216 protein-coding genes and 2 tRNA genes (2 of these 218 cut by a window edge) are annotated in these 230,686 nt (G+C 37.2%); 146 read left to right on the top strand and 72 right to left on the bottom strand.

Features of this window, described 5'->3' with window-relative positions; all coding sequences use genetic code 11:
* Positions 1-667, top strand: the 3' portion of a protein-coding gene (locus tag AACL18_RS05305; RefSeq protein WP_339049775.1) for a hypothetical protein. It extends 221 nt beyond the left edge of the window; only the last 667 of its 888 coding nucleotides appear in the window; its start codon lies off the left edge, out of view; it ends in the stop codon at positions 665-667.
* A gap of 3 nt (positions 668-670) precedes the next feature.
* Entirely contained in the window at positions 671-2,677 is a 2,007-nt protein-coding gene (locus AACL18_RS05300; protein ID WP_339049774.1) for an ATP-binding protein, read from the top strand.
* A gap of 229 nt (positions 2,678-2,906) precedes the next feature.
* On the opposite strand, the gene AACL18_RS05295 is transcribed toward AACL18_RS05300, so the two are convergent.
* From AACL18_RS05295 to metE, 5 genes are all read right to left on the bottom strand, one after another.
* Complete coding sequence (locus tag AACL18_RS05295) at positions 2,907-3,716, bottom strand: hypothetical protein (RefSeq protein ID WP_339049773.1); 810 nt, start codon at positions 3,714-3,716, stop codon at positions 2,907-2,909.
* A 2-nt stretch (positions 3,717-3,718) separates the two neighbouring features.
* The gene (locus tag AACL18_RS05290; protein ID WP_339049772.1) at positions 3,719-4,549 is read right to left on the bottom strand and encodes a hypothetical protein; all 831 of its coding nucleotides are present in this window, start codon (positions 4,547-4,549) and stop codon (positions 3,719-3,721) included.
* Between the two features lie 34 nt (positions 4,550-4,583).
* A complete protein-coding gene (locus AACL18_RS05285) occupies positions 4,584-4,970 on the bottom strand; it encodes an HBL/NHE enterotoxin family protein (RefSeq protein WP_339049771.1) in 387 nt (128 codons plus the stop codon).
* A gap of 337 nt (positions 4,971-5,307) precedes the next feature.
* A complete protein-coding gene (gene metF, locus AACL18_RS05280) occupies positions 5,308-6,150 on the bottom strand; it encodes a methylenetetrahydrofolate reductase [NAD(P)H] (RefSeq protein WP_339049770.1) in 843 nt (280 codons plus the stop codon).
* On the bottom strand, positions 6,128-8,467 hold the full coding sequence (gene metE / locus AACL18_RS05275) for a 5-methyltetrahydropteroyltriglutamate--homocysteine S-methyltransferase (protein ID WP_422395903.1): 2,340 nt from the start codon (positions 8,465-8,467) through the stop codon (positions 6,128-6,130). Before metE ends, metF begins: the two co-directional genes overlap by 23 nt.
* Before the next feature lie 701 nt (positions 8,468-9,168).
* Between metE and AACL18_RS05270 the strand changes: the two genes are divergently transcribed.
* Positions 9,169-9,708, top strand: coding sequence for a hypothetical protein (locus AACL18_RS05270; RefSeq protein WP_339049767.1), 540 nt, complete (start codon positions 9,169-9,171; stop codon positions 9,706-9,708).
* Between the two features lie 230 nt (positions 9,709-9,938).
* On the opposite strand, the gene AACL18_RS05265 is transcribed toward AACL18_RS05270, so the two are convergent.
* From AACL18_RS05265 to rodA, 13 genes are all read right to left on the bottom strand, one after another.
* Positions 9,939-11,276 carry a S41 family peptidase gene (locus AACL18_RS05265; protein ID WP_339049766.1) on the bottom strand — a complete coding sequence of 446 codons (1,338 nt, stop codon included), beginning with the start codon at positions 11,274-11,276 and terminating at the stop codon, positions 9,939-9,941.
* A 282-nt stretch (positions 11,277-11,558) separates the two neighbouring features.
* The gene (locus AACL18_RS05260; protein WP_339049765.1) at positions 11,559-15,314 is read right to left on the bottom strand and encodes a choice-of-anchor D domain-containing protein; all 3,756 of its coding nucleotides are present in this window, start codon (positions 15,312-15,314) and stop codon (positions 11,559-11,561) included.
* 675 nt (positions 15,315-15,989) lie between these two features.
* Positions 15,990-19,748: a choice-of-anchor D domain-containing protein gene (locus tag AACL18_RS05255; RefSeq protein WP_339049764.1), complete on the bottom strand. Its 3,759-nt coding sequence runs from the start codon at positions 19,746-19,748 to the stop codon at positions 15,990-15,992.
* 452 nt (positions 19,749-20,200) lie between these two features.
* Positions 20,201-23,509: a choice-of-anchor D domain-containing protein gene (locus tag AACL18_RS05250; protein ID WP_339049762.1), complete on the bottom strand. Its 3,309-nt coding sequence runs from the start codon at positions 23,507-23,509 to the stop codon at positions 20,201-20,203.
* On the bottom strand, positions 23,419-23,937 hold the full coding sequence (locus AACL18_RS05245; protein WP_339049761.1) for a hypothetical protein: 519 nt from the start codon (positions 23,935-23,937) through the stop codon (positions 23,419-23,421). The genes AACL18_RS05250 and AACL18_RS05245 overlap by 91 nt, the downstream gene beginning before the upstream one ends.
* A gap of 67 nt (positions 23,938-24,004) precedes the next feature.
* Positions 24,005-24,781, bottom strand: coding sequence for an outer membrane protein (locus tag AACL18_RS05240; RefSeq protein WP_339049760.1), 777 nt, complete (start codon positions 24,779-24,781; stop codon positions 24,005-24,007).
* A gap of 132 nt (positions 24,782-24,913) precedes the next feature.
* Positions 24,914-26,467 (bottom strand): 2,3-bisphosphoglycerate-independent phosphoglycerate mutase, encoded by a 1,554-nt coding sequence (gene gpmI, locus AACL18_RS05235; RefSeq protein WP_339049758.1) that lies wholly within the window; start codon positions 26,465-26,467, stop codon positions 24,914-24,916.
* A gap of 175 nt (positions 26,468-26,642) precedes the next feature.
* Positions 26,643-27,929 (bottom strand): MATE family efflux transporter, encoded by a 1,287-nt coding sequence (locus AACL18_RS05230; RefSeq protein WP_339049757.1) that lies wholly within the window; start codon positions 27,927-27,929, stop codon positions 26,643-26,645.
* Between the two features lie 278 nt (positions 27,930-28,207).
* Positions 28,208-28,990, bottom strand: a complete 783-nt coding sequence (lgt, locus tag AACL18_RS05225; RefSeq protein ID WP_339049756.1) for a prolipoprotein diacylglyceryl transferase — start codon at positions 28,988-28,990, stop codon at positions 28,208-28,210.
* A gap of 3 nt (positions 28,991-28,993) precedes the next feature.
* On the bottom strand, positions 28,994-30,577 hold the full coding sequence (locus AACL18_RS05220; protein WP_339049755.1) for a glycosyltransferase family 87 protein: 1,584 nt from the start codon (positions 30,575-30,577) through the stop codon (positions 28,994-28,996).
* A 7-nt stretch (positions 30,578-30,584) separates the two neighbouring features.
* The gene (locus AACL18_RS05215; RefSeq protein WP_339049753.1) at positions 30,585-31,469 is read right to left on the bottom strand and encodes a septal ring lytic transglycosylase RlpA family protein; all 885 of its coding nucleotides are present in this window, start codon (positions 31,467-31,469) and stop codon (positions 30,585-30,587) included.
* On the bottom strand, positions 31,453-32,469 hold the full coding sequence (gene mltB, locus AACL18_RS05210; protein ID WP_339049752.1) for a lytic murein transglycosylase B: 1,017 nt from the start codon (positions 32,467-32,469) through the stop codon (positions 31,453-31,455). Before mltB ends, AACL18_RS05215 begins: the two co-directional genes overlap by 17 nt.
* A 10-nt stretch (positions 32,470-32,479) precedes the next feature.
* Entirely contained in the window at positions 32,480-33,601 is a 1,122-nt protein-coding gene (gene rodA / locus AACL18_RS05205; RefSeq protein ID WP_339049751.1) for a rod shape-determining protein RodA, read from the bottom strand.
* A gap of 194 nt (positions 33,602-33,795) precedes the next feature.
* On the opposite strand from rodA, the gene AACL18_RS05200 reads away from it, so the two are divergent.
* The 3 genes from AACL18_RS05200 (at position 33,796) to AACL18_RS05190 (ending at position 36,207) form a co-directional block, all read left to right on the top strand.
* Positions 33,796-34,788, top strand: a complete 993-nt coding sequence (locus tag AACL18_RS05200; RefSeq protein WP_339049749.1) for a L,D-transpeptidase family protein — start codon at positions 33,796-33,798, stop codon at positions 34,786-34,788.
* Between the two features lie 93 nt (positions 34,789-34,881).
* Positions 34,882-35,685 carry an RMD1 family protein gene (locus AACL18_RS05195; protein ID WP_339049747.1) on the top strand — a complete coding sequence of 268 codons (804 nt, stop codon included), beginning with the start codon at positions 34,882-34,884 and terminating at the stop codon, positions 35,683-35,685.
* Positions 35,686-35,817: 132 nt separating this feature from the next.
* Positions 35,818-36,207 (top strand): HU family DNA-binding protein, encoded by a 390-nt coding sequence (locus AACL18_RS05190; protein ID WP_339049746.1) that lies wholly within the window; start codon positions 35,818-35,820, stop codon positions 36,205-36,207.
* A 178-nt stretch (positions 36,208-36,385) separates the two neighbouring features.
* On the opposite strand, the gene zapE is transcribed toward AACL18_RS05190, so the two are convergent.
* Entirely contained in the window at positions 36,386-37,405 is a 1,020-nt protein-coding gene (gene zapE, locus AACL18_RS05185; RefSeq protein WP_339049744.1) for a cell division protein ZapE, read from the bottom strand.
* Positions 37,402-38,055, bottom strand: a complete 654-nt coding sequence (locus AACL18_RS05180; RefSeq protein WP_339049742.1) for an alpha/beta hydrolase — start codon at positions 38,053-38,055, stop codon at positions 37,402-37,404. The genes zapE and AACL18_RS05180 overlap by 4 nt, the downstream gene beginning before the upstream one ends.
* 54 nt (positions 38,056-38,109) lie before the next feature.
* On the opposite strand from AACL18_RS05180, the gene AACL18_RS05175 reads away from it, so the two are divergent.
* The 5 genes from AACL18_RS05175 to AACL18_RS05155 all read left to right on the top strand — a co-directional run bounded on the left by AACL18_RS05175 (position 38,110) and on the right by AACL18_RS05155 (position 43,444).
* Positions 38,110-39,030 (top strand): ABC transporter ATP-binding protein, encoded by a 921-nt coding sequence (locus AACL18_RS05175; RefSeq protein WP_339049741.1) that lies wholly within the window; start codon positions 38,110-38,112, stop codon positions 39,028-39,030.
* Positions 39,031-39,097: 67 nt separating this feature from the next.
* Positions 39,098-39,871, top strand: a complete 774-nt coding sequence (locus AACL18_RS05170; protein ID WP_339049740.1) for an ABC transporter permease — start codon at positions 39,098-39,100, stop codon at positions 39,869-39,871.
* Entirely contained in the window at positions 39,868-40,815 is a 948-nt protein-coding gene (hemH, locus tag AACL18_RS05165; RefSeq protein ID WP_339049739.1) for a ferrochelatase, read from the top strand. Before AACL18_RS05170 ends, hemH begins: the two co-directional genes overlap by 4 nt.
* Positions 40,816-40,960: 145 nt before the next feature.
* A complete protein-coding gene (locus AACL18_RS05160; RefSeq protein ID WP_339049738.1) occupies positions 40,961-42,004 on the top strand; it encodes a hypothetical protein in 1,044 nt (347 codons plus the stop codon).
* Between the two features lie 114 nt (positions 42,005-42,118).
* Positions 42,119-43,444, top strand: a complete 1,326-nt coding sequence (locus tag AACL18_RS05155) for a flavohemoglobin expression-modulating QEGLA motif protein (RefSeq protein ID WP_339049736.1) — start codon at positions 42,119-42,121, stop codon at positions 43,442-43,444.
* 51 nt (positions 43,445-43,495) lie between these two features.
* Here the strand turns inward: AACL18_RS05155 and AACL18_RS05150 are convergent, their stop codons facing one another.
* On the bottom strand, positions 43,496-46,657 hold the full coding sequence (locus AACL18_RS05150; protein ID WP_339049734.1) for a hypothetical protein: 3,162 nt from the start codon (positions 46,655-46,657) through the stop codon (positions 43,496-43,498).
* Between the two features lie 560 nt (positions 46,658-47,217).
* On the opposite strand from AACL18_RS05150, the gene AACL18_RS05145 reads away from it, so the two are divergent.
* From AACL18_RS05145 to AACL18_RS05135, 3 genes are all read left to right on the top strand, one after another.
* The gene (locus AACL18_RS05145) at positions 47,218-50,715 is read left to right on the top strand and encodes a hypothetical protein (protein WP_339049733.1); all 3,498 of its coding nucleotides are present in this window, start codon (positions 47,218-47,220) and stop codon (positions 50,713-50,715) included.
* A gap of 78 nt (positions 50,716-50,793) precedes the next feature.
* Positions 50,794-51,459 carry an endonuclease gene (locus AACL18_RS05140; protein ID WP_339049732.1) on the top strand — a complete coding sequence of 222 codons (666 nt, stop codon included), beginning with the start codon at positions 50,794-50,796 and terminating at the stop codon, positions 51,457-51,459.
* Positions 51,460-51,553: 94 nt separating this feature from the next.
* Entirely contained in the window at positions 51,554-52,396 is an 843-nt protein-coding gene (locus AACL18_RS05135) for a hypothetical protein (protein ID WP_339049731.1), read from the top strand.
* Between the two features lie 51 nt (positions 52,397-52,447).
* On the opposite strand, the gene AACL18_RS05130 is transcribed toward AACL18_RS05135, so the two are convergent.
* From AACL18_RS05130 to rpoH, 4 genes are all read right to left on the bottom strand, one after another.
* On the bottom strand, positions 52,448-52,765 hold the full coding sequence (locus tag AACL18_RS05130) for a DUF3579 domain-containing protein (RefSeq protein ID WP_339049730.1): 318 nt from the start codon (positions 52,763-52,765) through the stop codon (positions 52,448-52,450).
* A 55-nt stretch (positions 52,766-52,820) separates the two neighbouring features.
* A complete protein-coding gene (locus tag AACL18_RS05125; RefSeq protein ID WP_339049729.1) occupies positions 52,821-53,459 on the bottom strand; it encodes a CYTH domain-containing protein in 639 nt (212 codons plus the stop codon).
* Positions 53,460-53,602: 143 nt separating this feature from the next.
* Positions 53,603-53,764, bottom strand: a complete 162-nt coding sequence (locus AACL18_RS05120) for a CBU_0585 family protein (protein ID WP_339049728.1) — start codon at positions 53,762-53,764, stop codon at positions 53,603-53,605.
* Positions 53,761-54,633 carry an RNA polymerase sigma factor RpoH gene (gene rpoH / locus AACL18_RS05115; RefSeq protein WP_339049726.1) on the bottom strand — a complete coding sequence of 291 codons (873 nt, stop codon included), beginning with the start codon at positions 54,631-54,633 and terminating at the stop codon, positions 53,761-53,763. The genes AACL18_RS05120 and rpoH overlap by 4 nt, the downstream gene beginning before the upstream one ends.
* A 123-nt stretch (positions 54,634-54,756) precedes the next feature.
* Here rpoH and ispG point away from each other — a divergent pair, with 123 nt between their 5' ends.
* The 3 genes from ispG (at position 54,757) to AACL18_RS05100 (ending at position 58,036) form a co-directional block, all read left to right on the top strand.
* Entirely contained in the window at positions 54,757-55,998 is a 1,242-nt protein-coding gene (gene ispG, locus AACL18_RS05110) for a flavodoxin-dependent (E)-4-hydroxy-3-methylbut-2-enyl-diphosphate synthase (RefSeq protein WP_339049724.1), read from the top strand.
* Positions 55,982-57,214 (top strand): L,D-transpeptidase family protein, encoded by a 1,233-nt coding sequence (locus tag AACL18_RS05105; protein ID WP_339049722.1) that lies wholly within the window; start codon positions 55,982-55,984, stop codon positions 57,212-57,214. The genes ispG and AACL18_RS05105 overlap by 17 nt, the downstream gene beginning before the upstream one ends.
* A gap of 363 nt (positions 57,215-57,577) precedes the next feature.
* Positions 57,578-58,036, top strand: a complete 459-nt coding sequence (locus tag AACL18_RS05100) for a hypothetical protein (protein WP_339049720.1) — start codon at positions 57,578-57,580, stop codon at positions 58,034-58,036.
* Positions 58,037-58,140: 104 nt separating this feature from the next.
* Here AACL18_RS05100 and AACL18_RS05095 read toward each other — a convergent pair whose 3' ends face one another.
* The gene (locus AACL18_RS05095) at positions 58,141-58,515 is read right to left on the bottom strand and encodes an Mth938-like domain-containing protein (protein ID WP_339049718.1); all 375 of its coding nucleotides are present in this window, start codon (positions 58,513-58,515) and stop codon (positions 58,141-58,143) included.
* Positions 58,516-58,558: 43 nt separating this feature from the next.
* Here AACL18_RS05095 and AACL18_RS05090 point away from each other — a divergent pair, with 43 nt between their 5' ends.
* Entirely contained in the window at positions 58,559-59,257 is a 699-nt protein-coding gene (locus AACL18_RS05090; protein ID WP_339049716.1) for a peptide deformylase, read from the top strand.
* A 69-nt stretch (positions 59,258-59,326) separates the two neighbouring features.
* Positions 59,327-61,057: a single-stranded-DNA-specific exonuclease RecJ gene (recJ, locus tag AACL18_RS05085; protein ID WP_339049715.1), complete on the top strand. Its 1,731-nt coding sequence runs from the start codon at positions 59,327-59,329 to the stop codon at positions 61,055-61,057.
* 145 nt (positions 61,058-61,202) lie between these two features.
* Here the strand turns inward: recJ and AACL18_RS05080 are convergent, their stop codons facing one another.
* Positions 61,203-61,508 carry a hypothetical protein gene (locus AACL18_RS05080; RefSeq protein ID WP_339049714.1) on the bottom strand — a complete coding sequence of 102 codons (306 nt, stop codon included), beginning with the start codon at positions 61,506-61,508 and terminating at the stop codon, positions 61,203-61,205.
* A gap of 112 nt (positions 61,509-61,620) precedes the next feature.
* Here AACL18_RS05080 and dusA point away from each other — a divergent pair, with 112 nt between their 5' ends.
* A complete protein-coding gene (dusA, locus tag AACL18_RS05075; RefSeq protein WP_339049713.1) occupies positions 61,621-62,616 on the top strand; it encodes a tRNA dihydrouridine(20/20a) synthase DusA in 996 nt (331 codons plus the stop codon).
* Position 62,617: 1 nt separating this feature from the next.
* Here the strand turns inward: dusA and AACL18_RS05070 are convergent, their stop codons facing one another.
* Genes AACL18_RS05070 through AACL18_RS05060 form a run of 3 tightly spaced genes read right to left on the bottom strand, consistent with a single transcriptional unit; the run spans position 62,618 to position 65,413 of the window.
* On the bottom strand, positions 62,618-62,869 hold the full coding sequence (locus tag AACL18_RS05070) for a FeoC-like transcriptional regulator (RefSeq protein ID WP_339049712.1): 252 nt from the start codon (positions 62,867-62,869) through the stop codon (positions 62,618-62,620).
* Entirely contained in the window at positions 62,862-65,153 is a 2,292-nt protein-coding gene (feoB, locus tag AACL18_RS05065) for a Fe(2+) transporter permease subunit FeoB (protein ID WP_339049711.1), read from the bottom strand. Before feoB ends, AACL18_RS05070 begins: the two co-directional genes overlap by 8 nt.
* Before the next feature lie 11 nt (positions 65,154-65,164).
* Positions 65,165-65,413 carry a FeoA family protein gene (locus AACL18_RS05060; protein WP_339049710.1) on the bottom strand — a complete coding sequence of 83 codons (249 nt, stop codon included), beginning with the start codon at positions 65,411-65,413 and terminating at the stop codon, positions 65,165-65,167.
* 94 nt (positions 65,414-65,507) lie between these two features.
* Here AACL18_RS05060 and AACL18_RS05055 point away from each other — a divergent pair, with 94 nt between their 5' ends.
* The 8 genes from AACL18_RS05055 to AACL18_RS05020 all read left to right on the top strand — a co-directional run bounded on the left by AACL18_RS05055 (position 65,508) and on the right by AACL18_RS05020 (position 73,028).
* Positions 65,508-66,989 carry a UDP-N-acetylmuramoyl-L-alanyl-D-glutamate--2,6-diaminopimelate ligase gene (locus tag AACL18_RS05055; protein ID WP_339049709.1) on the top strand — a complete coding sequence of 494 codons (1,482 nt, stop codon included), beginning with the start codon at positions 65,508-65,510 and terminating at the stop codon, positions 66,987-66,989.
* Between the two features lie 55 nt (positions 66,990-67,044).
* Complete coding sequence (locus AACL18_RS05050; protein ID WP_339049707.1) at positions 67,045-68,391, top strand: UDP-N-acetylmuramoyl-tripeptide--D-alanyl-D-alanine ligase; 1,347 nt, start codon at positions 67,045-67,047, stop codon at positions 68,389-68,391.
* Between the two features lie 59 nt (positions 68,392-68,450).
* On the top strand, positions 68,451-69,533 hold the full coding sequence (mraY, locus tag AACL18_RS05045) for a phospho-N-acetylmuramoyl-pentapeptide-transferase (RefSeq protein WP_339049706.1): 1,083 nt from the start codon (positions 68,451-68,453) through the stop codon (positions 69,531-69,533).
* A gap of 163 nt (positions 69,534-69,696) precedes the next feature.
* Positions 69,697-70,335 carry a high frequency lysogenization protein HflD gene (gene hflD / locus AACL18_RS05040; RefSeq protein ID WP_339049705.1) on the top strand — a complete coding sequence of 213 codons (639 nt, stop codon included), beginning with the start codon at positions 69,697-69,699 and terminating at the stop codon, positions 70,333-70,335.
* A 108-nt stretch (positions 70,336-70,443) separates the two neighbouring features.
* Complete coding sequence (locus tag AACL18_RS05035; RefSeq protein ID WP_339049704.1) at positions 70,444-71,130, top strand: hypothetical protein; 687 nt, start codon at positions 70,444-70,446, stop codon at positions 71,128-71,130.
* 166 nt (positions 71,131-71,296) lie between these two features.
* The gene (locus AACL18_RS05030) at positions 71,297-71,431 is read left to right on the top strand and encodes a hypothetical protein (protein ID WP_339049703.1); all 135 of its coding nucleotides are present in this window, start codon (positions 71,297-71,299) and stop codon (positions 71,429-71,431) included.
* Positions 71,432-71,565: 134 nt separating this feature from the next.
* Positions 71,566-71,847 (top strand): hypothetical protein, encoded by a 282-nt coding sequence (locus AACL18_RS05025; RefSeq protein WP_339049701.1) that lies wholly within the window; start codon positions 71,566-71,568, stop codon positions 71,845-71,847.
* Positions 71,848-71,897: 50 nt separating this feature from the next.
* The gene (locus AACL18_RS05020) at positions 71,898-73,028 is read left to right on the top strand and encodes a potassium transporter (protein WP_339049700.1); all 1,131 of its coding nucleotides are present in this window, start codon (positions 71,898-71,900) and stop codon (positions 73,026-73,028) included.
* Between the two features lie 173 nt (positions 73,029-73,201).
* Here AACL18_RS05020 and AACL18_RS05015 read toward each other — a convergent pair whose 3' ends face one another.
* Together AACL18_RS05015 and AACL18_RS05010 are read right to left on the bottom strand one after the other, a co-directional pair.
* Complete coding sequence (locus AACL18_RS05015) at positions 73,202-73,960, bottom strand: hypothetical protein (RefSeq protein WP_339049699.1); 759 nt, start codon at positions 73,958-73,960, stop codon at positions 73,202-73,204.
* Positions 73,961-74,095: 135 nt separating this feature from the next.
* Positions 74,096-76,240, bottom strand: coding sequence for a copper-translocating P-type ATPase (locus tag AACL18_RS05010; protein WP_339049698.1), 2,145 nt, complete (start codon positions 76,238-76,240; stop codon positions 74,096-74,098).
* Positions 76,241-76,539: 299 nt separating this feature from the next.
* Here AACL18_RS05010 and AACL18_RS05005 point away from each other — a divergent pair, with 299 nt between their 5' ends.
* Positions 76,540-78,777: a hypothetical protein gene (locus AACL18_RS05005; protein WP_339049697.1), complete on the top strand. Its 2,238-nt coding sequence runs from the start codon at positions 76,540-76,542 to the stop codon at positions 78,775-78,777.
* A gap of 47 nt (positions 78,778-78,824) precedes the next feature.
* Here the strand turns inward: AACL18_RS05005 and AACL18_RS05000 are convergent, their stop codons facing one another.
* Complete coding sequence (locus AACL18_RS05000) at positions 78,825-79,796, bottom strand: hypothetical protein (RefSeq protein WP_339049696.1); 972 nt, start codon at positions 79,794-79,796, stop codon at positions 78,825-78,827.
* A 243-nt stretch (positions 79,797-80,039) separates the two neighbouring features.
* Here AACL18_RS05000 and AACL18_RS04995 point away from each other — a divergent pair, with 243 nt between their 5' ends.
* The 5 genes from AACL18_RS04995 to AACL18_RS04975 all read left to right on the top strand — a co-directional run bounded on the left by AACL18_RS04995 (position 80,040) and on the right by AACL18_RS04975 (position 90,254).
* Entirely contained in the window at positions 80,040-81,299 is a 1,260-nt protein-coding gene (locus AACL18_RS04995) for an NAD(P)-dependent oxidoreductase (RefSeq protein WP_339049694.1), read from the top strand.
* 63 nt (positions 81,300-81,362) lie between these two features.
* On the top strand, positions 81,363-83,435 hold the full coding sequence (locus AACL18_RS04990; RefSeq protein ID WP_339049693.1) for an ATP-binding protein: 2,073 nt from the start codon (positions 81,363-81,365) through the stop codon (positions 83,433-83,435).
* A 326-nt stretch (positions 83,436-83,761) separates the two neighbouring features.
* Positions 83,762-88,591, top strand: coding sequence for a hypothetical protein (locus AACL18_RS04985; protein WP_339049692.1), 4,830 nt, complete (start codon positions 83,762-83,764; stop codon positions 88,589-88,591).
* Positions 88,592-89,076: 485 nt separating this feature from the next.
* On the top strand, positions 89,077-89,754 hold the full coding sequence (locus tag AACL18_RS04980) for a 4'-phosphopantetheinyl transferase family protein (protein ID WP_339049691.1): 678 nt from the start codon (positions 89,077-89,079) through the stop codon (positions 89,752-89,754).
* A complete protein-coding gene (locus AACL18_RS04975; protein ID WP_339051613.1) occupies positions 89,730-90,254 on the top strand; it encodes a tyrosine-type recombinase/integrase in 525 nt (174 codons plus the stop codon). The genes AACL18_RS04980 and AACL18_RS04975 overlap by 25 nt, the downstream gene beginning before the upstream one ends.
* 357 nt (positions 90,255-90,611) lie before the next feature.
* Here AACL18_RS04975 and AACL18_RS04970 read toward each other — a convergent pair whose 3' ends face one another.
* Positions 90,612-91,988 (bottom strand): amino acid permease, encoded by a 1,377-nt coding sequence (locus AACL18_RS04970; RefSeq protein ID WP_339049690.1) that lies wholly within the window; start codon positions 91,986-91,988, stop codon positions 90,612-90,614.
* A 76-nt stretch (positions 91,989-92,064) separates the two neighbouring features.
* Here AACL18_RS04970 and AACL18_RS04965 point away from each other — a divergent pair, with 76 nt between their 5' ends.
* From AACL18_RS04965 to AACL18_RS04795, 35 genes are all read left to right on the top strand, one after another.
* Positions 92,065-92,817, top strand: a complete 753-nt coding sequence (locus AACL18_RS04965; protein WP_339049689.1) for a GrpB family protein — start codon at positions 92,065-92,067, stop codon at positions 92,815-92,817.
* Between the two features lie 316 nt (positions 92,818-93,133).
* Positions 93,134-94,435, top strand: a complete 1,302-nt coding sequence (gene aroA / locus AACL18_RS04960; protein ID WP_339049688.1) for a 3-phosphoshikimate 1-carboxyvinyltransferase — start codon at positions 93,134-93,136, stop codon at positions 94,433-94,435.
* Positions 94,413-94,958 carry a shikimate kinase gene (locus AACL18_RS04955; protein WP_339049687.1) on the top strand — a complete coding sequence of 182 codons (546 nt, stop codon included), beginning with the start codon at positions 94,413-94,415 and terminating at the stop codon, positions 94,956-94,958. The genes aroA and AACL18_RS04955 overlap by 23 nt, the downstream gene beginning before the upstream one ends.
* Positions 94,945-95,412: a type II 3-dehydroquinate dehydratase gene (locus AACL18_RS04950; protein ID WP_339049686.1), complete on the top strand. Its 468-nt coding sequence runs from the start codon at positions 94,945-94,947 to the stop codon at positions 95,410-95,412. Before AACL18_RS04955 ends, AACL18_RS04950 begins: the two co-directional genes overlap by 14 nt.
* Complete coding sequence (aroE, locus tag AACL18_RS04945; protein ID WP_339049685.1) at positions 95,396-96,211, top strand: shikimate dehydrogenase; 816 nt, start codon at positions 95,396-95,398, stop codon at positions 96,209-96,211. The genes AACL18_RS04950 and aroE overlap by 17 nt, the downstream gene beginning before the upstream one ends.
* A 26-nt stretch (positions 96,212-96,237) precedes the next feature.
* On the top strand, positions 96,238-97,347 hold the full coding sequence (gene aroB, locus AACL18_RS04940) for a 3-dehydroquinate synthase (protein ID WP_339049684.1): 1,110 nt from the start codon (positions 96,238-96,240) through the stop codon (positions 97,345-97,347).
* A gap of 5 nt (positions 97,348-97,352) precedes the next feature.
* Entirely contained in the window at positions 97,353-98,450 is a 1,098-nt protein-coding gene (gene aroC, locus AACL18_RS04935; protein ID WP_339049683.1) for a chorismate synthase, read from the top strand.
* Between the two features lie 344 nt (positions 98,451-98,794).
* The gene (locus tag AACL18_RS04930; protein WP_339049682.1) at positions 98,795-100,261 is read left to right on the top strand and encodes an MFS transporter; all 1,467 of its coding nucleotides are present in this window, start codon (positions 98,795-98,797) and stop codon (positions 100,259-100,261) included.
* Complete coding sequence (locus AACL18_RS04925) at positions 100,248-101,087, top strand: class I SAM-dependent methyltransferase (protein ID WP_339049681.1); 840 nt, start codon at positions 100,248-100,250, stop codon at positions 101,085-101,087. The genes AACL18_RS04930 and AACL18_RS04925 overlap by 14 nt, the downstream gene beginning before the upstream one ends.
* A 12-nt stretch (positions 101,088-101,099) precedes the next feature.
* A complete protein-coding gene (locus AACL18_RS04920; protein ID WP_339049680.1) occupies positions 101,100-101,510 on the top strand; it encodes a hotdog fold thioesterase in 411 nt (136 codons plus the stop codon).
* 178 nt (positions 101,511-101,688) lie between these two features.
* On the top strand, positions 101,689-102,255 hold the full coding sequence (locus AACL18_RS04915) for a hypothetical protein (RefSeq protein WP_339049679.1): 567 nt from the start codon (positions 101,689-101,691) through the stop codon (positions 102,253-102,255).
* On the top strand, positions 102,239-102,865 hold the full coding sequence (locus AACL18_RS04910; protein WP_339049678.1) for a ferritin-like domain-containing protein: 627 nt from the start codon (positions 102,239-102,241) through the stop codon (positions 102,863-102,865). The genes AACL18_RS04915 and AACL18_RS04910 overlap by 17 nt, the downstream gene beginning before the upstream one ends.
* 55 nt (positions 102,866-102,920) lie before the next feature.
* The gene (gene pabB / locus AACL18_RS04905; protein WP_339049677.1) at positions 102,921-104,339 is read left to right on the top strand and encodes an aminodeoxychorismate synthase component I; all 1,419 of its coding nucleotides are present in this window, start codon (positions 102,921-102,923) and stop codon (positions 104,337-104,339) included.
* Positions 104,320-104,892: an aminodeoxychorismate/anthranilate synthase component II gene (locus AACL18_RS04900; protein ID WP_339049675.1), complete on the top strand. Its 573-nt coding sequence runs from the start codon at positions 104,320-104,322 to the stop codon at positions 104,890-104,892. Before pabB ends, AACL18_RS04900 begins: the two co-directional genes overlap by 20 nt.
* Before the next feature lies 1 nt (position 104,893).
* Positions 104,894-106,429, top strand: a complete 1,536-nt coding sequence (locus tag AACL18_RS04895) for an AMP-binding protein (protein ID WP_339049673.1) — start codon at positions 104,894-104,896, stop codon at positions 106,427-106,429.
* The gene (locus AACL18_RS04890; protein WP_339049671.1) at positions 106,419-107,201 is read left to right on the top strand and encodes a Phenylacetic acid catabolic protein; all 783 of its coding nucleotides are present in this window, start codon (positions 106,419-106,421) and stop codon (positions 107,199-107,201) included. Before AACL18_RS04895 ends, AACL18_RS04890 begins: the two co-directional genes overlap by 11 nt.
* Positions 107,202-107,211: 10 nt before the next feature.
* Positions 107,212-107,616 (top strand): YjdF family protein, encoded by a 405-nt coding sequence (locus AACL18_RS04885; RefSeq protein ID WP_006034762.1) that lies wholly within the window; start codon positions 107,212-107,214, stop codon positions 107,614-107,616.
* A gap of 24 nt (positions 107,617-107,640) precedes the next feature.
* Positions 107,641-108,918 (top strand): beta-ketoacyl-[acyl-carrier-protein] synthase family protein, encoded by a 1,278-nt coding sequence (locus AACL18_RS04880; RefSeq protein WP_339049668.1) that lies wholly within the window; start codon positions 107,641-107,643, stop codon positions 108,916-108,918.
* On the top strand, positions 108,915-110,126 hold the full coding sequence (locus AACL18_RS04875) for a beta-ketoacyl-[acyl-carrier-protein] synthase family protein (protein WP_339049667.1): 1,212 nt from the start codon (positions 108,915-108,917) through the stop codon (positions 110,124-110,126). Before AACL18_RS04880 ends, AACL18_RS04875 begins: the two co-directional genes overlap by 4 nt.
* Positions 110,127-110,150: 24 nt before the next feature.
* Entirely contained in the window at positions 110,151-110,390 is a 240-nt protein-coding gene (locus tag AACL18_RS04870) for an acyl carrier protein (RefSeq protein ID WP_339049666.1), read from the top strand.
* Positions 110,391-110,406: 16 nt separating this feature from the next.
* On the top strand, positions 110,407-111,030 hold the full coding sequence (locus AACL18_RS04865; RefSeq protein WP_339049665.1) for a class I SAM-dependent methyltransferase: 624 nt from the start codon (positions 110,407-110,409) through the stop codon (positions 111,028-111,030).
* On the top strand, positions 111,015-111,386 hold the full coding sequence (locus AACL18_RS04860; protein ID WP_339049664.1) for a holo-ACP synthase: 372 nt from the start codon (positions 111,015-111,017) through the stop codon (positions 111,384-111,386). Before AACL18_RS04865 ends, AACL18_RS04860 begins: the two co-directional genes overlap by 16 nt.
* Positions 111,376-112,947, top strand: coding sequence for an AMP-binding protein (locus AACL18_RS04855; protein ID WP_339049662.1), 1,572 nt, complete (start codon positions 111,376-111,378; stop codon positions 112,945-112,947). The genes AACL18_RS04860 and AACL18_RS04855 overlap by 11 nt, the downstream gene beginning before the upstream one ends.
* Entirely contained in the window at positions 112,944-113,315 is a 372-nt protein-coding gene (locus tag AACL18_RS04850; RefSeq protein ID WP_339049661.1) for a cupin domain-containing protein, read from the top strand. Before AACL18_RS04855 ends, AACL18_RS04850 begins: the two co-directional genes overlap by 4 nt.
* A gap of 23 nt (positions 113,316-113,338) precedes the next feature.
* On the top strand, positions 113,339-113,653 hold the full coding sequence (locus AACL18_RS04845) for a carboxymuconolactone decarboxylase family protein (protein ID WP_339049660.1): 315 nt from the start codon (positions 113,339-113,341) through the stop codon (positions 113,651-113,653).
* Positions 113,650-114,474 carry a cyclase family protein gene (locus AACL18_RS04840; RefSeq protein WP_339049659.1) on the top strand — a complete coding sequence of 275 codons (825 nt, stop codon included), beginning with the start codon at positions 113,650-113,652 and terminating at the stop codon, positions 114,472-114,474. The genes AACL18_RS04845 and AACL18_RS04840 overlap by 4 nt, the downstream gene beginning before the upstream one ends.
* 33 nt (positions 114,475-114,507) lie before the next feature.
* Positions 114,508-114,963, top strand: coding sequence for an SRPBCC family protein (locus AACL18_RS04835; protein ID WP_339049658.1), 456 nt, complete (start codon positions 114,508-114,510; stop codon positions 114,961-114,963).
* Between the two features lie 232 nt (positions 114,964-115,195).
* On the top strand, positions 115,196-115,912 hold the full coding sequence (locus tag AACL18_RS04830) for an alpha/beta hydrolase (RefSeq protein ID WP_339049657.1): 717 nt from the start codon (positions 115,196-115,198) through the stop codon (positions 115,910-115,912).
* On the top strand, positions 115,890-116,282 hold the full coding sequence (locus AACL18_RS04825) for a hypothetical protein (RefSeq protein WP_339049655.1): 393 nt from the start codon (positions 115,890-115,892) through the stop codon (positions 116,280-116,282). The genes AACL18_RS04830 and AACL18_RS04825 overlap by 23 nt, the downstream gene beginning before the upstream one ends.
* Positions 116,275-117,471, top strand: a complete 1,197-nt coding sequence (locus AACL18_RS04820; protein ID WP_339049654.1) for a 3-deoxy-7-phosphoheptulonate synthase — start codon at positions 116,275-116,277, stop codon at positions 117,469-117,471. Before AACL18_RS04825 ends, AACL18_RS04820 begins: the two co-directional genes overlap by 8 nt.
* 3 nt (positions 117,472-117,474) lie before the next feature.
* Positions 117,475-118,308, top strand: a complete 834-nt coding sequence (locus tag AACL18_RS04815) for an aminotransferase class IV (protein WP_339049653.1) — start codon at positions 117,475-117,477, stop codon at positions 118,306-118,308.
* Positions 118,309-118,319: 11 nt separating this feature from the next.
* A complete protein-coding gene (gene asnB, locus AACL18_RS04810; RefSeq protein ID WP_339049651.1) occupies positions 118,320-120,233 on the top strand; it encodes an asparagine synthase (glutamine-hydrolyzing) in 1,914 nt (637 codons plus the stop codon).
* 227 nt (positions 120,234-120,460) lie between these two features.
* On the top strand, positions 120,461-121,522 hold the full coding sequence (locus AACL18_RS04805; protein ID WP_339049650.1) for a methyltransferase: 1,062 nt from the start codon (positions 120,461-120,463) through the stop codon (positions 121,520-121,522).
* Between the two features lie 665 nt (positions 121,523-122,187).
* A complete protein-coding gene (locus AACL18_RS04800) occupies positions 122,188-122,712 on the top strand; it encodes a winged helix DNA-binding protein (protein WP_339049649.1) in 525 nt (174 codons plus the stop codon).
* The gene (locus AACL18_RS04795) at positions 122,702-123,064 is read left to right on the top strand and encodes a hypothetical protein (RefSeq protein WP_339049648.1); all 363 of its coding nucleotides are present in this window, start codon (positions 122,702-122,704) and stop codon (positions 123,062-123,064) included. Before AACL18_RS04800 ends, AACL18_RS04795 begins: the two co-directional genes overlap by 11 nt.
* Here the strand turns inward: AACL18_RS04795 and AACL18_RS04790 are convergent.
* The gene (locus AACL18_RS04790) at positions 123,061-123,705 is read right to left on the bottom strand and encodes a hypothetical protein (protein ID WP_339049647.1); all 645 of its coding nucleotides are present in this window, start codon (positions 123,703-123,705) and stop codon (positions 123,061-123,063) included. The two genes, AACL18_RS04795 and AACL18_RS04790, sit on opposite strands and share 4 nt — an antisense overlap.
* Before the next feature lie 27 nt (positions 123,706-123,732).
* Positions 123,733-124,926, bottom strand: a complete 1,194-nt coding sequence (locus AACL18_RS04785; protein ID WP_339049645.1) for a styrene monooxygenase/indole monooxygenase family protein — start codon at positions 124,924-124,926, stop codon at positions 123,733-123,735.
* A gap of 226 nt (positions 124,927-125,152) precedes the next feature.
* On the opposite strand from AACL18_RS04785, the gene AACL18_RS04780 reads away from it, so the two are divergent.
* Positions 125,153-125,785, top strand: coding sequence for a response regulator (locus AACL18_RS04780; protein WP_339049644.1), 633 nt, complete (start codon positions 125,153-125,155; stop codon positions 125,783-125,785).
* Between the two features lie 22 nt (positions 125,786-125,807).
* Positions 125,808-126,380, top strand: coding sequence for a hypothetical protein (locus AACL18_RS04775; RefSeq protein WP_339049642.1), 573 nt, complete (start codon positions 125,808-125,810; stop codon positions 126,378-126,380).
* Between the two features lie 42 nt (positions 126,381-126,422).
* On the opposite strand, the gene AACL18_RS04770 is transcribed toward AACL18_RS04775, so the two are convergent.
* Positions 126,423-126,944: a winged helix DNA-binding protein gene (locus tag AACL18_RS04770; RefSeq protein WP_339049640.1), complete on the bottom strand. Its 522-nt coding sequence runs from the start codon at positions 126,942-126,944 to the stop codon at positions 126,423-126,425.
* 274 nt (positions 126,945-127,218) lie between these two features.
* Here AACL18_RS04770 and AACL18_RS04765 point away from each other — a divergent pair, with 274 nt between their 5' ends.
* The 15 genes from AACL18_RS04765 to virB11 all read left to right on the top strand — a co-directional run bounded on the left by AACL18_RS04765 (position 127,219) and on the right by virB11 (position 140,654).
* Positions 127,219-128,331 (top strand): MFS transporter, encoded by a 1,113-nt coding sequence (locus tag AACL18_RS04765; protein WP_339049638.1) that lies wholly within the window; start codon positions 127,219-127,221, stop codon positions 128,329-128,331.
* 5 nt (positions 128,332-128,336) lie between these two features.
* Positions 128,337-128,879: a GNAT family N-acetyltransferase gene (locus tag AACL18_RS04760; protein WP_339049636.1), complete on the top strand. Its 543-nt coding sequence runs from the start codon at positions 128,337-128,339 to the stop codon at positions 128,877-128,879.
* Positions 128,880-129,437: 558 nt separating this feature from the next.
* Entirely contained in the window at positions 129,438-130,082 is a 645-nt protein-coding gene (locus AACL18_RS04755) for a hypothetical protein (RefSeq protein WP_339049635.1), read from the top strand.
* Positions 130,066-131,781, top strand: coding sequence for a type IV secretory system conjugative DNA transfer family protein (locus tag AACL18_RS04750; protein WP_339049633.1), 1,716 nt, complete (start codon positions 130,066-130,068; stop codon positions 131,779-131,781). The genes AACL18_RS04755 and AACL18_RS04750 overlap by 17 nt, the downstream gene beginning before the upstream one ends.
* 64 nt (positions 131,782-131,845) lie before the next feature.
* Positions 131,846-132,172, top strand: a complete 327-nt coding sequence (locus AACL18_RS04745) for a TrbC/VirB2 family protein (protein ID WP_339049631.1) — start codon at positions 131,846-131,848, stop codon at positions 132,170-132,172.
* A 46-nt stretch (positions 132,173-132,218) separates the two neighbouring features.
* Positions 132,219-132,515 (top strand): type IV secretion system protein VirB3, encoded by a 297-nt coding sequence (locus tag AACL18_RS04740; protein WP_339049629.1) that lies wholly within the window; start codon positions 132,219-132,221, stop codon positions 132,513-132,515.
* A gap of 5 nt (positions 132,516-132,520) precedes the next feature.
* Positions 132,521-134,947 carry a VirB4 family type IV secretion/conjugal transfer ATPase gene (locus tag AACL18_RS04735; protein ID WP_339049628.1) on the top strand — a complete coding sequence of 809 codons (2,427 nt, stop codon included), beginning with the start codon at positions 132,521-132,523 and terminating at the stop codon, positions 134,945-134,947.
* Positions 134,941-135,642 carry a type IV secretion system protein gene (locus AACL18_RS04730; RefSeq protein ID WP_339049627.1) on the top strand — a complete coding sequence of 234 codons (702 nt, stop codon included), beginning with the start codon at positions 134,941-134,943 and terminating at the stop codon, positions 135,640-135,642. The genes AACL18_RS04735 and AACL18_RS04730 overlap by 7 nt, the downstream gene beginning before the upstream one ends.
* A gap of 184 nt (positions 135,643-135,826) precedes the next feature.
* Positions 135,827-136,168 carry a hypothetical protein gene (locus tag AACL18_RS04725; protein WP_339049626.1) on the top strand — a complete coding sequence of 114 codons (342 nt, stop codon included), beginning with the start codon at positions 135,827-135,829 and terminating at the stop codon, positions 136,166-136,168.
* Between the two features lie 10 nt (positions 136,169-136,178).
* On the top strand, positions 136,179-137,174 hold the full coding sequence (locus tag AACL18_RS04720) for a type IV secretion system protein (protein WP_339049625.1): 996 nt from the start codon (positions 136,179-136,181) through the stop codon (positions 137,172-137,174).
* A complete protein-coding gene (locus tag AACL18_RS04715) occupies positions 137,171-137,863 on the top strand; it encodes a type IV secretion system protein (protein WP_339049624.1) in 693 nt (230 codons plus the stop codon). The genes AACL18_RS04720 and AACL18_RS04715 overlap by 4 nt, the downstream gene beginning before the upstream one ends.
* Positions 137,856-138,152 (top strand): TrbG/VirB9 family P-type conjugative transfer protein, encoded by a 297-nt coding sequence (locus AACL18_RS04710; protein WP_339049623.1) that lies wholly within the window; start codon positions 137,856-137,858, stop codon positions 138,150-138,152. The genes AACL18_RS04715 and AACL18_RS04710 overlap by 8 nt, the downstream gene beginning before the upstream one ends.
* Position 138,153: 1 nt before the next feature.
* Positions 138,154-138,585 carry a TrbG/VirB9 family P-type conjugative transfer protein gene (locus AACL18_RS04705; protein ID WP_339049622.1) on the top strand — a complete coding sequence of 144 codons (432 nt, stop codon included), beginning with the start codon at positions 138,154-138,156 and terminating at the stop codon, positions 138,583-138,585.
* 14 nt (positions 138,586-138,599) lie between these two features.
* Positions 138,600-139,667, top strand: coding sequence for a TrbI/VirB10 family protein (locus AACL18_RS04700; RefSeq protein WP_339049621.1), 1,068 nt, complete (start codon positions 138,600-138,602; stop codon positions 139,665-139,667).
* Positions 139,668-139,682: 15 nt separating this feature from the next.
* Entirely contained in the window at positions 139,683-140,654 is a 972-nt protein-coding gene (gene virB11, locus AACL18_RS04695) for a P-type DNA transfer ATPase VirB11 (protein WP_339049620.1), read from the top strand.
* 63 nt (positions 140,655-140,717) lie between these two features.
* Here virB11 and AACL18_RS04690 read toward each other — a convergent pair whose 3' ends face one another.
* The 6 genes from AACL18_RS04690 to AACL18_RS04665 all read right to left on the bottom strand — a co-directional run bounded on the left by AACL18_RS04690 (position 140,718) and on the right by AACL18_RS04665 (position 145,450).
* Positions 140,718-141,113: a response regulator gene (locus tag AACL18_RS04690; RefSeq protein ID WP_339049619.1), complete on the bottom strand. Its 396-nt coding sequence runs from the start codon at positions 141,111-141,113 to the stop codon at positions 140,718-140,720.
* A gap of 195 nt (positions 141,114-141,308) precedes the next feature.
* Positions 141,309-141,704 carry a LuxR C-terminal-related transcriptional regulator gene (locus AACL18_RS04685; RefSeq protein WP_339049618.1) on the bottom strand — a complete coding sequence of 132 codons (396 nt, stop codon included), beginning with the start codon at positions 141,702-141,704 and terminating at the stop codon, positions 141,309-141,311.
* 382 nt (positions 141,705-142,086) lie between these two features.
* Positions 142,087-142,959: a site-specific DNA-methyltransferase gene (locus AACL18_RS04680; protein ID WP_339049617.1), complete on the bottom strand. Its 873-nt coding sequence runs from the start codon at positions 142,957-142,959 to the stop codon at positions 142,087-142,089.
* Between the two features lie 9 nt (positions 142,960-142,968).
* The gene (locus AACL18_RS04675) at positions 142,969-143,637 is read right to left on the bottom strand and encodes a DUF6475 domain-containing protein (protein ID WP_339049616.1); all 669 of its coding nucleotides are present in this window, start codon (positions 143,635-143,637) and stop codon (positions 142,969-142,971) included.
* A 20-nt stretch (positions 143,638-143,657) separates the two neighbouring features.
* Positions 143,658-144,593, bottom strand: a complete 936-nt coding sequence (locus AACL18_RS04670) for a hypothetical protein (protein ID WP_339049615.1) — start codon at positions 144,591-144,593, stop codon at positions 143,658-143,660.
* A 2-nt stretch (positions 144,594-144,595) separates the two neighbouring features.
* A complete protein-coding gene (locus AACL18_RS04665; protein ID WP_339049614.1) occupies positions 144,596-145,450 on the bottom strand; it encodes a hypothetical protein in 855 nt (284 codons plus the stop codon).
* Between the two features lie 331 nt (positions 145,451-145,781).
* On the opposite strand from AACL18_RS04665, the gene AACL18_RS04660 reads away from it, so the two are divergent.
* Entirely contained in the window at positions 145,782-146,852 is a 1,071-nt protein-coding gene (locus AACL18_RS04660) for a site-specific integrase (protein WP_339049613.1), read from the top strand.
* A 75-nt stretch (positions 146,853-146,927) separates the two neighbouring features.
* Here the strand turns inward: AACL18_RS04660 and AACL18_RS04655 are convergent.
* Positions 146,928-147,003 (bottom strand) — tRNA-Phe (locus AACL18_RS04655).
* A gap of 277 nt (positions 147,004-147,280) precedes the next feature.
* On the opposite strand from AACL18_RS04655, the gene icmT reads away from it, so the two are divergent.
* The 11 genes from icmT to AACL18_RS04600 all read left to right on the top strand — a co-directional run bounded on the left by icmT (position 147,281) and on the right by AACL18_RS04600 (position 161,175).
* Positions 147,281-147,541 (top strand): IcmT/TraK family protein, encoded by a 261-nt coding sequence (gene icmT, locus AACL18_RS04650; protein ID WP_339049612.1) that lies wholly within the window; start codon positions 147,281-147,283, stop codon positions 147,539-147,541.
* Positions 147,542-147,547: 6 nt separating this feature from the next.
* A complete protein-coding gene (locus tag AACL18_RS04645) occupies positions 147,548-147,886 on the top strand; it encodes a type IV secretion IcmS family protein (RefSeq protein WP_339049611.1) in 339 nt (112 codons plus the stop codon).
* A gap of 218 nt (positions 147,887-148,104) precedes the next feature.
* Complete coding sequence (gene putA / locus AACL18_RS04640) at positions 148,105-151,242, top strand: bifunctional proline dehydrogenase/L-glutamate gamma-semialdehyde dehydrogenase PutA (protein ID WP_339049609.1); 3,138 nt, start codon at positions 148,105-148,107, stop codon at positions 151,240-151,242.
* A complete protein-coding gene (locus tag AACL18_RS04635; RefSeq protein ID WP_339049608.1) occupies positions 151,242-152,414 on the top strand; it encodes a cation:proton antiporter in 1,173 nt (390 codons plus the stop codon). The genes putA and AACL18_RS04635 overlap by 1 nt, the downstream gene beginning before the upstream one ends.
* A gap of 223 nt (positions 152,415-152,637) precedes the next feature.
* The gene (locus AACL18_RS04630) at positions 152,638-153,381 is read left to right on the top strand and encodes a hypothetical protein (RefSeq protein ID WP_339049607.1); all 744 of its coding nucleotides are present in this window, start codon (positions 152,638-152,640) and stop codon (positions 153,379-153,381) included.
* Between the two features lie 64 nt (positions 153,382-153,445).
* The gene (aceE, locus tag AACL18_RS04625) at positions 153,446-156,112 is read left to right on the top strand and encodes a pyruvate dehydrogenase (acetyl-transferring), homodimeric type (protein WP_339049606.1); all 2,667 of its coding nucleotides are present in this window, start codon (positions 153,446-153,448) and stop codon (positions 156,110-156,112) included.
* A 166-nt stretch (positions 156,113-156,278) separates the two neighbouring features.
* A complete protein-coding gene (locus AACL18_RS04620; RefSeq protein WP_339049605.1) occupies positions 156,279-157,586 on the top strand; it encodes a 2-oxo acid dehydrogenase subunit E2 in 1,308 nt (435 codons plus the stop codon).
* 43 nt (positions 157,587-157,629) lie between these two features.
* Complete coding sequence (lpdA, locus tag AACL18_RS04615) at positions 157,630-159,051, top strand: dihydrolipoyl dehydrogenase (RefSeq protein ID WP_339049604.1); 1,422 nt, start codon at positions 157,630-157,632, stop codon at positions 159,049-159,051.
* A 164-nt stretch (positions 159,052-159,215) separates the two neighbouring features.
* Positions 159,216-159,464 (top strand): hypothetical protein, encoded by a 249-nt coding sequence (locus AACL18_RS04610; RefSeq protein ID WP_339049603.1) that lies wholly within the window; start codon positions 159,216-159,218, stop codon positions 159,462-159,464.
* A gap of 54 nt (positions 159,465-159,518) precedes the next feature.
* Positions 159,519-160,292: a hypothetical protein gene (locus AACL18_RS04605; protein WP_339049602.1), complete on the top strand. Its 774-nt coding sequence runs from the start codon at positions 159,519-159,521 to the stop codon at positions 160,290-160,292.
* A gap of 40 nt (positions 160,293-160,332) precedes the next feature.
* On the top strand, positions 160,333-161,175 hold the full coding sequence (locus AACL18_RS04600; protein ID WP_339049601.1) for a phage holin family protein: 843 nt from the start codon (positions 160,333-160,335) through the stop codon (positions 161,173-161,175).
* Between the two features lie 10 nt (positions 161,176-161,185).
* On the opposite strand, the gene recG is transcribed toward AACL18_RS04600, so the two are convergent.
* A complete protein-coding gene (gene recG / locus AACL18_RS04595; protein WP_339049600.1) occupies positions 161,186-163,345 on the bottom strand; it encodes an ATP-dependent DNA helicase RecG in 2,160 nt (719 codons plus the stop codon).
* A gap of 186 nt (positions 163,346-163,531) precedes the next feature.
* Here recG and accB point away from each other — a divergent pair, with 186 nt between their 5' ends.
* From accB to hemA, 4 genes are all read left to right on the top strand, one after another.
* Complete coding sequence (gene accB / locus AACL18_RS04590; RefSeq protein WP_339049599.1) at positions 163,532-163,963, top strand: acetyl-CoA carboxylase biotin carboxyl carrier protein; 432 nt, start codon at positions 163,532-163,534, stop codon at positions 163,961-163,963.
* Positions 163,964-164,032: 69 nt separating this feature from the next.
* Complete coding sequence (accC, locus tag AACL18_RS04585; RefSeq protein WP_339049598.1) at positions 164,033-165,373, top strand: acetyl-CoA carboxylase biotin carboxylase subunit; 1,341 nt, start codon at positions 164,033-164,035, stop codon at positions 165,371-165,373.
* Positions 165,374-165,377: 4 nt separating this feature from the next.
* The gene (prmA, locus tag AACL18_RS04580; protein ID WP_339049597.1) at positions 165,378-166,265 is read left to right on the top strand and encodes a 50S ribosomal protein L11 methyltransferase; all 888 of its coding nucleotides are present in this window, start codon (positions 165,378-165,380) and stop codon (positions 166,263-166,265) included.
* A gap of 6 nt (positions 166,266-166,271) precedes the next feature.
* Entirely contained in the window at positions 166,272-167,510 is a 1,239-nt protein-coding gene (gene hemA / locus AACL18_RS04575) for a glutamyl-tRNA reductase (RefSeq protein WP_339049596.1), read from the top strand.
* A gap of 21 nt (positions 167,511-167,531) precedes the next feature.
* Here hemA and AACL18_RS04570 read toward each other — a convergent pair whose 3' ends face one another.
* Together AACL18_RS04570 and AACL18_RS04565 are read right to left on the bottom strand one after the other, a co-directional pair.
* Positions 167,532-168,473: a hypothetical protein gene (locus tag AACL18_RS04570; protein ID WP_339049595.1), complete on the bottom strand. Its 942-nt coding sequence runs from the start codon at positions 168,471-168,473 to the stop codon at positions 167,532-167,534.
* Positions 168,474-168,589: 116 nt separating this feature from the next.
* Entirely contained in the window at positions 168,590-169,714 is a 1,125-nt protein-coding gene (locus AACL18_RS04565; RefSeq protein ID WP_339049594.1) for an MFS transporter, read from the bottom strand.
* 779 nt (positions 169,715-170,493) lie between these two features.
* Here AACL18_RS04565 and AACL18_RS04560 point away from each other — a divergent pair.
* Both AACL18_RS04560 and AACL18_RS04555 read left to right on the top strand, forming a co-directional pair.
* Positions 170,494-170,799: a hypothetical protein gene (locus tag AACL18_RS04560; protein ID WP_339049593.1), complete on the top strand. Its 306-nt coding sequence runs from the start codon at positions 170,494-170,496 to the stop codon at positions 170,797-170,799.
* Positions 170,787-171,089, top strand: a complete 303-nt coding sequence (locus AACL18_RS04555; RefSeq protein WP_339049592.1) for an ankyrin repeat domain-containing protein — start codon at positions 170,787-170,789, stop codon at positions 171,087-171,089. The genes AACL18_RS04560 and AACL18_RS04555 overlap by 13 nt, the downstream gene beginning before the upstream one ends.
* Before the next feature lie 722 nt (positions 171,090-171,811).
* On the opposite strand, the gene AACL18_RS04550 is transcribed toward AACL18_RS04555, so the two are convergent.
* The 5 genes from AACL18_RS04550 to AACL18_RS04530 form a co-directional block, all read right to left on the bottom strand.
* The gene (locus AACL18_RS04550; RefSeq protein WP_339049591.1) at positions 171,812-172,459 is read right to left on the bottom strand and encodes an ABC-type transport auxiliary lipoprotein family protein; all 648 of its coding nucleotides are present in this window, start codon (positions 172,457-172,459) and stop codon (positions 171,812-171,814) included.
* 1 nt (position 172,460) lies between these two features.
* Positions 172,461-173,261: an MlaD family protein gene (locus AACL18_RS04545; RefSeq protein WP_339049590.1), complete on the bottom strand. Its 801-nt coding sequence runs from the start codon at positions 173,259-173,261 to the stop codon at positions 172,461-172,463.
* Positions 173,251-174,069 carry an ABC transporter ATP-binding protein gene (locus AACL18_RS04540; protein WP_339049589.1) on the bottom strand — a complete coding sequence of 273 codons (819 nt, stop codon included), beginning with the start codon at positions 174,067-174,069 and terminating at the stop codon, positions 173,251-173,253. The genes AACL18_RS04545 and AACL18_RS04540 overlap by 11 nt, the downstream gene beginning before the upstream one ends.
* Before the next feature lie 28 nt (positions 174,070-174,097).
* Complete coding sequence (locus tag AACL18_RS04535) at positions 174,098-175,228, bottom strand: ABC transporter permease (protein ID WP_339049588.1); 1,131 nt, start codon at positions 175,226-175,228, stop codon at positions 174,098-174,100.
* 141 nt (positions 175,229-175,369) lie between these two features.
* Entirely contained in the window at positions 175,370-175,693 is a 324-nt protein-coding gene (locus AACL18_RS04530; protein WP_339049587.1) for a hypothetical protein, read from the bottom strand.
* A gap of 252 nt (positions 175,694-175,945) precedes the next feature.
* Here AACL18_RS04530 and prfA point away from each other — a divergent pair, with 252 nt between their 5' ends.
* The 7 genes from prfA (at position 175,946) to AACL18_RS04495 (ending at position 182,901) form a co-directional block, all read left to right on the top strand.
* Complete coding sequence (gene prfA / locus AACL18_RS04525) at positions 175,946-177,028, top strand: peptide chain release factor 1 (protein ID WP_339049586.1); 1,083 nt, start codon at positions 175,946-175,948, stop codon at positions 177,026-177,028.
* 237 nt (positions 177,029-177,265) lie between these two features.
* Positions 177,266-177,595 carry a hypothetical protein gene (locus AACL18_RS04520; protein ID WP_339049585.1) on the top strand — a complete coding sequence of 110 codons (330 nt, stop codon included), beginning with the start codon at positions 177,266-177,268 and terminating at the stop codon, positions 177,593-177,595.
* Positions 177,596-177,751: 156 nt separating this feature from the next.
* Positions 177,752-178,594 carry a peptide chain release factor N(5)-glutamine methyltransferase gene (gene prmC, locus AACL18_RS04515; protein WP_339049584.1) on the top strand — a complete coding sequence of 281 codons (843 nt, stop codon included), beginning with the start codon at positions 177,752-177,754 and terminating at the stop codon, positions 178,592-178,594.
* A 624-nt stretch (positions 178,595-179,218) separates the two neighbouring features.
* The gene (gene dksA / locus AACL18_RS04510) at positions 179,219-179,719 is read left to right on the top strand and encodes an RNA polymerase-binding protein DksA (protein WP_339051611.1); all 501 of its coding nucleotides are present in this window, start codon (positions 179,219-179,221) and stop codon (positions 179,717-179,719) included.
* A 173-nt stretch (positions 179,720-179,892) separates the two neighbouring features.
* A complete protein-coding gene (locus AACL18_RS04505) occupies positions 179,893-181,383 on the top strand; it encodes a nicotinate phosphoribosyltransferase (protein ID WP_339049582.1) in 1,491 nt (496 codons plus the stop codon).
* Positions 181,384-181,642: 259 nt separating this feature from the next.
* Positions 181,643-182,260: a bifunctional nicotinamidase/pyrazinamidase gene (gene pncA / locus AACL18_RS04500; protein ID WP_339049581.1), complete on the top strand. Its 618-nt coding sequence runs from the start codon at positions 181,643-181,645 to the stop codon at positions 182,258-182,260.
* Positions 182,261-182,319: 59 nt separating this feature from the next.
* Positions 182,320-182,901 carry a glycoside hydrolase family 19 protein gene (locus AACL18_RS04495; protein ID WP_339049580.1) on the top strand — a complete coding sequence of 194 codons (582 nt, stop codon included), beginning with the start codon at positions 182,320-182,322 and terminating at the stop codon, positions 182,899-182,901.
* A gap of 16 nt (positions 182,902-182,917) precedes the next feature.
* On the opposite strand, the gene AACL18_RS04490 is transcribed toward AACL18_RS04495, so the two are convergent.
* The 6 genes from AACL18_RS04490 to rsmD all read right to left on the bottom strand — a co-directional run bounded on the left by AACL18_RS04490 (position 182,918) and on the right by rsmD (position 187,827).
* Entirely contained in the window at positions 182,918-183,289 is a 372-nt protein-coding gene (locus AACL18_RS04490) for a hypothetical protein (RefSeq protein ID WP_339049578.1), read from the bottom strand.
* Positions 183,290-183,371: 82 nt separating this feature from the next.
* On the bottom strand, positions 183,372-184,352 hold the full coding sequence (gene epmA, locus AACL18_RS04485) for an elongation factor P--(R)-beta-lysine ligase (RefSeq protein ID WP_339049576.1): 981 nt from the start codon (positions 184,350-184,352) through the stop codon (positions 183,372-183,374).
* Positions 184,339-185,484 (bottom strand): Dot/Icm type IV secretion system ATPase DotB, encoded by a 1,146-nt coding sequence (gene dotB, locus AACL18_RS04480; RefSeq protein WP_339051610.1) that lies wholly within the window; start codon positions 185,482-185,484, stop codon positions 184,339-184,341. The genes epmA and dotB overlap by 14 nt, the downstream gene beginning before the upstream one ends.
* The gene (locus AACL18_RS04475; protein ID WP_339049574.1) at positions 185,450-186,709 is read right to left on the bottom strand and encodes a type IV secretion system DotC family protein; all 1,260 of its coding nucleotides are present in this window, start codon (positions 186,707-186,709) and stop codon (positions 185,450-185,452) included. Before AACL18_RS04475 ends, dotB begins: the two co-directional genes overlap by 35 nt.
* Positions 186,696-187,175, bottom strand: coding sequence for a type IVB secretion system lipoprotein DotD (dotD, locus tag AACL18_RS04470; protein ID WP_339049572.1), 480 nt, complete (start codon positions 187,173-187,175; stop codon positions 186,696-186,698). Before dotD ends, AACL18_RS04475 begins: the two co-directional genes overlap by 14 nt.
* 79 nt (positions 187,176-187,254) lie before the next feature.
* Complete coding sequence (gene rsmD, locus AACL18_RS04465; protein ID WP_339049570.1) at positions 187,255-187,827, bottom strand: 16S rRNA (guanine(966)-N(2))-methyltransferase RsmD; 573 nt, start codon at positions 187,825-187,827, stop codon at positions 187,255-187,257.
* A gap of 104 nt (positions 187,828-187,931) precedes the next feature.
* On the opposite strand from rsmD, the gene ftsY reads away from it, so the two are divergent.
* Both ftsY and AACL18_RS04455 read left to right on the top strand, forming a co-directional pair.
* Positions 187,932-188,927: a signal recognition particle-docking protein FtsY gene (ftsY, locus tag AACL18_RS04460; RefSeq protein ID WP_339049568.1), complete on the top strand. Its 996-nt coding sequence runs from the start codon at positions 187,932-187,934 to the stop codon at positions 188,925-188,927.
* Positions 188,928-189,183: 256 nt separating this feature from the next.
* A complete protein-coding gene (locus AACL18_RS04455; RefSeq protein ID WP_339049567.1) occupies positions 189,184-189,369 on the top strand; it encodes a rubredoxin in 186 nt (61 codons plus the stop codon).
* Here AACL18_RS04455 and hemJ read toward each other — a convergent pair.
* Positions 189,364-189,792, bottom strand: coding sequence for a protoporphyrinogen oxidase HemJ (gene hemJ / locus AACL18_RS04450; protein WP_339049566.1), 429 nt, complete (start codon positions 189,790-189,792; stop codon positions 189,364-189,366). The genes AACL18_RS04455 and hemJ overlap by 6 nt on opposite strands.
* 52 nt (positions 189,793-189,844) lie before the next feature.
* Between hemJ and hemF the strand changes: the two genes are divergently transcribed.
* On the top strand, positions 189,845-190,762 hold the full coding sequence (gene hemF / locus AACL18_RS04445) for an oxygen-dependent coproporphyrinogen oxidase (RefSeq protein WP_339049565.1): 918 nt from the start codon (positions 189,845-189,847) through the stop codon (positions 190,760-190,762).
* A gap of 61 nt (positions 190,763-190,823) precedes the next feature.
* Here hemF and AACL18_RS04440 read toward each other — a convergent pair whose 3' ends face one another.
* Positions 190,824-192,062 (bottom strand): tyrosine-type recombinase/integrase, encoded by a 1,239-nt coding sequence (locus tag AACL18_RS04440; RefSeq protein ID WP_339049564.1) that lies wholly within the window; start codon positions 192,060-192,062, stop codon positions 190,824-190,826.
* A 144-nt stretch (positions 192,063-192,206) separates the two neighbouring features.
* Between AACL18_RS04440 and AACL18_RS04435 the strand changes: the two genes are divergently transcribed.
* The 3 genes from AACL18_RS04435 to AACL18_RS04425 all read left to right on the top strand — a co-directional run bounded on the left by AACL18_RS04435 (position 192,207) and on the right by AACL18_RS04425 (position 196,188).
* The gene (locus AACL18_RS04435; RefSeq protein ID WP_339049562.1) at positions 192,207-193,661 is read left to right on the top strand and encodes a hypothetical protein; all 1,455 of its coding nucleotides are present in this window, start codon (positions 192,207-192,209) and stop codon (positions 193,659-193,661) included.
* 119 nt (positions 193,662-193,780) lie between these two features.
* Positions 193,781-195,229, top strand: a complete 1,449-nt coding sequence (locus AACL18_RS04430) for a hypothetical protein (protein WP_339049561.1) — start codon at positions 193,781-193,783, stop codon at positions 195,227-195,229.
* A 44-nt stretch (positions 195,230-195,273) separates the two neighbouring features.
* Entirely contained in the window at positions 195,274-196,188 is a 915-nt protein-coding gene (locus AACL18_RS04425; protein WP_339049560.1) for an SPFH domain-containing protein, read from the top strand.
* Positions 196,189-196,241: 53 nt separating this feature from the next.
* Here AACL18_RS04425 and pdxT read toward each other — a convergent pair whose 3' ends face one another.
* The 10 genes from pdxT to AACL18_RS04375 all read right to left on the bottom strand — a co-directional run bounded on the left by pdxT (position 196,242) and on the right by AACL18_RS04375 (position 206,190).
* Complete coding sequence (gene pdxT / locus AACL18_RS04420; RefSeq protein ID WP_339049559.1) at positions 196,242-196,817, bottom strand: pyridoxal 5'-phosphate synthase glutaminase subunit PdxT; 576 nt, start codon at positions 196,815-196,817, stop codon at positions 196,242-196,244.
* 144 nt (positions 196,818-196,961) lie between these two features.
* Positions 196,962-197,840, bottom strand: coding sequence for a pyridoxal 5'-phosphate synthase lyase subunit PdxS (pdxS, locus tag AACL18_RS04415; protein ID WP_339049558.1), 879 nt, complete (start codon positions 197,838-197,840; stop codon positions 196,962-196,964).
* A gap of 126 nt (positions 197,841-197,966) precedes the next feature.
* On the bottom strand, positions 197,967-199,274 hold the full coding sequence (locus tag AACL18_RS04410; protein ID WP_339049556.1) for a DEAD/DEAH box helicase: 1,308 nt from the start codon (positions 199,272-199,274) through the stop codon (positions 197,967-197,969).
* Between the two features lie 377 nt (positions 199,275-199,651).
* Entirely contained in the window at positions 199,652-199,810 is a 159-nt protein-coding gene (locus tag AACL18_RS04405) for a hypothetical protein (RefSeq protein WP_339049555.1), read from the bottom strand.
* Between the two features lie 134 nt (positions 199,811-199,944).
* Positions 199,945-200,334 carry a hypothetical protein gene (locus AACL18_RS04400; protein WP_339049554.1) on the bottom strand — a complete coding sequence of 130 codons (390 nt, stop codon included), beginning with the start codon at positions 200,332-200,334 and terminating at the stop codon, positions 199,945-199,947.
* Positions 200,335-200,722: 388 nt separating this feature from the next.
* A complete protein-coding gene (locus tag AACL18_RS04395; protein WP_339049553.1) occupies positions 200,723-201,826 on the bottom strand; it encodes a tyrosine-type recombinase/integrase in 1,104 nt (367 codons plus the stop codon).
* A 315-nt stretch (positions 201,827-202,141) separates the two neighbouring features.
* Entirely contained in the window at positions 202,142-202,909 is a 768-nt protein-coding gene (locus AACL18_RS04390; RefSeq protein ID WP_339049552.1) for a hypothetical protein, read from the bottom strand.
* 46 nt (positions 202,910-202,955) lie between these two features.
* Positions 202,956-204,233: an HBL/NHE enterotoxin family protein gene (locus tag AACL18_RS04385; RefSeq protein WP_339049551.1), complete on the bottom strand. Its 1,278-nt coding sequence runs from the start codon at positions 204,231-204,233 to the stop codon at positions 202,956-202,958.
* A gap of 36 nt (positions 204,234-204,269) precedes the next feature.
* Positions 204,270-205,520: an HBL/NHE enterotoxin family protein gene (locus AACL18_RS04380; RefSeq protein ID WP_339049550.1), complete on the bottom strand. Its 1,251-nt coding sequence runs from the start codon at positions 205,518-205,520 to the stop codon at positions 204,270-204,272.
* 334 nt (positions 205,521-205,854) lie between these two features.
* The gene (locus AACL18_RS04375; protein ID WP_339049549.1) at positions 205,855-206,190 is read right to left on the bottom strand and encodes a hypothetical protein; all 336 of its coding nucleotides are present in this window, start codon (positions 206,188-206,190) and stop codon (positions 205,855-205,857) included.
* 124 nt (positions 206,191-206,314) lie between these two features.
* On the opposite strand from AACL18_RS04375, the gene AACL18_RS04370 reads away from it, so the two are divergent.
* The 12 genes from AACL18_RS04370 (at position 206,315) to cgtA (ending at position 213,366) form a co-directional block, all read left to right on the top strand.
* A complete protein-coding gene (locus AACL18_RS04370; RefSeq protein ID WP_339049548.1) occupies positions 206,315-207,163 on the top strand; it encodes a Cro/CI family transcriptional regulator in 849 nt (282 codons plus the stop codon).
* Positions 207,164-207,245: 82 nt separating this feature from the next.
* A complete protein-coding gene (locus tag AACL18_RS04365; RefSeq protein ID WP_339049547.1) occupies positions 207,246-208,220 on the top strand; it encodes a hypothetical protein in 975 nt (324 codons plus the stop codon).
* A complete protein-coding gene (locus AACL18_RS04360; RefSeq protein WP_339049546.1) occupies positions 208,217-208,801 on the top strand; it encodes a DUF6475 domain-containing protein in 585 nt (194 codons plus the stop codon). Before AACL18_RS04365 ends, AACL18_RS04360 begins: the two co-directional genes overlap by 4 nt.
* Before the next feature lie 56 nt (positions 208,802-208,857).
* Positions 208,858-209,055 (top strand): hypothetical protein, encoded by a 198-nt coding sequence (locus tag AACL18_RS04355; protein WP_339049545.1) that lies wholly within the window; start codon positions 208,858-208,860, stop codon positions 209,053-209,055.
* A gap of 165 nt (positions 209,056-209,220) precedes the next feature.
* On the top strand, positions 209,221-209,424 hold the full coding sequence (locus AACL18_RS04350; protein WP_339049544.1) for a hypothetical protein: 204 nt from the start codon (positions 209,221-209,223) through the stop codon (positions 209,422-209,424).
* A gap of 674 nt (positions 209,425-210,098) precedes the next feature.
* Positions 210,099-210,254 carry a hypothetical protein gene (locus tag AACL18_RS04345; RefSeq protein ID WP_339049543.1) on the top strand — a complete coding sequence of 52 codons (156 nt, stop codon included), beginning with the start codon at positions 210,099-210,101 and terminating at the stop codon, positions 210,252-210,254.
* Between the two features lie 65 nt (positions 210,255-210,319).
* Positions 210,320-210,760 (top strand): hypothetical protein, encoded by a 441-nt coding sequence (locus AACL18_RS04340; RefSeq protein WP_339049542.1) that lies wholly within the window; start codon positions 210,320-210,322, stop codon positions 210,758-210,760.
* Between the two features lie 447 nt (positions 210,761-211,207).
* Positions 211,208-211,477 (top strand): MepB family protein, encoded by a 270-nt coding sequence (locus AACL18_RS04335; RefSeq protein ID WP_339049541.1) that lies wholly within the window; start codon positions 211,208-211,210, stop codon positions 211,475-211,477.
* An 87-nt stretch (positions 211,478-211,564) separates the two neighbouring features.
* A tRNA-Asn gene (locus AACL18_RS04330) sits at positions 211,565-211,640 on the top strand.
* A gap of 57 nt (positions 211,641-211,697) precedes the next feature.
* Positions 211,698-212,003, top strand: coding sequence for a 50S ribosomal protein L21 (gene rplU, locus AACL18_RS04325; protein WP_339049540.1), 306 nt, complete (start codon positions 211,698-211,700; stop codon positions 212,001-212,003).
* A 12-nt stretch (positions 212,004-212,015) separates the two neighbouring features.
* The gene (gene rpmA, locus AACL18_RS04320; protein ID WP_339049539.1) at positions 212,016-212,297 is read left to right on the top strand and encodes a 50S ribosomal protein L27; all 282 of its coding nucleotides are present in this window, start codon (positions 212,016-212,018) and stop codon (positions 212,295-212,297) included.
* A gap of 55 nt (positions 212,298-212,352) precedes the next feature.
* Entirely contained in the window at positions 212,353-213,366 is a 1,014-nt protein-coding gene (gene cgtA / locus AACL18_RS04315) for an Obg family GTPase CgtA (protein ID WP_339049538.1), read from the top strand.
* Here cgtA and AACL18_RS04310 read toward each other — a convergent pair.
* On the bottom strand, positions 213,363-213,674 hold the full coding sequence (locus AACL18_RS04310; protein WP_339049537.1) for an HU family DNA-binding protein: 312 nt from the start codon (positions 213,672-213,674) through the stop codon (positions 213,363-213,365). The two genes, cgtA and AACL18_RS04310, sit on opposite strands and share 4 nt — an antisense overlap.
* A gap of 35 nt (positions 213,675-213,709) precedes the next feature.
* On the opposite strand from AACL18_RS04310, the gene AACL18_RS04305 reads away from it, so the two are divergent.
* The gene (locus AACL18_RS04305; protein ID WP_339049536.1) at positions 213,710-214,309 is read left to right on the top strand and encodes a CDP-alcohol phosphatidyltransferase family protein; all 600 of its coding nucleotides are present in this window, start codon (positions 213,710-213,712) and stop codon (positions 214,307-214,309) included.
* Entirely contained in the window at positions 214,303-214,998 is a 696-nt protein-coding gene (gene hda / locus AACL18_RS04300; protein WP_339049535.1) for a DnaA regulatory inactivator Hda, read from the top strand. Before AACL18_RS04305 ends, hda begins: the two co-directional genes overlap by 7 nt.
* A 22-nt stretch (positions 214,999-215,020) precedes the next feature.
* Here hda and wrbA read toward each other — a convergent pair whose 3' ends face one another.
* Positions 215,021-215,611 carry an NAD(P)H:quinone oxidoreductase gene (gene wrbA / locus AACL18_RS04295; RefSeq protein ID WP_339049534.1) on the bottom strand — a complete coding sequence of 197 codons (591 nt, stop codon included), beginning with the start codon at positions 215,609-215,611 and terminating at the stop codon, positions 215,021-215,023.
* A 320-nt stretch (positions 215,612-215,931) separates the two neighbouring features.
* Here wrbA and rpsB point away from each other — a divergent pair, with 320 nt between their 5' ends.
* From rpsB to lpxB, 15 genes are all read left to right on the top strand, one after another.
* Positions 215,932-216,720 (top strand): 30S ribosomal protein S2, encoded by a 789-nt coding sequence (gene rpsB / locus AACL18_RS04290; protein WP_339049533.1) that lies wholly within the window; start codon positions 215,932-215,934, stop codon positions 216,718-216,720.
* Between the two features lie 4 nt (positions 216,721-216,724).
* Positions 216,725-217,624 (top strand): translation elongation factor Ts, encoded by a 900-nt coding sequence (gene tsf, locus AACL18_RS04285; protein ID WP_339049532.1) that lies wholly within the window; start codon positions 216,725-216,727, stop codon positions 217,622-217,624.
* Positions 217,625-217,798: 174 nt separating this feature from the next.
* Positions 217,799-219,145, top strand: a complete 1,347-nt coding sequence (locus tag AACL18_RS04280) for a hypothetical protein (protein ID WP_339049530.1) — start codon at positions 217,799-217,801, stop codon at positions 219,143-219,145.
* A 257-nt stretch (positions 219,146-219,402) separates the two neighbouring features.
* Positions 219,403-220,647, top strand: a complete 1,245-nt coding sequence (locus AACL18_RS04275) for a hypothetical protein (protein WP_339049529.1) — start codon at positions 219,403-219,405, stop codon at positions 220,645-220,647.
* Positions 220,648-220,740: 93 nt separating this feature from the next.
* Positions 220,741-221,472, top strand: coding sequence for a UMP kinase (gene pyrH / locus AACL18_RS04270; protein WP_422395902.1), 732 nt, complete (start codon positions 220,741-220,743; stop codon positions 221,470-221,472).
* A complete protein-coding gene (gene frr / locus AACL18_RS04265; RefSeq protein ID WP_339049526.1) occupies positions 221,469-222,029 on the top strand; it encodes a ribosome recycling factor in 561 nt (186 codons plus the stop codon). The genes pyrH and frr overlap by 4 nt, the downstream gene beginning before the upstream one ends.
* 12 nt (positions 222,030-222,041) lie before the next feature.
* Positions 222,042-222,794 (top strand): isoprenyl transferase, encoded by a 753-nt coding sequence (locus AACL18_RS04260; RefSeq protein ID WP_339049525.1) that lies wholly within the window; start codon positions 222,042-222,044, stop codon positions 222,792-222,794.
* Positions 222,787-223,590, top strand: coding sequence for a phosphatidate cytidylyltransferase (locus tag AACL18_RS04255; protein WP_339049524.1), 804 nt, complete (start codon positions 222,787-222,789; stop codon positions 223,588-223,590). The genes AACL18_RS04260 and AACL18_RS04255 overlap by 8 nt, the downstream gene beginning before the upstream one ends.
* Complete coding sequence (gene ispC, locus AACL18_RS04250; protein ID WP_339049523.1) at positions 223,587-224,810, top strand: 1-deoxy-D-xylulose-5-phosphate reductoisomerase; 1,224 nt, start codon at positions 223,587-223,589, stop codon at positions 224,808-224,810. The genes AACL18_RS04255 and ispC overlap by 4 nt, the downstream gene beginning before the upstream one ends.
* Positions 224,811-225,008: 198 nt before the next feature.
* Complete coding sequence (bamA, locus tag AACL18_RS04245; protein ID WP_339049522.1) at positions 225,009-227,360, top strand: outer membrane protein assembly factor BamA; 2,352 nt, start codon at positions 225,009-225,011, stop codon at positions 227,358-227,360.
* A 25-nt stretch (positions 227,361-227,385) separates the two neighbouring features.
* Positions 227,386-227,895, top strand: a complete 510-nt coding sequence (locus AACL18_RS04240) for an OmpH family outer membrane protein (RefSeq protein WP_339049521.1) — start codon at positions 227,386-227,388, stop codon at positions 227,893-227,895.
* Between the two features lie 144 nt (positions 227,896-228,039).
* Positions 228,040-229,080 carry a UDP-3-O-(3-hydroxymyristoyl)glucosamine N-acyltransferase gene (gene lpxD / locus AACL18_RS04235; RefSeq protein WP_339049520.1) on the top strand — a complete coding sequence of 347 codons (1,041 nt, stop codon included), beginning with the start codon at positions 228,040-228,042 and terminating at the stop codon, positions 229,078-229,080.
* A gap of 40 nt (positions 229,081-229,120) precedes the next feature.
* A complete protein-coding gene (gene fabZ, locus AACL18_RS04230; protein WP_339049519.1) occupies positions 229,121-229,564 on the top strand; it encodes a 3-hydroxyacyl-ACP dehydratase FabZ in 444 nt (147 codons plus the stop codon).
* A gap of 1 nt (position 229,565) precedes the next feature.
* Positions 229,566-230,339, top strand: a complete 774-nt coding sequence (gene lpxA, locus AACL18_RS04225; protein WP_339049518.1) for an acyl-ACP--UDP-N-acetylglucosamine O-acyltransferase — start codon at positions 229,566-229,568, stop codon at positions 230,337-230,339.
* Positions 230,323-230,686, top strand: partial view of a lipid-A-disaccharide synthase gene (gene lpxB, locus AACL18_RS04220; protein WP_339049517.1) — the 5' end (the start) only. 800 nt of this gene lie beyond the right edge of the window; 364 of the gene's 1,164 nt are visible here — the first part of the coding sequence; it begins with the start codon at positions 230,323-230,325; its stop codon lies off the right edge, out of view. Before lpxA ends, lpxB begins: the two co-directional genes overlap by 17 nt.

Below are 230,686 nucleotides of genomic sequence, written 5' to 3'. Positions count from 1 at the left end.
TAATTTAATTATTGAAGAGGCGCTGGAAAAAGCTCAAAAAGCAGGTGAGGAATGGGTAAAAATGCATAAACCTTATCTCGATGAATTATCTATTCCTTATGAAATAAGAAGTTGGGAAGAGATTACAACCTGCACGTTGGGTGAGCAAAGCGATTCATTTTATGAGCAGGTAGATAAAATAAAAAATGATTATGAAAAAGAAGATGATCGGTTAAAAGACTTAGTTAATGCTTTATCCAGAAGTTATGCATTTAAATTAGTTGATGAATGGGATAGAAAAGGCATCAAACTAAAATTTGATGTTTGTTTTCAAGCAGCAAAAAATTATCTTATCGAGGAAGGCGCTATTATTTTTCAATTAATAAAATTAGGCGCTGATTTTATTACTTATCCAGATCGAAGTAATCCAGTCTTGAAGTATATTTATAAAAAATATTTAGCTGATATAGATCCTCTTCCGTGGAAAAGATACCAAGTTTTTAACGAAAGTGGAACTAAGGTTTTTGTAAATGAAAAAAATAAACTTAACTCAGTTCACTTTATAAAATTACAAGAAAGTATCAATATGACGCTCACGCACGTTTGTCATAATTGGGATGATGGCCAGATTAAAAAATTTTTTAAAGGGTTTATCACGCTTATTTCTGATATAGATAGAAAGGTATAATTTATGGAAAATAAGAAATCTGAATTTGAAAAAGATAAATTTACTCAACTTTTTAATATGGCTTGGCCAGAGCTAAGTAGTTTTTTACTAAACGTGTTACCTGTGAATATCAATTTGATTGATACGGAAGGATATGTTGCTTGGGGAAATAAAAGAATGTTAGATACGTTACATTTAACTTCTCTGGATCAATTTATAGGGAAACATATTTCTGAATGGAATGAGCCAAATGAAATTAGATGGAAATTTTGTAAAAAAGTGTTGGAAAGTGGGAAAGAAATAACGGTTGAAGAATCTTTTAAAGATACTTATTACTTAGCAATAAGAAAGCCTATTTTGTTTGATGGTAAAATAAAAGGTGTACTTGGAATTTCTATTGATATAACCGATAAAAAAAAGGCTGAACAGGAAATTATCTTAGCTAAAGAAGCCGCTGAAGCTGCTAGTCATGCTAAGACTGAATTTTTGGAGAACATGCGACATGATATTCGTACACCACTCAGTGGCATTGTGGGTTGTGCGAAGATTATTCAATCGCAGCCCAATGACCCAATAAGGGTATCAGAATACGCAGAAGATCTGGTGCAATCGAGTGAGTCTTTATTAAACTTTCTTAATCGGATTTTAGAAGGAATTAAAGTGGCTACCCGCGAAATGCCCGTTTTAAAAAAGAAGTTTGATTTTAAGAAAAATATTCAAGCGATTATTGATCTCAATAAATCACTGGCCGCTAAAAAAAATCTGGCATTAACTCTCAGCATTGATACGAAAATTCCAGCCTATTTAATAGGGGATCCGGTAAGATTACAACAAATTATATTGGAGCTAGTGACTAACGCGTTAAGATTTACACAACAAGGAAGTATTGATCTCGAAATAAAACTAAAGAAACGCGAAACGCAGCAAGATGTAATAGAAATAAAAGTTTGTGATACCGGGATGGGAATATCAAAAGATAAACAAGAAGAGATATTTATCCTGTTTACTCGTTTAACGCCTGCTCATCAAGGCATTTATGAAGGATTAGGCTTAGGATTAGCTATCGTAAAGCAACTGGTTGATGATCTGGGAGGCGAAATCTATGTCGATAGTCAACTAAAGCAAGGAACCATCTTTACCTGCCTCATTCCTTTTCAAGAACCTTTGGTAATGGATGATGTAGGGCTTGAAGACCTGCCAGTGTCCAATATAAGCGTATACTATAAAAATGCTTCAAACATTCTGCCTTTTACTAAGCGAGCCCCTAAAAATAACTGTATTGGTCAAAAAAAAATATTATTAGTGGAAGACGATAAGTTAGCAGCTAAAATTGCACAAAGTATTTTGACGGAATTAAACTGTGTGATCGATATAGCGCCGGATGCAAAAACAGCTTTACAACGAATTCAAGAACAAGAGTATCATCTTATTTTGACCGATATTGGTTTGCCTGATATGGATGGTATTGCATTAACACATCATATCCGATTACAACAATGGCAACGAACCGATACCATGCCTATTATTGGACTAACGGCTCACATTGATGGTGAAAATAGGCAGCATTGTTTAGATGCAGGTATGAACACCGTCATTTTAAAACCATTAAAAAAAACAATGGCTGTAGAGTTATTAAAAACCTTTGTTCCAGATACGCAAATTTCCTCTCCTACAGAAATACATCCAATTTCAGGAGCAGTATTAGATATCGATGCGATGAAAGTTATATTAAAAAATGATGAATTGATTAAAGACTGTATTCATTTAATGAAAATCGAATTAAAAAAAGACATTGCCGAATTATCGCGATTTCAACAATCAGCTGATTGGCAAGCCATCCGTGAGATTGCGCATAGAAGGCAAGGTGGAGCCAGCTATTGCGGAGCTAAACGTTTGGAACAAGCTTGTAAGCAGATTGATGATTACCTACGCGAACAGGGTCCTAATGGGCAAACCAATGGGCTTTATCAACAATTGATTCAAGAAATGCAGACTGCACAAACAGTCTGTGAAGACTATCTTAGCAAATAAGAAAATTTAGAAAAGATCAAAAAGGAAGCGTATGCGTTTTTAAACTCAGGTTTAAGGAGGAGAATATGTTTTATTAATAAAGATTTACTCAAACATATCGATCATATCTATAAATGCGCTAATTTATAGAAAAATAGAGGGTTGCCTGTCTCCATCAATTTAACCCTCCATCCTTATTATTAACCAAAAAAATGACTATAACTTCTCGTCGAGTGACGAAAAATCATTCTCAATCGGAACAATCTTCTATTAAATGTTTTTTATGGTTAATATCACTAATAAACGTCTTTAGGCTAGTCCAGTTATCTTTTGTAGCTCTTATCCTGAGTTTCAAAATAATACCCGAACTGCTATTTATTTCGGTTAATGTCTCCTGTATGCTCACAAGATTATTGCTAATCACTGCTAGTTCTTTTCCTCCATTTAAAGCGTATTGATGCTTATTTTCAATCACTACGCTCTGAAGTATTAAAGGCTGCATCGACGTATTGGGATCATTCCTACAAATAGATATCTTATACTCTGCCCATTCTTCTGCACTTGCATAGGCCATGAACTCCCTCATGGTTTCTTTCATCCCTTCTATATGATGCTCCCAAGAAGGAGGCATCCCTGCGGCTTCGCCTCTTTCACGAATTTCATCTTCTATTTTCTTGCGATAATCATCGAGTTCAGATTTAGTGCTTTTCGCTTCCTGATCTAAATGATTTAGTTTTCGTTTAAGCTCAGCTAAATTTTGCTGAAAAGATAGCAGAGCGGTTTCATCGCCTGCTACTACAGGATCAACTTTTTCCTCAAGCTTATTTATTTTTTCATAAAATTCAGTACTATAATTAATTATCGCATCAAGTAGCCTATCAAAACTGGGCACTCCGGATTTCTCGCTAATGAGTTTCTTAGTACATGTTTGACAATGATGATCATTTAATAACTCATTCAATAGGTACTTTACGCGGGATAGTTTTGATTGAGAGTGATTCGCTATGGATTTATGAGGCATATCATACTGCGTAGTGACATCTAAAATAGTTGTTTTCATGACTATTTCTCCCTATGATAGCATGGAACTAAAATTTGCTTATCCCGTGTCTGCCATCCTCGGCGACCTCTGTCATAAAATCCCAAACCTCTTCTAGAGTTAATGAACGATCGAAATACATTACCGTCTATAGGTTGGTTAATCCAAGAACGCGGTAAACGTAGAATACGTCCCATTTTTTCCTCAGTTTTTATCGGCAAAATACCATTACGTTCACACTCTTCAGCAAATTTTTTTAGACTTTGCACGTCTTTTAGTGTGCCATTTAATTTTGTTTTAATAACAAGCTTCGCCTCCGCTTCAACAACCCCTTGTGCTGATTCAGCAATGCCTTCAAAATTATTACCAATGGTGTGCCAGGCCTTAACCATATCCAACACCGCGGCAGCCGCTTCACTGTTAGACTTACCTAATGAGGTAAAATTATTGGAAAGTATTTGTAAAGCTGTACACTGGGTTTGTAAATGCTCAAACTCTACGACTGTTTCTTGATAGGTATGCTCTTTGTCCTTTTTCTCTTCAACAGATTGGCCCAATAACCCCCCTCCCGTAGCGGTAGTGGCTATACCTGCTATGAGCATTATTATTCCCCCAGGCGCATTCGTAAGTATCGCTAAGGCACTTATAAATATCATTAGAATACCTAGCCCTGTCATTGCAGCTAAGGCTGGAATAATTTGGTTGAGATAGTTTATCCGTTTTTCAAGGCTAATCATGTCTTGTTGGAGCATGTTTAATTTACCATTTTCACCCAAATATTTTGCATCCGCTTCTTGTTTAATGGACATAAAATTTCTTAAGTCGTTTCCTAAAACTTTATTAAAACTACTCAAGTTTCCAGAAAGGTCTCGTATTTTTGTTTGATTTTTATTGGCATCCCCTTTTAAACGTATTCATTAGCTCAAGAAAATCTTTTTTGCCCGTTACGGTGTTAATATTATCCACTATCTGCTCTATATCGGCTGGGGTAAGAGACCCATAAAAATTACAAAACTGTTTTACCTGGGTGTAAACTTTAATGACGAGTGGATTGAGATCATCTAACCAGTAATCCGAATTTTCTCGGGCAAGGTTTTGGCTATGAATGATGTTATCTATTCCGTCAAGACTGACATCAGGCTGCGTGTTCACTAGCGTACAATAATTTTGTATTGCCGCAGCATACCCTACATTATCCGACATGGCTGTTTTGGTTTCTTCTACAGGAATAATAGGATGCTCTTCCGCATAGCGATAGAGGTTCTCATGAGACATCCCCTTAATATGTTCTCTAAAATTAATAATCCGATTATTATCCATGATGTTCTGTCCTTGTATTTATTAATGATATGATCATCATAATTAAGCATAAAAAAATAAACAATCCATAAATATGGTAGGTAAAAACCTTTCAGAAAACCTATAAACCCAGCAATTAGCGTTCCAATCATTTGGTTTTTCTGCATAAATTCTCCTAGTAGATTTATTACGGTGCATAAACAACGAATTTATTTGATTTTGAAGTGGATTTCGACAAATTGTCAGCAATAACCGAAATACCGGTTAAAGAAATAGCTTAAATACAACGAATTTTGCTCCATAGGGGAGGCTTCTAATCGACTAGATTTTGAATAATACTCTGTGTCGGTTCAGCGCGATTTAAGGTATAAAAATGAAATTCTTTGACGCCGTTTTGCAATAAACTACGGCAAAGTTTGCTGACAAATTCAATGCCAATTTCTTGTAAGGAAATGGGGTCATCGCTGTAAGTTTTAAGATGTTTGTGTAACCATAAAGGAATTTCCGCGCCGCAAGCGGTAGAAAATTGCATGAGTTTTTGATAGTTCATAATCGGCGTAATGCCGGGAATAATCGGAATACGGATAGAAGATTTAGCGCAGGCTTCTATAAAACGAAAATAAGCATCACTATTAAAAAAAAATTGGGTAATGGCACTATTCGCACCGGCTTCAATTTTTCGTTTAAAATTTTCAATGTCCATCGCTGGACTAATGGCGCGTGGATGAAATTCAGGATAGGCGGCAACAATAATGTGAAAGTAATTACCCGTCATTCTGCGGATGGCAGCAATTAATTCAGTCGCATAATTAAACTCAATTTCTATCGGTGCAGCGTCACTAGGTAAATCACCTTGAATGACCAATAATTGTTTAATGCCTAATTGCTTATACGCACTAAGTAATTCTTCTAAGCGCTGACTCGTCATATTCACACACGAAATATGGGGAGTTGCAGCAATTCCATGAGCAACGAATTGTCGCACTACATCCAATGATTTTTGTTGCAAGGATCCACCTGCACCAAAAGTCACAGAAAAATATTTAGGTTTAAGTTGACATAATTCCTGTCGTGCCTGTTCCAGATCATCTGCAGCTTTTTTTGTTTTAGGAGGAAAAACCTCAAAACTAAAGTTAAATTTTCGAAAAAATGACATGTGAGGAATCCTTCCTAGCTAAGGGTTGGGTAAGAAGAGAGGTATCTTCACGGAGTAATTTGGCAGCGCTTACCATATTGCGTAATGCTGCGCTGACTTCTAGCCAATTCCGGGTTTTTAAGCCACAATCTGGATTTACCCATAGACGCTCAATAGGAATATAACGTAATGCGTGTTGTAGTTGTTCGATCATTTCCTCTTGTGAAGGTATACGCGGTGAATGGATGTCATAGATACCCGGCCCGATTTCGTTCGGATAGGAAAAATTTTCAAACGCTTGTAATAGTTCCATTTTTGAACGCGAACTTTCCAGTGTGATGACATCCGCATCGAGTGCGGCAATGGCTGCTATCACATCATTAAATTCGGAATAGCACATGTGCGTATGAATCTGTGTGCTATCTTTGACGGCACAGGAAGCAATGCGGAATGAAAACACGGCCCAATCTAAATATTTCTGCCAATCTTCTCGACGTAAGGGTAAGGTTTCGCGAAAAGCCGGTTCATCAATTTGAATAATATTAATGCCGGCTTTTTCTAGATCAAGCACTTCATCACGTAATGCTAAAGCAATTTGTAAGGCGGTGGCTTGATGCGCTTGATCATCGCGGACAAAAGACCAAGCTAATATCGTCACAGGACCGGTTAACATGCCTTTGACTGGACGTTTGCTTAAGCTTTGGCTATATGCAGACCATTCAACGGTCATCGGCTCAGGGCGGCTAACGTCTCCATAAATAATGGGTGGTTTGACACACCGTGATCCATAACTTTGTACCCAGCCGTTTTTAGTAAAAACAAAACCATTTAACAGTTCGCCAAAATACTCAACCATATCATTACGTTCGGCTTCACCATGGACTAAGACATCTAAATCTAGCGCTTCTTGCTGGACTATTACATCGGCAATGTGCTGTTTTATTTTTTGTTGATAGATCGTGTGCGTAATTTTTCCAGATTTATATTCTTGACGAATTTTTCTGATATCAGCGGTTTGTGGGAAAGAACCGATAGTGGTGGTGGGTAACAGCGGCAATTGTAAAGATGATTTTTGTTGTTTAGCACGTGAACTATAATCGGTATTACGTTTGGCAAAATCATTAGTGATTGATTGAATACGATTTTGCACCACGTTATTATGGATACGTGGTGAAGTTTTGCGTGTTTGCAAAGCGACTTGATTTTCATCTAATAAATTCTTAATTGTTGATTCATTAGAATTCAAGGCGCGCGATAATAACGAAATTTCTGTTAATTTTTGTTTAGCAAAAGCGAGCCAAGTTTTTATTTCTGGATCTAATTTAGTTTCGTTATCTAAATCGACCGGAGTATGCAGTAATGAACAACTACTGCTAAGCCATAATTTATCCCCATAAACTTCGCTGATGGGACGTAGTGTCGTTACTATTTCATTTAAATCGGCGCGCCAAATATTACGACCATTTATAAAACCTAAAGAAATAATTTTATCTTTGGGGAAATGCTTTAGACAACTCGCTAATTGTTCAGGGGCAGCGCAACAATCGATATGTAAGCCATCAATCGGTAAATGTTTGATAATCGATAATTTATCGCGGATGGCGCCAAAATAAGTGGTTAATAAACAGTTTATATTATAAAAATTTAATTGTGGGTAACTGTTGAGATAGGCTTGTTGCCAAGCTTGAGGTAAATCTAATACTAGAATAGGCTCATCAAGTTGCACCCAGTCAATCTTTCTAGCGTTAAATTCTGCAAAAATTTGATTATAAACGGGCAATAGATTTTCTAATAAGTTTAATTTATCGAATTCAGCTTGCTTCGCTTTTCCTAACCAAAGATAACTTAAGGGACCGAGTAAAACCGGTTTTACTCGATAATCTTTAGCGAGTGCGCGATCGATAGCGCTAAATAAATAATCTGTACTTAATTGAAAATCTTGCTGTGAATTAAATTCAGGAACGATATAGTGATAATTGGTATTAAACCATTTTGTCATTTCACAGGCAGTGGTTTCCTGTACATCCGGCGCTTGGCCACGCGCCATACAAAATAGTGTATTGAGATCAATTTTTCTATTCTCAACTTTAAAACGTTCTGGAATAACGCCTAATAGAGCGCTGTGATCTAACACATGGTCATACCAAGAAAAATCTCCAACCGTAATAAAATCAAGCCCGGCATCGGCTTGCATTTGCCAATTGGTGTCTTCAATGCGCTGTCCTATCTGTTGTAATTCCGCGAGTGATAATTCCTTACGCCAATAGCTTTCAACTGCTTTTTTCATTTCTCGATTAGCACCAATTCGCGGTAGGCCAAGCACATGTGATTGATTCAAACGAATAGACATAACATTTTTCCCTAAAAAAATTTAAAAAAATCCTTTTTTAAATAACACGAACGAAAATCGAAAATTATTTCATTAAAAGCCTGTTGTAATGTAGAGATGCAAACTCTAATGCATTAAAACAGGCTACATAGGCGACAAAAATAAATAGAATAAAAGCAGGACTTGCGAGGAGTGCTGAATAGATACGAAATCTTTAAAGTAACAACAATAATCATCCATGACAATTCACTCTTAGTTGGTCTTCCGACTAAAAATAAGTAGCGAAAAAAAACCACCTGGCTAAAGCTGCGGTGGTTTTCATAACGCTTTAGCTAAACTTAATATAGCGCCAGCAAGCTGTAGCTCAAATCGGCGCTTATGACACTAGTAAATTATAAATGTAAAATAAAAAATATGCAATATGTGTATTTGAGATAAAATATTTTTAGGAAAATATCAAAAGATTAATTTTTAAATTTAATCTACTCCAGGGTCCCGCTCCGTTAGTTGTGCCTACTATTATCTATGTAGGTTGATGTTTGCTTCTAATCTAAATTAACGGTCTTTTAAAATATATAGGCAATAGTCAGAAATTCAGATAAATTTATCGATAGTATGTATAGATCTGAAAGCGATCAGCTGATTAAAAGAACTTAGCATGAAGTATAATCAGCTCATGTTAAGGGATGGCGTTATTCAGGAGGAACATTATGGAAGAAGAGCAAATTAGCGACATGGATTTAATCGCTATGGCTAATAATTTTTCTGAATATAGAATTGATGCAAAATATTTTCCCTTGATGTTTGATTCATCGTGTATTACAGAATCTTTAAAATATATTTATATTTTGCGTCGTATCCGTAAGCTGAGTGCCGAAGATATTCTAGAGATAAAACGAGTTTTTCAAGAAAATTTTAATTTTTTTTCTGAAGAATACAAAGAACCCTCGACTAATAAAAAATATAATAAAAAAAATTTGATTTTATCAATGCTATTTTTTACTTTATTGGTATGTTTAGCTGTTGGTTGTATGTATTCGCTGGTTGTATTTGTTCCTCTAGTAATTTTTTTTTTGATAAACTGCATGTATATAATAAATAGACAGAGTTGTCCGTTTGAAACATCTGAAATATCTGCAAGATATGAGGATATTTATGATAGCTGTAAAGATGAATTATTTACATTAAAATGCAATTTGAATCAATTAAGCAATTCATTAGCCGAAAAATATCAAATTAAAAACCACTAATATTGATAGTGTGGTTACGTCATCAGTTGATAATCAAACTGGAAGTTTTCAAAAAAGGAGGAAATCAGTATCATTCGCACCTGTACTCAATGTGCTAAATATATTTGCTATAGAAAGTCCGGAAACACGATCGCGTGCGAGTAGTTATGAAAACAATGGAAATTTACAACCTAAAGCATAAAATTTAAAAAATTGACTCATTATTCCGACATAATCCTAAATTTAGACTTCTATGTAGAATTTTTGCTATTTTGCAAGACTACTATGCTTTTTAATAAGTTTAATGCTTCAAATAACTGATAATCATTTTTAACTAAATCATTGTTGTTATTTGTTGCGGATGAAAAAATAGTTTTTTCACTATTATTACCATTTTTTAAATGTCCTTTTAACTCCGATTCATGGAGATAGATAGGTTCAGCTGGATTTTCGCTTAAGGAATTTATTTTCAATTCATCCAATGTAATATCAGGCGTGATGCCGGAGGCTTGAATTGATCGACCCGAAGGCGTGTAATACAATGCAGTGGTTAATTTTAATGCGGTTGTTTCATCTAACGGGATAACCGTTTGCACCGAGCCTTTTCCAAAACTTTTTGTCCCTAAAATAATGGCGCGTTTGTTATCTTGTAATGCCCCGGCAACGATTTCGGCGCCGGATGCACTACCCTGATTAATCAAAACGACTAATGTGCCTGCATAAATTTGATTATTCGGTTTGGCAGTAATTTTCATATTCGCATCGGATGATTGGCCTTGTGTAAACACAATCACTTGATTGTAAAGCATTTTCTTAGTATCTAGAAAAGCATTGGTGACGTCCGCCGCTGAGGTTAACAATCCGCCGGGATTGTTTCTTAAATCCAGTACTAAACCTTTAATCGGTGTTTTTTGTTGGTGTTGTAATTTTTCGATCATTTGATCTAAATCATGACGTGTGCTGGACTGAAAACTATTAATACGGATATAAGCATAATCAGGTTCTAACAGGTGTCCTTTTATACTTTGTATACGGATGACGTTGCGTTTTAAATTAACTAAGAGTGGTTTATGTTGACCTTGCCTGACTAAAGTCAATTGTATGGAGCTGCCTTTTTCGCCACGCATTTTTCTGACTGCTTCGCGTAAACTTAAGCCTTGTATTGGCGTATTATTAATGCGCACTATCCAATCTCCCGGTTTAATGCCCGCTTTTTGTGCAGGTCCATCATCAATCGGGGTTACGACACGTAATAAACCTTCCTCCATGCCGACTTCAAGTCCTAAACCACTAAATTCGCCGCTGGTAGCCGTTTGCAAATCTTTTAAATCGTCAGCATCTAAAAAACTTGAATGCGGATCCAGGCCGCTTGCCATGCCTTGCATAGCATTTTGTAACAGCTCATGTTCGGAAGTTTTTTTGACATACTCATTTTTGATAATTTCTAACTCGCGATTAAAACGTAATACATCTTGAGAAAGTCCATCTTCTGGGGAAGCGGGTGTTTTAACTTGGCCAGAAAAAGGTGAAGGGCTAAAACCTAATAAAGAACAGGTGAGGAAGAAAAAAAATAACATTTTTAATTTCATACGAGCTTATCCTTTTATTTAATATTTGTACAAAATTTACTCTGTGGAAATCAATCGGAGTGCATGCCTAAAGAGGCAATTTTTTTGGCTACTCAATTTATAGTGTAATTCACTTTGCTGAATTTGCGAGGAAAGCAACTCCATAGTGTTGCTTTATTGACCAACAAGCAATAGATAAAAACCAAGTGAAAAACGCGGGATTAAAGGATTAAAAAAGGTAATGTTAGTGTTGCTAACATTACCTTGGTATCAATCACTAAAATGGATATGCAAATCGATCATTTAAGGAACAAAAGCGCCTGCGGCTATAGCTAAAATATTAGGAGCTCCAATAAGATCAAGTACTTTGGAACGCATGTCTCCTATACCTGATGTACTATAGTAAACCCATGTGCTATTACCAACAGCATAAAATCGGCCTTGACGATTATACCAAATGACATCATTAATATTATTCCCCACTAAGGTTTGTTCATTCGTCCAAGTCGTACCATTACTACTTGCACCGGTGGAACCACTGGTTCCTACGATTAGAAATCTATTCACGAGAGGTGACCAGGTAACACTTCTTGGTGCAAAAAAAGGAAATGAGATACCGGGACTCGTCCAAGTACTACCATCATTGCTATTCAGTATGGCATCGTTAGCATTAAGGGTTGCGATAACATAAATTCCCAATTGTGGACTCCATGTTACCGAAATGAGATTATCTGTCGTGCCACTTGTTTCTTGATCCCAATCGATACCATTAGTGCTGGTTAAGATAGTCCCGTTGTTTCCTACAACGACATATTCTTGAAATTGTGAATTCCAAATAGCGCCTCTTAAAGTAATGCCGACTCCTGATGTTTGAGGAACATAATTGATGCCATTTGTACTGGTGGCTATCCCACCATTCGCACCAACGGCTAAAAATTGCGAAAGGTCAGAACTCCAAGTTACATATTGTGGCAAAAAGGTTGGTGCCCAGAGGTTGTTAGTATAACTGACGCCATTACTTGTAGTTCGAACAATTCCAGCTGTTCCATTTTGGTTGCCTACGATAGCAAAAAGTTGTAATTGTGGGCTAAAGGTTATTCCGGTTTGAGTTACATTGCCGGAAGTAGGTCTACTAGTCCAAGTACTCCAATTTGGTGAGGTTCGGCAAAAACCCGTATCTCCCACAGCAATTAATAAGGTATTAGCGGCGTCGGCAGTTACTGTATAAGTATTTAAAGGAATGGGGGCACCTTGGTCATAGGATAAGGTCACACCTGCGGTATAACTACCAGCAGTTGTGGGCGTAAAACTTGCTTGTATGGTACAACTGCTATTCGCAGCGAGCGTTCCCATGCAAGTGTTGGAGGTAATGTCCAAACCTGGAGGTACCGTGCCACTGAGATTCAAACCCGTGGCATCTGCAGGATTATTATTGTCATATCTAAATATTAATGGATAAGAGATGTTAGGAGAGGTTACATCAGGAAAACCTTGTTGCACGATACCTTGTAATATCAGTGCACCCACCGTAGTTGAGGTCGATAAAGGAATATTACTACCTTCAGCATAGCTAAAGGTTACTCCTACCGTTTGCGTTCCCTCGCTTGTGGGTGTAAGTATCCCTTGTACTCTACAGCTGGCACCAGCGGCTAATGTTGCTCCACACGTATTTGAAGTTTGCTGAAAATCAGAAGGGTAATTAGGGGCTATATTAACTGCTGTTGCATCAACAGCGCCTTCATTAGTAAACAGGAACGTAACCGGATAGTCGGTATTAACGACGGTACTGCTGGGTAAGCCCTGTTCTATCGATCCAACCACTTCTGCAGCTATTATCGTAGTTTGTGTTGTCAGCGTTAACGGTGAGGTTTCGGCGGTGTCTAAGGTCACACTAACTGAATAATTACCGGTTGCACTAATATTTAAATTCCCTGTGATCTGACAACTTGCGTCGACCCCTAGTGTCCCTGTGCAGGTATTAGAATCTTGAGTAAATTCAGGAGGGTAATTAGGTGTTAGAGTTAATCCGGTAGCGGGTGTATTGCCATCATTGGTATATTGAAAGACGACAGGTAATGGTGTTGCAGATGCGGTTTCTGTAGCAGGTAATGATTGAAGGACCGTACCAGTAAGAATAACAGAACTTTGTATTGTTGATGAAGTTGTTAAATTGATCGCTGCTCCTTCAGAATAAGTTAGATTAAGTCCTACAGTCACGGGCCCAGGAGGTGTGTTGTTGGTGGGGATCAGTGTTCCAGAGACAGCGCAGGAGCTATTGCTGGCTAAGCTACTCGTGCAAGTATTCGTTTCTGGCATAAAGTCAGTTGGATAATTTGGTGTAAAAACCAAGTTAGTCGCAGGTAACGGACTAGCATTGGTGTAGGTAAATACCACGGGATACTCGTTCTCTAGTTGCAGCGCCCCTGGTAAAGGTGTGCTGACCTCTCCGGTGAGAACGAATGCAAGCGTGTTCGTACTGGTAGAAAGTGGGATGGCCGCAGGGGCGCCTGCATAGGTCAAAGAAGTGGCAACGGTATGTGTGCCTGCGCTGGCAGGTATAAAATTTCCTTCAATGCTACAGGTTTGACCTGCGGCAAGCGTTCCGGATGAACAAGTATTGTTATTTTCAGTAAAGCCAGTCGGATAATTCGGCGTCAATACCAAGCCAGTAGCTGTTATTGAGCTGTTGTTAGTATAACTAAATACCACCGGATAACTGGTGTTGAGGGCCGTGGTAGTGGGTAAAGGTGTGCTGACATCACCTGTAATATTTACCACAATCGCAGAGGTGCTGGTAGATAATGGAACTGGATTTACACTTTGGGCATACGCTAGGGAAACATCGACCGTGTAGTTGCCAGCACTAGTAGGCAGCAAAGTTCCTGTTACCGTACAAGCCGCACCAACGGGTAAGCTACCCGAACAGGTGTTGGATTGCTGGATGAAGCCGGGTGGATAAGTAGGTGTTATGACTAAACTCGTGGCGGTTACTGAGCCTTCATTGGTATAGGTAAATACGACGGGATAACTGACATCTATTGAAGTGGTGGCGGGTAGAGGCGTCGTTACATCCCCGACAATACCTAAGGCTCCGATATCCGCAGTGGTACTCGTAGAGAGTGGCACAGGATTATTGCTTTCAGCATAAGCCAATGAAACAGCCACGTTAAAAACACCGGCCGTGGCGGGAGTGAACGTTCCTTGTATGGTACAGCTAGAGTTAGCATTGAGCGTGCCGGTGCAGTTATCGGATTGCTGAGTAAATCCTGGCGGATAATTCGTAGTGATATTGACACTGGTCGCTGGCAAGGCACTGTTATTGGTATAGGTAAATACGACTGGGAAGCTATCGCCGACAACAGTGGGATCTGGCAAAGGTGTGGTGACTGCACCGGTAACTATAATCTCGATGGCGTCAGTACTGGTCGATACCGAGGCGGGTGTTACACTCTCGGCATAATATAAATCTGCAGCAACTTCATAATTGCCTGGGGCAGAAGGAATCAAACTTCCTTGAACGATACAACTTGCTCCAGCAGCTAAAGTCGTTGAACAAGTATTATTTTCTTCAGTGAAGTCAGCGGGATAATTGCGTTGTAGATCAAGATTGGTTGCTGCACTTCCGCTCACATTTTGAAAGGTGAAAATGACGGGATAGATAGATTCAACGACTGTTGTTGCAGGTAACGCTTGAGTGACACTGCCTACAATTAAATTAGTACTTCCTCCTGCAGTCATGGTTTGTACGGGTAACGGCACGACATCATTAAAGTAATGTAATGTCAGTTGAAATTGCTGTACGCCTGTAGTGGAAGGACTAAAACGAACGGTAACGTTACAAGTTTGCCCTGGTACAAGAAAGAGACCGGAGCATTGGTCCTCAACGGTGAAATCACTTCCACCGGTATAGGTAACCGTTAAAGGAAGCGGCATAGGAGCAGGCAGGTTGCTTACGAGCTGATAGACTGCTTCATAATCTGTTCCTATGGTCACCGTGGCAGGGAAAGGATTCTGAAGGCTCCAGCCGATGGGGTCAATGGTACGGGTTTTATTGTTCATAGAATTTCCTTATTATAATAAAAATAAATTTAAGCAAAGTAATACGAAGGTTAAGTAAAAAGCATTTAGACTGGATCGGTCTTTTAAATTGATAGTGGCAAAAGTGGAGCAAAGAGTAATGACAATCTATTTAATCGATGTTTTTTCACAGAAGCTCCTTATTCGAGCTAACTTAACCTGTTTTTAATTTATATTCTTTCCTCAATTTTTTATCAATTACAAGATAGGCAATTTTATTTACAGGCAAAATAAATTATAAATAATTCCTCACGCCATCCTCAGATTGATTGCACCTGGGGTTAACTTCAACTTAAAAATGGTGAAATTGATTTCATCAGACTGAATGATGCAGACCAAACACTCGCTGAATTGCGCATAGATAAAAGTAATCCCTTAATGGAGATAAGATTCCTCCTGCAGCTCAGGAAAATCTATACAAGGAATGTTTGCACTGCTTGTTGCAAGTAATAAAATTATTCATAAATCAAAGTAAGCCAGATTAAAAACTAGCATGATTAAAAAAAATTTACTCGCGTAAAAATAAAAAAAGTAGATAATTATCCAAGAATTTTTTTGCTTTGTTGTTAATTTAAAAAAAAAAGATAATGTTAGTTATCCAACATTATCTTCCTTTTTAAGCCTGCAATGATAGCTAAGTTATTTTAAAAGTTATGATTAACCAACAACGGCGCCTGCGGCTATACCAAGAATATTGGAGCCACCAAAAAGCGTAAGCGTTTTTTCACGCCAGGGTGATGAGTTAGGACTTGTTGTAAAATAAACCCAAGCACTATTACCTACTGCATAGAATCGATTTTGGCGGCTAAACCAAATAATGTCATTTATACTACCCGTTGTTGGAGCTCCCGTAGACACCGATTGCCAGACTTCACCATTATTGCTCGTACCGACATTGGAATTAGTCAATCCCATGGCAAATAAACTAAACTGCGGTGACCAGACAACTGATCGACCACCCGCGGTGAGGGTGTGTACAACAACGTTCCAGGTGATGCCATCGGTACTACTTAATATCGCGTTAGTCACAAGCATAGAGATCACGTAACGACCTAGGGACGGACTCCATGCCACATCAGTTAAGTTAAAAGTAACAGGACTAGATTGCTGCTGCCAATTGATACCATTAGGACTGGTTAAAATAGTCCCGTTTCCTCCTACGACGACATATTCTTGAAGTTGTGAATTCCACATAGCACCATTTAAAGTAACGGTTACTCCTGATGTTTGGGTAACATAGCTGATGCCATTTGTACTGGTGGCTATCCCTCCATTCGTACCAACAGCTAAGAATTGCGAAAGGTCAGAGCTCCAGGTTACACATTCTGGTAAAAAACTTGGTGACCAGAGGAAAGCAGTGTAAGCAACTCCATCGCTTGTGGTTCGTACAACTCCGGAAGAAGATTGTCTACCTACCATAGCAAATAATTGTAATTGTGGGCTAAATGTTATACTGGTCAAAGTTATATTGCTGGATGTATCTCGATTAGTCCAAGTAGTCCAATTCGGTGAGGTTCGACAAAAACCCGAATTACCTACAGCAATTAATAAGGTATTACCGGTCGCGGCAGTTACGGTATAGGTATTTAAAGGAATGGGTGTACCTTGGTCATAGGATAAGGTCACACCCGCCGTATAATTACCTGCAGTTGCGGTGGTAAAACTGGCTTGTATGGTACAACTGCTATTCGCAGCGAGCGTTCCCGTGCAGGTGTTGGAGGTAATGTCCAAACCGGGAGGTACCGTGCTACTCAGATTCAAACCCGTGGCATCGGCAGGATTAGGATTCGTATATTCAAATATTAATGGATAAGTTAGGGTAGGAGCTGTGACATCGGGAAAACCTTGTTGCACGATACCTTGTAAGACTAATGTACCCACCGTAGTGGATGTTGATAATGGAATAGCACTACCTTCAGCGTAATTAAAGGTTACGCCTACCGTTTGCGTCCCCTCGCTTGTGGGTGTGAGTATTCCTTGTACTCTACAGCTAGCACCAGCCGCTAATGTTGTTCCACACGTATCTGAAGTTTGCTGAAAATCAGCAGGATAGTTAGTCACTATATTAATTGCTGTTGCGTCAACCGCTCCTTCATTGGTGAATAAGAACGTAACTGGATAGCCGGTATTAACAACAGTGCTACTGGGTAAGCCCTGTTCTATCGATCCAACCACTTCTGCAGCTATTATCGAGGTTTGTGTTGTCAGTGTTACCGGTGAGGTTTCGGCGGTGTCTAAGGTCACACTCACTGAATAATTACCGGTTACACTAATGTCTAAATTCCCGGTGATCTGACAACTTGCACCGACCCCTAGTGTTGTTCCTGTGCAGGTCCTAGAATCTTCGGTAAATTCAGGAGGATAATTAGTTGTTAGATTTAATCCGGTAGCAGGTGCATTGCCGTCATTGGTATATTGAAAGACGACTGAGACTGGAGTAGCGGATGCCGTTTTCGTAGGCGGTAATGCTTCAAGGATGGTGCCGGTAAGAATAACAGAACTTTGTATTTCTGATGAAGTTGTTAAATTGATCGGTGCTCCTTCAGAATAGGTCAAATTGAGGCCTACTGTGACTGGTCCAGGAGCTGTGTTGCTGCTGGGGATCAGTGTTCCAGAGACAGCACAGGCGCTATTGCTGGCTAAGGTACTCGTGCAAGTATTCGTCTCTGGCATAAAGTCAGCTGGATAATTCGGTGTAAAAACCAAGTTAGTCGCGGGTAACGGACTAGCATTCGTATAGGTAAATACCACGGGATACTCATTACCTAATTCCAGCGTTCCTGGTAAAGGTGTGCTGACGTCTCCGGTTAGAACAAATTCCAGTGTCGAAGTACTGGTAGAAAGTGGGATGGCCGCAGGGGCGCCTGTATAGGTCAAAGAAGTAGCAACGGTATAATTCCCCTCGTTAGTGGGTATAAAACTTCCTTGTATGCTACAGGTTTGACCGGCAGCCAGTGTTCCGGATGCACAAGTATTGGTATTTTCAGTAAAGCCAGCCGGATAGTTAGGCGTTAACACCATACCACTGGCAGCGACTGAGCTGTTATTCTTATAGCTAAAGATAACAGGATAACTGGTATTAATAGCGCTGATAGCTGGTAAAGGCGTACTTACCGTACCGGTAATAGCCACCGCAATCGCAGAGGTAGTGGTGGACAAAGGAACAGGGTTGATGCTTTGGTCATAGCTTAACGAAACATCCACGGTATAATTTCCTACACTGGTAGGCAGCAAGCTTCCTGTTACCGTACAAACTGATCCCACACCTAAGCTACCGGAGCAGGAGTTGGATTGCTGAGTAAATTCCGGCGGATAGTTGCTTGTTATATTGAGGCCTGTTGCGGTGATGGAATCTTCATTGGTGTAGGTAAATACCACGGGATAACTAACGTCGATTGACGTGGTTGCCGGTAAAGGCGTGGTGACATCACCGACAATGCCTAAGGCACCGACATCCGCCGTGGTACTCGTGGAGAGTGGCACAGGATTACTGCTTTCAGCATAGGTCAAAGAGACGCCGACCGTAAAATCACCGGCCGTGGCAGGTGTGAACGTTCCTTGTAGGGTACAGCTGGAGTGGGCGTTGAGCGTGCCGGTGCAGTTATCGGATTGCTGAATAAATCCTGGCGGATAGTTCGTAGTGATATTGACACTGGTCGCGGGCAAGTCACTGTTATTGGTATAGGCAAATACAACCGGAAAGCTATTACCGACAACAGTTAGATGGGGTAGAGGTGTGGTGACTGCGCCGGTAACGGTAATCGCGATGGCGCTAGTACTGGTCGATACCGAGGCGGGCGTTACACTTTCGGCATAAAATAAATCGGCGGCCACTCCATAATTACCTGGGTTAGAAGGGATCAAGCTTCCTTGAACACTACAACTTGCTCCAGCAGCTAAAGTCGTTGAACAGGTGTTATTTTCTTCTGTGAAATCCGCTGGATAATTGCGTTGTAGATCAAGATTGGTTGCTGCATTTCCGCCCACATTTTGAAAGGTGAAAATGACCGGATAGATAGATTCAACGACAGTGGTTGCGGGTAATGCTTGAGTGACACTGCCTACAATTAAAGTAGTACTGCCTTCTGCGGTCATGGTTTGTACGGGTAGCGGCACGACATCATTAAAGTAATGCAATGTCAGTTGAAATTGCTGTACGCCTGCACTGGATGGAGTAAAGCGGACGGTCACGTTGCAGGTTTGCCCTGGTACAAGAAACAGACCGGAGCATTGGTCTACAACGGTGAAATCACTTCCACCGGTGTAGGTAACGGTTAAAGGGGCCGGCATAGGAGCAGGCAGGTTGCTGACGAGCTGATAGACTGCTTCATAATCTGTTCCTATGGTCACCGTGGCAGGGAAAGGATTCTGAAGGCTCCAGCCGATAGGATCAATGGTACGGGTTTTGTTGTTCATGGAATTTCCTTGTAATATCGAGGTTAAGTAATAAGACATTTAGAGTGGATCGGTCTAATTGATATTGGCAAAAGTGGAGCAGAGTAATGACAATCTATTAAATCGATGTTTTTTCACAGAATCTCCTTATTCGAGTTAACTTAACCGGTTTTTAATTTATATTCTTTCCTTAATTTTTTATCAATTACAAGATAGGCAAATTTATTTATAGGGAAAAGTTATATTGTAAATAATTTGTTAGCAATATAGATTTTCTACCAAGAAAAAAAGTTTATTTATTTCAATAGAAATTCATAGTAACGTTAGAAATATTACTAAGTTCAGACTTAAATATTTTTACTATTCAGAAATTTTTCTTTGTTATTAATTTAATAAAAAAAGATAATGTTAGTTGTCAACATTACCTTCCCTTTTAAGCCTGCAATGATAGGTAAGTTATTTTAAAGTTATGATTAACCAACAACGGCGCCTGCGGCTACCGCATTGATTGAATAATTATCAATTAAGGTAAGCGACTTATTATCCCACTTATTTAAACCGGTTGCACTATTATAAACATTAGTATTTGTGCCTACGGCATAAAACTTATTCAAGTAACTAAACCAAATGACATCATTAATAACTTTCGTTGTTCCTGATTGCTGCTTCTGCCATTGCTGGCCATCACTACTCGTAGCTATATAAGTATTATTTCCTACTAGAGCAAATTGGGCCAGTGTAGGTGACCAGGTGACACTCTGTGCAATAAATTCTATATTTGCACCCGGATTATTCCAGATGGTGCCATCAGTACTATTTAAAACATAATTAGCGCTGGTACTGACAACATATCGCTCCAAACTTGGACTCCATGCCACAGCGGTTAAGATGTCGCCAACACCACTCGTTTGTAATTGCCAATCAATACCATCTAGACTGGTTAAAATAGTACCATTTGCACCCACTACGACATATTGGTGTTGTTGTGGGCTCCAGCTAGTGCTATATAAAGTGGTATTAACCGGACTGGTTTGAGTTATCCAGTTTAAACCATCGACACTGCTTGCAATCCCTCCATTTCCACCTACAGTCAGAAATTGGGAAAGGTCAGGGTTCCAGATAATATTTAGTGGTAAAAAGGGTGAGGGAAATGCATAGTCGTTAAAACTAATTCCATCTCTCGTAAATTGAAGAAATCCTTTGACACCCGAACTATTATAGTTACCAACCATAACATAGCGTTGTAATTGTGGACTAAAAGCGATACCGGTTAAATTAACATTGTTAGCGTTATCTCGAGTAGTCCATTTTGACCAATTCGGTGTAGTGCGGAGAAAGCCTTCACCACCTCCAGCAATAAATAAGCTATTGCCAACGACGGTATAGGTGTTTAAAGGGATGTCTTCACCTTGATTATAGGATAAGGTTACACCTGCCGCATAAGCACCAATTTGGGTGGGTGTAAAACTGGCTTCTATGGTACAACTGCTATTTGCAGGTAGTGTTCCCGTACAGGTGTTGGAGGTAATGTCCAAACCTGGAGTGCTGCTGATAGTCAAACTGGTAGCATTACCAGGGCCTGGATTGGTATATTTAAATGTTAATGGATAAGCCGTGTTAGCACTTGCTACGTCAGGAAAACCTTGTTGCACGATACCTTGTAAAACCAGCGTACCGACGATAGTGGATGTGGATAAAGGAATATCACTACCCTCAGCGTATTGAAAGGTTAGCTCTACCGTTTGCGATCCCTCGCTTGTGGGTGTAAGTGTCCCTTGTACTCTACAACTGGCACCAGCCGCTAATGTTGCGCCACATGTATCTGAAGTTTGCTGAAAATCAGCAGGGTAGTTAGTGACTATATTAACTGTCGTTGCGTCAACAGCGCCTTCATTAATGAACAAGAACGTAACGGAATATTTAGTATTAATGACCGTACTTCCCGGTAAGGCTTGCACGACTGATCCGATGACTTCCGCGGCAATTATTGAAGTTTGAGTGATTAACGCAACGGGTGCAACTTCATTGGTGTTTAATGTCACACCCACTGAATAATTACCGGTTGCACTAATATCTAAATTCCCGGTGATCTGACAACTTGCGTCGACGCCTAGTGTTCCTGTGCAGGTATTAGAATCTTGGGTAAATTCAGGAGGATAATTAGTTGTTAGATTTAATCCGGTAGCGGGTGCATTGCCGTCATTGGTATATTGAAAGACGACAGGTAGTGGCGTAGCGGATGCCGTTTCCGTAGGCGGTAATGCTTCAACGACGGTACCGGTAATAACAACTATGCTCTCTACTTCTGAGCTGGTAGTTAACACGCTCGGTGAACCTTCAAAATAAGCCAAATTGAGTCCTACGGTGATTGGTCCAGGAGCTGTGTTGCTGCTGGGGATCAGTGTTCCAGAGACAGCACAGGCGCTATTGCTGGCTAAGGTACTCGTGCAAGTATTCGTCTCTGGCATAAAGTCAGCTGGATAATTCGGTGTAAAAACCAAGTTAGTCGCGGGTAACGGACTAGCATTCGTATAGGTAAATACCACGGGATACTCATTACCTAATTCCAGCGTTCCTGGTAAAGGTGTGCTGACGTCTCCGGTTAGAACAAATTCCAGTGTCGAAGTACTGGTAGAAAGTGGGATGGCCGCAGGGGCGCCTGTATAGGTCAAAGAAGTAGCAACGGTATAATTCCCCTCGTTAGTGGGTATAAAACTTCCTTGTATGCTACAGGTTTGACCGGCAGCCAGTGTTCCGGATGCACAAGTATTGGTATTTTCAGTAAAGCCAGCCGGATAGTTAGGCGTTAACACCATACCACTGGCAGCGACTGAGCTGTTATTCTTATAGCTAAAGATAACAGGATAACTGGTATTAATAGCGCTGATAGCTGGTAAAGGCGTACTTACCGTACCGGTAATAGCCACCGCAATCGCAGAGGTAGTGGTGGACAAAGGAACAGGGTTGATGCTTTGGTCATAGCTTAACGAAACATCCACGGTATAATTTCCTACACTGGTAGGCAGCAAGCTTCCTGTTACCGTACAAACTGATCCCACACCTAAGCTACCGGAGCAGGAGTTGGATTGCTGAGTAAATTCCGGCGGATAGTTGCTTGTTATATTGAGGCCTGTTGCGGTGACTGATCCTTCGTTGGTATAGGTAAACACCACGGGATAACTGACGTCGATGGAAGTTGTTGCGGGTAAAGGCGTGGTGACATCCCCGACAATACCTGAGGCTCCGATATCCGCCGTAGTACTCGTAGAGAGTGGCACAGGATTATTGCTTTCAGCGTAGGTCAAAGAGACGCCGACCGTAAAATCACCGGCCGTGGCAGGTGTGAACGTTCCTTGTAGGGTACAGCTGGAGTGGGCGTTGAGCGTGCCGGTGCAGTTATCGGATTGCTGAATAAATCCTGGCGGATAGTTCGTAGTGATATTGACACTGGTCGCGGGCAAGTCACTGTTATTGGTATAGGCAAATACAACCGGAAAGCTCTCACCGACAACAGTGGGATCGGGCAAAGGTGTGGTGACTGCACCGGTAACTATAATCTCGATGGCGTTAGTACTAGTCGATACCGAGGCAGGTGTTACACTTTCGGCATAAAATAAATCGGCGGCCACTTCATAATTACCTGGGTTAGAAGGGATCAAGCTTCCTTGAACACTACAACTTGCTCCAGCAGCTAAAGTCGTTGAACAGGTGTTATTTTCTTCTGTGAAATCTGCTGGATAATTGCGTTGTAGATCAAGATTGGTTGCTGCATTTCCGCCCACATTTTGAAAGGTGAAAATGATAGGATAGATAGATTAACGACAGTGGTTGCGGGTAATGCTTGAGTGACACTGCCTACAATTAAAGTAGTACTGCCTTCTGCGGTCATGGTTTGTACGGGTAGCGGCACGACATCATTAAAGTAATGCAATGTCAGTTGAAATTGCTGTACGCCTGCACTGGATGGAGTAAAGCGGACGGTCACGTTGCAGGTTTGCCCTGGTACAAGAAACAGACCGGAGCATTGGTCTACAACGGTGAAATCACTTCCACCGGTGTAGGTAACGGTTAAAGGGGCCGGCATAGGAGCAGGCAGGTTGCTGACGAGCTGATAGACTGCTTCATAATCTGTTCCTATGGTCACCGTGGCAGGGAAAGGATTCTGAAGGCTCCAGCCGATAGGCTCAATGATACGAGTTTTGTTGTTCATAAAATATCCTTATTATAATTTTTCTAGACAAAGTAAGATCAAATGCAAGCAAGCTTATCTAAACGAGCTAAGCAAAGTAATATCGCAGATTAAGTAGTAAAGTACTTAGGTTGGATCGGCCTTTTAAATTGACATTAGCAAAAGTTGAAACCCCATTGCCACTACGTGCTTTTCCTAAAACGTCATAGCGATAACCTAGGCCTATTTGAAAATTTTTGTTGATGTCATAGTCCATGCCGAATCCAAGGATATAAACGAAGTTACTCGTTGTTCCTTTACTAAATCCGGGAGGGATACGCGGTGTAATACCGGGTAAAGCGGTTTCGGTATAAGAGTTCAGTGTATTCCAACTGTTGCCAATCCCGCCTAAAAGATAGGGAGAAAGACCGCTCGACCAACGATAAATATTAGCTTTCGCTAGTAAATTAAGTTGTTGAAAATGGGTTTTAAATTCATAGGTATAGTCGGTAAGGTTAGGGCTAAAAAATTTTTGGATGAAACCAGTTGACTTGATGGGAAAATAATAACTATATTCTAGACCTAAGCTTAAAATAGGTAGCCATACGTCGTCTCGATGCCAACTATAACCTCCCGATAAAGCCAGTACTTCACTATTTTGATTGTTGTCACTAAAGTAAACATCTGGAAAGAAGTTTTGTTGAGAAACGGTATATTGATCGGCATGGTAGTTAAATACCCAGCCTGCTGCTAAGTCGGCATACCAGACGCCTTTAGTCGGCAAAATGGGTTTTAAGCAACAACCACAGTCATTGGCATTTGCAAAGGCGTTGCTTGTAAAAAGCAAAGAGATAATGACAATCCATTTAATCGATGTGTTTTTCACAAAGTCTCCTTATTCAAGCGAACTCAGCTTGTTCTTAATTTATAGTCTCTCCTTAATTTTTTATCAATTACAAGATAGGCGATTTTTATTTAAGGGAGAATTATTGTGAAAAAAAGGAACGAAATGCTAAAATTATTTCAGTGCAAGTAAGTTTTGACCGGTCATTTCTTTCGGTTTAGGTAAATTTAATAAACTTAAAAGAGTAGGGGCGATATCCGCTAAACTTGCATGCTTGACTGGATTTATTTTCGCCGGTCGACCGATATAAACAAACGGTACAGGTTCATTGGTGTGAGCAGTATGTGCTTGTTGCGTTTTTTCATCAAACATACATTCAGCATTACCATGATCGGCAGTAATGATGGCTTCACCACCATATTCTTGTAAACAAGCAATAAGCTTGCCAATACAATCGTCAATGCAGCTAATTCCTTGCAGAGTTGCTGCTAAATTTCCAGTATGTCCTAGCATATCGGGGTTGGCAAAGTTACAAATGATAACATCATATTTTTTTTCTTTAATGTCTTCTAACAGATATTGAGTAATTTCGATAGCACTCATTGTCGGAGTAAGATCATAGGTACTCACTTTCTTTGAAGGGATTAAAACGCGTGTTTCATTTGCTGAAGGGATTTCATCGCCACCATTAAAAAAGAAGGTGACATGTGCGTATTTTTCAGTTTCTGCAATACGTAATTGGGTCAAATGATGTTGAGCAAGATATTCACCTAAGCCATTACGTAAGGATTGTTGAGGAAAAGCAATTTGACTGGGGATGTCGCTAGCATATTCAGTTAAAGAGATAAATCCTGCTAGATGTGGTTGTGTTTGTCGAATAAAACCTGAGAATTGTTTGTCGAGAAAAGCATGACTCAGTTGACGTGCACGATCAGCGCGGAAATTCATAAAGATAACAAGATCACCCTTTTTAATTTTCACTGGCGGTTTATTTTCATCGTGAATTGTAGTGGGCGAAACAAATTCATCACTTTCTCCACGTGAGTAAGCCAATTGCAAAGCATGTAAAGCAGTATCGGCAGTATAGCGTGCTTCGCCTAAGCTTAAACAATCATACGCTAGTTGCGTACGCTCCCAACGGTTGTCTCTATCCATTGCATAATAACGACCGATAAGGCTGACAATTTTGCCAAGACCCAATTGTTTACATTTTTTTTCGAGATTTTCTAGATAGTTGGCCGCACTTTTTGGTGGTGTATCACGGCCATCGAGAAAAGGATGTAAGTAACACTGTTGAATTCCTTGTTGCGCGGCTAATTCAAGTAAGGCATACCAATGTTGTTCATGACTATGGATACCGCCTGGCGATAAAAGTCCTAAAATATGTACTGATTTTTGACTGGCTTTGATTTTTTTAAATCCTGTTAGCAAACAAGGGTTGTTAAAAAATTCTCCAGTTTCTATGTCTTTATTAATACGGCTTAAATCTTGATAAATTACTCGGCCGGCACCCATGGTGAGATGACCGACTTCTGAGTTACCCATTTGACCCGCAGGTAATCCTACGGCTAAACCAGATGCATCCAGTAGTGTGTGTGGATAGGTTTGCAGTAAGTAATCCCAATGCGGCGTATTGGCCATTGCGATGGCGTTATGCCCTTTTTCTTTTCTATAACCCCATCCATCTAATATAAGCAATAGGATGGGACGAGGATTAAGTTTAGACATATTAAAACCTACTTTTTTAATGTTACCCTTCGCACTTGACATTGTCTGTGTATCGCGCAGATCGCAATCCTCATGTATCTTGAATACATTCCGGTTGCTCGTTTTCGTAGCGCCTGCCAAAAATCCCATTGCTATGAGTAACTACTTTTCTTACCTAAATTTTGCAGCAGATAGCTTAAAAGAGATATTCTTTTACTTTACGGCGATATTGCCATACCAATAAAAATATACCGATGATTTCAGCTAGAATCGTAGCCCACCAAATCCCATAGCCAGCAAAACCATACGATAACGCGCTAGCGCCTATGGGTAAAGCAATGATCCAAAATATTAAAACAGAACTAAACAATGTAAATCGCGTATCTTTCAAACCACGTAGCGCGCCAAATAAAGCAAAGCGAGGTGCTTCAAAGAGCTGTACTAAGGCCGCAAGCGCTAAAAATTCTTTTGCTAAACGCACAATAGTAGCATTTTTAGGATCATGCAGATTAAAGTCGATAGCAATCAGTTTTTCTGGAAAAATCCAATAAATTAAAGCGACTAAGAGCATGAAAGTACTCGCATAAAATATGCCCACAATAGTTGCGTTGTTTACCGCTTTTTTATTACTCTCACCGACACTATGTCCTACGCGAATGGTAATGCCCTGAGCTAGAGCAAACGTCACAATGGAAAATAGCCAAAAAAATTGTAAAGCAATCTGATTGGCACTCAATGTATCTGCACTAATCCGGCCCATTAGTATACTCATGGCTAAAAAGAAACCTACTTCGAAGCAATAGGTTAAACCCAAAGGTAAACCGACTTGAAAAATTTCATATAATTGCGGCGTTATTTTTTTCCAGTGAGGAAACTTAAAATAAATGCGGTAACTTTTATTCAAGCAAAAGTAAATACTAAACCCTAAGGTGATAATCCAAAAAGTCATGGCAGCGCCCCAACCAATTCCGGCAATACCTAAATTAGGAAAACCGAATTTTCCAAACATTAAACTATAGTTGAAAAAGATACTGAGAGGGACAAATAGTAAACTAAAGGTTAAATTGGTTCTGGTTCGGCCTAAGCCGGCAACAAATTGTAATAATACGGTAATAATAAAATCAGGAATAATGGCCCAAGTAAGTCCGTGAAGATAGAATTGGGCTAATTTAACCGTCGCAGGTGCTTGTCCAAAAAATAAAAAAATTGATGAAAGATTCCATAACAATAGCATGGCTGGCAGCATTAAAACGATAGCCAATAATAGCCCAGCATAGAATACATAGGAAATCTCGTCATTTTTTTTTGCACCATAATATCGAGCGACGAGTGTGGTTATCGACGAAAGTGTTCCCCAAATAATCACCATTAATGTGATGAATACCCAGTTCACTAAGGCTCCAGCAGCTAGACTCGTCGCACCGAGATGAGCAAGAAATATATTTGAAAAAAACCCCACAGAGGTTTCAATAATACCGCTCATAATCAGCGGGATGGCTAAAACCAAGAGAACCTTGCTTTCTGAAAAAAAAGTCTTGCAATATTGATCTACACACATGCCATGAAAAATTTAAATTTTGATGAAGATTTCTACTATTTTGGCTAGATTTAAACCTAAAGTCTAGAAATCAATTTGAATTAAACAGTTTAAAGAGTATAAAAAATTATCATCATGGCGAGCGGAATGTAACGATTGCTGCGCGCTTCGGTGCTTGCAATAATGAGTAAGACCAAAAAAGCTTAAATTATTCTTTTGCAATACTAAATTTTGTTGCTATGTGTTCGGTACAGCAAAAATATCCCAAACAGGATCATCGGAATAGAAAGTAGTTGGCCCATCGTTAACCAATTCCACGCAATAAAACCTAATTGTGCATCGGGTTGGCGGAAAAATTCGAGTCCAAAACGGAAAATACCATATAAAATGGCAAACCACGCTGAAACGGCCATGCGTGGTCTTTTTTTGCTCGAATAAATCCAGAGGATAGTGAATAACACAACTCCCTCAAAAAAGAATTCATAAAGTTGCGATGGATGTCTAGGTAATCCTCCGGCATGTGGAAACACCATGGCCCAAGGTACATCAGTGATGCGCCCCCATAATTCGCCATTAATAAAATTACCAATCCGACCCGTTGCTAAACCTATCGGCACCAGAGGGGCAGCAAAATCAGTAATATCAAAAAAGTGTTTCCCGGTTTTTCGACTATATAAATATAATGCGACTAAAACACCTAAAAGACCGCCATGGAAGGACATTCCGCCCTGCCACACCTGAAAAATAATCCAAGGATGACTTAAGAAGTTACCTAAATCATAAAACAACATATAACCAACACGTCCGCCTAAGATAACACCGAGTGCTGTATAAAAAAGCAGATCGCCAATTTCATCGATAGTCCAACCGCTATTTGGCTTTTTTGCGCGATAAATAGCCAGTAGCCATGCACCTATAAATCCAACTGCATACATAAGGCCATACCAATGCACCTTAAGTGGTCCTAGGTTAAATGCAATCGGGTTCATCGTAGGGTAGATCAACATAGTTTATTCCTGATGATGAGCAACGAGTGAGTATTGCTGACTATAATGCGTACTGTGCAATAGCCAGTCAACAGTGCCTTTGCCAATTCCATGGTAAGAGGGTAAAAAAACCACTATGCCGATTAATAATAACAGGCCTGAGGGTATTTTTTCAAAATGTATACTCTTAGCATTGGAATTTTTGTCTGTGTTGCCGCTCAATTCGCAATCCTCATGTATATTGAATACACTCCGGTTGCTCATTTTCACGCCGCCTTGACAAAAATCCGATTGCTGCGGGTAACTATTTTTCGCACTGAAAGTTTTGTGTGTATCGCCTGCTAAACGATAGCGCAACCAAAATAGTAAGCTAGTTAAACCAATTAGGACTAAAAAATAAAGTGAGGAACCAAAAAATACATGCAGAACATTGGCGGTATGGATCTGTTCGCTACTGAATAAACTGATGGGAATATTACTAAAAAAAATGCAGGTCATTAACATTATCGGCAAAGCGATAGGATAAATCCCTGTTTTTGCCCATTGCCATAAAATTAATATTGGAATACTCAATAAAGGAAAATAATACAGCCAACCTAAAGGAGATAATAATAACATAGCGGTGATGATAACTGAGAAATCAAGATCTATTTTTCGTTGCGCTAGGATCTCAGGCGCAGATCTTAAAAATTGTATAATTGCAAGAAAAAAAATTCCTGCTAGCAGTGGATAAAGATAGGTAATGAGTCCAGGAACGGGTAGCAAAGCCACATTACTTTCAATGCCACCTATTAGACGTAATAAAAAACCATAAATCGAGACATTCCAACTTGAAGCAGCCCATTTTATTTGTTGACATACGTGATAATAAGCCGCATAACTATCAAACCCCAAAAATAGTGCTGCGATCAAGGCACAACTGAACAGTGTTAGTAAAAATGCGCATAAACCTCGCCATTCTTTGCGCATAAGAAAATAAAATAAAAATAAACCGATAAAGGGTTTTAAACTGCTTGCTAGCGCTAAAAAAATTGCAGCGCTAATGGTTTTTTTCTGACGTGCAGCACGCCATCCGCAGACCAATAAGGGAAGTAATAATAAACTTACTTGCCCAAATTGTAAGTTTACAAAGCTAGGAAAATAGCTGAATAAGGCGATTAACAACAATAGTGCACAGGATACCGAAAAAGTCTCTCCATCCAGTTTTTGTTGTAATAATAAAATTCCTAGTGTTCCAGCGAACATCGAAAGTAAGGTCCACAATAATAATGCATGGGGATAACTTAGGTAGGCCAAGGGAAAGCTAATCAGCGTAAAAAAAGGTGGATTTAAATTTCCACTTAATAAAAAGACTTTGGAGTGTGTTGGTTTAGCTTTTGAAGTAGGCGTGGATGTATGTAGTTTATTTTTTACAAAATAAATTGGTGTATAGATATTTTTTCCTTGAATAAACAAGTGTTGAGAATGATAAAATTTTCCAAAGTCACTATAGAGGATATTAGTTTTTCCCAAGCTCAGGGGATAAATAAAATTAAGTATTAAAATTACTCCAAGTAGAATGATTCCACTGAGTAAAAAAACAGAAGGATAGATTTTTTTAAATGACATATAAAAATTAGCTTTTATACACACATCGATGATTCAATCCAGCCAATTGCAGTCTATGTGAGAGTTGTTGTGAACTTTTGCTATTAGGTAAAGGTCCAACGACCACCTGATAATAATCCCTTTTATGTATTGAAGTAGTTTTTACATTGACTGCGGAACGAGTCCATTGCTTAACCATTGATGCAAGCTTTTGTGCAGATGTATGTTGTTTAAATAATCCCAATTGAATATAAGGGGAGTGTTTTTTTTTGGTATGATGATAACCGTCATAACTCTCTCTGCGTATGGAAGTATTATTAGCAGCTAAACGGGTAATGCCGGGTGTAATCGCAACAATCGAAACCGGTGCTGTACCCATACCAGTCATATCCAGTTTTTTTGCAGCGGCATAAGAGAGATCGATGAGACGATTATTAACAAAAGGACCTCGGTCATTGACTTTAACGATAATTTTTTTTCCATTACGTAAATTAGTTACTTGTAAATAGGTAGGTAATGGCAGTGTTTTATGCGCTGCAGTCATGCCAGCGACGTTATAAATTTCACCATTTGAGGTTTTAAAATCGTGAAATTTCATGCCATACCAGGAAGCGATACCTCGGGCATGATAGCCCTTAGCGCTTTTCATGACATAATAGCGACGCCCAAAAACTACATACGATTTGGGATTGCCGTGTTTACTTAAAGGTTCTGCTCTAGGTACGGCATTAGGAATTCGATTCGCGTTAATTCTAAAACGGGGGGCTTTATCTTGTTGCAGATGATAACGATAATTGCTGCTACTAGAGGTGGAGGAACAGGCTCCTAAACATAAAGTAAGAAGATATACAGTAAATCCAGAAATAATTTTAAAAAATAAGCTTCCTTGCTCGGCATTATTTTTTATTGACATGAGGTTGATGCTCTTGTTGGTGGAGATGCTGGATTAATTCACTTAATTGAAAAACTGCCATTGCGTAAAGTGAACTGGAATTATAGTGTTTAATAGTTTGGAAGTCATTAAATCCAAACCAATATTCATCACCCTGCTGGGTTGGTAAATCAATCAGGAAGGTCTTTAATTGCGAAGGAACCTTTGTTTTAGGATAAATGTGATATTTTGCAAAATCTTTTACGGTGAAGCATGCTTGTGATTTAGGTAAGCGTAGTAGTGCTTGGGGTGAAAAACGTGCGGGTATAGCCACTGGGCCAGATTCAGCCCAGCCGAACGAGTGCAAATAATTGGCAATACTGAGAATAGCGTCATCGGAGTTATTGATAAGATCACTATAACCTTTATGCGTTGCGTCTACCGAGAGGTGACGGTAATTGCTAGGCATAAATTGTACTTTTCCGATAGCTCCAGCATAAGAACCCTTTGTGACTTTCGGATTTATAGCAGGATTTTCTCGACTAAGTAACAAAAAGTTTTCCAGTTCGTGTTTAAAAAAATCCGATCGTCGCGAATGATTGAAACTTAAGGCACTTAAAGAATCAATCACACGATATTTACCGGTAATTTCACCATAGCGGGTTTCAACACCTAAAATAGCAACGATAATCGAAGCAGGAACTCCATAGCGTTTTTCAGCTTCAGCTAATGTTTTAGCATGTGCGTCCCAAAATTGTACGCCCATCTGCGCTCTTTTCGTGGTAACAAAAATAGGCTGATATTCTGACCAGGTTAAACGTTCTTTAGCTGTAGTAAAAGAACTAATAATTGAGCGGTTGGATTTAACTGTATTAAAAAGTTGTTGTAGTTGTTTACGATCGAAATGATATTTTTCTACCATCTTATCAATAAATAAACGTACTTCGGGTTTATTCGCATAGGCAGTACAAGAAGTCAGGCAAAGTGTAATTAATAACAGCAATGCGAATAAGCTACCTGCAAAGGTTTTGTTCTTCATCATGTTGCTTTCCTTAGTTACCGACTAATTTTCTATGCGTTTGGATAGACATTAGAATACCAAAACCTGCGATTAAAGTAATTAATGATGTTCCACCATAACTAATCAAGGGTAATGGTATACCTACTACAGGTAATAACCCACTGACCATACCGATGTTCACAAAAGCGGCAATAAAAAAACTCAAACTTAATCCTCCACCCAGTAAACGCGAAAAAGTGTCTTGTGCTTTCATACTGATGTAAAGCCCGCGTGCAGCAATCCATAAATAAAGACTCACTAGCAGGATACCGCCGAGTAGACCAAATTCTTCACCGCAAACTGCAAAGATAAAATCTGTCGTATGTTCAGGTAGAAATTGTAAATGCGATTGTGTGCCATGCAACCAACCTTTACCAAAAAATCCACCCGCACCAATAGCAATTTTGGATTGAATAATATGATAACCGGCACCCAGTGGATCTCTTTCTGGATTTAAGAAGGTCAGAACCCGCAATTTCTGATATTCGTGCATAAAATGCCAACCTACAGGGGCGATAATCAACATTAATAAACCACCGAGCAATACCCAACGACCACTGACACCGGCGAGTAAAACAACACTAATACCTGAAGCAACAATTAATAAAGCTGTCCCTAAGTCAGGTTGTTTAATAACTAATAACGTTGGGACAGCGACTATAACCAGTACGACGAATAAATTGAACAAGGAAGGGGGTAAAGATTTATCATGTAAATACCAGGCTAACATCATCGGTACTGATAATTTCATGAGTTCGGAAGGTTGAAATTTTAACAGTCCTAGATTTAACCATCGCTGTGCTCCTTTACCGACAACACCTAAAATTAATACCGCAAGGAGCAAAGTAAAACTAAAAATAAATATCCAAGGCGCCCAGGCACGATAAACAGAAGGTGAGATTTGCGCCAGCATTAACATCACCGTAAAAGCAATCAACATCCGCAAGGCTTGTTTACTAATGATGACTAAGCTTTGATTGCTTGCACTGTACAGTATAATTAAACCTATACAGACCAAACTAAGTAAACCTATTAATAAAGGTTTATCGACTCGAAAAAATTGCTGTATTTTTTGTAATGAAAACCGTCGGCGTTGTCTGCTAATCGCGAGCATAATCTCGGCCTAGTAAAAGTAAATAGCAGTAGTATAGAATAAAATCTCCTGACTTACGCTAAACTACTGATAAAAAAAATGACTTATGTAGGTATACTTACAAGCAGGTTCTTGGCAAGGTACTGCGGTTGCGTAATTACGCATTCGATGTACAATACCCAATTTTAAGAAAAGTTGTTTTTTTATTGGTAATTATGTCGATACTATCCTTTTCTATTGCAATGATTGAAAGTTTTAAAAAACGAGCAATATATTTGGCAATGGGGGTTTTTTTCTATTGGAGTGTTGTTACACCCGCTTTTGCATTAACGTTTGTGTTACCTGCGCACGGAGATGATATCGTAGGCCATGTGCAATGGACGCAAGCATTACCCGGTGATACGTTTAATAAAATTGGTCGACGTTATGATATGGGTTATTTTGAGTTGGTAGAAGCCAATCCAATGATAAATCCAGACCACCCGCAACCTGGAAGCATTATCGTAATTCCTAGCCGCTTTATTTTGCCACCTAAACGGCATGGTTTAATCATTAATTTAGCCGAATTACGTATTTATTATTTTCCACCACATCGTCATGTAGTGATAACTTATCCTGTAGGAATAGGTCGAGAAGGGTGGGATACGCCTTTAGGGCCTTCATGGATTGCCGAAAAAATGCGTAATCCCATCTGGACAGTACCGGAGTCAATCCGCAAAGATCGAGCGAAAGATGGTGTGCATTTACCGGTAAAAGTTCCACCCGGTCCTGATAATCCATTGGGTGGATATGCTATGCGGCTTAAACAGGCCACTTACTTAATTCACGGTACGAATGACTCGCAAGGTGTCGGACGACGGAGTAGCGCAGGATGTATTCGACTTTTTCCAGAAGATATAGAAAGTTTATTTGCAGAAGTGACGCGTAAAGAAAAAGTAACTATCATTGATTTACCTTATAAATTTGGTTGGGAAAAACATAGACTTTTTTTGGAGGCACACGTACCATTGCAAAAACAGTCATTATTTAATCGTTCAATGATGGAAAAATTTCTTCAAGCAAATACTTCAAAAACTGCTAAAATTCAGTGGCAATCCGTTGAGCTTATTAGTTTACGAGAAAATGGTATACCGCAAGTAGTCGGGTATCCTGAGACATCTAGACGTATTGCGTCACATACTCATCGAAAAAACAAGAAATCGACTTGATTTTTTTGATGCACGCAGCAATTAGGTTTTTGGCAAATGCCGCGAAGAGTAAAGATCATGGGTAGCAAATCTATTATACGACAGTGAACATTTATGCGTTGCGTTTCTTTTTGTACAGCAGCTAATTATAAATTAAGTCTACTTGCGGAATTTTTTCGTACTAAGCGTTATATTGCTAAATTATTCCGGAATGTACTGTATGTCACTAAACAAGATAAACCTATCGATCTTTTTTTCTTTAATCATGGTTGTTTTGTAACCTGGAATCTCAGTAAACAACAAGAGAAAAAAATAATCGATGAGATTAAACCTTTTTCTATAGACCCTTTAGAAAAAATTGAAATGGATCGCTTCATTTATTATCTTGATAAAGAAACCCGACTTTTTCCTCATCAACGCTTTAATGTCGATGTGATCACTTTAGAAAGTGACGAATCAGATAATGTGCAAATCAAGCTCGCTATTTCTTATGGTTTAGCACAATCGATAAAACTAGAATCGTATGAAGAATCGGTGAATAAAACCGTGCTTGCGAATAGTCATTTTCCTAGAGAATTAGCACGCTTTGGTAAAATTTCGCTATCTCGCTCGGAAATTTCTAAACGTATTGGTGAGATTTTCTTGACACGAAGCTCGGTTAATCTCAGTAGTGAATATTTAGATGTTCCTGAGTACTTTTGGCGCTATTCGAATCTTGAATCTTATTATGAAATGACTGAAAAGTTTTTAGATATTCCAAAAAGAGTAGCCGCTTTGAATCATAAACTTGATGTAGCGCATGAAATTTTAGAGATGTTAAATAGTCAGCTACAACATCGTTATTCGAGTATTTTAGAATTTGTGATCATTTTATTAATTTTTATCGAAATAGTTGTGCAAATTCTACAACATTTATAAAGACACTTTCTTACAAATAAAAAATAAGCATAAAATATTTATAAGGACCTCTAGCAAAAAACTAGAAATATGCTATTTTATAGAATCCTAACCTTCTGTTTACTCCTTATATAATTTAGAGGAATATGAACCATGGCTAAAAAATTAGCTAAAAAAAAGTCTCCAGTGGCTAAAACACGTAAAAAAACTAAAGTAACATCGGCTAGTAAAAAACTAGCTGCGGTGAAAAAGTCTTTTACTAAAACTGAATTGCTTCAGTGCTTAGTAGAAAATACAGAATTATCTAAGAAACAAGTTGCTGGGGTTTTAGAAACCTTACAGGCGATTATGCATGCGCATGTAAAAGCCGGTTGTGCTTTTGCGCACCCAGGTATGTATAAAATTACTGTGGTAAAAAAATCAGCGACTAAAGCACGTAAAGGGATCAATCCGTTTACAGGTGAAGCCACGACTTTCAAAGCAAAACCTGCACGAAAAGTGGTAAAAATAAAACCATTAAAAAAACTTAAAGCTGCTGTATAGATTTGTTTACAAAAAAAAGGCGCTGTTAGCGCCTTTTTTAATATTCTCGCACTTGAATTTTTGTCTGTGTTGCCGTTCAATTCGCAATTTTTATGTTATGTCGATGTAGATTAAATAGTCACGGCACTTGTCAAAAATCCAATTGCTGTGAGTATTGCATTATAAAACCGTTAATGACTTAGCCATTTTTTTTAAAAGTAGCTAAGCGGCTTTTAGTACGCTCAAACTCAACACTTAATCGACCTTTAGGATAAATATCCTGGATAGGCTGTGTTGATGTGAGAATAACATGGTTGTTTGCATCATAAAGAATATCAATTAAATGGATAAATAATCTAGCTAGATTATCTTCATATTCGCCGATAGGTTTGATATCGCTGATTAAAATGGTCGAAAAACGCTGCGCAATAACTAAATAATCCAATTGACTGCGTGGTATCGAACAAATTGAACTAAAATCAAACCATACTACGTGTTCAGTGCAGCCTAAATGTGAAATCTTGCGGTCATTAATGGTCAATGCTTGATAAGAAACTTTTTGGTTTTTGCTTAATCTATCGAATAAAGCTTGTATTTGTACAAGACTTATTACGCAAACTAACTCATTTTCTTCGTTGATTAAATGCTGACGCCGATAATCAATCGTACTATCTAAATGAAAAATGCGTAAATGTTGTTTAATTAAGCTTATTGCCGGTAAGAATAGTCCGCGTTGCAAGCCGTTAGCATATAAATCTTCGGGAGGTGTATTTGCGGTTGTGACTAACACAATCCCTTCTGCAAATAAGGCTTCTAATAATTGTGCGAGTAACATGGCATCGCCAATTTCATGCACTAAGAATTCATCTAAGCAAATAACATCGACTTCTTTACGTAGACGTTTAGCAATTCGCAGCAATGGATTCGATTGTCCTTGTAGCTGAGCCAGTTCTGCGTGCACGTGATGCATAAATTGGTGGAAGTGATAACGCGATTTAGTAACCGGTAAATGATTGTAAAATAAATCCATTAAATAGGTTTTGCCTCGACCGACAGCCCCCCATACATATAATCCTTGCATAGATTTTTTTCTAAACCAACGGGGTTTGATTAGTTCATCATACACCGCTTGAAATTGTTGCATCGCTAAAGCTTGTTGAGCATCGGTCTGTAAAGCTTGGCGTAATACTTGTTGTCTATAAGCAGCTAATGGAGTCATTTAATTGACTTGTTAAGTGTTGTTGTTAAGCAATCGCGTAACTCAATGAGCTTGCCATGAAAAAAATGGCTTGCCCCATGAATTTTAATGACTTCTGGAGGATGTTTTAAGGAATCCACCCAGGAAAATACCGCTGCAGCAGATACCACCTCATCTTCATCGCCTTGTACCAATATCCAGGGGCAAGAAAAGGGTGGAAGTTCTTTAAAAGGAAAGTTTTCAATAGGAGGTGCAACACAAATTAATTGTTTTGCAGGCCAAACTTTTGCAGCGCGAGCTGCTACATAAGCACCAAAAGAAAACCCCGCCAGCCAAATTGCTGATTCAGGACAGCTGGTTTTTAACCATGCAAGTATCGCTAATAAATCATCGGTTTCACCGATGCCATTAGCATATTCACCCTGGCTGAGGCCGACGCCACGGAAATTGAAACGTACCGTAGCAAGTTCCATGCTGTTGAAACAACGTGCCAAGGTGTAGATAACCTTATTGTGCATGGTTCCGCCAAACAAAGGATGTGGGTGGCAAATAACCGCAATGGTAGGTGGGTTGCGTGGAGTTTCGGGTGAACTAGTCATTACTTCAAGCTGCCCTGTAGGCCCTGATAACAATAACTTAGCGAGTCGATCAGTAGGGAATGGTATAGTCATGTCATGTTATACTCTTTGGTTTAAGCCTATTCATTTTAAAGTGCCATTAAACTTATGCAAGCATTGAATATCCAAGGCCTGAGTAAAATCTATAAAAATGGTGTTATCGCCCTTAAAAATATTGATCTGAATGTTGATAAAGGTGATTTTTTTGCTTTATTGGGACCCAATGGCGCTGGAAAATCAACTACGATTGGTATTATTGCTTCGCTGGTCAATAAAACTGCCGGATCAGTGAAAGTCTTTGGGCATAGTATTGATAGTGAATTAGAAGCGGCTAAATCCTGTATTGGCATCGTGCCACAAGAACTTAATTTTAGCATCTTTGAAAAAGTGATAGACGTTATTGTTTATCAAGCGGGTTATTATGGTGTACCAAGACGCTTGGCGAAACAACGTGCAGAAATCTATTTAAAAAAACTCGATCTTTGGGATAAACGCGATCAAATTTCTATGCAACTCTCGGGGGGTATGAAACGTCGCTTGATGATAGCGCGCGCCTTAGTACATCAACCAAAACTACTCATATTAGATGAGCCTACGGCAGGTGTAGACATCGAAATACGGCGTTCGATGTGGGAATTTTTGCGTAGCATTAATCAACAAGGTATTACCATCATTTTAACGACACATTATTTAGAAGAAGCAGAATATCTGTGCAAGAATATTGCTATTATTGATAAAGGTAGCATAATTGAAAATACCAGCATGAAACATCTATTAGCGACTTTAAATATGGAAACCTTTGTGTTTGATTTAAAAAAACCGCTGATAGATTTACCCCAATCGCAGTTTGCGATGCGTTTATTAGATAATGTAACTTTAGAAGTGGATGTTGCTAAAGAACAATCGCTCAATAATTTATTTGGTTTTTTAGAAGGCCATCATATTGAAGTAACCAGTTTACGCAATAAAGCCAATCGTTTAGAAGAACTATTTTTAAATTTAATTGCTGCGAATAAAAATAAAGAGTAGATGAGTAAAATAAAAAATTTAAACAAAGCCAAGCTATGTACCAGAGAGTGTTAAAAGATTAATGACTATGCAAGCAAAAGTCTACTGGATCGCATTTATTAGTTTGTTACGCAAAGAAATAAAACGTTTTTTGCGTATTTGGGTGCAAACCTTATTACCACCTTTGGTGACGATGACACTTTATTTTTTAATCTTTGGTAATTTGATTGGTCAACGTTTAGGCAATATCGAAGGTTATAGCTATATGCAATACATTGCGCCCGGCTTAATCATGATGTCAGTGATTACTGCAGCGTATACTAATGTGGTGACTTCTTTTTTCGGTATGCGTTTTCAACGCAGTATCGAAGAGCTTATCGTTGCACCGTTGCCAAACTATTTACTGTTAGCTGGATTTGTCGCCGGCGGTGTTGCTCGCGGTTTATTGGTGGGTCTATTAGTTACCATTTTAGCTTTATTTTTTACACAATTACATGTTTTTAATATTTTTGTATTGCTGATCATCGTGCCGATGACGACGATTTTATTTTCGCTCGCAGGTTTTACTAATGCGTTATTTGCTAAGACCTTTGATGACGTTTCGATAGTTCCGACGTTTGTGTTAACGCCCTTGACTTATCTGGGTGGAATATTCTATTCCATTGATTTATTACCCAGCTTTTGGCGCCACATATCCTTATTTAACCCGATTTTATATATAGTAAATAGTTTTCGTTATAGCTTATTAGGTATTAGTGATATTCCAGTCGTTTGGGCGTTAACCATCATATTTTTCAGCTGTGTGATTTTATTTTTGATCAATCTGTATTTACTGCATCGCGGTAAAGGCATCCGCACGTGAAACCCGGTGTATTATTGATTAATTTAGGGACACCCTCGGCATCGACGCCAAAAGCAGTACGCGATTATTTAGCGGAATTTTTAAGTGATAAACGCGTGGTGGAATTACCGGCTTGTTTATGGCAACCCTTGTTAAAGTTCGTTATCCTACCGATACGTGCGCGACGCTCAGCAAAACTTTATCAAAGTATTTGGATGGATGAAGGTTCACCGTTAACGGTTTATACACAACGTTTAGCCAAAAAATTACAAATCAGTTTAGCTGATCAATTCAAAGTTGTGCTTGCTATGCGCTATGGTAAACCCAATTTAGAAGCTGGACTGCAGGAATTATTAGCAGCGGGTGTATCTTCCATCGTTATTTTACCCTTGTATCCACAATATTCTGCTGCGACTACTGCCAGTTGTTTTGATAAAATTAGTCAATTATTGCAGCAATCGCGTCTTATTCCTAATCTGCGTTTTATAGCATCCTATTTTGATCATCCACTGTATATTCAAGCAATTACTCATAGAATTAAACAATTTCGCGCAGAACAGGCAAAAAATAGCTACTTATTATTTTCTTTTCATGGCTTACCCCAACGTTGTATTGAATTAGGCGATCCTTACCAACAACAATGTGTTACTACAGTAGGTTTAATCGCAGAATGTTTACGGTTATCTGCTGATGAATATCAGCTGGTGTTTCAATCACGTTTCGGCAAAGCGCAGTGGTTACAGCCGTATTGCGAAGTGGTATTACAACAACTGCCGGCACAAGGCATAAAAAATGTCACCATAATCTGTCCAGGATTTGTTGTCGATTGTTTAGAGACCTTAGAAGAGATTTCTAAACGTTATCGAGAACTGTTTTTAAAAGCGGGTGGTGAAAATTTTAATTATATCCCAGCGTTGAATGATTCAGCAGACCAGGTGCAACTGCTGACGAGTTTGGTACAATAAGTGATTTAGTTACCTTAAATTTGTCGATAAACTATTGCTGGGAGTGAAGAGATTATATAATGTAGAAACATATTAAATAAATTTTAGCTTTTAAATAGAGGCACACTACAAACCTCCCGCTAAATTAATAATAAATGGAGGAATAATGGATTCAGGAGATTGTTCTAAAAAATGTAATAGCGTATATGATTTTATAGATAAATTTGAACAAATTAGAGACTATCATCTAATAAATTTAAAAGATAACTATAAAGACGCAGCTAATTTTGCTTTACATGACGTTAATTTATTTCATACAAAAATTGCAAATTTGTTTGCATTTTTTGACGCGATAGCCGCTTTTTTAAGACTTACAGAAGATAACTACATTATTCGTGGTAGTAAGCATCATGGGTTTAATTTCATTACTTCATTAGAATTTTTGGAACATTTAAAAAAAATTAATTTTGATTACCCCAATTTTGAAGATAATATTTTTGGTTCTAAACTTTTTTTAGATGAAATAAAGAATATTCTTGGACAATCAAAGCCATTTATTATAAATATTAGAGAGCTAAAAGCTAATATTGGCGAATTTAAAGAAACTATTTGCAGTCTAAAAGATTACAAAAATCTTATTCTCATTCCACTTCTTGAACAACTCGAATCTTATCCAATAAACTTAAACGATCTTAAAGGTCCAGAAATTTATAAAATTGAAAAAAAATTAAGAGGAAAAATTAACCATAAATTAAAAATTTTGGAAAAAAACCTAATAAAAGAACTACAACAGATAAAAATAAAACTTATCTCAGCACTGCAGAAAGATCAAATAATGGCACAAGATTCTTTGAACACACCCTATAATCAACCAATGGGTATATCTACTGTGTCGAATAACTTCGATATAACAGACATGAAAAATCTACCTTCCTCAGCAACACCTTATCTGATAGGAAATAATTCTTTTTTCTCAACATCTCCTTTTACGCCTCTTGCTGATCAGCCTAATGAAATGTCGAGATTATCCGCTAGGAATATCATCATATCTGCAGGTATTTTAAGTGGATTATTCGCACTGGGTTTTTTTGGATATGCGCTGTATAAAAAATTATTTAAAAGTAACGGATTCGCTTCTGAAGAAAATAATGACAATGACAATGTACCTATGCTGACTATGACACCTGAAACTTCTAACGAACCGGTATAAATTCTAAAATTTTCTTTTTGATAATTTTTCTTGCAATTTATTGAATGTGCCGCCAATTTCAGCTAAACGTTTAAGAGTGGATCGTCTAAAGATACAGGAATGGAGTAGGGATGCATGAAGAGTTATGAAAAAGCTTATCGCGCACGATTACGAGAACTCTCGGATCGTATCGTGCAAGCACAAGAAGCGATAAAGATTTTAGACAGTATTAAATGGGGGCCGGAAATACAAGTCGATTTTTTTAAAAAAAAATGCAAACAATTACCTAAAGTAAATGCTGAATATTATCTGAAAAATAAGTTAGCCTTTAATATTCATAAAAAACGTGAAGAATTTCAAGCGCTCGAGCGCGATATTAATCGTGAAGTCGGACAAATCAGCAGCATTGGTAACATAATGTTGCGTATGTGTCGAGAATATCAGGATGTTTTGAATCTCTTAGCTGCACGCGGCACGCCAGAGTTTAGTGCTTTATCACAAGAGCTTTATGGTAGTGCCGATGATGCCTTTTACGTAAATGCGCCGCGTTTAAAAGATTTAGTGCCGAGTGTTTCACAAGCATTAATGAATATTAAGGATAAAACGTTCAATGAATTGGATGAGAAACGCTATGATAGTCAACAAGCGGCAGAGATATTGAATCAACGTTTATCCATTTATTTTAAACAGCATAAATCTACTAAGACTAAACTGCAAAAGCCTAAAATGAAAAAATGGGTGATCATTAGTGATGGGATAGTAGCGGATGCAGCTGCCGGTGCTGAGACGATTAAGATTCGACAAGATGCTTTATTTAGCGAACGTGATTTACGTATTTTAGAAGTGCATGAGGGTTGGGTGCATATGGGCACCACACTTAATGGCATGCATCAACCCATTTGTACCTTTTTGGGAAAAGGGCCACCTTCAGCCATTGCTAATCAAGAAGGTTTGGCGATTATTATGGAGTTATTTCATTTTGTTTCTTCGCCAATGCGCATTAAAAAATTGACCGATCGCGTCACCGGTATTGCCATGGCCGAAGAGGGCGCTGATTTCTTGCAAGTATTTAATTTTTTTCTGGAGCAAGCACATACACCGGAAGAAAGTTATAAAAGTAGTGTGCGAATCTTTCGCGGTAGCTTACCGGCATTGGGTCCATTTACTAAAGATTTGGTTTACAGCAAAGGCTTTATTTTAATCTATAATTATCTACGCTTAGCGGTAGAACAAGGTTTAGTGGATAGAATTGACTTATTATTTGTCGGTAAAACCAGTTTGGAAGATCAACGTTTATTAGCACATTTGTTTGAAGAAGGATTACTCGTCAAACCTTATCATATACCGCATCAATTTCGTGATTTAGCTGCATTAAGCTGTTGGATGTGTTATTCACTATTTTTTAATCAACTGGATTTGAAAAAATTAGCAGTAGATTATCGGAATATTTTGCAAGGCTAAGTTACAACAGACGAAAAAAAGCCTGCTTCTGCAGGCTTTTTTGTTTATTTATTAACGATTAAGTCTAGTTGGTAATAAACTTTGTACTTCGAGTATATTTGAATCATTAAATTTTGTATTACCATATCCGTCTGATTTAGAAGACTCATCGGAAGATGAGGCAATAGAATATCTAGCTTTATCATTTTCACTAGAAAAACATACAGTATTTCTACGATTATCTTGCGGTTTTTTTTTAAAATCACTCTCATTACGTGAAAAAGCTGCCTTGATTATAGTGTCTATAAATCCAATGTTATCTCTTATTTTCCCTAATTTAGTTTTAAACTCAAAGGTATGGTCTTTAGAGTTTAACCCCTCAATTTTATTTAAATCGGCTTTCAAATTTCTATCTTCACTGAAGAAATAGTTAGTTTGCAGCTCTTTATTTATACTTTCAATTAAGAATTTTAAGCTTTCGCAATTAGACTTAAATTGAATTTCAACGTTTTCAGGAGTTTTATCTTTAGATAATTTGATAAAGTCTTTAGATATTAATCCTGCATGAAGACTGTTTAATGCTCTTAAACGAGTTTGAAGCAATTCTTTGGAAGATTGCAAATTTTGCATATCTGAAAAAGCTTGGGTGTCATCAATGATATCTTTTAAATATCTAGCCATTTTATCTAGATTTGGTAATGAAATAAATTTATTTTTTTGGAAAAAAATTTCTTCGGGGGTTAAATTTTGTTCGATTTCGTTAATAGCATTGTTAGTATCACTTTCTTTTTCTTCTTTTAAGGGTTCCATTTCAAAGGTTCTATTTTCCGTAGCAGACTTTTCTACATCGATAAAATTAGTATTATTTACTGGAGAAATCCGATTAAATAAACCATAAGTTAAAGAAGAAATTGCAATAGATGTAGCCATTTGCACACCGGTGGCGACAGGATTTTTGAACAGATTGACTGCCGTCCCCAAGAGAGGCACCGTATTTCGTGCAATTGCTCGGGCGTGGTTGGGTATTAATTGCGTGCATACATAAAATATTTGCAAACCCATACTTAAACCGACACTGCTAATAAAAGTTGGCAGTGCTTGTAATAGCAAGTTGTCCCATAGCTGTTGCGCTTCGTCTTCATTGCCTTGATTTATATGCTCTTGTATCTTGTATAGCATCAATGGAAACGTTGCAGCAAATGCCGCATGAGCCAATAGACTGCTAGAGATAATCACTGCTTTCGTTGCTGATGTTTGTTCGCCCCGCCGAGAATGTTTGGCAGCAAAGTATTGAATGATAGCATTTAACATACCCGATCCTGCACCATGTGCAGCTGAAGTTCCTAAGCTTAGACCAGAATTAGATAATGTTGAATTGATTGAATTGTTGTTATTAGATTCTTTTACAGCATCGGTCCGGTTAAAGTTAGTAGTATTAGAATAACTAGGTAATTTGGTCGTATTCATAGCTTGAATAACAATTGGCGTGGTTGTTTCAGGAATTATTGTCGTGGGAATTTCGTCCTGTATTATTGTTTTATTAGCAGAAATTACCTCATTACAATCGATAGAATTAAATACTTTTGGGCAATTTTGAATTGCCTTGGTGTCATAACGTCCTTTTAGGTAGAACCATCGCAAATTTAGTATGTGCTGTTCTGAAATTGTATTGTTTGCATTTTGAATAATTTGTCGAGCAGTTGTTTCGATTACTTGAGCAGCGTTGCTATCGGTTTCAGTTTTATTTCTCTTAGATAAGCTACGGACCATACTGCCTAAAGTTTTACTAAATTGATTTAATGCAGAAAAGGAATTACAGGTATCAATTTTTAGGCAAGCTATGCTAAGTTTCTTAATCATTTCTCCAATGTCTTTTTTATCAAACGCTGTAACAGCAGCGATATCCATTGTTTGATGGAATATATCTGCAAGAATGTTCATTGAAGTTTCAATGGCCATTTGAGGTTGTTTTAACTTGAGGTCTGTTTGATCTGCTAATCTAACAAGCATTTGTTCTGTACATGCCCTTATCGCTTGCAAAACATCGGAATAATGATTGCCTATTGATGGATTTTTTAATAGGGTTAATACTAAGGAGTATAAGCTATCGTAAATTCTAGATTTAGGTTTAGTTTCCTTAAACACATCGGTTAAATGGAAAGAAAGGGAAGATAAATTTTTTACAAAATTAACCGATAAAACTTGTTCATTTTTATTGGATTCCTTAACTGTGGTTTTAAAGTAGTCTAAAAAATTAGCTAATGCGTTATTTTTATCTATCGTTGTACATAATGTTTTTAAACGTAATTTTATGTCATAATTTGAGCCAAACAATAATTTTTGTGCTATAGGTTCCGCTGCATTAGGATTCCTAACTGTTCTTCCTAGGCTAATCAATTTGTATTGATTAGTAAATTGATAAGGATCGCAGTTAGTTGTATTAAACAAGCGTTTACATTCATTTAATAAATCAGGCTCAGTATGATATTTACTAAGAAACGCATATCTGGCATTACTTAATTGATCGCTTGTCAAATTAGTCATTGAATTAATAAGTCTGACTGCGTTATTTTCAAATGGACCTAAATCAGCTCCATCATGTTGTTGCCTGAAGTGTAAGGTTAAATTACCTAGGCCTTCAAGATAACTTATCAATGGCGAATAAATCATGTAAGTCACTCTTGGTTCACCTGGACTAACTTTGCCATTAAGCTTATTTAAACGAATAAAATATGCTAGAGATAAGCTTATTAACTCAATAATCTTGGGTTTGTCATTATTTGAATTAATAAAAATAGTTTCGCGCAAATTGGTGATACTCGCAAAAAAATCAAAAAAGGCTTGGGTTATATTATTTATTTGTGAAGGAGTTAAATCCAAATTGTTAAAAGGAATTTTAAAAAAATTATCACAAATTTGTAATAAGTTTTCTATATCGGTTGATTCTATATCTGAAGTATGCTGATCAATAAAAGATGTTAAATAGTTTAAGCCATTTTTAAAAGAATCATCCTTAACTAAATTTTTATACGACGATACTTTTTCCATTATATGATCTGCACCAGCAATACATGGCATAGACTCTGTAGTGACAAGTTTTGTATCACAAGGTAAGGGATTAAAGAACTTTAAAAAACTCTTAAAAGTAGTTAAGGTTTGATCAGTAACTAGTCCCTTAAGTATATCGTTATGAATAGTTTCTAATAATGGATTTTGATTAGAAATAATTGGCATTAAAACACCTATGAAAATTTAAAAAAATGATCTTCATCGTAGGTGGCGAAGCTTAAGAGATCCTTAACTAAAAAATCGATTTAATTTTTATATAAATATTAAAAATTTCAATCAATAATTTTGATTTAGAAAGAATTTATAGAAATTAAGTAAATTGAATTGAATTCTCGCGAGTAAACAATCAACATTATGACGAATAATGGTTTAATTCTGTCGTTGCAGAGTCCATATGCCGCCATATTGCGGTTACGGGCAATTTTCCTGGCAAATAAATTTATAAATAGTAATCTAATATTAAATTCTTATCAAAATTAAACTCGTTATCAATTTTTTTAATGCATAGTGTATCTTAAGAAATCCTTAAGTTTTGCTACCTATGCTGGCAACACTTTATGTGCCTGATCGTGACTTAAAAATGATTTATTTAGCAGGGTTAACAAGGTTAATAGTTTGTATTTAGAAATGAGGTAGTTAAACAAGGAATCCCTAGAAAATTATTCGCCGATCATGAGCATGATAGTGAGTATTTTACTAAATTAAAAAAATGTTGTGGGGATTTAATGCCTATTTTAAGAAAGAATAGAAAATTTAACCAAGAAAAAACAATCGATATTTTGTTAAAAACTGTCAAAGCAGAGTGGTACCAATTTTTTGATAAATTAGGGCTATTGATAGTTCAATATTCGCAATCGACTCACTCCTCAAACAAAAACAGTCGAATTCTCTTTTTTAGATTTTTAGAAGCAGCATTTTTATCGGATTCATTACAAAATTTAAGCGACAATGAAAAAAATATATTATTTGCATTAGCTACAGATGAGTTAATGATAGATAGCTATGTTTTAACTAACATTGAAGATCTTAAAATGCTCTATGATCGTTTTAATGTCTTTTTAAGAGTTGATCACAAAAAGGAAGCGCCGCGCGTTTTAAAATTGATCACTCGGTATGCTGATAAAATAGCAAACTCTAACATTGTGTTAGATAAAGCCATCGATCGACTCGATTGGCATTTTACTAATTTATTTTGGGTGCTGAATGTTAATTTTTACAATTATATAGAAAAAGATATAAATTATTCAAATTTTGAAACATACTTTGATACTCTACACAAGATGAATAATGAAATTCGTCGTTGGAATTCCGACTCTATCTTTTCTTTTCGAACGGTTTTAGGTACATATCGTATTTTACGTATCAATTTTAAGGATAATAAAAAAATTTATGAAATAGTGGACCAAACTACTAAGAACTATATTTCTAAAATAATGAAATTAACTGAGAATAGTTGTTTTTCTTTAACGGTCAATGAAGTTAAGGAATGTGCCTATATCGAGTATGTAGAAAACTTAGCGGATAGTGAAAAAAACTTGTTTATAGATTTATATGAAATCGTAGCCAAGCAACAGGTATTTCCTAATAACTATAATTATCAAAGCGGTGCATTTACGGTTAATGTTTCTTTTCAACAACAACTGACTGATGATGAAAAAACTAACATTAATGAAGCTATTAAAGAGACTTATGCGCGAGTCGAGAAGTTGAAAACTAATTTACATCTTAATTTTAAGAAACCCCTTAAGAATCAAATCTTTAGATTGTATATTTTTAAAAACAACGATGAGTATGTTAAGTATGGACCTTTATGGGGGGTTAATACGGCAGGAGGAGGTTATGCTCATGTACGTGTACCTTCTGAAAATGACCGTCCCATGATTAGTTATAGACCTTTATCTAATATTGAACAATGGCACGAAACATTTATTTACCAACAAATAGGTGATACTCGTAATCGAATCTCTAAAGAAGGGGGAAATTTTCGCAATTTAGGTCATGAAATTCAACACACCCTTTTTTATGCGTTGCTGGGAGAACAGGGACTACATTGTCTGCCTTCGTGGATGATAGAAGGATCAGCCAATGCTTTAGGTAATGAAAATTGTTTTAAAGAAGAAGCAGATTACATTAAAAAATCCAAAAATAAACTACCTAGGATAGAGCATATTATTAATATGAGTTATGCGAGTGGTGGAGACTTATATTATTTTGGTAGTGCTTTATTTCGTTTTTTATTGGCTAGGAATTCGAATTTGTTAGACCAAATAATGAAAAAGGCACAAAATGGAGACTCTATTAATGAAGTTAATTTATTTATTAAGTCTGAATTGCAAACCTATGAACCAGATTTCAAAAAATGGGTAGATAAACAAATTAAAGATTGTTCTGATTTGGATGAAAATCAGCACTCTTGGAGCGCTTCAGAAAATGACATTCAAAGTCTATATAAAGAGGATTTAAAAAATAATCCAAGCCTACATAATTTACTCAAGAAATACTCAGTTGAATTTATATTCAATGATACGGTTTTTAAATTAACCCATAATAATATAAGTCGTCATGATATTACTTACCAAAAAACCACCCAATCGATGTCTATCAGTGATTATAATTGGTTAAAGTCGACTTTCGAAATATATATGTTAGATCAGCAACTCATTACTCTTAAACTAATCAAAGACAAAAATAGGATCATTGAGGATCTCGTGGATCATAGTGGAGAACAATTAATTGCCAGAAGACTATTGGAAATTAAAATCAATGGTGTTGAACCCTCTCCTGAATCGATTCAAGACTTAAACTTAGCACTTAAATTGTTTGTTTTAGAAAAAAACTTTAAGTTAAGTAAACCCTTAAGAAAATCTTTTGCTCAAGAAGGTCAAGTGAGCAGTGTTGTTTTAGATAAAATTTTGATATCTCAATCTATTACAGAGTCAACGTGTAAAAACTATATTGAAAACCAATCGTTAGCTTCAGATGAAATGGTAGCTAAGACATCTCATTCTGTAGGCGAATCTAATCCCGATGATAAAATCTCTAATATTTATCGCCAAAGTTTAAATAACACTAAAGGATTAAAGCGGTTTATTAAAAAATACGGGAGTGTAAAAATTACGTTTCCAGATACTGTCTTTGAATTATCTGAGGATAGTATTAAACGTTATGATCTTCAAGGAAATCCCCAAGTACTGTCACCGGACGACCTCGACTGGCTTATAAGCGCTTTAGAACTCGATATTATTAAAAAGATTGTAGTTAAAAATGGATTAGTTGATCATAAAATAGTATTGGCTGGAATAGTGAATGTTGAGATTCACGTAATTTCTAATCGATCGATTAGAAATATCAATCCTAATGAGGATCCTTGTTTGCCTTTAAGTTTAGAAGACTTTGCTCTATTGTTACCGAGAAGTAAATTTTTAACACAAAGATTCCAACCTGAAAGTCAAGCTTTAAAAAATGTAACTTCAATTTTAGGGGTATCCTACGTCATAACTACTGCTAATATAATGTTGAGTGACTTAGTAGCAAAGTCGCGTGAATTAACCCATGTGAATGGGGATGCTTGTGATGAAAAAAATAACGATGATAGTTATGTTACTTGGTTATTAGTGGGGGGGGGAATTGTAGCAATAATCTGTCTTATTACAGGAGGTAGTTTTGTTTGGAATTGTATTAGAAAAAAAGCAAAAGATAAGCATTTAAATCTAAACCTGAAGAAAGACTCTATTTCTGATTCTGAGCTTGAAAAATTAATAAGCCTTGAGACAGAAATGAAAACTTTAGAGGCAGATATTAAACATAAAGTTTCTAATGATGCTTATATCCTTATGCAAGAAAAATTTCCTCTTATTAATCAGCATTTCAACGATTTAATTGATATGCACCAAACACAGAATAACCATAATTCTGATTATATAGAAATGTTTGTAAAACTTATAACATCTTTAGAAGATATATTGAAAAAATTAAATATTTTAAACCTTAAAACCTTAGTTAAGCGCATGAATTTTATATTGGTTGAGTTAAGAGCTATGCGTCCTATTCCTCTGATTGCAGAACAGCAGCCTTTACTGTCTACGGGCAACTCTAATCAACAGGAAAACAACCTAGCTCATCCGACGGCAAATACTTTTTCTAGCTTTTTTATTTCACCTCCAAACAATGAAACTAATGGCAAAAATTCCAATTACGCAATTTCTAGAACAGTAAGAAGTTAGGTTTTTTTCATAAAAAACGATTCTTTGGGATAATATCGCTTATTTTGGACGATAGCGTTAGAATAAACGATTTTTCCAATGACATCGGTTACGCAACAAAACCTGCTCAGCATCTATGAAGGTCTGTTAAATATGTACGGCCGCCAGCAATGGTGGCCGGCAGACGGCCCTTTCGAGGTCATGCTGGGCGCGATACTCACGCAAAATACCCATTGGTCGAATGTTGAGAAAGCTTTGCTGCTTTTAAAACAACAAATACCTTTAACCGCCGAAGCAATCCTAGGTTTATCCAGTAGCGATTTAGCAATCTGTTTAAAGCCAAGTGGTTATTTTCGGATTAAGACACAGCGCGTGCAAAATTATTGTCATTGGTATTTAGCACAGGGTGCTTACGCGGGCTTAGATAAATCAAGCACCAGGCAGCTGCGTGAACAATTACTCAGGGTAAAGGGTATAGGTCCCGAAACCGCCGATGATATCCTACTGTATGCCTTCAATCGGCCGGTGTTCGTGATCGATGCCTACACGCGACGTTTATTGCAACGCTTAGATTTGATACAAGGTCAGGAGAAGTATGAATACTGCCGCCAGCTATTTGAAACGCAACTACCGCGAAGTGTCGATCTCTATAAACAATATCATGCCTTAATCGTCCTACATGCTAAACAGCATTGTCGCAAAACTAAGCCGATTTGTCATGCTTGTCAATTTCAACTAATGTGTAATACAAATTTACGTAACTAAATTTGCTTTGACAAAAAAATAAATTTTTTTCTGTTAATAAAGGTTTAATTTTCAGTATTTAACATACATAGACTACATTTTTTAGGTTAAATATATGAACAATGAAATTAATATGGGTAACGGAACTTATGTGGCAAGAGAGCAGCAAGACACGCAAGTTAGTGGAGAGATTAACAGTAAAAAAGCTGCTGAGAATGATAATAAGAATTTTTTTGGCTGGACATTACGACGAAGAAAAAGTAGTAAAAAATTACCATCCAAACCCGAAACTTGTGAAGTAGCAAAGCATAATCTTCAAAGAGAAAATAATGAAAGATTACTACAAAGAGATTTACCTAAAGTACCAACCAACATTCAAGCGATCTACAATGAAATTTCGGAAAAAAATGATTTAAATACAGACTCATCTGATCCTGACTATGCTACCATTAGTGAATTGTTTTTGAATGTCGATCAAAATCATGAGTCAACAGAATCTCCAATAAAAATTTGGGATAATTTAGCACTAAGTTATAAACTAGTATTAAAAGAAATTAGTGCAAAACCTATATTTGAAAGTATTAAGGACGCCATTAAGACATCCTTAGGAAATAAAAATGATTGTAGATATATTTTAGCTAGATTTGCTTTTAATTCTTTAACCTACGTACAACCAGAAAACTCAAACTATCTACCAATGAATGGAGTGAAATCACCTGCTAATTTGGAGATCTTATTTGAAAAAATGGTATCAATAATTTTGCAGGATTTAGATGAGTTATTCCATACTGAAATTTCTCATTCAGATTGTTTCCATGAAAATGTTTATTCTATAATGCGCAGCGAGCCAGTTTATGTGAATCAATCTAATCCAAGTTTATTTAAGAAAGTTCAAGAAGGAGAATTAAAGAAAGTTCAAGAAGAATTACCGATTGCACCCTGTTCCCGTTTGAATTAAAAATCAACATCCCATATCAGAATTGTCTACAACGATATTTTGATGTGGGATTTAATCTTCAGTTTCGGTATAAGATTCGTGGATTTTTAAGCGATTTTCACCAGCAAACTTCATAATACACTCAAAAATATCTGGGTTGGTTTCTTTGAGCTTGGGATCGAGAACGAGGCATTTGGTGCGACTTTCTTGATCGATCATGGGTCGCAGTTGTGGGGAGTACACCATACGTCGGTTAGTAAAACTGGCCAAACAACCGCACATACGCTCAGCCCAGTCACTGGGCCTGAATTTTTCGCCAGTTTCGGTGACTCCTTCTATTAGAATGAGTTTTTCTCTTTGGCTTTTATGTGTGGTTGTGTTTTCTAACATATAATTAAAGTTTTTGTTAAGTTGTGGTGATATTACTCTAATTAGGGGTGATTAACTATACATAATTAGATGACATTTTATTGTCATTATAGAGCAAATAACCACGTTCTGCCTTACTACGCGTTTCTACGCTGAGCGGAATGCTTTGTTTGAGAAATTCAGCTATTTTATACAGTTCTTGACTGTCGCCATGTTTTAATTCCAGTTCAATTTCATGTAGATCAGCTTGGCGACTGGCGGTTTTAACCTGACCTTGGTCTAAAACTAATTCGATGTGTGTTCCATTTTCTGTTTTTAAGTTCCATGCGCTACGTTGAAAGTCAGTATGAAATAATTCTAACAAATGCTTGTTGCCTAGGATAGTTTGCAGTTTGGCGATGAGGCTTGGATCGGTAAATTCTTGGATATTCGGCCTATTTTGCGTCACCGGTTGATCCCATTCATGCCGATGCTGTAGGTCACCGATTTGTTCACCCGCTGTTTTTAAGGTTTGTATGGTGCGCCCACCAGCTTCACGAACGCGCATCGATAGGCCTTGTTGCCATAAAATAAGATCCGAGGTATCAAAATAACGGCTGATGAGTTGTTCTACTGAAATAGCTTGCGTGCTGGGGAGTTGTAATAAAGGATGTGCTAATAATAGCTTAACATCTTTGGGGGCAATGCTGAGTTTGAGTTCAATTTCGAGAAACATAGGTACACTCTTCGCACTTGAATTTTTGTCTGTGTTGCCGCTCAATTCGCAATCCTCATATATCTTGAATACACACCGCTTGCATCATTCTTCCGGCGCTTTGTCAAAAATCCAATTTCTGTGAGTGTATTCAAGAGTGTGTATCAGTTTTTTATATCGCGTTTCGTCATCAGTACTTGGTACTGTTCAATTTCTTTTTCTTGTGAAGCGGATTTCTCAGGATGTCGTTTATCGAAAGCGCTTAGAAATTTATCAATAACACTGACAAAACTTCTATCAGGGTTCTGATTTTTTATAGATTTCATGCCGCTTGTTCCTCGATCGCATGACGTAGTTCTTTAATCGCTTTTTGCTCGAGTTGACGCACGCGTTCAGCCGATACTTGATAGCGATTGGCTAATTCTTGCAAGGTAATTTTAGGTTCGGTGAGCCAACGATCCCTGATAATGGTTTGTTCTCTTTCGTCTAGTTTGGCCAGCGCTTTATGTAAATGATCTTGGCTGGACTCAATGGTGTCACTGGCTTCAAGTAAGCGGGCTGGATCGTAACGATTATCTTCAAAATGCATATCGATTAATGGATAGCTCGTGGTTTTAGAATCGTTATTTTCATCACTACTGACATCTAAACTCATATCGTTAGAGGCCAAACGAGACTCCATTTCGCGCACGGTTTCTGGTTTGACACCGAGATCGCGTGCCACAGCTTCGATCTCTTTTTGATTAAACCAACCTAAATGGGTTTTCATTTTACGTAAATTAAAAAATAATTTACGCTGCGCTTTCGTGGTGGCTATTTTGACGATACGCCAGTTACGTAAGATAAATTCTTGAATTTCTGCTTTGATCCAATGCACAGCGAATGAGATCAGGCGTACGCCGACTTTAGGGTCAAAACGTTTAACCGCTTTCATTAAACCAATATTTCCTTCCTGAATCAGATCCGCGAGTGCAAGACCGTAGCCCATATACGTTTGTGCAATATGTACGACGAAACGTAGGTTGGCAATAATAAGCTTTTTAGCAGCGACTAGGTCTTGATAGTGATAATAGTGTTCGGCGAGTTCGGTTTCTTCCTCAGCACTTAATACCGGGATTTGTTTTAACCGCGCAATATAGGCATCGGTGCTGTTAATGGGTAGGGATTGATAAAGTGTTTGTAAGTGAGTTTTCATAACCATCTCCCTTGTCTTTAGACTTGTTTTAGTATGTTCACTTGACTTCATAATGTGCTAGAGTATACCGCAATAAATTGTTATTTTCATCCGTACTTAAAAAATAAAGGAAGTTACTAAACTATGGCTGAATCTGAACTCCCATCTCCGATTCTACGTCGTATCAGCACCCCCGTTCAAGTCGGTTCAGTTCTGCTCGGCGGCGGGGCGCCTATCGTCGTGCAATCGATGACGAATACCGATACCGAAGATGCTTCAGCCACCGCCCAGCAAATCATTGAATTAGCTCAATCAGGTTCAGAATTAGTCCGAATTACCGTCAACACCGAGCTGGCCGCCCAACAGGTGCCTTTTATCCGCGATAAAGTCCGTGAAGCAGGCTATTCTGTGCCGATCGTCGGAGATTTCCATTACAATGGCCACCGTTTATTAAAAGCTTATCCAGACTGTGCAGAAGCCTTGGATAAATACCGTATTAATCCAGGTAATGTGGGTTATGGTGAGAAGCGCGATGTCCAATTCACGCAGATGATAGAAGTTGCACTGAAATATAATAAGCCGGTGCGGATAGGTGTGAATTGGGGTAGTCTGGACCAGGATTTGAGCTCACGCCAGATGGATAAAAATGCTCAATCTGCGCATCCACGTTCTGCAGCGGAAGTGTTGCAAGAGACCTTAGTATTATCAGCATTATTGAGCGCTGAGCTGGCTGAAAAAATTGGTATGCCAGCGAGCCTTATCGTTTTATCGTGTAAGGTAAGTCGCGTGCAGGATTTAATTGCCATTCATCGTAATTTAGCAGCGCGCTGTTCGTACGCGATTCATTTGGGTTTAACCGAAGCAGGGATGGGTTCTAAAGGGATCGTTGCCACTACAGCAGCTTTAGCAGTTTTATTACAAGAAGGTATCGGTGACACGATTCGAGCCTCATTAACACCTGAACCGGGGGGTGATAGAAGTCGCGAGGTGGTTGTCTGCCAGCAAATTTTACAAGCGATGGGCTTGCGTGCCTTTATGCCTTCGGTCTCAGCATGTCCTGGCTGCGGACGTACCACCAGTAGTTATTTCCAGGAATTGGCCAAGCAGGTCGAAGCCTATATTAAAGAACGCATGCCGGCTTGGTCACAACAATACCATGGCGTAGAAAATTTATCTTTGGCAGTCATGGGATGTATTGTAAATGGTCCGGGGGAAAGTAAACACGCGAATATTGGCATTAGCTTACCGGGTACCGGTGAGCACCCCATTGCGCCAGTATTTGCCGATGGGCGTAAAATTGCTACCTTGCGTGGTGATAATATCGTCAGACAGTTTCAAGAAATAGTCGAGGGGTATGTGGTAAACCATTATGATGAAAAAAGATAATAAAATGCGTTGCTCGCAGCAAAAAAAAATTAAAATGGGCTTGATGCTTAGTTTATTCTCTTTTGCTACATTCGCGTATGCACAAACTGATTCGCTGTCTTCATCTATTCCAGCTTATCTACGTTTGGAAAAGAAATTAGAATTTTATCAACAGGCTGCACAACATCCTTGGCCGCGTTTACAGACTAAGGGCGTGTTGTCGGTGGGCATGCAAGACCCAGCAGTCGCTGTGTTGCGTCAGCGTTTATGTGCAAGTGAGGATTTAGCAGAAAGTGCTTGCACAGGGAGTGTTAACGCGATTGATTTTGATGAACAAGTTGAAGAGGCTGTTGCTGCATTTCAAGAACGTCATGGGTTAAACGACGATGGTGTCGTAGGTGCGTCGACACGACAAGCACTGAATGTTTCAGCGGCGGAACGTTTACATCAAATTCAATTCAATTTAAAACGTTGGTCACGGCTGATTGCTTTAGCCAATCCCGCCTATATTTGGATTAATGTACCGGATCATCGTTTACGGTTAATTAAAGATCACCATGCCATTTTAACTGCCCGAGTGATAGTGGGGAAACCGTCCAGACCAACACCAGAGATTAATTCTCATGTCACCCGTATCATATTAAATCCTTATTGGACTGTGCCCCCTGGAATTGCGCGCAGAGATGTTATTCCTAAAGCGATGCGTGATCCAAATTATTTAAGTCGTAGTCACATTCGAGTATTTGCGGCGAATCAACCGAATAAAGAATTAAACCCACAAGCCGTGGATTGGTTAGCCGTGAAAAAAAATCCTGGACGTTATATTTTACGTCAGGATCCAGGGCCGCATAATTCTTTGGGACAAATTAAATTTGAATTTGCTAATCGACATCTTGTGTATCTTCATGATACACCCGCAAAAGGTTTATTTGATGCGGAAAGACGTCTATTCAGTTCGGGCTGTGTGCGTTTAGAAGATCCGTTTGAATTTCTTGAAGCATTAGAAGAACTTGATCCTGCATTGCAGCAAGCGGGACCGCGTATTGAAGCGGCTTTAGAGTCGGGACGTGCCACAGTGATCAATTTAAAAACACCGATACCCATACACCTGACGTATATAACCGCTTGGGTGGATAAAAATGATGTATTACATTTTTGGGATGATGTGTATGATCGTGACCCAGCGCTTCCTACCAATAAAGAACAACTCGCGAATGATCTGCCAGCACCTATTTAATGATAGGTGCTTAGCAGAATATTTTTTAGCTTAATTTTGGAATTTTGTTTTCTTAAAGGTAAGTTGCTAAAGAATTAGAATTTTGCAAATGGTGAACTTCCCCTCTTAGGATTTGAAGACTTATAAAAAATTCTATCTTAGCTGTGTCTGCGAGCACATAGCGCGCCAGTAAAAGTTTAATTATTGGCTGGATGGCTAAGGCTGCACTGACGTTTCGGCCCCACTTTGTCATGTGCTGAGCATATAAAAATAAATTGTTATATGCTTAAGCATTTCTGAATCTTCGCATTATATTATTGTTCTTGTTACTAAATAAATATATAAACAGACATTATCTATTATAAGAATAAGAGGTTGAAAATTATGAGTAATTTCTTTAGCAGCAGAGATATATACCGATTTTTAGTAGTGGGTATGATTGCATTCATGTTGGTTGCTCCGTTGATTGCTGTTCCAGGCGTAGGGATTATGTTTGCAACAGCGGGTCTAATAATTGCATCAGCTTTTGTGCTAATGATACTTCCTAATTTGATTGAGATAACGGGAATTTCATGTTTGTTTACCGCTATATTGGATAAATTGAATCCTATCCCAGAAAATACAAATACTGTAAAACTAAATCCGAATATGGCCCCTTCACAAATTTTTGTCAGTGGAGATAGTGCACTAAGCAAAAATGCAGCAGCTGCCACTGCTTTAATCGGGGTTGCAGGAACGACTGTTAGTTTTTTTAAAAGCCCGAAAAGTGAGAATGCAAAAATTACTTTGAAAGCTAGCGCTGGAGGAGTTGCGTTTAGTTGTAGGGCGTTTTCGGAGGAATAATCTACCAGTAAGTCACAAATGCATTGCGCATCTAGAAATTTAGTCGAGATGAGAAATAATTTTATTTAATCTATATAATTAAAAATTGTCATGTGAAATAAAATTTATTGTGCTATCAATAAAGCAGCGGCTACTTTTCGTCCCTCAGACATTAGCACCGTGTAGGTACGGCAGGCAGCGCCGTTATTCATAACTTCAATGCCAATTTTCTGTTGATAAAACACGTTTAATACAGCAGGGTCCGGAAACGCTAAGTTTTCGCCGCTACCGAGTAATACAATACTTGGATGCAGATCGATAATGGTTTGTAAATTATCTGTGGTTAAATCTGCAATAGAGTGCGGGGGCCAAGGATCTACCAACTGATTCGGCATGATAATAAGACTATGCCGGATTTTTTTATCATTAACTTGAATAAAATCTTTAGCATAAGCACGTATCTGATAATGCCCTTCGCCAGTATCGAGATTTAATTCCATAACAGACTATCAAGTTAAAAATTTATGCGTTAAATTATACACTATGACAAAGATATTCATACTCATTGCCTATTTATGCTTGAGTTATTTCCTACTTTCTAGTTATCCGAGTACTCAAACAATGACCAATAATTTAAATAAGGCTTCTGTGTCATCTCATCAAGCATTACAATTGGTCACACTGGATAGCCCTGAACATAATGTATTAAGAACGACGGCTAAAGCGATTAAGTTTCCACTCGATAGCGAAACCCAACAATTTATTAAAGATTTTCGAATTTTTTTTAATGATCTGAAAAGTCCTTTAGGCAATCCAGCAGGATTGGCAGCGCCACAAGTGGGTCATGCACTGCGGATTATTATTATTCAAGTACCTGAATCCGCAAAAGCGAGACGTAAAGACGTTTATGATGTGGTGCCGCCCACGGTTTTAATTAATCCATCGTATACGCCAGTGGAAGCTGCTGGTGAGAATAAAGATTGGGAAGGGTGCTTTTCAGTTCCGAATAAGATGGGAGAGGTATATCGTTATAACGAAATTCATTACACTGCTTACACACCGGAAGGCGAGGAAATTGGTGGCGTAGCACGGGGATTTTTAGCCCGTTTGATTCAACATGAAATCGGTCATTTAAATGCCGAGCTTTACATTGATCGTTTACGGCCTGACTGCCGCTATGACTCAATCGAAAACGTCATGCAAATGATCAAAGCAACAACCTCAGCTGAAAAAAGTGAATAATTTTATAGGCAAGGATGCAAATACGCTTTATAGCGCCAAACTAAGCTTAGGAATTCAGCTATTAACATCATGAATAAAACCATCCTACGTCGCGAATTCAATTTAGTTGAAAATTTAACTCATTTACATCCGGTTTTACAGCGTGTGTATGCAGCACGCGGCATCCAATCTGTCGAGGAGTTGGATTATCGCCTGTCAAGTTTATTACATTTTCAATCGTTAACCGGCATCGAAGCGGCAGCACAATGTTTGGGTGAAGCCGTGATGCAACAACAGCGTTTACTCATCGTCGGTGATTTTGATAGTGATGGCGCAACCAGTAGTGCTTTAGCGGTGAGTGCCTTACGTTGTTTTGGGGCGCAGCAAGTGGATTTTTTAGTGCCAAATCGTTTTGAATATGGTTACGGTTTAACACCAGAGATAGTTGAACTCGCTTTACGCACGAAAAAACCTGATGTGATTATAACCGTTGATAATGGTATCTCGAGTCATGAAGGTGTCATCGCCGCCAAAGCTGCTGGATTAAAAGTAATCATTACCGATCACCATTTGCCAGCAGCTAGTTTGCCGATTGCAGATGCGATTGTTAATCCGCAGCAAAGAGACGATCCATTTCCGAGTAAAAATTTAGCGGGTGTTGGTGTTATTTTTTATGTGATGTTGGCACTCAGGCATTATTTACGTAACCAAGCTTGGTTTGAAAAAAATAAAACAGTTATACCGAATATGCTGCAGTTTTTGGATTTGGTGGCATTAGGAACGGTAGCTGATTTAGTTAGCTTGGATCGTAATAATCGGTTATTAGTCATGCAAGGTTTGCAGTGGATTAAAGCCGGTAAAGCCCGGCCTGGGATTTATGCCTTACTTAAATTGGCGAAACGTGAAGTAGAATATCTGGTGGCGAGCGATTTATCGTTTAGTATCGCACCCCGTTTAAATGCTGCGGGTCGTTTGGCTGATATGTCGTTAGGAATTGCTTGTTTGTTAGAAACTGATCGTAATCGTGCGCATGAGCTCGCGTTACAACTCAGTCAATTAAATGAAGAACGTCGCACAATCGAAACGACCATGAAACAAGAAGCTTTCGCTATTTTAGAAACATTGCTTGAGAAAAAACCTTTGGAAAAAGGCATTTGTTTATATGACAGTCGTTGGCATCAAGGTGTCATCGGTTTATTGGCTTCGCGTTTAACTGAACGCTTGCATAGACCGACGATTATTTTTGCAAAGGGTCATCAAACCGATGAATTAAAAGGTTCAGCACGTTCTATCACCGGCTTACATATTCGTGATCTATTAGAAACTATTGCAACGCGTCATCCGCATTTGATTAATAAATTTGGCGGACATGCCATGGCAGCAGGTTTGAGTTTGAAAAAAGATTCTCTTGAGGAGTTTGTTAAGATTTTTCAACTGGAATGTGAGCAACAATTACGACCCGATATTTTACAGGCTATTTGTTATACCGATGGTGAATTAACTCAGCAGGAGTTAACTTTAGAACTGGCCGAGCTGTTACGTTATGACGCGGGTCCATGGGGTCAAGATTTTCCAGAACCTTTATTTGAAGGTTGTTTTCTATTACTTGCGCAACGTTTGGTAGGTGACAAACATTTAAAGATGAGCTTAGCGAGTCAAGCTGCTGGTAAACAAATTGATGCTATTGCATTTAATGTCAGCCTAAGTCAATGGCCTAATCACCGTGCAGAACGCATCAATGCTCGCTATCGTATAGGCGTTAACTATTATCAAGGCCGTAAATCTTTGCAATTAATCGTTGAGAATTTAGAACTTATATAAATTATTGTACTCGTAGCAATTGAATTTTTGGCAAGTGCCGCGAAGAGATTGCGAATTGAGCGGGAACGCAGGAAAAAATTTTATTGCGAAGAATAGATTATAAAAAAAGGCCGATAATATATCGACCTTTTATTTTTTAACGAGATTAAGACTTTACGGAGTCTTTTTCTGTTTGATCTGTTCCTGCTGTATTATCGGAGTTAAGCGTGTTTAGCTCATCCAATTTAGTGTTTCCTTTTTCTTGTTTAGGGTCTATTTTTTTTTCCAAGGAGATTTTTTTGTGACCTTTTCGATGATGAACAGCTTCCTGTTTAGCAGGTGTTACAGCAGCTGGCTGGTTGGTATTAGCAGCAGGTAAGTTATTCAGATCGGTGGCTGATTCAGCTGCGATAGCTGGGATAGCTAAAATCGCGCTGCTTAAACCGATGATGAGGGCTTGTTTCAATTTCATGATAAGGACTCCAAATTGTTATTATTGTAAAACAAGCTTTGTGTAACAAAGCTAGTGGGGCTATCATACCAGTAAAAAACCAGCATGGAAGCCCCCTTAACAGAAATAAATCATGCTAAAACCGCAGAAACAGTCGATTAGTTCCTATATGATAGCACCTATGATGGGTTGGACTACCCGTCATTACCGTTATTTTTTTCGGCTAATTTGCAAAAAAGCCCAGTTATATACGGAAATGCTCACCACAGACGCTATTTTAAAAAGTCCACAGCGAGAGCGTTTATTAAGTTTTGATGCCAGTGAAAAAACTTTGGCGATACAATTGGGCGGCGGTATCGGTTCCGATCTAGCGCGGGCGGCCAAAATAGTCGAACCTTATGGTTATTCAGAGATTAATCTTAATGTCGGTTGTCCTAGCGATAGAGTGCAATCAGGTTGTTTTGGTGCGGTATTACTTAAAGATCCCAGACGCGTTGCTGATTGCATTGCTGAAATGTGCGCAGCAGTTAAATTACCTATTACCGTTAAAACCCGGATTGGTGTCGATGATTGCGAAAGTTATGATTATTTAGCCCAATTTATCCAACAAGTAAGTTTGGCGGGCTGTCGTACTTTTATTATTCATGCGCGTAAGGCTTGGCTATCGGGATTAAGTCCCAAACAAAACCGTGAAATTCCACCTTTAAATTATAATTGGGTATATCAGATTAAGCGTGACTTCCCTCATTTAAATATTGCTTTAAATGGCGGCATATCTTGTATAAGCACAGCGCAGGAACATTTACAACTGGTGGATGCTGTCATGATAGGTCGTGCTGCTTGGTATAATCCCTATTTGTTTGCTGAACTCGATCAACTTATTAGTCCACAAGATAGCTTGATTATTCCTAGTCGACTGTCTATTGTTTTATTGTATTTACCTTATCTAGAGCAGGCTTTTATATCGGGGGAAAACTTGACGCATTTAATCCAGCCTTTATTTGGGTTATTTCATGGTGTAGCAGGCGGCAGACGTTGGCGACAAAAATTAAGTGAAACCTTACAGAGGATGGATAATCCTTTAGTCGGAATAAAAACGATACTACGAGAGATAGTCCCGACTTTGTGAATTAAGAAGTACTCGTCGTTAAACAGGCTTGTTCTACCCACTGATATAAAACGAAAGGCTCGGATGAACACTTAAGGCAAGGTGTTGCGCAATTCGGTGTTTTAAAATATTTTTTTACACAACCTTTATGTATTAATAGTTCTAAGATCGCTAGGGTTTCTTCTTGCTTAGTTCCAAAGGTTTGTAGAATAAACGCAAGATTAACTAATTTTTTTTCAGCAATAAATTTTTTTAAAGCGAGTAAGCTAATCATGGCAGTTTCCTCTACTGGATGAGAGTGGGAGTGGTAATTCGGTGAGTTTGCTGGTTTTAAAACGTAAGAAGCCACGCGTAACACAAAGTGCAATAGCAACGATGAGGTAGCATAAAATAGTTGATAAGGCATGCTGCTTAAACGTGACCGTTTGATAAAATAAAGCAGAGACGGCATAAGCAATTCCCGTACTCCATGCCATAGAAAAATAAGCCCAAGCTCTACCAATCTCGCGTTGCATCACCGCCATGGTCGAAATACAAGGAAAATACAATAAAATAAACAATAGATAAGAAAAAGCGCCGAGCTTACCGTCGAAATAATTGGACATCACACCATAAACACCTTTCGTCACGTCAGGTGCTTCTGCCTTTAGCGCCATGGGATTGGTTAGAGTTTTGCCCAGCTCACCTAGATTTTTGGGGATAGATAACACAGCGGCTTTTAATTCATCGCTTATTGTCGATTTTTCAGTTTGCTCTGCCAGTTGGCCTACTTGTGAATATAAAGTATTTAATGTTCCGACAACCACTTCCTTAGCGAGTAAACCGGTGGCTAAACCCACAGTGGCAGGCCAGTTATTACTTTGTATGCCTATAGGAGCAAAGATTGGTGTGATGGTTTTTCCAATACTGGATAATAAAGAATGTTGATTGGCTTCACCGGTGATCAGTTTGCCATGGATGCTGATCGTATTGAAACATCCTATCAGCACACAAATTGGAATAATAAAACGACCTGCTTTAAATAAAAATAATTTCAAGCGTTGCCAGGTGCTTTGCAAGATAGAACGCCAATGTGGCCAATGATAGGTCGGTAGTTCTAAGATCATCGGCGTTGTTTCTGCTTTTAATGCGGTAGAGCGCAGTAATAAACCGGTGAAAATTGCTGTTAGTATACCTATGAGATATAACGCAAAAATGATGAGTGCACCACCTTGCGGGAAAAAAGCGGCAACAAATAAAGTATATACTGTGAGGCGTGCACCGCATGACATAAAGGGCGCCATCATCACCGTCAAAATACGATCCCGTGGCGAAGCTAAGGTGCGCGTAGCCATTACTGTAGGGACATTACAACCAAAACCCACAATTAATGGAACAAAAGCTTTTCCAGGTAAACCGATAGCCCCCATTAATTTATCGACCACAAACGCGGCGCGTGCCATGTAACCTGAATCTTCTAATAAGGATAAAAATAAAAACATGGCACCGATGACCGGTATAAAGCTTATTGTGGTATTAATACCTTTACCTAAACCATTAGCAATTAATGCAATCAGCCAAACCGGTAAATGCAATTGCGTAAGTACATTGATACTGCCATGTATGAACAATGCCGTGCTACCGATATCAAAAAAATCTTGAAAAGCGCCACCGACATTAATGGCAAATAAAAAAAGTGTGTACATCACTAAAAGAAAAATAGGAATACCTAGCCAACGATTTAAAATAATACGATCAATACGCGAGGTAAAAGTTATGCCGGGTGTGTTGGTGATTAAACTTTGTTTCAATAGCGATTGTATCCAAGCATAACGTGCATCGGCGATCAGCAAATCAATTTCTTCATTCAATTGTGTTTTAAGTATTTGTATCAATGATTGTGTAAACGAGAGTTCTTCTGGTGTGGCGTAATTGCGAGCGATGGCATCATCTTCCAATAAACGACAAGCCAACCAAGGAAGAGGGACTTTTTTTGTCGATAATTTTTCGGTAAGTGTTTGCAAAGCGTTCTGCAATAAAGGCTCAAAAGAATACGGGAGAATAGCATGTGTCGAGAGGTTTGCTGACAAAGTATGACGTAATTCTTTAATACCCATGCCACGAATTGCAGTTAAAGGAATAATTGGACACTTTAATGATCGACTCAATTGTTGGATATTAATATGTATACCGCGTCGCTTAGCAATATCCATCATATTAAGTGCGATGATAACGGGTATCTGCATTTCTAACAGTTGCGCAGTCAAATACAGTTGTCGTTCGAGATTGCTTGCATTTACTACGTTAATGACAACATCGGGACGATTGTTAACTAGATAAGTGCAGGCAATGCATTCATCCATGGCACAATTATTAGCGACGACACTTAAGGAATAAGTGCCTGGAAGATCAACGATTTCATAGGTTTCTGCACCGACATTAAAATAACCACTTTTTTGCTCAACCGTGACGCCAGCCCAATTACCTACTTTTTGTCGACTACCGGTGAGCGCATTAAAAATAACAGTTTTACCGCAATTAGGATTGCCGGCTATGGCAATGATTTTATTTTTTTTCATGAGTTTTGTGTTTAGTTTGAATATTCTACGTAAATATGACAGGCTTCACTGGCACGTAAACTAAATTGGCTACCTAAAATTTGTAATTGTAAGGGGTCGCCAAGTGGCGCACGTCGAATTAAAGTAATGGCAACTTGTCGAGTAATGCCTAAATGTTGTAATAATTTGCGACAGTGTGCAGCGATATCAGAACTAAAACCTACTACAGTAGCAGATTGTCCCGGGCTTAGTTGGGTGAGGGGTATAGACTCAGTTAGCATAAATATTTTAAATGAGAATCATTACTATTTATAATAGAGGTTTTTTAGTAGTGAAGCAAGACTTAATAGATCCTAGGGTGGACGAGTATTTTTTATGCATTTAAGTCAGTTATTAATGGGTTTTGACGTTGCGGTGAAGGCGGATCCCGTCATTAAAGGGCTTTGCCAAGATAGCCGTCAACTTCAACCAGGAGATTTATTCTTTGCTTATCCCGGAAGGGGTAATGACGGCCGTCATTTTATTTCGGAGGCAATCGCTAAAGGTGCGGCAGCCATTTTATTCGAACCGGAAGGGAATGTTTCTATTGATGTAAATGTAGCACCTATCCCTATAATGGCACTTCCTCATTTAACTGCACAATTAGGGCCTATCGCAGCCCGATTTTATGATTATCCGAGTCGTTATTTGCCTGTAATCGGTATTACGGGTACGAATGGTAAAACTTCTTGTACACATTTTTTAGCCGATAGTTTGCAGCAGTTACAAAAGCCATGTGGTGTCATCGGGACCTTGGGTAATGGTTTCTATGGAGATTTAAAGGCGGGTCAGCTAACCACCCCCGATGCTATCGAGTTGCAACAATTACTGGCAAATTTTCGAGATGAACAAGCACAGGCTGTGGTCATGGAAGTATCTTCACATCGCTTAGCTCAACAGCGTTTAAATGGCACAGAATTTTCTGTAGCCGCATTTACTAATTTAACCCGAGATCATCTGGATTATCATGGAACCATGAATGCCTATGCGCAGGCTAAACGTTCTTTTTTTGATTTACCGGGTGTGCAGCAGGCGATCTTAAATGCTGACGATCCTTATGCGCAACAATGGTTAACTGAACTTGCTGAACAATTACCTGTATATGCTTATTCTTTAAACAAGCCTCAATCGGCATGGTCGCATATTCCACATGTCACCGTTAAAAAATTTGATTTTAATCAACAAGGTTTACAGGCAGAAATCGATACGCCTTGGGGCGAAGTGTTTATCGAAAATCCATTTTTAATGGGGCAGTTCAATTTAAGTAATTTGTTGCTGGTATTGACACTATTAAAGAGTTTGCATTTTTCTTTAGCAGAAATTTCACAGGTTATATCGAAATTAAAGGGTATTAAAGGACGTATGCAAGCGTTTCATACCACTGGGAAGCCCTTAGTGGTTGTAGATTACGCGCATACACCCGATGCATTGCAGCAAGTTTTACGTGCTTTACGTCCACATTGTCCAGGTGAGTTGTATTGTTTATTTGGTTGTGGAGGCGATAGGGATAAAGGAAAACGACCTTTAATGGCTAAGATTGCCGAGCAAGAAGCCGATCGTATCATAGTAACCAGTGATAATCCGCGCCACGAAGATCCGTTGCAAATTTTACGGGATATTCAACAAGGATTCACGGATAAAAAACCCATATATCGTGAACTGGATAGACAACGTGCGATCGTCTATGCTATTGCAACTGCCCAGCCGAGTGATGTTGTATTAATTGCAGGTAAAGGCCACGAAGACTATCAGTTAATTAAAGGCATTAAATATCCCTTTGATGATGCTCTCGAAGTGCAACGATTATTATTGCTATGAGTATAGTATAGAATGCTATAGTCTAAAAGTACCCCATCTATTTATTGGTAACCCTGTGAAACTATCTATATTGGCTGCAAATATCCAAGGTAAGCTATTAGGTCCGGATGTGAATTACACCGGGCTGAGTTTGGATTCGCGTAGTATAAAACCACATGAACTTTTTTTCGCTATTCGCGGTGAAAAGTTTGATGGGCATGATTTTATTGAACTTGCCAAGCAGCGCGGTGCTGTAGCCGCTGTCGTTGATCATGTTATAGATACCGATTTACCCTTAGTACTCGTCCAGGACACAAGAAAAGCCTTAGGGGAATTAGCTAAACACCATCGTAGTCAATTTTCTATCCCTATTATTGCCTTAACGGGTAGTTGTGGTAAAACAAGCAGCAAAGAAATGATCGCATCGATTTTGGCTGAAACAGGCTCAGTGTTAACTAATTTTAAAAATTTCAATAATGATATCGGTGTACCCTTAACATTGTTAAATTTAAATACTCAACACCGTTATGCCGTGATTGAAATGGGTGCGAATCATAGCGGAGAAATTGCGTATTTGACGCAGATCACACAACCGAATGTTGCCTTGGTCACTAATATTGGGCCTGCACATTTGCAAGGGTTTGGATCCATGAACGGCGTTGCAAAGGCTAAGGCAGAAATTTTTTCTGGTTTAGCTAAAAATGGTGTCGCTATTATTAATGCCGATGATAAATTTACTGATAATTTACAGAAAGCCTCTGCTAGTTTTCGCTGTGTGAGTTTTGGTTTATCCGATGGATCTGATTTTTCTGCGACTAATATTCAAGTGGATGCCGATGGAAAAGCAATATTTTTATTACATGCCCCGAATGGAAAAGAAATGATGATTAGCTTAGGCTTACCTGGACAGCATCAGGTGTTGAATGCTTTAGCCGCCGCCGCCGCGGCGAGCCAAGTGGGAATTGAATTATTCCACATCAAATCCGGTTTAGAAAAAACGCAACCAGTGCCTGGAAGAGTGTTATTACGCAAAACAAAAATAGGCACGAACTTGATTGATGATAGTTATAATGCCAATCCAAGTTCAGTGGCTGCGGCTTTAAAATTATTGGCGCATTATTCGGGGCAGCGAATTTTTGTTATGGGTGATATGGGGGAGTTGGGTCCGAATGCCATAGCGTATCATCGTCAAATTGGAAAATTAGCTAAAGAATTAAAAATCGATGAGGTCTATACTTGCGGTGATTTAAGTAAAGAAACCGCCAAAGCATTTGGTACAAACGCAAAGCATTACCCCAATCACCAGGAATTAATTTTAGCACTGAAACCCCATTTGCGAGAGAATGTCACTATTTTAATTAAAGGTTCACTCAGTGCACATATGGGAAAAGTAGCCGCTGCTTTATTGGACAACGATGCGTGAATCTTAACGCGCCAGTATACTCTTCACACTTGATTTTTTAACTGGAGAAAATTAACCCCATGTTGTTATGGTTAACTGCATTTTTATCAAATTACTATCGTGCTTTTCATGTCTTTCAATATTTAACTTTAAGAGCGATTTTAGCGTCTTTAACTGCGTTTCTTATCTCACTTTTATTAGCACCAAAGATGATACGTACGCTAAGTCATCGCCAAATTGGTCAAGCAATACGTACTGATGGCCCCCAAGCACATTTAAGTAAAGCGGGTACACCGACGATGGGTGGAGCTTTGATTCTAATTGCCATCGTTATGACAACTTTACTATGGGCTAATCTTAATAATCATCTGATTTGGATAGTGCTCTTAGGCATAGTAGGATTTGGCTTAATAGGATTTGCTGATGATTACTTAAAATTAATGCTAAAAAATAGCCGAGGACTTATTCCACGTTGGAAATATTTATGGCAATCAATATTAGGTATAACCATTGGTATATTGCTATATATGAATGCAACGTTACCTGTTGAAACCCAATTAGTGGTTCCTTTTTTTAAAAATCTCTTGATTCCTTTAGGAATATTTTATATTCCCTGGGTTTATTTCGTCATCGTAGGCAGTAGTAATGCCGTGAATTTAACCGATGGCTTAGATGGTCTAGCCATTATGCCGACGGTATTAGTGGGAAGTGGTTTAGGGATTTTTGCCTACCTTACCGGAAATATTACTTACGCAAAGTATTTAGCGATTCCTTTTGTTCCCGGTGCCGGTGAAATGGTGGTAATTTGTGCTGCTATAGTTGGGGCGGGTTTAGGGTTTTTATGGTTTAATACCTATCCGGCGCAAGTATTTATGGGTGATGTTGGTGCTTTAGGCTTGGGTGCAGCGTTAGGTTGCATTGCAGTGGTTGTAAGACAAGAGTTTGCATTACTCATCATGGGTGGCGTGTTTGCTTTAGAAACGATTTCGGTGATATTGCAAGTGGCTTCTTTTAAGTTAACGGGTAAAAGAATTTTTCGTATGGCGCCTATACACCATCATTTTGAGTTAAAGGGTTGGCCAGAACCGAGAATTATTGTGAGATTCTGGATTATTACCTTTATATTGGTATTATTTGGTCTAGCAACCTTGAAATTACGCTAATTTGTTCAAGTTATATGGTAGTCTCGTCATAGCGAACCTGAAGGATAGTAGACCGTGCATCTTGTCGGATTGCCACGCGTTATACACTCGCAATGACGAAAAATGGTACTTTAAAAATTCGAATGCCGTGAGTAGCTATTTACTTCACTTATTTTAATGTGTTATGCAAAACAACGAAAAAAAAAATGTTGAACGTAGTTTAGCACTAGCGGGTGTTTTCCAATCCGCCGCTTTAGTTCGTGATCTGGCTAGAACTGGAAAAACTGAAAAACTTGCGTTTGAAACGAGTATTCAAAGTATTTACACACTTGACGTTAGCACCGTGGAACAGGTTTATGGCGGTACAATTAGCGGTTTACGTTTAGGTTTACAAGAGTTAGTTAATTTACTCGCGTATACTAAAATTAAACAAGATCGCGAATTAACGCGTTATTTAATTGGCTTAATGCATCTTGAACGTAAACTCATCCGTTCTCCTGAAACCAAACAAAACTTAAGTCGACGGATAAAACATGCTATTTCACAAGCTAACTATTTTGCATCTTCACCTCAACTTATTATTAATAGTTTAGCCGATATTTATGTCACGACCTTAGGCACATTACCTTTTCGTTTGCATGTTGTTGGGAAAGGTAAATATTTAGCGCATGCCGAAACAGTCAGTAAAATACGTGCGGCCTTATTAGCAGGCGTGCGCTCGGCGGTATTATGGCGTCAATTAGGTGGGTCGCGTTGGCAGCTTTTTCTCATGCGTCATACATTAATAGGTGTAGGTAAAAAATTATTGACCAAGCTTAATTAAAATTTTTTACCTAAGTATTATCAGAAATGATAATTATGTTATAATTTTTAAATTAATTTATAAAAAATAACCTGTATTTAATGTTCTTTAACATTGATTAAAATAATAATGGCTACTTCAAAGGCTTTTTTCAAAAACAACTTAGAAAATCTTGAATCAACGAGTGAGTTTTCAAGAGTTTTGGTTGTGTTTACCCATTCCATGCTGAATTCTGTTGGGAATTTATTACAGCAGCATTGGTGCAAATCTATTTTTTTTTCAGTAACTTTTATTTTTGGCTTGTTCGCCAACCTTTTTATGGCGATTAAATTTATCAAATTAGAGAATAAAAATTTAGGAAATAGCGCTAATCTTATTTTATCTATTATAACGACGGTCCTTCCGCTAATAACGACCCTGTTGTTTTTTATTAGCGGCTATCCTCTCATTGCCGGGGTGTGTATGTTAACCGCTATGAGTATAGGAGCAATTTTTAATATAAGTTTATTTATTTTTAATACATATAAATATATTCGTCTTTCTGATTTTGAAAAAAATAATCATCTTAAAACAATTTATACCACTAATTGTTTTAAATATGGTGTCGCTACTTTAGTGGGTATAATCACCTTAAGTAGTTTCATCGCGAGTGTATTTTTTTTTCCTTACCTCGCTTCTGGAATATTGATAGGTTTAGGAATTTTAAGTGGTATTGTGGTATTAGCAGTTGGTTTTTATAAAATATTTAACTACTTTAAATCTTCCATAACAATGGATCAAAAATTTTCTAATGGTTTTCCTGTCATAGAATCTTAGTTCCGTACCATCTGAATCGGAATTGATGATGGATAGTTTGCAGGCGCCAATTATATCAGAGCCTGAAAAAAGCAATGCTACTTTTCGATACTATGAAAATGAATGCCGTAGTCAGCAACTTGACAGAAACTTAGCTAAATAGAGAATTTCTTTTAAAAACAAATTCTTGAAAAAATTAATCTTAGAAAAGAAAATTGAAAATGATAAAGGAAAGCGGGGCGAGTTTTTATGGATGCAAGAAGAAAAACGCATCGAAAAAATTGATTTACTCATTAATTTAGTTATTTTTTTGTTGCCATGAAAAGCTGGCCGAAAATGCAATTGAAAATATTGAAACAAAAATTCCTATTAGTGCATTAAACTAGGAAAAAATAATGGTACAATTTCATCATTTAATTTTTGTAAAAAAAAATGATAAGGCCGGCTGGAAAACTTATGCAGAGTTTTATTAATTTTTCAATAATTATCACGCTAATAAGCCTTTTCGATTTTTTTAAAAATGTTAGTGATGTTAAGGATCTATACAATGCAGTTACACATCATTTTGAAATTGAAAAGTTTTTAAACTTAGAAAATGCGCAGAAAAAATTACAAGTAAAAAGAGAAAAAATACAGGCTGCGTTATATGAAAAAGATCCAGAAATAACCAAAAAATTAGGGAATTTGCAATTTACGCCTTATATCTATTCAGAAAAACTTGCTGAAGAATATTATTAATTTTAGCAAAAACAATAACTATTTTAGATTACCATTAAAAGGGATGATTTATGAAACCTGACGAAGATAATAAAGTTTTAATCTTAGGTGCTACTGGAAATTTTGGTAGGAAAATAGCAAGGGGATTAGTAGAAAAAAATATTGCCATTATTATTTCTGGTCGCCATGAAGAACCCTTATTAGCTTTAAAAAAACAACTTTCCAAAGTTGCCGTTGATAGTTGTATTGATATACTTTGTTTCGATTTTAAAATAAGATTATCCCAAGAGTTATTACGTCTCAGGCCACCATTGGTCATCAATGCCTCTGGTCCCTTTCAAACTGCAGATTTTACCACAGCAATTAATTGTATACTTTTGGGCATAAACTATATTGATCTCGCCGATGCCCGAGAATATGTGAATGATTTTTCAATTTTAGAAGAGCAAGCGATTAAGAAAAATTGTGTTGCTATTACAGGTGCTAGCACTTTGCCTTGTTTATCCTCGGCCGTTTTAAATCATTATAAAGATGAGTTTAAGACAATCGATTCCTTGGTGTATGGAATAGCGCTTGGCCAAAAAACCGAAAGAGGATTGGCTACCTTCAAATCTATCCTAAGTTATGTAGGAAAACGTTTTCAAGATGTTCGTGGTATATCTAAAAAAGTGTATGGATGGCAAGATTTATATCGACAAGAATATCCTTTATTAGGAAAACGCTGGATGGCAAATTGTGAAGTCCCGGACTTAGATTTATTACCCAGTTTTTTTTCTATCAAATCGATTCGATTTTCCGCAGGAATAGAAAGCAGCATATCCCATCTTGGTTTATGGTTTTTATCTTGGTTAATTCGATTTAAGCTTCCAATTAAATTAGAAAAACATGCTGAAGCCTTGTTAAAATTCAGTCATTACTTTGATTCATTTGGTAGCGATGCAGGTGGTATGCACATGCTAATGTCGGGTACTGATCATAAGGGAAATCATAAGAGCATTAAATGGTTTATGGTAGCCAAAGGGGGTGATGGCCTTTATATCCCTACCATTCCCGCTATTCTTTTAGCTAAAAGAATATTACAAGAAGAAATCTCTGAAACAGGAGCGATCCCTTGTATGCATTTAATTTCACTGGAAAGTTATTTGGCAGAATTAAAAAAATTAGATATACATGTCTTTTCTGAAGTCAGTAAAAAATTTTAATGTCTTCGCACTTGAATTTTTGACGGTATAACCGTTTAATTCGCAATCTCATATATTTTAAATACACTTCGGTTGCACTTTTTCCGGCGCCTAGTCAAAACTCCAATTGCTGTGAGCAACTATTCCTTCGCACTTGAACTTAATAAACAACAAAATAACCATTAAAAAACTGTTTAATTTTTATAAATTTGTCTATTATTTTCTACCGTTTTACTATGGGATTTGGAGTCACGTTGGTGTTTTTGAACCGAAAAGAAGTTTGTGCGGCAAGGATAAAACGATACATTGGAAATTTGTTTGGGTAAAATCGTTGTTTTTCTTAATTCGTTTAGATTATTGGAGAGTGAAATTTTCTGCTGTTGTGAAAGCATAAGTTGCTCAAACATTCTTTGCGTCAAACTATTTTGTCGATTAAATTCGCTTAGCCTATTAATTATAGGTTTTAGATTGGAATGAGTTAAAACACTATCAAAATTTTCCTGTGTAAAAAGCTCGGCATAAAAAAGTTTAAATAGCACACTGGCTACCGAATGCGGATCATTTTTTTCTTGAATAGCGCTTCTATTCTCTGCGGATAATAATTTCACACTTTGAAGTAAACGTAATAATAATGCGATTCCTGTTGGGCTGATATGTCTTTCTAAAGCTTTTTTATTTTCAAAATTTAAAAGATTCGAATTATGCAGTTGAATTAAGCCTGAGGCTATTTCAAAAGGGGAGGGATGCATCAGGATAAGAGAGAAATTTTCTAAATTAAGAATACCTTCATCACGAATTTTAGCGAGTGCAATGCCAATTTCAAAAGGTTTTGTACTTAATCGATTTAATCTATCTTGAAACTTATTTCGGAATGCGTGTTTCGGGGAAATAAAATATTGATAGAGTTGAGAAATTGAAAAATCGTTTTGTTTTTTTGTAAGAGGTGAAACCATATTTCTTCCTTGTTAAAAATTGAACTTGAACACACCTTCTCATTTTATGCCATGGGTACTTTATGTAACGAAACTTTCTAGCTCATATTTAAATGGGTGGGTATTATGTCAAGTTTTTTTATGTAAATCTAATTTTTATTGAATTTTTAAGGTACGTAATCGTAAGGAATTTCCGATGACTGAAACTGAACTTAAGCTCATTGCTAAGGCGGCAAGCATCGGGTCAAGTAAGCGTCCATTCCAGACATATAAAACACCTGCGGCGATAGGAATACAAAAAATATTATAAATAAAAGCTAGAAATAAATTTTCGCGAATATTCCTCATGACGTGTTTGCTGAGTTGTTGCGCGCGGACAATTCCCATTAAATCACCTTTAATTAAAGTAACACCCGCATTTTGGATAGCGACATCGGTTCCTGTTGCCATGGCAATGCCGATGTCGGCTTGTGCTAAAGCAGGAGCGTCATTAATTCCGTCTCCAGCCATCGCTACGATATAACCCTGTTGTTGTAATCGTTGCACAATGATGCTTTTTTGCGCAGGGAGTACTTCAGCTTCTACCTGATTGATAGCTAATTTTTTAGCAATTGCATTAGCGGTCATTTGATTGTCACCTGTTACCATCACTATCATTAAGCCTTGTTTTTTTAAACTTTTTAGTGCAGGTATGGTGGACTCTTTAATTGGGTCACTGACACTGATTAATCCAGCCAGTTGTTGTTCAATTAGTAAATACATGACTGTTTCTCCTGCTTGACGTAGTTTTTTGGCTTTTTCTTCTAAAGAAGCAGCGGAAACTTTCAGATCATGACATAATTTTAAATTACCTAAAGCAATAGGTTTACCTTGCCAAACAGCGGTGATTCCTTTCCCAATTTCTGCAGTAAAATTTTCAATTTCTTCTAAATGCAGCTGTTGTTTTTTAGCAGCATTAATTATGGCGTTAGCAAGAGGATGTTCACTGTGCCTTTCTAAACTGGCGGCTACTAATAAAATATCTGTTTCGGTAAAGCCTGATGCAGTAATAATGTGATTGACCATGGGTTTTCCTAAGGTCAGCGTACCTGTTTTATCAACAACGATTGCGTTGACTTTTTCAAAGCGTTCTAAATTTTCCGCGTTTTTTATTAAGATTCCTGCTTTTGCACCGATGCCTATACCGACGGTAATCGACATCGGCGTGGCTAAACCTAAAGCGCAAGGACAAGCAATGATTAACACTGAAATGGCAGAGATTAAACCATAAGTCATCGCGGGATTGGGACCCCAAATAGACCAAATAACAAAAGTGATGAGCGCAATAACCAATACACAAGGGACAAAATAACTCGCTGTTTGATCGGCCAGTCGTTGAATAGGCGCTTTTGAACGTTGCGCTTCAGAAACCAGTTGGACAATTTGAGCTAACAGGGTTTCCTTGCCAATGTGTAATGCGCGCATGACAAAACTTCCAGAAATATTTAAAGTGCCGCCGATTACTTTTGATCCGATTTGTTTTTCAACCGGAATGGCTTCACCCGAAATCATTGATTCATTAACTGAACTATGGCCTTGAATAACTTCACCGTCAGTAGGAATTTTTTCTCCTGGTCGTACTCTTAATTCGTCATGTATTTGAATTTCATCTAAAGGAATTTCCTCTTCAGTCTGATTTTTTATTTTTCGTGCGGTTTTTGGTGATAAATCAAGTAATGCACGTAAAGCACCGCCGGTTTGTTCTCTGCCCTTTAACTCTAAAACTTGTCCCATCAATACCAAAGCGGTTATCACACTAGCCGTTTCAAAATAAAGATTAGCTTGACCCGTCGCCGATTGAAATGCCGCTGGAAATAAATTTGGAAATAACAAGCCAATAATACTGTATACATACGCTACGCTGATTCCTAAACCAATCAGCGTAAACATATTCAAATGCCGATATCTAATAGAAAGACAAGCTTTTTTTAGAAGAGGGTAGCCACACCAGAGAATGACGATACTGGCTAAAATGAATTGTAACCAAGCAGAAAACACGTCTGGGATGGAGGTTATAATCGATTTATTTCCAGGGATATGTAGTCCCATGGTCAAAAATAAAATCGGCAGTGTTAATATAACACTCAGCCAAAAGCGTTTTAACACGTCAGTAAGTTCATGATGGCAAGTAGGCCGAGTCATTGTGGCTGAGATGATTCGAGGCTCTAATGACATACCACAAATCGGACAGCTGCCTGGTTGATCCCGAATAATTTCGGGATGCATGGGGCAAGTATATTGTTGGGGCAGCGGTATAGACATGCTTGATACCTCTGGTCATCAGGATAAGTGTATTTTATGCCATTCCTTGTCATATGAATAGCTTGGGTTTAATTCTTGATCCACTAGGTGCCGGAATGGCATAGGTTACATAACGTTGACCAATAGAATCTTCGAAGTTAATAACACAATACAAGATTTTGCGCTTACTCTTTTTATTTCTTTTGTAAAAAATCTCCAATCTTAATAAAGTCTTGCAATTAATAGTTGTGCTGTTAATAAAACTTTAATTTAGTTTGTTTATGCTGCGTACTTTGCATTATTCAAAGGTTAAGTAATTAATGGTTAAAAAATCGCTTTATAAAAAATTAGTTCGCAAGTTTAAGTCCACAATTAATAATTATCAAAATGTAAATGCTGAATTTGACTTTAATGAGTTTAAAAAAATCATTTCAAACCAAAAAGAAGATAAGCGTTATTATACAGGTATTCAGCAGTTTTTAAGTTATCTAAAAAAGTTTAAAGATAAAAATGAACTGAACTTTATTTCTAATAAGTCCAGAGAAAAATATAAACGCTCATTAGAAAATTTAGAATCATTATTAATTACTACCTTGTTAGAAAAAGAAACTGGGTTGTCAGCTATAGCGGTAAAAAAATCAAACTTTAAATCGTTTGTAATGCAACCTTTTTTAACTATGCTTTTTTTTCTACAACTATTTACCAAGCAAATAATAACTGCGCGACCTTTACAAGCTAACAGGTATGCCAGACAAGCCAACCATTGTGAAAATCCAAATAGTGATCAATGTGGTGATCAAAATTTAGATATGAGAATATATCAGGATGATTTGCAAAAAAATTCGTTTTTTTTTGCTATTTTGAATCGAAAGCAATCAATAGAATTTAGGTTCAAAGACACAATTTTTATTCTGACTAAGGATTGTATAAGTCGCCAGAGTTTAGCTAAAAATGCTCAAGGCTTGTGCCAATCCGACTATGGGTGGTTTTTAGAGTCAATGACTATTTATCATATAAGAAAGAAAGTACGCGCAGAAGCCCAGGAGCAGGGATTAAGTCTTAATGAAGCAGATGTTGCGCAAATTACTCAAGATATATGCTCAATAGAACCCATTCAGCAAGATGCAAGACAACTTATGGGTATGGATCACTTAGAAAATTTTTATGAACCTGAATTGGAAAAATTTATTTTTAATGCTAAATATACACTTGATCGATTTCAGTCTATTTTTGCTGAGAGAATTAACGATAATCTCGTTTCACGTGTAAATTATGCGGTTAACTCAGAAATTGAGAAGCGTAAAAAATTAGCACCAGAAGAGTCTAAAGTTTTTACTTCGCTGAATAGTGATCCCGATTTGCGACCTTTCCTGGAAACTCAGTCAGCAATCTCAGGAGTATTACAAACAGACATAAATACTACCTCGTCTATTCCTCATCGATCTGTAGATCGATTTGCAGAAGGTTTTAATTGGAAGATAATTACCTCAGCTGCTGTGGGGGGAATAGGAATTATTGTTTTTATAGTTGCTATGATTATTTGGTACAGCAAAAAAAATAGATCAGAAAACTCGGGATTAGCTACGGAGCACATTCCACTTTTAAATTCAATTCCAGATAGTTTGCATGTTCTGAAAATTGCTGGACGATTAGATAAAAGACTAAAATCTTTAAAAGAGCTAGATAGATATGAGGATGAAATTGGGGTTCACTATACTTCTTTCCTTAGCTTAAAGAGTAAGGAAGATGCAATCAAGGAGTTAAAGAAAATACAAGAGGCATTAACAAAATTTTTAGTACCCATTAGACGTTCAAATGAAGCTGGAGTGCTGAACGAAGCCAATAGGATGATATCATATAAACTCGAATCGACATTATTAATCGTTGTCAGTCTAATGCAGCGCTATTGTCTTTTATCTTTGCCTAACCCTAATAGTAGTGAAAATAATTATATTACTGAGCAACAGAAATCTGGTTTGAGGGATTCAATTAATTCGATGTTAGATAATATTGAGATAATAAGATCTAATTTTGAAGAAAATTTTTTTAATAAGCATAATTTAAAAAAAGATAAATCTAAATTGCTATATTTAAATTTATTGCTTAATTCAGAAAAAGCGATCTATGAAACTATGTTATCTGCACATGCAGAAGGATATTTTGAAAAATACCCACGAGAACAAATTAAAAACTGTTTGAACCTGAATATCAACACAAACCCAATGGTAAATACTGATGGGATTGATTTAAAAAGTATTAAAGAACTTCAGGGAGATTTGCTATCTACTATAGGCTTTATCCTTACTCCGAGCAACCTTTTATCAGATAAGCTTTTAAGAAAAAATGACGATAATCTTCACGGTGCAACCAAATCTTTTATTACAAAATTAGTATGTATGAACAATCAATTAATAGCGTATTTTGCGGATTATAATGCTCGGTACGATGTAGCGAGTAAATCAACACAAGCACAACAATCTATTGAAGTTACCCCAGTTTTTTTTAAACCGTCAGAGTCCCCTAATCAAACCAATCTATTCAGGAAATTAACCATGTAAAGCAGATTTTGAAGCTTACTTAAAGGATTGAAGTGAGATTGAATAAATTATTTGCAAATTTTGTCGGTACGAAAACAACAAATAGTTTGGTTAGGAAAATTAGGACCCACATCATAAATATTTTGATAACTGATGTTCGCAGATGAATTTTTTAGAATAGAACTAAAGTCATTCATTTCAAGATAATGAATAAAAAAATGTTCTCCGAAAGAGGGGGCAGTGTCGGTAAAGTACTTAGGTCTTAAACCAATATTAGCAATGATATCAAATAAGGCATTCAACAATTTATAGAGTTTTTTTTCGGTTGTGAACTGTGAGTTTTGTAGAAAACCGTGTTCAATGAAAATAATAGAAGCATCACTATTGCATTGACTGATGCACGCGGAAAGGTCGGACCACCTTTTGCTCAATTTAACATGATGTAAGGACCAGCGAGCAATGATAACGTCAAATTTTAGGGAATCCGTGCTAAGTTGCTCCGGTGTTATATACTGGACCTTATTGCTTTTTATAGCGTAGGGGTCCATGCCATAAATGGTTACTGTATTACAAACCTTATGTAAAACCAGAAAATTTGCTAATTCTTTTTCATAGATGCCGTCGTCTAATCCAAAGCCTAGTAAATTAATATGGGATTTTTTTGTTATTTTTAATAATTCTTTTTTTACAGCATTATCAGATAGTTGATTATGAATGCTAAAAGACTGCAAGGTTTTTTCAGGATCAAGCTTAATTTTATGATTAAAGCAGTAGTCTATAAAATTATTGCAAATAAAATTCAAACTGTTTTCTGTTTCTGAGGAAAAATAAGATTGTAGATACTGTGGAGTTCTTGCTTCTTGAAAGTAACAACTTAGCCAAAAAATAAAATTTTCGTATATATAGCTCCCTATTTTAGAATTATTGATTTGTTGAAGGGCCGTACCCAGCTTATTGATATGAGTTAAAAAATTAAATGAGTCGGGTTGCTTTGGGTCCATATATTGTCTGATGACTTTAAAGAATTGTTCGTTAAGCATTGATTTTTATATACTTTATTGATAAATGATAATAAATAGAAGAGGCAATTTAACATAATTATTTTCCCTAGTGTTATACTCAATTGATACTTGTGCGATAAGCCTAAGCCTTTTTTTTCAAATAAAAATTAAATTAATAAGTTAAACAAAATGTATATAAATTATTCTTTATTTCAGAAATTTTTTATTAAACGCTCGCTTACTTATCTTCCTATCTTAGAAAAATTAATTCACCAGGTCTTAATGAAAAAACAATTTTCATTAAGAGATATAGCTATTGTTTATGTTCATCATCCGTTGAAAACATCAGTAAATTTAATTGATAGCATGATTCGTTTGGGCGCAATGCCCGAAAATATATTCGTTTTAGGGAAAAAATACTCAGAGAGTAAAGCGGTGGTGCAAGAAATAACTCGATATGGCGTGCATTATCAACCCTGTTCTACCCAGATAGGATTAGGACAATATAACGATAGTTTTACGCATGATATTAACTTGTTATGGAAAAAAGTAAGTGATAATCTAGGAAAAGATATACAGAATCTACTCATACTCGATCATGGTGGTTATGCCACCAGCTTTGTTCCTGTCCCCCTATTAAAACAATATAAAGTCATTGCGGTGGAAAAAACGACAGCTGGACTAATAAAATTTAAAGACCAAGGACTACCTCCATTTCCGCTTATTAGTGTTGCAGATTGTGCGACAAAAAAAATATTAGAATCGCCATTAATTGCTGAAGCAATTGTTAATAAACTTATTACTTTAATACCGAAAAATCCTGATATAGGAACCTGTGGCATCATTGGTTTTGGTGCTATAGGTAAAGCAATAGCCACTAAACTGCTATCAATGAATTATAAGGTGATGATCTATGATCATCATTTCCAGTTTTCAAATGTGCTAACAAAAGCCACTTTTACTGATAAATTGGATGAAATTGTTGGATTTTCAGATTATATTTTTGGTTGTACGGGTCAGGAGTCTATAAAGACTATTGAGGCTTTCATACATGCTGAAAAAGACAAAACGTTAATAAGCTGTTCTTCTGCGGATAAAGAATTTTTACCATTACTTAAGGCAATACAAAGGAAAAATAATAAATTAGTCCAGGACCCATTTGCTGAGATTCGATACGTTACTTCTAAAGGCGCGACTATTCGTATCCTCAAAGGTGGATTTCCCATAAATTTTGATCATTCGGGTGAATCTGTTCCCGCAAGAGATATTCAATTAACGAGAGCTTTAGTGCTAACAAGTATAATACAGGCTACTCAATTCTTTAATAGACAAAGTCTATTAAAGAAAGCGGGTATTTATGCGCTCGATGCCAAAACACAACGATTTTTAGCCAATGAATGGTTAGCATGTCAGCCAGCTGTTCGTTATTCTCAGGATATTATTAAAAACTTTCAGAATCTAGATTGGATTATAAAAAACTCAGGGGGTCTCTATGAACCTTGTTCTATTATAGAAGAATCACATGACGACATCAAGTTCTAATCATATAAAGCTAAATTTCAAGTAAGATTTATTAATATTATTTTTAACAGGGTGAGTTTAAAAATGAATAGGCAAACAAAAGCTAGCAAAAACGATGAAATAACTAAGTTACAAAAGATAATTGATGATCAAAAAGTTGAGATTTCTCAGTTAAAAAATATTATTGATGATCTTCCAGGTGATATTTATTGGAAGCGTTGTATAGGTAAGGAATTGATTTACTCAGGTATGAATCGTACAGGAACAGACAGTTTACATAAAATGGGTTTTAGATGGAAAATCAATGATATTGTAGGGAGAACTGACGATCGTTTATTTGATAAAGAAACAGCAGATACTTTTATCAGAAATGACTGGGAAGTAATCAATGAAGGGGTAGCAAGGACAAAAGAAGAAACTGCTATTTTACCTTCAGGTAAAAAAATTATCCAATTATCTACAAAACGACCGTTGTTGGATAAAGAAGGGCATACAATAGGTATAGCAGGAGTTTCTATCGATATAACTGAACTTAAAGAAACTCAGTCTGCTTTGCAAATTGCTTTAGAAAAAGCAAAAGCTGCTAGTTACGCCAAGACTGAATTTTTAGAAAATATGCGGCATGATATCCGTACGCCGCTGAGTGGAATTGTCGGCTGCGCACAAATTATACTATCAGAATCAAATAATTCAGAAAAGGTAACTGAATATGCAAAAAATCTTATTCAATCAAGTGAGGCGTTATTAAATTTTCTGAATAGAATTTTAGAAGGGATTAAAGTAGCGAGTGGTGAAATGCCGCTTTTAAAAAAGAAATTTGATTTTAATAAAAATATTCAAAATATTATTGATCTCAATAAATCACTGGCTGTAAAAAAAAATCTGACGTTAACTTTAAAGGTTGATGAAGAAATTCCTCCGTATTTGATAGGGGATCCAGAGCGACTACAACAAATAATATTAGAATTAGTGACTAATGCATTACGGTTTACTCAACAGGGGAATATCGCTGTTGAAGCAAAACTCCAAAAGCATGAAGCGCAACAAGACGTGATAGAGATAAAAGTCAGTGATACTGGAGTGGGTATCACTAAAGACAAACAAGATGAGATCTTTACCCAATTTACTCGTTTAACTCCTGCTTATCAAGGTATTTACACAGGACTAGGCTTAGGATTATCTATTGTAAAGCAATTGATTGATGACTTGGGTGGAGAAGTCTATGTTGAGAGTCAATTACAGCAAGGATCTACCTTTACTTGCATTATTCCCTTCCAAGTGCCATTAGTTATGAATAGCATTGGAGTAGAGAACACCCCTTTACCCATGGGAAGTAAGCTATTTAAGAATACTTTGGAAAGTATGCCAAATATTGCTTTAAACCATCAAAGTTTGGATGTTGAACAAAAAAGAATTTTATTGGTTGAAGATGATAAATTGGCTGCAAAAATTGCGCAAAGCATTTTAACCGAATTAGATTGCGCGATTGATATAGCGTCAGATGCAAAAACTGCTTTAAAAAATATTCAAAATAAAGATTACCAGCTTATTTTAATGGACATTGGATTACCTGATATGGATGGTATTGCCTTGGCACACCGCATCCGATTACAACAATGGCAACGAACTGATACTACACCTATTGTTGGATTAACAGCACATATTGATGTTGAGAATAGACAGCGTTGTTTAGATGCTGGCATGAACACCGTTATATTGAAACCTTTAAAAAAAGAAACGGCTAAAGAGTTATTAAAAACCTTTATTCCAGATAATAATGTAAATCAAATTTCCTCTGCCACTAAAATACGTCCAATCTCCGGAGCGGTCTTAGACATTGATGCGATGAAAGCCATATTAAAAGATAAGGAATTGATTAAAGACTGTATTCATTTAATGGTGCTTGGATTAAAAAAAGATTTGGTCGAACTACCAGAATTGCATAAATCAGCAAACTGGCAAGCTATACGTGAGATTGCACACAAAAGACAAGGTGGGGCTAGCTATTGTGGCGCCAAACGTTTAGAACAAGCATGTAAGCAGATAGATGATTATATACGCGAAAAGGGTCCCAATGGACAAACTAATGAACTTTATCGACAATTGATTCAAGAAATGGATGATGCTAAAACAGTGTGTGAGGATTATATTAAATAATCTAATAATCTTCTTATTGGTATGGAGTTCACCTATTAATAATAACAGGTTGGCGAAATTGATAAGCACATAGTAATAATACTAAAAAAATATTTAGTAACAAATGGCGTTTGCAACGCTCTATTCTCGAATCCTTTATGCACAAAAAGTGTTTATAAATATATTATTAATTCTTTTATTCCATTTTTTTAATTTATTAAAATGTTGCCCTGGATTTTTAATTTTTTAGAGATTTTCTTAAGCTTATTCTAAGAAATATCCGATATGCTAGGTAAATTTTGCAGAAGGTGTATTATTAGAAATAAATTATTATTAAGGATCCGATAATGGAAAGAAATGAAATAAAAAATGAAATTAGTAAACTGAAATTAGATTGTTCCTCTCTAGTTGAAAAAAATAAAATTGTATTATTATATACTCAGAAAATCATAGAAAAACTAGAGGAAATAACGACCGAAAATAATGAGGAAGTAGCTGTAAAAAGTTTTCATGAGCTCCTTAGCGCTAACTGGAATTTAATTAATGGCAGTTTATTATCCTATACTGCTTTACCTAAACATCCCCTTACTAAATTTTTATGTTATCTTTCTAAATACTTGGCCGTTTATTACAATGATTCTGAATGGCCCGCTATTCGGTTTTTAATGCCGACTGTTTGTTATGAAAGTTATGATGCAAAATATCCCGATTTAAATGAAGTTGATTTGCATAAAGTGCTTGAAACTCATGTTATGAGTCATTACCGAGGGCCTTCAAGTCAGGATTTCTTAATTCCTATTGCGTTACTCACCCATCATGAACTCATTGATTTTAAAGAAATTAAAGATATCTATAATCCCTATTTCGATCATCAGAAACATTTAGAATCTCAAGCATCATTTTCAGAAAGCGAATTATCACGTTTATATAAACATTCTGAGTTAACAAAGAATATTGGAGATACGATTGATGAATATTTCTCTTCGATCTTTCCTTCTTTGCTCAACAAATTGCAGAAATTACATACTACATTGAAAGACAACAGTGTAATAGGAAGTGGTAAAGAAGATAAAGCAGGTGAATTAGCTTATGCAGGGATTGTAGAGTTTATGACTTTTTGGGATAAATTAGAGGAAAATTTTATACAAAGTATTCCAACAATAAAACAAGAAATAGAGTTAATAAAAGATTTAGCATCAGATAAAACTAAAAATAACGACATTCTTAGCTGCTTCGATATACGTCAAAGAAAATTGCAAGAAGTTATTCGAGGGAATGAGGAAAAATTAATCAAAATTACAATAAATGAAGAAATAGACCTTAAAAATCATAAAAAAGTGGAGGAGCTAATACTGCGTTTTAAGCAAAAAATTACAGTGCTTAATCGCCAATTAAAGGAAGATACCTATTTTGGATGTGATGCTTTAGAAGCTATTACTCAAAATATTTCTAAAGAAATGTGTATTGTTCCAGGCTTAAAAGATATTCATGAGTTAATCAATTACTTATCAAAATTAAGCAATGAAAAAATAAATTTATTCTGTACGATTAATTCTGTAGAAATATTGCGTGTTATAAAAGTTGAAGATCTACATTTTCTTGCTAAGCTACCGGGAGAATCCTTTGGTCCTTTGCTTAATACTGTTGATATCACAAAGCTTATCAAAACAAACGAACACCTTAAATCCTGTCTTGAGTGGTTCAGCCTAACACAGCGGGAAATAGTTTGTGAAGCCTTAGGAGAAGGTTTGTCCTCTATTATTAAAACCAGATCTGGTTATGAAGGAGTTTCTCAATATTTACCAAGCAAGCAACGTGCAGTTATTGAATGCAAATTTTTGCTTGAATCTTTCCAAACTTATTATAGCAGCCAAGAGCTAAAAACTTATGATCTGTCTATAAATATTGCATTAAAAAAAGAGCTGATTAATGTTGTGCATAAGCTGGAAAACAATCCTACCGAACTGGAACCTATTTTTAAAAAATTAACTGCTGATCAATTAGATTTTATATTTACCGATATCAAAGAAACTTTGCTTTCGATTCTTAGAAAAGGGTATGCACTGAAATCTATTTTTAGATATTTAAATACTTGGCTTAGCAGTGCCTTAGTTGACACTTTAAAAGAAGAATGGCCAGTAATTATTAAGAATTGTAATTGTCTTAAAGAAACACTTCTATTTTTGGATTCTGCACAACAGATGATGCTGTTACAGAGTATCAAAGATTGCTGGCTTCTAATTATAAAGAGTAGTGCAGATTTTAAAGGTGTTTTTGAATGTTTAAAAGGGACCAAATCACGTGCTATTGTTTTTGATGCTTGCATAGATATTATACTTTCGAAAATTAAGAATATATCAGATTTTATTGAAGTTTTTAAAAATTTGAATTCTGAACAACGCACAACGCTGTTGCAGAATTTCATCAAAGAAGAAAATTGGAGCTTGATTATAAAGAATAGTGGTGATTTTAATAGTGTTTTTGAATGTTTAAAAGAAGCAAATTCACGTGCAATTATGTTTGGTGCGTACAAAGAAAAGCTACAGTATATTATTCATAGTGGCGCTGATTTAAAAAATATTTTTGAGTATCTAACTAACGAACAACGTGAATTTATTTTTAATTTAGTTAAAGAAACTCTAGCTTCGAAAATTGAAAACATATTTCACTTTAGCGATGCTTTCATGTATTTGACTTCTGAACAACGCATGATGCTGTTACAGAGTTTCGACAAAGAACGCTGGAAATTGATTATAAAAAGTAGTGCTGCTTTTAAAAAAGCTCTCGCATGTTTCACTGAAGACAATCAGCGTGCTGTTGTTTTTAATACATGTATAGATATTATACCTTCGAAAATTGAAAACATATTTCACTTTAGCGATGCTTTCATGTATTTGACTTCTGAACAACGCATGATGCTGTTACAGAGTTTCGACAAAGAACGCTGGAAATTGGTTATAAAAAGTAGTGCTGATTTTAAAAAAGCTCTCGCATGTTTTACTGAAGACAATCAGCGTGCTGTTATTTTTGATGCATGCATAGATATTATACCTTTGAAAATTGAAAACATATTTCACTTTAGCGATGCTTTCATATATTTGACTTCTGAACAACGCATGATGCTGTTACAGAGTTTCGACAAAGAACGCTGGAAATTGGTTATAAAAAGTAGTGCTGATTTTAAAAAAGCTCTCGCATGTTTTACTGAAGACAATCAGCGTGCTGTTATTTTTGATGCATGCATAGATATTATACCTTTGAAAATTGAAAACATATTTCACTTTAGCGATGCTTTCATATATTTGACTTCTGAACAACGCAGGATGCTGTTACAGAGTTTCGACAAAGAACGCTGGAAATTGGTTATAAAAAGTAGTGCTGATTTTAAAAAAGCTCTCGCATGTTTTACTGAAGACAATCAGCGTGCTGTTATTTTTGATGCATGCATAGATATTATACCTTTGAAAATTGAAAACATATTTCACTTTAGCGATGCTTTCATATATTTGACTTCTGAACAACGCAGGATGCTGTTACAGAGTTTCGACAAAGAACGCTGGAAATTGGTTATAAAAAGTAGTGCTGATTTTAAAAAAGCTCTCGCATGTTTTACTGAAGACAATCAGCGTGCTGTTATTTTTGATGCATGCATAGATATTATCCTTTTGAAAATTGAAAACATATTTCACTTTAGCGATGCTTTCATATATTTGACTTCTGAACAACGCATGATGCTGTTACAGAATTTCGACAAAGAACGCTGGAAATTGATTATAAAAAGTAGTGCTGATTTTAAAAAAGTTATTGAATGTTTAACTAAGAGCAACCTATGCTCTATTATGCTGGACTCCTCTAAAGAACAGCTGCTTTCTATTATTTATACTGCTGATTTTAAAATTTTTATTGACTACCTCCCTGTCGAAGAATTTAGCTTCGTATGTAAAGTTTTGAAAGAAGAACAGTCCCAGGATACACAAGTCTCTTATTTAGCAGTGCTTTTTAATGATCTAGCGGAAGATCGGCTCCAGGAGGTATGTAAGTTTTTTAATAACAAGCTGTTTTCTATTCTAAGTAATATTAATGTTAGTTTAATTAATATTTTTAAAGATTTAACGGATGCGCGACTCAGAATTATATGTGAAATTTTTAAAGATTTACATTCTATTTTGCCTATTTTTGATTATCTAACTAAAAATCAGCTCAACATCGTACTGGGAATTTTTAAAGAAGAATTTTTATCTATTCTTAAGGACGATTCTAATTTGATATCAATTCTTATGGATCAAAATCCAAAAACATGTTCAATTGTATGTGAATTTTTTTACGATGAGTGTCGTAAACTTATCAAGAACAGTTACAATTTGTCAGTATGTTTAAATGCTGATAAATATAGAATTGTATATCAAACCTTAAAACTCGAAAATTTACCGAATTTTAATGTTGAAGAGGGATCGCTTATGCACGCTCTTTTTCCGGACCATATTGCCATTAATGCGAATGAAGATGATGATGAATATGAACGTGATGAATATGAACGTGATGATGAAGAAGATTTGCAAAAATTAAATAATATTGATAAAGAAAATTTATATTTATTGAGTAAATTGGGAGATCCTGAACTAAAAGATATTGTTGAAAACAACCGAATAGTTCTTACAAATGGTGAAATTAAAAAATTTAAAATTGAAGATTTATTTTGTCTATTCATTCTTCCTGTAAATGAATTAAAAAAAGCTTTCTGTGTTGACGGGTATTCCTCGCAAAAGGAAATTCTTTCCTATCTCAGCCAAAGAAATTTGGAAGCGTGTTTGCATGAATTAAATTTAAAAGACGCATTTCATAGTGATAAAAATCAAATAAAGTATTTTTTTTCTGTATTAGCAACCTACTTCGACTTAAAATCTCCGGATAACTTTTTAAAAAAAATTATTAAATATCATAACAACTTGAAATCAAGAGAAGAACAAACCAAAAGTGAAAGTTTTTCATTTTTTAATCGTCCGGGTCCATCCAAAACCAAGATTGATCAGAATGAAGTAGAAATGTTTGAAAAAAAAAATAATGCTCATTTTTTTTTTACCTTAGATAAAGAAGAAAATATAATAATGAATTCTAAGCCTTTAGAACCGAATCTCGTTTTGGGGAAGCGGAATCAGGATGGAACAAGAAAATTCTAATGTTTTGGTCAAGTAAAAATAGCATATTGATATTTTGTTCTAAACTTAATAGTAAGTATGTTTAAAATAGATCGACGCGTTCGACAAGACAGGAGAGCATCGCGAAAGCAATGCGAACTCAATGAGTCCCCAATACGGGTGCGTTGACGGCGAAGCAGGAAACGCATCACGTCGTAGAGTCGACTGTGGGAACCACTGCGCGCAGCCCAGAATGGGGCAGTGCGTGGTGGACGCAAGCGGAATTAAGTAATTTAATTCATGCTGCGAATAAAATTTGTGGAGTAGGTCAAGGTACTCGCTACTCACGGTGCTTAAAAGAGCTATGTAAAATTAGGTGTCGCGCAAAAGTCGCGCGCGGATTTTTTAGGGATAAGATACTCGAATATTGAAATTAGCATTCAAGCTTAGTAAAGTTAAATAATTATTTAATTCAACAAAATTTTTTAGAGCGCAGATAAGCATATTTTTTTTAAGATTATAATAATATGAATTCGATTTTATGGGAAAGGCCGCCCGTCAACTTATCGATTTCTCGATCAGAATTACATATTTGGCTAGTCGATCTGAATAACGTTAACCACCCGTTCAATGATCTTATCTCATTGCTTTCACCTGAAGAGATAAAGCGTTCGGAACGATTTAAATTTGAGCGCGATCAATATCGTTATCAAGTAACACATAGCATGAAGCGGTTGATTCTGGCTAATTATTTAGATTGTGATCCGCAATGCTTACACTTTAAAATCGAAAGTTATGGAAAACCTGCACTAGCTAATTTACAAAGCCCATTGAAACTTCAGTTTAACATATCACATTCGTGCGACCTTATTCTTATAGCAATAACAGTGGAAGATTCGATAGGTATCGATATAGAATATAACGATGAAAAGCGATCAATAGAAAGTCTAAGCGAAACTATTTTTTCTCCATCTGAAAAGAAATTTTTTTTAACTTTGAAGAGTCAACGAGAAAAAGAAGAAATTTTTTTTCGTTGTTGGACTAGGAAAGAAGCTTTTTTAAAAGCTAAAGGAATAGGTTTGGCGGTAGATCTTGCTAATATTTCTGTTAATCTGAATGAAATTGCCGTGACACCGGACTGGTTGAAAATTTCGACTGTTGAGCAAACAGAGCTTTTAAACTGGAAGCTGAAATTTGTAATTTAAGATGGGAATGGGAAGTTAAAATACCAGAAGGATCGGTATTTATCATTCCTGCATGGCGAGTGAAAAATCGTAAAGATCGGTTAGTTGTTTTAAATGAAGTAGCGCATCAGGTTATTGAAGAAGTACGAGGCTCTCATCGGGACTATGTTTTTACTTATAAAGGTAAGCCAGTGACACGGATGTTAAATTCAGCTTGGATCAAAGCCCGTAAGAGGGCAGGCTTTCCTTATGTTAGAGTTCATGATCTGAAACATACCTTTGGTCGTCGATTGCGTGCCGCTGAAGTAAGCTTTGAAGATAGGCAAGATTTGCTTGGGCATAAAAGTAGTCGTATTACGACTCACTATTCACAAGTAGAGTTGGGTAATTTAATTCGAGCAGCCAATAAGATATGTGGAGAAGAAAAACCTCAATTGACTGTACTTCGTTTAGAAAGAAAAGTGACAGCTCCCGCAAAACTCCCGCACGGGAATTTGAGGGAAAGTTTGAAAGTGATGTAAGTGTTTGATTTATCTGGTGGCCGAAGGTGGAATCGAACCACCGACACAAAGATTTTCAGTCGCACACTTATATCGTAACTTATTGAAAAAACAACATTATTATAAACTGGACGACCCTTACAAATGTATAATAATGGCGATGAGCGTCATGTTCAGTCGCGCAAAAGTCGCACATGGATTTTTTAGTTATTAAGATACCCGAATATTGAAATTAGCATTCAAGCTTACGCAAACAATTATAGATATTCAATGTAGTCTACTTATCTGTGTGGGATTCATTTATTCCAGAAAGAAATCACATTAGATTTATAAAAAAGGATGCCGTTTGGTTTAATTTTTGAATTAAATTCAATATCTCTAACTTGAAAGTTCCTCTATAGCGCTAAATTCAGTAGAGTTTATTGTTAAGTTTAATGTATTTTTAGTTTTAACATCTAGTTTTTTTATTGATTTAGACCACGTATACAGTAGAGGACTAGCCGTTAGTAAGAGCATTAAATAATAAACAATTTCTTGGCCTGCGCTAAAGATTGCCCATATCGTGTAGATCGCACCCAAAGGAGCAATAGTTATATAAAAACTACTGTTTTTAACCATTGTTTTTGAGCGTTTTATGGTAATAATAGTAGCTAGAGCAGTGTATAAATAAGGTACAGCGGATAATATAGATGCCAACAAAATAGTAAAATTGAATTGATTAATAAGTCCTTTATTCGCAGTCATTAGTAATAAAACAGAAATTAATGTTGACGTAAATATTTGACCCCAATGGTTACTATTAAAACGATTGATCTTGCCAAAAATAGCTGGGAATTGTCCTCTATCAGCGGCTGCTTTAGTAATTTGTCCCTGTAACAAAATCCATCCATTCAATGTTCCAAAGCAAGCAATGATGGCTCCAATGGCGACCAAGGACTTACCTAAAGGACCAAAGATAATTTGTGCAGCATCAGCAAAAGGTGCGGTTGAATATTGTAATGTACTGGCTTTAATCATACCCATAATAGCAATCGAGCAAGATATATAAATGAAGATTGTTAGCAGTACGCCAACGATAGTTGCCAAAGGGATATTTCTTTTTGGATTTTCTACTTCACCAGCAGGGACTGTAGCTGACTCTAAACCGATAAATGCCCATAATGTTAATAGTGCCCCACTTGAAATAACTGAGAAATTTGAGTGCTCGGTTAGATTTTTATAGTCTGTGAGATAAGAAGGATGGAAATAAAACCAGCCAAATAACCCAACAATTAATAGAGGCACTAGCTTTAAAATGGTAGTGATTAACTGTAAAACGCCAGCTTTGTGTGCGCCCAATAGGTTAAAGAAAGTAAGCCCCCATACTAAGGCAATAGCAGTAGTACAGCTATACAAAGAGGATTGCAGTATAGGAAAAAACACTTGAAGATAACCGACAAAGGCCACAGCAATAGCCGCATTGCCAATCCACAATGCTAACCAATAATTAAATGCAGTTTGGAACCCAATAAATTCCCCGAAAGCAGCGTATGCATAAGCAAAGGGCCCACCACTGTATGGTACTAAAATACTCATTTTAGCAAATAATAACGCCAAAATAAGTGCCCCAAATCCGGTTACTGCCCAAGACCATAAACTGATACTGCCTAATGCAGCCAGGCTAGAAGGTAATAAAAATACGCCTGAGCCAATCATATTGCCACAAACTAGGGCAATTAGCATAAATAAACCAAGCTTTTTGGGTTTGGATTTCATTGTATTTACCTTGTTGGTTTTAAATTTATCTTTGATTAGAATAGTACTAAACACAGAATTAAATAATAAGCGAAATATGATTGATCCTAACGAAAAAATTAAACTCGTCGAACTAACAAAATATAATCCCGAATGGGCAAATATATTTTCTGTTGCTGCAAATGAAATTAAATTAATTCTAAAAGAAAACTGTATCCAAATTCATCATATAGGTAGCACAGCCATACCAAATATTTATGCTAAGCCAATCGTTGATGTTCTTCCGGTTGTCAAAGACATTAGTTTAGTAGATTCATTAAATCATGAATTCGAGAAGCTACGTTATGTTTGTATGGGAGAATACGGAATATCTGGACGTCGTTTTTATTGGAAATCTAAAACTAAAAGAACACTTAATATTCATTTATTTGAGGTAGGCGCGCCTGAACTCAAACGCAATTTATTATTCAAAGACTTCATGCTTAAGCATGATGATTATGCCCAAGCATATTCACTGGTAAAACAGTCATTAGCAGAAGTATTTCCTCGAGATATTGAAAATTATGTTAATGGAAAAAGCTCCTTCGTCCAAATGATCAATTATAAAACTGGATCGGCAAAATCTGTACAATTAAACGCGAAAGACAATATAACTATAGAGTCTTATAATCCTGTCTGGCCTAAATTAGCGGAAGCTGAAATTAATGTAATTAAAAGAATAGCAGGTTCATTATCATATATATCAATTGAACATATAGGAAATACAGCAGTAGCTGGACTTTCAAGTAAACCAATTATTGATATTTTGATTATTCTACAATCTATGACTGAAGCTAAACATTGGATTTAACCACTTGAAACATTAGCATACGTTTTTTCGAAAGAGAATTCAGATATATCACATTGGATACTTTCTAAAGGGATGCCTCCCTTTGGAGAAAAAAGGTCCCATCATATCCATATTGTCGAGAGCAGTAATAATGCAAGATGAATTTATTCAATGTTTAGTACTATTCTAATCAATGCTAAAATAAAAAAAGTGAATTTATGAAACCTTATCTCAAATAAAAGAGTAGAATCCCCAGCTAATGTTTCTTCCCTATTAGTGAATAGGTATATTGTTGAGGGGTAGCAGGTTAATTTACCGCAGGGAGCAAAATAAGATTGTGCAGTTAGTTGTTTATAAAACCTTAAACTTGTACGGAAAAACAGTTTTACCTGGTTCAAAGTCCCAAAGTATACGTGGCATGTTTTTTGCTTTGCTTGCGAGAGGCAAATCGATTTTATTTAATGTAGTAGATTCAGATGATACGCAAACTGCGATGCGGATTTGTCGAGCATTGGGAGCTGAAATCATTTTGCAAGATAGTACATTATTTCTAACTAGCAATGGCTTCCCTTTTACACATGTAGCACACGAAATTCATACCGGCAATTCAGGTATTACCACTCGGTTTATATTACCATTATTGGGCTTACGTAAGAATTACATGAGCTCTATTTTTGTCACTTGTAGTGAGCAGATGCAAGCGCGTCCCATTAAGTCCCTAATAGATGCATTGAATGTTTTGGGAATGTTTATTCAATATGCTGAACAAGAAGAGCAATTTCCCATTTTAGTCTCAGGACAGTTAAAAGGAGGGGAGGTTGAAATTGATGGAATTACTTCACAATATTTATCTGCTTTATTAATTAGTTTGCCCTGTGCTCAAGAAGATAGTGTTATCAGTGTTAAGGATTTACATGAACGTCCCTATATTGAGATGACATTAGCTTGGTTAAGTCAACAAGGGATCCAATATAATCACAAAGAAAAAAATGGAGTTGATATTTTCTCTATCAGCGGCAGGCAATGTTATCAATCTTTTCAGACCATCATTGCTGGAGATTTTTCTTCCGCGTCGTGTTTGCTTGCAGCAGCTTCTTTATTTCCAGGTTCAGTAGAATTGCATGGTTTGGATATGAATGATGCGCAAGGTGATAAGCAATTAATCTCTCTTTTAAAAAAAATGGGCGCCAACATTGCTGCTGAGCAAGAAAAAATACAAATTAAAGGCGGACAAACATTATATGGTATTTCGATTGATGCTAATTCTATTCCTGATCTTTTACCTGCATTGGCCGTTATTGCTACACAAGCCGTAGGAAAAACAGAAATTTTTAATGTCAAGCAGGCTCGCATTAAAGAAGCTGATCGTATCCGCTCGATGACAGAAGGATTAAAACGTATGGGTGCAAAGATAGAAGAGCATATAGATGGTATGACCATCTATCAAAGCGATCTGAATGGAACCATTGTTAAAGGATATGCTGATCACCGCACAGTGATGGCTCTCACTATTGCTGGCATGCTAGCAGATGGGGAAACTGTTATTACAGATGGAGAGGCGATTACTAAAACTTACCCAGGATTTGTTGAGGCAATGAAAGCTTTGGGGGCGCGGATTGACTTTAAAAAAATTGACTAATAAGCATATTATTTTATTTGGATTTAAGCATGTAGGAAAGACGGTGATTGGTGAGCAATTAGCAAAAGTTCTAAAAAAAAAATTTATTGATTTAGATAATGAACTCGAAAAGTATTTCGATATACAGCATGCACAATTTCTTACTTGTCGACAAATCATGCAGTTATATGGTGAACATTATTACCGGAAACAAGAGCGATTAGTGTTACAGAAAATTTTGCAATTACCATCTGCTGTTATCGCATTGGGAGGCGGAACGGTGTTAGATGAAAATAATCAGAGAGAAATTAAAGCCCATTTTTTACTGCATATTATCGCTTCTCCCAGTCTTGTTTTTGAAAGGATTATGGTTGCAGGGCGTCCTGCTTTTTTTGATTCTGATAAAGACGCTTACGAATCATTTATTTGTTTATGGGAGAAAAGAAGCGCAATTTATAAAAGGCTTACTCAATACAGCGTAGATAATAGCACACCTCTAGATAATGCAATCCATCAGGCACGAGTTTATTTTGAAAATAATTAAAAGTGCACACAATATTTTATTATTACATGGTATTAATTTAAATATCCTTGGCAAACGTGAAACAAAACATTACGGCGTTCTAACACTACAGGATTTAGAAATTTTTACTAAAAATGAAGCGAAAAAATTTGGTTATAAAGTAACTACTTATCAATCCAATTATGAAGGCGCTTTGATTGATAAGTTACAAACGGAAACAAAATATAGTTCAGGAATTATTATCAATGCGGGTGCTTTCACACACTATAGCTATGGACTGTATGATGCATTGCTTGATACTCGTTTGCCAGTAGTAGAAGTACATTTGTCTGATATCGACCAACGAGAAGCATGGCGTAAACATTCAGTTATTTCCCCTGCGTGTATCAAAGTTATTAAAGGAAAAAAAGAACAAGGGTATAAAGATGCTGTTAATATATTAATAGAGTACCTGCAATGTGAAAATAACCCATAAAACACGTTTAAATATGGTGATTGGTTATCCTTTAACGCATTCACAAAGCCCTTTTTTACATCAAACGATTTACAAAGAACTTGAGATTGATAACGTGCTTTTAGCACAACCCCATAGATCACTGAAAGCTGTCATTCAAACTATTAAAACTTTATCAATTGAGTTAACTGCTGTGACTTTGCCTTATAAAGAACAAGTCATACAATATTTGGATGTATGTAGTTCAGAAGTTCAGGCACTTAAAGCCGCTAATACCATTATTCAACGGGAGGGTAAATTATATGGATATAACACAGATATAGAGGGCATCGCTTTTGCTTTACGCAAGGTTACGATAAAAAATAAAAAAGTGCTTGTCATTGGTGCAGGTGGTGCAGCAAGAGCGATCGGATATTTTCTTAAAAAACACCATGCCTACATTTTCTGGCTGAATCGCACAAAAGAGAAGGCAGTTATATTAGCAAATGAATTTGGAAATGAAGTTATTGTTCAGGATGATTACATAAAACAGTCTTTTGACATCGTCATAAATACGACATCGATTGGATTATATCCAGACGTCCATAAATCTCCCTTACCTTATATGACGTTTCATAATAAACAGGTTGTTTTTGATATGATTTATAATCCTATGAAAACGACATTTTTGAAACAGGCAGAAAAAAATCGGGCAACAGTTATTTCTGGATTGGATATGTTTATAGGTCAAGGATTAAAACAAATTGAATTGCTAACAAGTAAAATGTACCCGCTAGATCGGATAAATTTTTTACGTAAGCTGTTAATATGCAATCAATGAAAACTTATATGAACTAAAAGAAATATATGTTAGTGCAAGATATTTTTATAAACCAAATTGCTGAGCATCGTACTCATGCTATTTTAATTGGACGCTCTTTATTTGATTGTTCTAGTTGGTTGCCTAAAAAGAAATTTAGTCAACTTGTAATTATTACCGATAGCAATATAAAAAAATTATATGGCCTGCGTTTGAAAAAAGAATTGTGTGCACTAGGATATCTTACTTTATTATTTTCTTTTCAGGCGGGAGAAAAATCTAAAAACTACAAAACTAAGCAAAACATTGAGCGTGATATGTATAAACACCATTGTGATCGGGATACTTTAATTTTAGCGCTCGGTGGTGGTGTTGTAGGTGATATTGCTGGTTTTATTGCAGCTACATTTTTACGTGGTATTGCATATGTTCAAATTCCAACTTCTTTATTGGCTATGGTAGATAGTAGTATCGGTGGTAAAACGGGAATTAATACGAGGTTTGGTAAAAATCTTATCGGTAGTATTTATCAGCCGCTTTGTGTTGTTGTAGATATTTCATTGTTAAAAACTTTATTGAAAACCCATTTAATTAATGGATTAATTGAATGTATTAAAATGTTTTTGACACACGATGCAAAAAGTTTTTATTACATCCAATCTTATCTTCATTCAATTATTCAAGGGAATAAAGTTACATTAAATGAAGTCATCGTTCGAGCTATCCGTATTAAAGCGGCTGTGGTAACACAAGATGAAAAAGATCAAACTGAACGAAACACACTTAATTTTGGTCATACAATTGGACATGCTTTGGAAAAATTATCGAATTATAATTTGTTGCATGGATATGCCGTTGCTTACGGGATATTGGTCGAAGCGACTATTTCTCATTTATCAGGTTTGTTAGATTTTGATCAGTTAATCATTATTAAAAATTTAATTGCGAGTCTAAATATTCATGGTAGTGACTTAAAAAAATATGATTTTGGTAAATTAATTCAAGCGACAAAAATTGATAAAAAAGTACGTTTTAGAAAAGTAAACTATGTTTTATTAAATCAGATTGGTCATGTGTATGTGTCGCAACAACAATTTGTTCATGGAATTGATGATCGCATTGTTAAACAAGCATTAGAAAAAGTTATCGAGATGTGAAAGCTATGGCAGGAAATACATTTGGTAATTTATTTAGAATTACTACATTTGGAGAATCGCATGGGGGTGGAGTGGGTGTGGTTCTTGATGGTTGTCCACCAGGTATCGCTATCTCGGAATCAGAAATTCAGATGGAATTAGATCGACGTAAACCAGGTCAAAGTCGTATTACCTCACCACGCAACGAACATGATCAAGTTCATATTTTATCTGGTTTTTTTGAAGGAAAAACAACCGGTACGCCTATCCTAATGCTTTGTTTTAATACAGATATGCGTCCAGAGGATTATGAATCCTTAAAAAATGTTTATCGGCCATCGCATGCAGATTTTACTTATTTAATGAAATATGGTTTACGAGATTTTCGTGGTAGTGGCCGGTCATCGGCTAGAGAAACACTTGCACGGGTCGCAGCGGGAGCAATTGCGAAAAAGATTCTAAAGCAGGCAATGAATATAGAAATTATCAGTTATGTAGAACAGGTGGGTGAAATACGTACAACATGCGACTATAAATCAGTAATGAAAGAATCTATCGAAAGCAATATTATCCGCTGTCCAGATCCTATTGCGGCTGAAAAAATGATTGCATTAGTGGAAGAAGTTAAAAAAGAAGGCGATTCTATTGGTGGAGTAATCAAATGTGTTATTCGCAATGTCATACCGGGGCTGGGTGAGCCCGTATTTGATAAGTTATCAGCCGATTTAGGTAAAGCTATATTAAGTATTAATGCTGCTAAGGGATTTGAAATAGGTTCAGGGTTTTCATCTGCTTGCATGCGTGGTAGCGAACATAATGATCTTATGGAAATAAAAAACGGTAAGCCAGCTTTTATTTCAAATTATGCCGGCGGAACCTTAGGGGGCATTTCAAATGGAGAAGATATCTATTTCAGAGCTGCTTTTAAACCCGTTTCTACTATTTGTAAACAACAAAAAACAGTGAATGTGCAAAACAAGGAAATCATACTCGAGGCTCAGGGTAGGCACGATCCTTGTGTTTTACCACGAGCTGTTCCAATTGTCGAAGCTATGGCGGCCTTAGTTATTATGGATCATTACTTAAGATACTTAGCGGTGAGGCAGAAAGGTCGATATGAATAATATTTATTTAAAAAGGTAGAATATCGATGTTATTACATGATTATTAACGTAATTGCCTTATTTTTTCGGTAAGTTTGCATTCTTATTATAATGTCATTGATCAATGAATATAGGTTTTTTATTTTTGATAGGCAATTATTTTATAAATAAAAAGGATCAGCTAATAGCACATGATATAATGATACGATAAACTTGTTCTTGATATGTATAAATTCTTGAGTAAAGACAGCAAGAACAGGTAATTATATTAGTATTTTGCCAACGATATTTGTATACGCCGCGCAGGGCGGTAAATAATCTGCAGGGATTGACTTTTAATTCTAACGTTCGAACAAGGATGGTTCATGGAAACGATTTTAACTGAGGTGAAAAATGCTAAGTGGTTAGTATTATTTGGGATGATTGCTTCTCTGGCATTGATATTTTTAGATCAATCTGCTGTCCCTGTTGCCTTAACAAGCATTCAACAACAACTGATGATGGGTGGGTTAAGTCTGCAATGGGTATTAAACGCTTATTTGTTGGTTATTGCAGTGCTGATTATTCCAGGAGGGAAGCTTGCAGATATTTATGGCCATAAAAAATTCTTTGTTGCTGGTATTTTTACTTTCCTAATTGCGTCATGTCTATGTGCACTAGCATTTAATGGTGTCGAATTGATTGCAGGGCGTGTTTTACAAGGTCTCGGCGCTGCTATCATGTTGCCTGCATCTGCTGTGATCATCACTAGTGTAGTATCTCCACAAGAACGAGGAAAAATGATGGGGATTTATATTGCCGTTGCTTCCATCTTTTTAGCAATTGGACCAATGATTGGTGGGGTTGTTACTCAGTATTTAGGTTGGCGATGGGTGTTTTGGTTAAATTTACCCTTTGCATTATTTAGTATGTTTGCCATTAATAAGGCTACTAGAATAGTGGCGAGTAAGGCCATCAGAAAAACATTAAGAAAGGTCGACTGGCTTGGCTTGACTTGTTTAGCTTTATCTATAACTCCATTAATTGTGGCATTATTACAAAGTGTTGTTTTAGGTTGGAATTCACCAATCTTATGGTGCTTAGTTGCGATTTCATCAGTTTCAATTTTGTTTTTTATTAAGGCGGAAAAATACCGTTCTCAGCCATTATTGGACTTAAAAATGCTATCTGCTCTGCCTGTCCGCGTTGGCATTACAATTATTATCCTAACGCAGTTTGCTATTGTGAGCATAGCCTTTTGGCCTTCATTCATGCAAGAAGTTTTGAAATTTACCGCAGCTCAGGCTGGTTTGGGTTTAATTCCAGTAACTTTACCAATCATGATTGTCTCTCCTATTGCTGGATGGTTGATGGATAAACATGGGCCAAGATTGCCTGTTACGATGGGAGCTTTTTGTTTGGTTTTTGGGTCAGTTTGGGTTGGTGCGAGCGCTTGGAGTCAAAACTATTTAATTATGTTGCCAGGGTTATTTGTGTTCGGTTGTGGGCCTTCATTTTTACTTGCCTGCATGATGACTTTCTTATTTAGCGTGGTTGAGGAGCATAAGCGCGGTAGTCTAGCAGGGTTTACTGGTTTTTTCCGACAACTTGGTAGCACAATGGGTTTAGCATTATCCAGTACAATTTTAAGCAATGCCTATATGTCCAAGGTGGCTGCAGGATTTCAAACATCATATGCCAGTCAATTTGCGTTTACTTGCTCAACATTCGCCATTGCTTTACTGTCACTAACTATTGTTTGGTTATTAAAATACTTGCCTAACGTCGCATCAGAGTATTCATCAACGACAACTCAGCCCATTCAACAGGTGCCCCAGCGTGTCACTGAATAAACCTAGCGTAACAATGCAAGCAGTATGCGCTGTAAAAGCATCTAATGAGGAACTACGGAGATTTGATCCGATCAATTGCCTTATTTATAATTTATTACCAAAAGCCGATGAGTATCGAATCAAAATGGATCAATACTCTAGCGGTATGTTTACTCATACTATATTTTTTCGAAAAAAATATTTTTCTAATTTATTAAATGCGAACGCCAAAAATTATTCACAGTTAGTAGTTATATGTGGTGGATTGGATTTTAGTTGTTTAAGCAGTCCAGGCTGGAAAGATAAACCGAAATTTTTCATAGATCATCCATTATCGCTTGAACTTAGTCTTCCGCTACTTAAACAAGTCGATGTAAATGCTGAAACAATGAAGTTCCTTGGAATTGACTTAGTAGATCCAGATGCTGCAGCTCTATTGAGTGCAGAATTATTAAATAAAGGATTTGATTTAGATAAATCGACCTTGGTAATCTGGGAAGGCGCAACTTACTACTTTGAAAAACATAATGTGTTTTCAACTATTGAGGCGTTGTCTAATCTAATGCCGCATATGAAATTGGCGTTCGATTTTGTGCTAGCTATTCCAGCATTTAAAACAAATGTTGCTGATGAAGAAATTAAAGGTCTAAAAAAGAATTTGGATTATGTAAAAAGACATAATGAACCTTGGAAATCGAAATTTTGCTCAAATGAAATTATTCGTAAATTGGAAGATTTGGGTTTTACTAATGTTATATTCCACACGGACAAAGACATAATCAACATGCTTAAGATTAAGTTAAGAAACTATAAAATGATGTTTGGTTTTGTTGCCGCAAATAGATAATAAAGTGTAAAAATGATCTGGAAGACTAAAATCTCACTTGAAGAAATACGGGCGAAAACAGAAAACACGCTTATGGAGTATTTAGGCATTGAATTCTTTAGTATTGGTGATGATTATCTTTGTGCCCGCATGCTTATTACTAACAAAGTACGCCAGCCGATGGGTATTTTGCATGGGGGGGCGTCATGTGCATTAGCTGAATCTGTCGGGAGTATGGCTGCCAGTTTTTGTGTTAAGTCTGATGTTGTTGGTCTTTCATTAAACACAAATCATGTTCGTGCGTTAAAAGCTGGTATTATTTACGCTAAAGCCCAACCTCTACATTTGGGGCGGAGTACACAAGTATGGACTATTGCGATTACTGATGAAACAGAAAGGCTAGTTGCCACTTCACTGTTAACTATGGCAGTTTTATCACTATAATTTCTAATAATTAGTCTTTCTTACTGATGAAATGCATAGAAGTTAAGAATAAAAAGATAAAATTATTAAATTGTTTTCATAATATATTTTATCATTGTGTTAAATTGTATTTTCTTATAGAATTTATTCGTAAGGTCCCATGTGGCTATGACATGGTGAGTAATTAAATGGATTTTTTATGCAAAAGAATAATACAATCCAAGAGAAGCTATGGCTGATAGGCATAGAAAGCGGTGTCAGCGACTTCCATTCAATAAAACAGTTTCTTTCCACTGAAGGAATCGAGTTTGGCCGTTTTGAGTTAAATAAATTAGCTCATGAATATGCGAAGCCAAATACGATCTCAGATTCTCAGCGCATCCAACTGCTCTCTAGTTTTCCAGAAATTTCTGAAAAGTATTCAAATAAACGGGGTTATCGTGCTGACGTAGTTTGCCTTTATCCCGATTTTGAACATATAGCGATGGTGATGAAAATGTTTGGCGACGTTCATTATCACTTTGAAAATGAGTTTTGGTATTTCTTTGATGGCCGATTAGGTTTTACCTTTTATAGCCAAAAAGGGTTTAAATTTAACGTTATTATGGAAGCTGGTCAGTATATCCAAGTACCTGAAAAGATTTGGCAGCAGTGTTTTTTTGTTGAGCCTGGCGATCGCATGAAGTCGATGCGATTTTTCACAACAACAGGTACAGTTGTTTTACCAAAAATAAGTTTTGAGGAGAAGCGTGAAAGTTGCTCATGATTTCATTGACGATTTATTAGATAAGATAAATTTTTCTCGTGAGGAAGCTCCGGAGATTGATAGAGGCATAGAAAAGCAAGAATTATTCTCTACTGACATCATTAAACATTGGCTGCACTTCGCTGTTTATTACGAACGAGCAGCTGTCTCCTTTATCGGCGAATGGATGCGCTCCATTGAAGAGGTGGATGCCCTAAAATATTTTTCACACCAAATTGAAGATGAATGTAATCACTTCCGGTGGTTGAACCATCATTTAGTTCAATATGGCGGTGATTTTTCATCCTTTAAAGCACCTAAAGAATGGAAGTTTTTGATGGAAGAATATTATCCTGGACTTGATACGTTAATTGGACGCCTTGCGGCACACAATATTGCCGCTGAAACGGGTGCTTTGGGGTTCTTGGAGTATGGATTAAATAGATTTCCTAAAAGTATCAAAGAAACCGTCACTAAAGTAATTAAAGATGAAAGATATCATGTTGCCTTTGGCATTAAGTTGCTAAGAAGATACTGCATTACTGACGAACAAAAAGCTTTAGCGCAGAGTACTGCTTTAGAGTCATTACAGTATATGCAAAGAGCTAGAGAGGTATTTGTATTTAGCTAACTTTTATTGCAAATTTCAGTCTCTTTGTTAATCCAAAAAATGGAGCGTGTTTTGTATGACACCTTTTATAAAAGAAATTGATTATATAGACCCTAGTCAAGTGTTATTAAGATTGGCTGATGAGCCTATGCTTTGCTTTCTTGATAGTGCTAAGCAGCAAAACACTTTAGGGCGCTATAGTTACATCGGTGTTAATCCTTTCCTCACAATTAAAAATAAAGATAACATAGTTTTCATCAATGAAGATGAATTTATCGGCAACCCTTTTGATTTATTAAAAAAACATTTACTTGATTACAAGGGCGTCTCTGTAAAAAAATTGCCGCCATTTCAAGGCGGAGCGATGGGTTATTTGGCTTATGATTTATTGCATCACTTAGAACGTGTTCCTAAAGCTAACAAGGATGAAATAGAAATCCCAGATATGTATATTGGTTTTTATGATTGTGTTATTGCGTTCGATTATTTACAGCAACAAGCTTGGATAATTTCTCAGGGGTTTCCTGAAGTGGATGAGACTCTGCGTCAGAATCGTGCGGAAGACCGTGCAAATTGGCTTTTTAAAAAAGCCTTTAAGACCTCTACACCAAAAATTAATGTTCGTGAACAATCAGCTGGCGTCGATATTTCATCCAACTTCAGCTTGGGTGAATATTGTGATGCAATACAAAAAACCATTGAATATATTAATGCGGGAGATATTTTCCAGGCAAATATAACCCAATGTTTTTCCAGCTCTCTACCCGATGGGGTGAGCCCAGTTGAACTGTATATTGCTCTAAGGGTGAAAAACCCCGCTCCATTTTCTGCTTTTCTTAATTTTGGCGATATTTGTATTGCCTCAGCCTCGCCTGAACGGTTTATTTGTTTACAGGACGGAATGGTTGAAACTCGTCCTATTAAAGGCACCCGCCCAAGAGGAAAAATTGCTGAAAAAGATAAATTATTGGCTAATGAACTGGTGAATAGCGAAAAGGATCGTGCTGAAAATACGATGATTGTAGATTTGATGCGTAATGACTTGTCGCGTGTTTGCAACCCCAATTCAGTAATAGTTACTAAATTATGTGATCTGGAAAGTTATGAAACCGTACATCATTTGGTCTCTGCAATTGAGGCAAAACTTGCTGAAGGTAAAGATGCAATTGACTTGTTAAAAGCAACTTTCCCTGGAGGTTCCATTACTGGAGCGCCTAAGGTTAGAGCTATGGAAATTATTTATGAAATTGAACCATCTGCACGAGGTGCATACTGTGGCAATATTGGCTACATTGGGTTTGATGGCAACATGGACACATCAATAGTTATTCGTACCTATATAATTAAAAAGGATCGGGTTTATTTTCAGGCTGGCGGAGGTATCGTAGCTGATTCTAATCCACAAGAGGAGTACGAAGAAAGCTTAACCAAGGCTTATGCGTTAAAAAAAGTGCTTCAAGGAGGAGAAAAAATCGGTGATCTTGTTTATAGATAACTACGATTCTTTTGTACATAATTTGGCGCGATATGTTACTCAACTAAACTACGCTACCAAAGTTGTTAGAAATCACGATATTACGATTGAAGAAATTACGACGCTCAATCCTAATAAAATCGTTATTTCACCTGGCCCCTATGATCCCCTGAAGGCCGGTATCTCCTTAGAAATTGTTACAAATTTTGGTCAAACTATTCCTATTTTTGGTGTTTGTTTGGGGCATCAGGTAATAGGCCAAGCATATGGCGCCCAAATAATACGTGCTAAAAAACCTATGCATGGTAAAGCCTCTCTGATTCGACACAATGGCCACTATATTTTTTCCGGGCTCACATCGCCATTAAAGGTAGGGCGCTACCATTCTTTAGTTGTATCAAAAGACTGCTTCCCTGACATATTAGAAGTTTTAGCTGAATCTGATGATGGTGAAATTATGGCGTTGCGACACAAATTTTTTCCAGTCTATGGTGTGCAGTTCCATCCAGAGTCAGTAATGACTGAAAAAGGTTATGAACTTTTAACTAATTTTCTTACGATAGAACATTTTTGATATGGTCACTTATAGTTTGATCAATGAATTACTTTTACGCCATATTGAGCAAGGTTATTCTGATCGTGTAGTGCTTATTGATAAAAATAAAAAATATACTTACAAAGAACTATTAGACAGAGTTCAATCCTGCGCAAACACCAATTATTTTTTAAAATACTCACAAGGAACTATCGTTTCATGCTTGCTTCCAGATTCGATTGAAACAATAATAATTTTTCTTGCTTTAATTTATCGAGGTTTGGTGCCTTGTATTCTTAATGTAAATTTGGTTTTAGATAATTACTCAGAATATATAAATAATGCTAATTGTTCTTGTATTATTGCTACGGCATCCTTACTTCCTTCTCTTATTCATAAGACAAAACATTTAGGAATTGACTATATTAATTGTGATGAATTATTTTCCACTAAATTAAATATATCTCAATTAAAACAACTAAAACAACTTAAAGTAATTGTTAATGAAATAGCTTTTTGTTTATATACATCCGGGACTACTGGGTCACCTGCACTTGTATTGCACCGACACCAAGACCCAATCATCATGAATAAGAATTATGGCCAAATTATTTTGGGGTTATGTGAAAATGATATTATTTTTACAACATCTCGCCTATATTTTGCATATGGTCTTAATACTTTGTTTTTTGCCTTGCTTAATAAAGCAAAGTTAATTATTCCACCGAAAGAGCTTCTTACGCCTGAGCTAATCTATCAGCAAGTTGTTGTTCATAAACCATCTGTTTTTTTCTCTGTACCTACAATATATAAACGATTGCTGAAGGTTATTCCCAAAAATTTTGGGATACATTTTTTCAGGCTTTGTATTTCTGCTGGAGAAAATTTACCCTTATCTGTTTTTAATGCTTGGAAGCAACAAACAAGTTTCTCTATCTTAGATGGTATTGGTACCACGGAAGTATTGAGTACGTTTATTAGCAATCGGCCTAATAATTTCAAACCTGGAAGTACTGGTTATCCTGTTCCTGGATTTAAGGTTAAGCTTCTAAATGTCGAAACTAACCAACTGACTAATCCGGGTGATATCGGTGTGTTAATGGTGAAGGGAGAAACATATGTGACATGCTATTCAAATAATCAAGTAGAAAGTAAACGACGATTTATAGATGGCTGGTTTAAAACAAATGATTTGTTCTCTATCGATTTGGAAGGGTTTTATTTTTATCATGGACGAGTTAATGATCTAATTAAAGTCTCTGGTATCTGGGTTTATCCATATAGAATTGAGCAAGTATTAGTAACTCATCCAGCAGTAAATGAAGTAATTGTTATTGGTCGTCAAGAAACAGATGGATTGTTGCGATTATTTGGTTTTATTGTTCTCAGTGAAAATTATATACCTAGTGAGCAACTCACCACTGAGCTTAAAGACTGGTGTAAAAAGCGCGGTGCAAAACATGAGTACCCACATTTTGTTTGTTATGTTGACATGATTCCTAAAACTTCTTCGGGAAAGTCAAAAAGATTTTTGCTTGCACAACAAAATATTAAGGACCTAGAACATGTTGATTAAGTTTACTTTTTTGCCTAAATCAATTGATCACAATCAATTTGATGATTGTCCAGAAGACTATAAGAAATATGTAAAACGCATTCTCGCTATTCAAGCTTTTGCTGAGCGTTGTGGTGCTTGTGAAATGGGTGCGCAATTACGTTTAGCGCCTGATCCGATAACGCGTAAAAGTTTTGCGCGTGTTGTTTATGATGAAGCAAATCACGCACATATGCTTTATAAGATTTTGGAAAAGATCGGTGTCAACGAATCAGAAGCTCTTGAGTTAGCTAAATCAAAAAACTCAAGCGGTAAAAGTACTGAGTCATTGGATGGTATTCTTGCTGTGGGCAATAATGAAAACGATTGGATTGATATTGTTCTAAATAATATGTTTCTAGATCGGGCCGGCTCTCATATGGTAGGAAACTTTTCTAATAGTTCCTTCAAGCCTTGGGCTGACGCTTGTGAAAAAATATATATTGATGAACAAATGCATAAAGCATTTGGTTTTAAACAGCTTAAACATTATATCGAAAAACATAATATTGATGAAGAATTAATACGAAAAATTCGGCAATGGTATGTGCATGCTTTAAATTTTTTTGGTCCGCCTAATGTTAAATCTCAAGAGCTGCTTAATTTTTATGGGATTAAGCGACAATCTAATGATGAGCTACGCTGTGCTTTTATTAAGGAGGTTTTGTGTGTCATGGATGAACTTGGTTTACGTAATATTATTGATTATGAATTAGCTAATAAATACCCTTTTCAACTGTCTGTACTTACATAAAGCTATATTTGTGATAAAGCTTACAGTTCTCTTTGAATCCCCTTTTTGGGTGGGAATATTTGAGAAAGAACAGGATGGGAAATACTCCGTAGCAAGAATTGTATTTGGTGCTGAACCACGTGATTTTGAGGTATTTGAATTTGTTATAAATAAAATGGATCAGCTTAAATTTTCAAATCCTCAAGAAGATGAAATTGTTAAAAGGAAAATTAATCCAAAGCGCTTACAACGTGAAGTGAAAAAGGAAATTTCTAAAAAAAATATTGTTTCAAAAGCACAGGATGCACTACGTTTGGAAATAGAAAAAAACAAAAAAGAAAGACGATCTTTTAACAGTAAATTAAAAGAAGCGATTAAGCAGGAACGTTTTGAACTTAAACAGCAAAAGAAAAAGGAGAAAAAGCGTGGACATTAACTTTTGGGTACCAAGAAATATGCTATGAAAAGACGTGTTGTTATCACAGGGATTGGGATAATTGCTCCTAATGGTCAAGGAAAAGAAGAATTTTGGGATAACTGTGCTAAAGGAACTTCATATATTATCAGTGACCCTAGGATGCTAGAAATTGGTTTGAAGAGTTCTGTTTTATGTAAGATAAAAGATTTTGATCTTAAATCGCATGTTAATTTAGACCATTATGAAGGCTTATCGGATCTTGATCCATTTGTTCAATATGGTGTTGCTGCGGGTGAGCAAGCAATCATTGATTCATGTCTTGCAGATGTTTCTGATGACTATGGAGAACGTATGGGTATCATTTTCTCCTCCGCTATTGGTGGAACACCAACTATTGTTAATATTTTTGAAGATTTGACTGAGTCCGGGAAAACACATATTCAGCATAAATCTGTAGGTAGTCGTTTTTATAACTCTGGCATGTTTAATTATCCTGCCATGTTGTTAGCAAAAAAGTTTAATTTTAGTGGTCCATGTACTTCCGTTTCAACCGGTTGTACAGCTGGAGTTGACGCCTTAGGTATGGCTTATCATCTTATTCGTTCCAACGAGATAGATGTTATGTTAGCAGGTGCTTCGGAAGCCCCTCTAACAAATCTTACCTATGCGACTTTGGACGTTATTAACGCTATGTCGACTACAGAATGTGAGCCACATAAAGCCTCCCGTCCTTTTGATGCAAAACGATCAGGATTTGTTATTTCTGAAGGTGCTGCTGTTGTTGTGCTCGAAGAATTAGAGCATGCTTTGGCAAGAGGGGCTCATATTTATGCTGAGGTAAAATCCTTTGCTAGTGTAAGCAACTCCCATCACATGACTGATTTGCCAGCTGATGGTGTACCGATGGCAACGGTAGTTCAGCTTTCATTGGACAAAGCTGGTTTAGCCCCGAAAGAAATTGATTATATAAATGCACATGGTAGCTCAACGCCGCAAAACGATCTTTTTGAAACGTCAGCATATAAAGTTGTGTTTAAAGAGCATGCAAAAAATATTCCTATAAGTTCTACCAAATCAATGATAGGTCACTCACTATCGTCTGCGAGTTTGATGGGAGTTATAAGTGTATTAGGTTCGATTCGTCGCTCAGTCATTCACCCAACAATTAACTATGAGTTTCCTGACAATGATTGTGATCTCGATTATGTGTCAAATAAAGCAAGGTATCATAAAGTTAGATATGGGATGGTAACTGCCAGTGGTTTTGGCGGAATACATTCTACAGCTATTTTTGCAAAGTATGATGAGACTGCGCTATGAGTAAATGCGTCGCGATAACTGGAATTGGTCTTGTTAATCCTTTGGGGATTGGTAAGAAAAAATTTTGGGATAATCTTATTGCGGGGAAAAATGCGGTGCAGATTATTACCCGCTTCGATCCCAAGCACTTACCAGTTCAAGTGGCCGGGCAAATCGATGGGTTTAATCCTAAAGATTTTCTCCCTAGTCGTTTGGCAGTAAAAATGGATCGGTTTGCTCATTATGCAGTAGCTGCATCGAAGCTGGCTCTAGATGATGCTGACATTGATCTTCAGGAATATGACCCTTATCGCGTCGGCGTTTGGTTTGGTAATAATGCAGGTGGTTGGGATATCTGTGAACGTGGTCTTTTTGAACTTTATCGAGACGGTGCTCCATTCGTGAATCCTTGGCAAGCAACTGCTTGGTTTCCAACTTCTCCACAAGGGTACGTTAGTATTACTTATGGAATCAAAGGCATGTGCAAAAGTTTTATTTGTGATCGTGCCAGTGGTGCTTCAGCACTATATTTTGCTGTGAGGGCCATCTTGGAAGGAGAATGTGATTTGATCTTAGCGGGTGGAACAGAAGCACCTCTTACACCATTTGGTATAATTTGTTATTACGAAACAGGAGTTCTTGCGAGTTCTACTCAAAATCTAAATGTTTACCGTCCATTTGACAAGTTGCGTAGTGGTACAGTGCTTGGCGAGGGTAGTACTGTTCTTATTTTGGAAAAGCTAGAAGATGCCGAATCACGTGGCGCAAATATATACGGTAAACTTTATCTTGGCTCGATGACAACTGATGCTGATGGTGTGAACAATAAAAATTACCAATATTCACAAGTTAGAGCCTTGGCTAATGCAAATCTTTCGGTAGATGACATTGATGTGATTTATCCTGAGGCTGCCGGCACATTGGCTTCTGATTTGGTTGAAGCAGAGGCGATTCAAGAAGTTTTTAGATCTAATCTAAAAGTACACATCGCATGTCCCAAAGCAAGTTATGGACACCTTTATGGAGCCAGCACAGCTACCGATATTGCTGTGGGTTTACTTGCTGCAAAAAATCAAGTTTTGCCCCCGACTATCAACACTGAATTTCTCGATGATGGGCTTGACCTTAATATCCAAAGCCAACCAGTATCAGGATCGTTTAGCAATATGCTATTTAGTTCTCGCGCGAGAGAAGGAAGTAACGTATCGATGTCGGTAATATCAAATTAGTTATTTAAAAGGGAAATAGAATTTATGGTATTTGAAACTATTAAAGATGCGTTAGTAAATAAACTTGGTTTGGAGCCTGAAATAGTTACTGAAAATGCCTTGGTCGAAAAAGATTTGGAGCTTGATTCAACCGAAAACGTTGTTATTTCGCTGGAGCTAAAAAAAAAATATGGGATTGACTACGTTTTCTCTAAGGAAGATATTTCGCTTGGAGATATCTGTAAAACCGTAGAATTAATGCTTTCTAAAAATGAAAACTCATAAACAATTGGAGATAAATATGGAAAATATCAAACCATGTAATGCACGTGATTTTTATGAAACAATTTATTCAACGAAAAAACCCGCTGGTCATCCTTGGGTTGCTGGCACTGCATCGCCTGAACTCATTAATTTAGTTTGGGAGGGCGTTATTTCACCTGGCATGAAAGTTTTGGAAGCAGGTTGTGGCATCGGTACTGAATCAGTATTTTTAGCAGTGCGTGGCATGGATGTCACTTCTATTGACTTATCTGAAAGTGCTATTTCCCTTAGTAAGCAATTGGCCAAATTTTATGGTGTTGAAATTAATTTCCAACAAGGCGATGCAACGAAGCCAGATTTTCCTGACGAAAGCTTTGATGTTATCTGTGAGCAAGGAGTATTCCACCACCTGACCGATGAAGAGCGTGAGCCTTATGCAAAGACAATTACACGGTTACTGCGTCCTAATGGATTATTTGTTTTGCGTAGTTATTCAGACAAAATTCCAGGTGGGCCACAACCGCGGCGCATTAAGAGTGATGAATTGATTGATATATTTCATCCCTATTTAAAGTTAGAAGAATTACGACGTGTATTATCTTTTTCTAGCGAAAAACAACATCGACCATTGGGTTGGTATACATTATGGGAAAAACGATAAAAACTATTGGCTGTGACATCTTATCTTTATCAAGGTTTTATAAAATATTAAAGTCTTATGATGAGTATGTGCTTGGCTATTTATTTACAGTCAATGAATTTAAGGCGGCAAAAGCTTCGTGTGATTCCAAATTATTTCTAGCTATTTGTTTTTCTGGTAAAGAAGCAGTTAGTAAAGCACTTGGGCGTGGGATGAGTGAAAGAAGTTGGAATGAAATCGAAATTTTCCCTGGCAAAGATGGGTCTGCCAAGGTAAGAATTAACCAAGAAGCAAGAGTGGCCGAATTAAATTGCTTTTGGGAGTTATCTTGGAATTTAAAAGATAATTTCATTTATGTTTTAGTGAATGGTTTTTAATATGGAATGTTTTTATCATGTATACGATAGCCTCCCAGAACAATTTAATTTAATTGATTATTTATTCTCGTCGATTAAGCCGAATGAGTTTAATAGAGTTGCATATATTACTGGTGGCAGTCATATAAGTTATGGTGAGCTCATTCAAAGAGTTAAACAATTTTCCTGTTTGCTCAAAAATCTAGGTGTTGAGCAGGAATCTCGTGTAGTTATTTTACTCTCTGATGACATAAATTTTGTTTATGCTTTTTTAGCCATCATTTGGCTTGGTGGGATTGCTGTTATTATTAATGAAGCGCACTCTGATCATGATATTGAGTATGTTTTGTCTGATTGCAGAGCAAATTTTATCGTCTCAAGAAATTTGTGGCATTCCAAATTTAAATCTGAAATATACGATAAAATGTATTGGGTTTTAATTGATGAGCCAGGTTTTGACCAACAGCTTGCAAGGCAGTTATTAATTGAACGGCCTGTTTTAGTTGCGAGGGAAGCTGAAGCTTTTTGGGTCTATACCTCTGGGAGCATGGGACAGCCCAAGGGAGTTATTCACTTGCATTACAATCCTGTTGTAGCAATTCAGAATTATGGTAGGGACATCTTGAAGCTAGCTCCGGACGATGTTATTTTTTCTGCTCCATCGATGTCATTTAGCTATGGATTAGGTACCTCAATTTACTTCCCCTTATTTTTTCATGCTTCTGTAGTAATTTCTCCCAATTCATCTCCTTTTGAGCATATTAATATAATCAATAATCATGCTGTAACTGTATTTTTTGGTATCCCACATACCTATGCAAGTATTTACGCTATAAAAGAGATACTATCTTTACAAGCTGATAGTTTGAGGCTTTGTGTTTCTGCAGGTGAGCAACTCCCGATCCCTCTTTGGAGAAAGTGGCATGACCACTATGGTGTTTCAATTTGTGAAGGTATAGGTACAACAGAATCTACTCATATATTTATTTCAAATTCAGTAAATAATACGGTGGCTGGGTCTACAGGTAGAGCTGTTTCTGGTTATCAGATTCGATTAGTAAACGATAATGCAAAAGAAGTTGCAGCAGGAGAGCCAGGTTTATTGGAAGTGAGTGGTGAAGGTTTTATGCAAGGTTACTGGCAAAAATTAAAAGCAACACAACAAGTTTTACGTGGCCAAACCATGATAACTGGTGACATTTATCGATGTGACGAGTTAGGAAATTACTATTTTATTGGGAGAAAAGATAGTCTTGTTAAAGTAAAAGGTATGTGGTTAATTCCTGCTGAAATTGAGCAAGTATTTCTGCAGCATCCATTGTTGGTTGAAATTGCTGTTATCGTTAAGCCAGGGATTATTGAGGATACTGCTGAAATAGTAGCTTATATACAATTAAAAGAAGGATATAAATTCACCCGTGAATTGCGCAATGAAATTATTAAATTAGCTAACTCTCAGCTACCAAAATTTAAAATTCCCAGAAAAATTTTAGCTCTTAATAAACTACCTCGTAATGTCACCGGAAAAATTCACAGAAAAAGGCTAGCTGAAGATTTATCATTGCAAAAGGAAAAATTATGAAACCAGTAAAGACAAAAACAACCGATGTTCCTTTAATTACTGAGCGTGGAGGAACAATTCGTGTATTAATTTCGCCGAAAACCGTTGAATCTTCGCAATTTATTTTGGGAGTTTCAACCCTGGAGGTTGACGGTGAAATCCGTAATCATTTGCATGATTTTAGTCATGAAGCATTTTATGTTATCCAAGGTGAGGGTCTAGTTTTATTTTCAGAGCATGAAGCGATTTTTTTTGGACCAGGTGACGCAGTTCATATTCCTAAAGGGGTTGCGCATCAAATAAAAAATACTGGCAAAGAGGAGATCCGAGTTGTATTCACCGCATCACCATTAGCGCCTAGCCCAGAAATGGGACATCGTGAACTTTAAATCATTATCATAGGAGAAGATTAATGAAAAATTTAATTGCTGAAGCCCCTTCAATCGCTGAAGCTTTTTTTAACATGACAGCAGTGATTCGTGAGCATTGTCCGCTAACTCCACGAGAGCGCGAATTGATTATTTTAAGTGTGCTTACTGCAAATAAGGCTCCTCTTGGCATTGTAACCCACGTTGGACGGGCTCTTGAGGCTGGTGCAATTAAAGCTGAAATCGTTTCAGCAATTACTTTGGCTTTGCCATTATCAGGTATATCGGCTGTTAACACAGCGCTTGACGTTGCGTTAGAAACTATTGAAAAACTGCAAATAAAAAGTGAATCTGCATGAAGATTATTGATTTAAGCGTTTTAGTTGAAAATTTGCCGTCCGAGCCAATGGAAATAAGAGTTAAGCGTTTTGATTATTACAGTGGCGCCAAAAAATTTTGTCGCAATGTTATGTGGAATAAGCGCTTACCCTTAAAACTTCGACTTAAAAATTTGTTCTATTATTTATCAGGTAAAAAGCGTATTCGGTATACTGATTTTCCAGATAATGCTTTTTTATCATTAGATGTTGTGACGATGCCGACCCATATGGGTACACATATTGATGCGCCTTTCCATTATGGCCCGAGTAAGTATCAGCCCCAAGCTAAAACCGTTGAGAAGTTATCACTTGAGCGTTTTTATAGACCGGGGGTGCGTTTGGATTTGCGATATAAAAAGCCTGGGGATTATATTAAGGTAGTTGACCTCCAAGCCGCCTTACAAAAAATTGAATATATACTGAAACCCGATGATATCGTTTTATTATGGACTGGCTCAGATGAATTATGGGGTAAACCACAGTACTTTACTCATGCGCCCGGTATGAGTAGAGAAGCTACTGAATGGCTCGTTAATCAAGGAGTGTATGTTATTGGTACTGATACTTATGGATTTGATCGCCCTTTTTTCGTGATGCTAAGCGACTTCTGGAGAACTGGAGATAACAGCCATCTTTGGCCTGCTCATTTTTATGGTCGCGAACAAGAGTATATCCAAATTGAACGACTAACTAATTTAGGCAGCCTTCCAGATAAAAATTTTACAGTCATCTGTTTTCCGTTGAAAATTAAAGGCCTTGATGCGAGCTGGGTAAGAGCTGTTGCTCTAGTTAATGATTAAGTAATACCTTAACCAATCAAATAGGAGGAAAAAATGGCAGGATACACTGAAAATAGAATTTTGATTTATCGCGATTTTGATCATGTGTTTGATTTAAGTAATCGCATCGACTTATGGCCAAAATTGTTTACTGAATATAAAGAGGCGGAAATTCTTGAGCGTGAGGACAACACATTAACCTTTCGTTTAACTACCTTTGAAGAAGGTGAGCGACCTTCTAGAACATGGGTCTCCAAACGCTTGATTAATAAAACAGAAGGATTTGCTACTGCTGAACGCATTGATCCATTATTTCCTTTCCTATATATGAAGATTCGATGGGAATATGAGAGACTTCTCAGTGATAAAGCAGTAGTAATGACTTGGATCCAAGAGTTCGATGTTCACCCAGAATGTAAATTTACAGATGTACAAATGGAATCTTTTTTAAATCATAATACCTATAAGCAGATGCGTTCTGTAAAGGCAGCGATTGAAGGGTGGGTGTAAGTATGCTTGTCATTATCCACAACTAATGGATAAAGAAAAAATATTTCTACGATTAGGCACGGAGTAGGTAGCTACACTTCCAGGTGGGTGATTTTCTCGCTAAAAAATAATGGAAGGACCAAACAGGAATACTTTGTGGCGAGGGATGGCTATACTTCGATTTTTAGTGAATGGATATCTACTTCAATAAATAAAGTAACTAAATAATTATTGATAATAAGAAGGTGTAACTATGTCATCGACGATTTTTATTCATGGCGCAGGTGGAAGTGCTGCACATTGGACGCCATTGCTTTCATACCTTAGCCCTAATCTTCTGCCTTTTTTTTATGAGTTACCAGGACATGGAGATCGTGAAGACAATATATCGCAAGATATTCCTTCTGCAATTACTGACTTTGGTTGTTTTGTTCAGCAAAACAAACTTACGCAATTTAACTTAGTTGCCCACTCATTAGGTGGGTTAATTGCTCTGCAATTTTCATTAGATTTCCCATGTTGTGTTAAAAAAATGGTTTTGATCTCAACCTCTGAAAAAATCATAATACACCCTGATTTTATTAAACAAATTTATTCGCGACAGCTTAATCTGGAATTTTTAACTGCTGGTTTTGCTAGAAAAATTTCTGAACATTTAAAACAACAGGTTATAGACGATTTATTACGATTAAATTTCTGTGGTGAATCTGAAGATTTTATGGGGGTAACACAATATAATTTAAGTATGGGGCTAAATAAGATTAGCATGCCAACATTAATTCTTATTGGGGAATCAGATCGAATCATTTCGCCTCGCCGTTCAAGAGAGTTAGGCAAAAAAATTCCGTCTTCTACAATCAAAATTATTTCAAATGCAGCACATTATCCGCATTTGGAAAATATTAAAGTGACGGCAAGCTATATTAACGAATTTTTAGATGATTTTTATGGAACTAACCTGTGTGTTTAGCACCAAAATTATTGAAATATCCGAAGTCAGTTCTATCCAAAATAAGATTGACTTATTGTTATCTCCTGATGAAATATTCTTGCTTAGAAAAAAAATTCCTACCACGAACTTGCTTGCTAAACGCTTAGCTGCAAAACAAGCTTTAGCAGAATGTTTGTTAAAAATAAATATAATTTTTGATAATTATTCTTCTGTATCGATTCTACATGACGATTGGGGAAAACCTTATTTTTCTTTTTCAGAAAGCTTAAATAGCCAACTGCAACAGCGTCATATAAGGTCAACTTTGTTATCTATCGCTGATGAAAAGAAAAAGGCCTATGCCTATGTTTTTGTTAGTGTGGCTACCAAGGTCAATTGTCATGGATAAGGTTTTTGAATTATCATGGCACCCAAATTCATGGACAAGTTATCCTTTTACTCATATTCCACCGTATGAGAATATGCAGCGATTATATAGCTGTTTGCAAGAAATTAGTAATACCACTCCTCTAATTGATGTCGACTCAATTAATTTACTTTCTCAAAAATTGTTTAAAGTTTGGAACCGTGAATATTTTATATTGCAGGCAGGAGATTGTGCTGAGAAAATTTCAGATCATGATGAAGCAATAGTTGTTAAAAAAGTTAGTTTTTTACGGGAACTGTCCGATATAATTCAAGATGTATATAGTCCATTATTAATAGGTCGTATTGCTGGACAATATGCTAAGCCACGCTCCACCCCTTATGAGGTTAGATCTGGTAACTCTCTTCCTTCTTATTTCGGCGACCTGGTGAATTTACCTGAATATGATTCTAACGTAAGGAAACCTGATCCGCAAAGACTCTTGCTAGCCTATCAAGCAGCTCAAAAGGTTCTGCATCATATAAAGAAATTAAATAAAGAGAGTGAAATAGCCTCTTATCTTTTTACCAGTCATGAAGCATTACATCTATACTATGAGGGCGCGCTAACACGTCGATCTGAAAAACGTTGGTATAATCTATCAACACATTACCCATGGCTTGGAATGCGCACTGCACTTCATAGCCTAGCGCATGTGGAGTATTTCAAAGGAATTAGCAATCCTATTGCTATCAAGATCGGCCCTACAATGACAGTTAATATTCTTATGAGGCTGATTGATAAATTAAACCCAGAGAACTTAGCAGGAAAAATTGCATTAATTCATCGATTAGGCTGCGATTTAATAAACCAAATTCTTCCTGCTTGGATTTCTTACATAAATCAGAATAAAAGAAATGTTATCTGGGTGTGTGATCCCATGCATGGAAACACTGAGCTAAGCCCTAATGGCATTAAAACGCGCTATGTTGATAAAATTCAACAAGAGATAATTTCAGCTTTCGATATTCATAACAGCTATGATTCATTCCTGAATGGTATACATTTAGAGGTTACTCCGTACGATGTTACTGAATGCATTGATAATGAATTAGTTTGCGAGAAAGATCTTCTTTCCAACTACTGCAGTTGTATAGATCCTAGACTCAATCCAACTCAAGCTAAACAAATCATGCAACTCGTAAAAAATAAATTGTTAGAAGTGAGGTAACTAATGCAAGTAATTGTGAATGGCAAGATGATTGATAGGCAATCGGCAGTAGTAAGCCTTTCTGATCGTGGTTTATTATTAGCTGATGGATTATTTGAAACGATGTGTGTTTCCCAAGGTGAAATTCATTTATTTGATTTTCATTGGAAACGCATGGTTAGTAGCCTAAAGAAATTATATATTCCAGTACCGTTTTTAAAAGATCAGCTCTTGAAAGAAATCTATCTGTTGATTAATACACAAAATAGCCAGCAAACGCGCTGGAGTGTTCGCCTCACCATTACACGTGGGGAAGGCTGTAGAGGCATTGGTTTTTCCCCTGAATTGAAGCCCAATTATTTCATCACTATGGCACCATGGTCACCTCCGAAGCAAGATATAGATATAGTCATCACATCGAGTCAGCGGAATGAAAATTCACCTATAACACAAATTAAATCACTTAACTACCTTGATAATGTCCTTGCTAGACATGAAGCGAATCAAAGGGGGTTTGATGATGCCATTTTTCTTAATTCGAAAGGGTTTCTCACTGAATCAACTATTGCTAATTTATTTGTTGTGAAAAATAATATAATTTGCACTCCTCCAATTAGTGATGGCTTGTTGCCAGGTATAACTAGAGAAGTAATCTTAAAAAATGCATTAAAGAAAAACATTACTATTAAAGAATGTTCTATATCCTTAAGTGATCTAAAACATGGAAGCGAAGTTTTTCTTACTAATACATTAATTGGTATCCAGCGTGTTGCTTCCATAGAAAATTATTTCTCAGCTGGAGATCGCAAGTGTTTTGATTTAATTAGTATGCTGTATCACAACTTATTAAATAAATAATGAGGTGATTTGTGTGTGGACTATTTGGCTGTTTTTCTCGCAGCAAACCTGTAAATGAAGAAATCATTAAGAATGGGCTATCATCATTGTCGCATAGAGGTCCTGACCAGAAAGGATATTGGATCTCACCAGATGGTAAAGTAGGTATTGGACAAACGCGACTTAGTATTAATGATTTGTCAGATATCAAACTACCATTATCTAATACTGATGGCTCTATCCAAGTCATCACCAACGCTGAAATATATAATTTTGCTGAACTAAAAAAAGACCTAGAGCTAAAAGGTTATCAATTTAAAACTACTTGTGATGTTGAGGTAATACCGCACCTTTATGAGGAATATGGCATTAATTTTATTAATAGATTGAGAGGGGAGTTTGCTTTTGTGCTTTGGGACAATAAGCGAAAAGCTTTGTTCGCTGTGCGTGATCGATTCGGTATTAAACCATTGTATTACGCAATACAGGGTGATTTTATTTTTTTTAGTTCAGAAATACCAGTTTTATTAGATCTTAAAATAACTAATAATCGATGGAATTATGAAACTGTTTATGATTACACGCACTTAAGTTTACCTTATTCAAAAAACTTATTCCAAGGAATTCACGAAGTTGCGCCAGCTAACGTGTTATCAATCAAACAGGGTGAGCGTAATATGCAATCCTATTGGGATATAAATTATCACTCGGATAACCAATTTAATTATGAAGATGCTATTGCATTAATCAGACAAAAACTTGTTGAAGCAACTACCATTAGAATGAAAGCAGATATATCTGTTGGCTGTTATTTAAGTGGTGGTATTGACTCTTCTGCTTTATTAGGTATTGCTTCGAAGTATAGCAATATGCAAATGGACGCGTTTACTATTGCTTTTGGCGATGAACGTGTAAACGAGTCTGATATTTCAGAAAGAACAGCGAAACACACCAATGCTAAATTGCATACGGTTTTTGTTTCAGAAGATGATATGGTCAATAATTTTGAAAAGGTAGTCAAGCAAACGTGTTTCCCAATGCCTAATACAGCGGGGGTCGCACGTTACCTTCTAAGTAAGTTCGCTCGTGAAAAAGGTTACAAAGCAGTACTGTCAGGAGAAGGAGCAGATGAAGTGTTTCTTGGTTATTTTGGTGCAATGATTGAAGCCAGCGAAGACAATTCTATCAATACCTCATTCAAACTATCTGAATCTGAGAAACAAAAATTGTTGGGACAGCTTCCGCTAAACCGTTCAGATAAGTTTTTCCCTAAAGCACTAGCCGAATTCAGATCTTCACTAAATCACATTCCCAGCTGGTTTACAACACAGGGGTACTTCAATGCGAAACATCGTAATATTCTCAGCGATTCAATAAAGGAAAAATTTTCTCTTTATAATCCTTATGTGAACTTCGTAAACTCATTGAATATCCAAAATAAACTAGAGAATTTTGATAATGTTCAAATCTCCAGTTACACATGGATTAAATCATTTTTCCCCAATACTATGCTCAATTGGATTGGAGATCGTGCTGAAATGGCAAATAGTATTGAGTCTCGACAACCATTTCTAGATCATGAATTATTTGACTTAGTTGCTAAAATTCCCACTATTATGAAGATCAAAGGAGGTATTGAAAAGCATTTGTTACGTGAAGCAGTTAAGCCATTTGTAACAGATGAAATTTATAAGCGTAAGAAATTTATGTTTCAAGCACCTCCTCTTAAAATTATGCCGCAAAATAAATTGTATCAATTTATTAAATCAACCATAATTGATGGAATTGATAACATTCCATTTTATGACAAACAAAAAGTTTTTGCGCTCATTGGTTATGCTAAAGAAGCTAAAGATCTACCTATTAGTGAAAAAGCTGAATTAAGCTATACCCTAACTTCTTTGGCTAGCATGGTGATTCTTTCTGATCACTATAAACTCACCTAATCCTGGATTAAAGGGTATTATAGAAACGCCAATGTAGTTCAGTTATGATATGTTTAGATGAGTGCATTAAGTAGGTAGTCAATTTTAATTAAAGAGATTTAAAAATAGAGCTTGTGAAATTTATGCATTTACCGTGTGATACAACCAAAAAACTTTCAATACCAAATTTTTAGGCACAGAAATACTTCTAACGCAATTATTTGGAACATTATCAAAAGGAGATTGATTTGAATACGATAACATCCATTGCTCATGAGGAAAGCTTAGTGACTAAAGCTCCTGATCTTTCAAATTTTGAAAAAATTCATGAGATAATTTCTGGAAGAGCTTACTCTGCAGCAGTTTATGTTGCTGCAAAACTAGGAATAGCTGACCTTCTTGTTGATCGATCTGAAACTACAGAAGAATTAGCAAAAAAACTTAATGTTGACGAGCGTTCTTTATATCGACTTATGCGCGCATTAGCAAGCATTGGAATATTTGAGGAATTAGCTGAAAAAAATTTCAGGATGACAGTATTAGCCTCAACGTTAAGATCTGATATTCCTAATTCGATACGTGATTTAGCAATTATGTGTGGCAGTGATTGGCACTGGCAGACATGGGGTGGATTGATTTACACAGTAAGGACGGGAAAACCATTTTTTTCAGAGAATTTTGGTCAAGAGTTTTTTCCTTATATTAAAAAAAATGAAGAGACTGAAAATGAATTTAATGCTGGTATGACAAGTCTTTCATCATTGACTAATTATGCAATTGCAGATCAATACAACTTCTCTAATATAAAAGTTGTTGTAGATATTGGAGGCGGTCACGGAGGATTGTTACAAGCAATATTGAAATTACATAGAAAGGTTGAGGGTATCTTGTATGATTTACCTTCTGTTGCTGAAGCAGCAAAGAGTCTCTGGGGAAATGACGAAACTATCCATAGAGTGAAAATTGAGGGAGGCGATTTCTTTAGCGCTATTCCATCAGGTGGTGATATTTACATTCTTAAGCATGTTTTGCACGGTTTGGATAATGAGCAATCCTCAAGGCTTCTGAAGAATATTGCGAGCGCAATTCCGAAGGATGGCAAATTATTAATTATAGAGATGATTATTCCTGGAATGAACATGCCATCGTATAGTAAATTTAATGATTTAGGTATGATGCTTCTTTCGGGTAGCGGACAAGAAAGACAACATCATGAATTTGAGCAAATTATTTCTTCTTCTGGATTGACGATGAAGCATGTACTTCCTGCTCACTTCGGCATTTGTATTATTGAAGCAATGAAAGAATAGGGTATTTAACTGGAATTGAAAATTTAGAGGCTTTCTCGACTTCAGTCTCTCATAGACATAAAGAAAATGATAGATGAGGTTTTATCTCCTGTTTTGTGAAGCTATGTGCTATTTCAACAGGAACGGTAGTACCAAAAGAGGCACCACCGATTAAATAATTTCCGCTGGTTGTATCTTTTTTATGCGTTGGACATTTCTTCAATACTATCAAATATGGGTTTTTCAAGTTCAATGCTAGAAATAGGACGAACCTTTTTTAAAGCTTTGGCTAACCACGAATACAAGAAAATAGTACCACGGATGAATCAAAAATAATGGTGACTGGTTTTCCTGAGCTTGAAGGGTGATTATAGGGGAGGGAGTAGAAAATGATTTAGGTTTAATAATTGTTTGATTTCGTAATGATTGAATAAAATTTGTCTGTTATTTTAAAGTTGGAGAGGTGAAAATATCTCGAATTGAAAGTTTAACACCCATTCTATTAAATAGGTTCAAATTATTAAGGGGAATAGAGCCCTGTTCCTCATGAATTAATTATCTTTAAAAATATAAAGTAAATTGCTAATAAAGTGCTTGTAATTTGTGAAATGATTTTCTATATTACAGCAATTAGATAATTTTTTAGACAACTTTAGATTTAGCTTCCTTTCACCTGTAATGATTTTATGAATAATTTAGTCGATAAGACCTGGCATTTAGCAAAAAATGAAGAAGAAACTAAATTAACGGATTTTGAATTTCAGCTTTGGCGCGTTTTTTATGGATTTACCCGTTGGCAGGAAGGCTGTGAAAGGGTTGCTAATCAAACTGATCTAACCGGAAGTGAATTATCTCTTCTACACATTATTCGGATGAAAGATAGGCCTAAAACTATCAGTGAATTAACCCGTTTATTAAATCGAGGTGGCAGTGCTTTTAATATAAATTACAGCATTCAGAAACTAATTAAAAATGGCTTAATCCGTAAGCTAGTGGATGAAAAAAATAACAAGAAGGCCTTTTCTTATGAGATTACAGAAGAAGGTATTAAAAATACAGATGCTTATACTGCACTCAGGCAAAATATTTTAATTGAGCTCTTTAAGAAGAAAAAAGAATTGAATCTAGAACAGTTTACGAGTGTGTTATCCGAACTCATTGCTCTTTACGAAGAAGCTGACCGAGCAGTATTAGCTTACTATGGAAAATGAAAAGCTTCAGATGAATAAATATTTTCTTTCGCCTCAGAAAGAAACTTATGAAATAGCAGCTCGATTGCAAATAGCTCGAATCGCACGTGGTTATCGCTCTCGATTAGCCTTTGTAAAGCAATTTAACTTTAAATTAAGCACCTATAATTCACATGAAATTGGGCGACATAAAATTGGTGCTAGTTACATTAGTCAATATTGTATTGCACTTAACATCTCTATAACTTGGCTACTTCTAGGCAGAGGAAATCCTATTGATTATTCTCCTCGTAAAGACTTAGAAAGAAAAATAGAAAAACATTTTGAATGCTTAACCTATTTATCTAAAACTGGTAAATTGCTATTTTCTTAAAAAGATTTCTGTTGTGTTATTAACGCAATTTGATTACAGGCAGTATTAAGAATATCCCATCCTTGATAAAGTATCTTTTGTAATCGCTGATATTTTTCAGTAGTGAGTTCTTTTAAAAGATTAACGCCCATTTTTTCATGTTCTTCATCTACATCAAAATGAATCTTAAAATATTCAGTTTCTTGATATTTTGCCATGATTTGATGAGCTTGGGTGAAAAAAAGCTGAGCACTAGCCTCTAAAACAAGGTGCACTAAAACGGTTTTTTCTTCTTCATCTAAAGTAAGCATTTTCCAAGCAAACCAGCTGCTGGTTGACTCCAATATAGGATCCCAAATGGAGGGTCTATGATTTCGATCTTGTTTCAAAGAAATATTATGACCATATTCTTCAGTTAAATGTAACTGAGTCACCGTCAAAAATTTAAAATTATCGCAAAAAACATAACGCAACATCACTACTTTTTGAAAATAATCAGAGAAAACTTGGATACAATCTAGCAAACGCTTTCTTGTATTTTTTTCTTGCATATCATCGCTTTTTATTAGTTTCATAAGTCTATTATTGGTATATTCACTAATAAAAATTTTATTGTTTTCTAATAATTTATCCAAAGTCCATGAAGTATTGTTAATTAGCATAGTTTTTTATTTTTACTCTTTTGTTTTTCATTTTTTATATTCTATTTCGGCCAATATTTTTTCTGGGGTATTAAATCCATCGGCTAGCCAATTCGCAACATTAGGTTGAAGGCTAGCTGCTTTAAGTAAAGATGCAAATGACTTTGTTGGATGTAACATTAAATTAGTCCATTTTGTAGCCCATTGAGCAGATTGTTTCCAATAATCTTCGAAAGTTTCTTGCATCCATTTTTCATTAAAAAATTGATTCTTATGTTCTTTAATTTTATTCAGATAGAAAGTAGCTGAGTGATTGGCATTATTAGCCCCTTGGCCGCCAATGGGATCGTTTAATAAAATAGAATCCCCCAGACCTAACAAGGGTTTACCAGGTGATAAACAAAATGTTGGTTTCCTGACTATTGGGATATAGCTTCCCTGAAGAGTGGCTTTCTCATCCGTTAATTTAACTTTATGGCATAATTCTGCTTCCCAGGGAACAAATTTTTTCAATAATTCATATGCTTTTTCTAAACGCTGAGCAGGGTTTAAAATATCTTTCCAACAATCAAAAGGGCACCCTGGCAATCCTTCAAATAACATCATTTCACAAGGACCTGTTAGTGTTAAACCTGGAGTGATGAAGTACTCACCAATACCAGGAATGACATTCGCTCTAACTCCTTGACTATTCGTTATTGGTTCTACATCTTTAACATATAAGCAACAAAGTACTCGTTGAACTTTATTAAAGCTTGATCGGGTTTTGTCTACTGGAAATAATTGGCTAATTTCACCTTTCCCACCCGAAACTATGGTTAAATCTTGATGTTGTATAATATGATTTAAATCTTGAGTTTCAACCATTTGAACGATAAGTTGACCTCCTAATCGGGTAAATTCTTCCATCCAACGGGAAAATTTAAGTCTCTGATCAATAGCTTGATAGAATTGGGATGTTTTTCCTCGCCAATTGATAGTTATTTCTGGTTTAGTTGGTTTAGATAGGGTATAGGTTACCGTTTTATTCTTAGGACATGTTTTATCCCAAAAATTAAGACCTAGGTTGCGTTCATTTTGTAGAGCCGAATGAAACATGCTAGGGCTTGATAAAATAAATCCATTTAATACTTCTTGAGCAGTTTGACGAGTATAAATTGATACCTTGTAACCAAGCTTTAAAAGTCCTATTCCTAGTTGTAGTCCCGCTTGTCCAGCACCAATAATTGAAATACTACGCATTAAATTTTTTCTAAATATTAGGTTTTTTTATTGGGGGTAGTGTAACAAAATTTTAAGTATTCTAATAATTTATTAATAAAGTATAGATAATTTCTTACATAAAATTAAGAAAATCACCTTATTTTGCCTTAAAAGTTTAATGTAATATGCTTATAAATTGCTTATAATTTATAAGCAAAGTATTAAATAATTTCAAAGTTAACAAAAATAAGGAGATATAATAAAAATGCTTACATCATCTATTACTTTAAACGAGCTAAAACAGGAACTACATAGACCGCTGAAAACCATGCTTGGCTTAGCCGTACTATTGGATAAGGAAGTGCTTGTTTCTAATCAAAAGATTTATTTACAAGATTTGAAGAAATGTGCTCAAGGCATATTAAACTTTATTAATCGATGGTCAGGCTTAGTGCAAGAGATCAATTTTACAGAGAACAGTCATGATGAAGTAAATACTATATCGCTTAATACATATCCTTTTAAAATCTTACTAGTAGAAGATACTCCAATTATACAAGTCGTACATAAAAGAATGCTTGAGAATTTAGGGTATCACGTTGAATTAGTAGATTGCGCAGAAAAAGCATTATATAAGATTAGTGAAACTACGTATGATGTTATATTGATGGATATCAATTTACCTGGTATGAGCGGTATCGATGCTGCTATCCAAATTCGACGACTTGAATATCAAAATTTACCAATCATTGCATTAACAGCTTTTAGTGATAAGAAAAATTATCAAGACTGCATAGATGCAGGTATTAATGCTTTTGTTACAAAACCTATTTCTCAAGAAAAATTAAAAAATTTAATGGATTATTATATCAATAAAAAAATGACTATTTCTTCTTGAGGTAAAGTAAGAGTTTTCATTTATGCTAAATACTCAATTTAGCTTGAATAGGGATGAGATCCATATACGAAAGGCAATTTCACTCGATGCACTTAGTATTGCTAAGCTCCATCATACTTCATGGAAATCAACAATAAATGGCTATATAGATAATACTATTTTTGAAAAAATAAACCGTTCATTTTTTATACATAAATGGAAATCCTGGTTAAATAAAAAAAATAAAATTAGTTATGTTGCAGTACAAGGAAATTTCCTGTTAGGTTTTATTACTTTGGATGTAACTGTTAATAAATATCCAGAAATACAGTTTATTTACGTTGCCTATAAATATAAATTTAGTAATTTACAAAAACTACTCTTTGAATTTGTATCTAAAAGAGTCATTGAATTAGGATTTTCAAAAATTCATTTTTGCATTGCTAAGGAAAATAAAAATGATTTAATTCTTTATAAATTAATGAAGGGTTATCTTGGTCAAACAGAAAGAGTCAAACAGATATATGGATTTGAATTTAATGAAATTTGTTATGAGTTTGATCTTAATACCACCGTAAAAGAACAAACAATTCAACTGAAAGCGATTTCTGTATAAGAGGTTGTGTTTAAAAGACTATCTATAGTTATCTAAAATTTATTAATTGCCATAATAAGCAAGAACTGCTCGGTCAGCTTCTTCATAAAGAGCAATAAGTTCGGATAATGTATCTGTAAATTGTTCTAAATTTAATCCTTTTTTCTTCTTAAGAAGTGCAATTAAAATATTTCTCCTAAGTGCAGTATAGGCGTCTGTATTTTTAATACCTTCTTCTGTAATCTCATAAGAAAAGGCCTTCTTATTGTTTTCATCCACTAGCTTACGGATTAAGCCATTTTTAATTAGTTTCTGAATGCTGTAATTTATATTAAAAGCACTGCCACCTCGATTTAATAAACGGGTTAATTCACTAATAGTTTTAGGCCTATCTTTCATTCGAATAATATGTAGAAGAGATAACTCACTTCCAGAGAGATCCGTTTGATTAGCAACCCTTTCACAGCCTTCCTGCCAGCGGGTAAATCCATAAAACACGCGCCAAAGCTGAAATTCAAAATCCGTTAATTTAGTTTCTTCTTCATTTTTTGCTAAATGCCAGGTCTTATCGACTAAATTATTCATAAAATCATTACAGGTGAAAGGAAGCTAAATCTAAATAGTTGTCTAAAAAATTATCTAATCGCCGTAATATAGAAAATCATTTCACAAATTACAAGCACTTTATTCTAATCTCATTCTGTCCATATAAAAAATGAATAATACTTTAAAATAGGAAGCAAATGCTTATATTTCCTATAGAAAATTAAACAAAAAAAAGATACATTGATATGTTAAGTAAATAAAGTATAAGGAAGTTCTAAAAAATACAATGGAATAACTTCTAAGGCTTTATAACATGAAACCATCTAATCCTAAAAGCAAAATGCCTTGGCTCTTCCCGATTGCCTTAATTTTATATGAATTGCCATTATACTTTGCTACCAATATGATTTTACCGGCACTACCGCAAATTAGTCACACCTTTGCTATCAAAGCTAATATAGCAAAATTAACGGTAGCTATCTGGTTTTTAGGTGCTTCATGTTTACAGGTTATTTTAGGTCCATTAGCAGATCACTTAGGCCGTAGAAAGATTTTGATAATGGGTGGTGCTTTTTTTATTCTAGCCACCTTGTTATGTGCAATCACGAACTCTATTGAAATTTTTTTATTAGCTCGTTTTATTCAAGGTTGTGTTGTAAGTAGCATTTTAGTAGCCGGCTATGCCACGATTCATGAATTAATGAATAACGAGCAAGTGCTTAAAACTTTAGCTTGGATGGGCAGCATAACCGTCTTATCTCCGGCAATTGGTCCTTTAGTAGGAAGTTTTTTATTAACCTGGCTGCATTGGAGAGGGTTATTTTTTCTTTTAGCCGCCATTGCCTGTATCTCTATTTTTTTATTATTTATAAGCATGCCTGAAACGGTCATTAAAATGACTGGAAAGCGTATTTCCTGGATTAAGATAATAAAAGATTATAAATCGGTATTGAGTAACAAAAGGTTCTTAGCTTATACGTTGCCTTTTTGTATTTTGTTTGCCGCTATGATGCTATGGGATACACTTAGTCCATTTTATCTCATTCACTGGCTAGGCTTAAGTATAATCCTGTTTGGATGCTTACAAGCTATAAGTTATGCTGGTTTTATTATCGGCACCAATCTTATTCGTTGCTTCATTTCTAAGTTAGATCAAGTTATTCGAGAAGGTTTAAGGATGAGTACTGTTTTTGCCATCTTGACTGCATTATGTTTTGTATTAATACCTAAACAATTCAAAATAGTTATTTTCTTTTTATCGTTATTTATGCTGAGCACAGGCCTGATTTTTTATACTTTGCATCGTAAAGCGATAGAATCATCTAATGCTTCTACAGGTATTAAAGTAGCTGTATTTTCTAGTGCCATGAATTTATTCGGATTTTTGGGAAGTCTACTAGCCAATACCATACATTTATCGAATTAAAGCCTATGATTATCTTAAAAACAAAGCGTTTAATACTTAGAACTTGGAAAGAACAAGATCTTGATTCCATGTCAGCGATTAATCAAGATCCTTTAGTTTGTGAATTTCTGCCTAAAATTGGAGATCGAGTTGCAACAAAAAACTTAATTCAACTTTTTAATAATCACTATGAAAAGTATGGTTTTACTGCATATGCTATGGAATTAAGATCAAATGGTAAATTTATAGGTTTTGTTGGGTTGTTGATTCCTTCAATTGAGGCGCATTTCACACCTGCTGTTGAAATTGCTTGGCGCTTAGGTTTTCAACACTGGGGGAAGGGTTATGCAACCGAAGCTGCAAAAGCCGTAATCGATTTTGCTTTTACTACATTGAAGTTAGAAGAGGTTGTTTCATTTACAGCAGAAAACAATATAAGATCTCGCAGGGTAATGGAAAAGATCGGCATGCATCATAATCCACAAGACGATTTTGATCACCCAAAGCTACCAAAAAATAGCCCTCTTAGTCGACATGTTTTATATCGATTGAACCGGAGGAGCGAGTGAATTACAAGAAAAAAGAGAATATGATTAATCCAAATTTTAAATTTCCTCTGGCTGATATAACTCGACTGTGCTTTTTAAAGAATATTGTGAAGAATCCAAACATTCTCGTAGGAGACTATACTTACTACGATGATCCTGAAATTGTCTGAAAATTAGGTCATACTTATTGGCTGAAATTGCGGCCTATACTGAGTTCTATAACTCAATTAGAGTAGACTCCAAATACCTTTTTACTTGATATACCGGGAATCCCCGCCCATTTCACGCGGTGAAAACTAGCCATGACCTCACTTTTCCATCGTCTCTTCGAGTCTTGTAAAACTGAGGTCATGGCTATTGGGCGGGTGAGCGAAGATAAATTAGAAAATAAAAAGTGAAAAATAATAATAATAAAACTGAAGGAAGGACAGAAGTTACCCACAATCGTTGGATTTTTTGAGGAATCCCCTCATGTGGATAACTTCTGTTTTTGATTTAATTTTTTATTCTAAATAACTTGCTTCTTTTCGTAAAATGGGGTCCACTTTTTAATTATAAGAATAATTAGGAAGATTCTTTTTGAAATTAACATCGCGTGATGTAGCCATTTTACAATTTATTAATGAATTTGGTTTCTGTGAAATACCCCAGATTAACGAACGTTTTGCTTTACGAAAACCGCGTAACTACCAAATAGTTAATAAATTAATACGCCATAATCTGTTACAACATGAACGGATTTTTTATCGTCGACATGGCCTATTTCGCTTAACTCAAACGGGTTCACGTTTTACTTCATTACCCCCCTTACATCGAGTGCCATTGGCCAACTACCATCATGATCTCGCTTTATTAAATCTATATCTAAAGTTAAGGATTTTTTATCCGGATACAACATGGATCAGCGAGCGGAAGTTAAAGCATGATAAATATAAATTGGGTGTGGGCCAGCAGGGACATCTACCGGACGGAATATTGGTTTTTCCCGATGGTAAACAAGTTGCTATCGAGGTAGAACTTTCTTGCAAGAGTAAGCAACGCTTAGAGACTATTTTAAAAACCTATGCTGCTCAGTTCTCATTACAGGAGGTTTGGTATTTTTGTAGGCAGAGTATGTTGCCGCGATTGCAGGAGGCTGCTAAGGCAATGCCATTTGTCAAAATCCATTCGTTAAATGAATTTCTAGAAAAGCAACCAGCAGATTCGCATGTCAATGCAAAATGATGGTTTTCTACACCGACCACGTGAAGCTATGCAATGCCTATTGATTGGAATTTGCTTTGTGTGGCAATGGGTTGTGGGGCTCTTAGGCTTAATCCTATTTCTGATTCTTATTCGAGGTTTAAAATATCCTGCTTGGCAGATTTTTTTGCTGGGTATTCTATTAGCTCTTTTTAGTGTTTTATTGATTGAGCTGCAAGCACCGTTAACACACTCTTTTTTTGAAATCATTCATCTTGGTTTTATTAGTCATTTTGTTTTTTGGAAAACTTTGTTTAATCAAGGTTTAAAAGCGGCATTCATAGTTGTTTACCAGCAATCGTTTTATTATTTACTGGGGTTTCCGTTATTGTTTGCTGGTTTATTAGGCATGATCGAATGGATTCCTAATTCAACACATGAATGGGAATTAAGAGCCATTCAACGTGGGAAGGAATTCTCTTCCCCCAGCCATTGGAAAACTCAATTTCAGTGTTGGTATAAGCACTTTACTCAACAAAGCAAACAAAACATAGACGGAACATTATTAGGTGTTTCTACCACTCATCAAGCGGTTATTATTCCCGATCAAGCAGTTAACCAAATGGTATTGGTATTAGGTACGACAGGTGGTGGTAAAACGGTTACGCTACGTCGTTTCTATCAACGTGCGTTACAGCAAGCTTATCCATTGATTATTATTGATGGTAAACCCACGGAAGAAAATATAGCCTGGATTCAAAAAAGGTCCCAGCATTATCAGTGTAGTTTTTATGGATTTAACTGTGCGGAGTATCACCATTATGATCCTTTAGCGCATGGCGGCTATACAGAGCTCAAAGACAAACTCATTAGTTTAAAAGATCACTGGGAGAATGATTATTATCGCTCAATAGCCGAAGATTATTTGCAAACTACCTTTGAAGTGCTGCTAGCACTAAAGGAAGATTTTGATCTAAAAACCATAGTCAATTGTTTAGAATACGAAGAACTAGCCCTCAAAACACGTTCTATTGCTAATGAATCGCTTAAAGCACGCGTACAGCGTTTACAACGCTATGATGCTAAAGATATTACTGGATTACAAGCCCATTTAAATTTGTTAGTACATTCTGAATTAGGATCTTTTTTTGAAAAAACAAACAATACCTTTAATTTAGCAGAGATAATCAAATCAGGTAGTGTGGTTTATTTTGCTTTACCAGCGTTGCGTTTTCCAAGTTTTGCTAAGGTTTTAGGTAAATTAATTATCAATGATATCAAAGCCGTGATTGATCGATTAGATTCAAAACAACCTATTTTTACTGTTTTTGATGAATTCTCCGTATTCGCAGGAGAACAAGTATTGAATTTGGTGAATATGGGTCGTGGCAAAGGTATTCATGCAATTTTTGGCACACAAGGTTTAGCGGATTTGAAACGAGTGGATATTAACTTTGAAAATCAACTATTAAATTGTGTCAACACATTGATCTGTCATCGACTGAATGATCATGAAAGCGCAGAAACTGTTGCGAGTTGGGTAGGGACGCAAGATGGGTTTGATATTACGGCACAGATCAGCGAGGACGCATCAACGGGAATGGGCAGTGTAAAACGTAATAAATCATTTATTATTCATCCAGATGAAATTAAGCAATCATTGCAGCCAGGAGAAGCTTTTTACATCAGTAAAGTAAATAAATTTCAGCAAGAAAAAGTAAAAATTATTTTTACAAAATAATAAAAAACAGCTTTTTTATAGTGATTTTTTGAAGAAAATAAGTTAAAATAATAGCATAATAATTATGTTTTATTCGAATAAAAATATGCAATGTGGAAGCGCTAAAAAAATATTTCAATTCACTGATTTTATCGTTCTTCTTTTTGTATTTTCTCCGCTGTGCTGGGCGAGTGGTGGAGATACTCCAGTTAATCAAGGTCTTCATTATGCGATTGATGCTATGTTGGGTGCAACAGGCTTATCCATCGCTACACTCGCTGTTATGGGGGTGGGATTATTGTGTGTAGGTCATTATGTGGAATGGAAGTACTTTTTTTATACTTTATTAGGTATTTCTGTAACATTTGGTGCGCCTGCTATTGCTTTAGCATTACGTAGTTTTTTTTCGTAAATAGTAAAGTATTTGAAGAAAAATAATAAGTTTAGAGGGAATTAATATGCAAGATTACCCACTCGAAGTCGATCCGCTCGCACTGGCTTTAACACGTCCACCGTTGTTCATGGGAATTCCGATACGTTTTTTCTTTGCGAATCTAGGTATCAATATTTTGATTTGTATTGATCTGCATACGTTAATGGGTATTCCTCTATTTGGACTATTTCATTTAGTTTTATTTCGACTTGCAACGAAAGATCTGCATTTTTTTCGTTTATGGTTGAAATTTTTCACACAAACGCCACCGGTTTTGAACAGTGGTTTTTGGGGTGGAACAAATAGTTATCAGCCGGGGTGAAATATATGTTTGCTAAAAAGATAAAACAAAAAAATCCTCTACCAAACCGCTTACTAAGAAATGAAGCCAATGCTTCACGCCATATTAATATCTTAGGACACTACAATAGCGATACCTTGATCGAAAAAAGTGGCAAGCTCATTCAAATTATTCAACTAGCTGGGATCAATGGACTCACGCAAAGTGAAGCGGACTTAGATGCCTATAAAAATCGTCGCAATAGTTTACTAAAAAGTTTTTCTTCTGAATACGCGGTTTATTTCTGGACCTTGCGTCGTCAAACTACTGAGTATCCAGATGGTGAATTTAAATCAGGGTTTGCTCAGCAGTTGAATGAAAAATATAGAGAGCAAATCAATAGGAATTCACTGTTTCAGAATGCGATTTATTTAGCAATCGTTACTAAACCGGCAGCGGGTGTTATCAATCAAGGTTTTAATTGGATTAGCAAATTAAGCCATCAACCTGATAAAGAGGCACAACAACAGCAATTGGCTAAAACCTATCAAGCGCTTGAAGCAACCACACAAAAAGTATTACAAGTCTTATCTGACTATCAACCGCAACTATTAACTGTTTATCAAAAGGGTGAGCTTTATTTTTCGCAACCATTAGCTTTTGTGGATCAGCTTATTAATTACGATCGACAGGCTGTACCGCTAGCGGCGCAAGATGCGTCGATTTATTTAGCGAGGAAACGTTTATTTTTTAATCATCGTTCAGGAACTATCGAATGCCGTGCAGGCGATCACAGTAAACAATTTGCTGCCGCATTGTCTATCAAGGCGTATCCAGCGATGACGTATCAGGGCCTATTAGATAGTTTAAATTCACTACGCATGGAATACACCGTCACACAATCATTTCGATTTTATGATCGTTATTTGGCTAAAACTCGTTTACGCGATCAACAGCAAGATATGCAGCAAACAAAAGAAGAATCCAATCGTCAAACAGAGCAAATCGATGAAGCCTTTGAAGAAGCTGCAAGTGGTGATGCGGGTTATGGCCAACATCATTTTAGTTTGATGTGTTATGCCGACAGTCAGGAACAGTTAAATCAACACGTAGGTGAAATAATTGCTTTATTTTCCGATCGAGATATCGTGTGCATTCGCGAAGATGTCGGTTGCGAATGTGCTTTCTGGGCGCAATGTCCGGGTAACTTTGCCTATATTGTTCGGGCAGCGGAAATCTCAACAAAAAATATGGCGGCCTTTGCTAGCTTGCACAATGACCCATTAGGTCAAAAGCAAGGTAATTTCTGGGGTAACGCGGTCACTGTTTTAGAAACACTTTCTGGCAGCCCTTTTTATTTTAATTTTCATACTAAAGATGTTGGAAATTTTATAATTGTGGGTGCCACCGGCAGTGGTAAAACCGTATTAGTGGGGCTCCTTATCGCACAAAGTATGAAATTTGGCGGGAAACGCGTCATCTTTGATAAAGATCGCGGCTTAGAAATCTTAGTCAGAGCGTTAGGCGGCGTTTATGAAATTTTAAAACCAGGGAAGCCTACCGGTTTTAATCCTTGCCAACTGGAGGATACATCAGAAAACCGTACTTTCTTACTCTGTCTTTTTAAGCAACTTCTAAAATCTCAACATAAGCCTCTCGATGAACAGGAAATAAAAATCATCGAAGATACTATCGCAGGGATATATCGGCTAAATTCAACAGAAAGACAGTTTTGTCATATAGCGCCATTTTTTGGTAAAAATAGTCCAGGTTCGCTGCGTGCACGATTTGAATGTTGGCACAGTCATCGTGAACAGGCTTGGGTTTTTGATAATGTCAGCGATTGCTTTGAACAACAGCAATACAATACTGATGTTATCGGCCTTGATTTAAGCCATCTTTTAAAAGATGAAGTGTGTAAAACACCTTCGTTAATGTATCTACTGCATCGCTTCAGTCAGCAACTCGAAGGTCAACGCGGCATGATCTTTCTCGATGAAGGTTGGTTAGCGCTACAAGATGACTATTTCAAAAATATTATCAATGATTTATCGCGTACACCCCGCAAGAAAAATAATTTTTTTGGCTTAGCCACTCAAGCGGCACAGGATACATCTGTTTCATCCATTCAAGCACCGATTAACGAAGCAGCTGCGTGTAAGATCTTTTTTCCTAATCCTATGGCCGATCGAAAAACCTATATCGACGGTTTCGGTTTAACAGAGCGAGAATTTGAGTTAATAAAAACCTTACCCGATGACAGTCATTATTTTTTATTGAATTACGGTCGTGGCAAGGAATCGGTTGTGCTAAGAGTTAATCTCAAAGGATTAGAAGATGAAATTGCCATTATTTCTGGACGACAAGAAACCGTAAGTTTATTGGATACTATTCGTGCTGAAGTAGGAGATGATCCAAAGATTTGGCTACCTATTTTTCAGCAACGCAGAAAGAGGGAGAAAAGCATATGCTAAACCCAATTAAAAATCACTGTATTTACAAAACTGTAATTCTTAGTTTTTTAATGATTCTATCGTTTCCTAGTTATGCCGATGCTATTAGTGATTTAGTCAATATTGCAGCACAAATCCAAGGCTATCAATTACAAATTTCGAGTATTCAAAATACGATACAAGGATTAACTCACCAAATACAAGATGCCGTATCGGGTCAATCAGAATGGGCGTATTGGCAATTTACCGATCATCAATCTTGGGGTGAAAACACTGATCGTTGGGGTTCTGTTTTAAGTATGGCGGGAAACGGCGGAAATAATAGTCAATTAGGACGAACGCTGCGTTCATTAGCTGAAGAATTCCCTGTAGCAACCGAACTGTATAACAGCGTGAATCCGAATAAAATGGATCAAAAATATTATGCCTTAAAAGCTAAGACTGCTTTAGCCGCTAGAGCGGCGAGTCAATTGAGCTACGATAAAATTCAAGATCAGATTAACTATGCCAATCAATTACGCCAGCAGATTGGAACAACGGCTACCTTAAAACAATCAGTTGATTTAGAAAGTCGCCTTACACTGGAGAATAATTTAATTCAGTTGGAAATGTTGCGTCAGTTAGCACTTATTAATCAGCAACACGCCATTGATGCGCAAGCAGAAGTGAATGAGGCTGTACAGAATGCCCATTTTCTTAATGCAAACTATAAATAAAAATGAAAAAAAGGAGAAAAAAACAGTGGAAAATTTACCTAATCACTTATTAAGCATACTCATCTTATTCTCAGCATTATGCCTAGCTAGTTGTGCGAACACACCATTAAAGGCGCCTTGTGATGCAAACGCTACTTTTTGTGGCACAAAAACAAAAATTAATTCATGGTAAAAGGAGCTATTTATGCCAGTACTTTACAAACGATTTATTTTATTCAGTGTTTTAATAGCCAGTTTTTCTTTTTTAGCAGCATGTAGTCATAAAAATCCTTTAGTGGATGAGAAAATAATTCGCGCGATGGATGAAGATTTCTTTTTAAAAGGAGATGGTCAGCCTATCAATGAATGCGCTCACTATTTCATCGATCCCAAACAAAATTTATCCTTAAAAAATAAATGTGAATGTTGGACAAAAAAATATTACCGTAGCTTAATGGATAGGCATTTTATTCCTGTTAGTACGACGTTAAACGATTTTAGAGATCCTGATTTCTGGAAAAAAATAAAAGCATTTTCTCTGTTATAGAGCAAATAAAATGATACTCTCTGTTCAGAGTTTTATTACGGATACGTTAACGGCGGTAGATGGTGTGATTGGCCACTATGTCCAAACGGTCTATCTGCAGTTAGCAGTACAGTACAACAGTACACTCTTGCTGTTGTGTACACTCTATATCCTATTGCTAGGCTATCGTTTTACTATGCATACCCTGAGTGCTGATTTCAGCACTATTAGCCGACATTTAATTGTTCTATGCATAGTTTATGGATTAATTACCAATTGGTCTTTATATTATCTGTTTGTTTATAACCTTTTTACGAATGAACCTGGTCACATCGCCCAAGTGATGGTTAATGCGTCGAATCAACTGGCTCCCAGTGAAACGATTGCACAAGCCTTAAATCATGTTTACAGCGTAGGGATGGAAGCTGCAAAAAAATCATTTAGTGGAGGAATTAAGCTTTTTTTCTGTAGTATTTTCATATTTGCTTTTACTTTTGTATGTTGTTTGACGGCGCTAGGGCTTTTAATCTACGCAAAGCTCGCGATGGCCATTGCGTTAGCGCTCGGCCCAATTTTTCTACCTTTTATTCTTTGGGAATCAACCCGTGGTTGGTTTGTCAGTTGGCTGAGAAAATTATTTAATTTCGCATTAATCCCTATTGTAACAGCCAGTATTTTATCACTCATGTTGTCGGTGATGGAGCTGGTTTTACCTGACCTAAATAGCCAAGCGGCACAAGGAACTCCGGATTTTTTTACCATGGGATTGTTTGGCGGCTTGTCGTTAGTGACTGCTTTTTTATTAAAACAAAGTTTACCGATTGCAAGCAGTTTAAGTGGTGGGCTTACGTTGGCCGCTTTAGGTCAAGTAGGCAGTATGGTGAGTTCTACTCTCAGAACAACGGGAATGAATACTGTAGGGCGTTTGGCTGGAAAAGGAATTAAATCGTTAGGGAATGCAATGGCTAAAGCAGCGAGTCAAAAAAAATCAACCGTCAATGCAGCCGTAGAGCAAGGAAAAAAATGAAAACAAATAATAGAGAAGCATTTTATCAAGCAGCTGCGGATTGGCGTTATGACGTTTATTATAGCAAAGCCATTTGGTTACGTTATTCGTTGATTGGAAATATAGGATTATTACTTTGTTTATTGTTTACATTAATCATTCTGACTTGTTTGATCCCACTCAAACAAAAAGTACCTTACCTGTATACGTTTAATAACGCGACGGGTGAAATAACCAAGCTGGGTGAACTAGAACCTACGCAGCTAACGGCTAATTGGCAGATGACACGTTATTTTCTCATACACTATGTCATCAATCGAGAAAGCTATGATAGCGATAATTTAGAAATTCCTTACCAATTAGCCTGGGCTCAATCGGATGTCGTGATCCGAAAACAATACGATGCGGAAGTGGATAGCAATGTATTGACTTCCCCGTATCGGAAATATGGAAAAGATAAGGCTATTATCGTACGCGTACTATCCATTTCACGTTTAAATGAAAATACGGCGGCCATTCGTTTTGAAAAGCAATTGCGTGATAAAGCGGCTAATGCGCAACAAGTGGCGTATGAAGAAGCGATTGTGAAATGGCACTATCAATCGGTTAAAGCAACCCAAGTTCAATTAGATAGAAATCCGCTCGGGTTTACGGTGATTTATTACCAAGTGACCCCGGTTAATTTAAATGAGGAGAACCGTCATGAGTGAACGAATTATTTTTCTTTTATTGTCTACTCTTATCATTACCATGGGCCATAGCATGGTGCAAGCAGCTTTGCTTCCGCGGGAGGTTGCAGCGGATCGACATGTTAAAACAGTTATCTATGATCCGAATAACGTGGTTATTATCCACGGACATTATGGTTATCAGACGCAAATAGTATTTGCTGCAGATGAGGAAGTACAAAGTATACCTATTGGCGATAGCTTAGCGTGGCAAGCGGTATCGGTTAAAAATAATCTGTTTATCAAGGCCTTTGGCCGCATCAAAGACTAATATGACCGTGTTGACCAATGTTAATAGCTATAATTTTCAATTAGATTCGAATGATACAAAAACTTCACCGACATATAAATTACAGTTTATCTATCCGAGTGCAGGCTACGATCGAAGTGGACAAACCAATGCCATTGGTGTTTGTGATCCGACCAAAATTAACTGGAAATATAGTTTTACCGGTGACAAACGGTTAGCTCCACGAGAGGCTTTTGATTGTAATGGTCAGTTTACTTATTTTCGCTTCAACAATAGCTTGCCTGCCATTTTTATTGTTGATAAAAATCGGCAAGAAACATTAGTGAATTATCACATGAAAGGAAACTATGTCGTTGTGAATACAACAGCACCCCAGTTTACTTTACGAAGCGGAAGTGATGTGACGAGTGTGTATAACGATGCCGTCATCGGTGATTGGCAGAACATAAAATAAATAGGGGTAACGTCATGGTAAAACAAAAAACTTCCCCACCTGAAGGATTGCCCGAGATTACTGAACCAAGCCGTAAAAAGCCGGCTCTTCTTATCCTGTTGTTAAGTTTATTTCTTTTATTAGGAATACATTTTCTGTTTCATTTTAAAAAAACTGAAACTAAAACCAAATTTGCAGTAGAAGAATCTTATACACTACCCAACACCGAGGGAGAGTCATCAAAATCGTCATCATTAAAAGGGCAACCAGAAATTAAACAACTATCAGAACAACAATTGGCTTTATTACAAGCTAAACAAAAAGAATTACAACAGCGTTTATCTGCGCCCATTATGTTGCTTGAACAAAGCGGTAATCAGTCCAGTAATTCCACGACACTCATAAAATCTACAGAAAAAACGCTATCACCTGATCCCAACAGTCAATTTTTACAGCAGCTTAGTGGATCGAACACCAATAAACAGATTCAAGCAAAGTCATTAGGTCCTTTAAATCAGTTGATAGCTCAGGGCCAGATCATGCATGCTATTTTAGAAACAGCGATTAATTCTGATTTACCGGGTTCCTTGCGGGCAATCATCGATCAGCCGGTTTATGCAGAAGATGGTTCGCAAGTGCTTATATCGCCAGGTAGTCGTTTGATTGGACAATACAAAAGTGGCCTATTGGAGGAGCAATCGCGAATTTTTATTGTTTGGACGCGGTTGATAACACCTGCTGGTTTGAGTCTGAATTTAGATTCTCCGGGTGTCGATTCATTAGGTATGGCAGGAAGGGCTGCTGATGTTATTGATCGACATTTTTGGCAACGATTTGGAACAGCTACACTCCTTTCGATTCTGGGAGCGGGAACATCTAATATGGGCGTTACTAATAACGCATCCTATAATGCAGCACAAGCCTATCGTATGGCTATGGCAAATAGTTTGAATCAAACAGCACAGCAAACATTACAACAACAAACGACGATTCCACCGACCTTATGGGTAAATCAAGGATCTCCTATCCAAGTGTTTGTAGCTCAGGACTTAGATTTTCGATCGGTTCGTCAAGAAGCAAAAGGTAAAGTCAATATCTTCTAAAATTATGCAGAAAAAATGTCCATAAAAGCGTTAGAAAAACACATAGAACCCTTAAAACCTTTCTTACAGACAGCAGGTGTAACAGAAGTTTGCATTAATCAACCCGGTTTGGTATTTGTTGAAAAAAATGGGAATTTTACTCACCATGAAGTACAAAGCTTAGAATTTAGCTTTCTTGAAGCATTGGCTAACCTGATTGCAGAATTTAACCATAAAACATTTCCACATCCTTTACTTTCTGGTTATTTACCTGCGGGTGAACGCATACAATGTATTATGCCACCTGCTTGTGAAAAAAATAATGCGATTTATTCTATTCGTTGTCACTCACGCCATGATATGAGTTTACAGGATTATGAAGAAACAGGTGTTTTTGATGAGTTTGCTGCTGTAAACAAAGATGTAAATGAAGAGACAGCATCTTCTTTAAAAGCGTTGCATGCGCAGCGGAATATTGCCGGATTTCTGAAGTTAGCCATAAGTGCTAAAAAAAACATGATCATTAGCGGCGGGACGGGTACCGGTAAGACAACCTTTCTCAATGCGTGTTTAAAACTTATTCCAGATACGGAACGTTTGATCACCGTAGAAGATACACGAGAGGTTAAGGTAGCTCAGGCAAACAAAGTCCATTTACTTTTTAATGAAGACGACAAAAATATTACCGCAGCAAAATTATTCAAAGCATGTTTACGTTTAAGACCGGATAGGATACTGCTGTCTGAATTGTGCGGTGCTGAAGCATGGTCATTTCTGAGAGCAGCAAACAGTGGTCATCCAGGAAGCATTAGTACGGTGCATGCTGACACACCGGCAGGTTGTTTTGATCAACTCGTATTTATGATGCAACAAGCAGGTTCAAATTCGAGTGAAGAAAAATTACGGACTTATATTCAATCTATCATTCCAATCATTATACAGTTAAAACGTAGTGCTAACTCGAAACGATTTGTAGAGATAGCAGAGATTTATTTTGATAGTGGTTAGGCTAGATGTCTAATCCATAATCTTACTAAAGTTTCTGCTATTTCAATTTATTAAATAAAGTTATTATTTATTTTTCAGTAAGCCATACTCTACTAAAAGAGAGTGTAATTGTCCTCTTGCTAATGGTTTTCGGAAAACACGATCGGCACCGAGCGCTAAATAAGTTGCTTCGTTTTCTTTATCATGGGCGGTTACTACAATGAAAGGAAGGGGTTTTCGTTGAATTTCTCTCGTGCGTGCTGCTTTTATGACATTTGCTCCGGAAATATCAGGTAAGCCCATATCAAGCAAGACCATGTCGTAATGAAGCTGACGGATTGCAGCTTGCCCTCGGCTAACACAGTCAACCTGACAACCTAAGCTTGCAAGAACTTGTTGATGGATTGTTCGAATAATGGGGTCGTCTTCAACAACCAAGATACGAGGGGTAAGGGAAGTGTTTGCAAAGTCATGAGTCATAAAATTTCTCCTGAAAAGTGTTGTTTTTTTATAGTGTGACTATTATTGATATTCTGCACAATTCCCGGAATTCCGGGGAGGTAATTCTGATTTTTTAAAGTTAAAAACGAATTTTTAACGCAGAAGTAATAGGATTTTTTTATTTCCTTGGTTATAAGTACCCCCGGAATTCCGAGGGTTTTTTGTTGTAAATTTTTAAGGTTTTTTGATCCATCCATAGCGAATACCCTCCATAACTGCTCTAGCAATGGTTTTACATTTCAGTTTTTTCTTAATGCTTTTATGATAGTCTTCAACTGTATTGTGCTTAATATCGAGTAATTCAGCGCTTTCTCTTACGGTGTATCCTAAAGCGGCTAATGAGAGGCACTCTTTTTCTCGAGGGCTTAACTGTGAATCAACGATCAATGTAGTTCTTAAACTGAGATTAAATAATAAAGTTTTGATGAGTTGACGTTGTTTAAGAGATGGTTTGTGATTACCCAGTTTTATTAAAATACGCGTTATTAGATCAGTCGGTTCATTAATGGATGAACCCTGTGTTAGATTGGAATCCCCTATAGCGGATTCACTCACTTTCTTTTGAGACATAATGGCTCCCGAGGCGCAAAATAGGCCTATTTTTTTGTTTGAAAAAATGTTTTTTAGAAACAAATCAGGAGTTATGTCTGTCGAAGTCGCACAAAAGTTATTCCCGATGCCACTTTTGTGGCCCGCGCTAGATGCGGTTGATAAAACAGAAGTGCGGTTAGCAGTGATGTTAATTGCCCAAAGGGGGCCGTGTGATTTAAGATGGAAATAGCCATGATCAATTCCTCCAGAATTGGTTGTGGTAGCCGCAAGGTATTACCAGTACCTTGTGTGCGGTTTGGTGCAGGAAGTTTTCCTGCACCAAATTTTTTAATAACAGGCAATTAATCTTAGCGGTCCCAGCAGGGGATCCGCAAGAGGTTTAACTAAATTTATTGAACTTTTAAAAAGATTTTTTAATGTTAATTGAATTAAAATTAATTAATGTATTTATCCTTTGTTCAGCAACCTGACAGTAGATGAGCTGGTTATCAATCAGCACGCAGCGTCTATGTAAAGAAAGTGCTGCTAAACCTGTAGTGCCGCTACCAGCAAATGGATCAACAATCAGATCGTTGGGCTTTGAGAGTAATTGGATAAAAAATTGAGGTAATGCAACCGGAAAAACTGCGGGATGACCTTGATTGCGATTTTCAGGGCTCAGATGCAAAACGTTTGTTGGTAGTACTTTTTTTTTGTTACGCCAATTGGCTAAGTCACGCTGAAAGCCACTACCCGTACTAGAACGAACGAAGGGAGATTTTAGATTCTCGAAACTTATCAACCGTTGTTGAGTGGACAAGGCTATCGGGATTTTAACCGCTTCCTGATTAATATAAGGTGTTTTTACTTTTGCGAGATGAAATACATATTCCCAGGCGTCCCGTAAGCGAGTTGGCCAATATCCCGGCATACTCGTTTTTTTATGCCAGATGTAATCGTCTATGCAATACCAACCTAAGCCGACGAGTTTTTCTATAGTTTCCCAGACATAATGCTGACGGACACCGTTAACAATTTTATCTTTCATATTCAGCACTAAACTTCCATTTGGTTTTAGAGCTTGCCAAAACACTTCATGAAACGACATAAACCAATCAGGGTAATCATGCGGCGCAACACTATCATAATGCCGCTGTCGCGCATCAGCATAGGGTGGCGATGTAACTATCAGATCAACTTGATTAGGAAAAGCGCGCAATTCTTTCACGCAATCGCCATGAAGAATTTGGTAATTGTTTTGAAATAAAGGTTCATTAACTAGATTGTTTTGCATAAAGATCCTTCAATTTTCTTCTTCAGATGTATCCGTATCAATCTGCAATTGCGAAAATTCCTGAGTGGCTTGTGAAAGTGTTAATGGGAGAATAGGTAATGGTTTAATGCCGTTGGCATATACGGCCAATGCTTTTTTAGCATCACCTATTAAAATAGGATCAGGTGAAGTATGTGAAAAACCCTGTACTTGGTTATCATATTCTAAACTACCTTTGAGTGAACGTGGGTAGCTAGAAAGTGGTTTATCTTGGTAATCACGATAACGTTTCTCAAATTCATGGCGTAAGAATGGTAACTCTTTTTCTGGCTGTTGACATAAATAAACCCAACCGCCCATATCTCTAATGACACAATGAATGATTGGATTACCAAAAACGACGCTATCATAACGACCTATTGTGCGAATAGCCGTTACTACTTGACCCCAAGCATTGAGTGCATGATGATGACTATCACCTTGAATCAAAACAATTAAATCGGCAGGAGTTGGCATACCCCATTTCTGGCGATCGGGATTTTGTAAAGTATTTAATATCGCTTGTTTTACTTGGGCAAACGGATAAGCTTTAAGACATTGCCAATAGGTTTCTAGTAACAAACTTGAAACTTTACGATTAAATGATTCTGCCAACAATGTCAGCCATTCTAGAAAGGGTTTTTTATCATCTGCTAACATAAAATCTCCTATTTTGTTTTTTAATTTTTTGAGTGATTCAACCATTGTTCTCCAACGACGAGGTTGTGGGCTAGGGTAGGACTCAGGCCTCGTATTGCTAAACGAGTTACGTCATGATCGGGAGGGGCCTGCTGGTGTTGTAGAGAGTCTCGTTGCTCTTTAGCAAGCCATGCATTGATGTGACGCAAGATCTGGGATCGTGTTTTGCGTGCACTTGGATTAGCTTCATTCCAAGCTTGTATTTGGCGTAACTCTTGTAAAACATCAATATTTGAATAGGTTTTCTTCCAGGTGTTGATATCCATTTTCCCCGCAACAAACACATCGTTATTTTGAAGTGGAATACCGATGATTTCTTCGTTGGAAATGGTATTTACTACACTTTTTTTATTAATTAATAAGGGAATTTTTGAGTTGCTGCTGGGTAAGCCGTCGATAAACGACGGCTTACCAACAACATCCTGTTCCTGATCCTTCTCCTGATTCTGAGCCTGTTCCTGATTCTGTTCCTGGTTTTGAAAGGGTTGCGATAGAGTTGCTAAATGGTTTTTAAACCCTTCATCTAAGTGTTTATTTTGAGCTAATAAGCTTACTATTAAAGGTCTAAAAACCATTGATTGTGTTGGAACTCGTTTAAAAAGTTTACTCAGACTTTTGCCTTGATTTGGATTTTCAATCGGGTTCCAATCTAGAAAGTGAGTGATCAGAATCCAATTAGATTCAGTGTCTCGAATTAAAAATTTAACTTGAGATAGTTCTGAAAATACTTGATAAACTGTTTCTCCATCCCATTTCAAATCTTCTGCTACATAACCAATGGGTAATCGAAAACAACCCAACATATTAGTATGCGGTCCTGTCAATAAATAAACGGCTAATAATTTGGCGTGTGTAGATAAATTTTGTAATGCTAAATCAGACCAAAATTGGGTTTGTACCGAACCGTATTCTCTCATTTTTATTTCCTTTTTTTAGATTGATAAATAAAAGAAGAAATTTCTTTTTTATCATGTGTTAATATTTTTTGCTGCTTTCTGTGAGTGAAGCGAGTTAGAAGTGCTGCTGCGGAAGTTTTTAGCTTTCCTTCATCAACGGCTTTTACCAGTTCAGAACTGCCGAGTAATTGAATTTTCTCAGCGTAGCGATAACTGTCTTTGCAACCAAAGCCAAGTAAAGCAGCTATCAATTCATCTGTTCTTCCTTTTATTTCGTCGAAATTTCGACGAAACGGTTTGTGAAAACGAGGCCCTTGGCGGTTTCCTAAATATTTTTTCGTCGCAATTCCAATAGCAGCTCGCTCGCAGATTAAAAAGGTTTGCACTAATACAGCCAACTCATATTTTTTTGTTAGCAGATCAGATAAAGAAAAGTGCCAAGCAGGAACCATTTTTTTGTTCTGTTGCTGATAAACCAAATAAGTGCTTGGGTTGGCTATGAGTTGTTGATTTTCATCGATAACAATGGGTCTGAACTGGTTTAAAGGACGTTCTGGATCGATTAAACTTGGAACTGAAAAATCACATTTCACATGAGTTATCGAAACATTCATTAATTTAATAGGGTGATGCGTAAAAGGCAGCGATAACGACTTCAATTCATTTCGTTCTATCGGCGAGATTAAATCTAAAGGATCTACCTTATATTTCGCTTGTTCCCACAAATATTTTACAACTCTTCGTGCAAACTTATGATTTATCCAAGTACGACCATTTCGCATAGAACTGACATTTTGATGTGACGTTTTCAAAATACTGGCCGCCTTTTCTACTGTTCCACAACACTGAATAAATATCTCAAAAGCGTTTATCTCCATACTTATCCACTCCATTTATTTTTTTTATGAATATGAACCAAACAAGTCTATATAAGATTCTTGCAACATGTGTTGCGAATAACTTTAGTAAGCTTATTAGCAGGCAATTTAAAAATAAGGATAAGAATATGCAGCCAAGACTTATACGTTTACGTGACGCACCGAATTATTTAGGAATGGATCGGCATCGATTTAATGAAGAAGTGAGACCTTATTTAACAGTAATTCCAATTGGGGAAATAGGAATTGCATTTGACCGACTTGATTTAGATGCGTGGGTGGACGATTATAAGCAGTGTAAGGGTCGTCCTCCATTTAAAAGGGGACAACCATGGGAAGAAAAAAAATGCCAGGACTCGTTAAACGCGGGAACATTTGGCACATTAACAAAAAAGTCAACGGCCGTCGCATTTCAGAAAGCACTGGATCAGGCTTGCTCGAAGAAGCCGAACGTTACTTAGTTCGACGTCTCGAACAGATTCGCCAAGCCAGTGTCTATGGAATAAGACCAAAGCGGACTTTTCAGGAAGCAGCGACTAAATATCTGATGGAACATCAACATAAAGCAAGTCTTCATGTTGATGCGGGTAACATTAAGGCCCTTGATAAGTTCATAGGAGGCTTATCTTTAGATGGAATTCATATGGGGACTTTGCAGCCTTATATAGGTGCTCGTCGAAAAGAAGGTGTAAAGGCAAGAACGATTAATCATGGGTTACAGATTGTTCGTCGTATTTTAAATTTGGCGGCTAGTGAGTGGTTAGATGAGTATGGTTTAACTTGGATAGCTGTTGCTCCTAAAATTCGGTTATTTTCCGAATTGGATAGACAGCAACCTTATCCGTTAGATCGACAGGAGCAAGCACGTTTATTTAACGAGTTGCCTGCACACTTGAAGCGAATGGCATTGTTTGCTGTCAATACAGGATGCCGTGATCAAGAAGTATGTAAGTTGCAGTGGGAATGGGAAGTTCGCTTAAATGGGAGCTCAGTATTTATGATTCCTGGAAAGTTTGTGAAAAATCGTCAAGATCGTTTAGTTGTTTTAAATGATATTGCACATTCTGTAATTAATCAGGTTCGTAGTATCCATCCTAAGTATGTTTTTACTTACTTAGGGAAGCCCACTACGCGTATGCTTAATTCGGCATGGTTAAAGGCACGTGCTCGTGCTGGATTACCAAAGGTGCGAGTGCATGATCTTAAACATACTTTTGGGCGGCGTTTACGTGCAGCAGGTGTAAGCTTCGAAGATCGCCAAGATTTATTAGGACATAAAAGTAGTCGTATGACTACTCATTACTCACAAGCGGAATTAAGTAATTTAATTCATGCTGCAAATAAAGTTTGTGGGGTAGGGCAAGGTATACCGTTACTAATGGTGCTTAAAAGAGCCATGTAAAACTGGGAGTCGCGCAAAAGTCGCGCAGATAAATTTTTTGGATATTTTAAAAATGATGTAAGTGTTTGATTATTCTGGTGGCCGAAGGTGGAATCGAACCACCGACACAAAGATTTTCAGTCTTCTGCTCTACCGACTGAGCTATTCGGCCTAAAAAGATATGCTCAAAAAATTATGCTCATGCATAGGCTGTGTATTAAAACGTTTAGTTAAAGTTGAGTCAAGCGAATCATGAAATTTTTTGCAGCAAGATCGATGCAAATCGATGCAATATGATATTTTAAAATACCCATCTTAAACTCTAGATAATATAGCTTTCAAGTCCATGACTCTATGCTATTTCTCAACTTTAAATTTGTAATCAGTTGCTGTATGATTCCCGCCATAAATGATAGAATATTAACCAAATGAGGTCATGGGATTAATTTATGTCACGGGTTCCTACAGCAGCACATTGGCGTGATTCGGCACGTATCCCACGATTTTTTTTAATCGATGCCCGTGCGGCTTTTCCGTTACTCTTGTTTTTGCTACATATTCGCGTTTGGAGCTTTGTATTGGCGCTAGTGGCTATGGCGTTTTTTGGTTTATTAGAACGTTATGGCTTTTCTGTTACGGTTTTTTTACGGTGGTTACGAACGGTATTGGCCGGACCACGTAAAATAGCTATCCCGTGGTGGAAGGAGTAGAAATCTATGGAATTAAAAAGAGCATTGCATTCCATTGCCAAAACTTTACGGGCTAATTTTACATTAAAGGGTAGACCTATTACCTATGATGAGGTTTTTTCTGAGGTGGGGTTGTTGCCAGCGATTGCTCGTCGTGCGGATCAACTGTGTTCTCTTTGTTTAGGCTATGGAATTGGTGTTAGTTTTGATGAGATAGAGCAATCTTTGCTAGGAGTGAAAGCAAATTTTGATGAAGTCACACCGAATATTTTACGCTATCTTTGTATTACGGATGTACTATGTGAGTTGATACAAAATGGAGGCTCAACTGCTCAAACTCCGCTTGATGAACTCATGTATGACTAGTACATTTTAAAAGACAAACTATGTGAATAATTCTGTAAAGAATGTTGGGTTCATACTTTTAAAATATACTCCCAGCAATGGGGTTTTTGGCAAGTGTCGCAAAAATAAGCAATCAGAGTGTATTAATATACCTGAGGATGTTGAGCGGCAACACAAACAAAATCAAGTGCGAAGCGTATTTAAAAAAATAATTTGTGGAATTACTTATAGAGGCTCGAATGTCGTTTCCCCTAATATCAGTTAAAAAAAATCCCTTAAGATTGGCTATAGCGCAAGCTTATTATGCCGACGAAACAGCGTGTGTTAAACAATTATTACAATTAGCGGCTGTACCACGCCAAGTGTCAGAAAGAATTGCGCAACGCGCGGTTAAATTAATTGAACAAATTCGTGCGCAGCGTTTGTCGAAAGGGGGTTTAGACGCTTTTTTATACGAATATGATCTATCCAGTGAAGAAGGTATTGCACTGATGTGCTTGGCGGAAGCACTGTTGCGAATTCCCGATAGTGATACCATAGACGCCTTATTAAAAGATAAAATTACCAATGCGGATTGGGCTTCTCACCTTGGCCAAAGTGCCTCTTTCTTTGTTAATGCCAGCACCTGGGGATTAGTATTAACCGGGAAATTATTACAGTCGAATCAAACCAGCGGTTTAGGTAATGTTTTGCGTCGTTTTGTTGGTCGAAGCAGTGCACCTATTATCCGTAAAGCGGTCAAACAAGCGATGCAGGTGTTAGGCCGTCAATTTGTGATGGGTCAAAATATTGATGAAGCATTAAAACGCGCTAAAGCTTATGAAGCAAAAGGCTATCGCTTTTCTTATGATATGTTGGGTGAAGCAGCACGCACTGAGAAAGACGCTGAACGTTATTTTCAGGCATATCAAACCGCAATCAGCGCAATTGGTAAAGCGGCTTCAGGCAAATCACTGAACGATGCCCCAGGTATTTCAGTTAAGTTATCTGCGCTGCATCCACGTTATGAATTTGCAAAAAAAGAAGTGGTTGTTCCTTTCTTAATTAAACAATTAAAAACCTTAGCTTTGGCGGCAAAGGCCAACAACATATCGCTGACAGTCGATGCCGAAGAAGCGGATCGTTTAGATATTTCTTTAGATATTATCGGCGCGGTATTTTGCGATCCTGATTTAGCACATTGGGAAGGATTTGGTTTGGCCGTTCAGTCTTATCAAAAGCGCGCGCCTTTTGTTATTGATTGGTTGGTTGATCTGGCTAAAAAACAAAATAAACGTTGGATGGTGCGATTAATTAAAGGAGCTTATTGGGATACGGAAATTAAAAATGCACAATTAAAAGGATTACAATCCTATCCTGTATTTACGCGCAAAGCAGCGACGGATGTTTGTTTTGTTGCCTGCGCAAAAAAATTACTGGCACACTCTACAGAAATTTATCCGCAGTTTGCTACACATAATGCTTATACCTTAGCGACGGTACTCGAGTTGGCTGGAAAGAATCGAGATTTTGAAATGCAATGTTTACATGGTATGGGATATACCTTGTACGATCATATCGTAGGACCTAAAAATCTTAATATTCCTTGTCGTGTGTATGCACCGGTAGGCGGACATGAAGATTTGCTTGCTTATTTGGTTAGGCGTTTGTTAGAAAATGGTGCAAATACCTCATTTGTTAACCGCATAATTGATCCGACCATTCCTATCGATGAAATGTTAGAAGATCCGGTGCAAAAATTATATCAATTAGATAGGATTCCACACCCTAAAATTCCTTTACCGAGAGATATTTATGGGCCTGGACGTAAAAATTCTCGCGGCATCGATTTTTCGGATAGCGAAACCTGGGAGCCATTGGCTAGCGAAATAGAAATAGCGGCTAAAAAGTCATACAGCGCGGGACCTTTAATTAAAGGTGTTTTAGTAGAAGGCGAAAAAATCCGTGCTATTAGCAATCCGGCTAATCCACAGGAAATCATAGGACATGTTAGTTTGGCGAGTGCTGAACAACTCGAACAGGCAATAAGTAATGCTCATCAGATGAACTTTACTTGGGCCAATACACCGGTAGACAGTCGTGCGGCTTGCTTAGAACGTGCGGCGGATCTTTTTGAACAACGCTTAAATGAATTTATGGCTTTAGCGGTCAAAGAGGGTGGTAAAACACTGAATGACGCACTCGCTGAAGTGCGCGAAGCAGTCGATTTTTGTCGTTACTATGCCATGCGCGCACGCTTAGATTTGATACCACAATTATTGCCAGGGCCGACCGGTGAAGAAAATTGGTTAAGTGTGCAGGGCCGGGGTGTTATTGCTTGTATTAGTCCTTGGAATTTTCCTTTAGCTATTTTTATTGGTCAAGTGACCGCTGCCTTAGTGACCGGAAATACCGTGATTGCTAAGCCGGCAAGTCAAACCCCCTTAATTGCTACGGCAGCGGTACAACTTTTATATGAAGCGGGAATTCCTGGGGATGTATTACAACTTTTACCTGCAAGTGGTGCTGTGATTGGGCCAAAAATAACATTTGATCCGCGAATTAAAGGAATAGTATTTACCGGTTCCACTGAAACGGCGCGTGAAATCAATCAAGGTTTAGCAAGTCGTGAAGGTGGGATTTTACCTTTCATTGCTGAAACGGGTGGACAAAACGCAATGATCGTTGATTCATCCGCACTTAAGGAACAAGTGGTGGTAGATGTATTGAATTCAGCTTTTGGTAGTGCCGGTCAACGTTGTTCGGCATTACGTGTGTTGTTTGTACAAGAAGAAATGGCGGATTCTTTAATTGAAATGCTATGCGGGGCGATGGCAGAACTCAAATTAGGTGATCCTTGCGAGTTGTTTACGGATGTCGGCCCTGTAATCGACCGTGCAGCTAAAAAAACTTTACAAGAGCATTTTGATCGCATGTCCCAAGAAGCTAAATTGCTTTATCAATGCAAGCTGCCGAGTGGGTTGGATCAAACGAATTTCTTTGCACCGAGTCTATTTGAATTAAGTAGTTTGGATCTTTTAAAACGAGAAGTTTTTGGTCCTATCTTGCATGTTATTCGTTATGCCGCTAAGGATCGTGAACAAGTGATCCATTCCATCAATCATACTGGATATGGTTTGACCTTAGGTATCCAAAGTCGTATCCAACATACGGTGGATACGATTTCACGTCAGGTGCATGTCGGAAATCAGTATGTTAACCGCTCTATGATAGGTGCCGTGGTAGGCGTACAACCTTTTGGTGGTGAAGGTCTTTCTGGAACGGGACCTAAGGCAGGCGGACCGCATTATTTACCCCGTCTTTGCTTAGAACGTTCATTATCCATCAATACGACGGCGGCAGGAGGTAATGCCTCTTTGCTCTGCCTGGAGGAGTAATGGATCATAGTTTTGTTTTTTCTATTTTTGTAATTTTTACTGGCGCTGCAGTATTAGCGACGATTGCATTGTATACACGGCAATCTTTGTTAGTTGCTTATATTTTATTAGGATTAATTTTAGGTCCGAGTTGTTTAAAGTTAGTGCCAAATTTAAGTTTGGCACGTGGTATTGGCGACATCGGTATTATTTTTTTGTTATTTTTAGTCGGTTTAGATTTAACACCACAAGAGTTTTATCGAAGTTTACGTAAAACAGCCATTGTAACTTTAGTCTTCAGTGCATTATTTACCACGATTGGTTTTGCTGTCGGTTATCTGTTTAGTTTTACACTCTTAGAAAGTGTATTAATAGGTGCCAGTTTAATTTTTTCGAGTACGATTATCGGTCTTAAGTTATTGCCTACCTTAGCGTTACACCATAAACCGATTGGTGAAACGATGATCAGTGTTTTGTTACTACAAGACTTATTAGCGATAGGCATGTTGTTATTTGTGCACGGTGCACATATGACGGGTTCTAAATTAGCCGATCTGGGTTTAACCTTAATTACTTTTCCTTCCTTACTCGCTTTTGCTTTTGTCGTACAGCGTTATTTCATAAGTAAATTATTTATTCGTTTTGATCGTGTGCAAGAATATCTTTTTTTGGTTGCACTCGGTTGGTGTCTAGGATTAGCGGAATTGTCACGCGCTTTAGGCTTATCAGCAGAAATTGGTGCTTTTTTAGCCGGCGTATCGATAGCAGAAGGACCGATTGCAGTGTTCATCGCCGATAATTTAAAACCACTGCGTGATTTTTGTTTAATCATGTTTTTCTTTGCTATTGGTGCAAGTTTTGATTTACATTATTTACCCATGGTATTCATACCAGCATTGTTATTAGCAGGACTGGTGTTGTTAATCAAACCTTGGTTGTTTCAGGTATTATTGCAAATGTCGGGTGAAAAAAAATATATAGCGCGCGAAGTGGGTGTGCGTTTAGGACAGGCCAGTGAATTTTCTTTATTGATTGCCTATTTAGCCGCAGAAACAACGCCTGCCTTGATCGGGGATAAAGCCAACTATCTGATTCAAGCGGTCACTATTTTGACGTTTGTGGGCTCATCTTATTGGGTGGTTTTACGGTATCCTACACCTTTGGCCTTGAATGAAAAGATGCGTGTAGACTAAACTAGGTCTTTTTAATATATACTATTTGCATTTGCATGTGCGAAAAATAGTTACTCGCATCTATAGAATTTTTGGCAAGTGCCGTATCTATGCAGCAATCTGGCCTATACAATAACCGGAGGATTGCGAGTTAGACGGCAAACAGACAAAAATTCGAGTGTGAAGATTAATAAGATCAAATAATAATTTTTAAATATTAGGGCTGGATGCCCGGAGGAAGATTATGACATTTATTACATTGTTACTGTGCTTGGGATTGGAACGTTTTCTACATAGAGGGAACTTTTTAGCACGGTTTAATTGGTTTGAACAATATGTTAGTAAAATTAATGAGCTTACTAAAAATAATAGTTGGTCACAGCAATATTTTATTCCTTTATTGTTCGTCGTCTTACCGATCGTTATCCCGGTGGCGATTATTTATTTTTTAAGTGCTACTTTTATCCAAGGTTTATTAGCTTTTTTAATCGGTGCAGGGGTGCTTTTTTACTGCTTGGGTCCTATCAATATTTTTGATACCAAGCAAATACATCAACCGATATTTTGGCAGGCGAATGAATCCTTATTTGCAGTGATTTTTTGGATGGCTTTATTAGGTCCAATTGCAGCATTAGTCTATCGTTTAGTTGAACGTTCTGCCCACATTCATCCTAGTTATCCTGCTTTAGGAAAGTCTGCTCAACAAGTTCGAGCGTTGTTGGATTGGTTACCGGTGCGTTTATTTTCAATATTGTTTGCTTTAGCGGGGAATTTTGTACAAACCAGTCATTTTTGTTTAGATTACTTGCTAAGAGATGTTTCATTTAATCGAGAGCTCATTGAAAAAAGTGGTCGTATTGCATTAGGACTAGACGAAACGACTGAATTTACTAATGAAAACTATGATTCTGCCCTAAGACTCATAGACCGTGATTTAATCCTCTTTTTAATTATCGTATTCGCTGTCACGCTGGGTGTGCTGTTATAGTTAGGTCACTAAGCAGTTTGTAAAAAAAATAATCAAAGAATATTTTTCTAAAGGTAAGCCTGATATGACACAGCAAACTCCTTACTTAGATAAGGATCCTCTTGAAACCAAAGAATGGATAGATGCACTTTTATCTGTTTTAAAATTTGAAGGCCCAGATAGGGCACAATTTCTTGTCCAACAGCTTATCAATAAGGCGCGTCAACGGGGTCTGGACCTAAGCGCTTGCTTACACACACCTTATGTAAATACGATTCCTGTCGAGTTGGAACCACCTTTTCCTGGCGATGAAAAACTAGAAAAACGTATTGCGGCATTAATTCGTTGGAATGCTGTGATGATGGTATTACAGGCGGGCAAGGTTTCTTCTGAACTAGGTGGCCATATAGCAACCTATGCCTCGGCGGCAACTTTGTATGAAGTGGGTTTCAATCATTTTTTTCATGCGGCTAATTCTGAACACGGCGGCGATTTATTATACATCCAAGGTCATTCCTCCCCAGGTATCTATGCACGCGCATTTTTAGAGGGACGCTTAACAAAAGAACAATTAGCACATTTTCGTCAAGAAATCGGCGGAGAAGGTCTTTCCTCTTATCCCCATCCATGGCTGATGCCAGAATTTTGGCAATTTCCTACAGTTTCAATGGGTTTAGGGCCAATGCAGGCAATTTACCAAGCACGTTTTTTGAAATATTTACAAAATCGTGGCTTATTGGATAACAAAGATAGAAAAGTCTGGATGTTTTGTGGTGATGGAGAAATGGATGAACCCGAATCGCTCGGTGCACTTTGTATTGCGGCGCGGGAAAAATTGGATAATCTCATTTTTGTTATTAATTGCAATTTACAACGACTGGATGGACCGGTACGTGGGAATGGCAAGATAATTCAAGAACTAGAAGGTGTATTTCGCGGCGCAGGGTGGAATGTCAATAAAGTTTTATGGGGTAGTGCGTGGGATCCTTTATTTAAAAAAGATAAACAAGGTTTGTTACCTCAATTAATGATGGAAACCATTGATGGGGAATATCAAAATTTTCGTGCTAAAGATGGTGCTTACATACGCGAACATTTTTTTGCAAAATATCCCGAATTAAAAGCCATGGTTGCGGATATGAGCGATGAACAACTTTGGCTACTAAAGCGCGGTGGACATGATATTAAAAAAGTTTATGCCGCTTATAAAGCAGCAGTCGAACATCAAGGTCAACCTACGGTTATCTTAGCTAAAACCATTAAAGGTTATGGTATGGGCACGGCGGGTGAAGGTCAAAATATCACGCATCAACAGAAAAAGATGACACAAGAACAGTTACTTGCGTTCCGAGATCGTTTTAATCTCTCAATGAGTGATGCTGAGGTTGAAAATTTAAGTTTTTATCGTCCGAGTGAAAATAGTCCAGAAAATAAGTATTTAAAACAACAGCGTAAAAAGTTGGGGGGGTATTTACCCGCGCGTCGAACGCATGCTGACGAAAGTTTAGCGGCACCACCATTAAGTAATTTTGAGAATATATTACTTGGTTCAAATGGACGAGAAATCTCTACAACGATGATATTTGTGGAAATTTTGCGTCATCTGTTAAAAGATAAAAACTTAGGTTCTCGTATCGTACCCATAGTACCTGATGAATCACGCACGTTTGGTATGGAAGGTTTATTTCGTCAGATTGGGATTTATTCTCCGGTAGGTCAACTTTATGATCCCGTCGATGCGGGTCAATTAATGTATTACCGCGAAGATAAAAAAGGCCAATTGTTAGAAGAAGGAATTAATGAAGGCGGCGCATTTTGCTCCTGGATGGCAGCGGCCACTTCTTATAGTACGAATAATTTGAGCATGATTCCTTTTTATATTTATTATTCGATGTTTGGTTATCAACGAGTTGGTGATTTTGTTTGGGCTGCGGGTGATATGCAAGCACGTGGATTTATTTTAGGTGCAACAGCAGGCAGAACAACTTTAGCTGGTGAAGGTTTACAGCATCAAGATGGGCATAATCTGTTGTTTTTTTCAGTAGTGCCTAACTGTGTTGCTTATGATCCTTGTTTTGGTTATGAACTCGCCGTCATTATTCAAGACGGTTTGCGCCGTATGATGCAAGATCAGGAAAATGTATTTTATTATCTAACTTTGATGAATGAAAACTATATCCATCCTGCGTTAAGCGAAGCTAATAAGGAAGGCATAATTAAAGGCATGTATTTATTATCCGAAACTAAACCAAGTAAACAACACGTACAATTATTAGGTTCTGGTACGATATTAAATGAAGTGATTGCGGCTGCTGAGTTATTAAAAACAGATTTTGGCGTGAGCGCTGATATTTGGAGTGTAACGAGTTTTTCAGAATTACGTAAACAAGCATTAAGTGTTGAGCGACATAATTTATTACATCCTAATGATGTCGAACAACAGAGCTATGTGACACAATGTTTACAAAATCGATTAGGACCTGTGATTGCCGCAAGCGATTATATCCGTTTAAATGCCGATCAAATTCGTGGATTTATTAAAGCACCTTATACGGTATTAGGAACAGATGGTTATGGACGTAGTGATACGCGTGAGCAGTTGCGACAATTTTTTGAAGTGAATCGTTATTATATTGTTCTAGCCAGTTTACATGCCTTGATGGCAGAAGGTTTAGTGAGTACGACTGAAATCGACCGAGCCTTTAAAAAGTATGCAATTGATCCTAAAAAGCCAAATCCATTTACCATTTAAATGAGCAGCAACCTAGTTAAAAAATTCAGGTGCAAAAAATAGTAACTCGTAGCAATTGATTTTTTGTCAAGTGCCGTGTATTTAAAAATAGGGTTATGTAACAACCTTAGCTTGAGCGGCAACAGAGACAAAAATTCAAGTGTGAAGAGTATTGAGGAGAAAACGTTTGTCTAGTTTAAAAGAAATAGTCGTTCCAGATTTAGGTAATGTTGCTGCCGCGGCAATTATCGAAATACCCGTTAAAATAGGCCAAGATATTGCTGTGGAAGATGCATTGATTACGCTAGAAAGTGATAAAGCATCGATGGATATTCCATCACCTTTAGCCGGAAAATTAAGAGAATTAAAAGTCAAGAAAGGGGATAAAGTTTCAAAAGGTGATTTGATTGCAATTATTGAAACAGAAGAATCCAATGCATCGACTGAAAAAGCGGTGAGGAAAAAACGATCGATTTCAGATACAGCTCCACCCGCGGTTGCGCCAGAAATAGACAGTAAAAATTTAAAAAAAGAGGAAGAAATTGTATCTCGATCCGCTGGACTTGAGCAAGAAATAGAATATATAGAAGAAGAGGACAAAGGTGATATTCATGCAGGTCCTGGTGTCCGACGTTTAGCGCGAGAGTTTGGTATCGATCTAAATAAAATTTCCGGTACCGGACAAAAAGGTCGTATCATCAAAGAAGACTTACAGAAATTTGTTAAAGCACATTTAAGTCAAGGTTCTAGTAGTCAGATGGTGTTACCTAGCGCGCCAGAGATTGATTTTAATCAATTCGGTAAAACAGAAAAGCTGGTTTTATCACGTATTAAAAAATTAACTGCACAATATTTACATCGTAATTGGTTGTTAGTCCCGCATGTAACACAGTTTAATGAGGCAGATATCACTGAATTGGAAGTTTTTCGCAAAGCGCAAACAGGGTTTGCAGCCAAACAAAATATTAAATTAACGCCGTTAGTTTTTATTATGAAAGCGGTAGTCGCCAGTTTAAAAGCATTTCCTTCTTTTAACGCTTCTTTATCGGCGGATGGTGAGGAATTAATCTTAAAAAAATATTATCATATTGGTATTGCTGTCGATACACCGGAAGGTTTAGTAGTACCGGTGATTAGGGATGTGGATAAAAAAAGTCTTTTAGAATTAGCCCAGGAATTAGGTACGGTGAGTCTTAAAGCGCGCGAAAAACAATTAACAAATGTGGATTTGCAAGGCAGTTCATTTACTATTTCAAGTTTAGGTGGTATCGGTGGTACGGCATTTACACCTATAGTCAATGTACCGGATGTGGCTATTTTAGGTATGTCTAAAGCACAGTTTAAACCGTTCTATCAGGATGGAGAGTTCGTGCCACGATTAATGTTACCTTTATCTCTATCGTATGATCATCGTGTCATTGATGGTGCGGAAGGAGCGCGTTTTATTATGCATTTAAGCGCATGTCTCTCAGATATACGCCGTTGGCTACTATAGGCTCGACTGCCCATTTATTTTTATAATTATTCTAGAGGAAACTATGGCGGAATTAGAAATTAAAAAAACCGAAGTACTTGTGTTAGGTAGTGGCCCAGGGGGTTACAGCGCGGCGTTTCGTGCCGCTGATTTAGGAAAAAAAGTCATATTAGTGGAAAGAGAATCTACCCTAGGCGGTGTGTGTTTGAATGTTGGATGTATTCCCTCTAAGGCATTATTACACGCTGCAAAAGTCATTGAAGAAGCCAGTGCCATGGCGGAATTTGGAGTAAGTTTTGGCGAACCTAAAATTGACATTAAACAATTACGCACTTGGAAAGACAGCGTAGTAAAAAAATTAACTGGAGGTTTATCTCTATTAGCCAAGCAACGAAAAGTTGAATGTGTTTTTGGCGATGGAAAATTTACCGGAAAAAATGAATTAACGGTTGGAAAACAAAAAATTGTATTTGAGCAAGCCATCATTGCAGTGGGTTCACAACCGATAAGCTTACCTTTTTTACCCGATGATCCCCGGATTATTGATTCAACCGGCGCGCTCGAACTAAAGGAAGTTAAAGGTGATCTTTTGGTGTTAGGTGGCGGCATTATCGGTATGGAAATGGCTAGCGTTTATCATGGATTGGGCAGTGATATTACCGTAGTAGAAGCCGGTGATATGATCATTAATGGTGCTGATAAAGATATTGTCATGCCTTTATATAAGCGTTTACAAAAACATTATAAATTTTTATTAAAAACTAAAGTGACTAAAGTTGAAGCTAAAAAAGAGGGATTATGGGTGACCTTTGCCGGAACTGAAAGTTCTAAACCACAACGATTTGATCGAATTTTATCGGCTGTTGGTCGTAAACCGAATGGAAAACTCATTGGTGCTGAAGCCTTAGGTATCACCGTTACTGAACAAGGATTTATTCCAGTAGATAAACAATTGAGAACTAATATTCCACATATCTTTGCTATCGGTGACGTCGTTGGTAATCCTATGCTGGCGCATAAAGCGGTTGCTGAAGGGCGGGTTGCCGCTGAAGTAATAGCGGGTAAGAAACACTTTTTTGAACCACGTTGTATTCCTTCCGTAGCTTATACAGATCCGGAAATTGCCTGGGTTGGTTTAACGGAAACAATTGCAAATGCCGATGAAAAAAACAAGATCCCTTACCAAAAAGCTGTTTTTCCTTGGTTAGCCAGTGGTCGTTCCTTAGGTCAAGGACGTGATGAAGGTTTAACTAAATTATTATTTGATCCGAAAACTCAACGTATTTTGGGTGCGGGCATAGTAGGTCCCAATGCCGGAGAGCTGATTGCTGAAATTGCATTGGCAATTGAAATGGGTTGTGAAGCTGAAGATATTGCTTTAACGATCCATCCACATCCGACGTTTTCCGAAACGGTGATGCTAGCCAGTGAAATCTTTGAAGGAACTATCACTGATTTGTATATGCCTAAGAAAAAAACCAGTTAATCTAAAACTGGCGGTGAGTAGTTAAGCTATTCGCCGTCGGCTTAACTTATTTAACATCAAGTCAATAAATATATAAATTTTTTAAATAAAATTTATATAAAAAAAGTGTATTAGTTCTTATTTAAGTATAAAATAAGACGATGTAAAAATTTACAGGGACGAAAATGCTAAACAATAAAATCAATTCCGCAATACCTCACATCAAAACTAAAGCCGCTACCTATCCAGATTTACACGGCAAGTACGAAACCCTCGCTATTGAGCCACTCACACCTTGTAATACACCTACTTCTTCTTATAAAAATATTGGAAGTACCGTAAAATTTTATATTCCATCGTCTTCATCTTCCTCATTGGAAAGCAATAGCATTGAAGCTATTTATAGTACAACGCACCGACGATACACATTCTAATAGCAAGCAAATAATAAAATTATTTTTTTAGATAACTGCTAGTTAGGAAAAAAAATGCTAAACAATGAAAATAATTATCGTATTAAATTAGAATTTGCCTCTTTTTTAAGGGGTCTACCAGAATTTATAATTCACTCTACTGAGCTAGAAGCCTATGTTGAGGTGACCGTTCAGCCATTTCGGCCTTATCACTTCTTGGTTTATTTTTCGGGATCATCCACTTCGCAGCAGCTTATTGAGCAATTATTTCAAGAATTAGAAAAAGATTATATCCAACCAGATGAATTGATGCAGTTAGGAACAATGTTCAAAGAATATTGGCTTTTACTTAAACAAATACAAAATAATCGGACTTATTATGCGATAACACCCGGCATGATGACCGGAGTTTCTATAATTTTACATGCTTGTTTATTATTTTTTCCGGCAAGTAAAACATTAATTTATAGTAGTTTAATTGCAGATTTTTACAGTTTAAGTTTTTGGTTGTTTTCAATATGGTCATTTAGTAAAAAAGAGCGAGCTTTACATGAATTAGAAAGTAAACTCCTGGAGAAAATAAATTTTCTTAAATTATTTTTTTCTTCTATGCCACAAGCAGGCGCGTATTATCCAGAATCCTCATCTTTGTTTTCCCTACTTCCTACTTATGAGGATGTATTATTAGAAGATGCGATGAGAGACAATGGGTCTACAATATCGGTAGCTCCTGCAAATGGTCCCAGTTTTTTTTATGTTCCTGTGAGTAACGAAGGCTATGATAATGATAATGTTAATGTTCATGGTGATCATTCTCAATTCAGATCGGAAAGATGTTATTCTATTTAACAGGAGTTTGGCAAAACAGTGATTTTTCAAGGAGAAAAACATGAAAAAATATCGGATAAAAAAAATCGATGCGTTGACTTTAAATGGTTTGCGAGGTTTGCATATTATTCCTTTCTGTGAGCATTACTCGGAAATCTTAGTGCTGGATGGTAATGTCTTCAGCCATTTTGGTGCATGTAGAGAAATATCTATCTTACCCAAAAGTTCTGATACTGGATTAGTCTGTGCTGTTTTAAGCGAGATGCAACGTGGTAATGCAACTTCTGAAACGGCCACAAAATTGAAAGTTTATCTGCAATATGCTGAAAAAAATGATAAAAATAGTGAAATAAAGTCCGATCTAAAACAAGCGATTAAACAAATCTTTTTCGGTTTAGCCGTAGTTGCGGCGGCTATAGCGGGATTTATACTAATGCCATTGCTAATCGGCCTTTTCCCCCTTTATGTAAGCTGGATATCATTACTTATTGTTCCGATTGTGGCTGTTGCCGCCTATGGAATTATCAATTCATTGGTAGGTGTTGTGAAATTTGGGTTTGGAATCTTCTCATTTTGTTTTCGGCAGAATAATAGGGGGCAGTTGCTGGAGTTAGAAAATGCATTACATCGTTTTTGTTTAGCACCGCCACCCTCTTATCGCGAGGTAATGGATAATACGCGGCCTAACGCGCCTGCATGGTATTCAGAGCTGCCTACTTATCAACAAGCTATGCAGAATGGTAAGAATTTCTCAATGCCTGTCAAAATATCTCCGATAAATACTCCTGTACGGACTTCTTTAGAGCATTCGCCACATTTTTTTCCACCACCGTCTTATAATGCAACTAATAACAGAGCGACTAATCTTGATAGCCGGGTTTTTTGTAATTTCATAAGAACTTAAGGAAATCAGTCTAAACCTTGCTATAGCTGCCATCATTGTTTTGTGCCCAACGTTGAATGATAGGCTCGATCAAAAAAGGATATTCGCTGTGCAGCGTTGTGCTAAGATTAAGGACATGCGGAATTAAATCATGATCGCGTTTAAGATCGGCGATGCGTAATTGTTGCCAGCCAGTTTGACGCAGCCCCCATATTTCACCAGGACCGCGTAATTCTAAATCGCGTTGCGCAATCATAAAACCATCGTTACTGCTGCGCATAATACTTAAGCGTTCTTTGGCTAAAGGTGATAAAGTTTGGTAGAGCAAAATACAAAAACTTTTGCTATCACTACGGCCTACACGGCCACGTAATTGGTGAAGTTGTGCTAAACCTAAGCGTTCAGCATTTTCTATCACAATTAAATTAGCACTACTGACATCGACACCGACTTCGATAACCGAAGTTGCTACTAATAAATCAATTTCACCATTTTTAAAATCACGCATAATACGTTCTTTTTCAGCGCTTGGCAGTCTTCCGTGTATCAATCCTAAGCGTAGGCCCGTTAAATCGGCTTTTAAGATTTTAAAAGTTGTTTCAGCGGCTTGATAATGCTGTAAATCCGATTCTTCAATGAGCGGACATACCCAATAAACCTGTTTTTGTTGTGTACACGTGGCGCGTACCCTTTCTATTACGTCCGAACGGCGATGATCCGAAAGAACAATGGTTTGTACCGGTAGGCGACCGGGTGGTAATTCATCTAGAAAAGAAATATCTAAGTCGGTAAAGCTCGTCATGGCCAAGGTTCGGGGAATCGGTGTGGCAGTCATGAATAGTTGATGAGCTTGTAAATTTTCTTGTTGACCTTTTTTCCATAAGGCTAAACGTTGTTGCACACCAAACCGATGTTGTTCATCAACAATGATGAAACCTAAGTTTGCAAAATGCACCCCTTCTTGAAAAAGAGCGTGAGTGCCGATAGCAATATGCGCTTTACCGGTTTTTATTTCAGCCAGTGTTTGTTTTTTAGCTTTTCCTTGTAAGCCTGCATTTAAACAAACAACATGAAAGCCTAAAGGGGTTAACCAGCGATGAAAATGTTGATAATGTTGTTCACTTAATAACTCAGTTGGAGCCATTAAGGCGACTTGGTAATGATTAGCAATAGCAAGTAATGCAGCAAAAGCGGCGACTACCGTTTTACCTGAACCGACATCGCCTTGCAATAAACGTTGCATAGGGATGGTCGCTTGCATATCTCGATTAATTTCTTTGATAACGCGTTTTTGTGCCTGCGTTAATTGAAAGGGTAAGGCAGTCAGAAAACGTTTAATTAAAGCAGCATCTGTTTTTAAATGTGGCGCTGTTTCAGTAGCACGTTTTTTTTTCATTTGTTGCACGCTGAGCGAATGGGCAAGTAACTCCTCTAATGCTAAGCGTTGCTGTGTAATATGTTTTCCAGTGGCTAATTCTTCTAAGGGTGCGTCGGCAGGTGGGCGATGGATATAATATAAGGCTTCTAATAAAGAAGGGAATTTTATTCGTTTTAATAAATCTTCGGGTAAATATTCAGGGAAATAATGTTGTTGTTTGTGAATTAACTTAGTTTCAAAATTTTTGAATAATAAATGAAATACTTGAACAATAAGTTTATGCCATAAGCGTTGCGACATACCGGGCGTGCTCGGATAAACACCCGTTAGATAGGTCGGCAATAGAAGCTGATTCTGATTACGTATAAATTCATAATCGGGATGTATCATTTCTAATTCAAAAAAACTATTTTTTTTGGTACGTACTTCACCAAAGCAAAGTAAACGTAGTCCTTTTTTAAATTGTTGAAATTGTTTAAGCTTTAAATGAAAAAATCGTAGGTTGATACTGCCAGTTTCGTCGCTGAGTTTACAAGAATATCCCTTTCTACTTTTAATCGCGTGCGGATCACGATGAATTACACCCGTAATCAGTACATTGCTATCGCAACGGACATCTTTGATGGGAGTGAGTTGTGTTCTATTTTCATAACGCAAAGGTAAATGTAGCAGTAGGTCTTGCAAGTTAAGTATGCCACATTTGCTTAGATAACTGCTGATTTTTGGGCCAACACCCAGCAGTTGAGTACAGCTAATTTCAGCCAAGCTCAACCGGTGAGCATCATTCGGATTTTTTAAACCTAAGTTTTGCATAATGCCATCTCTATGCTAGCGATTATTAAAAAAGCCAATAAAATGCAGAAGATTAAGCTTAACAAACTTATGTGTATACTCACAGACAAAAAATTCAAACGCAAAGAGTATAGAAAGACTAGCAAAGTCAGCTTGGATATGCTCCAATAAGCCGCATATTGTTGTTTGAAAAAGAGGCCGTTTTTTATGGATTCGGAAAAAATTAATCAGCTTATTAAACTCCTAAATGAGCATGGTTTGACTGAAATTGAATTTTCTGAAGGAGATCAATCGATACGCATAAAGCGACAATCATCTTCACCTGCTCAGATAACATCCTTACAGCCTAGTCCTTCGAGTGGGATTATGCCACCTGCATCAGACTCTTTAGAACCTGAAGTAAGCGGTCATAGAGTGCGCTCGCCAATGGTAGGCACCGTTTATTTGGCACCTAATCCCGATGCACCCCCATATGTAAGTTTAGGTCAAAAGGTAAAAAAAGGTGAAATTTTGTGCATAATTGAAGCCATGAAAATGATGAACCACATCGAAGCAGACAGATCAGGCGTAATTAAGGCGAGATTGGTAGATAATGGTACGCCGGTTCAATATAATGATCCTTTATTTATTATTGAATAGAAACTGACTAATTTGCTTTATTTTGTTGTTGAAACGGCGGGTATGCTAAAAACTGAGTAGGTAAAAATAATGCTAAATAAAGTCGTTATTGCAAATCGTGGCGAAATTGCTTTACGTATTTTACGTGCCTGTAAAGAATTAGGCATACAAACCGTCGCGCTACATTCAACGGCCGATGATAATTTAAAGCATGTGAAATTAGCCGATGAAACCGTTTGTATCGGTCCTCCGCCTGCTAGCGCCAGCTATTTAAATATTCCCGCTATTATTAGTGCAGCTGAAATTACTGATGCAATGGGTATCCATCCAGGCTATGGTTTTCTCTCTGAAAATGCGGATTTCGCTGAGCGTGTACAACAAAGTGGTTTTGTTTTTATTGGACCTGAACCTGAGACAATACGCATGATGGGCGATAAAGTATCGGCGATCACTGCGATGCGTAAAGCTAAAATTCCTTGCGTGCCTGGTTCTGAAGGTGAATTAGACAATGATGATAAAAAAAATCTAAAAATTGCGCAAAAAATTGGTTATCCGGTTTTGATAAAAGCAGCGGGTGGTGGTGGTGGGCGCGGAATACGTGTGGTGCATAGTGAAGCAGCACTTTTAAATGCGATTGCAATAACGCGATCCGAAGCACAAGCTAATTTTAAAAACGCGAGTGTCTATCTGGAAAAATTTTTAACCAACCCTAGACATATCGAGATTCAGGTATTAGGCGATGGTCAAGGTCATGCTATTCATTTAGGTGAACGTGACTGTTCTATGCAGCGCCGCCATCAAAAAGTCATTGAAGAAGCACCTGCCGTTGGAATTACCGAGAAACAACGCCAACATATGGGTGAGCTCTGCGTAAAAGCTTGTCGCGATATGAAGTATCGGGGTGCAGGGACGTTTGAATTTCTGTATGAAAATGATAATTTCTATTTTATCGAAATGAATACACGTATCCAAGTCGAACATCCAATTACTGAAATGGTTACCGGTGTTGATTTAGTGGTCGAACAATTGCATATCGCTTCGGGTGAAAAATTAAATTATAAACAAAAACAAATAGCAATCCGTGGTCATGCGATCGAATGCCGTATCAATGCCGAAGATCCAAAAACATTTATGCCATCTCCTGGAACGATTAGCTTATACCATGCTCCAGGCGGTCCAGGGATCCGTATGGATACACCTATTTATACTGGATATTGTGTCCCGCCTTATTATGATTCATTGATAGGTAAATTAATTGCTTATGGCGAAACACGTGAAATTGCATTAGCCAGATTACGCAATGCCTTAGATGAAATTGTTATCGAAGGCATACAGACAAATATTGCTATGCATCAAGCTTTAGTGCGTGATGCCAATTTTATTAAAGGTGGGACCAATATCCATTATCTTGAACAACGTTTAGCGTTGTAATTCTATGCGTTACTTGCAATTGCACTTAAATACACTGCGTGAGCATACAGAGGTGCTGAGTAATTTTTTAGAAGACGCTGAAGCTTTATCAGTGACTTGGCAGGGATTGGATGAACAAAGTCTCTATGAGCCTTTGCCGGATAGCACACCTCTCTGGGAACAGGTTAAAATAAGCGCGATATTTGCAGAGTCTACTGTACTGTCAACAGTGATGGATGCGTTAAGCCGAACATTTGATGAAAAAATTATTTTGGCGAATCAAAGCGAAATAGTCGAAGACCAAGCTTGGGAACGCGTGTGGTTGCAAGATTTTAAACCGATGCGTTTTGGGAAAAAACTATGGGTTTATCCTAGTGTTTATGAACCGCCGGTAAAAACTGCGGTGAATATACGTTTAGATCCTGGTTTAGCGTTCGGTACGGGTACGCATCCCAGTACTGCTTTATGTTTAGAATGGTTAGATGCCCACCTCCTCCAAGAAAAAACCGTGATTGATTATGGTTGTGGTTCGGGTATTTTGGGCATAGCAGCGGAGAAGTGTGGTGCAAAACACGTGATTGCTATCGATCACGATCCGCAAGCACTCGCTGCAACCCGAATGAATGCCGAACAAAATGATATACCTACAGAAAAATTAACGATTGTTTTGCCAACGGACTTAGAGTTGCAAGAACCAGTCGATATTTTGTTGGCTAATATCTTGGCTCAGCCCTTAATTGATTTAGCGACTTATTTTAGATCCTTAATTAAAACCGATGGCTATTGTGTATTAGCAGGGATTTTAAATGAACAAATCGATGCTGTGCGACAAATTTATAGCGCAGCAGGATTTAAAATAATCGATATTCGTTATCAACGAGAATGGGCGAGTTTGGTAGGGAGTGCAATCTAAAATTTTATGAATTTGCTTGCCTGTGGAATTAATCATGCAACAGCCGATCTCGCCATCCGGGAAAAACTTAGTTTTGGTAAGGATTATTTGGCAAGTTCTTTGCGCGCTATGTTGCAGGACACACAAACTGAAGAAGCGGTGATTTTATCGACCTGTCATCGGACTGAGTTTTACTGTATCAATGGTGATGCACAAACTACCATGAACTGGTTATATCGACATAAAAAACTTCCTCAAGATAGTCTTAGGTCACATTGGTATGTGTATCAACAAGAACATGCTTTACGTCATTTATTGCGTTTAGCGAGCGGCTTAAACTCTAAAATCTTAGGTGAGCCACAAATCTTTGGCCAAATAAAAAATGCTTATTCTTTTGCCCATTCCTTAGGGATTGCGGGTGCACATTTTAATCGCTTGTTTCAATATGTTTTTTCTGTGAGCAAACAAGTACGTAGTGCGACGGATATTACTGCGCATCCGGTCTCTCTGGCATTCGCGGTAGTGACTTGCGCAAAACAAATCTTTGCTCATTTAGCGGATACTCAGGTTTTGTTGGTGGGAGCGGGTGAGACGATTTCTTTAGTTGCTAAGCATTTGTTTTCTCAAGGCGTGCGTCATTTTTGGATTGCTAATCGTACTCCGCAGTTAGCAGAAAAACTAGGAAAAGTGATCGACGGTCAGGCAATTTGTTTAAACGCTATTCCTTATTTTTTAGCTAAGGCAGATATTATTATCGCAGCCACAAGTTGTGATGTGCCACTGGTTAAAAAGTGGATGTTGGAACAGGCTTTTAAAGAACGTAAACGTCGACCCTTGTTTATCGCCGATTTGGGCATGCCTAGGGATATTGAATCCAGTGTTAATGAATTGGAAGATGTATATCTTTACACACTTGAGGATCTGCATCGATTAATCCAGACAAATCAACAAGGTCGAAAAGCTGCAGCTGTAAAAGCTGAAAGCCTGATAGAAGAGAAAGTTCAACATTATCTGCAGCAGTTGCAAATTACAGCCGCTGCGCCAGTTATTTGTTCCTATCGTCAACAAGCGGAACAATTTAGGGATGTAGAAGTCAAAAAAGCCTTAGCTTTGTTAAAAAAAGGTCATGCACAAGAAGAGGTTATCCAACAGTTAGCGTACCGTTTAACCAATAAACTGATACATCAACCGAGCGTTGCCATCAGTAAAGCCGCACAACTGAATCAACAAGAGCTATTGACGGTGCTGTTAAACAGCTTTAATTAAATATTTTTTAAAATAAAAGATTTAGCTTTTTATGCATAGCGGGTGGATAACATGTTGTTGTTCAGGATCAAATGATGCTTTTGGGGATATAAAAAAAGAAACATTATAGATTATAGAAGCTTTACTAATACTTTTATCATCGGATGGTGTTTGTGTAGTTGCATCTGCTGTTGAGAGTATTTTTAAATTACTCATTTGCATTTCATGCTCTGCTACTGTTTTAACCGTAGGAATTTGTTGACTTTTTATTTTATTTTCATCATCAGCTACTTCTATGATTGTTGATAAACGCTCTTTACCCAAAAATTCTGAGAGCCGCTTATATTTTTCAGAAGTAGTTCTTTTATTGATCGTCTTTATTATCTTTGTATATTTAGCTTGAGTTTTCTCTTTATCCATTTTTTGCAGAAATTGATTTTTTTTATGCGAGCATTCTGCAATCCACTCCGGATCAATGAGTTTTTTGCCGACAAAAGCTGACACTGTATAGGCTAACAATCCAGTTTCTATTAGTGCGCTTAGTACGCCGAGCAAAATACCCGTTACCCCAATAACAGGTAGAGCGAGAAAGGATATAATGGGTAGAACGATCCCTAAGAGTAAGGAAAACAAAGCACGTTTTTTGTGGCGTAATACTGCGTGCTGTTTTTTGTATTCTAGAATTTGTTCGAGATGTTGACACTCGAGTGTAATTAATTTATTTACAATATGTTGTTTAAAGCTTTCTTTATTATCGGGACCAGCATATTCGGCGTTTTTTCGTAGTTGCCAAACTAAGCGCGTAATTAAATGTACTCCTAATTTCTCTTTTGCTCTGCCTAAAAGTTCTTCCCAACTTAGAAAGTTAGGGTCCTTTATGCTTGCGCCAACTAAAATTCTATCTGCTAATACACGACTTAAGTATTTTTTGCTGTTCTCACAAAGCTTTGTGGTACTTATTCCTTGATCAGTGACTATCGGCATAAAAACCTCGTCTTCGGAATGTAAGGACATTGCATCGTATTGTTTAAAGTCTAAACTATACTTCGCTTAGGTAAGAAAGCTTAGTAATTAGGTAGGTAAATTGATGTGAATGGCCCCTAAACGTTAAAAAAGTATTTCAAGCTAAACCAGCGCACGAGGTTGGCGAGACTGGCAAGTATAAACAGTAAGCTAGCAAACCAGAGTAAGCTGCCGGTGTAGGTAAAACTAAATAAAAAACTGGCCAAACTACAAAATAAACTAATTGAAGTCGCATAAATGGCCATGCGCGCACCCATGGGTTCAGGACTCGCTTCTATACAAAGTCGTTGTAAAGGACTGGAAAGTGCAGTACCGAAACAAAAAATCATTAAGCAAATGACAAGTCCTATGAGTTTATCGGGAAAATTAAAACACAAACCAACTGCCAATACGCTAGCAAATAGGGAAATGCTTAAGCCTTGGTTGATTAAACGATTTATTTCGATGTGATGGATAACACGTTTGACGATTTGTGCCCCGAGAATCTGACTGCCAAAGACCAAAATTTGGATTAGACCAAAATATAAGGTATTTAATTTAAATTGGTTGATGATTAAAAACGGTCCGCCTACTATCCACGCAACTTTAGCTAATACATTAAAACTAATAATACATAGATTAAGCATGAATGCTTTATTTTTCAGTATCTGTTGATAATTTATTAATACATGTGACCATCGAAACATGTATCTTTGTGTACTGGAATGCGTTTCTGACATGATAAAACATAAGCCTAGCCAAATGATGCTGGCACTCACTGCTAAAAATACAAATATCCAACGCCAGTTTAACCATTGTAAAAAAATTCCACCAATTAAAGGGCCAACAGCAGGTGCTAACACCACCACACTGGTCATCAGTGCCAATATTTGGATGGCTTGTTTGCGATCATAGGTCTCGTGAATACTGGCATAACCCGCCGTGCTTAAAGTAGACACCACCGCGCCTTGAATAAAGCGCGCTAGCAATAAAATATGAATATTCGATGTGATTGCACAAATCCAAGTGGCGGTAGTAAACAATACGCCGCCGATAAGTAGGACGGGTTTTCTACCAAATCGATCCGAGACCGGACCTAATAATAAGTGTAACGAGCTTGCACCAAAAAACCAAGCAGTTACGGTTTGTTGCGCTAAACGGGTATTGATCCCGAGATCGTGAATCATACTCGGCAAAGCCGGCAAATACATATCGTTGGCCAAATAATTGATTATTTCGTAACAAACTAATAATAGTGGAAAAAATTGGGGCATTAAGTTTTTATTTTTTAAATATTTCATTTTAAAAATGGATGAGTGAGTAATATCTAATTATTAGAAAATTTTTTCTATTATTTATTATTAAATTAATTTAACTAATTTAGCATGTAACAACTCTAACATTATTGGCATCTAATAATATTAAAAACAAACTCTAAAGGCTAATTTTATAATGAAAATTATTAAAAAAGATGATTAGGATCGTAGAAATCATTTATTAAAATAATCGTGGAGAACATTCAAGAGAAAAGTTCGGACAAAGTTATTGTTAATTTGTTTAGGGAAAGAAAGAAAGACCACTACCCGGAGGGTGAAATTATCTGAATCGGATATTGCTTTATTATATGGCAAACTTCTAGAAGAAAAACGCCTATGTTGTAGATAAGCTTAGATTAATTGAAGATTTAGTTGATTTTAAAGAAAAATGCACTTACCGCACTCCATACAAAAAGGGACAATCCGATTACTCATCCACTTCCCATAGCTAGCCTATGGTATTTACAGTCTAGTCAAAATAGATAATGTAACTAACATTCAGGTCGAATTGCATAAGAGTTTGTTAAATCAAACAGATATTTACCTTTGAAATCTTCAATAACATTGCAGAACTTATACAAAGCCAATCAGCAGAAGAACGAGGCGGATTCTCCCAGGTAGGCAATTTTAGCGGCATTTATAGCGTTGAGGAAATGCAAATATTACTGAATAGTTGGGAACAATTTATGAATGAGCAAAAGCACAGTCGTAGTACTTTGATTTTAAGTAATCGAATACACAGCTTTATGTTAGGTTATGATGCTGATGATAAAAGTTGGGTGATAGATGCTAGTATAGTTACCAAATATCAATCTGGCTTAGCAAAAGGTATTTTTTTGCACGTCCCCCTTGTAGAAGCAGGAGAAATCATTTCCTTATCAGATTCTGAGGAAAAAATTATTATAAGCACAATGTGTGCTGCCCGAATTTATCTCATTCTGAGATGGCGCAGTTATTTGCTGATAAAAAATGGAAATCGTTGCATGAAGTAACTTTAGAGAAGGCCAAGTTTCAAAATAAAATAGGTGATTCCTGGCTTAACGCTGCTGCACAGCACGGTCATGTTGAGCTTGTTAAAGAACTTATAACAGCAGGCAGCGATGTTAATTTATCAGCAAATGATGTGATTCCGCTTTGTATTGCTAACCAAAACGGGCATATCGAGATTGTTAAAGAGCTTGAAAAAGCCGTTCGACAAATTACCTCAAGAATTAACCTCCGAGACAAAAAAAAGGATTCTCTATCAGCCAGAACCAAAGCCAGGACGCCAAAAACAACTTGAGGAATTGCTTAAAGTTCCACCAAAGTCACAAAACAAAACAGAATTTAATAAAAATTCTTCTAATGCATTGAGCACACAATCTAGGTACAGCTTTTTACAAACAAAACCCAAAGATAAAAAAGCCATAGAAAAGAAAAAACAGGAGATTAAGAAGTTATGTATTTAAAAAATTACAGTTATCTTGGACACCTGAACAAATAGCAGGGCGCTAAACAAGGGAAAAAGTATAATTTGTCACGAGACTATTTATGCCTATCTTTAAAGCGATTACGGAATACGCAATCGTTATTATCCTTATTTAATGAAAGGCAATTTTTTTACACCAAAGTAAGTCGGCAGACTCGCAGTGTAAACAAACTTAATTTTTAATAATTTAACCACGCAATTTAATTTTTATTTAATATAAGCTTAATATAAACTATTTATACTGCACATCTATTTTTTTTTCCATTAAAAATTTATTACTCATTTAATATTAATCGAGGTTAAATATCACTATGCTATCGATACGAAAAAGAATCAAGAAAGCCAATCGTCATTATTCATTGCGAAAAAAAGTAAATGGTTTGAAAAAAAACTGCAACGATAAAAAAAATTATAGTTGGTTTGAAGATGCGAAACAAAAAAATGATCATTTAAATATCATTATGTTATTTCCTAACAAAGCTTAAATTGGATTGAAACAAAAATAGTCGTGGATGAAAAACTTAAAGCCTAGATTTTCAGCTTAAATTTCTTAAGCAAAAACAATTAATTTCATTGAGTATTTTTTGTACTGCGAGGTTTGCAGCCAGTGCTCCACCGTAAGGATCATCATGTGCTGCGGTTTGTACCACAACAAAATCTTGTGTGGCAATGACATGTCTAGATCGGGCATCGATGAGTTGCGCACGCATCGCAATGCGGAAACGACTGGGAATGCTTATAAATTCTTGTTGAAAGCTAAGTAATTGTGTATTCAGCACCCAATCATAATAAGTAGTGGAGGGGGTATTAATAATTGCTTGAAAATAGCCGGTATGTTGTAAAGAGTTGATTAATAAAGACTGTAACATTTGTGTGGGCATGTCTGCCCAGCGATTTTGTGCAAAATATTGGATTTGATAGCAAGCGGGGATGTATATCATGCGCGGACTGTTATAAATTGCATTGGCACGAGGTTGATTGACCAATATTGTGCTACGCCCTTGTTGTGCGCAACTATCCCAATCTGGATCAGGCATGGCTAAAGTAAAGTAGTGCATCGGAGGAGTTTTAATAGGCTCAAATATCGAACAGGCTGATAACAACAGTAAACATGGCAAAGCTATTATTACTTTATGGACACAATTATTTTTACCAAAGCCCATACGACCTAAAAAGTTAAGCACTTTATTCTTCTCCTGGTCCTAAGGGGGGTGGTTTCTGTCCGCGGATTAATAGGCTGGGGTTTTGTCTTAGATTATCCGACAATTCAAGTAAATTATCTGTCATGATACTTAGGTTATTTAACACTTGATTGGTAGACGGGAGCGTTTGTTGGGTTAATGTATTCATTAACGATGGAAATGCACGTGTTGAACGTGCGGTATTAATTAAAATAGCATCGAGACGTTTACTTTGTTGCGCTAAGTGATTACTGGTTATGGATAAATTATCTAAAATCTTTCTAAATAATACCGGATTTTCACCCCCTAATACGCCATTAATATTTTGTGTAATCTGATTCATATTATTATTCAGATCACGTAAAGTCGTATCTAAACGTAAAAACAAAGAAGGAGTGCTTTTAATAATTGGGTATTTTTCACCGTGAACGAATGGAATAGGATTTAAATTAGAATCACTGCCTTGCAATGCCAGGTAAGTGATCCCGGTCAAACCTTGACTATTTAAGGTGGCTGTCGTGCCTTCAGTAATAGGCGTATGTTCTTCTATTTGTAATATTAAGCGTACTTGCTCAGGATTCTGATCATTTAAAGAAATTTTCTTAATGGTCCCCACATTAACACCATTATATTTAACGGAAGAATTAACCCCTAAGCCGGCCACGGATTCATGCATGATAACTAAGAAGTTTTTATAATGTTTCGTGGATAATCCCGCTGATAACCAAGTAATAAAAATAATGAGGGCGATGGTCAAAATAAGAACAAAAGCACCGACTAAGGTATAATTGACTTTAGATTCCATGGTTTCCCTCGTAAAGATGTTGCGTCAAACGCCCACGTGGTCCTTGAAAATAAGCCATTATAGCTGGTTGTTTGGATTGCGTGAGACGCACCATGGGTGCAAACTCCAAAACGCGTCCTGCATTTAAAAAAGCAACTTTATCGGTAATTTGCCATAAGGTATCCAGATCATGCGTGATCATGACAATGGTTAATCCTAAAATGTTGCGTAAGTTTAAGACTAATGCATCAAATTCTTCTGCGCCTTGTGGGTCGAGACCTGCGGTGGGTTCATCGAGTAACAACAATTCGGGATCCATGATCAGAGCACGTGCTAAAGCCGTTCGCTTCAACATTCCGCCACTCAGTTCAGATGGATATTTTATGGCCGAGTCTATCGGCAAACCTACCGCTAATAATTTAATTAAAGCTAGCTCTTTGATCGTCGTTTTGTCCAATTTTGTATGTTCTTGTAAGGGGAAGGAAATATTTTCAATGACATTAAGCGACGTAAAGAGGGCCGATTGTTGAAATAATACGCCCCAACGACATTGTATTTTAAGTAACTCGGCTGCAGAAAGCTTGCTTAAATTTTTACCAAAAACTTCAATCTCTCCAGAAGTAGGGGTCAGTAAGGCTAAAATTTCGCGCAGCAATGTCGATTTTCCTGAACCGCTGCCTCCGACTATGCCAATAATTTCGCCGTGTTGCACTTCTAAATTAATGCCGCAATGGATCCATTGACCCGCGAGGAGTAGTTTAACATTTTTAACTTTTATAACGGGGTCAGAAGCATGCATAATTGCATTATAGCGCTTATTCGATGACATGAGCGTACGTAAAATAATCCAGTGATGGTTAGATATTTAAGTTACTAAATAAAATCGAAAATAATGCGTCGGCGACAATAATAAAAAAGATAGCTTGTACCACACTACGCGTGGTTTGTCTGCCGACACTATCGGCACTACCACTGACACGCAAACCCTGAAAACAAGCAGTGCTGGCAATAATAAGTGCAAATACCGGTGCTTTACCGACACCGATAATGAGTGAGGAAAGTGAAACGACTTTCGGAAAACGTTGTAAAAATTCAGTGTAACTAATATTGAGCATGTTATGTGTCATGGCCATGCCACCGAGTAGACCAAAAACATCAGCCCAAACTGTGAGTAAAGGTAAAGCAATCAATAAACCCCAAATACGAGGTAAGATTAATAATTGATTCGGGAGAACACCCATGGTGTTTAAAGCATCGATTTCTTCCTTGATCTTCATCATTCCCAATTGGGCAGTAAAAGCGGATCCACTGCGACCGGCTACCATAATCGCCGTCAATAAGGGAGCAAATTCACGTAATATGGCAAGACCTAATAAATCGATAATAAATCGGGTCGCGCCAAAATTTTTTAATTGAAAACCCATTTGATAAGTTAAGACAATACCTATCATAAAAGATAATAAAGCAATAATACCTAAAGCATCTAAACCGGTATTTTCAATGATACTCATGATGGCGCGTCCACGCAGTTGGCTGGGCTGCCAGATAGTATGCCAAGCGCTAATAAAGTTTTTACCAATAAAACTTAAATAAGATTTGAATCCCTGCCAGGATTGGATAGTTTTTTTGCCGAGCAAGGCCAAACCGGTATAAGTTTTTACTGTAGGCAACGGTTTTATTTGTTTGGCTGCTTCTTCTATCATTGCAAATAATGCGTGGTGTTTTTGATTTAAACCAGTCAGTTGCACGTCCTTTTTTTTAGTGAGTTGTTTTTTCCATTGGTAAAGTTGCCAGGCACCACTACTATCCATACGCGTGATAGCTTCAGCATTTAAAATGAATGACGATTCTGTGCTGCGATTCAGTTTTTTAAAAGCGTGATCTAAGTTTTTTTTATGAATGCCACGTAAGGTCCATGCACCGTAACAATCAATTTGATTCTTTTGCTGTGGCGAAATGGCTATAGAGGCATTAACTGATGTCGACATGAAGCGTAACCAAAAATAGATAAATAGACTTTACCAGCAAAATGTGGCAACGCAGTAAAAATTCAAGTGCGTAGTATTTTGCACAAAAAAATATCCCTTCACTAGGGAAGGGATACCTGAATTTGCCCCATTCCTTTTTTATTAAAAAGGTTGTGAAGTATGCCAATAAATAGTTGGGCCTCGGTTAGGAATTAATTTATTGGTAGCGAGATAATGATATTCGCTGCAAACATAACGATATTGACATGATGCAATATTTGTACAAGCACGTGGTGCGACGTTGAGTCTGGACAATAACTGACGTATGGTAGCGCAGTCATAGTATGCTCCAGAAACAAAACCAGCCTTTTTTACTAAGTGAGCATTAAATGCACAAGCACTTTGGCCTGGGTGGGCATTAGCCACGTTGATGCTACTTAATAAACCCATGCAAATAGCTGAAGCCATTAGTAATAATTTTTTCATACTATCCCCTCAGGTTATATATACTCTTCGCACTTGAATTTTTAATGCGTTGCCGCTGATTCGTAATTCTTTCACGGTATTTGCAAAAAACTCAATTGCTGTGAGTTAGTGTAAAACCTTATAGCGCCCGCTATAGCGGTCTACTCCTCTTTAGAATAGCTTATGAATCATTAACATTCAATTTTCCAAGCTTTATATGACGCACTATTCAGTACTCGACTTCGCGGTTAGCTTTAGGTATAAAGTGGTCGTATGAAGACCTCTTTATTCAATAGATTGACCTTAATCGTCGAACGTTACGAAGAATTAACTGCTTTATTGGCTGATATGGGTGTAATTAAGGATCAAAATCATTTCCGTGACTTATCTAAGGAATATGTTCAGTTAGGCCCTGTCGTACAATGTTTTCAGCAATATCGGACTAACTTAGATATCTTAAATCAAGCCGAACAGTGTTTACATGATACGGATTCGGCAGTACGTGAGCTTGCCACCGAAGAAATTAATATCGCACAAAAAAAACAAGTCGAATTAGAAAAAGAATTAGAGCGCTTATTATTACCCCAAGATCCTAATGATCAACGAAATGTTTTTTTAGAAATTCGCGCAGCTGCCGGAGGCGATGAAGCCGCTATTTTTGCCGGCGATTTATTTCGAATGTATTCGCGTTATGCAGAAAATCAGGGTTGGGTAATGGAAATTATTCATATGAATCCTAGTGAACAAGGTGGTTATAAAGAAATTATTGCGCGTATTGCGGGGACTGCTGTTTATGCGCATTTAAAATTTGAATCTGGTGCGCATCGTGTGCAACGCGTTCCTGAAACCGAAGCGCAAGGACGCGTTCATACTTCGACGTGTACGGTAGCGATACTTCCTGAAATCGAAACTGTGGATGATGTCACCATCAATCCTGCGGATTTAAAAATTGATACTTTTCGTGCTTCAGGCGCTGGTGGACAACACGTACAAAAAACCGATTCTGCCATCCGCATTACGCATTTACCCACGGGCTTAGTCGTGGAATGTCAAGATGAACGTTCGCAACATAAAAATCGTGCCCGTGCGATGTCTTTATTACAAGCTAAATTATTAGCAGCGCAAAAAGCCAAACAACAACGTGAAGAAGCAGAAACACGTCGAGATTTAGTCGGTAGCGGGGATCGGTCTGAGCGTATCCGCACGTATAATTTTCCACAAGGTCGTTTAACCGATCACCGGATAAATCTAACGTTGTACCAATTATCTGATATCATGGAAGGGCATTTAGAACCGGTTATTCAATCCTTAACGCGTGAATATCAAGCGGATGAATTAGCGGCCTTGGGCGAATAGCAACAACGCAGACAAAACAGGAGTATCGAGGTAAAAATTTTTGAGTTACTAGAATAAGGGATTATTGAATATCAGACACGCATCAATACGTCCCTGTAGCTCTTAATGAACATCCCTGTTCATTAAGGTCTTCTATTCAATAATCCCTTATTCTGCACAAGCTTGTTTCATCTATTAACGAAACTCGTAAAAGTTTAGTACGAAGAGTATATCTATCCATAAATGGAGGAAATGTTAATGTTTCGATCAATGGCTATAGCATTGTTTATTTTATTATTGCTGATTATTGGCGGTCACATCGCGCTGGCTTTATTTACTGGAGCTGTAGTGGTTGGTGTTAGTGTCTGGGGATTTTTGGTCGCTTCAGTTTTCTTTTTTTCCTTGAGTATTTTACTGCTGTTTATTTTAACCTGGGCCGGAGCACTAATAATCGGTGCTATTGCCGTTATTTGGACTATCGTCGCTATTATTTTATTTCCAATTTTGTTACCCGTTTTATTACCCTTATTAATTATCCTATTTTTTGTCTCTTATATTCGACGTAAGCAAAATCCTCAACAGTTTTAAGCCATACTCTTCGTACTGGAGTTTTTGTCTGTGTTGCCGCTTTATTCGCAATCCTCATGTATAGAAAATACACTCCGGTTGCTTCATTTTCACGGCACTTGACTAAAACCCCATTGCTATGAGTAGCGACTCTTCGCATTTTAATAGGCTGATATTATGTTGTTAATTTCCTTCTGGCGTTGGGCGATCAAAGAATTAAAACGAACTAGTCCCAGCGCGTACTTAGATGCAGAATTGTTATTTGCTCATGTTTTAGGACTTACTCGTGTGCAATTACATATCCAACTTCCGGATAGATTACTGACAACGTCCCAGCAAAAATACATACAACAATTGATTGCGCGTCGACAATCGGGAGAACCGATTGCTTATTTACTGGGTCAACAGGAATTTTGGTCATTGTTTTTTGAAGTGACACCAGAAGTACTCATCCCTCGGCCGGAAACAGAATTATTAGTACAACAGGTACTTGATACCTTTAGCACTGAACAACGAAAAATAGTGGATTTGGGAACAGGCTCGGCGGCAATTTCTGTTGCATTAGCTTTGGCTAGACCGGCATGGCAATTCGTTGCAATCGATTATTCCTCTGGTGCTTTACAGGTTGCCAAGCGTAACATCCGCCGTTATCACCTACATACGATAGAACTACGTCAGGGTGATTGGTGCCAAGCATTATTAGCTGGAGAAAAGTTTGATGCGATTCTTAGTAATCCACCTTATCTTGCAGCGGATGATCCACACTTGCAAACGGAATGTGCTTTGGCTTACGAACCGAAAAATGCTTTAATTTCAGGGAGAAAAGGTTTAAATGATTTAGAAATTATTATTCAGCAATCACGTGAATATCTGCAAGAGGGCGGTATTTTATTTTTAGAGCATGGCTATCAGCAGATGACTTTTGTTAAGGAATTTTTTTTAAAATATGGCTACCATCAGATAAAAAATTACAAAGATTTGGCTGGTCATCAACGAGTTAGTAGTGGAAAATGGAATTAATTGAAAATATGATCTATAAATCATTAATAAAAAGAAGAGACATGGTTGGGTCTTTGAAATAATTGCCATGTCGAATTATTTTTGGTATAGATGTGTTTGGTTTATGTGTGTGTGCCAATTCCGGCAAATGTTAAATTCTCAAGAGGAGAACTTTTTATGCCAGTAAAAAGAAAATCTGCTGCTCCAAAGCGACGTAAAAAACGCTCTACAGCTGCAACACCTGCACGTAAAAGAAAAACAGTTCGTAGAAAGAAAAAAGTGGGGGTTGCTGCTAAACCACGTCGTCGTAGAAAAACTGCGGTTAAAAAAGCTGTACGTAAACCACGTCGTAGAAAAGCTGTAACCCGTAAGAAACCAGCGACGCGTCGTAAGACTGTGCGCAGAAAGACTAAAAAAAAAGCAGTTAGTCAGGTAAAAAAAAAGCCTAGCAAAAGCAAAACCTCAAAAAAAACGTCGACGTCCTCTCGTGTTACCAGAAGTAGAAAGCCTATAGTTAAAAAAAAATCAACAAAAGTAGCGAAGGCACAAGTGATCCGAGCTCCTTCTAAAAAAAAACAACAGCAAGCAAAGTCTGATTCCCAGGCGCTACCTGCGGTAAAACAACAACCATCAATAGAAACTAAAATGGCAGAACATAAAAAACTTAAAAAAGAATCTAAAAAACAACGTTCTTTACCAGAAACAAGGCTAGAATTAACTTCTGTTAATTCAGAAATTGATTTAAATATAGCGCCTTATAAGGAACGTCCTGGGGAAGACTATATGAGTTCGAGCCAGCAAGCGTATTTTCGCCGTTTATTATTACAGCGAAAACGCGTATTGTTGGAAGATATGGGTCGAACCGTGCATCATCTACAAGATGAAGGTACTTCTTTACCTGATATTAGCGATCGTGCGACTCAGGAAGAAGAATTTAATCTAGAATTACGTGCGCGCGACCGCGAACGTAAACTCATTAAAAAAATTGAGGATGCCTTACAGCAACTCGATGAAGGTCATTATGGCTTCTGTAATTCTTGTGGCGTTGAAATTGGTATTCGCCGCTTAGAAGCACGTCCTACTGCCAATCTTTGTATCGATTGTAAAACTTTGGATGAAATTCGAGAAAAACAAACGGGTGGTTGATAATATCTCAAAAAATGCGAATTTTTCAAATAATGATGAAAGATCCTTGCATGGCTGAAGCTAACCCAGCGTGCGCGCAGCCATTCAAGAAAAAGCAGCAAATCTGGTCTTGAAATCTCCATCACTAAAAGAAAAACCGTTATACTCTCCTTATTTGCTGGGGTTTTTTTTCAATGCAAAATGCATTAGCACAACTATATAGATCTTCTTTGGTTTTATTAACTGATTTTTACCAATTGACGATGGCCTATGGTTATTGGAAAGCCGGTATCCATGAACGTGAAGCGGTTTTTTATCATAGCTTTCGACAAGCACCGTTTAATGGCAGATACACCATTTGTGCAGGTTTAGGCACATTCATTGATTACTTGCTAAATTTTCAATTTACTAAAGACGATATCGATTATTTAGCTGGATTAACAGATACAAAAGGCAAAGCATTATTTCATGCTGATTTTTTAGAGTATTTACAACAAATAAAATTTAGTTGTGATATTGATGCCGTTGAAGAAGGATCCGTGGTTTTTCCGCAAGAACCTTTAATCCGTGTTAAGGGACCCTTATTACAATGTCAGTTATTAGAGAGTATTTTACTAAATATTATAAACTTTCAAAGTCTTATTGCTACTAGCGCAGCGCGTTTGTTGCAAGCTACACGAGGTGAGCCCGTATTAGAATTTGGATTACGTCGTGCACAAGGTTTTGATGGCGCGTTAATGGCAAGTCGTGCCGCTTATATTGGAGGTTGTACCGCGACATCTAATGTATTAGCCGGAAAATTATTAAATATTCCGGTACGTGGAACGCATGCACATAGTTGGGTACTCAGTTTTGCTAATGAATTAGAAGCTTTTCGTGTGTATGCGCAAACCTTTCCGGATCGGTGTGTTTTTTTAGTGGATACATATAACACACTTGAGGGCGTGAAAAATGCGATTAAAATAAGCGAGGAATTAAAACCTAATGGCTTTAAATTAGCGGGTATTCGCTTAGATTCTGGAGATCTTGCTTATTTAAGCCAACAAGCGCGCAAACTATTAGATGCCGCAGGTTACCATGATGCAGTCATTGTCGGCAGCAACGATTTGAATCCTTTGGTAATCACCAGTTTGAAAGAACAAGGGGCTAGCATTAATGTTTGGGGTGTAGGTACGCATCTCATTACTGCCTATGAACAGCCGGCACTCGAAGGTGTTTACAAACTGAGTGCAATTAAGTCGGCAGAAGGGATCTGGGCAAACAAGCTTAAATTATCAGAACAAACTATTAAAATTTCTACTCCGGGAATTTTATCAGTACGCCGTTATTATGCCGATAGAGTGGATGGTTCAGCGATGGCTGATGCAATTTACGATGAAAGATTAGGAATTTCAGAAGAGAATATCACTATTATTGATCCTATCGATCCCACGAAAAGGCGTATCATTCCCGCAGGCACACCGCATCGCGATTTATTAACGCCGATTTTTCGTCTAGGGAAATTAATTTACAAACGACCTTTACTAAAATCTAGTCAAGAAAAAACTCATGGAGAATTACAACAATTCCATGAAAGTATTCGACGACTATTAAATCCCCATGCTTACCCGGTGGGCTTAGAAGAAAATCTGTATAATTTAAAATTAAAACTTATTTTAAAAGCCAAAACAGCATTAAGTAAATAAAAAAATATTTATTTTTTTGAAAAAAATTCTTTCTTCCTAGAACCTTATTTTTTTCTTTAATATCATTATCTTTTGTAAAAATTTTTCTGTAACACTATAGCAAAATTAAAAAAGGACAAAGTTTAGATTGATATCTTGTTATCTATTTTTCTCTTTCCTGAGTTAGCAAAAGAGTTTAAAATAAAAAGATACTTAGCAGTCGTTCTATTTGCAAGTAAATTAATATAACAATTTTCTTTGTTCCAGGAATCTTACTTTTATGAAAAAAGCCTTGATCTTAGTGGATTTACAAAATGACTTTATGCCTGGCGGTTCCTTAGCAGTGGATAATGCTGACGAAGTAATTCCTGTGGCTAATCGTGTGCAACAACATTTTAAATATGTTATTGCTACACAGGATTGGCATCCAGAAGATCACACCTGTTTTGCTAACAATCATAAAGGGCGATTTCCCGGAGAATTTATTCAACAAGCGGGTTTGTCACAAGTATTATGGCCTGTACATTGTGTACAAAATACAAAAGGTGCGGAGTTTGTAAAAAATCTTAAATTAGATCATATTATCAAAGTATTCCGCAAAGGAAGTGATCCAGAAATTGATAGTTATAGTGGTTTTTTTGAAAATGATCATCGAAAAGAGACAGGCTTAGCAGAGTTTCTAAAAGAGTTGCAGATAACTGAAGTGTACATTATGGGAGTGGCAACAGATTATTGCGTTAAATATACAGTATTAGATGCCTGTAAATTAGGTTTTAAAACTTATTTAATCGAAGATGGATGTCGAGCGGTGAATGTTAATCCAGAAGATGGACGCTTAGCTATTTCTGAAATGAAAACTATCGGTGTCAAGATAATTCAAAGTGATGAAGTTGAATGATTTAATTAAATAAATTAAAATTAGTTCCAATAATAATAATTATAAAAAATTCTAGATTTATGATCATTCCAAATGAAGTGTTAAAAGCTGTTCTTGATGCGCTAGTGGCTAATGTGTTTCCTAAATTAGAAAAAAGCTTATCAGAAAAGCTTGTAAAAGGTTTTAACAGCTATTTCCCAGATTATGAAGTAATTACTGCAAAGCGTATTGCTGCTTTTATTGCCCAAGCCGCCCATGAAACGGGTGGATTTAAGTGGTTTTATGAATTGGGTCGTGAAAGTTATTTTAATAAATATGAACCAGAAACTTCTATTGGTAAAAAATTAGGAAATAGTCAAATAGGTGATGGTTATCAATTTCGAGGTAGAGGAATATTTCATTTAACAGGGCGTTATAATTATAAAAAATATGGTGAGTTGATCGGTTTAGATTTAGAACAGTGCCCTGATATCGCGGCGGATCCTATTGAAGCTTGTCATATAGCCTGTGAATATTGGAAACAAACTAAGCTAAATCCTTTAGCGGATGATGGAAATTTTAGGGAAATCACTCGGCGTATTAATGGTGGTTATAATGGATGGGATGATAGGCTTCGATATCATGATCTGCTAATAGCTTACTTGGAAAAAGTAAGGATTTGAAAATACTTTTATCTGCTTATTCGTTTTGGTTGGGTTTTAGTTGTTTATCACGCATAACTAAGATTTTAAGTTGTAGAACTTTTCCTAGATGATCGCTGCAGAGTCCAATAACAAAAGAAGAGAATGCATTTTGTTCGAGACCAATGAGTTGCTTACTAAACCTAATAGAGACTAGAATTAAAAGGAATGAAATAAGTATTCTTTTATAGTTGCTTGTAAAAAGAAACTTCCAGCAAAAAGCCATTTGCATGTTATTATTGTTTATGGCTCGTTGGTTTGCATTGAGTAGTAAACTTAAAAGAACGCCGATACCCGCCCAAAACACATAAGATAAAAATAATATAGGATCCATTTCTAGGACATGAAAGGTAAAAGTTGAAAGTGTCATTTTTTATTTTATTTATGTAAGAATTAATTATACCTATTTTTACAAAAAAAAGGAAAACAATTAAAGTAAAAATAAATTTAATTTATGAGCGGTCGATGGGAAAGCTAATCACATCTGATAGTTTATTTGTTTTTGACATAAGCATGAGTAGACGGTCAAGTCCCAAGGCAACGCCTGCACAGTCAGGTAGTCCGTGCGACAAAGCCGCTAATAAATATTTATCGATAGGTACTTGGGAGTAGCCAGACCTAGCACGCAAACTGAGATCATTACGAAAGCGTAAATATTGTTCGTTGGCATCATTCAATTCATGAAATCCATTTGCAAGTTCAATACCCTGTAGATATACTTCAAACCGCTCTGCAACCGGCGTAACATCGCTGCGTATTTTGGCTAACGCTGCTAAAGTAACAGGATAATCATAAATAAACACCAATTGTTTAGGTAATTGTGGTTCGATGACATGAGACATCAAGAAATTTAAATAATCTTCAATTTTATTTAAACCTAAATTTTCAGTATTAATACCTAGCGAAATGGTAGTTTGGTTTAATTCTTCAATAGAAAATTGATGCGGGTCAATATTCAAATAACGTTGAAAAATTTCTGCATAACTAAAACGTTGTGCAGATTCACACACTAAAAGTTTTTTTAATAAAGTTTCAACTTCATCCATTAATTGATGATGATCATAGTCAGGTTGATACCATTCTAATAGACTAAACTCAGGATTGTGATAACGTCCCGATTCTCCTTGGTTACGAAATGCCTTAGAAATTTGATAGATGGGTCCCGATCCGGTTGCCAATAATCGTTTCATAGCAAATTCTGGGGAAGTTTGCAGGTAAAGTGTTTGTGATTGTTCGGTGTTATCTAGACAATATTCAGTTTTGAAACTATGTAAATGTGGATCCGTCACCGTAGCTTGTGAAAGCAAGGGAGTTTCTACTTCTAGAACCTGGCGTTCGGAAAAAAATTCACGAATATCAGCGAAAAGTTTGGCGCGACAATGCAGCATCGATAAGCCAGTCGTAGGCCGCCAATTGTTTTCAGTGTCCTTCATGGTGTTCGTTGGATTCTGTGCTGAGAATTAAGCGTTTATATACGCGTTGATTAATGAGACCGGCGTCAAATTTGCGTTTGGCATCCACAGACATCGGTTGACCATATTCTTTTAACATCTGTCGAGTATTGGCACTGATATTTTCCAGTTTAGAATCTAATAAAATATCTCTTAATTTTTCATTAAAAACTAAAAATTCACGTAAAGCAATGCGCTTACCATCAGCACTAGGTACCAACTGTTGCCAAATAACCACGCGTATGGTTTCAATAATATCTATCATTCTGGCTTTAGCTTCTTCAGCAGGGAAAGAATTGACTAAACGTCTTAAGGTTTCTGCCACGCCATTACTATGTAATGTCGTATACACAGGATGTCCGGTTAAAGCCGCTTCGATTGAGGCACCGATGGTTTCTGGATCGCGCGATTCACCAACTAATATGAGTCGAGGTTTGCGGCGCAAGGCATTGCGTACACCGGCTGCAAAACTGGGTAAATGTCTAGGTATCTCGGATTGACTGACGATGGCACTGGGCATGTCAATGGAGTCATAGACAAATTCTATTGGCGCTTCGTAGGTAAGAATTTTGCGATGTGAGTCTTCTTTTTCAGCGAGATCGCGAATGATAGCAGCTAACAAGGTGGTTTTCCCGGAGCCAGTCGCCCCAGTAACATAGACAATGCCTTGTGCCGGTGCCAAAGCATTGATTAATTCACTTTCTAACTTTAAATCCGACATTTTAGGTGGCGTACTCGGTATAGTACGAAAACTTATTTGTATCGCGTCATGGCCTTCTACTAAACAACCTGTGGCATTGACCCGGAATCGATAACGTTCGTTACGATTAGGCCGAAATTCATAATGCGTATCGATATCTACACCACTTAAAATTTGTGCACTCCCATTAGGTCCATAGATAAGATTGAGTATTTCGGCGACTTCGGTATTAGATAATTTACGTTGCGTGATACGGTGCAAGCGACCGTAACTTTCAGCAAAGACGGGTTCGCCTGTCTGCAGTGTAATATCCGACGCACCCAGCTTTTGGCAGTGGATGAGCAATCGAGCTAGACAAGTCGAAGTGAAGCGTACCGGTTCATCGGGAAGTAGATGTGCTGTCATCATCGCCATCATCATGTGTCACGATGGATTTCCATCGACCCGGATTCATTTGTAATTTTGGTAATGAAGTGATACGCAATATTTGATCGTTAATATGTAAATCAGAACTATCACCGGTGATGCCGAGATCGGTATGTGCAACAAAAGGCTTACTGACCATACCTTTCAATAGTAAATTTCTATATAAAGCCATCCCGGTGTAATCACGTGTTAAACGTGCTAAGTTATCACTAAAAATAGCATTGGCTTGATTAATACCATCCTGCCAGCCCAATGAGGCATATTTTTTCCAGATTATACGTTCTTCGGGTGTTTTCGGTAAAAAAGCAGGTAAAGGTAATTCGGGACGTTGGTAATCCATCCATATATAATTACGCCATTGAGGTGGTGCGGTGGTGAAACGCGCTTGACTAATAATTTGGTAAGTACGATCGTCGATACGTAAAGTTTGACCATCCGAGAGCTTAAGTGAATTATTTCCTTGAACGAGTACAGGAGGGATGACATTGTGGTCGAGCAAAATTAAATTAAAATTAAAAATACGATCTAATTGCGATGAATTTTTGCTTAATACTTGATTAATATGTTCAGAGCGCCAAGCTAAACCCGCTTGGGCACCTATACTCATCGCAATATCTTGTAAGGCCTGTGAACGCAAGGCAGTCATCTGCTTCTTATCTTTTGTGACCTGGGCATGTAAATCTTGTAATTGCGTTAAATTATCTAAACTACCAACGGTTTTATAATTAGGTTGGGTAGTACTGCAGGCGCTGAGTAGTGCACATAGGCTTAAACCAGCTAATAAACGTATACTCTTTGCACTGGAATTTTTGTCTGTGTTGCCACTCAATTCGCAATCCTCATGTATCTTACATACATTCTGGTTGCTCATTTTCATAGCGCCTAGACAAAAACTCCATTGCTGCGAGTAACTACTCTTTGTACTGGAATTTTTGTCTGTGTTGCCGCTCAATTCAAAATCCTCATGTATCTTGAATACATTCCGGTTGCTTATTTTCACAGCGCCTTGACGAAAACTCGATTGCTGCGAGTAACTACTCTTTGTACTGGAATTTTTGTCTGTGTTGCCGCTCAATTCACAATCCTCATGTATCTTGATTACATTCCGGTTGCTCATTTTCTTAGCGCCTTGACGAAAACTCAATTGCTGCGAGTAACTACGCTTCGCATTTTGAAATAAATTGTAGAAATACTTAAGTTTAATATTTAGCATAGCGTAGTTCTATAGTCTTAATACCGGGATAGACAATAATATTGGCTTTTTTTCCTGCCTGAAGATTGGCGTTACGGATGATATAATTTAGTGGTGTATTTTGTGAGGAAATAGTCACTAAAACAGGAACCGCTGGAAGTTTTCCAATGATTTCTAAATGGTAGTTGGCAAGCTTGGCGATACGTTGTAATAGGGGTTCTACAGGACCTGACCAATCGACCGAAGCAATAGTTTTCTCTAATCCAGAAGAGCTAGGATAAGGCAATGGTTTGCTGATCGGAGGACTAGAAGCTTTTTCTAATTCTTTTAATTCATTTAATGATTGACTCACCGAACGTGCTGCTTCAGCTAGCTTAACCGAGGCATCATCTGAGCCATTAAGTGAAGGGGTGATGGAGTTAGGTAAATTTTGTGAAGCACACCCGGATAGTAGACTCACAAAAAGCGCGACTGTTATTTTTTTCATGCTTATCTTGTTTTAGATAAAATTCTGTAACCTACCTCTGCATTGAAGCAAGATGGTAATATAAAGTCAAGTCATGCTTTTATAGGTTCGATTTAATTAAAGCATATTGCACCTGGCCGGCTGTTTTACAGTGCTGAATCTCCCAATTTTCGGGCAATAAAAGTGGTTCAATGCTGGCTGCGGTTTCCATATAAATCATGCTTTCAGAGGCTAATAGACCTTCTTTGATTAACCAGGCGCACGCCGAGCCTAGCAAATTTTGATGAAAAGGCGGATCCAAAAAGACAATATTAAATAGAGGTTTTTTTGATTTAAATAATTGTGTTGCGACAAAAGGAAATTGAGCCTGATAAACCTGGGCACGGTTTTCTACGCTAAACTGCTTTAGCTGAGTTTTTAAATAGGAAACTAATAGCTTCGATTGTTCGATAAAGCAAACTGATTTAGCGTGACGTGACAGTGCTTCAAACCCTAAAGCACCGCTACCTGCGAACAAATCTAAACAATAAGCATCGGCCAGATAGGGAGTTAACCAATTAAATAATGTTTCTCGGATGCGATTCGGTGTCGGACGTAAATCCGGCATAGCTGGGAAATGCAGTTTTCTGCCGCGCCATTGTCCACCAATGATCCTTACTTCACCTTTTTTCATAAAAAATACAATTTAAATAAATAAATGTTTTATGTTGTAAACACATAAATTGTTGTATGATCGCGCAGCACTTGTCAAACCCCCAATTGCTGTGAGTATAGACTATGTTTAAATTTTTAAAACGCAAAGAACCTCAACCCGATGTTCCTAATCAAGAAGGTTCATTGAGCAATAAAAATAGTTTTTTTAATCGCATAAAAAATAGTTTACAGAAAACGCGCCAGCAACTCACTGAAAATCTTGCTAATTTAGTATTAGGTAAAAAAAAGGTTGATACCGCATTAATTGAGGAACTTGAAGATTTACTGTTAACAGCGGATGTCGGCCCCACGGTGACACAAGAAATTATTCAACATTTAACGTTGAAGCTGGCTCGTAATCAATTAGCAGATGGTCAGGCGGTATGGGATGTATTGCAACACCAATTAGGTGAATTACTGCAACCCTGTGAACAGGAATTAGTGATTAATTCTGCACATAAACCTACTGTTATATTAGTGGTAGGAGTTAATGGTGTTGGTAAAACGACGAGTATTGGCAAACTAGCCCATTACTTGCAGAAGCAAGGGAAGCAAGTGATGTTAGCCGCAGGTGATACGTTTCGTGCAGCAGCAACTGAACAATTAATGATTTGGGCAGAACGCAATCATATCCCGATCGTTGCTCAACATCAGGGTGCGGATAGCGCTTCAGTTATTTATGATGCTTTTCAAGCGGCGCAAGCGAGAAATATAGATGTGTTAATTGCTGATACCGCCGGACGTTTGCATACCAAACATAATTTAATGCAAGAATTACAAAAAGTTAAAAAAGTCATTAGTAAATTAGATGCAACAGCACCACACGAAATTATGTTAATACTGGATGCTGGCACCGGTCAAAATGCTTTATTGCAAGCTGAAGCTTTTGATGAGGCAATATCTTTAACCAGTTTGATGCTGACTAAATTAGATGGTACTGCCAAAGGAGGAGTGATTTTTGCCATCGCTAAAAAATTAGCGTTGCCGATCCGTTTTGTCGGTTTGGGTGAAGGTATTGATGATCTACAAGTTTTTTCGGCACAGGAATTCGTTCGCGCTCTATTTACTATTGAAAAATAAGTTATAAAAAATTACACTAGCAGCCGCCCTTGCGCGAGCAATGTTTTTCTAACAAAATATTACGACCCTTATCATTCTTTTCTAGACCGCTGCGAATAGCCGTGATCTGCAATAGAAGCTGTGGATTTGGCTGAAAATGGAACTTATGGGGTAAAACCGCTTAAAAACTTTGCTAAAAAGAAATAATTTCTTTATATTTCTTAGTGGGTAATTCTAATAGTAAATTTTAATGAGTTAATTTATAAAGAGTGGGAAAATGACAGCAGACGCAAAAGTTTTTAGAAAATACATGTGTTTACTTTGTGGTTACGTTTACGATGAGGAGAAAGGCTGGGAAGAAGATGGAATTCTACCTGGAACCCGTTGGGAGGATGTACCACTAACCTGGCGTTGTCCTGAATGTGGTGCGCTGAAAGAAGATTTTGAGATGGTAGAGTTATAAACTAAAAGGGTGTACCTCTGCGACGATGACGATGGCAATGAGCAATAAGGTGGGGAACTCATTCAGCCAACGATAAAAAAAGCTGGAGTGTTGATTATTTTCAAGCTTAAAATCGCGTAAGCATTTTCCACAATAGAGGTGAAATAGGATTAATATAGCCACTAAAGCTAATTTTAGTTGCATCCAAGTCGCTCCAGCATAATAGTTGGCGGAATAGCTAAACAAAATTAATCCAAATAAAAGGGTTAATAAAGCCGCTGGTACCATAATATAATAGTAAAGACGATGTTCCATGATCTTAAAGCGTTCAATACTGATCCTATCTTTGGCATCGGCATGGTAAACAAATAAGCGCGGTAAATAAAATAAACCTGCAAACCAAGCGACCATGGCGATAATATGCAATGCTTTAATCCAAGGCATGTAGTGCTCCAAGTTTTTATTGATAATTTAATTTTAAGCAAAAAACTTTATTATGAATTATGACGTAATTATTCCGACAATCAAAGATTATTTGCTCGCATTGCAAACTAAAATTTGTTTGAGTTTAGAAAATGAAGAACAACAAGGAAAATTTTTGATTGATGATTGGATACGCAACGAAGGTGGTGGCGGCAAAACCTGTGTTTTGAGTGAAGGGGCGGTGATCGAACGCGGTGCAGTTAATTTTTCGCATGTCTTTGGTGCTGCTTTACCTCCTAGTGCCAGCCAACGTCATCCTGATCTAACAGCTGCTGCATTTCAAGCAACCGGAATTTCTTTAGTTTTACATCCACGCAATCCTTATGTGCCCACCGTACATATGAATTTGCGTTTTATTGCGGTTTCCGATACTGATCAGCAAGCCGCACAATGGTGGTTTGGTGGTGGTTTTGATTTAACACCCTATTATCCTTTTTTAGAAGATTGTCGCCATTGGCATCTTATCGCTAAACAAAGCTGTGATCCCTTTGGTTTAGAACTTTATCCGCAATACAAAAAAAATTGTGATGATTATTTTTATTTAAAGCATCGGCAAGAGGCACGCGGTATTGGTGGACTATTTTTTGATGATCTCAATCAATGGGATTTTAAGCAATGTTTTGAGTTTATTAAAAGTGTCGGTGATCATTTTTTATTAGCCTATCTTCCGATACTGAAACTGCGTAAAGACACTGCTTATGGTGAGCGTGAACGTCAATTTCAAGCATATCGACGCAGTCGCTATGTAGAATTTAATCTGATTTATGATCGCGGGACTTTATTTGGTTTACAAAGTGGCGGGCGTGTAGAATCAATATTGACCTCATTGCCGCCACAAGCGAATTGGCAATATAATTGGCAGCCGGAGCCTGGCTCTAATGAAGCGAAATTAACTGAAAAATTTTTGGCCGCTAGAGATTGGTTGGCTTAATCGCTGGGTTGTATAGATTGTCTCGCCTCGCTATGCGTTCCCAATGACACTTAATAGGAGATTACGCAAGGGGATCTAATTTTTTCTTCTTGGCGGAAGCATGACGCGCACGCATTTCGACATCGATATATTGATCAGTAATCGCACTAGAGCTATGCCCCGCATCATCACGTACATGTTCACGGGGACGATGTTTGACATCTTCGGAAATTCCCGTGTGACGTAACCAATGTACGGTTGCGGTTTTTAATTCTATTGCTTCGTCTTTGAGACCGTCTTTAACCATACGTGCAAAAGCCTCGTCAAAACAAGTTTTGACGATACAGCGAATTTGCCGAGTACTATGTAGTGCAGCTTGACCACGGGCTTTACTAATTAAAGGCGTGGTTTCGCCGCGGCTCGGTAAACTCATCAGCCCTAAATTTTCGCGGTAACGTTTTAATGCATTTAACATATCGTCGCTGACGCTAATTAAACGTTCTTTATTTCCCTTGCCGACCGTTAAAAACCACCAATTACCATCGGTATCTTTTTGAAAATGACCCATTTGCGGTTCCCAGCGTGCGCTAGCGGCGAGTTCAGAAATCCGTAGATACATGCCATACAAAGCTTTCATAATAAATAAGGTTCTATTATGCAGATCCGGTTTTTGTTCAAAGAGCATTTCTGCGGTTTCTATCACGTAGGACCATTGTAATTCACTTAAGCGACGTACTTGATGATTGCTTTTTTGTTGTCGTATGAATTTACTTTTTTGTCGAATCTGTGCGACTGGATTGAAATGAATATAGTCTTCTTGAATCAGATAATTATAAAAACTTCCGCATACTGCAAAAATTGCTTGTAAGGCTTTTTGGGATAAGGCATATTTTTTTATATCCGGCATGATGCCTTGCTGACTGGCCATTTTATTAATGGTAGCGACAAAGGGTCGCCAATCAGGGTGCGGAGTTCTCTGGCCCTGATGTGTGAAATAACGTGCTACGGTTTTAACGCCGATCCAATGTTTAGGAGGCTGCTGACAGAATTCTATAAAGGATTCAAAGTCGTCGCGGCGCAGTTCTTTAATCGATTTTCCTAAAACAAACCAGCTCCATTGTAATAAACGTTCAATTTCACGTCGATACGCATTAAATGTAGCCTCGCTACCGCGATAACTATATAGAAACTGTAAGGCTTGAGAATAATCTTGGCCGGCATAAGGCTTATCATGTGTCAACACCGGAAAATGGTTAAGATTATTTTTTGGATCGATAAATTTTAAACTATCAAATAAAGGAGTCGGAGAAATAAGTGACATGTGGGTATTTTAATAAGATTCTGGCTAGTTTAACAAGCTTTTATGAAAAAATATGAGATAAATAAAAAATTTAATATTTAACAAGTAATTTTTAAAAAAATTTAGTATAATGCCGGCCTTCCTTTTAGGAGGTAAATAAGCTTAATGCCCATGATTGTTTCTAGCATAAAGAAACACATCACTACCACTGAGTTTTGGCGGGCCATGTCGTTCGTCTTGAAGCGCCTCGAAACTATCGCTAAATACCTGACTAAACTTCCACTTCCATTTACGTTTAGCCTCTATATCTTACATCTGACAAGAGCAGGGTTGAGGATATATAGCTATTTTAACAAAACTAAAAATAAAAATTTAGGTGATACATTTAAGCTATTATTTGCGGTATTTAAAGTATCGATAGCTGTTATTGCCTTAATTTTACTTGGATGTGGACTTGTTTCTTTACCGGCGGTATTAGTAAGCTCGTTTTTTGCATACAGTATTCTGAAGCTTATTCATAGTTCAATAGTTTTGTTCATCAGTACGGTTTCCTACTTGAAAATCGATAAAAATTCCCTGGAACAGCAATGGAGGCGTGCATACTATCGCGATAATATCACTAAACATGTTAGCCTGCTCAGTGGCGGCCTATTGTTTGTATTATTAACCTGCCTATTTAACGCGGGTGCAAGCATTTTAATATGGACTAACCCGTTGCTGTTGTTGGTTGATGTATTGATATGCGTGGCCGTACTCGCAAGCGCATTTTATTTCAGCTATAGAATTGCTCAAAATAAGCGGACAGCTAGCGAAAATGCATGGACGAAAAGGGATAAGATTACAACCATAAAAAAAATTTTATTGTTGTTCGGTCTAAATTTAGTCGTTTTGCTAGTCATTGCTACGGCGCCGAGTTTAGGCGTCTCAGCAGTAGTGGGTGCGTTGATAGTGCTCAGTACCCAAGATGTCTTATTAACTATTTATTATTATTTTTATGGTGTTTATGTAGCGGATCCTGAACCGGCTAATCTTGATGAGGAACAATTAAATGCACGCTTTGATCAAACCAGTCGCGACTATTATCAAACATTTTCGCCCACTTATTATTTACAGACACAAGTTTCAGAAAAATTCCCTCAGCTAAACGATGTCATTAAAGCCAATAAAAAACTACTTTTAAAAGTAACTTTGCTAAAAATACTGCAATTAAGAAGTAAAAGAGCAAAAACTGCAAAATTAGGCTTAGTAAGTCGATTTTTTTCACTCGAAGAAAAGTTTGAGATCAAAGAAGAGTATTTACTGCGTGAATTAGCTTGGAGCTTAAATACGGATAATCTCCAAGATTTAATCGAACTTATTCTTGCCAGCAGCGATTTGCTCGAAAATAAAAGAGCCGGGGTTTTAGGAGATCTTGAACTACAAAAAATCTTAGGTCACTTAGTTGGTTTAGCCGAGCAAGAAAAACGGGTTCAACAAGCAGAAATTGTTAAACCCAAAGCATTTTATCAATCTTTTTGGAAAAAGGTGGGTGCCTGCGAAGCGATCTCACAGGCATTTCGGGTGTCGCGAAACATAGAGGAGCAGATAAGTCTATCCAATCCATCCTGGAGGCCTATTTGAGCTAATTAAATCAAAAAATTATTTGTTGTGGTGTTAAGGATAGTAAAAGGAAACTTAACTATAATAAGCCGCTTCATACTCTCAAGTATGTAATTAAGAAACATGTCATAGAGTAGATTATGCCTATTACTGTGCTTAGCGAATGGTTTCTTTTAGAATTTAAGATTGCCGAGCTTAAAGTTTATTTAGCTTTAGAAAAATTGCGGCGCTTAAACAGAGCTATCTTATTTCAGTTACAAGAAATATATCGATCTATCGCTTCCATTTCTCTTTGGCGGCTGATCCTGCTCGTGTTAAAACGCTTCGGCAGTATTACCAAAAATTGGCTTAAGGAAAATAAAATTGATGAATGGCTTAAAGCTATTCTGCATGGCGCTTATTTAGGTGCATTTGAAGGCTTATATATTTTTTTATATTTCCTACATTTTTTTAGAGCTTTTTTAACGATCATTGATTATTTTTCTGATCAAGGTAACAAAAATCTAGTTGAAGTAACCAAATTTTTATATGCTGTTTTTAAAGTATTAATTTCCTTGTTGATGCTGGCTTTCATGATTGTGACGCTGGCGCATGGCATAGCATTCATAAATCTAGCTCTTTACCATAACATCAAAATTTTTTTTCTTATTTATAGTTTGTCGAAACTTGCAATTAGTTTTTTTACTTTAGGTTTTAGTTTTATTAATTTTAAAAACGCTAATAGTGCTCTCGATCAGGTTTGGCTAAAAAAGCAATACGAAAATAACCTCAAGAAACATCGTGAGATCTTAATAGTTGCAGTGCCCATAACACTTATTTTAAGCTTGTTGAGCCTAGGTTTAGTGAGCGGACCTTGGTTTTGGGCCATGCTTGGCATAGCGAGCATTTTTCTAATAATCGATGTGACCAAGGCTATTTACTATTATGTAAAAGGTAGCGGTGTACCCGAACCTGCTGTGGCTCAATTACCGCAAGAGAATGCATTCATCGATGTTGCAAATAATAATTATTATTACAGAAAATGTCGTACTGCCAGACTCAGTAACAACGACCCTGAAGGTAATCGTATTTATCTGTTAAAAGAAACTATTGTAAAAATTATTCAGTTACAAACCAAATTAGAAAATAATTCAACTTCGCGATTTTGGTTTTTTTCAGAAAAAGCAAAAATTCAAAAAAAAATTGATGGTTTAATTCAAGATGCTCAAGAACTTTTAAAAGATAAGCCAGACAAAATAGCGTTAATAATACAACTGTCAGTGTCTTTACAGGAAGATCTTTCGGAAATAAAAGATGACCCTAAGACTGTAGGTATCGTGCAAGAATACATACGTGGATTAAAAAATCAATTGCAAGTCATGAGACAGGGCGACGATTGTTCAGTTAAATTACATTTGAATAATAAAAATAATAAGTTATGGAAATTAATTTTTACGGAAGAAACAGGTAAAGAATCTATTCCTAAATCACAAGCTTTTCAACAATCTTTTTTTCGGAAAAAAGCGGATTGTGAAGATATTCATGATGCCTGTCAGGTGTTGTTAGAACAGAACTTTCATACCCTGCGCTCTAACATGGCCGCTGGATGAATACCTGTGTTAAAATAGTCTAAATTTTAATCAGAGATACCCTTATGTCGCTATCATTGTTATTTATTTTAATTATACCTATAGCAATTTTGCTATTTAAGAGTTTTTTTACGGTTAATCAACAATCGGTTGATGTTATTGAGCGTTTTGGTAAATATACACGTTGCGCGCATGCCGGTTTAAATTTCAAAATTCCCTTCATCGAACGCATTGCCGGTGTCATTTCACTGCGAATCTATCCCTTGGATGTCACCTTAGATACCAAAACTCAAGACAATGTGATCGTCAAAATTCAGGTTTCGGTTCAATACCGGATCAAAGAAGACCGCGTATATGATGCGTTTTACAAACTAGAAAATGCCAGAGAACAAATCACCGCTTATGTTTTGGATTTAGTGCGTGCTGAAGTTCCGAGCATGAGTTTAGATGCTGTCTTCGAAAAGAAAGATAGTATCGCGAATGCCGTAAAAAATGAATTAACCGGCACCATGCAAGAATTTGGTTATGAGATTGTGAAAGCGTTGGTCACCAATATTGATCCTGATGAGAAAGTGAAACATGCCATGAATGAAATCAATGAACAACAACGTTTACAAGTAGCTGCACAAGCAAAAGGGGAAGCAGAAAAGATTTTGAAAGTTAAACAAGCCGAAGCCGAAGCAGAAAGTAAACGCTTACAAGGCGAGGGGATTGCTAATCAACGTAAGGCTATTATCTGTGGCTTGCAGCAATCGGTAGGCGAATTTCAAAAAGCTATTCCTGGTGTGACAGCGGCCGATACCATGAATTTGGCATTGATTACACAATATTTTGATACACTGAAAGAAATTGGCGCTAATAGTAAAAGTACGACTATCTTGTTACCGCATTCGCCAGGCGGGTTAAAAGATATTGCTGCGCAACTTCAAGAAAGTATTATTACCGGAAATCTAGTCGCGAATGCTGAAAATTCAGAATAATTAAATAGATTGTCACGCACCTAAGCGCGCGGCAATCTACCGTTTTATTTAATTTAAGATTTTGCCGTACTGCAGGCTACTTGCTGGACAAAATAACGATGTAAATAATTATCTGGACTCAGCTCCGGATGAAAACTGGCGGCGATAACATTATTTTCTTGTACGGCAACTATTTGATCTTGATATTTTGCTAATACTTTAATGTCAGCGTTTTCTAGGAGCGTTAATTTAGGAGCGCGGATGAAAACCATTTCCATTGCTAGATCTCTTACAATACACTGTCCGCTGACTACTTGCGATGCGAGTTGCCTACCGTAGGCGTTGCGAGTCGCGCAAATGCTAATACGACCCAAGCTATCTTGTGTCGGCGATAATACGGTTTTAGCCAGTAGTATAGCTCCGGCGCAAATACCCAAAATAGGTTTGTCATAATCTATAAGACTTATCCAAAGCTGCTGTTGTTTAAGCAGCTTGATCAATACCGAGCTTTCTCCACCCGGTATAATTAACGCATCACTGGTAATCAATGCGCGGCGATCACGTATCAGCGAACAAAACACACCGAGCTTATTTAAACAGTCGATATGCGTTTGATAACCACCTTGTAATGCTAAAACACCGATATTCATAATTAGACCTCTTTACAAACCTGCGTTATAGACTTGATTTCATTGTTAAACGATTGGCTGCGATCCTCATTTACTTTAGTAAACTCCGGTTCTCGCCAATCACTTGCCTCGAACTAAAGCCCATAACTAGGTTTTGAAAGAGGTCTATAAAACCAAGTTGCTGATTTCTTCTTCTGACTTCAGGTTAAAGCCACTCATCCCTTCTGCGAGATCACTTGAAACATTGAGCAAAATTTGCGGATTATCAAAATGTGTCGTGGCTTGTACAATAGCACAGGCACGTTTTTCAGGATCCGCAGATTTAAAAATTCCTGAACCGACAAAAACGCTTTCTGCACCCAGTTGGCGTAATAAAGCGGCATCGGCCGGCGTCGCGACACCTCCCGCAGAAAAGTGTGGCACCGGTAATCTACCTTCCTCAGCAACCCAAAGTATTAATTCTAAAGGGGCATTTAAAATTTTTGCTTGAGCGAATAGTTCTTCTTTTTTTAAAATAGTCAGTTGTTTAATTTCGCGTGTGATTGCACGCATATGACGCACGGCTTCAAGAATGTTTCCTGAACCTGCTTCTCCTTTAGTACGTATCATGGCGGCGCCTTCAGCAATCCGTCTTAATGCTTCGCCTAGATTGCGACATCCACAAACAAAAGGTACTTCAAAAGCATGTTTGTCGATATGGCATTCGTCATCGGCGATGCTTAGCACTTCGCTTTCGTCGATAAAATCAACACATAATGATTGTAATAGCTGTGCTTCGACAAAATGACCAATACGCACTTTTGCCATCACCGGTATTGAGACGGCTTGCATAATCTCTTGAATAATTCTAGGAGAGGCCATACGTGCGATGCCACCCATTTTGCGAATGTCAGCAGGTACCCTTTCTAGCGCCATGACGGCACAAGCGCCTGCAGCTTCGGCGATGAGTGCTTGTTCAACATTAGTGACATCCATAATGACGCCACCTTTAAGCATTTCGGCAAGTCCAGTTTTAACACGTTGCGAATCATCGAGAAAATTCATAGCCTATTACCACCCTAAAAGTTTTATTCTGTTCGTCAGAAATCGTCGGCTATTGTACAATAAATTTCAAAAATACGTTATTTTTGCATTTTTAAAAAAAACAGTATTTGCTGTAAGTAAATTTGATTAATCAGTCGCTTTTTTTCTTCGGTTACCAGCAAAACTTTTTTGATGTGGGCGAGGTTTTGGTTTTCTATGCGCCGAATTTTGATGAGCATAGGAAAATTGTCTGGGTCGATCGGCTGTGGTCAGTTCAGCGGGTGCTTTGGTTTTCGCTTTATAATCAAATTCAGGGATAATACATTCTTCTAAACGTTTCTTAAGTAGATGTTCAATAGAACGGATTTGGCGTCTATCGCCGTTAGTAATCAAACTAAAGGCAGCACCTAATTTAGAGGCACGTCCGGTACGCCCAATACGGTGCGTATAATCTATGGCGGTATTTGGCATATCGAAGTTAATGACATGCGAGATATGATCGATATCAATTCCGCGTGCGGCAATATCGGTGGCCACTAAGAATTTTAATTCTCCATGTCGAAATTTACCGAGCGCAATTTTTCGTTTACTTTGCGATAAATTACCTTGAAAGGAAGTCGCTTTGTAACCAAGATGCGTAAGATGTTCTGCCAAGCGTTTGGCACGCTGTTTAGTGCGAGTAAAAATGATGGCCGACTCTACCGCACTGTTTAGTAAAATGGTTTCTAACAAATCGGTTTTCAGTGCTTCAGGAACCGGATACAGTGTTTGCGTGACGGTATTAGCCGGAGCGGACTCTCCAATTTTTATCGAAACAGGATTATTTAATACTTTGTCCGCTAATAAGCGGATATCGGACGACATTGTGGCAGAAAAAAGCAAGTTTTGGCGCTGCTTGGGTAAGTATTTTAAAATATCATAAATAGGCTCGCGGAATCCAAGATCAAACATATGATCGGCTTCGTCTAAGACTAATATCTCAATGTGGTTAAGATTAACTTGCCCATGCTTGTTTTTGTTTGTTTTTTTTGTTTTTCCCCCTTGTAGTAGGTCGAGTAAACGACCAGGGCAAGCGACGACAATGTCGATGCCACCGCGTAGAGTTCGATATTGTTCAGCGTAATTTTTGACGTTACCACCATAAATAGTGGCACAGCGTAAATCGGTTTCAGCACCGAGGTCATTGATAGCCATACAAATTTGATCAGCTAATTCACGTGTTGGGGCAAGGACGAGGCCACGTAATCGACCTTTAGGTCCATTTATGAGATGTTGTAGAAGTGGTAAGGCAAAAGCGGCAGTTTTACCGGTTCCGGTCTGAGCTAAACCAACGACATCTTGACCTCGCAAGATAGCCGGTATGGCTTTGGCTTGGATAGGTGTGGCGGTTTCGTAACCTTCGGCTTGAATACCGGATAAAATTTGGTCGTTTAAGTTAAATTCTGTAAAGTTCACTAAAAAGTTCCTGGCTATAAATAGTTGAGCCAAGTAACATCTTTAGCTCTAAAAGTGGGCTATTCTATCAGGCTTATGTAGCAAATGATAGGACAATTGCACTAAAAATAGACGATGGTTACAGCCAATATTTTGTTGCAAATCTAAGGATTTGAGGGTTGTTTTTCTCTAATCTTTCCATTAATTATATCGCTGAGTGGATGATTAACAGTCAGCCACTGGCTAGGCTAACCGTTTGAATTTAGCCTTTTTTTTATTATTCAAATTATCTCAATGTGTATGACGACGTTGCAGGGAGTCTCTCGCAGACATGCAAAAAAATATCGAAAGAATGGTCTACTAAGCAGAGAATAATTGCTTAATAGACCTACGCTTTTTTATGGAATGGTTATAGGAGGTATTGCGTTTAAAATACCGATAGCCTCTGTTACAGAAATAATGGCATCTTTTATAGCGATAGCAGCCGCTTCAGCTCCAGTTATGCCTTGCACCAGCGATAATACCGTGGTTAATACACTTAATACATTTGATAACAATCCATTATAACAATGATGGACATATTCTTATCCTATTAAATTTACTTTAGTGACTAATTTTTAATTAACTAATATCCATAAATTTTAGTAATATTGAAAAAGGCTGTTTGCTTTCTTTATCTAGGTTTAATTAATTATCTTACCGCGGGTAATCCGTTTAATATACTTAATGCACTCATAATAGAAGTGATTGCAGCTTGGACAGGTGCAATCGCGGCACCTGCGCCTGGAACTACAGCTAGCAAAGCGAGTACAGTATTTAATGTTCCAAGACGGTTGTAAGTAGAGTAGATATAATTGCGTTCATAATTTTCCTTTAATAATGGATAACTATTTTTACATGCGACGAGACAAGGAGAGAACGAAGTTCGGAGTCGAGGAGCCCGCGGTAGGCGCGCGTTGACGGGCAAAGCAGGAAACGCATCGCGCCGTAAAGTCATTGTGGGAGACGCGGGCATGAATCCCGTTAGGGATGAGTGCGCGTCGGACGCAGGACGGTCGCGGCCTAATGATAGTCGCGTCATGCGAACAAATTTTGGGGTTACGACGGCCGAAATTTTTCGTGAGCATAGCGACTCACTCGGAAGTATGTGTTCCACGATTTATAAGTTTCTTTGTTATTTGGATGAACATAAATGTCATCATTACTATTTAAATAGATAAATTCTTAATTATTACCATTTATGATAGATATAATTTATCATTAATCGCTAACACAAAAAACTGGAATTTATAGTGTTAAGTAAGTGCATGCCCAAAAAATAAGTAGGTGCAGGACCAAAAAGTTAGTATTTCTAATAATTGCTATCAAACGATTGACAATCAATCATAATAACGGGTCTATGGACAAAGCTAGCTATACTAAACGTGTACTAATATTTAAGCAGTAGGCGTATGCTTCAAGTTAATAAGTTATCTAACATTGGAACTTCTTTGTAGATGCGAATGTTTCAATAATGTGAATACATTGGTACTGCTGTTTTGCGTTACAATTGAGTCTACTGCCGAAATGAGGTTTGCAAGTTCTGCATTAGAATAATCGGTGGTCACACGTTGACTTTTATGTCCAAGTAGATCTTGTCTATCCTCGTAACTCACATTCGCTGCACGTAAGCGTCGACCAAATGTATGTTTTAGATCATGCACACGCAACTGTGACAATTGGGCTTTAGCTCGTGCATTTAGCCAAGCAGAATTTAACATACGTGATAAAGGTTTATTCCGATAAGTGAAAACGTATATGGGGTGGCTTCCGCGTTGCGCTTCAATCACTTGCTTGGCGCATTGATTTAAAATAACTAATCGATTTTGCCGATTTTTAACTAAATGGGCAGGAATAATAAATACGTAAGTATTAAGTTCGGGGACTTCAACTCGCCATTGCCATTGTAAGCGACAAATTTCTTGATCACGACAACCGGTATTTATAGCAAATATAGCCATTTGTTTTAAATGAAATGGTAAATGTTCCAACAAACGTTGTTCTTCGTCTTTGGATAAAGGGTAGGGTAATCGCTTATTTTTCTCAGTTAACAAACGAATTTTTGGTGCGCCGGCCAGCCAACTTAGACCATTTTCGTCTACCCACTCTTGTGCGGCGAGATTCAAGATCCGACGCACCACTTGTAATCCGTAATTTATGGTTCGATTTTTTACTCCTGCAATTCTACGTGTCAGTATGTAACTTTCTAGATTGCCATGATGAATCGCTGTCAATGGCAAATGACCGATAAATGGATCTAACTGCTTGAGTAAGCGTGCGTCCGTATGCAAGCTGGCTTTATGTTGATTTTCATTTAAAAATTTAAGTGCAGCTTGCCGAAAGTAACGTGTTGGCCTTATTCCATAAATACTTGCCTCGCGTATTCCTTCGAGTCGATGTATTAAATAACGTTCTGCTTCTGCTAAAGATGAAGACTTTGTACTTTCACAAATTCGTCGACCATAAATTTTTTTATTAATATGCCATATAGCGCCTCTTTTAATGAGGCCAGGCGAGCGGCGCTTACTGGGCATATCTAAAAACTCCTTAACAATCTCATTCAATGTCTAATATTGATTAATTCATGATAATTATAAAATATGTTTTACTAATGTATGTAAATTCAGCGTAAAAAAATTTAATTTTTAAATACGATGAACTTAAGGCAATTTGCCATGACCCTTTGGCTAAAAAACTATTCGAGCATGACGGTAGAGCGGACGGTATTTAGCTATTTTTAAATGCCTGACTGCGCCGGTTATGTTGCTGGTGTGTTAGAAACCCGTAAAGCGTTTTGATCGTTCAATAATTTAGGAAGTTGATTGAATACTCTAAATACCAGTACAGTTTCAACGCGTATTAACGATGTTCATTAATCCGGACCAATCTTTTTCCAGTGTCATTAATTTAGCTTTTAAGAAATGCGATTCAAAATCGATTCTTTTTAAAGAATTTTGAATATTGTTAATATTACCTTGCATGGCATCGCATTGCGTACTCAGTTGCTGATTGGAATTGAATAAATCAATAGATTGATTCAATAGTTGCTGAGTGTTTTTTTCATCCGTATCCAGATTTTCTATTTCTCGTTGGTTTGCTGATAATTTAACTTTAATTTCATTCAGTGCCGCATCAAAAGGTTTGATGCTTTCTAAAATTAGCGCAATAATCCAACTGAATATCCAGAAAGCCGTCATATAACTATCGATTTCTGATTTTTTGGCGTTAATTTGTTTTTCGATCATTTGTTTTTGACCACTCAGTCCTTCTTTTTCTACAGCCAATTCTTCAAGCTTAGTTTTTGCATTGCGTATCGATTTCGCGAGATCATCACGAATACTGCTCAATTGATTTCGCATGATGGCGGATTGGTTTTTGATATGAATGACTTTGTCATTAATCGAGCTTATTATTACAGTAAATTGTTGAATAGCTAAAGAGTCTCTTATTAAGACGGCAGGTAATTTATCGGTTAATGTTTGGTAGTTTTTTCTAAAATTGGAATCATAATCGCGAATGGATTGCATAAGCGGAGTCATTACCTCGGCTGATAAATCCATAGATAAGTATGAAATATTGACTGATCTAGCGTTGTAGGATCGGGCTAAATTAAACATAATGAGTGTTCCTTTTTTATATAAAGCTGCACAAAGAGTCTATAAATTATTCTTCAAGAGATTTATCTTTTGAATTTTCGACAATAATTTTTTGCATGAAACGTCCATTTTTTACTCGTGGTATACCTAATAAGTTTTGGTCATAAGTATCTTTCGAACTTACTACCTCTAAATGAGCTGAATTTTGAAAATCGCTAGCTTTCTCATATAGAGTATGTAAATCATCGCGTGTTAATGCCCACTGTTGCTTAATATATTCAATATCGTTAATGTCTAGTTCGCTTACAAATTTTTGTTTTAGTCGAGAAAAATTATCGCTTAATCCCTGCCAAGCCACAGCAAGATACTTTATGCTGCCTTCAAGTAGCCTCATATTTTTAGTAAAGCTATCCCACTGCTGTGTCAATGCGATATAAACCGCAGTTTCAATACTGTATTTTTTTAGTTTTTCAATACATTCTCTGTATTGAATAAGTGTATTATGTAATTTTTCTTGATACAGGGAAGGTACAGGTTTGTTATCAGAAAATACTTGAACATTACTAGTTATGATAGGAGTAGGTTCAGCTTGTATTTCTTTAGTTGGCTTAGTGTCTGATTTTGGTAGATCGGATTTGGATTGTGGTTTTTTATCAGGTATATATTCAGTAATCAATGAAGTTGATATTTTTAAAATGTTTTTTGTAGAATGCAATGCGCCGCTGGCAATCTGAGCATTGTTTTCATTGATTTCTTTTGCTAGTGTTTTAAGTAATGTTTGTAGCGCTGCTATTTCAGTTTGTTCGCCAATATAAAGTTCCTCGGCTATTTTCTGAGTATTTTTAAGTGTATCAGCGAATTTCAATTGATCATCAAGATATTTTTGAAAATCAGTGACGATCGCATTCGATTTATCCTTTTTTTCTGCTATAAAGTTGATTAACTCTTCAATCGCTTCAGCCACGTCAGCTGCTGAACCTGCTTTTTCACCTTCGTTTGCTTCGTTAAGCGTATTAAAAATTTCATAGATATCGAGATAGTAGCTAGAAAAAAAATTGTAAAAACCAGTTGTTTCGGTAAATAGGGATAAAATTTTAGGAGTATACTCATCCAGATAACGTCTAGCGATATCACGCATCTGTGTCTGCAGGATTTTTATGTCTAGTAATTTTTCTAGTTCGACATTTTTTTGAAGTAATAAAGTAATTGCCTTGGTTTGGCCCAAACTTTGTCCTGTCATAACTTGATTCAATGCAATAGGAAAATCTGCAGGAGCTAGGGATTTGATGCTTTGTGTAATGGGCTTAATCGATTGTTGATTACGCTCTAAGATAAAATTGTTCATTTTATATCCTTATGAATAGTAGAAGTAATGATGTTTTTAATAAGTTAATTCTGCAAGTTCGGTTAATGGTATTATCCAAGATTGAGGACTCGTAAGTCGTTTGGTTGATATACTGAATGCAGGGAAAGAATAGAATGTTTTTTCCAGTCTAAGCGAACGAGCTAATTCAGAATCAACTTTAACTTCTAAGCTGCCATTATTTTGTGCATTGACCGCTTGTTGCTTTAAGTCATCAAAATTTTTCTGAGTTGCTTTTAATTTATTAACTAGCATAAAGCGTCTTTCAGGATTAATAATATTGACTGAGCTTTCTAATTCTTGAAAATTATTATTAATAGTAATCCATGCCCTACGCATATTTTCGACGGCAGTATGTGCATTGGTATTATTATCTTTTAGTGACGTAAATTGATTTTTAGTATTCTCTAGTGCAGCCATTTCATCTTCAAGTTGCTTCATTTTTTGTAAGGCTTTTCCATAGTCGCGTTGCTTATTTTGAAGATCGATAGAGGCAGCGGTTACCATAGCAACTCCTGTTACTGTGGTAATTACACCCGCTACAATTAATTTCACTGCTGCTCCCCCCGTCACTACTGACCCGACAGCGCCTACACCTATCATCACGATGCCACCTACGATGGCAACTGCTCCACCAGCAATAAGACCTATGTCTTTATCGATAGCAGTCGTTATCGCATCAATATTTTTTCGTGTTGTCGCAATTTCTCCTTCGCTACCGGCATAAATTTTATTGGCATCAGCCACAATCGTTTGAAAATTACGATTATCGGATTCTAAATCAGTTCTAAACGATGAGAATTTCTCAATCAGTTGTTGAGTTTTGTTTTCTTTATCTTGAATGTTTTCTTTGAGCTCAGAAATACCTAATTTAAAATTTTTTGCATTAGCATCATTTGAACTTTGTATTTCAGCGGCAATTTTAATTAAATCTTCCCAATAAGAACTGGATAAATTACAAAATCCAGATACATCGGTATAAGTGGCGTTAATCTTGGGAACTAGATGATTTAACCAATACCTTGCATGTTCACGTGTCTCGTATTGTGTTTTTTCTATTGATTTAATTTTATCAAGTTTAATATTCCTTTGGGTAAGGCAAGTAGCGATATAGGTTTGCACTAATGATGAATTAGTATGAACATTACTCATGTTCTCTTTTACTAGTGCCGAGGCAATAACGTCATCCTCTGATGTAGAATAGGATCGAGCCATTATTGGGTTAAAAATTGAGCTTGAATAAGGGTGTGCTCTATTTAAGGTATTCATAGGATAACTTCCTTGGTAAGCGAAATATAAGCGATAATATAAAATGACGAGTTAATATAAATTAATAAATTTTCAAATAAAATCCTAATCAACATAAAGTATTAAAGTTAAATTATCGATGAGAGATGAAGAGTGCAAAGTGTGAAGTTGGGGGCCTAATATTAGTCATATTATAAGAAATTTTTGGACATGATGGAAAATTTCATGAGTATAGTGATCCACTGGATTATTGTAATCCAACTCTGTTGATTAATTCTATTTTGTAGCTAGTCTACGCTATAAGTTAATCGTAGTTTGTAAATTTTAAGTAATTAATAATGCTTGTTTTGCAAATTTATGGAAGTGTAATACATGACTTTCTTATCGAAAGGTGATCAACTAACTGTTGAAATTCTTTATCAGTTGTTTTTTTTGTAAATTTAGATAATTTTTTTCCTCTTAGTAATATTTTAGTTGCATGACCTTGCCAGTGCATTGTTTGTTGTGCATGTTGACCTTTATGTTTCTTAAATTCATCTGCCCATTGATCAAGATCCAAACGATCAAAGGCAATTCCTTGTTGGCCAATTTTTAATGTAATTAAGAATGGTCTGACTTCATTATTAAATCGATTTCTATCCATGCCTAAATATTTTGGTGCGTCGCGTAAGCGAATTAAACGGGGTTGCATAACGGTTCCTAGTTGTTACTTAGTATTCATTTTATTTGCAGTAGGATACGCAATGATAAAGTAAAAAAATTTAATTTGTATTGTTTAGACTTTTTGTAGAACCAAAAAATAAGGATGTAAGTTCATGCAAGAGGCAATGTTAGATAAAGCCATTTATAGTTTAGGTTCAGTCAAGCATATGGCAAAAAAATTAGGTATTCATCGTGAACATGTGTATGCCTGGATTAAGGGTGTAAGCAAAATACCTTTAGAATATGCTTTACAAATAGAGTATTTAACCGGTGGAGAAATTAATTGGAAAGATTTAGTGCCGTTTCATATTGTACAGCGTTTAAAGCATTTAACCTTACAATTGCCAAAGTTTGATTTACCCCCTTGTGAACTGGTCTATGTCGCCTTAGAGCGCATCACAGCGAAAAAAAATACTTTGTTAATTTCTCAGGACGATAAATTAATTCCACTGCATAAGCATCGCTCAATTTGTGTGGATGAACGAAACATATTGATTTTTGGAGAAAAAACTTTTTATCTATATAAATATTATAACAAAAAAACCATACCGGCATGGCGTGTTTCTTTGATGGAATTGGCCAATGGCCATTATTCTAGTGAGTTATTTATCAAAAATTTTCTGATCAGTGAGCGGGTTGATATAGGCATTGCTTTAGAAAAATTTTTAGGAAGTCGACAAGGCTTTCGCACGGACCTAGCTAAAAATTCACTGCACCCGAGTGAAAAAGATTCTAAAAAAACTCGACTTATGAATAAAGCTGCACAAGTTACATTGCAAAAAAGTATGACGTTACGACAGTTGATTGCTAATCGATTAGGTTTTGGTAGTCATTTTACTTATCAGAATGCCAAGAAAATAAAATTGTTTGCTAATGTCGAATTAATTGAAAAAGTTGATCAACGAATAATAAGCATTTCTAAAGCCAAGAAATTAAGTTCAGTTTTAGCTGAAAAAAAATAGGGTCAAGAAAATTGCCTGAATAAAACACAAATTAATGCTATATCGATCAATTCTCAGTTGGTTTTATTAAATAAGGAAAATTATGCGTTATCGAATGTTAGATGTCAGAATTTGGTGTGATAAAAAATTTCGTTCCTTAACACCGCTTAAACCCAGTGGCCAGGCTTTATTTCTTTATCTGTTAAGTAATCCGCATACCACCTCAATTCCAGGTCTTTATCGGGCGGGTGCTGGTGCGATGGCGGAAGAGTTAGCATGGTCATTGTTAGGATTTCAGCGTGCATTAAAAGAAGTCATAGCGCAAGGCTTGGTAAAAGCAGATTTAAAAGCACGCGTTATTTTTATCCCTAATGCGATTAAATATAATAAACCACAATCTCCGAATGTCGTTCGAAGCTGGGCAGTACATTGGGACGAAATTCCTGAGTGCGCACTGAAAAATGAAGCATATTATAAATTAGAGGCATTCATTCAAGGTTTAGGTAAAGCTTTTGCATTAGCCTTTAGCGAAACCTTGCGGCCATCTGGCATTAAGGACATTAAAAAGGCATGTTTTAAGCCTTGTTCTAATCAGGAACAAGAACAACAACAGGAACAGGAACAGGAACAGGAAGAAGGGAAAGAACCTCAATTTCTTAAAGAGTACGTGGTTAACTTAGCGACTGAGCCAGCAGTTGCAGCGAAGACAGAGTATTTATTAACCATACCGCTTGAAAACAATGCTGTTTATCAGGTAACACAGGGAGAATTTGCAGAATGGCAGCGTATTTATAGCGAAATTGATGTTTTTCAAGAATTACACAAACTGGTCAGTTGGAATGAGATAAACCCCAATAAGCGTAAACAACGTAAACATATTTTAAGGCATATTCATTCGTGGTTGACAAAGGAGCAACATCAAAAATTAAAGTTTTCTTCTTCACGTCATGCATTTCCAATAACTTTTGATCATAACTTACAAATAGCTAAAAAATGGCTAACCCTTTCTTCAGAATCTGACAAACACGCTGATGGGTCAAATGATTTGTTATCTGTAAATGGAAAAAAATGTATATGACCCTTCAGGATCAGGAAAAATTTACACAAGGATTGATGGTTTTGGCTGAAGTTTATAATCGAAAGCTTTCTTCCTTGTTATTACATACCTATTGGAATTGTTTGAAAAAATATTCTTACGCTGTATTTGAAGAGACTTTATGGGACTTTTTAAAAAATCCAATTTATGCCAAAAAAAATTTTCCCAGCCCTGCAGATTGGATAAAAGCGATTGAAGGAGATATCGAAAGCAAAAGTTTAGCTGCTTGGACAGAAGTCATAACGGCCATTCGTCAAGTGGGTCATTATGAAAGTGTACTATTCATCGATGCATTGATTCACGATGTAATTCAAGATATGGGCGGATGGATTTTTTTATGTCAACAACCAGAACGCGAATTAATTTTTTTACAAAAAGAATTTGAGCGTCGTTATCGAAATAATGTTGCATTAAAAAAATTAACTACAGCACCCGTGTATTTAACAGGACATATTGAACAACAAAATTCATTAAATGGTTTTACAGAATATATTCCTAAACCAAGGAGTATAAAGTATTTGGATAAGTATAAAGATCATTTAGTTAGTAAAAGAGATAAATAAAAAAGATCACGTTATAAATTTATTTTTTATAATTTTCTATATTTAAGGAGAAAAATATGAGCCAATGTTCGAAATGTTCTAAAGTACGTAAATTTTTATCGTTATTAATTAATTGTTTTCCGTTTGTAAGGGGATTTCGATTACGAAAAAAAATAAAGCATAAAAGATTGAAAATGCAACGGTGTTTACCAAAAGATGAACCTAAGCATTTTAGACGCTATATTTTGCAATCAGGAACGATACGTCGATTATAAAATAACGAGTTAGTAAGCCTGATTTGTAATTTTTTATACTGAAAATTTTTTAAGTTACACTCAAAAATTAAATTAATTTATAACAAATAATTAAATAATTAAATAATTAAATAATTAAATCATTAAATTTTTTTATTCATTAAAATTTATATAAGGAAATCTGCGATGAAGTGTTTAAATCCATGTTGTGAATATGCCAAAACACGTGTTATTAATTCACGTAAAACTGAGGAGGGAAAAAAAATATTACGGAGAAGACATTGTCCTAAATGTAATAAACGCTATACCTCGATTGAGGTTCTTGCTTATTTTGGTTATCCCAATGCACAAAAAAGAGCTTCGTTAAATCTTTTGCTGATGACGTATTAATTGGAGTGTTTTCTTACAGCTTCAGATAAATATAAAACCAAGGATTTTTTTTTTTTTGAATTAAAAAAAATTCTTGGAATATTTTTTTATAATGTTGTAGTACTTTATGCAAATAAATGACAGGCATCTACCGTTAATGTATTTGCATACCTTGTTATTTAATTTCGTATTAAAAAATATTAAAATACCATTTTCAGATTCACCTTTTGAAAAATCATAATAAAAATAGGCTAAACCAATTAAAAAGTTTTGTGTGGGTTGATAGTCTAAACCTACATCCAAAGTATATTTCCATGAGTTCTTAGAGTTATTACTAAAACCAGGAGAAATACGCGACGCGGAAAATTCGGTTTGTTGGACAGAGGAATCGCACCAGGATTATAATCATTGAAAATTGAGTTTTTTTATGGAACCTATTAGCTTGTTACCTTTTGTCGCAAGTGCTTGGCAGGTAATTCTGGTCGGCAAACGATTTGTCATGGAATGATTCCATCCGATGCGAGTTCGCCAACTAAACGTGAGCCTCTTTTTAATAAAGGGAGTGTAAAAGCTTGCTATTTAAAGGATATGTACTTATGAATTAGTTGATTAACTTCGGTAATAACGATTAAATTATATTACTTCTTTCTGAGGGATACTCTTTTTTTTAATTAAAAATCAAAGAGAGAAAGAGTATGATTTATACTTTATCTAAAACAGATAAAAAAGAACCAGGTGCTACCGAAGCCATTTTCTTTACTGAAGCTAATTTTAAAGGGGATGCGTATATCGCTTATGTCGGCTATGAAGTGGATTTCGGAAAAGGTTTAAAAGATCCCCTGATTCTTTAAATGATCATCTGCACTCTGTTAAAATCGGTAACCTCTGTAAATTAGATCTTTATGAGGATTATGGTTTGCTAGGCGATAATATTTCAGTTCCAGCGAATAGTGATTTAGCGCACATTCCCTTAGGGCTTACTTCCTTCAAGGTTGAACTTGATTTGGATGGAAATATTAAGGATGAGCTGACCCAATGTGAATTAGATAAAATTAATTACGAAAAAAGCGTAGAAGAATGTGCATTAGAAAGAAAAGAATTAAAAGATAAGCTTAAAGATCTTGAGAGTCAGTTAAAACAAAACAATGAAAAATTGGATCTCTCTGAGAAAAAAGGTAAGGAATTAAAAGACGAACTCGACAAAAAGAAGCTGGAAGATGAGGTCAAGAAGGTCAAAGATAAGTTGGATGATTGTGAAAAGCAAGGTAAAGAATTAAAAGAACAATTAGATAAGTCTGAACAGCAGAAGAGTGAGCTTAAAAATAAGCTTGATGAATATGAGAAAAAAATAATTTAATGATCTAAACTATACACGGGTATATTCAGCTAACAGTTTCAATGCTAAATAAACCAATATTTTGGAAATTAATACGATGTTAGCTTTCTAAACCTGTGTACCTTTCATATTCTCAATACTATCCTAAAGAAAGGTTGAGCATTCAGTGAAATTATTAATAAGAATAGAGAAGTTACCATGGATTCACTTTAACACCTTCAGAAGCCTTGCAAACTAAAATGAACTTGACGCGCAAAATTCGCATCATGACTTTTATGAGCATTGCATTGAGTTGGATAAGCTATTGTTTTAATAGAATTTTAACTGTAGCAAAGACGACTGAGTGCTTGATTAACAGTCATTTACTTGCTGTCTTTCGGTTCTATCTAAAATAGGTCAGTTTGTTACGCTATATAATGAAAGTGTAGGTACAAGCTATTAACCTATGAAGCAATAGATCCTTTTGATTTGTTAGTTATTAGCACACGTCATGGTGCGCTTTTTGGTCAATTTGTTATACCCAAGTCAGTGTTAGTGCAGCAAGGTATCCTTTATAAAGCTGGTCAAGGAGGCAAACGCGTATTGCGAGTATATCCTCCTTGGGATCCGACCTCTAGTCGACAAACGCAAAATACGCAACATTGGCAGCTAGGCTATTTTTTAGAGATACCGCACAATAAAACCACTCGATCGGGTGCGGGCACAGAGGCTATATCAACAAAAATAAAGCGTAACTAAAATGGTAAAATTGTAGAAATAAATTTATTTCAGCTCTTGACCCATGCTACCTCTGCTATTACTATAAGCGGCCTTAACGGCTTAAATTCCCCGATAGCTCAGCTGGTAGAGCAAATGACTGTTAATCATTGGGTCACAGGTTCGAGTCCTGTTCGGGGAGCCAGCATCATTAAAGAATTTTGTAACTAGATCCTGCATGTAAGTTTCATTGGAGAGTAGAATGTACGCAGTTATTTCCACTGGTGGAAAACAATATAAAGTCGCTAAAGACGAAGTGATTAAGCTAGAAAAGCTAACGGCAGAGGTTAACTCTATTGTTGAATTTCCAGTATTACTGTTGGCTAACGAAACCGATATTAAAGTGGGAGCACCTCTTTTAACGGATTCAAAAGTTAAAGCGCGTGTTGTAGAGCACGGTCGTGGTGATAAAATTACTATTATTAAGTTTCGACGCCGTAAACATCATAGAAAGCAGATGGGTCACCGGCAGCATTATACAGCGGTTCAAATTACCGAGATTTTATAGGGGTATTTCACCATGGCACACAAGAAAGCGGGTGGTAGTACCCGTAATGGTCGCGATTCACACTCAAAACGTTTAGGTGTAAAACACTTCGGTGGTGAATCGGTTAAACCAGGCAATATTATTATCCGTCAACGCGGTACACATTATCATCCAGGTAATAATGTTGGTATTGGCAAGGATCACACCTTATACGCTTTAGTGCAAGGCGTAGTTAAGTTTGCTCGTAAAGGAGCTAAACTCAGATGTTATGTGAATGTGGTTCCTGTATTAACCGAATCGGCTGAACACGTTTAAAATCAAATCGTTTTTTAATAGTTTTTAATGGTTACCCCGCTCAGCGGGGTTTTTTATGAAATTTTTAGATGAAGTTGAGATACTAGTAGAAGCAGGAAAGGGCGGAGCGGGCTGCGTTAGTTTTCGTCGCGAAAAATTTATCCCCTTAGGCGGTCCAGATGGCGGCGATGGGGGTGATGGGGGCAGCGTCTATTTAAAAGCCAGTACCAATCTCAATACACTGATCGATTTCCATTATAACCGTCTTTATAAAGCGGCACGGGGCGAAAATGGCAAAGGCAGTGATTGCGCAGGAAAAAAGGGCGCTGATCTTATTTTAGATGTGCCTATCGGCACCGAAGTCTTTGATGCGGATACACAAGAGTTGATAGGCGATCTAACTTCCAAAGAGCAAATGCAGTGTGTCGCAAAAGGCGGTTGGCATGGTTTAGGTAATGCACGATTTAAAAGCAGTACCAATCGTAGTCCGCGTCAATTTACACCGGGTCATCCCGGCGAAACGCGTCGTTTAAAACTTTCTTTAAAATTATTGGCTGACGTAGGTCTCGTAGGTTTACCTAACGCTGGAAAATCCAGTCTGATACGTTCAGTATCGGCGGCGACGCCTAAAGTAGCGGACTATCCATTTACTACCTTGCAGCCACATTTAGGTGTGGTGCGCTTGGAAGCAGGACGTAGCTTTGTGATGGCGGATGTCCCTGGATTGATTACCGGTGCTGCCGAAGGTTTAGGTTTAGGCATAAATTTTCTTAAGCATCTGGATCGTACGCGTCTATTACTGCATATATTGGATATCCGACCCGTAGATGGGAGCGATCCATTAAAAAATATGACTTTGATTGAAAATGAGCTGATAAAATACAGTCCTGAATTAGCCGCAAAACCCAGGTGGTTAGTATTAAATAAAATAGATTTACTCTCTAATGAGGAGTTACAGGAGTTTGTTCAATCGATAAAGACCCAAGTTCCAGCACAGGTACCGATATTTGAAATTTCGGCTTTACAGCGTGTCGGGACGCAAGCATTATGTTATGCTCTTGGAGATTTTTTGGAACAAATCGAGCATTAATCAGCAGAATTTATTTCAGTCTGAAGAGTAGGCTTGTTAACACAATATTTGAGTGTTTTACCCATTTTAAAATGGATACGATACTTTTCAGGAGCTAAAAAGTGTTCACCGGTTTTTGGGTTAAAAGCAGAACGTGCTGCATTATAATGAGGTGAAAAACTTCCAAAGCCACGTATTTCTATGCGACGACCCTGATATAATGTTTGTTCCAACAGTTGGATTAAGTGCTCCACACTTTTCTTAACAGTAGCTGCTTGAAGTTGAGGGAACCTTAGTATGAGTTGGTTAATGAGTTCTGGTTTCAGCATGGATCACCTATGATTAGTTTGATTAAGCCAAAAAAATGATGCAATTACAACTACGGCATCTGCCTAATTTAATTACCTGCATTCGCTTTATCCTAATAGGCCCTATTTTATGGGCCTTATTGACAAAGTGCTATACCCTAGCTTTTTATTTGTTTGTGATAGCGGGTTTGAGTGATGGCTTAGACGGTTTGTTAGCACGTTTTTTTGATTGGACGACTCCGTTGGGTGCTTTATTGGATCCTTTGGCCGATAAACTGTTACTCATGGGTAGTTTTGTTGTGCTGGCTTATCTGCAACAAATTCCCTGTTGGTTAACCATTATGGTGATAGGTCGCGATATCTGGATTATGGGCGGTGCTTTACTTTATCGTTATTGGGTCGGCCCTCTAGATTACAAACCGGTTTGGATTAGTAAATTAAATACTTTTTTTCAGTTGGTATTAGTGAGTTTACTTATTATTAAATTAGCTTTTTTTGATATCCCTGCCGAATTAATTCCACGTATTATAGAAGCGGTCTTTGTTACCACCTTGTTGAGTTTTATTCAATATACGTGGATGTGGTTTTGGCAAGCGGCTTATTATTTAAAGTTAGCGAGTAAAAAATTAACGGCTAAGAATCAAAAGCAATGTTGACACAATTAATTTTGCCAATTCAACCCCCTGATGCATGCTGCTTTGAAAATTTTTATATCGGTCAAAATGCTATTTTATTAAATAGCTTACGACATTTTTCTCGAAAAATAGGTGAGTCCTATATTTATATTTGGGGCAACTCCGGTGCCGGTTGTACGCATTTATTGCAAGCTTGCTGTCATGAGGCGCAACAACAAGGTTTTTCTGTCGCTTATTTACCTTTAAATACATTAAAAAAAAATAATAGCAGCGAGATATTGCGCGGTTTAGAATCAGTGGATATGGTTTGTATCGATGACCTTGAAAGTGTTGTTGAAGATAGTATTTGGCAAGAGTCATTATTTCATTTCTATAATCGTTTGCAAGAACAGACGCGCTATTTACTTATTGCAGCTAAAAATGTTCCTAATCAATTAAATTTATCATTACCTGATTTAGTTTCACGTCTTTCTAGTGGTGTTTTATTTCAAGTACGCGAATTAAATGATGCCGAAAGACTCATTGCATTACAACAGCGTGCTGGCTTAAGAGGCTTGGAACTTTCCGAGGAAGTAGGTCAATTTTTATTGCTTCGTCTTCCGCGCGATTCGCAAGCGCTTTTTTCTGCGTTGGCACAACTTGATAAAGCAAGTCTAAGTTTACAACGTAAATTAACGATTCCCTTAGTGAAAATTATTTTAAATCTTTAAACCTCAGTTGAGTGTTCGAAGCTTAATGTAATTTCAAAGCAATACGCGCTAAGCGCTTACCCAAGGCAAGACAAAGACGTTTTTCTTCGTCGCTCAGCGGATTTTTGCTTTCTTTACCGGCCATATGCGTGGGTCCATAAGGCGTGCCGCCCGTTTGCGTGGTACTTAAATCGGATTCTGTATAGGGGACGCCAACGACAATCATGCCGAGATGAATCATGGGTAGCATCATACTCAATAACGTGGTTTCTTGGCCGCCATGTAGACTAGAGGTCGAAGAAAAAAAACCAACCGGTTTATCGACGAGTTCGCCTGAAAACCATAGACCACTTAGGCTATCGATAAAATGCTTTAAAGGTGCGGCCATATTACCAAAACGTGTTGGACTGCCTAAGGCGATGCCGATAGCGTCGCGAACATCCTCGTGTGTGGCGTAAGGAGGGCCAGCGGATGGGACTTTCTCTTCCACGGCTTCAGTCACCGTTGAAATATTTGGAACGGTACGAATTCTTACTTCCACAGCGGCGATAGACTCTATGCCTCTTGCGACTTGTTGGGCCATTTTTGCTACCGCGCCATAGCGGCTGTAATAAAGTACTAATACATAGGGCATAGATTGCCTCCTTCTGATACTCTTCGCACTTGAATTTTTGTCTGTGTTGGCACTCAATTCGCAATCCTCATGTATCTTGAATACATTCCGGTTGCTTTATTCTCGCACCGCCTTGCCAAAAATCCATTGCTGTGAGTATTAACCCAGCAATGTCGGGCTTGATGTTGATGCAACAAGTCATTCTATGGTATAAAACACCGCGCTGAAAAGCGTTATTTCACACACCTATTTATTTAAGCGTTATTTGAGGGTGGCTATTTTTAAAGATAGTCTTCAAATAATACTAGGTGGAGGTTTAACCCAATTGGAGATTATATACAGTGTCAGCAACAGCAACATTAAGACAATTATTTGAAGCAGGTGTGCATTTTGGCCATCGTACGTGTTTTCGCGAGCCAAAAATGGCGCCTTATATCTACGGTGTGCGTAATGGAATTAGCATCATCGATCTAGAAAAAACCCGAGAATATATTACCGAAGCGCTGAATTATATTGCGAAAATAGCGGCTCGGCCGGGTAGTAAAATCTTATTTGTCGGGACAAAGCGTGCCGCACAGGATTTAGTTAAAGAACAAGCATTACGCTGCGGTATGCCTTATGTTAACCATCGTTGGTTAGGTGGGTTGTTAACGAATTATCGTACCATCCGTCAGTCCATTAAACGACTTAAAGAATTAGAAGCGCAAAGCCAAGATGGTAGCTTTAACCAGTTGACTAAAAAGGAAGCGCTGAATTTACAGCGACAAATGGATAAATTGGAACGAGGTTTAGGCGGTATTAAAGATATGAGCGGTTTACCGGACGCCTTATTTGTGATTGATAGAGGCTATGAGCATATTGCTATTTGTGAAGCACAAAAGCTAAAGATACCGGTCATCAGTATTATTGATACCAATCATTCACCCGAAGGTATTGATTATATCATTCCAGGTAATGATGATGCGGCACGTGCGATTACACTGTATACGCAGATGGTTGCGGATACTATTTTAGAAGCACGCGCGGCTGCAAAAAAACCAAGCGACTTAACACGTACTGAAGTAGAAAAAGCCGAAACTCAAGAACCTGCAGCGGAACCGACTAACTCTACGCAAGGGAAAGAGGAATAAGCACATGACGTCAACAATAATAACGGCCGCTATGGTTCAGGCTTTACGTGCTCGAACCGGCGCTGGCATGATGGATTGTAAAAAAGCATTAGAGTCCGTAGGGGGTGATCTGGATGCAGCGGCTGAAGCGATGCGTAAATCAGGTCAAATTCAAGCTGAAAAGAAATCAGGACGTATTGCCGCTGAAGGTTTAATAATTATTAAATCTAAAGGGGTGACAGGGCCTGCTATTATTTTAGAAGTTAATTGCGAGACGGATTTTGTCGCGCGCGATGAAAATTTCAAACAGTTTGCCGAGAAAACGGCACAATGCGCACTGGATCATCAGATTGCTCATCTTGAGTCGCTGTTAGCCTTTACGTTTGCGGATAGCGGCGAAACAGTAGAAAAAACCCGTGAATCACTCGTCGCTAAACTAGGTGAAAACATTCAAATAAGACGTTTACAGCTCGTTGGCGTACAAACCGATACCCTCCTCGGATCGTATGTGCATATGGGCCGTATCGGCGCTATTGTGCAATTAAAAGGTGGCGACGAACAACTGGCTAAAGATTTAGCCTTACATATTATTGCTAATAATCCAGTGGTAATTTCGGCTGATGATATTGCTGAACAAATTCTGGCGAAAGAGCGAGAAATTATTATGGCGCAATCGCAAGGCACTGGTAAACCGCAAGCCGTTATCGATAAGATGGTAGAAGGGCGACTGAATAAATTTCGTGATGAAATGAGTTTATTAGGTCAAGCATTTGTAAAAGATCCGAACGTACGTGTCGGACAGTTATTAAAAAACGCAGGAGCGGAGATCATAAGTTTTGTGCGATTTGCCGTCGGTGAAGGGGTAGAAAAACCAACTGAAGATTTCGCAGAAGCGGTGATGGCGCAAGTTAAGAGTTCTTCTTAAACTTCTATTGACCCAACACTGACTTCTAAAGTCAGGGTTGGGTATCCACTTTAAATTAATTATTCATTCTTTCTTTTTATTATTCTGTAAAAAATTCGCTTGATTGTTACTAAAAAAAAATGCTTTAATTTTTATAAACATCGGTTATTTTATAGAGAAAAAAAGGAATTAAGTATGCCTAACAATAATATTAATAATATTATTTCTCAAAAACAAATAAGAAAAGCCATCCGTTTTCGAGTGGCTGCCGCGCAAGGAAATCTGCTGGATGTTCAAAAGTATTGTGATGCCTATACATTAAATAGTCGGGATGCAAAAGATAATACCGCTTTACATTTAGCCTCCGAAAAGGGTCATAATGAAATTATACAGTTTCTTTTTCAACAGCCCCGAATAAATTTTCATCCACTCAATGCTGAGGATAAAAAAGCGGTCGATCTGATTAATCAGCGATCAACTGCCAAACTTTGGCAAGAATTGTTAGTAACAGAAAAGAATTTGGTACAAGCATCGGTATTACGTCAAAAATACCTACTTAAGAAAAGCTATGATTTTATTTTGAATAACGAAAATAATGCTAATGAATCGTTTACGCTTGAAGATTTATCGCGAATTAATCTTTATGTTAAACAAACGTTAATTTATGGCGCACCGGATTGGAAACAAGAAAAATTTCCTCATCAGCAAGCAACCTGTGCATCATTATGGAAAAAAAAGCAAGCGGATTATTATCGTATTGATATATTACAAGATCTTCTTTGTACTATAGAAAATGAGCTTACAGAAATTTCGCTCGACTTTATTATGCGTTTACTTATTATTCGAATCATCCATAGCTCTCTAGCAGAAGTGCTGCAAGTTGGTCGTTGTTATGAGTATATAGCGGTAGCATTTGATCAATTGCTCATTTATGGTAAAAAGGCTTATTTAACTTGGATACAGGCCGAAAACTTAAAATGGCAACCAACTGAAAGCTTAAAAATTACCCGAAGCCACAGTTTTATTATTTTAGATAAAGTGGGTGGGGAGAAACCTGAAACGTGGGAAAGTGGTTTATTGATGGATCCGCTGGACGATAAAATAGCGTCTCTAAAAGAATGTTCACCTCAGTTAATGGAAAGTTTAACGAGAATTATCAATCAACCCGACAGAGAACAAATTCAATTATATACTAACTTAATATCAAGTTTACCTTTAGAAGGAAAACAACACGCGCAGATTGCGGAAAATTTAGAAAGGCTAAGGACTTTGTTAAAAGGGTACTTTGATTTAAATTGGCATCTTTATTGGCCTGAGATGAAAAAAAACTACCCGTCTGTAAAAGAAAGAATGGTAAAAACTTGGCTAGAAAAGCTTTGGGATGTCTTAGCAAAAAAAGTCGACATCCATGCTGCAATGGCAGATAAAATGCATCTTTATGAAGTGCAAGATAGTCTCACTCGTCTGGAGCAACGTTTCGAAATTGTAAGCTCTGCAGAAATCTTAGCCTGCGGTTTAAATAAGCAGATGAAAATCAGGTAAAATGCATTCTAAAATGATACCGTTTAATTTTGAGCAATTTCAATAACCTCTACAATCAGTGCGCGTAGTTTTGGATAAAAATTTCATCTACGATCAACATTGGCTTAAATAAAACCCAATGTTGTATCTGTTTGAAATAAAAAGGATTGCTTAATTTTTTTAATTATTCTTTGCAAAAATTACTTGATTATTACTAAAAAAAAATGCTTTAATTTTTAATATATTAGAATTTTTGCAAGGAAAAAATAAAATTATTTATGTTTAAGGAAATTATTTCTCAGGAACAAAAAAGAAAAGCAATTAATTTTCGAGTCGCCGTTGTAAAAGGAGATTTGGAGAGTGCTCAAAGCTATTGTGATGCGTATACATTAAATTCTGTAGATGCTAAAGGCAATACCGCTTTACATTTAGCTTGTGAAAAGAGCAAAAAAGAAATACTAGCGTTTCTTTTTGAACAAGATCAAATTGACCTCCATAAAGAAAATAGTGAGGGTAAAAAACCGTTAGAATTAGTAAAAAATTTATCGGTAGATTTTATAAAAAACTTTGACTTAAAACCAAGCTTAAGAAACCTAATCTTTCTAGAAATGATCAACGCGATTGTTAAACAAAAAATAGTTTTTGGTGCGCCTAATTGGCAACAATTTAATTTTCCCAAACAAAAACCTAGCCAAGCCAGTGAATGGAAACTTGATGATGCCAACTTTTATCGGATTGATGTGTTACAAGAAATAATGTGTTTAACAGAAAAGATTCTTAAGAAGATTATAAAAGATTTAAAAGCATTTAATATTATTTTTCGGATTATCCATGCGAGTTTAGCAGAGGCTTTTCAAGTGGGTCGATGTGATGAACAGGTTGCAGTTGCTTTTAATCAGTTTTTGCTTAGCGAAGAAGAAATCAACTTAGAATGGTTTCAGGCAATTATTCCAAATGAGCCAGGAGGGCAGAATTTTCTTGTTTTAGATAGAAATCTACAGTTTTTAGAATGTGATGCTAAACCCAATGAAGAGCAAGAAGCTTGGCAAGAAGGTTGGGTGCTCGATCCAATGGATAGGCGGGTTGATAAAATTAATAAGATAACGGCCTCGGAATTGATGGGTCATTTAGCTAGGATAATCTCTGCGTCTAATATTGAAAAAATTAAACTACAGCATTCTCTAGCGATGAAATTACCTTTAAAGGTTAAACATCATGAAGTTTTAATGACTAAATTGAAGCTAATCAGAAATATATTAAATGACTTATTTATGAAAAACTGGGATCAAACTTGGAAAGAAGAAATAAATGCTGCTTTAATTAAGGAACATAAAATTGGTAACTCTCTTAGTTGCCAGATAGAAACACAAGCAAAAATTTGGATAAATCAATTTTTTAATATCCTAAATGTTAAAATTCAAGCACATCAACTAAAAGCTCAGTTAGCCGTGCACGATGAAGGTGCGGAAGCCGGTGCAAATGCTGAATTTATTCGAAAAGTTCAGAGTTTGAGATTAAACTAAATTTATTTTTTCTATTCTTAGATCAGGCATTTGGGCTAGAATCAGCGCGCTGCATAGGTTATTATTCCTTCTCTTTAAACTTGTTATTTTATGATGGCACATCCATTAAAGTATCGACGTGTTTTGCTTAAACTCAGTGGGGAAGCGCTCCATGGAGAATCTTCGCGAATGCTGGATCCCATAGCGCTTAACCGTATTGTATCTGACATAGTTGCTGCGGCAGATTTAGGCGTGCAAATAGGCATCGTGATTGGTGGTGGTAATATTTTTCGTGGAGAAGTATTAGCACGTAGCGGTATTGATAGAATTACCGGTGATCAAATGGGGATGTTGGGTACGGTGATCAATGCATTGGCATTGCGCGATTCCCTTGAACAACACAAAAAAATAGCCAAAATTATGTCAGCAATTCCTATCGGTGGTTTCGCCCCTCTGTTTGAACGTTACAAGGCGATACGTTATCTAGAAAAAGGATACATCGTTATCTTCGCGGGCGGCACAGGAAATCCCTTGGTCAGTACAGATTCTGCCGCGAGTTTACGTGGCGTAGAGATTGGTGCTGAATTATTGCTTAAAGCAACGCATGTTGATGGTATATACAATGCCGATCCCAAAAAAGATCCAAAAGCTGTGTTATATTCCCAGGTGAGCTATGAAAAAGCCTTGGAACAAGAACTCGGTATCATGGATTTAGGTGCATTTACACAATGTCGCGATCATGATTTACCCATACTTGTCTTTAATATTAAATGCAAAAATGCATTAGTTGATATTCTACAAGGCAAAAGTAAAGGTACATTAGTGAGTAAGAGGAATTTAGTATGATAGGACCGATAAAACTAACAACTGAACAAGGTATGCAAAAAGCATTGGAAGCTTTAAAAGTTAACTTAGCTAAGTTACGAACGGGCAGGGCGCATCCGAGTTTATTAGAGCAATTACGTATTCCCCAATACGGTGGAAAAGAAGTCCCTTTGAATCATGTGGCGAGTATTACTGTCGCCGATGCACGAACCTTATTGGTTACACCTTGGGAAAAATCGTCAATTACTTCCATCGAAAAAGCAATTATTCAATCTAATTTAGGTTTAAACCCTGTAACAGCAGGCAATGTTATTCGTGTTCCATTAGCAATGCTAACCGAAGAACGTCGGCGCGATATGAGTAAGTTAGTCAAACAAGAAGCTGAGGATGCCCGTGTATCCATCCGAAATTATCGTCAAGATGCCAATCAACAATTTAAAGAATTGATTAAGAAAAAGCTCATCACTGAAGATGAAGAACGTCGCGCTAAGGATATGATACAAAAAATGACTGATCAAAATATCGCAGAAGTAGAAAAAATAGCAAAGACCAAAGAAGAAGAGTTAATGCAAATTTAATCTCACCATTCTATGTCAATTCCAGACAATGTTCATGCATTAAAACGGCCACGCCATATCGCTATCATTATGGATGGAAATGGTCGTTGGGCGAAACGTCGTCATTTACCACGGATGCTAGGTCACCAAGAAGGGGTGAAAGCTGTTCGTAAGGTAATTAAACTCTGTGGCGAAATGAAGATTGAAGCGCTTACCTTATTTGCCTTTAGTAGTGAAAACTGGCAGCGCCCTGAACAAGAAGTTAATTATTTAATGACGCTTTTTCTAAACACCTTGAAAAACGAAATCGATAAATTAACTAAGAACAACGTGCAGTTAAGAATGGTAGGTAATTTGGAAGGTTTTAATCAACCACTACGTGAATGGATCGATAAATCTCAGACTTTAACGGCTAAAAATACCGGTCTGCAATTGGTAATTGCCGTGAATTATAGTGGTCAGTGGGATATTGTTCAGGCCGCTCAGAGAATTATGAATCAAGTTAAGTCAGGCAAGCTCGAGACTGAAATATTAACGCGAGAAATATTTGCTGAGTATTTAAGCTTAGCGGATCTGCCAGCGGTCGATCTGTTAATTCGGACCAGTGGTGAATATCGAATCAGTAATTTTTTGCTCTGGCAGTTGGCTTATACTGAATTGTATTTTACCGATGTCTTATGGCCTGATTTTGATGAACACGAGCTGAATAAAGCGTTACAGTTTTATACGCAACGAGAAAGGCGATTTGGATGCATTAGTGAGCAACTCGCGGAAATAAATGCTTAAACTTAGAATTTTAACAGCACTGATATTGATTCCTTTAGTTATCATTGGAATTTTTTATACATCGGAATTTTATTTTAAACTGATTACAGCGGTTATCATGTTACTGGCTGCTTGGGAATGGGCACGTTTGAGTGCTTACAAGGATCTGGCGCAGCGATTTTTATATGTAGGTGTGCAAGCGGCGATTTTATTTCTCATTTTATCTTATCTAAGCTATGACTGGATTTTGAAGGGTGGTTTACTTTTTTGGTTACTATTAAGTGTTTATCTAATTTGGGCGCGTAGTCAATCCAAATTACCGAAAATAAGTCCAGCTATCAGTGCTGGCTTAGGTTGGTTAATCATTAGCTTATGTTGGGTGGCCTTACAAAAACTGCAGCTGACACCGGTTTATTTAATGTTTGTGTTACTGATTATTTGGTTATCCGATACAGCAGCGTATGTCAGTGGTCGTCTATGGGGGCGGCATCTTTTAGCGCCGACCTTGAGCCCAAAAAAAACCTGGGAAGGTTTTATTATCGGATTATTGTTTACTTTTTTTTCGGCAATGCTAATGCTCTATTTTTTCCAAGGAATGAAGCCAACGTTGAGTCAAATGTGGTTATTGGTATTATTGACGAGTTTAGCAGCGGTAGCAGGAGATTTATTTGAAAGCCAATTAAAACGACTGCGAGGTTTAAAAGATAGTGGTCAATTGTTGCCTGGCCATGGTGGAATTTTGGATCGAATAGATAGTTTACTGGCTGCAGCTCCTGTGTATGCAGGATCTTTATTACTACTAGGTTTAGTCACATGAAATCTTTAACTATTTTAGGTGCAACCGGATCTATTGGTGTTAATACCTTGGATGTTGTCAGTAAACATCCCACGCGTTTCAATGTGATCGCTTTAACGGCACACTACAATATCGATTTATTATTTCAACAATGTCTAAAATTTAACCCTACTTATGCTGTAGTGGGCAGTGAAAACCTAAGTGAACACCTTCAGCAACGTTTGCGCGCGGAATCTGTAAAAACGAAAGTATTATTTGGAGGGGATGCCTTAGCTTTTGTTGCGAATCTCGATGAGGTTGATACCGTGATGGCCGCTATCGTAGGTGCAGCAGGTTTATTACCTACGTTAGCTGCCATTAAAGCTAAGAAGCAAGTACTCCTTGCAAATAAAGAAGCTTTAGTCATGGCAGGTCCTTTATTCATAGAAGAAGCGCAACGCGCGCAAATTACTTTAATACCTGTAGATAGTGAACATAATGCTATTTTTCAATGTTTACATGGACAAGTTGTATGTGATAATCCCTGTAAAAATCTGGCAAAAATTATTTTAACTGCATCGGGCGGTGCACTACGCCATAAATCTCTAGCACAATTGCAAGCAACGACACCCGCACAGGCCTGTCAACATCCGAATTGGCGTATGGGACGCAAAATTAGCGTTGATTCGGCGACGCTCATGAATAAGGGCTTTGAAGTCATAGAAGCTTATTTTTTGTTTGGTTTAGGGTTGGATCAAATTGAAGTGGTGTTACATCCGCAGAGTATTGTGCATTCCCTAGTAGAATACGTGGATGGATCAATTTTAGCGCAATTAGGTAGCCCTGATATGCGTATTCCTATCTCCTATGCTTTGGCTTTTCCAGAGCGAATTAATAATTCTGCAGCGGCTTTAAATTTATTAAAAGTAGCACGTCTAGATTTTTTAGCGATTGATGAAAAACGCTATCCGTGTTTAAACTTAGCTTATCAAGCATTACGTATTGGCGGGACAGCGACAACGATCCTGAATGCCGCGAATGAAATTGCTGTACAAGCGTTTTTAGATGGCAAAATCTATTTTACTGATATTGCTAAGCTCAATCAGGATGTATTGGAAAAACTTCATTCCCGACCTGTTTCTAATCTCAGTGTTATTTTGGAGGATGATAATTTAGCTCGTGAGATTGCTAAAGAGATGATTTTAAAGCATTATAGCGCGAGAGTAACGAAAATGGTGAGAAGAGAATCCATTATCCGTTAGAATATGCATATAAAAGCACAGTTTAGTTCTTTGGCAAACTTTTTATAGACTCACAGTAATGGGTTTTTTGGCGACCGCCGTGTCCATGCAGCAATCTGGTCTATACAATAACCATGAAAATTGTGAATTGAGCGGACAACGCAGACAAAAATTCAAATGCGAAGAGTAATGTCTTTTTTTGGCTAAAAAATAACGATTATGTTGCGACTTTTATTGAGAATTTTTTTAGTAGGATCATTATCCATCATTTTTTTTCTTGCTCTGCCTGCGCAAGCTTTTACTGTTAACCGGATTCAAATTGATGGTCTACAAGGTATCAGTCGTGATACCGTGCTTAGTTATTTACCGGTTAGAACCGGTCAGTCTTTTCAGTCCTATCAATCGTCTGCTGTTATCGATGCGCTGTATGCAACTGGATTTTTTAGTGATGTCACTTTAGAAGAGCAATCAAATGCTTTAATTATAAAAGTGGTGGAAAGACCGACCATTAGTGAAGTGGATATCACCGGTAATAAAGAAATTCCTAAAGATAAGCTAAAACAAATTGTAAAAAAAATTGGTTTAGTTCGCGGTCGGTTATTTGATAAAGCCACTTTAGATCGTTTTGTTGCACAACTACGTACACAATATGACAATATGGGGAAATATTCTGCGCGGGTAACACCCATCGTTACGCCGTTGCCTAATAATCGCGTTTCGGTGCGACTTCTTATTTCAGAGGGCCTTACCGTAGAAATTGCCGATATCTCTATCATAGGTAATCATGTTTTTAGTGAAAGAAAGTTGCGTGGCGCCTTACCCATCGGCACACACCATTTTTGGTCATTTTTCACCAATAGTGATCAATATAGTCAAGATCGATTATCAGCTAGTTTAGATGCGCTACAATCTTATTATATGGATCGGGGTTATCTTAAATTTAAAGTCGATTCTACACAGGCTAGCTTAACTCCCGATAGAAAACATGTTTATCTTATTATCCATATTACCGAAGGGCCGATATACAAACTCAGCGGTTATCAATTCACAGGAAGCGCAATTGTTTCGCAAACTAAATTACACCAGCTTTTAGTTCCTTTACAATCGGGTCAGATATTTTCGCGTGAAAAAATTGTAGCCGCAGAGCAGGGTATTAAAAAAGCGCTAGGCGATTTTGGTTATCTATTTGCGACCGTCAATACCGCACCGCAAATAGATGAAGAAAACAAAACTGTTTTTTTAACTTTTTATGTTGATCCAGGTAATCGAGTTTATGCACGACACATCAATATATCCGGTAATCTAAAAACACAAGATTTGGTATTCCGACGTTTGTTACGTCAACAAGAAGCGAGTGTGGTTTCGGAAGCCGATATGAAAACGTCTATAAGACAACTTGCTCTCAGCGGCTATCTTGAAGGGGAGCCACAAATAACGCCGGTTCCTATTGCTGGATATACCGATCAAGTTGATCTCGATGTTAATGTCAATGAAGCACATGCGGCACAAGCTTTATTTAGTTTAGGTTATGGTACTAACGGACCTGTGGTGGGTGCATCCCTGAATCAAAATAACGTTTTCGGAACCGGTAATCAATTAGCTTTAAATTTCAATAATACCCGTGCGGCAACTGTTTATAGTATTAGCTACAACAATCCTTATTACACCCTAGATGGTATACAACGTGGATATGATTTATTCTATCAACGATCAACTCCAAGTGATTTGAATACCACGACCTATAACACCAACACCTATGGCGGTGATCTTCATTATAGTATCCCTTTTGATGAGCGTGGGGATAGTTTGTTGATACAAGGTGGCTTACAAAAAATACAGCTGAATTTGCCTCCGACTGTTCAACAATCACTCGAAGTACAACAATTTGTTGCACAGCACGGTGTACAATTTAATCAGTTTTTATTCACATTGGGTTGGTCACGAAATAGCTTCGATCGATTGATATTTCCTACAAGTGGAATCTTACAAAATGCCACTGTCCAACTTGCTTTACCTGTTGGCGGCCGACCCCTATATTATTATAAAGCGAATTACTCAGGAACAGGTTATTTGCCTTTCAAACATAATTTTATTCTGCAAAGTCGTTTAAGCTTAGGTTATGGTAATGGATTTGCTTCAACTTCAGGATTGCCTTTCTTCACCAATTATTACGCGGGTGGTATCGGTATCGATGGCCAAGTAAGAGGCTACGAAATTAGTACTCTAGGCCCTAGAGATACCAACGGCAATTCTCTGGGGGGTAATGTGATGACAGTCGGAAGCTTGGCTTTAATTGTACCGAACCCAGTATCTGATAAATTAAGAACCAGTATCTTCGTCGATGCGGGTAATACTTATTCTACGTTAGGCATCACCCGAAAGACCCCCCCACCGCCTGTTGTTAGGGGGGGTAGCGGCTCAGGACCACTGCGCTATTCCGCCGGAATAGATGTAGATTGGCGAGTTCCGGTTTTTAATGTAACATTAAGCTTTAGCATAGCCAAGGCTATGAACCCTCAACCTGGCGATCAAACCCAAGTTTTCCAGTTTAATATTGGAACAGGTTTTTAATTTTAGCTTATTTAAGGAGCTGATAATGAACAAAATTTGCTTAGTATCTATCGTGACATTTATGGCAGGTCTATTGACTTTGCCGGTTCATGCCGACGAGTTAAAATTAGCGGTTGTTGATATGCAAGTAATATTACAAAAGGCTCCACAGATTTCCAAAATCAATGATGCTTTAACACGACAATTTAAAGGTCGACAAGATAGTATTGTTAAAGCACAAAACGAATTACAGAAAGAAGCTTCTAATTTGCAAAAAAATGCTGCTGTTATGAAAGCAGAAGAGCGTAATAATCTAGAAAATAAGCTCATGACGGATCGTAATAATGTGAATTCCATGATAGCTTCATTTCAAAAAGATTTATCTAAGCAGCAAAGTGCATCATTACACAATTTTAGTCAGCAACTAGATGGTCTGGTGAGTAAAGTAGCTGCGCAATCAGGTTATGATTTAGTCATTCAAAAAGGCAGCACTTTATATGCTAAAAATAATCTTGATATTACGCAACAAATATTAGATGCATTAAAAAGAGCTTAATACTCTTCGCACAAAATAACCCGTCATGGCGAGATTGAAACGTTAGTGGGGACGTGGCCATCTACTTAGATTGCCGCGCACCTACGTTGTTCGCAATGACGAAAAATTCTTTACTATAGGCTGAAACAAAAAATAGAGTTAGACATGCCGCGTCAATATTCATTACAAGAAATTGCCCATTTAATCGATGCTGATCTGAAAGGTGATCCGGCTTGTTCGATCAGCGGCATTATGACTTTGCAAAATGCACAGCCGGGACAAATTTCTTTTTTAGATAATAAACGTTATCTAAAATATCTTACGACTACGCAAGCCTCAGCGGTTATTCTGCGTGCAGAATGTTTGAAACATGCCCCGAATAATGCCTTAGTGGTCGCCGATCCTTACCTTGCTTTTGCTAAAATTGCTAAATTATTTGAACCGGTATCAGCATTTAGTCCCGGAATTCATGCAACGGCTATCATTGGTGAAGATTGTTATATTCACCCTAGTGTCAGCATCGCCCCGTACGTTGTAATAGGCGCTAACACGCGTTTAGATGAAGGTGTTGTGATAGGCGCTGCGTGTGTGATTGGCAATAATGTCATCATCGGTGCCAATACACGTTTAACGTCGCTTGTCAGTGTGTGTGCAGATACGCGAATAGGCGAACGAGTGATTATTCACAATGGAACTGTTATTGGTAGTGATGGTTTTGGTTTAGCCAAAGAAAATAATAAATGGCTTAAGATTCCTCAATTAGGAAAAGTACAAGTCGGTGATGATGTTGAAATCGGAGCGAATGTCAGTATTGATCGTGGCGCGCTGGATGATACGATCATTGGTGATGGTGTAAAGTTAGATAACCAAATACAAGTAGGTCATAACGTTAGGATTGGTGAAAATACTGCTATTGCAGGATGCACCGGTATTGCTGGAAGTACACATATCGGTAAAAACTGTATGATTGGTGGAGGAGTCTGTATCAACGGACATATAGAAATTGTGGATAATGTGTATATTACCGGTATGTCGAGTGTAGTACATTCTATCAGTAACCCTGGAATTTACTCTTCAACACATTCAACCCAACCGCAGCGTGAATGGCAAAAAAATAGCATACGATTTCGTCAACTGGATCAATTGGCGAAAAGATTGAAAAAAACGGAAGCATTAGTTAATAATAAATCGATCGATAATGATTAAAAATCAGTAAAAACAGAAAAAATATACTTAGGTAAGCACTATGAACGACGTTATGGATATCCAAGAAATACTATCTTATTTACCGCAGCGTTATCCTATTTTAATGATCGACAAAGTCATTTCAATAGTACCCGGAAAATCGATAGTGGCTATAAAAAATGTAACTGTGAATGAACCTTATTTTTTAGGTCATTTTCCTGGTAATCCGATTATGCCAGGTGTACTTATTTTAGAAACAATGGCGCAGGCGACAGGTATTCTTGCTTTACATGCGAATAGAGAAAATAAAGAAGGTTTTTTATATCTTTTTGCAGGTATTGATGATGCACGTTTTAAACGACCCGTAGTTCCGGGGGACCAGTTGTTAATAGAAGCTGAGGTTATCAAGGTAAAAGGTAATATATGGAAATGCAAAGTCACTGCTAAAGTAGACAACGAGCTAGCTTGTGAAGCAACGCTGATGGGCGCTGGGAGAAAGTGCTAAAATGATAGATGCGCTGGCTATTGTAGATCCCGCTGCTAAGTTAGATTCTGATGTGAGTATAGGGCCTTGGAGTATTATTGGACCTGATGTAGAGATAGGCCCTGGTACTGTTATTGGTTCGCATGTCGTAGTGAAAGGCCCCACGCGTTTGGGTGCGCATAACAAAATTTACTCTTTTTCTTCTGTCGGTGATGATCCGCAGGATAAAAAATATCAAGGTGAAAAAACTTATCTAGAAATTGGCGATCATAATGTCATTCGCGAATATTGCACGATTAATCGTGGAACCGCTCAAGATAAAAGCTTAACTAAAATTGGGCACCACAATCTTTTCATGGTCGGTTCTCATATTGCGCATGATTGTGTCATTGGTGACCATGCTATTTTTGTTAATAACGTGGCTTTAGCGGGTCATGTTACCATCGGAAATTATGCCATTTTGGGTGCTTACAGTGCGGTGCATCAATTTTGCCATATTGGTGATCATAGCTTTATTGCCGCTTCAAGTATGGTACGCCAAAATGTATTACCTTATATTTTAGTAGAAGGTGGACATGAAGCGCGCGTTTGCGGTCTCAACAAAGAAGGCCTAAGAAGAAGTGGTTTCAGCGAGGAAGCGATTAGTGTTTTACGCTGCGCATACAAGTTAATTTTTCGTAAAAATTTAACGGTTGAACAAGCTTTAGAAAAATTAAAGCCTTTAGAGCTCAATTCTCCTCAGGTAAAACTCATGGCATCAGCACTTAAAAATTCTGAACGTGGCATCATTCGTTAAACTTCCACTTCGTATTGGCATCGTGGTTGGCGAAACTTCGGGCGATTTGCTGGCTGCCGATCTGTGCAAGGAATTAAAACGCAGACAAATCCCATTTAGTGTTTCAGGAATTGCTGGACCAGAACTACAGCAACAAGGCGTCCGTTCTTTATTTCCTATGGAACGCTTGTCGGTTATGGGTTTAGGTGAAATCCTGAAGCAATTGCCGCAACTACTGCGTTGTCGTCGAGAAATCACTGAATATTTTATCGCGCATCCGCCGGATGTATTTATAGGTGTTGATGCACCCGAATTTAATCTCGATTTAGAAAAAAAATTAAAAAAGCATGGTATACCCACCCTACACT

The organism is Rickettsiella endosymbiont of Xylota segnis (assembly GCF_964019545.1).
In the GTDB taxonomy this organism is placed as follows: Bacteria; Pseudomonadota; Gammaproteobacteria; order Diplorickettsiales; family Diplorickettsiaceae; genus Aquirickettsiella.
The sequence above is the reverse complement of the archived record's forward strand: the minus strand, read 5'-3'. Positions and strand labels throughout refer to the sequence as shown.

Coding starts and splice junctions, on each gene's coding strand:
- AACL18_RS05300 (WP_339049774.1), top strand. CDS start 671: ATGGAAAATAAGAAATCTGAATTTGAAAAAGATAAATTTACTCAACTT.
- AACL18_RS05295 (WP_339049773.1), bottom strand. CDS start 3,716: ATGAAAACAACTATTTTAGATGTCACTACGCAGTATGATATGCCTCAT.
- AACL18_RS05285 (WP_339049771.1), bottom strand. CDS start 4,970: ATGTCTCATGAGAACCTCTATCGCTATGCGGAAGAGCATCCTATTATT.
- metF (WP_339049770.1), bottom strand. CDS start 6,150: ATGTCATTTTTTCGAAAATTTAACTTTAGTTTTGAGGTTTTTCCTCCT.
- AACL18_RS05270 (WP_339049767.1), top strand. CDS start 9,169: ATGGAAGAAGAGCAAATTAGCGACATGGATTTAATCGCTATGGCTAAT.
- AACL18_RS05265 (WP_339049766.1), bottom strand. CDS start 11,276: ATGAAATTAAAAATGTTATTTTTTTTCTTCCTCACCTGTTCTTTATTA.
- AACL18_RS05260 (WP_339049765.1), bottom strand. CDS start 15,314: ATGAACAATAAAACCCGTACCATTGACCCCATCGGCTGGAGCCTTCAG.
- AACL18_RS05255 (WP_339049764.1), bottom strand. CDS start 19,748: ATGAACAACAAAACCCGTACCATTGATCCTATCGGCTGGAGCCTTCAG.
- AACL18_RS05245 (WP_339049761.1), bottom strand. CDS start 23,937: ATGAACAACAAAACTCGTATCATTGAGCCTATCGGCTGGAGCCTTCAG.
- gpmI (WP_339049758.1), bottom strand. CDS start 26,467: ATGTCTAAACTTAATCCTCGTCCCATCCTATTGCTTATATTAGATGGA.
- AACL18_RS05230 (WP_339049757.1), bottom strand. CDS start 27,929: ATGAGCGGTATTATTGAAACCTCTGTGGGGTTTTTTTCAAATATATTT.
- lgt (WP_339049756.1), bottom strand. CDS start 28,990: ATGTTGATCTACCCTACGATGAACCCGATTGCATTTAACCTAGGACCA.
- AACL18_RS05220 (WP_339049755.1), bottom strand. CDS start 30,577: ATGTCATTTAAAAAAATCTATCCTTCTGTTTTTTTACTCAGTGGAATC.
- AACL18_RS05215 (WP_339049753.1), bottom strand. CDS start 31,469: ATGTCAATAAAAAATAATGCCGAGCAAGGAAGCTTATTTTTTAAAATT.
- mltB (WP_339049752.1), bottom strand. CDS start 32,469: ATGATGAAGAACAAAACCTTTGCAGGTAGCTTATTCGCATTGCTGTTA.
- rodA (WP_339049751.1), bottom strand. CDS start 33,601: ATGCTCGCGATTAGCAGACAACGCCGACGGTTTTCATTACAAAAAATA.
- AACL18_RS05200 (WP_339049749.1), top strand. CDS start 33,796: ATGTCGATACTATCCTTTTCTATTGCAATGATTGAAAGTTTTAAAAAA.
- AACL18_RS05195 (WP_339049747.1), top strand. CDS start 34,882: ATGCGTTGCGTTTCTTTTTGTACAGCAGCTAATTATAAATTAAGTCTA.
- AACL18_RS05190 (WP_339049746.1), top strand. CDS start 35,818: ATGGCTAAAAAATTAGCTAAAAAAAAGTCTCCAGTGGCTAAAACACGT.
- zapE (WP_339049744.1), bottom strand. CDS start 37,405: ATGACTCCATTAGCTGCTTATAGACAACAAGTATTACGCCAAGCTTTA.
- AACL18_RS05180 (WP_339049742.1), bottom strand. CDS start 38,055: ATGACTATACCATTCCCTACTGATCGACTCGCTAAGTTATTGTTATCA.
- AACL18_RS05175 (WP_339049741.1), top strand. CDS start 38,110: ATGCAAGCATTGAATATCCAAGGCCTGAGTAAAATCTATAAAAATGGT.
- AACL18_RS05170 (WP_339049740.1), top strand. CDS start 39,098: ATGCAAGCAAAAGTCTACTGGATCGCATTTATTAGTTTGTTACGCAAA.
- AACL18_RS05160 (WP_339049738.1), top strand. CDS start 40,961: ATGGATTCAGGAGATTGTTCTAAAAAATGTAATAGCGTATATGATTTT.
- AACL18_RS05155 (WP_339049736.1), top strand. CDS start 42,119: ATGAAGAGTTATGAAAAAGCTTATCGCGCACGATTACGAGAACTCTCG.
- AACL18_RS05150 (WP_339049734.1), bottom strand. CDS start 46,657: ATGCCAATTATTTCTAATCAAAATCCATTATTAGAAACTATTCATAAC.
- AACL18_RS05145 (WP_339049733.1), top strand. CDS start 47,218: ATGCCTATTTTAAGAAAGAATAGAAAATTTAACCAAGAAAAAACAATC.
- AACL18_RS05140 (WP_339049732.1), top strand. CDS start 50,794: ATGACATCGGTTACGCAACAAAACCTGCTCAGCATCTATGAAGGTCTG.
- AACL18_RS05135 (WP_339049731.1), top strand. CDS start 51,554: ATGAACAATGAAATTAATATGGGTAACGGAACTTATGTGGCAAGAGAG.
- AACL18_RS05130 (WP_339049730.1), bottom strand. CDS start 52,765: ATGTTAGAAAACACAACCACACATAAAAGCCAAAGAGAAAAACTCATT.
- AACL18_RS05125 (WP_339049729.1), bottom strand. CDS start 53,459: ATGTTTCTCGAAATTGAACTCAAACTCAGCATTGCCCCCAAAGATGTT.
- AACL18_RS05120 (WP_339049728.1), bottom strand. CDS start 53,764: ATGAAATCTATAAAAAATCAGAACCCTGATAGAAGTTTTGTCAGTGTT.
- rpoH (WP_339049726.1), bottom strand. CDS start 54,633: ATGAAAACTCACTTACAAACACTTTATCAATCCCTACCCATTAACAGC.
- ispG (WP_339049724.1), top strand. CDS start 54,757: ATGGCTGAATCTGAACTCCCATCTCCGATTCTACGTCGTATCAGCACC.
- AACL18_RS05105 (WP_339049722.1), top strand. CDS start 55,982: ATGATGAAAAAAGATAATAAAATGCGTTGCTCGCAGCAAAAAAAAATT.
- AACL18_RS05100 (WP_339049720.1), top strand. CDS start 57,578: ATGAGTAATTTCTTTAGCAGCAGAGATATATACCGATTTTTAGTAGTG.
- AACL18_RS05095 (WP_339049718.1), bottom strand. CDS start 58,515: ATGGAATTAAATCTCGATACTGGCGAAGGGCATTATCAGATACGTGCT.
- AACL18_RS05090 (WP_339049716.1), top strand. CDS start 58,559: ATGACAAAGATATTCATACTCATTGCCTATTTATGCTTGAGTTATTTC.
- recJ (WP_339049715.1), top strand. CDS start 59,327: ATGAATAAAACCATCCTACGTCGCGAATTCAATTTAGTTGAAAATTTA.
- AACL18_RS05080 (WP_339049714.1), bottom strand. CDS start 61,508: ATGAAATTGAAACAAGCCCTCATCATCGGTTTAAGCAGCGCGATTTTA.
- dusA (WP_339049713.1), top strand. CDS start 61,621: ATGCTAAAACCGCAGAAACAGTCGATTAGTTCCTATATGATAGCACCT.
- AACL18_RS05070 (WP_339049712.1), bottom strand. CDS start 62,869: ATGATTAGCTTACTCGCTTTAAAAAAATTTATTGCTGAAAAAAAATTA.
- feoB (WP_339049711.1), bottom strand. CDS start 65,153: ATGAAAAAAAATAAAATCATTGCCATAGCCGGCAATCCTAATTGCGGT.
- AACL18_RS05060 (WP_339049710.1), bottom strand. CDS start 65,413: ATGCTAACTGAGTCTATACCCCTCACCCAACTAAGCCCGGGACAATCT.
- AACL18_RS05055 (WP_339049709.1), top strand. CDS start 65,508: ATGCATTTAAGTCAGTTATTAATGGGTTTTGACGTTGCGGTGAAGGCG.
- mraY (WP_339049706.1), top strand. CDS start 68,451: ATGTTGTTATGGTTAACTGCATTTTTATCAAATTACTATCGTGCTTTT.
- hflD (WP_339049705.1), top strand. CDS start 69,697: ATGCAAAACAACGAAAAAAAAAATGTTGAACGTAGTTTAGCACTAGCG.
- AACL18_RS05035 (WP_339049704.1), top strand. CDS start 70,444: ATGGCTACTTCAAAGGCTTTTTTCAAAAACAACTTAGAAAATCTTGAA.
- AACL18_RS05025 (WP_339049701.1), top strand. CDS start 71,566: ATGCAGAGTTTTATTAATTTTTCAATAATTATCACGCTAATAAGCCTT.
- AACL18_RS05020 (WP_339049700.1), top strand. CDS start 71,898: ATGAAACCTGACGAAGATAATAAAGTTTTAATCTTAGGTGCTACTGGA.
- AACL18_RS05015 (WP_339049699.1), bottom strand. CDS start 73,960: ATGGTTTCACCTCTTACAAAAAAACAAAACGATTTTTCAATTTCTCAA.
- AACL18_RS05010 (WP_339049698.1), bottom strand. CDS start 76,240: ATGTCTATACCGCTGCCCCAACAATATACTTGCCCCATGCATCCCGAA.
- AACL18_RS05005 (WP_339049697.1), top strand. CDS start 76,540: ATGGTTAAAAAATCGCTTTATAAAAAATTAGTTCGCAAGTTTAAGTCC.
- AACL18_RS05000 (WP_339049696.1), bottom strand. CDS start 79,796: ATGCTTAACGAACAATTCTTTAAAGTCATCAGACAATATATGGACCCA.
- AACL18_RS04995 (WP_339049694.1), top strand. CDS start 80,040: ATGAAAAAACAATTTTCATTAAGAGATATAGCTATTGTTTATGTTCAT.
- AACL18_RS04990 (WP_339049693.1), top strand. CDS start 81,363: ATGAATAGGCAAACAAAAGCTAGCAAAAACGATGAAATAACTAAGTTA.
- AACL18_RS04985 (WP_339049692.1), top strand. CDS start 83,762: ATGGAAAGAAATGAAATAAAAAATGAAATTAGTAAACTGAAATTAGAT.
- AACL18_RS04980 (WP_339049691.1), top strand. CDS start 89,077: ATGAATTCGATTTTATGGGAAAGGCCGCCCGTCAACTTATCGATTTCT.
- AACL18_RS04970 (WP_339049690.1), bottom strand. CDS start 91,988: ATGAAATCCAAACCCAAAAAGCTTGGTTTATTTATGCTAATTGCCCTA.
- AACL18_RS04965 (WP_339049689.1), top strand. CDS start 92,065: ATGATTGATCCTAACGAAAAAATTAAACTCGTCGAACTAACAAAATAT.
- aroB (WP_339049684.1), top strand. CDS start 96,238: ATGTTAGTGCAAGATATTTTTATAAACCAAATTGCTGAGCATCGTACT.
- aroC (WP_339049683.1), top strand. CDS start 97,353: ATGGCAGGAAATACATTTGGTAATTTATTTAGAATTACTACATTTGGA.
- AACL18_RS04930 (WP_339049682.1), top strand. CDS start 98,795: ATGGAAACGATTTTAACTGAGGTGAAAAATGCTAAGTGGTTAGTATTA.
- AACL18_RS04920 (WP_339049680.1), top strand. CDS start 101,100: ATGATCTGGAAGACTAAAATCTCACTTGAAGAAATACGGGCGAAAACA.
- AACL18_RS04915 (WP_339049679.1), top strand. CDS start 101,689: ATGCAAAAGAATAATACAATCCAAGAGAAGCTATGGCTGATAGGCATA.
- pabB (WP_339049677.1), top strand. CDS start 102,921: ATGACACCTTTTATAAAAGAAATTGATTATATAGACCCTAGTCAAGTG.
- AACL18_RS04895 (WP_339049673.1), top strand. CDS start 104,894: ATGGTCACTTATAGTTTGATCAATGAATTACTTTTACGCCATATTGAG.
- AACL18_RS04890 (WP_339049671.1), top strand. CDS start 106,419: ATGTTGATTAAGTTTACTTTTTTGCCTAAATCAATTGATCACAATCAA.
- AACL18_RS04880 (WP_339049668.1), top strand. CDS start 107,641: ATGAAAAGACGTGTTGTTATCACAGGGATTGGGATAATTGCTCCTAAT.
- AACL18_RS04875 (WP_339049667.1), top strand. CDS start 108,915: ATGAGTAAATGCGTCGCGATAACTGGAATTGGTCTTGTTAATCCTTTG.
- AACL18_RS04870 (WP_339049666.1), top strand. CDS start 110,151: ATGGTATTTGAAACTATTAAAGATGCGTTAGTAAATAAACTTGGTTTG.
- AACL18_RS04865 (WP_339049665.1), top strand. CDS start 110,407: ATGGAAAATATCAAACCATGTAATGCACGTGATTTTTATGAAACAATT.
- AACL18_RS04860 (WP_339049664.1), top strand. CDS start 111,015: ATGGGAAAAACGATAAAAACTATTGGCTGTGACATCTTATCTTTATCA.
- AACL18_RS04855 (WP_339049662.1), top strand. CDS start 111,376: ATGGTTTTTAATATGGAATGTTTTTATCATGTATACGATAGCCTCCCA.
- AACL18_RS04850 (WP_339049661.1), top strand. CDS start 112,944: ATGAAACCAGTAAAGACAAAAACAACCGATGTTCCTTTAATTACTGAG.
- AACL18_RS04845 (WP_339049660.1), top strand. CDS start 113,339: ATGAAAAATTTAATTGCTGAAGCCCCTTCAATCGCTGAAGCTTTTTTT.
- AACL18_RS04840 (WP_339049659.1), top strand. CDS start 113,650: ATGAAGATTATTGATTTAAGCGTTTTAGTTGAAAATTTGCCGTCCGAG.
- AACL18_RS04835 (WP_339049658.1), top strand. CDS start 114,508: ATGGCAGGATACACTGAAAATAGAATTTTGATTTATCGCGATTTTGAT.
- AACL18_RS04830 (WP_339049657.1), top strand. CDS start 115,196: ATGTCATCGACGATTTTTATTCATGGCGCAGGTGGAAGTGCTGCACAT.
- AACL18_RS04825 (WP_339049655.1), top strand. CDS start 115,890: ATGGAACTAACCTGTGTGTTTAGCACCAAAATTATTGAAATATCCGAA.
- AACL18_RS04820 (WP_339049654.1), top strand. CDS start 116,275: ATGGATAAGGTTTTTGAATTATCATGGCACCCAAATTCATGGACAAGT.
- AACL18_RS04815 (WP_339049653.1), top strand. CDS start 117,475: ATGCAAGTAATTGTGAATGGCAAGATGATTGATAGGCAATCGGCAGTA.
- AACL18_RS04800 (WP_339049649.1), top strand. CDS start 122,188: ATGAATAATTTAGTCGATAAGACCTGGCATTTAGCAAAAAATGAAGAA.
- AACL18_RS04795 (WP_339049648.1), top strand. CDS start 122,702: ATGGAAAATGAAAAGCTTCAGATGAATAAATATTTTCTTTCGCCTCAG.
- AACL18_RS04790 (WP_339049647.1), bottom strand. CDS start 123,705: ATGCTAATTAACAATACTTCATGGACTTTGGATAAATTATTAGAAAAC.
- AACL18_RS04785 (WP_339049645.1), bottom strand. CDS start 124,926: ATGCGTAGTATTTCAATTATTGGTGCTGGACAAGCGGGACTACAACTA.
- AACL18_RS04780 (WP_339049644.1), top strand. CDS start 125,153: ATGCTTACATCATCTATTACTTTAAACGAGCTAAAACAGGAACTACAT.
- AACL18_RS04775 (WP_339049642.1), top strand. CDS start 125,808: ATGCTAAATACTCAATTTAGCTTGAATAGGGATGAGATCCATATACGA.
- AACL18_RS04770 (WP_339049640.1), bottom strand. CDS start 126,944: ATGAATAATTTAGTCGATAAGACCTGGCATTTAGCAAAAAATGAAGAA.
- AACL18_RS04765 (WP_339049638.1), top strand. CDS start 127,219: ATGAAACCATCTAATCCTAAAAGCAAAATGCCTTGGCTCTTCCCGATT.
- AACL18_RS04760 (WP_339049636.1), top strand. CDS start 128,337: ATGATTATCTTAAAAACAAAGCGTTTAATACTTAGAACTTGGAAAGAA.
- AACL18_RS04750 (WP_339049633.1), top strand. CDS start 130,066: ATGTCAATGCAAAATGATGGTTTTCTACACCGACCACGTGAAGCTATG.
- AACL18_RS04745 (WP_339049631.1), top strand. CDS start 131,846: ATGTTTTATTCGAATAAAAATATGCAATGTGGAAGCGCTAAAAAAATA.
- AACL18_RS04740 (WP_339049629.1), top strand. CDS start 132,219: ATGCAAGATTACCCACTCGAAGTCGATCCGCTCGCACTGGCTTTAACA.
- AACL18_RS04735 (WP_339049628.1), top strand. CDS start 132,521: ATGTTTGCTAAAAAGATAAAACAAAAAAATCCTCTACCAAACCGCTTA.
- AACL18_RS04730 (WP_339049627.1), top strand. CDS start 134,941: ATGCTAAACCCAATTAAAAATCACTGTATTTACAAAACTGTAATTCTT.
- AACL18_RS04725 (WP_339049626.1), top strand. CDS start 135,827: ATGCCAGTACTTTACAAACGATTTATTTTATTCAGTGTTTTAATAGCC.
- AACL18_RS04720 (WP_339049625.1), top strand. CDS start 136,179: ATGATACTCTCTGTTCAGAGTTTTATTACGGATACGTTAACGGCGGTA.
- AACL18_RS04715 (WP_339049624.1), top strand. CDS start 137,171: ATGAAAACAAATAATAGAGAAGCATTTTATCAAGCAGCTGCGGATTGG.
- AACL18_RS04710 (WP_339049623.1), top strand. CDS start 137,856: ATGAGTGAACGAATTATTTTTCTTTTATTGTCTACTCTTATCATTACC.
- AACL18_RS04705 (WP_339049622.1), top strand. CDS start 138,154: ATGACCGTGTTGACCAATGTTAATAGCTATAATTTTCAATTAGATTCG.
- AACL18_RS04700 (WP_339049621.1), top strand. CDS start 138,600: ATGGTAAAACAAAAAACTTCCCCACCTGAAGGATTGCCCGAGATTACT.
- virB11 (WP_339049620.1), top strand. CDS start 139,683: ATGTCCATAAAAGCGTTAGAAAAACACATAGAACCCTTAAAACCTTTC.
- AACL18_RS04690 (WP_339049619.1), bottom strand. CDS start 141,113: ATGACTCATGACTTTGCAAACACTTCCCTTACCCCTCGTATCTTGGTT.
- AACL18_RS04685 (WP_339049618.1), bottom strand. CDS start 141,704: ATGTCTCAAAAGAAAGTGAGTGAATCCGCTATAGGGGATTCCAATCTA.
- AACL18_RS04680 (WP_339049617.1), bottom strand. CDS start 142,959: ATGCAAAACAATCTAGTTAATGAACCTTTATTTCAAAACAATTACCAA.
- AACL18_RS04675 (WP_339049616.1), bottom strand. CDS start 143,637: ATGTTAGCAGATGATAAAAAACCCTTTCTAGAATGGCTGACATTGTTG.
- AACL18_RS04670 (WP_339049615.1), bottom strand. CDS start 144,593: ATGAGAGAATACGGTTCGGTACAAACCCAATTTTGGTCTGATTTAGCA.
- AACL18_RS04665 (WP_339049614.1), bottom strand. CDS start 145,450: ATGGAGATAAACGCTTTTGAGATATTTATTCAGTGTTGTGGAACAGTA.
- AACL18_RS04660 (WP_339049613.1), top strand. CDS start 145,782: ATGGGAAGAAAAAAAATGCCAGGACTCGTTAAACGCGGGAACATTTGG.
- icmT (WP_339049612.1), top strand. CDS start 147,281: ATGTCACGGGTTCCTACAGCAGCACATTGGCGTGATTCGGCACGTATC.
- AACL18_RS04645 (WP_339049611.1), top strand. CDS start 147,548: ATGGAATTAAAAAGAGCATTGCATTCCATTGCCAAAACTTTACGGGCT.
- putA (WP_339049609.1), top strand. CDS start 148,105: ATGTCGTTTCCCCTAATATCAGTTAAAAAAAATCCCTTAAGATTGGCT.
- AACL18_RS04635 (WP_339049608.1), top strand. CDS start 151,242: ATGGATCATAGTTTTGTTTTTTCTATTTTTGTAATTTTTACTGGCGCT.
- AACL18_RS04630 (WP_339049607.1), top strand. CDS start 152,638: ATGACATTTATTACATTGTTACTGTGCTTGGGATTGGAACGTTTTCTA.
- aceE (WP_339049606.1), top strand. CDS start 153,446: ATGACACAGCAAACTCCTTACTTAGATAAGGATCCTCTTGAAACCAAA.
- lpdA (WP_339049604.1), top strand. CDS start 157,630: ATGGCGGAATTAGAAATTAAAAAAACCGAAGTACTTGTGTTAGGTAGT.
- AACL18_RS04610 (WP_339049603.1), top strand. CDS start 159,216: ATGCTAAACAATAAAATCAATTCCGCAATACCTCACATCAAAACTAAA.
- AACL18_RS04605 (WP_339049602.1), top strand. CDS start 159,519: ATGCTAAACAATGAAAATAATTATCGTATTAAATTAGAATTTGCCTCT.
- AACL18_RS04600 (WP_339049601.1), top strand. CDS start 160,333: ATGAAAAAATATCGGATAAAAAAAATCGATGCGTTGACTTTAAATGGT.
- recG (WP_339049600.1), bottom strand. CDS start 163,345: ATGCAAAACTTAGGTTTAAAAAATCCGAATGATGCTCACCGGTTGAGC.
- accB (WP_339049599.1), top strand. CDS start 163,532: ATGGATTCGGAAAAAATTAATCAGCTTATTAAACTCCTAAATGAGCAT.
- accC (WP_339049598.1), top strand. CDS start 164,033: ATGCTAAATAAAGTCGTTATTGCAAATCGTGGCGAAATTGCTTTACGT.
- prmA (WP_339049597.1), top strand. CDS start 165,378: ATGCGTTACTTGCAATTGCACTTAAATACACTGCGTGAGCATACAGAG.
- hemA (WP_339049596.1), top strand. CDS start 166,272: ATGAATTTGCTTGCCTGTGGAATTAATCATGCAACAGCCGATCTCGCC.
- AACL18_RS04570 (WP_339049595.1), bottom strand. CDS start 168,473: ATGCCGATAGTCACTGATCAAGGAATAAGTACCACAAAGCTTTGTGAG.
- AACL18_RS04560 (WP_339049593.1), top strand. CDS start 170,494: ATGAATGAGCAAAAGCACAGTCGTAGTACTTTGATTTTAAGTAATCGA.
- AACL18_RS04545 (WP_339049590.1), bottom strand. CDS start 173,261: ATGGAATCTAAAGTCAATTATACCTTAGTCGGTGCTTTTGTTCTTATT.
- AACL18_RS04540 (WP_339049589.1), bottom strand. CDS start 174,069: ATGTCATCGAATAAGCGCTATAATGCAATTATGCATGCTTCTGACCCC.
- AACL18_RS04535 (WP_339049588.1), bottom strand. CDS start 175,228: ATGTCGACATCAGTTAATGCCTCTATAGCCATTTCGCCACAGCAAAAG.
- AACL18_RS04530 (WP_339049587.1), bottom strand. CDS start 175,693: ATGAAAAAATTATTACTAATGGCTTCAGCTATTTGCATGGGTTTATTA.
- prfA (WP_339049586.1), top strand. CDS start 175,946: ATGAAGACCTCTTTATTCAATAGATTGACCTTAATCGTCGAACGTTAC.
- AACL18_RS04520 (WP_339049585.1), top strand. CDS start 177,266: ATGTTTCGATCAATGGCTATAGCATTGTTTATTTTATTATTGCTGATT.
- prmC (WP_339049584.1), top strand. CDS start 177,752: ATGTTGTTAATTTCCTTCTGGCGTTGGGCGATCAAAGAATTAAAACGA.
- dksA (WP_339051611.1), top strand. CDS start 179,219: ATGGCAGAACATAAAAAACTTAAAAAAGAATCTAAAAAACAACGTTCT.
- AACL18_RS04505 (WP_339049582.1), top strand. CDS start 179,893: ATGCAAAATGCATTAGCACAACTATATAGATCTTCTTTGGTTTTATTA.
- pncA (WP_339049581.1), top strand. CDS start 181,643: ATGAAAAAAGCCTTGATCTTAGTGGATTTACAAAATGACTTTATGCCT.
- AACL18_RS04495 (WP_339049580.1), top strand. CDS start 182,320: ATGATCATTCCAAATGAAGTGTTAAAAGCTGTTCTTGATGCGCTAGTG.
- AACL18_RS04490 (WP_339049578.1), bottom strand. CDS start 183,289: ATGACACTTTCAACTTTTACCTTTCATGTCCTAGAAATGGATCCTATA.
- epmA (WP_339049576.1), bottom strand. CDS start 184,352: ATGAAGGACACTGAAAACAATTGGCGGCCTACGACTGGCTTATCGATG.
- dotB (WP_339051610.1), bottom strand. CDS start 185,484: ATGGCGATGATGACAGCACATCTACTTCCCGATGAACCGGTACGCTTC.
- AACL18_RS04475 (WP_339049574.1), bottom strand. CDS start 186,709: ATGCTAAATATTAAACTTAAGTATTTCTACAATTTATTTCAAAATGCG.
- dotD (WP_339049572.1), bottom strand. CDS start 187,175: ATGAAAAAAATAACAGTCGCGCTTTTTGTGAGTCTACTATCCGGGTGT.
- rsmD (WP_339049570.1), bottom strand. CDS start 187,827: ATGAAAAAAGGTGAAGTAAGGATCATTGGTGGACAATGGCGCGGCAGA.
- ftsY (WP_339049568.1), top strand. CDS start 187,932: ATGTTTAAATTTTTAAAACGCAAAGAACCTCAACCCGATGTTCCTAAT.
- AACL18_RS04455 (WP_339049567.1), top strand. CDS start 189,184: ATGACAGCAGACGCAAAAGTTTTTAGAAAATACATGTGTTTACTTTGT.
- hemJ (WP_339049566.1), bottom strand. CDS start 189,792: ATGCCTTGGATTAAAGCATTGCATATTATCGCCATGGTCGCTTGGTTT.
- hemF (WP_339049565.1), top strand. CDS start 189,845: ATGAATTATGACGTAATTATTCCGACAATCAAAGATTATTTGCTCGCA.
- AACL18_RS04440 (WP_339049564.1), bottom strand. CDS start 192,062: ATGTCACTTATTTCTCCGACTCCTTTATTTGATAGTTTAAAATTTATC.
- AACL18_RS04435 (WP_339049562.1), top strand. CDS start 192,207: ATGCCCATGATTGTTTCTAGCATAAAGAAACACATCACTACCACTGAG.
- AACL18_RS04430 (WP_339049561.1), top strand. CDS start 193,781: ATGCCTATTACTGTGCTTAGCGAATGGTTTCTTTTAGAATTTAAGATT.
- AACL18_RS04425 (WP_339049560.1), top strand. CDS start 195,274: ATGTCGCTATCATTGTTATTTATTTTAATTATACCTATAGCAATTTTG.
- pdxT (WP_339049559.1), bottom strand. CDS start 196,817: ATGAATATCGGTGTTTTAGCATTACAAGGTGGTTATCAAACGCATATC.
- pdxS (WP_339049558.1), bottom strand. CDS start 197,840: ATGAATTTTCTCGATGATTCGCAACGTGTTAAAACTGGACTTGCCGAA.
- AACL18_RS04400 (WP_339049554.1), bottom strand. CDS start 200,334: ATGACGCGACTATCATTAGGCCGCGACCGTCCTGCGTCCGACGCGCAC.
- AACL18_RS04395 (WP_339049553.1), bottom strand. CDS start 201,826: ATGCCCAGTAAGCGCCGCTCGCCTGGCCTCATTAAAAGAGGCGCTATA.
- AACL18_RS04390 (WP_339049552.1), bottom strand. CDS start 202,909: ATGTTTAATTTAGCCCGATCCTACAACGCTAGATCAGTCAATATTTCA.
- AACL18_RS04385 (WP_339049551.1), bottom strand. CDS start 204,233: ATGAACAATTTTATCTTAGAGCGTAATCAACAATCGATTAAGCCCATT.
- AACL18_RS04380 (WP_339049550.1), bottom strand. CDS start 205,520: ATGAATACCTTAAATAGAGCACACCCTTATTCAAGCTCAATTTTTAAC.
- AACL18_RS04375 (WP_339049549.1), bottom strand. CDS start 206,190: ATGCAACCCCGTTTAATTCGCTTACGCGACGCACCAAAATATTTAGGC.
- AACL18_RS04370 (WP_339049548.1), top strand. CDS start 206,315: ATGCAAGAGGCAATGTTAGATAAAGCCATTTATAGTTTAGGTTCAGTC.
- AACL18_RS04365 (WP_339049547.1), top strand. CDS start 207,246: ATGCGTTATCGAATGTTAGATGTCAGAATTTGGTGTGATAAAAAATTT.
- AACL18_RS04360 (WP_339049546.1), top strand. CDS start 208,217: ATGACCCTTCAGGATCAGGAAAAATTTACACAAGGATTGATGGTTTTG.
- AACL18_RS04355 (WP_339049545.1), top strand. CDS start 208,858: ATGAGCCAATGTTCGAAATGTTCTAAAGTACGTAAATTTTTATCGTTA.
- AACL18_RS04350 (WP_339049544.1), top strand. CDS start 209,221: ATGAAGTGTTTAAATCCATGTTGTGAATATGCCAAAACACGTGTTATT.
- AACL18_RS04345 (WP_339049543.1), top strand. CDS start 210,099: ATGATTTATACTTTATCTAAAACAGATAAAAAAGAACCAGGTGCTACC.
- rplU (WP_339049540.1), top strand. CDS start 211,698: ATGTACGCAGTTATTTCCACTGGTGGAAAACAATATAAAGTCGCTAAA.
- rpmA (WP_339049539.1), top strand. CDS start 212,016: ATGGCACACAAGAAAGCGGGTGGTAGTACCCGTAATGGTCGCGATTCA.
- cgtA (WP_339049538.1), top strand. CDS start 212,353: ATGAAATTTTTAGATGAAGTTGAGATACTAGTAGAAGCAGGAAAGGGC.
- AACL18_RS04310 (WP_339049537.1), bottom strand. CDS start 213,674: ATGCTGAAACCAGAACTCATTAACCAACTCATACTAAGGTTCCCTCAA.
- AACL18_RS04305 (WP_339049536.1), top strand. CDS start 213,710: ATGATGCAATTACAACTACGGCATCTGCCTAATTTAATTACCTGCATT.
- hda (WP_339049535.1), top strand. CDS start 214,303: ATGTTGACACAATTAATTTTGCCAATTCAACCCCCTGATGCATGCTGC.
- wrbA (WP_339049534.1), bottom strand. CDS start 215,611: ATGCCCTATGTATTAGTACTTTATTACAGCCGCTATGGCGCGGTAGCA.
- tsf (WP_339049532.1), top strand. CDS start 216,725: ATGACGTCAACAATAATAACGGCCGCTATGGTTCAGGCTTTACGTGCT.
- AACL18_RS04280 (WP_339049530.1), top strand. CDS start 217,799: ATGCCTAACAATAATATTAATAATATTATTTCTCAAAAACAAATAAGA.
- AACL18_RS04275 (WP_339049529.1), top strand. CDS start 219,403: ATGTTTAAGGAAATTATTTCTCAGGAACAAAAAAGAAAAGCAATTAAT.
- pyrH (WP_422395902.1), top strand. CDS start 220,741: ATGGCACATCCATTAAAGTATCGACGTGTTTTGCTTAAACTCAGTGGG.
- frr (WP_339049526.1), top strand. CDS start 221,469: ATGATAGGACCGATAAAACTAACAACTGAACAAGGTATGCAAAAAGCA.
- AACL18_RS04260 (WP_339049525.1), top strand. CDS start 222,042: ATGTCAATTCCAGACAATGTTCATGCATTAAAACGGCCACGCCATATC.
- AACL18_RS04255 (WP_339049524.1), top strand. CDS start 222,787: ATGCTTAAACTTAGAATTTTAACAGCACTGATATTGATTCCTTTAGTT.
- ispC (WP_339049523.1), top strand. CDS start 223,587: ATGAAATCTTTAACTATTTTAGGTGCAACCGGATCTATTGGTGTTAAT.
- bamA (WP_339049522.1), top strand. CDS start 225,009: ATGTTGCGACTTTTATTGAGAATTTTTTTAGTAGGATCATTATCCATC.
- AACL18_RS04240 (WP_339049521.1), top strand. CDS start 227,386: ATGAACAAAATTTGCTTAGTATCTATCGTGACATTTATGGCAGGTCTA.
- lpxD (WP_339049520.1), top strand. CDS start 228,040: ATGCCGCGTCAATATTCATTACAAGAAATTGCCCATTTAATCGATGCT.
- fabZ (WP_339049519.1), top strand. CDS start 229,121: ATGAACGACGTTATGGATATCCAAGAAATACTATCTTATTTACCGCAG.
- lpxA (WP_339049518.1), top strand. CDS start 229,566: ATGATAGATGCGCTGGCTATTGTAGATCCCGCTGCTAAGTTAGATTCT.